This is a genomic window from Kitasatospora cineracea (assembly GCF_003751605.1).
Lineage (GTDB): Bacteria > Actinomycetota > Actinomycetes > Streptomycetales > Streptomycetaceae > Kitasatospora > Kitasatospora cineracea.
This window is the reverse complement of sequence record NZ_RJVJ01000001.1, coordinates 2,374,652-2,605,337: the sequence shown is the minus strand read 5'-3', so window position 1 is coordinate 2,605,337 and position 230,686 is coordinate 2,374,652. Positions and strand designations below refer to the sequence as shown.

Sequence of the window (230,686 nt, the reverse complement as noted above, 5' to 3'; positions counted from 1 at the left end):
AGGTCGTGCCAGATGTTGTCGATGCCGACGGCGCCGTCACCACAGGTGGTCAGGCCGGAGCCGGCCGGACAGGTGGTGGTGGAGGAGGTGCCCCACAGGCCGTTGGTGCCGCCCTGGACGTTCTGGAAGCCGCGGGTGTAGTACGGCACGCCGAGGTTGATCCGGCCGGCCGGCATCGCGCCGCGGAAGTAGTGCACGGCCCAGTCGGTGTTCAGGTAGCCGATGCCGCCGTACTGCGAGGTGCCGTACACGTTGGCGGCGGCCAGCTCGGCGTCCTTGCCGTCGTCGTACAGCGCGGCGTTCGGGCCGACGTACTTGTTCCAGGCGCCGTGCAGGTCGTACGACATGATGTTGACGTAGTCCAGGTACTGGGTGACCTGGAAGGTCTCCATGCCGCGCAGCAGGTAGCCCGAGGACGGGGCGGCGACCGACAGCAGGTAGTACTTGCCGTCGGCGGCGGAGGCCCGGTCGAGCTTCTCCCGCATGGTCTTCATCAGCGCGGCGTAGCCCTTCATCAGGGAGGCGCGCTTGGCGTTGGAGATGGAGTAGTCGAGCGGGTTGCCCGCGTCCTTCATCGAGGTCGGGTACTCGTAGTCGAGGTCGACGCCGTTGAAGCCGTACTTCTTGATGAAGGTGACGGCCGAGTCCGCGAAGGTGTTGATGCCGGCCTGGTTGACCGACCCGTCCGCGTTGACGGTCATCGAGTAGAAGCCGCCCGAGTTGACCCGGCTGCCCGAGTCGTCGAAGTAGCCGCCGGTCTCGGCCCAACCGCCGACCGAGACCATGGTCTTGACGTTCGGGTACTGCTTCTTGAACTTGCTGAGCAGGTTGAAGTGGCCCTTGTACGAGTACGCCGGGTCCATCTCCGCGCCCGCCACGCCCGGGAAGGTCATCCCGGTGGAGGCGTTGTTCGGGCCGTCGGCGCCCACGGACAGCGTGTTGTCCGAGGCGACGTGCGCGAACGCGTAGTTGAGGTGGGTGACCTTGTCCCAGGGGATGTTGTTCACCAGGTAGGCGGGCGTGCCGTCCTTGCCGGTGCGCCAGCTGGTGAAGTAGCCGATGACGCGGCGCTGGTGGTCGGCGCCCATCTGCTCGCGGCCGCTGGTGTCGTAGACGTTGCAGTAGGGGACGTCGACGCCGGGCGTGGTGTACATGCCGTCGGGGCGGCACGCCCGGTTGTCGACGGCGGCCGCGGACGGAGCCACGCCGAGCGTGCTCATCAGCAGGCCCGCCAGACCCGCGGCCGCGGCGGCGCCGAACGCCACCTTGCGGCCCTTGAGGTGGCGGCCGGCAGCGGTGGGACGCTGCTCCGCCCTGTTTCGGATCAACACTCGGTCCTCCTGGAGAGAGTGTCGTGCGCACGGCCGTGGGAAGCCGGGCACATGTGGGGGAAGTTCCGCCGAACTTAAAAGGTCTGGACCATCCACGTCAACAGGTCTGTACCAACTTACTGAAGAGGGCCGGACCGTCCGCACTCGGACGATCCGGCCCTCCCTAGGGGAAGTTGACGCTACTTCATGCTTCCGGTCATCGCGTTGACGAGGGTTCCGGACGGGTCGTCCGCCTCCAGCGAGTAGGCGAAGATGCCGCCGAGGCCCTTGGAGGTGGCGTACGAGCCGCGCGCCGCGATCGCCTGCGGGGTGTCACCGGTCCACAGGCTGGTGCCGTCGTAGATCCACGAGCTCTGCGTGGTCGGGTCCCAGTGCACCGAGGAACCGGTGGTCTTGCCGGCCGCCGCCAGCTCCTTCCAGAACGCCACGCCGGCGGTCTGGCTGGTGCCCTGCGCCGCCGCCGGGCCGGTCGCGCTCTGGTACAGGCCGTAGTTCGAGCCGGCCGGCACCCCGGTCCACCCGCGCATGTAGAACGGCACGCCCAGCACCAGCTTCTTCGCCGGGAAGCCGCCCTTGATCCCGTACGCCGGGGCGCCGTTCAGGTAGGCGTTGACCGCGTTGTCCACGGTGTACTTCTGGGTGCCCGGGGCGACGGGGTTGCTCGGGTCGTTCGGGCTGTCGTACAGCGGGTCCTGCAGGTTGGTCGGACCGGTCGCGTCCCAGGCGCCGTGCATGTCGTAGGACATCACGTTGCCGTAGTCCAGGTACTTGCCGATCTGGTCGGTCTGCAGCAGCGCGATCTTGTCCTGGCCGGACGGCAGGGCCGCGGTGAGCAGGTACTTCTTGCCGACGGTCTGCCCGTACGCGTCCAGCTGGTTGCGGAACTCGGCCAGCAGCGCGGTGTAGTTGGCGGTGTCGGCGGCCGCGTAGTGGTTGCCGGTGTGGCCGCCCGCGGAGGCCGGGTACTCCCAGTCGATGTCGATGCCGTCGAAGATGCCCATCGCCGCGGCGGCGCCGCCGGTGGCGTCGCCCTGGATCGAGGGCAGGTTGCCCTTGATGAACATGTCGAGGCAGGAGGAGACCAGCTTCTTGCGCGAGGCGTCGGTGGCCGCCGCGTCCGAGAAGTACTTGGAGTACGTCCAGCCGCCCAGCGACATGGTGATCTTCAGGTTCGGGTACTTCGCCTTGAGCTCGCGCAGCTGGTTGAAGTTGCCCTTCAGCGGCTGGGTCCAGGCGTCGGTGGTGCCGTCCACCGCGATGTCCGCGGTGTAGCCCTTCTGGTAGTCCGCGAACGCGTCGCCCGCGCCGTCGCCGGCGTTCGGGTTGTTGTCGTTGGTGTCCGCGGCCTTGATCGTCTCGAAGCAGCTCAGCGTGGACGGGTCGATGTTGGCGAACGCGTAGGTCATCGTGTTCAGCCCGCCCGCCGCGCCGGTCGAGGCCATCGTCGACGGGTAGTACTTGTTCCCGTAGATGCCCCACTGCGCGAAGTACGCCGACTTCAGCGCCCCGCCCGGGGCCGCCCCGGTGGTCACGGTCACCGGCGCGGTGAACCCGCTGCTGTGCCCGTCCTTGTCGTAGCCCTGCACGGTGAAGGAGTACGCGGTGTTCGGCAGCAGCGAGGAGACGGTGACCGTGGTGCCCATCGAGGTCGCGGTCTGGGTCGTGGTCCCGCCGGTGAAGATCCGGTAGACCGCGCTGTTGCCGTTCTGCGCGTTGTCGGTCGAGGCGTTCCACTTCAGCGTCACCGCGGTGCCCGCCACGCTCGCGCTCAGCCCGGTCGGCGTGGTCACCACCCCGTCCCCGCCCGGCGTCCCGGTGCTGGAGGCGCTGGCCGACGGCGAGGCGCTCCGCGAGGGGGAGGCGGACGAGGACGGGCTCGCCGAAGCGCTCGCGCTCGCACTGGCACTGGCACTGGCACTGGCGCTCGAACTCCCGCTCGGCGACGGGCTGCTGGAGCCCGACCCGCCCGGGCCGGTGAGGACCAGGTCGTCCGCGTAGTAGGTGCCCTGGCCGTACCAGCCGTGGGTGTAGACCGTCACCGAGGTGGTCGAGGCGCCGGTGGTGAAGATGGTGCTGCGGTTGGCCCAGTCGGTGCTGGAGCCCCAGGCGCTGGTGTCGGTGGTGCCCGTCCCGGTGACGCCCAGGTAGGTGTAGTTGCCCTTCAGCCAGCCGCTCAGGCTGTACGTGGTGTTCGGGCTGACCGTGACGGTCTGCGAGCACTGGGCGCTGTCCGACGCGGAGGCCGCCGCCTGCAGCGCCTTGCTGCCGCCGTGCGGGGCGGTGGAGGTGATCGAGCCGAGGCCGGCCGAGCAGTTCCAGCCGGTCAGCGTGCCGCTCTCGAAGTCGCCGTTGGCCAGCAGGTTGACGGTGGCGGCCGAGGAGGCGCCGCCCATCGCGGTGACCAGTCCGGCGGCGCCGGCCACCAGTGCGGTCGCGGTCGCCAGCGCGGTGCCGGCCTTCAGCGGACGCCGCCCGGGGCGGGCGGCGGAGCGCGCGGGTGTGGCGCGTTCGGGCATGGGTCGCTCCAATGCTCGCGCCCGGCAGGGGGACCGGACGCCGTGGGGGAGGAAGACGTGCCTGGGCCCGGTCGTTGCGCACCGCCCGGACCCGGATTTCCGCGGATCGGCGCGAACGTACGTGGTCTGGACCACAAGGGTCAATAGGTCTGTACCAATTTTTGAACAAGTGGGAACACCCCGAACCGCCGCCGGAAAGGGTGGTGCACGCCCCCGCAACGGGCCAGTAGCATGGCGGACGTCACGTATCGGCGGTCTTGGCGGAATTGGCAGACGCCCGGGTTTTAGGTGCCCGTGAGAGAGATCTCGTGAGGGTTCGAGTCCCTCAGGCCGCACCGGCGCATCACGCGCGAAGAGGCCCGCCCCGGCTCCCCCGGGGCGGGCCTCTTCACGTTTCCGCCACTCCTAGCCCAGCAGTTCGGCGACCACCGGCGCCAGCGAGCGGAACGCCTGCCCGCGGTGGCTGATCGCGTTCTTCTCCTCGGCGCTCAGCTCGGCGCAGGTCCGGCTCTCGCCGAGCGGCTGCAGGACCGGGTCGTAGCCGAAGCCGCCCGTCCCGGCCGGCTCGGTGCGCAGGGTGCCGTGCAGCCGGCCCTCGACCACCCGCTCGGTGCCGTCCGGCAGCGCGAGCGCGGCGGCGCAGGCGAACGAGGCGGCCCGGTGCTCCGCGGCGATGTCGCCGAGCTGGGCCAGCAGCAGGTCCAGGTTGGCCTTGTCGTCGCCGTGCCGCCCGGCCCACCGCGCGGAGAAGATCCCGGGCGCCCCGCCCAGCACGTCCACGCACAGCCCCGAGTCGTCGGCCACCGCCGGCAGCCCGGTCGCCTGCGCCAGCGCGTGCGCCTTGAGCAGCGCGTTCTCGGCGAAGGTCACTCCGGTCTCCGGCACGTCCGGCACCTCGGGGAAGGCGTCCGCCCCGACCAGCTCGACCTCCAGTCCGGCCGCGCCGAGGATGTCGCGCAGCTCGGCGACCTTGTGCTGGTTGCGGGTGGCGAGAACGAGTCGCTTGGTCATGCCCCCAGCCTAGTGACCCGACCGGGTCAGCCGGTGCACACCTTGCTGACCCGGCCCGCCGCGTCGCCGAGCGGCCCGAGGTCGGGCACCTGGTTGCTGTCGACGGCCTGCTGCGCCTTGTCGATCTGGGTCTGCAGGTCGCCGATCGCCTTGCCGAGGTCGGCGTCGCCGGAGTTGCGCCCGATCTTGTCCATGTCGCCCTTGAGCTTCTGCAGCGCCTTCCCGGCGGCGGCCGGGTCCTGCTCGGCGTTGTCGTACGCGGAGCCGAGCTGGGCCACGTCCGAGGTGATCTGCACCGCGGTGTTGGCGCAGCTGACCGCCTTCTCCGCGGCGGAGCAGCTGACCGCGCTCAACGGGAGGACCAGCGCCAGCGCGGCGACGGCGAAGGCGGTGGTGCGGTTGATGGTCAGCGACTGCTGCATCGGCGAGTCCTCCAGGAGGGTGTGCGGGCTCACCCCGAACGTTAAGGCCGGGCCCGCGCGCCTGTACAGCACTCCGGGGCCCGCCCACCCTTCCTGACGACGGTTCAGCCGGTCGCGGTTCCTACAGCTCCAGGGCCTTGCGCTGGATCTCGTCCAGTTCGGCGCAGCCCAGGCTGCCGAGGTCGAGCAGCTGGTCGAGCAGCCCGCGGTCGAACGGGGCGCCCTCGGCGGTGCCCTGGACCTCGACGAAGCGGCCGTCGGAGGTGCAGACGACGTTCATGTCGGTCTCGGCCCGGACGTCCTCCTCGTACTGGAGGTCGAGCATCGGGACGCCGCCGACGATGCCGACGCTGACCGCGCTGACGCCGCCGGTGATCGGCTGGCCCTTGGCGCGCAGCAGCTTCTTCCCGCGCGCCCAGGAGACCGCGTCGACCAGGGCGACGTACGCGCCGGTGATCGCGGCGGTGCGGGTGCCACCGTCGGCCTGCAGGACGTCGCAGTCGAGCACGATGGTGTTCTCGGCGAGCGCCCGGTGGTCGACCACGGCGCGCAGCGAGCGGCCGATCAGCCGGCTGATCTCGTGGGTGCGGCCGCCGATCTTGCCGCGGACGGACTCGCGGTCGCCGCGGGTGTTGGTGGCCCGGGGCAGCATGGCGTACTCGGCGGTGACCCAGCCCTCCCCGCTGCCCTTGCGCCAGCGCGGGACGCCCTCGGTGACGCTGGCGGTGCACAGCACCTTGGTGTCGCCGTAGGAGACCAGGACGGAGCCTTCGGCGTGCTTGCTCCAGTTCCGTTCGATGGTGACGGGGCGGAGCTGGTCGGGGGTGCGGCCGTCGATGCGAGACATGGGCACGAGCGTATCGGGTCGCGGGCGGGCCCCGGCGGGGGCGCACGCGCGACGGCCCGCCGGCCGGTGGTCTCCGGCGGGCGGGCCGTCGCGGGTGGAGCGGGCCTGCGGGGAGGCTCAGCTCACATCATGTCCTCGATCTCGGCGGCGATCGGGTCGGCGTCGGTGCCGATGACGACCTGGATGGCCGTGCCCATCTTCACCACACCGTGGGCGCCGGCCGCCTTGAGCGCCGCCTCGTCGACCTTGGAGGCGTCGTGGACCTCGGTGCGCAGCCGGGTGATGCAGCCCTCGACCTCGTCGATGTTCTCGATTCCGCCGAGACCGGCGACGATCTTCTCAGCCTTGCTGGCCATGGTCTTTCTCCCTCTGTCTCGGCGCTTCGGCGGTCGGTCGCCGGGTGCCGTACTGCGTGTGCGGTGGTGCCGGCCGGAGGTGACCCGGGATCAGTTTGCCGCGCCTTCCGACGGCGCAACCAGCATCACCCGATTCCGGACGGTATGCCACGTTAGTCCACTTTCGGGCTACCTCAGCGCGCGGCCGTCTCCGGGCCCGCCGGAGGATGGCGATCATCGGGCTCTCGAACCCGCGGACCGCCACTGCCCCGAAAGTGGTCTACACCAATTTTAGGTGTACTCGGGACAACGCAGGACGGTCCGCCGGTGTTCCTGGCCCCGCGCACGGATGGATCCCCAGAGGGGAACGGGAACGGCAGCGGAGGGCCGACGATGAGTTCAACAGGCGCCACGGCGAACCAGTCCACCTGGTGGCACACCTTCTACGGCGGCCTGCAGAAGATGGGCCGCAGCCTCCAGCTGCCGGTCGCCGTCCTGCCCGCCGCCGGCATCCTGAACCGCCTCGGCCAGCCGGACATCTTCGGCAAGGACGGCCTCGGCTGGGACAACGTGGCCACCGCCATCGGCGCGGCCGGCGGCGCCCTGCTCAACTCCTCCCTGGGCCTGCCGCTGCTGTTCTGCATCGGCGTCGCCATCGGCATGGCCAAGAAGGCCGACGGCTCGACCGCGCTCGCCGCGGTGGCCGGCTTCCTGGTCTACTACGCCGTCCTGCAGGCGTTCCCCGAGGACTGCCCGGCCCCCACCGTGCTCAAGGGCAACCAGTGCATCGACTTCGCCGGCGGCAAGGCGGCGAGCACCGTCTACCAGAACCCCGGCGTGCTGGGCGGCATCCTGATGGGCCTGTTCTCGGCCTGGCTCTGGGTGCGCTACCACCGGGTCAGGCTGGTCGACTGGCTGGGCTTCTTCAACGGCCGCCGCCTGGTCCCGATGATCACCGCCCTGGTCGGCCTGCTGTTCGGCTCGCTGATGGCCTGGGTCTGGAAGCCGATCGGCACCGGCATGAACGACTTCTCCCAGTGGCTGGCCGACCTGGGGGCCGGCGGCTCCGGCATCTTCGGTGTCGCCAACCGCGCCCTGCTGCTGATCGGCATGCACCAGCTGCTGAACACCTTCCTCTGGTTCCAGTTCGGCTCCTTCACCAAGCCGGACGGCATGGTCGTCAACGGCGACATCAACCGCTTCCTGGCGGGCGACCCGACGGCGGGCCAGTTCACCTCCGGCTTCTTCCCGATCATGATGTTCGCGCTGCCCGCCGCGGCGATGGCCATCGCGGCCTCCGCCAAGCCGCACCGGCGCAAGGAGATCTACGGCCTGATGACCTCGGTCGCGCTGACCTCGTTCGTCACCGGCGTCACCGAGCCCATCGAGTACTCCTTCGCCTACGTGGCCCCGCTGCTGTACGCCGTCCACGCCCTGCTCACCGGCGCCTCGATGGCGATCACCTGGGGGTTCGGCGTCCACGACGGCTTCAGCTTCTCCGCGGGCCTGCTCGACTACGTCATCAACTGGAGCCTGGCCACCAAGCCGTGGCTGATCATCCCGATCGGCCTGTGCTTCGCGGTGGTCTACTACTTCCTCTTCAGGTTCATCATCACCAAGTTCAACCTGAAGACGCCCGGCCGCGAGGACGACGACGAAGTCGAGGACGTGACCAAGGCCTGACCCCGGGTCAGCGCCGCGCGCGCCCCCGGACGGGAGCTGGACTCCCGTCCGGGGGCGCCGTGCCGCCCGGCGGCGATCCGGCAAGGTTTCGATTCAGCGGCGCTTGTCCCCGGCGAACCTTAAGAGGGTTCCGGTCCCTGTTCGGCGCGTGCTAGAAAGCTGAACGAGACCTTAAGTGGTCTAGACCAGGATCGCGCTGCCGTGAGGACCACCGCCATGAGTACGACCGCGCAGAACCCCCGGCCCGCGGCGGCCTCCGGCGGCCGGGAGCTGCGCTCCCGGGTCTTCGCGGCGCTCCAGAAGATCGGCCGCAGCCTGCAGCTGCCGATCGCCGTCCTGCCCGCCGCCGGCATCCTGCTGCGGCTCGGCCGGGAGGACGTCTTCGGTGACCAGGGCCTGGGCTGGACCAGGGTCGCCAAGGTCTTCTCCGCCTCCGGCCACGCCGTCTTCGACTGGATGCCGCTGCTGTTCTGCGTGGGCATCGCCATCGGCTACGCCAAGAAGTCCGACGGCTCCACCGCGCTCGCCGCCCTGGTCGGCTTCCTGACGTACCACCAGGTGCTCACCGCCTTCCCCAAGACCGACTACCAGGTGCTGCCCGGCCGGGACGTCGAGGCCACCTACCAGGACCCGGGCGTGCTCGGCGGCGTGGTGGTCGGGCTGCTCTCCGCGGTCCTCTGGCAGCGGCTGCACCGCACCCGGCTGGTGGACTGGCTGGGCTTCTTCAACGGGCGCCGGCTGGTCCCGATCGTGATGGCCTTCGTCGGCACCGCGCTCGGCGTCTTCTTCGGCCTGTGCTGGGGCCCGATCGGCCAGGGCGTCGACCACTTCAGCACCTGGGCGATCAGCCTCGGCGCGCTCGGCTCCGGCGTCTTCGGCCTGATCAACCGGGCCCTGCTGCCGTTCGGCCTGCACCAGTTCGCCAACACCTTCTTCTGGCAGCAGGCCGGCTCCTACTCCGTCGGCACCCAGGAGTTCCACGGCGACCAGACCCGGTTCTTCCAGCACGACCCCACCGCCGGCCAGTTCATGTCCGGCTTCTTCCCGATCATGATGTTCGGCCTGCCCGCGGCCGCCCTCGCCATCGCCCACTGCGCCCGCCCCGAACGCCGCCGGGCCGTGCTCGGCCTGATGTTCTCGCTCGCCCTGACCTCCTTCGCCACCGGCATCACCGAGCCGATCGAGTTCTCCTTCCTGTTCGTCGCCCCCGTCCTGTACGTCCTGCACGCCGTGCTCACCGGCCTGTCCATGGCCGTCACCTGGGCGCTGGGCGTGCACCACGGCTTCACCTTCTCCGCGGGCGCCATCGACTACGTGCTGAACTGGAACCTGGCCGCGAAACCCTGGCTGGTCGTCCCGATCGGGCTGTGCTTCGCGGCGGTCTACTACACGGTCTTCCGGTTCGTCATCCTGCGCTTCGACCTCAAGACGCCCGGCCGCGAGGACGACGACGGCTTCGAGGACGGGTAGCCCCTCAGATCCACCCCAGCCGGGCCGCGTGCACGCCCGCCTGGAAGCGCGACTGCGCGCCCAGCGCCGTCGTCAGGTCGGCGACCAGGCGGCGCACCGTGCGGTCGGAGACCTCCAGCTTGCGGCCGATCGCCTGGTCGGTGAGGCCGGCCGCGAGCAGCCGCAGCACCTCGCGGTGGCGGTCGTCGGGGGTGGTGCGGCCGAGCAGCTCCGGCGGGATCCAGCTGGCCGCCCAGAAGTGCTCGAACAGCTCGCGGACCACGCCGACCACCGCCGGGTCCCGGACCACCACCGCCGCGCTGCCCGGCGGTTCCCCCGGCGCGGGCAGCACGGCCAGGTGCGCGTCGACCACGATCAGCCACAGCGGCAGGGTGTGCGCGACCCGGATCAGCGCGCCCGCCCCGGTCAGCGCCTGGACGTGGGCCAGCACCGCGCCCTGGTGCAGCGCGGCGGCCGGGTAGATGGTGCGCAGGGTGACCCGGTGGGCCAGCGCGATCCGCTCGCGGGCGAGCTTCTCGGCCAGGCCGCTCTCGGACTGGTCCTGGCCCGGCCGCAGCGACAGCGCCTCGGTGCGGGCGGCCCGGGCGGCGTCCTCCAGCAGCGCGGCCACCCGGTCGGCGCCGCGGACCAGCTCGTGGGCGGTGCCGCCGGTCTGCAGCGGCAGGTAGCGGGTGTGCAGGTGCTCGACCCGCTCGCGGGTGCGGCGGGCCTCGCCGAGCAGCGCGGTGAAGCGGCGGTCGGAGTCGGCGAGCAGCTGGCGCACCGCGGTGTCGATCGAGACGGCCGCCACCCCGCTGGTGGTCGCCGACGTCCGCTGGAGCAGCCCGAGGCCGCGCAGCTCGCCCAGCGCCCGCTCGAACTCCCGCTCCTCGCAGCCGAGTTCGTCACGCAGGGAGTCCAGCGGCAGGCCGGGGTCGGCGAGCAGGCGGGCGTACAGGGCGGTGCTGGTCTCCACCCTCCGGGAGCCTAGGCCCGCGGCCGGGGAGCGGAGCGCGGTTTTCAGCATGCGAGACGCCCGGTGTCCGGGACGGTGTCCGGCATCCGGGACGGGGGATCCGGTGGCGGCCATGGCCTGATCCGGCGCGGCCGGGGGCCTTCGCCGGGCGGGCCCGGGTCTCCAGGATGGCGGCATGGCGATTCCCGAGTCTTCCGTGATCTGGTTCGACGGCGCGCTGGTGCCCTGGCAGGAGGCCCGCGTCCACGTCCTCACCCACGCCCTGCACTACGGCACCGGGGTGCTGGAGGGCACCAGGGTGTTCGAGACGGCCGACGGGCCCGCGGTGTTCCGGCTGGACGAGCACCTGGCCCGGCTGGAGCGCAGTGCCCGCATGCTGCGCATCGAACTCCCCTACAGCCGACAGGAGTTGGCCGAGGCCACGGTGGCGCTGGTGGCGGCCAACGGCCACCGCTCCTGCTACCTGCGGCACCTGGCCTTCCTGGGCTACGGCTCGATGGGGCTGGACATGCGCAACTCCCCCACCAGCGTCTCGATCGCCTCCTGGGAGTGGCCGGCCTACCTGGCGGCGGGGCGCGGGCTGCGGCTGATGACCAGCAGTTGGCGGCGCACCGACCCCAACACCGTCCCCCCGGCGGCGAAGGCCACCGGTCCCTACCTGAACTCGGCGCTGGCCCGGCGGGAGGCCACCGACGCGGGCTTCGACGAGGCCCTGCTGCTGGCCCCGGACGGGACGGTCAGCGAGTGCAGTTCGGAGAACGTGTTCGCGGTCCGCGACGGCGTGCTGCGCACCACCCCGGCCAGCGCCGGCGCCCTGGAGGGCATCACCCAGGACACCCTGCTGACCCTGGCCCGGGAGCTGGGCGCCGAGGTCCGGATCGAGCCCCTGCTGCGCTCCGACCTGTACGCGGCCGACGAGGTCTTCCTGTCCGGCACGGCCGCCGGAGTCGTCCCGGTCGCCTCCCTGGACAACCGTGAACTGCCTTCAGCAGAAGGTGAGTTGACCAAGCGCCTGGCCGAGGCGTACCGGGCCGCGGTGAGCGGCGCCGACCCCCGCCACCGGCACTGGCTGACGCCGGTTCACAGCTCGTAGACGGCTCCGGCGCGGGCGAGTTCGACCGGGCCGGGGAAGGCGGCGGCGGCGTCTCGGCGGTTGCGTTCGGCGTCGGTCCACGGGGGGATGTGGGTGAGCACCAGGCGGGCGGCGCCGGCTTCGGCGGCGTGCTCGCCGGCCTGGGTGCCGTTGAGGTGGATGGAGTCGAAGGTCTCCTTGCCGTCCGTGTAGGCCGCCTCGCACAGGAACAGGTCGGTGCCGCGGGCGAGTTCGACCAGGTCGGGGCAGACGCCGGTGTCACCGGAGTAGACCAGGCTGCGGCCGCCGGCCTCGATCCGGAAGCCGTACGCCTCGCAGTCCAGGTGGTTGACCCGGGCGGCGGTGACGGTGAACGGGCCGAGTTCCAGGCGGGCGCCGTCGGTGAGGTCGCGGAAGTCGAAGACCTCGGTCATGCCGGGCTTCTCCGGCATGTCGTAGGCGCGGGCGAGCCGTTCGGCGGTGCCGGCCGGGCCGTGCACGGGCAGCGGGTCGGGGCAGCCCTCGACCCGGTAGTTGCGGGCCACCCAGTAGGCGCACAGGTCGACGCAGTGGTCGGCGTGCAGGTGGCTGAGCAGCACGGCGTCGACCTCGTACAGGCCGGCGTACCTCTGCAGCGCGCCGAGCGCGCCGTTGCCGAGGTCGACGACGAGGCGGTAGCCGTCGTGCTCCACCAGGTAGCTGGAGCACGGGGAGTCCACGGACGGGAAGCTCCCCGAGCACCCCACCACGGTCAGTTTCATGCCGAGCCCTTCCCGCCCCGTCGGGCCATCGTCCGCGGCCGTCCGCGCCGCCGGTGGGGCGGGGCGGGGTTCTTCGTCTCCGTCGGTGCTTTGACTGTCGAGAGTAAGGGCCGGGCGGCACTTTGCCCCCTCTCCCGTGCCGGGCTGTGGGCGGAATCACCAGGACGGGGAAGGGCGGGGAACGGGGGTGCGCCGGGCCCTGTCCGGCCGGTCTTGTCGGATCGGCGCGCGGCGGCGGGCGCCCGGCTGGGAGTGCCGGCCCGACGCCCTCGTACTGGATGTACTCGGGTGTCGGGCCGGTGCTTCCAGGCGAAGGGGGCACCTCCCAGCCCCCCTTGGGGCTGGGGGAGATCCGGCGTCGCGCGCCCGGCAAGATCGACCGGACGGGGCCTAGCGGCGTCCGGGGCGGGCCAGCGCCCAGTCGCGGATGGTCTCCGGGTACCAGCGGGGGTGGCCCGCGGCGTCCAGGTGGTCGGGGTCGGGCAGCAGTCCGTGCCGCTTGTAGTTGCGCACGGTCTCGGCCCGCACATTGATGTGCCGGGCGATCTCGACGTAGGACCAGAGCTCTCGGCCGGGCATCGCGCCCACCTCCGGGATGACGGCGTACCAGTGGTGCGCCGCCAGCCTGGCGCGGCCCCGGCCGGGGGGCGGGGCGCGACCGGCGCGGTGACCGTTCCGTGACGGAGCGGTCACCCGGGACGGACAAATGCCGCGATGTCACAGCGGACCGATGATCTGACGAGCGGACGGCGCGGCCCCCGGGTCGGGGTGCCGCGCCGTGGTCCGGCCGCCCGGGGCGTCAGGCCCAGAGCTGGCCCTGCAGCGCCTCGACCGCCGCCTCAGTGGTCTCGGCGGTGTAGATGCCGGTGGACAGGTACTTCCAGCCGCCGTCGGCGACCACGAACACCACGTCCGCCCGCTCGCCGGCCTTGGCGGCCTTGCGGGCCACGCCGATCGCGGCGTGCGCGACCGCGCCGGTGGAGACGCCCGCGAAGATGCCCTCCTGCTGGAGCAGTTCGCGGGTGCGGGTGACGGCGTCGGCCGAGCCGACCGAGAAGCGGGTGGTGAGCACCTCGGCGTCGTACAGCTCGGGGACGAAGCCCTCGTCCAGGTTGCGCAGGCCGTAGACCAGGTCGTCGTAGCGCGGCTCGGCGGCGACGATCTGCACGCCGGGGACCTTCTCGCGCAGGTAGCGGCCGATGCCCATCAGGGTGCCGGTGGTGCCCAGGCCCGCCACGAAGTGGGTGACGGTGGGCAGGTCGGCGAGGATCTCCGGGCCGGTGGTGGCGTAGTGCGCGCCCGCGTTGTCCGGGTTGCCGTACTGGTAGAGCATCACCCAGTCGGGGTGCTCGGCGGCGATCTCCTTGGCGATCCGCACCGCGGTGTTGGAGCCGCCCGCGGCGGGCGAGGGGATGATCTCCGCGCCCCACATCCGGAGCAGCTCGCGGCGCTCCTCGCTGGTGTTCTCCGGCATCACGCAGACCATCCGGTAGCCCTTGAGCTTGGCCGCCATGGCGAGCGAGATGCCGGTGTTGCCGCTGGTGGGCTCCAGGACGGTGCAGCCGGGGGTGAGCCGCCCCTCCGCCTCGGCGCGCTCGATCATGCGCAGCGCCGGGCGGTCCTTGATCGAGCCGGTCGGGTTGCGGTCCTCGAGCTTGGCCCAGAGCGTGACCCGGCCGTCCTCGTTCCCCGGGATCCCGGCCGAGAGCCTCGGCAACCGCACCAGGGGCGTGTTGCCGATGGCCTCGATCGGGCTGTCGTAGCGCATTACTTCATACCGCCGGCCACGGCCGGGAGGATGGTGACGCTGTCGCCGTCGGAGAGGGCGGTGGAGATGCCGTCCAGGAAGCGGACGTCCTCGTCGTTCAGGTAGACGTTGACGAAGCGGCGCAGCTCGCCGCCGTCCAGCAGCCGGGCGGCGATGCCGGGGTGGCGGGAGTCGAGGTCGGTGAAGAGCTCCCCGAGGTCGGCGCCGTTGCCGTCGACGGCCTTGGCGCCGTCGGTGTAGGTACGGAGGATGGTCGGGATGCGGACCTCGATGGCCATGGCTGCGCTCCTGTGGAGTGGGTTCGGGTTGCCGGGCCGGGCGGGGCGCGGCAGGGGGAAGGGCCCCGGGGCGCGGGGCGGGTGCTGTCTGGGGCTTGCCGGTCGGTGCCGCCGGTCAGCGCGCGGCGGTGCCGGGACAGATCGCGCTGGCGAGCCGGCACAGGTCGACGTGCAGGCGCGCCACGAGGCGGGTGCCTGGGGCCTGATTGCTCACATCGACGGAACGCATGGGCTCATCGTATAGATTCCCGCCCCCGCTTTGACATGCTTGTCTCGGCATCCGGTCGGGAGCGTTCCGAGGCATGAGAAAACGGGCCGTTCCGCCGCGTGGAGGTGCGGCGGGACGGCCCGTCCCCGGGCGGGCGTCGCTCAGCCCCGGTGGGCCTCGACCACCTCGACGTCTTCCTCCGTGATCACGCCGTCCACGATGCGGAACGAGCGGAACTGGTAGGGGTCCTGCTCGCCGGTGCCCTCGGCGGTGGAGACCAGCACGTAGTGGGCGAACGGCTCGGAGGCGTAGCTCACGTCGGTGCGGGAGGGGTACGCCTCGGTGGCGGTGTGCGAGTGGTAGATCACCACCGGCTCCTCGTCGAGGTCGTCCATCTCGCGGTAGAGCTTGAGCAGGTCGCCGGAGTCGAACTCGTAGAAGGTGGGCGAACGGGCCGCGTTGAGCATCGGGATGAACCGCTCGGGGCGTCCGGTGCCGGCCGGTCCGGCGATCACGCCGCACGCCTCGTCCGGGTGGTCGGCGCGGGCGTGGGCGACGATCCGGTCGCGCAGTTCTCGGGTGATGGTCAGCATGCGGCCAGGATAGCGAGGCGTCAGTTGCCGTCCCCCGCGTGGAGGTGGGCGTCCGGGTCGGCGTGCACGGCGGCCGGGTCGCGGCGGCGCAGCACCGCGTAGCCGACGGCCAGGCACAGCGCCCAGCCGGGGAAGACGTACAGCGAGATCCGGGCGCCGGGGTCGACCGCGATCAGGACGGCGACTAGCAGCAGGAAGGCCAGCGAGAGCCAGCGGCTCCAGTTGCCGCCGGGGGCGCGGAAGGTCGGGGCGGGCAGCCGGCCGGCCTTCCAGGCGGCGCGGTAGCGGATCTGGCTGGCCAGGATGACGCCCCAGGTCCACAGGCCGCAGACGGTGGCGACCGAGGTGATGTACTGGAAGGCCCGTTCCGGGACGCAGTAGTTGAGCACCACGCCGGCACCCATCAGCAGGCAGGAGACGGTGATCGCGGCGGCGGGGGTGCGGCGGGCGTTGAGCCGGGTGAGCCGCCCGGGGGCCTGCCGGCGCAGGGCCAGGTCGCGCAGCATCCGGCCGGTGGAGTACATCCCGGAGTTGCAGGAGGAGAGCGCGGCGGTGAGCACCACGAAGTTGATGATGCCGGCCGCCGCCGGGATGCCGATCTTGCCGAACGCGGCGACGAACGGGCTGACGCCGGGCTGGAACTCGGTCCACGGCACCAGCGACAGGATGATCACCAGCGCGCCGATGTAGAACAGCGCGATCCGCAGCGGCAGGGTGTTGATGGCCCGCGGCAGGGTCTTCTCCGGGTTCTCGCTCTCGCCCGCGGTGACGCCGACCAACTCCACGCCCAGGTAGGCGAACATGACGATCTGCAGGGTCATCACGGTGGCGCCGACGCCCTTGGGGAAGAAGCCGCCGTCCTGCCACAGGTGGGTGACCGAGGCGGTGTCGCCGGCGTCCGAGAAGCCGAGGGTGAGCACGCCGATGCCGATCAGGATCATCCCGAGGATGGCGGTGACCTTGACCATCGAGAACCAGAACTCGATCTCGCCGAACAGCTTCACCGAGATCAGGTTGGCGGCGTACAGCACCAGCAGGAAGGCCAGCGCGGTGGTCCACTGCGGGATGCCGGGCGCCCAGAAGCGGACGTAGACGGCGGCGGCGGTGGTCTCGGCCATGCCGGTGACCACCCAGAACAGCCAGTACGTCCAGCCGGTGACGAAGCCGGCGAACGGGCCGAGGAACTCCCGGGCGTACTCGGCGAAGCTGCCGGCCACCGGGCGGTAGGTGAGCAGTTCGCCGAGCGCCCGCATGATCACGAAGATCACCACGCCGGCCACCGCGTAGCTCAGCAGCAGGCTGGGCCCGGCCTTGGAGATGGCGGTGCCGGCGCCGAGGAACAGGCCGGTGCCGATCGCGCCGCCGATGGCGATCATCTGGATCTGCCGGCTGCCCAGGCCCCGCTGGTAGCCCTCCTCGTCGGGGACGGCCCCGGCCGTCTCGTCCGCCGTCTGCTGCGTCATCCGCCCGCCTCGCCTCCCGGTCCGCGCCGGCCGGGCGGCCGACGGGCCCCGTCTTCCCGGGGAGGCAGCAGTGAACCACGCGAAAGCCCCGGAACGTCTCACATCTGAGCGTTACCTGAGCAATCGGACAATATGAGCGAAACGGGGGCGGCAGGGCGGGGCGGCGGGGCGGGGCCGCGAGGCGGGCGGTCAGCCCGCCATCGCCTCCAGCAGGCTCTCCTGCATCGCGCCCAGCCACAGGTAGGCGATCACCAGCGGCTTGCGCGGGTCGGAGTCGGGCAGCCGGTACAGGCCCTCGTCGTCCTCCTCGGCGACCTCCAGCCGGGTGCCCAGGGTCAGCCGCAGGTCGTTCAGCGCGCCCAGCCAGTGCGGGAATTCGCCCGCCTCGACCTCGATCACCCCGCCCGCGCCGCCCAGCCCGTCCAGCGCCCGGACCACCGCCAGCGCGTCGTCCCGCTTGCGGGCCCGCAGGTCCAGCTCGGTGTAGCGGCGGAACTCGGCGGCCATTTCGCCCGTCCGCGGGTCCTCGGGGGCGTCCGGGCCGCCGTACGCGTCGGGGAACAGCCGCAGCAGCGCCGGGTCCTCGGGGGCCTCGGTGGGGCCCTCCGCGAACAGCGCGGCCAGCGGGTCGTCGCTGCCGCCGCCGGGCGGCGGCCCGATCAGCTCCAGCATCTGGACTTCCAGCGAGCGCAGGATGGAGGCCTCGAACTCGTCCAGCGCGATCGCCGCGCCACCGCCGTCCGCACTCTCGAACAAACCGGCCATGTGTGTGGAATCAGTCCCTCGTGGATGGTGGGTGACGGTCCGTCAGTCGTGCTGCAGGGTGGCCCACAGGCCGTAGCCGTGCATCGCCTGCACGTCGCGCTCCATCTCCTCGCGGGTGCCGCTGGAGACCACCGCCCGCCCCTTGTGGTGCACGTCCATCATGAGCTGGCGCGCCTTGTCCTTCGGGTAGCCGAAGTAGCTCTGGAAGACGTACTGGACGTAGCTCATCAGGTTGACCGGGTCGTTGTGGACGATGGTCACCCACGGCGTGTCCGGCTCCGTGACCGGAACCCCCTCCACCTCCGGGCGCTCGATCTCCACCGGCGCGACACTCACAGTCCGTCTCTCCTCGTCGACCTCGGATTCCCCCCGACCCATGCTTCCATCCGAGGGACCCAGGAGCGAATCAGGGTGGTCCGACACGGCCGGACACGGTCCGGCACGGCCCCCGGAGAGAAATCGTCACTTTGACGCTAAGTGGTAGTAGCATCATCCCCATGGACGCCATCACCGCGCACCGCAGCTCCGCGCTGCTCACCGACCGCTACGAGCTGACCATGCTGCAGGCCGCGCTGCGCAGCGGCGCCGCCCACCGCCGCTCGGTCTTCGAGGTGTTCACCCGCCGCCTGCCCGACGGCCGCCGCTACGGCGTGCTGGCCGGCACCGGCCGGGTGCTGGACGCCATCGAGGACTTCCGCTTCACCGCCCCGCAACTCGACTGGCTGGCCGACCAGCGGGTGGTGGACGAGGAGACCCTGCGCTTCCTCGCCGACTACCGCTTCACCGGCAGCGTGCACGGCTACCCCGAGGGCGAGGCGTACTTCCCCGGCTCGCCGCTGCTGACCGTCGAGGGCAGCTTCGCCGAGGCGGTGATCCTGGAGACGGTGATCCTGTCGATCCTCAACCACGACTCGGCGATCGCCGCCGCCGCCTCCCGGATGACCGCCGCCGCGGGCGACCGCCCGGTGATCGAGATGGGCGCCCGGCGGGCCCACGAGCAGTCCGCGGTGGCCGCCGCCCGGGCCGCCTACCTGGCCGGTTTCGCCGCCACCTCCGACCTGGAGGCCGGCTTCACCTACGGCATCCCGACCACCGGCACCGCCGCGCACGCCTTCACCCTGCTGCACGACAGCGAGCGGGACGCCTTCACCGCGCAGATCGACTCGATGGGCCGCGACACCACCCTGCTGGTGGACACCTACGACCTCGGCGAGGCGGTCCGCACCGCCGTCGAGGTGGCGGGCCCGCAGCTGGGCGCCGTCCGGATCGACTCCGGCGACCTGACCCTGCTCGCCCACCGGGTGCGCCGCCAGCTCGACGAGCTCGGCGCCACCGAAACCAAGATCATCGTCACCTCGGACCTGGACGAGTACGCCATCGCCGCGCTCGCCGCCGCCCCGGTCGACGGCTACGGCGTCGGCACCAGCCTGGTCACCGGCAGCGGTCACCCGACCTGCGCGATGGTCTACAAGCTGGTCGCCCGCGAGTCGGCGCCCGGCGGCGAGCTGGTCGCGGTCGCCAAGCGCTCGGCCGGCGGCAAGACCAGCGTCGGCGGCCGCAAGTGGGCCGCCCGCCGCCCCGACCGGGACGGCGTCGCCGAGGCCGAGGTGGTCGGCACCGGCCCCGTCCCGGCCGAACTGGAGCCGCACCTGCTGCACGTCCCGCTGATCACCGACGGCGAGGTGGTCGGCCGCGAGCCGCTGGACGCCGCCCGGGACCGCCACCGCCGGGCCCGCGCCGCGCTGCCGCTGTCGGCCACCCAGCTCTCCCGCGGCGAGCCGGTCATCACCACCGAGCGGCTGTCCGGCTGAGCGGTCCGGCCGGGGCCGGGACAGGGAGGACCGGGACCGGAGCCGGAGCCGGGAGGACCGGGGCCGGGGCCGGGGCCGGGAGGCCCGGGCGGTGGACGCGGCGGGCGGGCCCGGCCCGGCTTTGCCCGCCTTTGCCCCTCCGCACTTTCGCGGCCGCCCCGCACTGCCTAGAGTGCCAACCGCTGTACCGTCCGGGCCCCGCCCGGACCACCCCGACACCGCCGCGGCCGAGACCCCCGGGCTTTGGACCGCACCCCCATCCGAACGAGAGAAGCCAGCCATGCACCGGGCCCTGATCGTCGTCGACGTGCAGAACGACTTCTGCGAGGGCGGCAGCCTGCCCGTCGCCGGCGGGGCCGAGGTCGCGGCCGCGATCACCGACCTGATCGCCGAGTCCGCCCCCGGCTACGCCCACATCGTCGCCACCCGCGACCACCACATCGACCCCGGCCCGCACTTCGCCGCCGAGCCCGACTACGTCCGCTCCTGGCCCGCGCACTGCGTGGCCGGCACCGAGGGCGTGGGCTTCCACCCCAACTTCGCCCCCTCGGTGACCTCCGGCGCAGTCGAGGCGGTCTTCTCCAAGGGCGCGCACGCCGCCGCGTACAGCGGCTTCGAGGGCTTCGACGAGCACGGCGGCACCCTCACCGACTGGCTGAACGAGCGCGGCGTCACCGACGTCGACGTGGTCGGCATCGCCACCGACCACTGCGTCCGCGCCACTGCCCTGGACGCCGCCCGCGAGGGCTTCGCCACCCGCGTCCTGCTCGACCTGACGGCCGGCGTCGCCCCCGCCACCACCGCCGAGGCACTGGACGAACTGCGCTCCGCGGGCGTCGAGCTGACCGGCACCCCGGTCGTCCGCAGCTGACCCGGCGCCGACTCCCGGCGCCTCAGCGCCCGGTGACCACCAGCTCCACCACGTTCTCGCCGCCGATCCCGTACGCCTCGGCCAACTCGCCACCGACCGCGTCCCGTTCGGCGGCGAGCCGGGCGGAGCCGATGTACACCACCCGCACGCCCAGGTACTCCATCCGGTGCTGGCCGCCGCGCACCCAGGCCGCCTCGCCCTCGCTGACGCAGCGCAGCTCGGAGTCCACCTCCACCGCCACGGCCGCCTCCGGCCAGTACAGGTCCGGCACCGCGATGTAGGTTCCGCCGCGCATCCGCAGCTCCGGTCCGGGCAGCGGGACGGGCAGGCCCCGCTCCGCCGCCAGGGCCGTCAGCTCGGCGAACGCGGCCTCCCGGCGCGCCGCCAGCAGCTCGTCCACCGCCGCCCGCACCCGGGGCACCGCCAGCAGCTGCGCCTCGGCCAGCTCGGCCAGCAGCTCCGCCGCCGGGCAGCCGCCCTCGCGCTCCAGCGCCTCGCGCAGCAGCGCCCGCAGCAGCCCCGGGCCGACCCGGCCGGACTCGAACGCGCCCTGCTCGGCCCACTCGCTGATCGCGTCCGCCACCGCCCGGGCCACCGGGGCGACCGCCAGCCCGTGCACCGAGCGGGCCTCCAGCACCCGCCCGGTGCGCCGGATCCGCACCTGCCCGGCGTCCCGCAGCCGGCGCTGCCTGGGCACCAGCACCTCCACCCCGTGCACCGCGGGCAGCCGCGGCACCGACACGAACCCGTACAGCGCGAGCGCCGCCGCGCCGGTGATCACCGCGCCCTCGCGGGCCCCGTCCCCGGCCGGCCCGTTCTGCGCCGCGTACAGCAGCGCGGCCCACATCCGCTGCTCGGGCGTCGGCGCGCCGTCCTGCAGCAGGTAGACCCGCGGCAGCAGCCGCTGCCAGGGGCCGCCGCTGCGGCAGTGCTCGCTCACCATCCGGGCCGGGACGCCGCGGGCGCGGAGCTGACTGGCCGTCACCACGTTCTGCTGGCGCCGGGCGAGTTCTTCGAGGGACACGGGCTGCTGCGGAATCCGGTAGCTCATGTCGTCCACGTTCCCCCTCGCCTCCGACACCCGACGTCCGACCTGACGACCTGTTACGCAACCGTCGTCAAACCGGGACTGCTCCGCACTAAAGTCCACATACCCTCACCCATTCGGCGTATCGGATGTTCACTCCGTTGCCGTAATAGATCGGACTTGTTTTCTACTATCCGATTTTCATCGGATCGACACAGCATTGCGATCCGACCGAGTCCGCGCCGCCGACCTGCGAAATCTGACCGGAAGTGATCGAGCCCACACCCAACGTCACGCCCGCTGGCGTCGGCGGCCGTCACGAATTGCCTACCATCGGGCACATGCCCCGCGACGAGTCATCAGCCCAGCGCGCCGCCCGACTACGCCTCGGCCGCCTGCCCGGCTACGTCCGCCAGCCTGATCCCGCCAGACGCGGCGGGGAGGACGGACGTACGTACAAGAAGGGCTGGGAAGTCCGTTTCACCGCGCGCAGCGAAGAAGAGATAACCGAGATCCGCGAGCTGGTCACCGCCGCCGGATTCGCCCCCGCCCGGCCCTTCTTCAAGGGCCACCAGCTCATCCAGCCGGTCTACGGCATCGCCGCGGTGCAGGCCTACCTGGCCGCCCGGGAGAGCGTCGAGGCCGCCGAGACCACCGCCCGGACCGACCCCCGCACCACCGGCATCCCCGAGCAGACCCGCCGCGAACCCGACAGCGTGGCCGCCGCGGCGCGGGCCGCCGAGAGCGCGGCCGCCGAGGCCGCCGCCGGAGCCGCCGCCCGGGCCGCGACGCGCACCGACGGGGCCGCGGTGCGTGCCGACGGGGCCGCCGGGCGCCCGGACGGGACCGCGGCGCGGTCCGGCGCCGAAGCCGCCGCCCGGACCGCCGGAGGCGCGGGCGCCACTGTCCGGTTCGACGGGAACACCGCCGCCCGGTCGGCACGCGAGAACTGAGGACCGGGCCGGACCCGCCCAGCGCGAAGGTCCGGCCCGGGAGCGCGAAGGCCGTGAAGGGCTCCGGCCGGGCCCGCGAAACCCCTGACGCCCCCGGGGTCGCCGAGGCCCGCCGAAGGGCCCGCCTGCCCCACTGGCGGGCTTCCTGACGGTACGTCAGCTCTTCCGCCCGACGCCGGGACGCGACGCGACCGCGATCGGACGGCGATCCGGCGGCGGCCTCGCCCCCGCCCCGGGGCGCGTGATCGTGGAGCGCGCTCCGACGGACGGTGAAAGTTTCGGGCTCCCGGGGGTGCCGCCGGGCGGGTGGTGGCGGTCGCGGGGCCGGTGGCCGGGGCGGTCCGACCGGAACGGCGTGTGATGGTCGTCATGCCCGCAGCGCGGGATTCGCCCGTGAAGGTGAGGCCCGCCACCGATTTCGCGTTCACCCGCAGGGCCTACAGCGACGCACCAACTCCCTTGCGGCCGCCGCCGACACACCGCCTCCGACCAGCGGTGATGCCCTCGGAGCCGCACCGGGCGGGCGGCATTTGCTGACGGGCCGTCACACAACGACCCGAATCAGGCTCACCCCCGGGCATCTCAGCAGACTTGTCACCCACAGCACCCGCCCGAGGGCCTAGAGTGAGCGCTGACGCTCCCCGTCCGGACCCAGATCGAGAGGCAGCTGATGTGACTGACCGTCATGTCCCGGCCGCAGACTCGGCATCCGCTGATCGATCCGCCGAACTTCCGTACGTGTCCGTCGAGTTCGCCGCCTTCTGCGAGCTGCACGAACCGCGCTACCGGAGCTACGCCCGGGTCTGGTTCCAGGAGCCCGGTGCCGCCCACCGGGTGGTCCGGCTCGCCCTGCACGCGATCGCCGCGGTCTGGCCCACCGTCCTGGAGAGCCCCAATCCGGCCGCCGAGGCCTGGCAGATCCTCCGCGACACCGTCACCGAGCAGCACAACGGCACGGCCGGGGCCGCCGGGACCGGCGGGCTGCGCCCCGACGTCGAGGGCGACGAGGACCTGGCGATCCTGCACTACGTGGTCGGCCTGGCCACGCCCGAGATCGCGGACGTGATGGGCGGCGACACCGCCAGCATCACCAGCCAGCTCCGCCAGACCCACCGGCGGCGCGCCACCGACTGGTGAGCCCGCCCGCCCCCGCCCACCCCCGTCGGCGCCTCCACCAGGGCGCGCAGGGCCGCTTGCACGCCCCCTCGCCGCCTCGTCCGCCCGTGGCGTACCTCCGCACCCGGGGCGCGCCCGCCCGGGACGGTCGTACCCGGAGCACCGGTGATCGACATCACGCCGAGGCGCCCTACCCGCGCGGACGGGGGCGGCGAAGGATGGGGCCGTCCGATCATGGACCGATCACGGTCCGCCCGTGAACCGCTCATGGGCCGTTCATGGGCCGTGACCTGCGACGCGAGCCGACCCGCCCCACCGGACCGAGACGGAGCCCCCGGATGTCCTTCGACCACGCCGTGGCCATGTTCCACCACCAGGCGGACGCCTGCGCCGAGTTGGGCTCCCCGCTGTCCGCCGCCCTGCTGCGCCGGGCTGCCGGGGACCTGGCCGCCGGCGGCCCGTGCGCGGCGGCGATCGCCGGACACGAGGACGCCCCCGGCCCGACCGCCGTCGCCCTGCGGCTGCTCGGTGCCGTCCACGCCCTGGCGCTGTCCGGCCGGGCCCCCGACCTCGCCGCGCACTACCCCGACGCGGGCGGCCGCTTCGACCCCGCCGACCCGGACGCCCCCTGGCCGGCCTTCCGCGCCGCCGTCGCCGCCCACCTGCCGTTCGTCCGCGAGTGGCTCACCCGCCCGCCGCAGACCAATGAGGTCGGCCGCGCCAACCTGCTGCTCACCGGTCTCGCCTGGGCCCAACACCAACTCGCCGCCCCCTCCGGCCCCACCGCGCCCCCGCTGCCGGTACGGCTGTACGAGCTCGGCTCCAGCGCGGGGCTCAACCTCCTTGCCGAGCAGTTCCGTTGTGCCTCCGAGGGCTTCTCGTACGGCCCGCCGGACTCCCCCGTCGTACTCGCCGACGCCTGGCGCGGCGAGCCTCCCGCCTGGCTGCGCGACGCCCCGCTCCAGCGGGTGACGGACCGGCGCGGCTGCGACCCGACGCCGATCGACCCGCGCTCCGCGGACGGCGCGCTGGCCCTGCGCGCCTACCTGTGGGCGGACCAACTCCCGCGCTCCCAGCGGCTGAACGGCGCCCTCGCCCTCGCCGCCCGGACCCCCGCCCCGGTCGAGGCAGTCGGCGCGGCCGCGTTCCTGCGCGGCGTCGGGACCGCGCCCGGCGCGCTGACCGTGGTCTGGCACTCGGTCATGCGCCAGTACGTCCCCGCCGAGGAATGGCGTTCTGCGGCAGGCGAGTTGGACCGGCTCGCCGCCGCCTCGACCCCGTCCGCGCCGTTCCTCCACCTCGCCTTCGAACCTCGCCGGGTCGGCGACGGACACCGCTTCCTGCTCACCGCCCGCCTCGCCACCGGCCCCACCACCGCACTCGCCGAAGCCCTCCCGCACGGCCTGCCCGCCTGGACGCTGGCGCCGGACGACCCCGCCCTCCACCAGTCGAACTGACCGGCCGTCAACCCACTTGCTGCTCACCGGTGACGTCGTACCGGTGGTGCACCACGTCGTGGACGGTGTAGCGGGAGAGGGATTCCACCGTGAACCGGGCACCGTCACTGCGCTGCCCGGCCCGCTGCCGACCGGCGGCCGGCACCGCCGCCTGGACGCCCGCCAGCCGCTCGGCCGCCAGCGCGATCTCACCGGCCACCACGGCCGGGTCCTGCTCCCGGTAGCGCTCCTCGACGGCGGTGGCGTCCTGGTCCCAGTCGGCGAACACCGGCCCGTCCTCGGCCAGCATCAGCCGCAGCCGCCCCTCGATCGTCCGGAACACGTCCCGGACGTGGCAGGCGTACTCCAACGGCGCCCACACCCCGGGCGCCGGACGCTCGCGCAGCCCCTCCACGCCGCCGTCGCCGTCCAGCAGCGCCGTCCAGAACTCCGCGTTGGCCCGGACCAGGCCCGGCACCGCTTCGAAGAGCAGCGCGGAGGTGTCCAACCCGCAGTCGGCGCAGGGACGTTCGAGGACCCAGGTCCAGTCCTTGGTGTCAGGAGTGATCATGCCCCCAGGATCGCCGCCCCACCCGCCACCCGGCCAGCAGCGGAAACGCCACCCACCCGCGAGATCCCGCCAACTCCCCCGCCCCGCTCAGCCCTCCAGCACCACGGCCAACCGCTCGGCGAGCTCGTTCATCCGCTCCACCGGCACCGCCCGCTCCCCCGCCTTCAACAGCCCGAACACCCGCGGTCCGCGCCACTCCACCGGAAAGTCCTCCCCGCGCGGCACCACGTGGAAGTGCACGTGCGCGAACCCCTCCGCCTCCCCGAACTGCGCCACATACGCCTTCCGGCACCCCGTCACCACCTCCAACGCCCGCGCCAACCTGACCTGCCACACCCCCAACGACGCCGCCTCCGCCCCGCTCAGCTCCGCCATCGACTCCAGGTGCCGCCGGGGCAGCAACACCAGCCACCCCGGCAACGCACAACCCACCGCGTGCACCACCCGCCAGTGCTCGTCCACCGCGATCCGCTCGTACCGCGGCAACCGCTCGAACTCGCCCTCCCGGGCACACGCGTAACACTCCACCCCGTCACCCATACGACCGACCCTACCGACCCCCCTGCCCCACCACGTTCACCTCACACACCGCCGACGTCGGCACCAACCCCGGCACCACCCCCTCCAACACCCGCGCACACAACGCCTGCTCCCCCTCCCCCGCAGCCCCCGCCACCCCCGCCGAAACCCCCGCCATCACCACGACCAGCCCCGCCACCGCACACACCCACCGCACCACGGCAACCACCTCCGAACATCCGACGACACATTCCCCCCTCTCCTACCCGCCCCACCCCCGCCCCCGCGAACACCCTCCCCCATCCGTAGGCGTGTCTCCGTGCAGCACCCCTTCCGACGGGAAGACCTGACCATCCTGGTCAGGGTGACTTGTGCTCGCATCGGAGCCGGCAGCACAACAAGAAATCCAGGCGGTTGAACCGACCTCCCGGACAATCCCCCGCCACCCGCACCGGTTTGCCACCGAACGGAAAAAGGCCTCCCGTGGCCCGACCGGGGCACTACCCCGACTGGTCCGGCCACGAGAGGCCTCTTTCCGCCTACTGACCCCGCATCGGGGCCGACTCAGCTCTGATACGGGTTCCCCCCGGCCGGAGGCTGCTGCGGCGGGTACCCCGGCGCCTGCTGCCCCTGCGGATACCCGTACCCGGCCGGCTGCTGCTGCGGCGGCATCTGCTGCTGGTACCCGTACCCGGGGCCACCCGGCCCGCCCGGCGCCCCCGGACCACCGGAACCCCCAGGACCGCCGGGGCCGCCGCCGTTGTTGCCGTTCTTGGAACGCCGGACGAGCACGACGATCACCACGATCACGATCAGCGCGAGCACACCGCCACCGACCGCGATCAGCATCCCGCTGTTGCTCTTCTTGCTGTCCGCGTCACCGCTCGCCTGCGGAGCGGTCGAGTTCCCGGCACCGGCCGACGGTGCCTTCGAGGCCGGGGAGGACGGTGCGGACGAGTTGCTGCCCTTACCGCCGCTGTAGTCCGGCTCCGTCCGGTTGAGCAGCGGGTTCTCCTTCGGCCCATTGTCCACCGCAGGGTTCGCAGCCAACGCACCGGAGGCGGATGCAATGCCGTAACCGTACTTGTCGTTCGGGAACGAGCCCTGGCCCTCCGGTTTGAAGGCACTCTTGGTGATTCGGTTGATGACCTGGCCCGCCGACAGGTTCGGGTACTTCGACCGCACGAGCGCCGCGATCCCCGACACGATGGCCGCGGCTTCGGAAGTCCCGGAAGCCGTCGCGTACCCCTGCTTGAGGTCGGCCCGGTGGATGCCGTCGGCCGGGCCCGCCAAGGTCACCTGCGGGCCCGTGGTCGACTTCGGCCACATGCTCCCGTCCTGCGCGACACCCGACACCACCACAACACCCGGGAACCCCGCCGGGTAATCGATCGGCAAGCCCGCGTGGTTCCCGGAGGCCGACACGAGAACGACGTCCTTCTGGATGGCGTACTCGATGGCTCCCCGGTATCCGGGGTCGCTCGGATTCCCGCCGTAGAACGACATGTTGATGACCTTGGCGCCGTGGTCGACCGCGAAGCGAATGCCCTTGCCGAAGTCCACGTTGTCGACCGAACCCAGGTCTTCACTGAAGTCGAACTTCACCGGAAGGATCTTCGCCTTGGGCGCGATGCCCATGACGCCTGCATTGTCGCCGTGTCCGTGCGCAGCGATGTCGGAAGCCATCGCCGTACCGTGGCCCTCGGTGTCGACCCGTCCGTCCCCACCGCCGCCGGTGAGGTCGAGACCGGGGAGGACCTGCCCGGCCAAGTCCGGGTGGCTGGCGTCGACACCGCTGTCGATGACCGCGACGATGACCTGGTCGCCCTGGCTGACCGGCCAGACGTCCTTGGCCAGGCCGTACTTGTTCAGCACCCACTGCTGCTGGCGGTCCTGGTCCGCCGCCGCAGGTCCGGCGCTCACGCCCCACAGCAGGGCTCCCGCAGCGAGCGCGGCCAGACCGCGCACGGATCGGCTGGTCGTCAAGCCTCGTCACCCCTCGTTGAGCGGCCGCCCTGCAGACCCTCGAGTCTGCAGGGCGGCCAGGTAATGTCCGACTGTTCTACTGACCGGACGTCATTCCACCACGTTCGGGTTCGCGTTCCCGCCGGAGGCCCAGGTCTCCTCGTCCTCCACCAGGTAGTCCGGTCGGTCCGAGGTGCCCTTCTTGGCGCGCTTGCTCGACTGGCCGTGGCCGGCCATGCCCGCGCCGTTGCCGGTCGCGCCGCCCTGGCCCCGGCCACCCGCGTGACCGGCCTCGGCGGCTCCGGCGACCTGACCGGGACGGCTGCGGCCGATGCCCGACCCGCCCTCGGAGAAGGCCCGTCCGCCGGCGCTGCCGTGCGCAGCCTCGCCGACCATGCCACCGGCCCGGCCCGCCAGGCTGCCGCCGGCCCGGCCGCGGAGGCCACCACCGGCACCGCCCTCACCGGCGCCACCGCCGAGGCCGCCACCGCCCAGGCCACCGGCCCGACCGCCGGTCCCGTTGCCCGCACCGGCACCGGTACCCGCGGCGCCGCCCGTACCGGCGCCACCACCGTTCAGGCCGTTGGAACCGAACGTCCCGGACTTCGAAACGCTGTTGCCGCTGAACCCGGCGCGGGCACCGATACCGGTGCCACCCGCCAAGGTCCCGCCTCCGCCGCCGCCGACCAGCCCGGTGCTGGTGCCGCCACCGCCGAAGCCGCCGCTGCCACCGCCGGACGGACCCTGCAGACCGCCGGACCCACCGGGGCCGCCGATCGTCGAGGTGCCGCCACCGCGGATGCCGCCGGTGCCGCCCTGGATGCCGTCGATCCCCGTGCCGGGGCCCTTCGGCTGCGGCAGCGGGTTGGCCGTTCCGCCGGAGATGCCCGCGTCCGTCGGACGGATCACCGCGGCCTTGACCTTCGGCGCCTGCGGCGCCCGGGTGGTCGAGGTGCTCTTGAGCGAGGTCTGCGACCCGGAGGAACCGCTCACCCGCCCGGTGCTCTGGACGGCACCGACTCCGACCCCGGTGATCGCCGCGATGAAACCCGCTGCGCCACCGTCACTCGGAGGGGTCACCTGCTTGTCCTGCGAGTTGTCGTCGAGGCCGGTCTTGAGGGCGCCCAGCCGACTGCTGGCCACGCTGTACTTGGCCGCCAGCACCTGCATCACGCCGACCGCTTGCTGCTTGCGCGTATCGGCGATGCCCTGCTGGGTGTCGGCGTCGCTGATCCCGACGGATTCCTTGGCGGCGTCGCTGATCCCGTCGCCCACCTTGTCCCAGAAACCCGGTTCTTCGGGCATGGCGGCCTTGGCCTCGTCGATCGACGCCGACAGCGTCTGCAGCGCGGCGGCGGTGTAGTTCACGTGCTCGGCCGTGGCGCTGACCTTCGCGGCGAGCTCGGTCATGTGCGCGTGGAAGGCATCGCTGGTGTTGCCCTGCCAAGTGCTGGTGGCATCACCGGTTGCAGTGGTCAGCGCGGACTGGATCTGCGTCAACGTCTCATGGGCCCGCCGCCACGGATCGGCTGCAGCCATGACCGAGCCGGAGTCCAGCGCGTGAACCATGGAGATCAGTTCGGCATGGCTGTGAGCGGAGAAATCGGTGCTCCCCGCACCACCGCCCTGGTCCATCATCTTCACTGCGCAACCTCCAGCCCGTTGTCCATGTCCTTGGTCTTCAGCACTGTCACCATTGCGAGTTCACCGTGCTCGTCGGCTGGGCCGGCGTCGTCGTCCCAGCCTTCCTCGCGTCCAGTTCGGACGGGCTCCAGGTCGTGGTCCACCCGTCACGCGACAGGGTCATGCTCTTGCGGGTGTCCTGCTCGTGTTCCTCGTAGTTCGCCGCTGTGTGGTCGGCGTTGCGCTGGGCCAGATCGATGGCCTCCTGGATGTCGGCCAGGAGCGTGCTCAGCCGAAGGCGCAGTGCGTCGTACTGCGTATACAGACCGTGCGCCTCGGCGAAACTGCCGAACGCTCCCGACCCGATCCCGCTCGGGCCGTACACCGCTGTGCTGCCCGCACCGCTCTCGAACTCGCTCAGCAAGCCGCGCACCTGGGCCGCGAACGCCCGCAGGTTGTCGACCTCGACCTGGAAGCCGTTGCCGCTCGTGCTCATGTGTCTCGTACCTCCCCCGTACCTGCTGCCCCGCGCGACTGCTGCTCGACCGCCTGGGGCCTGAAAGAAAGTTGGCTCCAACCTCTATGTCTAACACATGGAACGGGCCGTCAACACGCCCCCTGGTGGGTGCGGGTGGGATCAGGTGGCAGCGAGGGCCCGGCGGCAGAGGGAGTCGGCTCGGCGGGTGGTTTCGGGGAGGCGGTAGGAGGGGGTGAGGGCGAGGGTGACGGCGGTGGCTTCGGCGAGGCCGATGCGGTGGCCGACGGAGAGGAAGACGGGTTTGACGCCCTGGCGGGTGCGCAGGGCGCGGCCGACGGTCTCGGGGCCGTCGAGGAGGGGGGACCAGTCGCCGCGGCGGTCGCCGGGGGGCTGGTGGGTGAAGGTGAAGGGGTTCTTGGCGATGCCGAGGGTGGGGAGGCCGGTGTGGACGCCGAGGTGGCTGGCGAGGCCGAGGCGGCGGGGGTGGGCCAGGCCGTAGCCGTCGCAGACGACGAGGTCGGGGGTGCGGGTGAGGCGGGCGAGGGCGTCGAGGACGGCGGGGAGTTCGCGGAAGGCGAGCAGGCCGGGGAGGTAGGGGAAGGCGACCCGGCCGACGGCGGTGGACTGTTCGACGACGTCGAGGGTGGCGTAGTCGAGGAGGACGGCCGCGGCGGCGACCACGTCGCGCTCGTCGTCGTAGGCGACGTCCACGCCGGCGATCAACGTGCCGGGGTGGCGCGGGGGTTCGGGGCCTTCGGGGACGACCAGGGGGCGCAGGCGTTCCTGTTCGGCGCGGGCGGCCTCGGCGGTGGTGGGCCAGTCGGCGGGGACGGTCATGGCGGCTCCCGGGGTCGGAGACGGGTGCGGGGGTGCGCGACGGACGGCTCCGGGCGCGCTCGGCCGCCCTCCCCCACGCGGTTCGGCGGCGCTGCGCGGTACGCGTGCTCGGCGTTCCGCCGTACGGCACGTTATCGGGCAGGCCCGGGCCGCAGTCCGGCCGGTGCAGCAGCCGCAGTAACCGCAGCGGCCGCGGTGGCCGCGGTGGCCGCGGTGGCCGCGGTGGCCAGAGTGACCGCAGCAGCCGCGGTTCCGTCAACGCGGTGGCCGCGGTTCCACCGATGCGGCGAGCGCGGAGGACGCGGTCGCGCGCTGCCGGGGTGTGAGTCCGTGCGCCCCCTGTGCCCCGGAGTAGGTCAACTCCCGGCGGTTAGGCTGTACTTACCGATGTTGTTCCGCCGTACCCGTCGAGCCGGGTCCCCCGCCCGCCGCTCCCCCGCTGTTCCCCGTCGCTCTCCCCGCTCCGCGCGAAGGGTCGTCCGCCATGCCGCGCCCCGCCGTTCCGTCCCGTGCCGTCACCGCGTCCCGGGCTGCCCGGCTCGTGTCCGGGAGTCGTTTCAGTGCCGTGCAGTTGGGCGTCGGCACGCTGATCGCGGTGGTCGCCGCAGTGGCGCTGCTGGCCGTGTCCGGGGAGACGGGAGTGTGGCGGATCGCGGTGCTGGTCGGCTTCGCCGTCGCGCTCGGAACGCTGTCGGCCGTCCTGCTGTCCCCCGCCACCACCCGCCGCGCGCCGCAGGCGTTCGTGCCCCGGGCCGCGGCGCCCGGCACCGGCCAGCCCGAGCCTGCGACCGCCGCCCGGCAGCCGGCGTACGCGCACCAGTCGCGCTGACGCAGCATCCGAGGAGCGTCCGAGAGGAGCCCTGAGCGGACCCGGGGGAGCCCGGAGCGCGCACGCGAAGACTCCCGGGCCGGCGGCAGGTGAACGGCTGCCGCAGGCCCGGGGCCCACGAGGGAACGACCGGCCGAACGACCGGCCGGACGTCCGGCTGGACGTCCGGTCAGGTGGTCGAGACCACCACGGTCTTGGCCGCCTTGTCGTGGATGCACTGGCGGTAGGGCTTGTCGAAGACGCCGAACAGCCCGTCGACGGCCCACCAGAGGCCGCCGCAGCAGATCAGTGCGGGGACGATGAAGGTCGCGGCGCGGGTCCAGGCGGCAGCGGCGGTGGGGGCGGTGCCGTCGGCGAGCATGGCGACCCGGATCTTCATCAGCTTCTTGCCGAGGGTCTGGCCGTCCCGGCTGAGCATCAGGCCCTCGTAGACCAGGTACAGCGCGCAGCTGAACCAGAAGGAGCCGATCCAGCCGCTCTGCTTGTTGAAGTGCAGGAACGGGAGCAGCACCACCACGGCGATCACCTGCACCATGACGTAGTCGACCAGCCGGGCGAGGATCCGCGCGCCCCAGCCGCCGAGCGCGGGCATCCCGGGGACGGGGCCGGGCCCGGGGCTGCCGTAGGGCGAACCGTACGGGTCACCGGAGCCGCCGGGACCGCCAGGACCGCCGGGCGGGGGGCCGTATCCGGGGGGCGGGCCGTAGCCGGGCGGCTGGTTGCTGTCGTGGGGGGAGCCCGAGCCGGCCGGCGCGCCGTACTGGCCGCCGTAGCCGGGCGGGGTGTCGTACGGGCTGCCCGAGGGCGGGGGCTGCTTGTCGAAGGAAGGCCGTCCGCCCTCCTCCGGCTCGGTTCCGGAGGGGTCGCTGGTGCTCATGGCACGAGTAGACCATCGCAAATACTACGATGTTGGGATATTTGCGCCGTTTCTGCCCGTTTAAGTTCGTTCCGGCCAAGTTCGTTCCGGCGCCTTCCGCGCACCGGCCGACCGGGTCCGCCCGGACGACGGGCCGTGCACCGGCGGACGGTTGACGGCGCCTCAGCCGCGCTCCACCCGCACCACCCGGGTCCGCGCCGCCCGGTCGTGCCAGCCGCGCCGGGCGGTCCGGTCCAGCAGCGCGACGGCCGGGCCGAGCAGGACGGCGGTGCCCAGCCCGCGCAGCAGCCAGCGCGCCAGCGAGCGGCCGAACCCCGGCGTACCGGTCCCGCCCGCGGTGACCACCCGGACCCGGGCCAGCCGCTTGCCGAAGGTCTGACCGGTCCGGGCGATCGGCAGCACCTGGTACAGCAGCCCGAACACCAGCAGCACGCCGAGCAGCACGCCCACCCGGCCCAGCACCGTCCCGTCCAGCAGCCACACCTGGTGCTGACGGCCCGTCATGCTCGCGGCCAACGACGCCTGGTCGATCTTCTCCTGGACGTGCGCCCGCACCGTCCCGACCATCGGCACCGCGACGGCCGCACCGACCACCGCCGTCACCACCCCGTCCACCAGCCACCCGAACGCCCGCGCCCCGACCCCCGCGGCCACGGCCGCCGGGGCCGCCGGACGCCGCTTCCCGGCCCCGTCGGCCGCAGCGGGACGGCGGGCCGACGCGCCGGTGCGGGCCTCCGCCTCCCGGACCTCGGCGGCCCGACTCGGCGGACGGACCCGCTCGCTGGTGACGTGCGCCGTCCGCGGCTCCCGCCCCGGCCGCTGAGCCTCAGCGCTCGAAGCCGGAGCCGGAGCCGACGCAGCTACGGACTCAGGCTCGGGCTCGGGCGCACCTACCGATTCGGGCGCGGACTCGGGCTCGGACTCGGGCGCGGACGCGGGCTCCGGATCGGCACCCCAGGAGACCCAGCGCGGGGCCCCACCGGTCTCCATCAGCCCGCGCTGCGCCTGCGGATCCGCCCGCCAGCCCGAGGCCGGGTCGGCGGACGTCGGCTCCGCCGGTTGCGGCACCGGTTCGACCAGCGCGCCGGGCGCAGCGGACAGCCCCACCGAACCGCCACCGCCGGCCCCGTGCCAGGGCGTGCCGCCGAGCGGCTGCGCGACCCGCGGCTCGCGCCCGGGCTCCGGCAAAAACTCCTCCACCACGGGCGCGGCCCCGGCCAGTTCCAACGGCCGGGCGACCGCCTCCACCTCACGGACCTCCGGCCCCCGCCGCGGCGCGACCACGGCCCCGCTCCCGCTCCCGCCGATGTGCAGCGCGGCGGCGGTGGCCCAGGACTCGGCCGCGACCGGCCGCAGCCCGTTCCCGGCGACCGCCCACGGACCGGCCTCGACGGGGCGCAGCGGCTCCATCTCACTGCGGGGGCGGATCTCCAACTCCCCCGGGCCGTCGAACCCGGCCCCGACCCCAGACCCAGACCCGGGACCAGCACCGTCTCCGCCCCCGACCCCGGTCGGCCCCGGCCCCGGCCCAGCGGCCGTCTCCGGGTGGGCCGACATGGTGAAGAGCGCCTGGGCGCCGGTCTCGTCGAGGTAGATCGGACCGGTCTCGACCAGCGGCGCGGCAGGGGCGGTGGGAGCGGCGGGAACCAGGCCGGGCGGGAGGCTGTAGGGGGGCGCGGTGAGGTAGCGGGCGACGAAGCGCGGCGGGTGGAGGGCCTCGCCGGGGGCGGGCGCGGGACGGCTGGTGCCGGGGACCCAGGCGTGGCCGGCCCAGTAGCGGAGGAAGCCGGGCACCGAGGGGTCGGGGTAGTAGCCGGGCGCTCCGGCGTCCCCGGCCAGGGTGGCGCCGAGAATCGAGCCTGCGCTGGAGGGCCGGTCCGTCATTGCGTCTTCCTTCGTACCGGCACCGCGGCGTGTGGGTGTGCGGACGTGGGTGGGGGAGCCGCGGGCGGAGAGTCGCCGGGCAGTCACAAAGGGTAGTACCTCGGGCGGCCTCGTCCCCCGGGTTCACCGGAACTCGTGAAACGAACGGGGACACGTGGTACTGCGGGTACCCCCTGGGGTGGAGGGGGCGCTCCGGGACGGTGACGGGCGGTGGCCGGCACGGTCCCGGGATCCGGGTTCCGGTGTTCCCGTCCGGAACAACCGGGGCGGGGCGGAAAAGGTTCTGCCGGAAAAAAGTTCCGCGGAAAGTCCCGGAACCCGTGTAAGAGTCCGCGACCGCCCCGCTCTCGGCTGGTGCGGGGCCGAACGGCGGCCCCGCGTGGCGGAGAGGTGAGGACGATGGCCGGACAGTCGACCGGAGTGGTGGAGCAGGAGCTGGAGCTGAACCTGGTGCTGTCGCCGGAGCGCAGCGTCCCGGTGGCGGCGCGGTTGTCGTACGGGAGCCACGACCCGTTCGCGGTGTACGTGACCTTCCACCTGGACAGTGGAACGCCGGTGACCTGGGTGTTCGCCCGGGAGCTGCTGGTGGAGGGGACGTTCCGGCCGTGCGGCCAGGGCGACGTGCGGATCTGGCCGACCCGGTCGGGGCGGCGCAGCGTGCTGTGCATGGCGCTGAGCTCGCCGGCGGGCGACGCACTGCTGGAGGCGCCGCTGCCGACGGTGGCGGCCTGGCTGGAGCGGGCGCACCGGCTGGTGCCGCCGGGGGCGGAGCTGGAGGCGATGGACCTGGACGGTTCGCTGGCGGAGCTGCTGGCGTGAGGGGGCGCGCGGCACGACCCCGGGCGCGGGTGACGGCGTGCGCGCAGCCACCGGCCCACCCGCACCCGACGCCCGCGCACCCGCACCCGCGTCTGCACCCGGTACCCGCTCCGGACGCGGCCCCGACCCGGCCGCCCGGCCGCCCGCCGGAGCGCCCACCCTCGGGACGCCCGGGACGGACGGCGGCACCGCACAGGACGACAGCACCGATCAGGGCGACGCCACGGATCAGGACGGCGGCACAGGTCCGAACAGCGGCGCAGATCCGAACAGCGGCACGGAACAGCACGGCGGGTCCGGCGAACGGCCGCCCCGGGGTTCAGCGGGCCGCGGGGGCCTTCTGGGCGCCGGGGCTGCCGAGCCCGTCCACGCCGCTGCGCGGGGCGGGGACGCGCACCAGCGGGGCGCCGGCCGCACGCCGCCGGGAGCGGACCCGGAGGGCGGCGACGGCGAGGAAGCACAGCCCCATCAGCGGGTAGACGCTCGCCGGGAACTGCTTGAGCACCGACAGGTGCAGGTCCAGGTCGCCCTTGTGCGGGACGATCCACATGGCGAAGGACAGGAAGCCGAGCAGCGTCAGGCCGAAGATGAGCCGCCAGCGCAGGTGCCGGACGGCGGCGGGGCGGGAGCGCTCGTGCGCGGCCTCGGCGGCGAGCAGGACGAGCACGGGGACGCACCACACCCAGTGGTGGGTCCAGCTGATCGGGGAGACCAGCACCGCGGTGATCAGCGCGGTGCACACGCTCCAGGCGTCGGCGCGCGGCGACCAGCGGGCGCTGCGGTGCGCCCAGACGGCGATGCCGAGTCCGGCGGCGGCGACCAGGACGCCGAGCAGGGTGGCGAGGGCGCCGGGGGTCTCCAGGTGCATCTGCCGGGCGACCAGGCCGCGCAGCGACTGGTTGTCGACGATGACGGTCTTGCCGACCCGGCTGGAGTCGAACATGTACTTCGTCCAGAAGCCCCAGGTGGCGTCGGGGAGCACCAGCGCGCCGATCAGGAAGGTGCCGACGAAGGTGGCGCCGGCCACGAACGCGGCCCGGACCCGGCCGGTGACCAGCAGGTAGACGGCGAACAGGCCGGGGGTGAGCTTGATCCCGGCGGCGATGCCGAGGGCGACGCCCTTGCTGCGGGCGGAGTCGGGGCGGGTGAGGTCCCAGAGGATCAGGCAGGCCAGCGCGAGGTTGATCTGGCCGTAGCGCAGGGTGGTGAAGACCGGTTCCAGCCAGACGCCCAGTCCGGTGACCAGCAGGACGCCGACCGGCCGCAGGTCGCGGCGCGGCCAGCCGACCAGTTTGAAGGACAGGTGGGCGAGGGTGGCCAGCAGCAGCAGGTTCCCGGCGGTGACGGCGAGGCGCAGGAATGGGACGCCGAACCAGGTGGTCGGCACGAACAGCATCGCGGCGAACGGCGGGTAGGTGGCGGGCAGGTTCCACTCGGTGACCCGCAGCGCGTACAGGTCGTGGCCGTCGGCGACGGCGGCGCCCTCGGCCCGGTAGACGATCATGTCGACCATCGAGGTGCCGACGAAGTGCCGGACCGTCGCGTAGGTGAGCAGCGAGACCAGGGCGACCGCGGCGGCCAGCCGCAGCGGGCGCCGGGGGGCGGCGCGCAGGGCCGCGGTGATGGCGGTGAGCTGTCGGCCGGGGGCGGTCAGGGCGCGCTGCCAGGCCGGGACGGGCGGCCGGCCGGGGCTGCCTGGGGGCGTGCCGCGTTCCGTGTGCACCGTGCTCACTGTCTTGCTCCGTCCGCCGTCGACCTGCGCTGGCCAGCAGCCGACACTACCCGAACGGTCGGCCGACGCCACTGGTCGCGGTCGCTCCGGGCTCCCCTCCCGGGGCCGTCGGACAGCCAGACGAACAGACGGACAGCCGGACAGACGGACGGGGACGGGCGGACGGGCGGGCCCGGCCCGCCGTCGACCGCTGTTCGAATTACGACCGGGCCGCCGACCGGCCCCGTCCGCGTCGCCGACCCCTCGGCAGAACGTTCGGCGCACCCTTCGGTCGAACGGCCGCCGGAGCGCTCCACGGACGGGTCGCCGCCGCCGGACCGCGCCGGTTCCGGGGCCGCGCACCCCCGTGGTGGCCGGCGTCGGCCGGGGCGGCGGGCCCGCCCGTCCGGGCCGGGGCCGCATGAGACAGCGTTGGCCGACGCTTAGGACGCATTTAAGGGAGGGGATCGACACCGAGCTGTCGCCCCCGCGGTAACAGCTCCTGTGTCGGCATCGTGGCCCCGACGTCGTGGCCCCCGGCGTCCGGTCCTCAGTCCTTGCGGATCAGCCGGCCGGTCCGGCGGCGCTGCTGCCTGGGCAGTTCGACCTGGGTGCGGGTGTTGAGCCGCACCGCGATCTCGGCGCCGCCGAGGACGGCGGAGCGGCCGAGGACGACGTCGCCGCCGGTGCCCTCGGCGAGTTTGCGGACGATGTCCAGGCCGAGGCCGGTGGAGCCCTCGCCGCCGTGTCCGGCGCCGCGGCGGATGGCCGCGTCCGGGTCGGTGAAGCCGGGGCCGCCGTCGCCGACCAGGACGGTGACGGCGTCCTCGGCGGTGACCACGTCGACGGCGAAGGGGGTGCCGACGGCGGTGTGCCGGAAGACGTTGCCGAGCAGCGCGTCGACGGCGGCCGCCAGGTCGCCGCGCTGCACCAGGACGGGGGCCGGCTCCTCGTCGCCGGCCAGCTGCCAGGGGCGGCCCTCGTCCTCGGCGAGCGCGGACCAGAACCCGACCCGGTCCCGGACCACCTCGACGGCGTCGCAGCCGAGGGCGACCGGCGGGGCGTCCACCGGGTGGCGGCGGGCGGAGCGGATGATCTGGTCGACCTCGCGCTCCAGCTGGGAGACGGCGTGCCGGGTGGCGTCGGCGGCGTCGCCCTCGCCGAGGGCGGCGGCGTTGAGCCGGAGCACGGTGAGCGGGGTGCGCAGCCGGTGCGACAGGTCGGCGGCGAGTTCCCGTTCGGCGGCCAGCAGGTGGACCACCCGGTCGGCCATCGCGTTGAACGCGTAGGCGGCCTCGCGGAGTTCTTCGGGCGCGCCGGCCGCTTCGCGCCCCTCCACCGGGACCCGCACGGTGAGGTTGCCGGAGCCGAGCGAGCGGGCCGCGGTGGCCAGTCGGCGGGCGGAGCGGATGATCCGGGTGCCCATCCGGTCGGCGACCGCGACGGAGACCGCGACCAGGGCGAGCGCGACGCCGGAGAGCACCAGCCAGGCGGTGCCGACGCCGCGCGAGAGGTCCGCGTTCGGGACGAACACCTCGACCATGGCGACCCGGCCGTTGTCGACGGCGACGGGCTGCAGCAGCGCGTAGCCGCCCTCGACCCGGACGGTGCCGGCCCGGACGGTGCGGGTCCAGCCCTGGCTGTCGGTGCTGGGCAGCTGGTCGTTGTCGGTGCGGGCGCTGCCGACCGTGGCGCCGCCGGGCAGGTGGACGGCGAGCCGGTCGCGGGCGCCGGAGTCGGTGGAGGCCATCGCCTTGGCGATGGCCTCCTGGTCGGTGGTGATGGCCAGCGCCGGGCCGAGGGCGGCGGCCTGCCGTTCGGCGGCGGTGAACGCCCGGTCGCGGGCGGTCTGTTGGACCATCAGGCCGAGCGGGATGAGGAAAGCGAGCGCGACCATGACGGTGCCGGCGATGGCGGCCTTGACCATCGCCCAGCGCAGCGAGCGGAGGATGCGTTTCACGTCGCGCCCCCGACCGGTCCGCCGGGGGCCTCCAACCGGACGCCGACGCCGCGCACGGTGTGCAGGTAGCGCGGGCTGGAGGCGGTCTCGCCGAGCTTGCGGCGCAGCCAGGACAGGTGGACGTCGATGGTCTGGTCGCCGCCGTAGGTCTGCCGCCACACCTCGGCCAGGATCTCCTTGCGCGGGACGACCACGCCGGGCCGGGCGGCGAGGAAGGCCAGCAGGTCGAACTCGCGGCGGGTCAGGTCGAGCCGCTGCCCGTCGAGCAGGGCCTCGCGCCGCTGCGGGTCGATGGCCAGGCCGCCGACCCGCAGGATCTGGGGTGCCATCAGGGCGCCGCCGCCCAGTCTGCGCAGGACGGCGGCCATCCGGGCCGTGAGGTGCTCCCCGGAGAAAGGTTTCACCAGGTAGTCGTCGGCGCCGTCGTTCAGCAGCCGGACGATCTCCGCCTCGTCGTCCCGCGCGGTGGAGATGATCACCGGGACGTTGGTCAGGCCGCGGATCATCTTGAGCGCCTCGCTGCCGTCCAGGTCGGGCAGGCCCAGATCGAGGACCACCAGGTCGCAGCCGACCTGGGCGACTTCGCGCAGGGCCTCCAGCGCGGTCCCGACGGAGCGCACGGCGTGGCCGGTGTCGGCCAGATGGCGGATCAGGGCGGAACGCACAAAGGGGTCGTCCTCGACCACAAGCACTGTTGCCATGGGGCTGCACGGTACGGCATGGCGGCGCAATGGTCTGTACCTCGGGTGGCTCCGGGACGGCCCGGCCCGGGCGGGGCCTTGAGCTTCCCTGAAGCTCGCCGCCCTTTTCCCACAAGGTTTCTGCGCAATGCCCGTCCCACTGACCTGGCCGTGACCTTCGTACGGCAGGATGGGCCCGCGATGCGGAGCGGACTGGTTCAACTGGGCGCCTGGACGGCGGCCACCGGAGCAGCGGTGGCGTTGTCCTGGCTCGGCGTGCACGCGGTGCTCGTCGACACGGTGTTCGAGCAACCGGTGGCGGTTCAACTGCCTTCGGTGGCCTCCTCGAAGCAGGGGGACCGGCCGGGCCGACCCCTCCGGTGCCGCCCCCGAGCAGCGCGCCGCCGTCCGCGGCGGCCCCGAGCCCGAGCCCGGACCCGGACCCGCCGGCGGGTGCCGCCACCCCGGCGGCCGCGGGGTCGAGCGCCCCGGCCCGGCCGAGCGCGACGGCCCGCAGGAGCAGCAGCCCGCCCAGCACCCTGCACAGCTACCCGATGCTGGGCGGCCGGGTGGCGCTCGACGTGCGGGCCACCGAGGCCCGGCTGGTCTCGGCGGTGCCGGAGGCGGGCTGGTCGATGCAGGTCTGGCACGGCGACCAGTGGCTTCAGGTCAACTTCTCCAAGGACGACCGGGTCTCCACCCTCATGGTGTCCTGGAACGGCACCGCCCCCAACGTGCAGACCTTCGTGGTGGGCAACTGACCGGCGCCCCGGGCCCGTCGGACGCCTGAAGCCGGGGGCGGCCGATCCCAGCGGCCGCCCCGCGGGTGCCCTGGGGAACGCCCCGGCGAACGCCCTGGGCTGGGCGGATGCCCCGGGCCCGCGGACGTGGCCCGCGGACGTCCCGGGCTGACGCGCGGGCCGGGGCGGCCGCACAATGTCGGTCGATGCCCGACCGCTCGCACCACCCCTGGAGCCGCCCCGTGCCCCCGCAGCCCGACGCCATCGACGCGCTGGACGGAAAGCTGATCCGGCTGCTCGCCGAGGAGCCGCGGATCGGCGTGCTGGAGTGCTCGCGCCGCCTGCAGGTGGCCCGCGGCACGGTGCAGGCCCGGCTGGACCGGCTGCAGGCGCGCGGGGTGATCGGCGGCTTCGGCCCGCAGGTGGACCCGGCGGCGCTCGGCTACCCGGTGACGGCGTTCGCCACCCTGGAGATCTCGCAGGGGCAGGGCGCGGACGTCCGGGCGCACCTGGCGGCGGTGCCGGAGGTGCTGGAGCTGCACACCATCACCGGCCACGGGGACATGCTGGTGCGGATCGTGGCCCGTTCGAACGCGGACCTGCAGCGGGTGATCGACCGGGTGGTCGGGTTCGACGGGATCGTCCGGGCGTCCACCGCGATCGCGCTGGAGAACCCGGTGCCGTTCCGGGTCCTGCCGCTGGTGGAGCAGGCCGCCGGGGGCGGCTGCTGACCGGGCCGCCGCCGCTCCGCCGGGCGCGCCTCCCGGATTCGGCCGATTTTTGGCATATGCCTCTGCCTGTGCACGCAAAGATCGCAGCCATGAGCATACGTACCGCACCCGCCGCGTACCCGCCGGCTGCCCCGACGTCAGCACCGCGCCCGCACCGGCCCGTCGGGGACCGGGGGGCGCGGCGGTGAGCCGGCTCACCGAGGCGCCGACCCTGATCGCCTCCGCGCAGCGCGCCCTGCGGCTGTTGGAGGCCGCCGCCCGGCACCCGTCGGGCGCCACCGCCAAGCAGCTCGCCCGGGACACCGGGCTGGCCCTGGGCACCACCTACCACCTGCTGCGCACCCTGGTGCACGACCGCTACCTGGAGCGGCGCGAGGGCCGGTACCGGACCGGCCCCGCGGTGTCCGGGCTGACCGGCCGGAACGGGCCCGAGGGCCCGGCGCCCGGCCCGTCCCGGCCGGGCGGGCTGGACGGGCTGCTCGGCCGGATCGCCCACCAGCTGTCCGCGGCCGTCCACTTCGCCCGTTACAAGGACGGCGAGGTGGACCTGGTCGCCGCGGCCCCCGCCCCCGGCGCCCCCACCGCCGACCCGCGGCACTTCCGGTCCGGGGCGCACGCCCACGCGGCCGGGAAGACCCTGCTGGCCCTGATGTCCGCCGAGGAGCGGCGGTCCCACCTGGCCCGCTACCCGATGGTGCCGTTCACCCCGTACACCCTGCGCGAGCCCGCCCACCTGCCGCTGCTGCCCCGGCACGGGCCGCAGCGGGCCGCGCCGATCACCCAGTACCGGGAGTACGCGCTGGACACCGCCGGGGCGGCGGTGCCGCTGGTGCTGGGCGGCGACCTGGCCGCGGTCTCGGTGGCACTGCCGATGGCCCAGGCGCACCGCTTACCGGAGATCGCCGCCCTGCTGCGGGCCCGGGTCGGCGACGACCTGGTGGCCGCCGCGTTCGGCCGGTAGCCCCGGGGCGCCGGGAGCGCCGCACGAGGGGGACGGGCGCACGGGGGCGCCCCGCCCGGTACCGGTCCCGGCCCTGGCTCCGGCCCGCCCGCCGGGTCCGCCCGCCGCCGGTGACGGGACGTCAGCAGTGCGGGACGGCGCCGCCGCTGTTCAGCGCGTCGAGCGCGGCGATCGAGTCGGAGAGGGTGTCCACCGGCACCAGTTGCAGGCCGTCGGGGGTGTTGACCTTGCCCTGGGTGCACTCGCTGCGCGGCAGCAGGAACACCGTGGCCCCGGCCGCGCGCGCCGCCTGGGTCTTGAGCGGGATGCCGCCGACCTGGCCGACCCGCCCGTCCGCGTCGACCGTGCCGGTGCCGGCCACGTTCCGCCCGCCGGTCAGGTCGCCGCCCCTGCCGTTCCCGGCGATCTTGTCGACGATGCCCAGCGCCAGCATCTGGCCGCCGCTCGGGCCGCCGATCCGGCCCAGGTCGATCTCGACCTTGACCTGGTCCGGCGACAGGTGCAGGTAGTTCAGCGCGGCCAGGGTGGCGCTGTCCTGGGACTGCGTCATCTGCTGCTGGGTGGCCTCGTCGGCCTTGCCGCTGTCGCTCTCCGGGTAGACCTCCTCGGTGGGCACCACCGCCCGCTTCGGGTCGGCCCAGGCCGCCAGCGAGTCCCACAGGGTGTTGCGCTGCCCCGGGTTGGTGGCCTCGACGGTGACCACCCGCAGCTGGCCGGTGGTCTCGCGCTGCGGCGTCCCGCTGACCCGGATCACCGGGTTGCTCCCGTTGTACGCGCCCAGGGTGTCGGCGGTGTCGCCGGGCGACTCCAGGGTGAAGGGCAGCGGCACGAACGCGGCCACCGCGAACAGCGCGAGCACCGGCAGCGCGCACAGCGCGAGCGCGCGGGTGCGCGGGGCGGTCAGGGCCGGGGGCAGGTTCTGGGAAGGCACACCCCGCATCCAAACACACCGCGCGGCCCGGCACGGACGGCCGCGCGGATCGGCCCCGGGACGCCGGGGCGCCCCGGGGCCGGCGGGTTCAGCGCAGCGCGTCGGCGACCTCGGTGGCGGCCTCGACCACCCGCGGGCCGACCCGCTCGGGCACCAGGCCGTTGAGCATCACCACGCCGACGCTGCCCTCGATGCCGCTGAGGCCGATCAGCGCGGCGGCCGCGCCGCTGGCCCCGGACTGCTCCTCGGCCCGGGTGATCACGCAGCCCTGCTCGGGGCGGCGCTGGCCGGGGAAGCTGCGGGCCTCCAGGATGGCCCGGCCGGCCGCGCTCTCGGAGAGCGGGTGGCGCAGGCCGGTGCGGTAGGCGACGTGGAAGTCCGTCCAGGTCGGTTCGACCACGGCGACGGCGAGCGCCTCGTTGCCGTCGACCAGGGTGAGGTGCGCGGTGGCGCCCAGGTCCTCGGCGAGCGAGCGCAGCGCGGGCAGCGCGGCCTCGCGCAGCAGCGGGTGGACCCGGTGGGCGAGCCGGAGCACCCCGAGGCCGACCCGGGCGCGGCCGCCGATGTCCCGGCGGACCAGGCCGTGCTGTTCCAGGGTGGCGAGCAGGCGGTAGACCACCGTGCGGTTGACGGCCAGCCGGGCGGCCAGCTCGGTCACCGTCAGTCCGCGTTCGGAGTCGGCCAGCAGTTTCAGCACCCGGACACCTCTGTCCAGGGTCTGGGAAGTCTCAGCAGTCACGAGGCGCCAGGTCCTTTCCGCGGCAAGTCCGACCCTACGACAGAACTGCCGTGAGCCGCACCGGAATTGGTCGCGCGCAGGAAGGGTGTCCGGCGCGGGAGTCCGGCCTCGGCGACGTCGACGGGACGCGGGGCTCCGCGGTAGCCGTCCGGGCTGTTGGGTGGGTCCCGGACGATTGTGGGGAGACGCTAATGAACGGGGCCGCCCGGTGGAAGTGGTTGTCCAAAATTCGGGCAGCATCGATGGAAAGTCGTGATGAAAAATCGGATAAGGCACTCATAACTCGCGCCGCGGGCGCCCGAGTGTCCGATATCTGTGCGCCGCCGGGTCGGCCGGTGCGGCGGCCGGGCGGCTCAGAACAGGTTGCGGCCGACCGTCCAGAGCACCGCGCCGACGAGCAGCGCGGCCACGGCGCGCGGGCCCATCCGCAGTCGCCAGTGCCGCCCGGCCAGCCCGTGCCGCAGCCGCACCGCGAACCAGGCGGCGACGAACGGCAGGGCCAGCAGCAGCGCGGCGTTGTCGTGCCAGGCGGCGGCGAGGTCGCCGTGCAGGAGGTCGTACGCCATCCGGGTGCCGCCGCAGCCCGGGCACTGCAGGCCGGTCAGGCGGCGCCACGGGCAGAACGGGAGCACCTGGCCCGACCGGTGCGGGTCGCGCGAGTAGAGGTACGCCGCGCCGGCCAGGCCCGCGGCGAGCAGGCCGAGCGGGCCGGCCGCGGGGTGGCGCAGCAGGGCCGGGGAGCGGCGCGGGCCGGTGGACGGCCGACGGCCGGCACCCCCGTCGCGGTCGTCCGCGGGGCGGGGGTGCCGGCCGGCCGGTTCGGTGGGCACGTCAGGGGCGCAGCAGGCGGCCCTGCGCGTCGGTGCGGGTGTCGCTGACCAGGAAGATGATGCCGTCGATCAACGCCCAGAGGCCGAGGCCGCCGCAGGTGAGCAGCTGGGCGACGCCCATGCCGACGTGGCCGGTGTAGAAGCGGCCGATGCCGAGGCCGCCGAGGAAGATCTGCAGCAGGCCGGCGACGAGCTTCGACTTGTCGGACAGCTCGGGGTTCTGGGCGGGGTACGCCACGGGGTGCTCCTCAGGGGTTGCGGGCCGGCAGGCCGCGTGGACGGCGGCGCCGACAGGTGTGACCGCATGCCGAGGCGTCCCCATGTGTGGTGTCCCCCCAGCACCGGCATGCCGCAGATTAGCGGATCATGCGATCACATGTCTCCACATTCTCTTTGCCAAGTGTTGAAGGTGTGGAGCCGACGGACCGTCAGCCCTGGGCGGCCCACTCGCGGATCCGCCCGATCCGCGCCTTCAACTGGTTGGCGGTGGCCTGCGCGGTGAGCGGCCCGCCGCACTGCCGGCGCAGCTCGTTGTGGATGGTGCCGTGCGGCTGCTCGGTGCGGTGGTGCCAGGCGGCGACCAGCGCGTTCAGCTCCTTGCGCAGCTCGCGCAGCTCCTGGTGGGTCACCACCGGGCGTTCGTCGGCCGGGAGTTCGAGCAGGTCGGCCTCCTCGGCGGGCCGGGCCTTGGAGCGCTGGATCTGCCGGTGCTGACGTTTCTGCAGCAGCATCTGCACCTGGTCGGGTTCGAGCAGGCCCGGGATGCCGAGGTAGTCCTCCTCCTCCTCGCTGCCGGGGTGCGCCTGCATGCCGAACTCCATGGCGTTGTACAGCACCCGGTCGAAGACCGCGTCGCTGCCCAGCGCCTCGTAGGAGAACTCCTCGGTGCCGGTGTCCGCCCCGTCGTTGGCCTTCTCGGCCTCGGCGAGCAGCCGGTCCTCCTCGTCGAACAGGCCCTCGCCCTCCTTCTTGGGCCGGTCCAGGACGTGGTCGCGCTGCAGCTCCATCTCGTTGGCGAAGCCGAGCAGCATCGGGATGGTCGGCAGGAACACCGAGGCGGTCTCGCCGCGCTTGCGGGCGCGCACGAAGCGGCCGACGGCCTGGGCGAAGAACAGCGGCGTGGAGATCGAGGTGGCGTACACGCCGACGCACAGCCGGGGCACGTCGACGCCCTCGGAGACCATCCGGACCGCGACCATCCAGCGCGAGGTGCCCTCGGCGTAGTCGGAGATCCGCTGGGACGCCTCGGCCTCGTCGGAGAGCACCAGCGCGACCTTCTCGCCGGTGATCTCGCGCAGCAGCTTGGCGTACGCGCGGGCCACCGTCTGGTCGGTGGCGATCACCAGGCCGCCCGCGTCCGGGATGCCCTTGCGGACCTCGGTCAGCCGCCGGTCGGCGGCCTGCAGCACCGCCGGGATCCACTCGCCCTGCGGGGCCAGCGCGGTGCGCCAGGCCTGGGCGATCAGGTCCTTGGTCATCGGCTCGCCGAGCCGGGCCTCCAGCTCGTCGCCGGCCTTGGTGCGCCAGCGCATGTTGCCGGAGTAGCTGAGGAAGATCACCGGGCGGACCACGTGGTCGGCCAGCGCGTGCCCGTAGCCGTAGGTGTAGTCGGCGATCGACTTGCGGATGCCGTCGCTGCCCGCCTCGTACTGGACGAACGGGATCGGGTTGGTGTCGGAGCGGAACGGGGTGCCGGTGAGGGCGAGCCGGCGGGTGGCCGGTTCGAACGCCTCGAAGCAGGCCTCGCCCCAGGACTTGGAGTCGCCGGCGTGGTGGATCTCGTCCATGATCACCAGCGTCTTGCGGGCCTCGGTCCGGTTGCGGTGCAGCATCGGGTTGACCCCGACGCCCGCGTACGTGATCACGATGCCCTGGTAGTCCTTGGACAGCGGGCCCGAGGAGTACGCCGGGTCGAGCCGGATCCCTATCCGGGCGGCGGCCTCGGCCCACTGCTTCTTCAGGTGCTCGGTGGGCGCGACCACGGTGACCTGCTGCACCAGGTGGTTGTGCAGCAGGTAGGACGCCAGGGTCAGGGCGAAGGTGGTCTTGCCGGCGCCCGGGGTGGCGACTGCCAGGAAGTCCCGGGGCTGCTTCTCGATGTACTGGTCCAGCGCCCCCTGCTGCCAGGCCCGCAGGCTGGCCGCGGTGCCCCAGGGGGCGCGGCCCGGGAAGGCCGGGGAGAGGTGCGCGGCGGCGGAGGTGCCACTCGGGCGGGGGTGGGTGCTGTCGGCGTGCGAGAACAGCGGGGCCATCGAGGAGGAGGCGGCGGTAGTCACGGTCTCCGAACAGGGTCGTCGCAGGTCAGGGCCCATGTACGGCCCTTCCCCCGCGGGCGGCGGGCGGTCGTGGAACCCGCCCAGCCTAGCCCCTCCCGGAGCCCGGCCGGCCGCCGCGGCACGCCCCTGTGGCGTGCGTCCCACTGCGGCCGGGCGCTCGTCACCGGACCTGCACACGGCCCGGCCGGGCGTTCGGGGCGGCCGCCTCCGGCACCGGCCGCGGGTGCGTCCGGCCGCCGGGGAAACCAGCCGCCGCGGACCCGCCGGGCGGCGGCACCGCGCTCCGGCCGCACCGTCGCGGCCCGCCTGCCCGCGGGCCTCCCCGGCCCCCTCGCCGGTGCCCGGCCGGGCCGCCGCCGGGTGCTCGCCGGTCGGCAGCGGCCGGCGCGGCGTCCGACCGGAGACCGCGCGGTCGCGGGGGTCGCGCAGCGCGGTCCGGGCGGCGGACCGGTCGCCCTCCCGGCCGGCGACCCTGTGGCGCACCTCGCAGCCCGCCGCGGCCTCGATCCGCCGCTCCGGGCCGTCGAACGGGGACAGCAGCAGCACGGCCGGCAGCGCCACCGCCCCGACCGGCCGGAGGTTGACCCGGGTGTGACACAGATCACTGAAGGAGGGTCCGGAACCGGTGTAATCCCTTCCGCCCTTCCCGACTCTTCCTCACCAGGGAGCGACACCGGTCGCGCCCGTACCAGCACGCACCTTCGGGAGGAACCGCCGTGTCCGCAACGCCCGCGCCGGTCGAGCAGACCACGCACGCCCGGCTGATCGTCAGCACCCACCGCTCCGCGCTGCTGCGGGTGACCCTGCACTACCGGGCCGACGACCCGCTGGCGGTCCGGATGGTCTTCCCCGCCGAGTACGCCCTGGAGCCCGACCCGCTGGACGACCCGGCCGTCCCGTGCGCCGACCTGCCCGCCGAGCCGTCCCCCGGGCCGGCCGACGGGGTCGAGTGGGTGTTCGCCCGTCAGCTGCTGGCCGCCGGGCTGGACCTGCCCAGCGGCGAGGGCGACGTCCACGTCCGCCCCGCGCCCGGCACCCGCACCGTGGTCGAGCTGCGCTCCCCCGAGGGCGTCGCACTGCTCCAGTTCGACCGGGCCGACCTGCGCCGCTTCCTGTGGCACAGCTACCTGGCGGTGCCGGAGGGCCGGGAGCTGAGCCACCTGGACTGCGACCGGGCGCTCGCCGAGCTGCTGGCCTGACCGGCCGCCGTCCTGGCGGCGCGCCCTCACGCACCGTCAGGACGGCGGCCGCTCGGACCCGGCAGCTCCCCGCTCCCGGCCGCTCAGGCCCGCTGGGTGCGGACCAGGTGGGCGTAGACCACCACGTTCCCGTCGTAGCCGCCCTCCCGGGTGAAGCCGCCGCCGCAGGTGATCAGCCGCAGCTGGGCGTCGGGGGTGGCCGCGTACACCTTGCGGTCGGGGAACTCGCTCTTCGGGTAGACCTCCACCCCGTCGACCTGGAACCAGGCGGCCGCCCCGTCCGCCCGGGCGACCTCCAGCTGGTCGCCCTTGCGCAGCGAGCCCAGCCGGTAGAACACCGCCGGGCCGTGCGCGTTGTCGACGTGCCCGGCCAGCACCGCCGCCCCGCTGGAGCCGGGTGCGGCGCCGTACCGGTACCAGCCGGCCAGGTTGCGGTCCTCCTCCGGCGGCGGCTGCAGCCGGCCCTCGCCGTCCAGGGCGAGCCGGGACACCGGCGCGTCCACCCCGAGCACCGGGATCCGCACCCGCACCGGCGGCGAGGGCGGCAGTGCGGGGACGGCCGGGCCGACCGGGGTGCCGTCGTACGCCTGCGCGGCGGCCGGCGCCGGCGGCAGGGTGCCGGTCAGGCCGCCGTTCAGCAGCCAGGCGCCCGCGACGACGGCTCCTGCGGCCGCCACCGCCCCGGTCCACGTCCGCTCGCCCACCGCACGCCCTCCGTCCTGCACCGGCTCCGGTCCCGACCCGCCCAGTTCACCCGGGTGCCGGGGCCCGGGCACCCGGTGGGTTCTGTCCGGGTGACGCGCCGTCAGCGCGGCGGCGGCCGCGCCGCAGCCGGGGCCTGGTCAGGAAGCCCTCGGCCAGCGCGGTGGCCAGGCCGATCGCGGGCAGCTCGGAGGGCTTCTCGTACAGCACGTAGCGCGGCTCCCAGACCGGCCGGTAGCGGGCGTTCGCCCGGTACAGCGACTCCAGCTGCCACCAGCGGGACAGGAACCGCAGCACCCCGCGCCACAGCCTCAGCACCGGGCCCGCGCCCAGCCGCGGCTCGAACGCCTCGCGGAACATGGCGAAGTTCAGCGACACCCGGGCCGTCCCGAACTCCCCGGCGCGGAGCAGCAGTTCGGCGACGGTGTACTCGACCAGGCCGTTGTCGGACTCCCGGTCGCGGCGCATCAGGTCGAGCGAGAGGCCGTCCGCGCCCCAGGGGACGAAGGAGAGCAGCGCGGCCGTCCGCCCGGCCCCGTCGCGGCACTCGGCGAGCAGGCAGTCGCCGTCCGCGGGGTCGCCGAGCCGGCCCAGCGCCATCGAGAAGCCGCGTTCGGTGCGGCCGTGCCGCCAGGCGTCGGCGAGCCGGACCAGGTCGGCGAACTCCTCGGCGGGGACGTCCCGGTGGCGGCGGACCACCACCGTGTACCCGGCCCGGGCCAGCCGGCGGCAGGTCTGCCGCAGGCCGCGCATCTCCCGGCCCTCCAGGGTGAAGCCGGCCGCGGCGACCACCGCCTCGTCGCCCAGGTGCAGGGCGCGCAGCCCGGCGGTCCGGACGTAGACGGTGCCGCCGCGCTCGCCGGCGCCGGTGACGGCGGGGATCCAGGCGTGCGCGCGGGCCCGGCGCAGCCACTCCTCGATCGCCTGCGGCCAGGCCTCCGGGTCGCCGACCGGGTCACCGGAGGCCAGCGCCACCCCGTTGACCACCCGGTAGGCGACGGCGGCCTTGCCGCTGGGCGAGAAGCACACCGACTTGTCGCGGCGCAGCGCGAAGTAGCCGAGCGAGTCGCGTCCGCCGTGCCGCTCCAGCAGGGCGCGCAGCGCCCGTTCGTCCTCGGGGCCCTGCCCCTCGGCGCCGTGCGCGGAGCGCAGCAGGATCCGCAGGGTGAGCAGCAGCAGGGCGGTGGCCAGCAGGTTGAGGCCGAGGTCGACCCAGCCCGGCACGTCCACGTCGGTGACCTGGAGCAGGCCGGAGACGGTGACCAGCCGCAGCACCGCGTACCGGGCGGCCTCGCCCCAGCCGGGCACCCCGTCGGTGTGCGCGAGCCGGACGGCGACGGCGCCCAGGGCGGTCAGCAGCGCGCCGCCGAGCAGCAGCACGGCGGCGGCCAGCGGCAGGTTGCCCCGCCCGCCGCGGACCCGGAACACCGGGCGGGCGGCCAGCAGGGCCAGCAGCAGCGCCAGGGTGAGGGCGGCGGAGACCCAGTTGAACGGGTGGGCGCGGTACTCGGGGAAGGCCAGCGCCAGGGCGTAGACGGCGGCGTGCGCGGCGGTGACGGCCAGCGCGGCGATCCAGGCGGCCCGCTTGCGGCGGCGCAGCATCACCGCGAGCAGCCCGGTCAGCAGCGCGGTGGTGAAGCCGGAGGTGACCAGCACGGGGGTGAAGTACTCGCCCCGGTCGGCCCGTTCGACCTGGGCCCGGAACGGGGCGACCAGCGCGCCGAGCAGATTCAGCAGGGTGGCGATCCGCAGGTACCAGCGGGCCGCCGCGGCGCAGCGCAGCCGCCAGCGCGCGGGCGGCCGCCCGGGCACCGGCTCGGCGGGTCTCTCGGCGGGTGCCTCGGCGGGTGCCTCGACCGGTGCGGGCGCGGGGGCCGCGACGGCCTCCGGGTCGGCGTCGGGGGTGCCGGCCACCAGGTCGTACGCGGCGGTCTTGACGGCGACCAGGCGGCGGTGGATCCGGTCCTCGCGGCGCTCGGCGCGGGCCAGCCGGCGGGGGCGGGAGCGGTAGCGCCAGCGGGCCCACGGGCTGGCGGGGCGGGCGAGGCGGACGGCGCCGACCAGGGCCAGCGGCCAGAGCATGATGCCCAGCAGCCCGGTCCAGGTCTTGCCCTTGAGCAGGCTGACCACGACCAGCGCCAGCAGCACGGCCGCCCCGGCCAGGGTCGGCCCGTCGGGGTGCCGGGCGAAGCCGCCGAGCGGGAGTTCGCCGACCAGCAGCAGCCCGATCGTCGCGGCGGCCAGCATCACGGCGTCCACCGAGGTGCGGCCCTGGGTGGACCAGTAGACGTCCTTGAGGTGCAGCACCAGCGCGAACTCGTCCAGCACCAGGCCCGCGCCGACGCCGAACCCGAAGCCCAGCAGGTTCCACCAGTCGCCGCCGTCGCCGCGCACCGCGAACGCGGCGACCCCGCAGACCAGCAGCAGGGTCTGGCCGAACACCACGTGGTGGATGTGCAGCCCGCCCGGGGCCACGTTGCCCGGCCACCAGCGGACCCGGGCCCGGATCATCCGGGTGCTGAGCCGGATGAACAGGAACGACAGCACCAGGCCGAGCAGCAGCAGGAACAGCGGCTCCCGTCCGGTGTCGACGATCCGGTCGCGGTAGGCGTCGATCAGCGGCTGCCACATCGGCGGGTGCGACCTCCGTGTCTGCGGGTGCGTCGGGCGGGCGGGGTGCGCCGGCGGGTGCGCCGGGCGGTACGGGCGGGCCCGGCCGTCGGCCGGTCTTCCTGACGTCCAGTCAACTCCCCGGGCCCGCCGTCGCCCCGGCCCGGTGCGCCGAACAGGTGAGCGTCCCGGCGTGGCGTCCCCCGGTCATCCGTACCGGGGGCGTGCTTACCGGCGCGGCGCCCGGACGCGTGCCATGCTGAGGCCGACTCCCCCCGGACGACGCATCTCTCCATTTCATCTGATGGACCGTTCATCCGGCCGGTGACTTCCCCTGACTCCCTGGTGAACGGATGTGAGACATGGACGCCCTCTCCCGCAGGACGCTGCTGGCCGCCGGTGCGGCGACCGCCGCCACCCTGGCCGCCGGCTGCGCCAGCACCTCCGGGAGCGGGGGCTCCGCCCCGCCCGCGCAGGCCGACGGCCTCGCCGCGAACGGCAGCCCCAGCGCCGTCCCCAAGCCCCCCGCCACCCTGATCGGCGACGGCTCCACCTCCGACACCGGCCCGCAGCCCCACCAGCCGCAGGCCGTCCCGCTGGAGGCCGGCCAGCGGCCCCCGCAGTTCGTGGTCTTCTCCTGGGACGGCGCCGGCGAGCTCGACAACCAGCTGTTCAGCCGGTTCCGGAAGCTCGCCAAGGAACACGACGCCACCATGACCTTCTTCCTCAGCGGCATCTACACCCTGCCCGAGTCGAAGAAGACCCTGTACCACCCCCCGCAGCACTCGATCGGCGCCTCCGACATCGGCTACCTCAGCGACCAGCACATCCGCGCCACCATCGAGCAGGTCAGCGCCGCCTGGCTGGAGGGCCACGAGATCGGCACCCACTTCAACGGCCACTTCTGCGGCGCCAACGGCGGCGGCAAGTGGTCGCCCGAGGACTGGGACAGCGAGATCCAGCAGGCCATGGACTTCGTCATGAACTGGCGCACCAACACCGGCAACACCGAGCTCCCCGCGCTGCCCTTCGACTACCGCAAGGAGCTGATCGGCGGCCGCACCCCCTGCCTGGAGGGCCAGCGCGGCCTGCTCCCCACCGCCGTCAAGCGCGGCTGGAAGTACGACAGCTCCGGCCCCGGCGGCCTGCAGATGTGGCCGCAGAAGTTCGCCGGCGGCGCGCTGTGGGACATGCCGCTGCAGTCCATCCCGTTCCCCGGGCACACCTTCCAGGTGCTCTCGATGGACTACAACATCATGTACAACCAGTCCGGCGACAACACCAAGGGCGACCCCGGCAAGCAGGCGTTCTGGCAGACCCAGGCCCGCGACTCGTACCTGGCCGGCTTCGACCGCGCCTACAACGGCAACCGGGCGCCGTTCATCATCGGCAACCACTTCGAGCAGTGGAACGGCGGCATCTACATGAACGCCGTCGAGGAGACCCTCAAGCAGATCGCCGACAAGCCCGAGGTCCGGATGGTCTCCTTCCGGCAGCTCGTCGAGTGGCTGGAGGCCCAGGACCCGGCGGTCCTCAAGAAGCTCCAGGCGCTCGCCCCCGGCCAGGCCCCGAAGGAGGGCTGGAACGCCTACCTCGGCGGCGCCGGCACCCCGGCCAAGGGCGCGGCCTCCCCGTCCGTCCCGGCGGTGGCGGGCGGCAAGTAGCCCCCCGGCCCCACCCCGCCCCCGGCTCCGGCCGGGCCGCGCTCCCCACCCGGGCGCGGCCCGGCCGGAGCCGTCCGTCAGGCCGCGGCCTTCGCCGTCGCCCGCCCCGACAGGACCGCACCCACCAGCGCGACCACCGGCATGGTCAGGAACACCGCGGCGAACGCCCCCGCCGGCAGCTCCCCGCCGTCCGCCGCCGCGCCCACCGCGCCACCGCCCAGGGCCGCGAACAGGACGCCCGCCAGGCCGGTCAGCAGGACGTTGCCCAGCGCGTCGCTGAGCTGCAGGGCCGCCGAGTTGCCGCCGGTCTCCTCCGGCTTGGACAGCTTCATCATCAGCACGCTGATGCTGGCGATCGCCAGGCCCATCCCGGCACCGCCGACCGCCCAGAACACCGCCGTCACCCACACCGGCACCGCCGGGAACAGCACCAGCGCCGCCCCGCCGACCGCCACCGCCGTCGCCACGAAACCGGCCCGGATCAGCGCCGCCCGGTGCCGGTCCGCGCCCGGCCGCCCCTGCAGCCAGGACCCGAACGCCCAGGACAGCCCGCCCGGCGCCAGCGTCAGGCCCGCCATCGTCACCGACAGCCCGCGCTGGGTCTGCATCATCAGCGGGATGAACAGCTCCGACGCGAAGAACGCGCCCGCCGCGACCCCGCGCAGCAGCATCACCGTCGGCAGCCCGCGCGCCGCCCGCAGCGTGCCGCGCGGCAGCAGCCGCAGCACCGCCGGGCCCATCAGCGCGAGCCCGGCCACGGCCGGCAGCGGCGCCCAGACGTCCAGCCGCTGGCCCGCGTACTGCAGCAGCGCCGCACCGACCGCGACCATCGCCGCGTCCCGGGTGCGCCGCCAGTCGTACCGGCCCGCCCGCACCGGCGGCTGGGACCTCTCCGAACGGCGCAGCGCCGGGCCCATCACCGCGAGCGGCAGCAGCACCAGCACCGGCACCGCGAGGAACACCCAGCGCCAGCCGAGGTGCTGGGTGACCGCGCCGGAGATCACCGGGCCGAGGATCGAGGGCAGCACCCAGGCCGCCGAGAACGCCGCGAACACCGACGGCCGCAGCCGCTCCGGGAACGCCCGGCCGACCACCACGTACAGCGCGACGATCACCAGCCCGCCGCCCAGGCCCTGGACCGCCCGGCCCGCGACGAACATCCACATGTTCACCGCCGTACCGGCCGTCACCAGCCCGGCGGCGAACACCGCGATGCCGCTGAACAGCGGGGCGACCGGGCCGCGGCGGTCGCACCACTGCCCGGAGACCACCATCGCCAGCAGGGTGGTGGTGAAGTACCCGGAGAACGCGAAGGCGTACAGGCCGATGCCGTCGAGCTGCTGGGCGGCCGTCGGCATCGCGGTGTTCACCGCCGTCGCCTCGAAGGCCAGCAGCAGCACCACCGACACGATGCCGAGGGTCAGCGCCCGCCAGGGGCCGCTGAGCACTCCGCCGGTGCCGTCGTCGCCGGGGAGGAGGGGATGCGGGGGCGCTGCCGTTTCGGCCTGGGAGGTGCTGGTCACCTCGACATGGTAAGTGCCGTTGCGGCAGTTTGATCCTGACCTGCGGTCGGAACCGGACTCCGCCCCGCGGCCTAGGACCTCCCCCACCGCACCGGGACGGGCATCGGCGCAGGCAGTGCGGGCATCGGCGTGAGCAGTGCGGGCATCGGCGTGAGCAGTGCGGGCAGCACAGGCACCAGCGCGGGCAGTGCGGGCATCAGTGCAGCGCCTTGAGTCCGACGACCCCGGACAGGATCAGCACCAGGCAGGTGATCCGGGCCGCGCTCACCGCGTCCCCCATCGCCACCATCCCGTACACCGCGGTGCCCACCGCGCCGATGCCGACCCACACCGCGTACCCCGTCCCCAGCGGGATCGACCGCATCGCGTACGCCAGCCCGCCCATCGACAGCGCCAGCGCGACCGCGAACACCACGCTCGGCACCAGCCGCGAGAACCCCTTGGACGCCTCGAGTGCCACCGCCCACACGGTCTCCAGCACTCCGGCCACGATCAGAACCACCCAAGCCATGACGACGGACTCCTCCGCAGTAGTCGAACCACCTACCGCGCCGTCTTGTCGTGCCGGGTACGACGCACCTCGTCCGGGACGCGCCGCGAACGGCCGCCTCACCACCGAAGGTAGCACAGCGGCGAAACACGGAATTCACGAAAGGACATTGTCTCCGCACCACCGCCGCCCGCTATAGTGAATTCACCGGACCGCAGGAAGCATCCGGCACAGCCCGGCGAAGTCCGGCACACGACAGGAGAAGGCGATGAGCAGGAAGACGGCGGCCCTCGCAGCGCCCCGCACCTGTGCCTCCTGTCCCGGCTGCGCCCGCTCCTGTTGCCGCGGCCACCGCCGCCGCTGTTGCGCCTGATCCGCAACTACCCTGCGCTGTAGGCGTCCTGACGCCTGCACGGGCTCGATCACGCCGCACGCAGCACCGTTCGCACCACCCCCATGACCATGTGCCCGAGTGGCTGAGGGAACCGCCTGCAAAGCGGTTTACACGGGTTCGATTCCCGTCATGGTCTCCACTCCGCCCCGAAGGAATTCGCCGGGCGCCCGCCATTCCCGGCCGGGTCCCCGGCGAATTCCGCCGCCATTTGCATTTCCCCTTTTCGATTTCCGCTCCCCCTTCTCCGCCTCCGCCGTCCGGAAACTCCCGGGCGGCGCCGGCCGTTGTCCCGGGCATGGCCTCCAGCGACGGCACCGTGCCACGGATCGAACCCTGCGGCAAACGCATCCGCACCTACCTCGGCGGGCTGGCGGTGGCCGACACCACCCGCGCCCTGCTGGTCTGGGAACGCCCCCACCACCCCGTCCACTACTTCCCGACCGCCGACGTCCGCACCGACCTGCTCACCCCACCGACCGGGTCTCCAGCCGCCCCCTGCTCGGCACCGCCCGGGTCTTCGACCTCACCGCGAACGGCCGCACCGCCGAACACGCCGTCCGCCAGTACCCCGACGCCCCCGCCGGGGCGCTCCGCGACCACCTGCGCTTCGACTGGGCCGCGATGGACGCCTGGTACGAGGAGGACGAGCAGGTCTTCACCCACGCCCGCTCCCCGTACACCCGGATCGACATCCTGGCCTCCTCCCGCACCGTCCGGGTCGAACTCGACGGCACCCTGCTGGCGCTCTCCCGCTCCCCGCGCCTGCTCTTCGAGACCGGCCTGCCCACCCGGTGCTACCTCGCCCCCACCGACCTGGTCCTCCCCCTCTTCGAACCGGGCACCCGCACCACCCACTGCCCCTACAAGGGCGCCGCCGACCACCTCTCCGTCCGCCTCGGCGACACCCTCCACCCGAACATCGCCTGGACGTACCCCACCCCGTTCGCCGAGTCCCAGAAGATCGCCGGCCTGGTCGCCTTCTACGACGACCGGGTCACCCTCCACCTCGACTGACCACCCCGCGCACAACGGCGGCGGGCGCCGGCGACGGTCCCCAGGACCACCGCCGACGCCCGCCGCACCCCGTTCGACTACTCGATGACGCCGGGGTTGGCCTCGCCACCGCGCCAGGTGTCCTCGTCCTCGACCAGGTAGTCGGGACGGTGCCCCTGGTTCTTCTTCTTGCTGCCGCCGCTGCCCGAGCCGCCGTGCATCCCGGCCGCGCCCGCCTGCCCGGCGCGCCCCTTCCCGATGCCCGAACCGCCCTCGGTGAACGCCCGTCCACCGGCACCGCCGGCCTTCGCACCACCGACCGTGCCACCGGCCTTGCGCACCAGGCCGCTGCCGCCCTTGCCACCGGCAGCACCACCCCGCGCACCACCGGCGCCACCGCCGTGCATGCCGCCCATCCCGCCGGCACCCGCAGCCCCGCGGGCACCACCGGCACCCGAGCCACCGGCCCCCGCGGTGCCGGCACCGGCCCCGGCACCGCGGCCGGCACCTCCGGCACCCGAGCCACCGGACACCCGGCCGCCACCGGCCCCGCCGGCACCCGACAGCCCGCCGCCGCCGGACACCCGGCCGCCACCGCCGAGACCACCGCCACCGGGCAGGTAACCGCCACCGCCGACACCCGGCACGTAACCACCGCCACCGGACCCGCCGACACCACCGCCACCACCACTCGGCAGCGTCCCCACCCCACCGGGCAGCCCACCACCGGTCCCCGGCGGCGTCCCCACCACAGGCGGCGGGTCGACCCCCAGGATCCCGGTCGAAGGCGGCAACGGCGTAGGCGTGAACGTCGGCGGAGTGAACGGCGGCAACGTCCCCCCAGGAAGCAACGTCCCCCCCGGCGGAACCACCGGCTGCACCGGATGCACCGGCTGCGTCGGATGCGGCCCCCCGGGCAGCCCCGTCGTCGGGGGCTGCTGCGGCTCCTGCGGCGGCACCCCGCTCGGGTACTTCGGGTTGGGCAGGCTCGGCGGCGTGTGGCCGGGCGGCACAACCGTGGTGGGCGGGTCCGGCGGGAACTTCGTCACCGGTTCCGAGATACCGATCTGCTCGTTGCCGCCCATGTACGACGCGGCCTGGGTGTACTGCGGGCCCAGGTGCTCCATCACACCGATCGCGTACTGGTGTGCGACCTCGGTGGCGGACAGGTCGTGCGCGTTCTTGTTGACCGCGTCGATCCGGTTCATGCCCGACGCGAGGTCACGCTTGAACCCCTCGTCCGAGCTGGCGAAGCCGTCGCTCAAGGTCTTGCCGACCCGGTCCATGAAGCCCGGGACCTTGATCTGCGACATGGTCGACTTGGTCTGCTCGAGCGCGGTCGCCGCGTAGTTCATCGCCACGGACGTGTTCTGCGCGTGCGCGGCGGTGTTGACCATGCCCTGCTGGATCTGCCCGCCCTTGGTGGCGAAGCCCTGCGAGGCCGCGCCGGTCCAGTTCGCGGTGGCGTGCTCGATCGCCGCCTGCAGGTCCGCGGCGGCCTGCGTCAGCTCCTCGTGGACGTTCTGCCAGTGCTGACCGACTTCCTTGATCCGCCCGGGATTCGAGCCGGACACCATGTTCTTGAGCGGGATCAGGGCGTAGCTGTCGAACTGCGTCCTCTCGGCCATCTCTGACTCACCCCGCCTGAATCTGGTTCATGGTTGTCTGACCGTCGTCCTCACGACCCACGTAGCGGTCGTGGACGATCTGGGTCTTGTCGCCGTACTCGTTGATGAGCGCGTCGATGGACGAGATCGTCTGGGTCAGGAACGCCTGCATGTTCCCGTGCGCGCTGTACAGTGCCCGGGCCTCGACGAAGTCACCGCCGAAGGCATCCTGGGTGATGTCGGTCTTGTACCTGGTGTTGGACCCGCAGGTGCTGATGTTCTGCTGGAGGGCCCGCAGTCGTTTGACGACTGCCTCCAGCTCTGCAGGGTTGACGCTGTATCCGTCGGACACGAGGCCCTCTCCCCCTGGAGTGTCGAAACTTCCCCGTGGTAGCACTCTGACTGACGGGTTGTCTCAGTCATAGCGTTCGATCGTATCGCGTTTGGACGGCGCGCTAACACACCGTCAACGCGATTGGTTCCCGTCCTGGTACGGGTTGTTATAAGGCGGCTGCTGCGGCGGGTAGCCGTAGGGCGGCGGAGGCTGCTGGCCCGGGTGGCCCTGCTGACCGTACGGCTGCTGCTGCGGGGGCCACCCCGGTGCAGCCCCGTACGGGGCTGCACCGGCCTGGGCCTGGAAGTTCTGCGCGCGGTTTCGCTTCCTGCTACTGGCCACGGCGATCACTGTCACCACGACGATCAGCACGACCAGAGCACCACCGATACCCAGGATCAAGGGCAAGGGCGATCCCGACGACGATTTCTGAACACCCGGCACCGCCTCGGGGGAACCCAGCCCGCCCGTGCCCGTGCCCGCGCCGGCACCGCCCGAGTCCTTCGGCTTCGGCGTCTCGGCGCCCGTGGAAGGAGCAGCGGCGCCGGCAGCCAGGGGGCCCTGTGCGGATCCGGCCGGAACGTTCGCTGTCAGGGCCTTGTAGGGCTGGATGGTCCCGTACCCGTAGTGGGAGTCCGGCAGTTGGGAGACACCTGCCGGAGCGGCAGCGGTCTTCACCAGGCGATTGGCCACCTGTCCTGCCGTGAGGTCGGGGTACTTGGCGTACACCAGGGCCGCCGCGGCAGAAACATAGGCGGTCGCATCCGAAGTCCCGTCGCCGATGCAGTACGGGTTCCGGCAGGAGCCGACCGTCTCGGGGGCAGCTGTCACAATGCCGACACCGGGTGCCGTCAGCATGAGCTCGGGACCGTAGTTCGACTTCGCCCAGATCTTCTGGTTCTTGTCCACGGCACCGACCGCCAACACACCTGGGGTGTTCGCCGGGGTGCGGACCGCGCCGGCGTCGTTACCGGAACCGGCCACGATCAGCACCTTGTGCTGGAGTGCGTAGGACACCGCCTCGACGAAGTCTTCCGGCCCACTCGTGGTCGTGACCTGGGAGATGTTGATGACCTTGGCACCGTGGTCGACCGCCCACTTGATGCCCTTCGGCATGGTGTTGCCTTCCCCCCGGTAGACCGGCAGGATCTTGACCCCGGGCGCGAGACCGACCACCCCCTCGCCGTCGCCGTGCCCGTGACCGGCGATCAGACTCGCGATGCCCGTCCCGTGCTCATCGGTCGGCTTGGTCTCACGCCCCTGGTCTTCCGGGTCGTACCCGGGCAGGAGCGAGCCCGTCAGGTCCAAGTGGCTCGCGTCGACCCCGCTGTCGATCACCGCGACGATCACCCCGTCGCCCTTGCTGACCGACCACACCTTGTCCAGCCCGAAGTACGAGTTGGCCCACTGCCCGTCCCGCACCTGGTCCGCCGACGCCACCGGCGCTCCCGAGAACAGCACGCCCGCTGTCAGAGCGGTCGCGCCGAGCACACCTGTCAGTCTGGCCAGCCTCATCAAACACCCCGTCAGTAGACAGCCCGTTCGTTCTCGCAGCGCCCCCGGAACACAGGACGGTCCGATCGTATCGTCCGCCACCCGCCCTGGCACTGGCCTCCCGTGGCAGGGCCACTACATTTCCTTGGCTACCGGCCGCCGCCCTGGTAGGGCGCCTGCTGCTGTGGATACCCCGGCGGCGACCCGTACGGCTGCTGCGCGGGCGGCCAGCCCGGCGGGGCGGTGTGGGGCGGCAGGACGGGGACCGGTTGGTAGGAGGGCAGTGGTTGGTAGGAGGGCAGTGGTTGGGCTCGCCTGCGCTTCCGGCTGCTCGCCACTGCCGCCACGACGATCACCACGATCAGGAGCGCCACCGCGCCGTCGCCGATGCCTGCGATCAGTGGCAATGACAGGCCGGACGACGGCTGTTGGATGCCCTGCACGGCCGAAGGGGAGCGGTGGTCGGCCGGGGCCTGGCCAGCGCTGTCCGTGGCTGCGGTGTCGGCGGCGGCTGCGAGCGGGCCCTGGGCGGAGCCCGTCGGAATGTCCGCGGTCAGTGCCTCGTAGGGGCGGATGACACCGTACCCGTAGCGGCTGTCCGGCAGTTGGGAGACACCTGCGGGAGCCGCGGCGGTCTTCACCAGGCGGTTGGCAACCTGCCCCGGCGTGAGGTCTGGGTATTTGGCGAACACCAGGGCCGCCGCGGCCGAGACGTACGCAGTGGAGTCCGAAGTTCCGTCAGCCATGCAGTACTGCGAGGTGCAGGAGCCCGGCCCGCCGGTACCAGCCATCACCACGTCGACGCCGGGCGCTGTCAGCATGAGTTGGGGACCGGAGTTCGACTGGGGCCAGACCTTCCGGTTCTTGTCGACCGCGCCGACGGCCAGCACCCCGGGCACATCGGCCGGAGGGAGGACCGGACCTCCGTCGTTGCCCGCACCCGCCACGATCAGCACCTTGTGCTGAAGGGCGTAGGCCACCGCCTCGGTGAAGGAGTCCCGCTCTGCCGTGTCCGTGACTTCGGAGATGTTGATGACCTTGGCACCGTGGTCCACCGCCCACTTGATGCCCTTCGGCATGGAGCCGCCGTCTCCGTGGAAGATCGGCAGGATCTTGGCACCGGGCGCGAGGCCGACCACCCCCTCGCCGTTGCCGTGCCCGTGGCCGGCGATCAGACTCGCCATGCCCGTCCCGTGCTCGCTGGTCGGCTTGGTCTCCCGGCCCTGGCCCCCCGGGTCATAGCCCGGAAGTAGCGACCCGGTCAGGTCCGGGTGACTGGCCTTGACGCCGGTGTCGATCACCGCGACGGTCACCCCGTCGCCCTTGCTGACCGACCACACCCTGTCCAGCCCGAAGTACGAGTTGGCCCACTGCCCGTCCCGCACCTGGTCCGCCGACGCCACCGGCGCGGTCGGCAGCGTGCCGAGCAGGATGCCTGCGGTCAGGGCGGCCGTGCCCAGTGTTCGCGTGATTCGGCCGTGCGTCATGCGTGTACCCACCCCCCGGTCGGTGTCCCGGCCCCGGTTGTGGGGGCTGGGACGGGGGGATCGTATCGTTCACGCACTGCTGGTGGGGAAAGGGCTGGTGGGGGTGGGTCGGGGGCTGTGCTATGAATGGCGCGTCGTTCGTCCAGGGGGGTCTCTTGACGCATCCGCCGCAGTCCGGTGGGCCGGTGCCGGGGCAGCAGTCGTTTCCGGGGCAGGCGGGGCCGGTGTATCCGCCTCCGCCGTACCAGCAGTACCAGGATCAGCAGTACCAGCCGCCGTACCCCTACCCGTACCCGTACCCGCCGCAGCCGCCGCGGCGGGGTGCGCGGGTGCTGGCGTGGCTGGGGATCGGGGTGGTGCTGCTGGTGGTGGCGGCCGCGGTGGGCGGGACGGCGTACCTGCAGGTGCACCGGAAGCGGCCGACGACGCCCGCGTACGTGGTGGAGCAGGAGAACTGGCGCAAGGTCGCGGACGGGTTGACGCGGGCGCTGGCGGCGAAGGACGAGGAGGCGTTCGTCCGGCCGTTCGCGGCGGGGGCGGTGAAGGACCGGCAGCGGCTGGTGTTCCGGAACCTGCTCAAGGTGCCGTGGGAGACGGCGCGTTGGGAGGTGTCCGCGTCGCCGTTGAACGGGCAGTTGCGGGTGGACTTCGTGCACCAGGTGAAGGACGTGGACAACCTGCCGATCGCCGAGGAGTACGGGTGGCAGGTGCTGCCGGTGGGGTCGGGCACGGAGGTGATAACCGGGGTCGGGGCGGTGAAGGACCACCAGGGCAAGAGCCTGGACACGGGGTACTACCCGGCGCCGTGGGACGTGTACGACGACCTGTCGGTGCGGGTGCGCGACCACCTGGTGGCGATGGCGGACAAGGGCCAGGAGGGCGAACTGGACCGGGACGTGGACGTGCTGGCCCGGGCCGCGGGGGACGACCTGTCGGCCTGGCGGCAGTTCGCGCCGGCGCCGGTCGGCGAACGGCGGGGCGCGCAGGGGTTCTTCGTGGTGCTGGAGAAGAACCGGGAGGTCTACAACAAGCTGTACCAGGGCGACGGGAAGCAGGACGACAGCCTGGAGGCCGGCGTCAACATGCCGGTGGTGGCGGCCGACGCGCCGGGCCGCAGCGGCGCGGACGGGATGACGGTCGGCAGCAGCCGGATCGTGATGGACACCACCGACAGCCGGTTCACCGGCTCGCACTGGCAGGAGGGCGTGACGGACATCGGCCGGCACGAGATGGCGCACGCGATCGTCGCCACGCTGCTGTCGGAGCGTCCGACGGCCGCCGGCAAGGGGCAGCCGCACGACTGGGTGGCGGAGGGTTTCGCCGAGTTCATGGCGCTGCGCGGCAAGGACTCGCTGGCCCGCGAGGAGTTGGCCGACGACCTGCGCGAGGTGGAGTTCGACGGCCGGCTGCCGGGCGAGGAGGGCGAGTTCTACGCGGACACCGCCGAGGCCAGGTCCGCGAACTACGCGCTGAGCGGCGACGCGGTGCGGTACCTGGCGGCGACGTACGGGGAGGCCAAGGTGTTCGCCTTCGTCGCCGCGCACTACGCCAAGCCGAGCGGGTACGCGGAGGAGCTGGCCGCGGCGACCGGCCGGAGCGGCGACGCGTTCCAGACGGCCTGGGCGGAGCACGTCCGGGCCGCGACCTCGGCGACCAAGGGCAAGACCAAGAGCAAGACCGACCAGAAGCGCTGAGGCCCCGCCCGAACGGGCGGGGCCATCAGGCCGAGCAGGCCCGCGTCGGACCGCGCAGGCCCGCGTCAGGCCCATCGGCCCCGTCAGGCCGGCACCGTGGCGTCCTCCGGCAGGATCGGCAGCCGTCCGACCGGCAGCCCGGTCGCGGCGCGGACCGCGGCGGCGACCGCGGCGGGCGCGACCACGGCGGGCACCGCGCTGACGGCCTTGGCACCGAACGGGGCGACCACGTCGCGTTCCTCCAGCAGAACGGCGATCCGGACGTCGGGGGTGTCGAGCGCGGTGGGGAGCCGGTAGCCGGTGAGCGAGGCGTTGACGGGGACGCCGCCCTCGGTGCGCAGGTTCTCCAGCAGGGCGAGTCCGACGCCCTGGGCGACGGCGCCCTCGATCCGGTCCTCGATCTGCCGGGGGTTGAGGGCCCGGCCGACGTCCTGGGCGACGGTGACGTCGACGACCCGGACGGCGCCGAGTTCGATGTCGACGTCGACGACGGCGCGCATCGCGCAGAACGCGATGGAGACGAAGGCGTCGCCCTGCCCGGTCTCGGGGTCGAGCGGCTCGGTGGGGTGCGGGCGGCACTGGGCGGTGGCCCAGAGCTCGCGGCCCTCCAGGGCCTCGCTGACCGGCATGCCGAGCACGCCGTCGTAACTGGTGATCTTCCCGTCGGTGATGGTGAGCAGTTCGACGGACATGCCGAAGTCGGCGGCGATCGGCTGCAGCATCTGGTGGCGGACCATCAGCGCGGCCCGCTCGACGGCGCCGCCGGAGACCCAGGTGTGCCGGCTGCGGGCGGCGGGTCCGGCCGCGGACTGGTCGGAGTCGACGGGCGCGATGTACACCTCGCTGACGCCGAGCACGGACTGGACGATCTGCCGGGCCAGGGTGGCGAAGCCCTGGCCGGAGTCGACGGCCGCGCAGATCACGGTGGCGTGGTCGCCGGAGACCCGGACGGTCGCGGTGGCGACCTCGTCCTCGCCCTCGGCGCCGAGCATGTGCACCATGCCCACCGCGTAGCCGATGCCGCGCCGCACCGCGGTGGGGTCGCCCGCGCCGCCGGGGCCGCCGGGCAGCAGCCAGTCGGCCTCCGGGTCGTCGAGCGGGAGGGCGGGCAGCGGGGAGGCGTCGAGCGCGTCGAGCAGGGCCTCGACGGGGGCGGGGCAGGTGACGGCCTGTCCGGTGGGCAGCGGGTCGCCGGTGGTCATGGCGTTGCGGCGGCGGATCTCCACCGGGTCGACGCCGAGCTGCCGGGCGAGCTGGTCGAGCTGCGACTCGTAGGCGAAGCAGGTCTGCAGGGCGCCCTCGCCGCGCATCCGGCCGGCCGGGGGGTTGTTGGTGCGCACCGCCCAGGCGTCGACGAAGACGTTGGGGCAGGTGTAGGGGCCGACCGAGAAGGCGACGGCGGCGGCCAGCGCCTCGGCGGAGACGTCGGCGTAGGCGCCGCCGTCGAGCAGGATCTGCGCCTCGACCTTGACCAGCCTGCCCTCGGCGTCGGCGTGGTGGCGGTAGCGCAGCAGGGCGGGGTGCCGGGTGTTGTGGGCCTGGAAGGACTCGGCGCGGGTGAGGGCCATCTTGACCGGCCGTCCGGTGCGCAGCGCGAGCAGCGCGAGGGTGACCTGGAAGGAGAGGTCCTCGCGGTCGCCGGTGGCGCCGGGGACGCCGGTGACGACCAGGCGGACCCGGTCGGGGTCGAGGCCGAGGCAGGCGGCGGTGCGGTCGCGGTCGCCGTGCGGGTCGGTGGAGGACAGGTGCAGTTCGACGCCGCCGTCGGGGCGGGGCACGGCGAGTCCGGCCTCGGCGCCGATCGGGGCCGGGTCCTGCCGGCCGACCTGGTAGAGGCCCTCGACGACGATCTCGCCGACCGCGTCGGGGTCGCCGGTGCGCAGCGGCAGGTGCCGGAACAGGTTGCCGCCGGGGTGCAGCGGGGCGGCGTGGAAGGCGGCCTCGGGGTCGGTGACGGGTTCCAGCACCTCGTACTCGACCAGGATCGCGGCGGCGGCCAGCCGGGCGGTGTCGGGGTGGTCGGCGGCGACGGCGGCGACGGCTTCGCCGTGGTGGCGCACGACGCCGGCGGCGAGCACGGGGCGGTCGGCGGCGAGCGGTCCGTCGGGGGTGCCGTCCGGGGCGCTGTCGGGTCCGCCGGGGAGGTCGGCGGCGGTGACCACGGCGTGCACGCCGGGGACGGCGAGCGCGGGGGCGGTGTCCACCGAGACGATCCGGGCGTGCGGGTGCGGGGAGCGCAGCACGGCGCCCCAGAGCAGCCCCTCGGCCCACAGGTCGGCGGCGTAGGGGTAGATGCCGAGGGCCTTGGGGAGGGCGTCGGTGCGCAGCGGGGAGGTGCCGAGGCCGGTGGTGCCGGTCTCGTGGTCCGCGGGGGCGGCCGCCGGGAGCTCGGTGGCGGAGGTCATGCGTTCTCGTCCTCGGGGAGGCGGATGCCGTGGGCCGGGGTGGCGTCGTGGCCGGGGTACGGGGTGCCGTAGCCGTCGGTGGCGTAGACGGTGCCGTCGTAGGGGCCCGCGTCGTGGTACGTGGTGGTGCCGAACGGGTCGGTGCCGGCCGCGGCGAAGGCGTCGGGGGCCGCGAAGGCGTCGGGGGCCGCGAAGGCGTCGGGGCCGGTCCAGGCGCCCGGGACGGCGGTGCCGTGCGGCGGGGTGGGCGGGTAGGCGTAGCCGCCGGCCCGCAGGGTGTCGTCGTCCTGCGCGGTGGGGGGCTGCGGCGGGACCAGCTGGTCGGCCTCGTGCCAGAGCTCGGAGTCGGCGTACAGCGGGAGTTCGCCGCCCGGGTCGGGGTGCGGCGGTTCGGCGGCGGCCGGGGGCGCGTGCTCGGCGGCCGGGCCTGCGGCGGCGGCCCGTTCGGCGGCTTCGAGCTCGGCTTCCAGGGCGGCTTCGCGGGCGTCGGCGACGGCCTGGACGGCGGCGAGCGCGCCGCGGTAGCCGGTGCAGCGGCACAGGTTGCCGCAGAGCGCCTGGCGGGCCTCGACCTCGCCGGGGCGGTGGTTGCGCTGCAGCAGGTCGTGGACGGCCATGGCGAGGCCGGGGGTGCAGTAGCCGCACTGGACGGCGCCGGAGTCGGCGAGCGCCTGCTGGACGTCGCTGGCGCCGCCCGCGCCGGGCAGGCCCTCGACGGTGTTGATCTCGCTGTCGGCGGCGAGCGCGGCGGGCACCAGGCAGCCGTTGACCAGCTGGCCGTCGACCTGGATCGAGCAGGCCCCGCACTCGCCCTGTTCGCAGCCGTCCTTGGCGCCGGCCAGGCCGAGCCGCTCCCGCAGTACGTACAGCAGGCTCTCGCCGATCCAGGCGTCGGTGACGGGCCGTTCGACGCCGTTGACGCGCAGCGCGTACGAGGCGGTGGGGCGCACGTCGCCGGTGAGCGCCCCGGGGTGGTTCAGCAGTTCGTCCGTCACTTGAGCGCCCTTCCCAGTGCCCGGCGGGCCAGCACCGCCACGGTACGCCGCAGGCGGGTCGCTGCCGAGCCCGCCCCCTCTCCGTGCGGCCCGCCCTCGGGGACGCACGCTCCGGCCACGTACTCGCCGAACGCGGCGAGCGCGGCGGGGTCGATCAGGACCGCGCCCTCGGCGCCGCGGGCGTCCCAGTCGATGCAGCCGGCCACCCAGCTCTCGGCCTCCAGCGGCCGCAGCGGGACGGGGGCGACGGCGCCGACGGCGCAGCGCACGCCGCGCCGGGCGGGGTCGAGGACCAGGGCGACGGAGGCGGCGGCGCGGGCCGGGCCGCTGCGGCCGGTGGACTTGAGGAACACCTGGGGGGCGTGCAGCAGCGGGACCCGCACCCAGGTGAGCAGTTCGCCGGGGCGCAGCGGGTCGAGTCCGGTGAGCAGGTGGCTGATCGGCACGTCGCGGACGCTGCCGGCCCGGGCGAGGGTGGCGGTGGCTTCGAGGGCGGCGAGCACCGGGAGGGTGTCGCCGGCCGGGTCGCCGGTGGCGACGTTGCCGCCGAGGGTGCCGACGTTGCGCACCTGCGGGGGTCCGGCGGTGCGGGCGGCGTCGGCGAGGGCGGGGATGAGGGCGGCGAAGTCGGGGCGGTCCATCCGGGCGTGGGTGAGTCCGGCGCCGAGGACGGCGGTGCCGCCGTCCTCGTAGCGCCAGCCGCGCAGTTCGGTGATCCGGCCGAGTCCGATCAGGGCGGCGGGCCGCAGCCGCCCGGCGTTGACGGCCTCCATCAGGTCGGTGGCGCCCGCCACCGGCACCGCCCCCGGGGTCGCGGCCAGCGCTTCGACCGCCTCGTCCACCGAGGCCGGCAACATGATCGTCCGGTTCACCAGGTTCCCACCGTGCTCCATTTGCAGTGCGGACTGCCGCCCGTAGGGTACGGGCGATCGGTGCGGGTTGGGCAACTCTGGCACACAAAGACCGCTGATCATTTCCCGGGTGGCGGACAGGTCCGAACAACTCGGGACAACTCCGGACGCGGCCGCGATCAGGTCGTGTCCCGGGTGATCGGTTGTTCACCTGGTCATGACGACCGGGCCTCGCCCGGAGTTCCCTCCTCCTGACTCTCCGTCACCGGGCCTGCGGGCTCACGGGGCGGTGTTCTCGCCGGACGGTCCGGGCGGCCCGGCCAGCGGGCGGCCGACGATGCCGGGCTTGCGCTGCCAGGGGCGCGGTCCCTCCGGGCGGCGGTACTCGATGCCGAGCGCGTCCAGCCGCGGGTAGTGGCCGGCCATCCGGCGCTCGAAGCCCGCCCAGTCGCGCGCGGCCGGGTCGCGCGGCAGGTCGGACCAGGCGACCTCGGCGAACGCGGCCAGCCGCGGGAACGCCTTGTAGTCGACGTCCCGGCCGGTGTCCATGAACTCGGTCCAGATGTTCGCCTGGGTCCCGATGACGTGCGCGGCGGCGTCCCCGTCGAGCTGCGGCGGAACGGGCTCGAAGCGGTAGACGTTCTCCAGCGTGCGCACCCAGCCGACCGGGACCGGCTCGTCCTCGCCGTCGGCCTGCCGGTGGTCGAGGTACACGTGCTGCTCGGGGCACATCACCACGTCGTGCCCGGCGTTCGCGGCGGCGATCCCGCCCAGGTAGCCGCGCCAGGACGAGACGGCGGCGCCGGGGGCCAGCCCGCCCTCCAGGATCTCGTCCCAGCCGATCAGCCGGCGGCCGCGCTCGGCCAGCCAGCGGTCGAAGTGCCGGATGACGTGGCTCTGCAGTTCGAACTCGTCCTCGAGGCCGAGTTCGGCGATCCGGGCCTGCGCGGCCGGGGACTGCTTCCACTGGTCCTTGGGGCACTCGTCGCCGCCGAGGTGCACGAAGGTGGAGGGGAAGATCTCCAGCACCTCCTCCAGCACGTGCTCGTAGAACCGCAGGGTGGCCTCGGAGGGGTTCAGGATGTTCTCGCTGACGCCCCAGTCGGTCCAGGTGCCGAGCGCCGCGGTGTCGACCACGTCGGTGTTGCCGAGCTCGGGGTACGCGGCGATGGCGGCCTGGTTGTGGCCGGGCAGGTCGACCTCGGGGACGACGGTGATGTGCCGGGCGGCCGCGTACGCGACGATCTCGCGCAGGTCGTCCTGGGTGTAGTAGCCGCCGTGCGGCTGGTCGTCGCGCCGCTTCCCGGCCCGGTAGCCGACCATCGAGCGCTCGCGCCAGCCGCCGACCTCGGTGAGCTTCGGGTAGCGCTTGACCTCGATCCGCCAGCCCTGGTCGTCGGTCAGGTGGAAGTGCAGGACGTTGAGCTTGTGCGCGGCGAGCTGGTCGATAAAGCGCAGCACGCCGGCCTTGGGCATGAAGTGCCGGGAGACATCCAGCATGGCGCCGCGCCAGCCGAACCGGGGCGCGTCGCGGACCTCCACCGCGGGCACCGTCCAGCTCGCGCCGGGCAGCGGGGCGCTGCGGTACGCGGCGGGGCCGAGTAGCTGGCGCAGGGTCTGCGCGGCGTGCGCCAGGCCCGCGGCGCTGCCGCCGGTGAGCCGGACGGCGTCGGCCGCGGCGCTCAGCCGGTACTCCTCGGCGCCGAGTTCCGGGTCGAGCGCCAGCACCAGGTCGCCGTCCTGCCCGGCGGCGGCCGGGTCCAGGTCGAAGCCGGTGGCGGCGGACAGCTCGGCGCGCAGCCGGCGGGCGGCGGCCCCGGTGCCGGGGGCGGCGGCGATCCGGGAGCCGGCGTGCAGGACGAAGGGCGGGGCGTCGGTGCGGGCCTGGACGTGCGACGGGGCAGGAATGAGGTCCATGGGCCTCATCCTGCCCCGGACCACCCCGATTGGCATAGACCAGTCGGGGGGTATCTGCGCAGGTCGTCCGCGGTCAGTCCTTCTTGTCGTCCCCGCCGGGGTTGTTCAGCCCGTCGAAGATCTCCTTGCACATCGGACAGACCGGGTACTTCTTCGGGTCGCGCCCGGGCACCCAGACCTTGCCGCACAGCGCCACCACGGGGGACCCGGAGAGCGCGCTCTCCATGATCTTGTCCTTCTGGACGTAGTGGGCGAAGCGCTCGTGGTCGCCGTCCCCGTGCGAAGTCTGCGGGACGGGCTCGACCAGGGTGCCGGTGCCGAGACCGCGCTCGGGCTCAAGAGTGCTCATGGGTGCCAAGTCTATGGGGGCCGCCCGGAACCGGGCCACCACGTGCGCGGGCTCCGGGCTCAGTTCAGCAGCGGGTCGTCGGGGTAGGTGGCGAGCATCGCCAGCGGCCCGCGCTGGCGGCGCAGCACCTCCCGCCAGAGCCGGTCCGGCTCGGCGCAGGAGACGTCGCCCGCCTCGCAGTCGACCAGGTGCCAGGCGCCCTCGGCGATCTCCTCCTCCAGCTGCCCGGGCGACCAGCCCGAGTAGCCGGCGAACACCCGCATCCCGCCGAGCACCCCGGCCAGCACCTCGGGCGGCGCCTCCAGGTCGACTAGGCCGATCGCGCCGTGCACCCGGCGCCAGCCGAGCGGGTCGGCGCCGTGCTGCTCCTCGCCGGGGACGACGGCCACCGCCAGTGCGGAGTCCAGGGCCACCGGGCCGCCCTGGAAGAGCACCGCCGGGTCGCCCGCCAGGGGCGCCCAGCCGTCCAGCACGGCGGCCACGTCCACCGGGGTGGGCCGGTTGAGCACCACCCCGAGCGCCCCCTGGGCGTCGTGGTCGAGCAGCAGGACCACCGACCTGGCGAAGTTCGGGTCGGTCAGCACGGGCGTCGCCACGAGCAGTCGCCCGGTGAGCGAGGGGGCCGCTTCCATGTCTGACATCATGCCCCCGACCGGCCGTCCCCGGACACCCGGCGACCCGCTCCGCGGGGCCTCCGGACCGGCCCTCGACGGGCCACCCGTCCGGCCCAGTGGCGGTGCCGTGGAGCCCCTCCTACAGCATGATCACCATTAGGGCACACCGGAACCAATCGCCCACCCCCTACCATCTAGTGGTGGTGAAGGGCCCTTCCCCCAACTCCGCAGCCGAAAACCTCCTGCGCACCCGGATTGCGAGAACGATGACCGACGACGTCCTGCTGGTCCACGGCGGAAACCCGCTCGAAGGCGAGATCCAGATCCGCGGCGCCAAGAACCTGGTCCCCAAGGCCATGGTCGCCGCGCTGCTCGGCCAGGGCCCCAGCAGACTGCGCAACGTCCCGGACATCCGGGACGTCAAGGTCGTCCGCGGCCTGCTGCAGCTGCACGGGGTCACCGTCCGCACCGGCGACGAGGACGGCGAGCTGATCCTCGACCCGTCGCACGTGGAGTCCGCCAACGTCGCGGACATCGACGCGCACGCCGGCTCCTCGCGGATCCCGATCCTGTTCTGCGGCCCGCTGCTGCACCGGCTCGGGCACGCGTTCATCCCGGGCCTGGGCGGCTGCGACATCGGCGGCCGGCCGGTCGACTTCCACTTCGAGGTGCTGCGCCAGTTCGGCGCGACCATCGAGAAGCACCCGCAGGGCACCTACCTGGTGGCCGCCCAGCGGCTGCGCGGCACCAAGATCGAGCTGCCCTACCCGTCGGTCGGCGCGACCGAGCAGGTGCTGCTGACCGCGGTGCTCGCCGAGGGCGTCACCGAGCTGCGCAACGCCGCGATCGAGCCGGAGATCGTCGACCTGATCTGCGTGCTGCAGAAGATGGGCGCGATCATCTCGCTGGGCACCGACCGCACCATCCTGGTCACCGGCGTGGACGAGCTCGACGGCTACACCCACCGGGCGCTGCCGGACCGCCTGGAGGCGGCCTCCTGGGCGTGCGCGGCGCTGGCCACCAAGGGCGACATCTACGTCCGGGGCGCCGAGCAGATCCCGATGATGACCTTCCTGAACACCTTCCGGAAGGTCGGCGGCGCCTACGAGATCGACGACGCGGGCATCCGGTTCTGGCACCCGGGCGGCGAGCTCAAGGCGATCGCCCTGGAGACCGACGTGCACCCGGGCTTCCAGACCGACTGGCAGCAGCCGCTGGTGGTGGCGCTGACCCAGGCCACCGGCCTGTCGATCGTGCACGAGACGGTGTACGAGTCGCGGCTGGGCTTCACCGGGGCGCTGAACCAGATGGGCGCGCACATCCAGCTGTACAGCGAGTGCCTGGGCGGCACCCCGTGCCGGTTCGGGGCGCGCAACTTCAAGCACTCCGCGGTGGTCTCCGGCCCGTCCAAGCTGATGGGCGGCGAGCTGGTCATCCCCGACCTGCGCGGCGGCTTCTCGTACCTGATCGCGGCGCTGGCCGCCGAGGGCACCTCCACGGTGCACGGCATCGACCTGATCAACCGCGGCTACGAGAACTTCATGGACAAGCTGCGCGACCTGGGCGCGCACATCGAGCTGCCCTCGGGCTCCGAGGTGTCCGAGGTCCTGCTGACCGCCTGAGCGCGGCGCGCGGAGAAGCCGGTGGCCCGGACCCCCGAGGGGGTCCGGGCCACCGGTGCGTTCAGCTGCGGGGGGTCACTTGCCCTTCGCGGCTTCCTTCAGCTTCGAGCCGGCGCTCACCTTGACGCTGTAGCCCTCGGCGATCTGGATCGGCTCGCCGGTCTGCGGGTTGCGGGCGGTGCGGGCGGCGCGCAGGGTGCGCTCGAAGGTCAGGAAACCGGGGATGGTGACCTTCTCGTCGCCCTTGGCGACGACCTCGCCGGTGATCTCGGCGAAGGCGGCCAGCACGGCGTCGGCGTCCTTGCGGGTCACCTCGGCGCGCTCGGCCAGCGCGGCCACCAGCTCACTGCGGTTCATGTGTACTCCTGTGGTCTGTTGCTCTGCCGTGCGCGGAGGCATGGCCGGTCCGCGCGACGGTGTTCGTTCAGGCGAGGGGTGGTCAGGGGCCGGGCTCGCACCGCGAAGCGCCGCAAACTGCCCGCCTGGGTACGAATCCTGCCCCGACCGGCACTGAGAAAGCCAATCGGGAACCGGCGTGGTTGACCCGAACAGCGCCCACCCGACGGAGGTGTGACGCTCCGTCGGCTCCGGCGGGACCGGGGCGGGCGGCGGCCGGGACGACACGCCGTGGCGCAACTGGGGACGTACCGTACTTGTCGGACACGCCTCCCCGTCGCAGGGCTACCGTACGCCCTGGCACCGACAAGCCCAAACACGCCCCTTGCCCTTGTGTCGCAAGGGCTCCGGCGCCCCCGCCGGACGCGGGGACGCCGGACGGGGCGGAGCTCAGAGCTGAACGGCCGGGAAAGCACCGGTGTCGAGCGTCCCGACGATGCCCGCGGTGGGCCGCTCCGGGGCCGCCTCGGCGTCGCCGCGGGCCGCCAGCGCGGCGTCCCGGACGGCGGCCGCGACGGTCTTGGCCACGCCCGGGTGGAAGACGCTGGGGATGATGTAGTTCGGGTTCAGCTCGTCGTCGGTGACGGTGGTGGCCAGCGCCCGGGCGGCGGCCAGCATCATCTCGGTGTCCACGCTGGCGCTCTGCGCGTCCAGCAGGCCGCGGAAGACGCCCGGGAAGACCAGCACGTTGTTGATCTGGTTGGGGAAGTCGCTGCGGCCGGTGGCGACCACCGCGGCGGTCTGCCGGGCCACCGCCGGGTCGACCTCCGGGTCGGGGTTGGCCAGCGCGAAGACGATCGCGTCCTTGGCCATGGTGGCCAGGTCGTCGCCGTCCAGCACGTTCGGGGCGGAGACGCCGATGAACACGTCGGCGTCGGCCACCGCCTCCTTGAGGGTGCCGGTGCGGCCGGAGCGGTTGGTGTTCTCGGCGATCCAGCGCAGGCTGTCGTTCAGGTCGTCGCGGCCCTGGTGGACCACGCCCCGGACGTCCGCCACGGTGGCGTGCGCGACGCCCGCGGCCATCAGCAGCTTGAGGATCGCGGTGCCCGCGGCGCCGGCGCCGCTCATCACGACCCGGATCTCGCCGATCTCCTTGCCGACCACCTTGAGCGCGTTGGTCAGCGCGGCCAGCACCACGATCGCGGTGCCGTGCTGGTCGTCGTGGAAGACCGGGATGTCCAGCGCCTCGCGCAGCCGGGCCTCGATCTCGAAGCAGCGCGGCGCCGAGATGTCCTCCAGGTTGATGCCCGCGAAGCCCGGCGCGATCGCCTTGACGATCGCCACGATCTCGTCGGCGTCCTGGGTGTCCAGGCACAGCGGCCAGGCGTCGATGCCCGCGAACCGCTTGAACAGCGCCGCCTTGCCCTCCATCACCGGCAGCGCGGCCTTCGGGCCGATGTTGCCCAGGCCCAGCACCGCGGAGCCGTCGGTGACCACGGCGACGCTGTTGCGCTTGATGGTCAGCCGGCGGGCGTCCTCCGGGTTCTCGGCGATCGCCATGCAGACCCGGGCCACGCCGGGGGTGTAGATCATGCTCAGGTCGTCGCGGTTGCGGATCGGCAGCTTCGAGGACATCTCGATCTTGCCGCCGAGGTGCATCAGGAAGGTGCGGTCGGAGACCTTGCCGATGCTCACGCCGTCGATGGTGCGGAGCTTCTCGACGATCTCCTGGCCGTGCGCCACCGAGGACGCCGCCACGGTGACGTCGATGCGCAGCGCCTCCAGGCCGGAGGCCGTGACGTCGAGACCGGTGACCGAACCGCCGGAGGACTCCACCGCGGTGGTGATCGAGCTCACCGCGTTGCCGGTGGCCGGGACCTCCAACCGGACCGTGATCGAGTTCGAGACACTGGGCACCGTCGCCATCGACGTCCTTCTTCCTGAATCAACAAACTGTTGAAGTTCCATGCCGCTCGGCATGCTAGACCTCGATGGTCGCACCGACCAAGGGCTTGCCAGAAATAACGTGCATTGAGTGTGCGGACCCCACAAAGCGCCCGGTCCGGAGCAGCACCTCCTTGCCCGTCGGCGCGGATGCGTTACATTGGAACGGCACCGGCTCGATCCAAGCCCCCGGGCCCAACCTTCGTCCCTTCGAGGGACCACTTGCCGCGAGGCGAGCATGGCGGGTCGGTGTTCAACGTGGCGAAGGCCCCCCACCTCCGGGTGGGGGGCCTTCGTGCTGCTCCGGCTACTTCAGCAGCGCCGGGACGCCCGCGGCGTCCGGCAGGTCGTCCGGGCCGGAGAGCACCGTCAGGCGCTGGGTGGCCCGGGTCAGCGCCACGTACAGCACCCGCAGGCCCGCCTCCGACTCGCCCGCGATGCCGGTCGGGTCGGCCACCACCGTGGCGTCGTACTCCAGGCCCTTGGCCTCCAGGCTGCCCAGCGCCACCACCCGCTCGCCCAGGCCGGCGGTCCAGCCGGCCGCCTCGGCCCGGCGGTCCATCGGGACCACCACCGCCACCGTGCCGTCCACCTCGCCCAGCAGGCGCTCCAGCTCGGCCCGGGCGGCCGCGCCGAACGCCGCCGGGTCCGGCTCGCGGACCGCCGCGAACCGCGGGTGCGCGCCGGTGGCCCGCACCGCGGTCGGCGACGGGGTGCCCGGGGCGGCCAGCTCCAGCACCTTCGCCGCCACCTCGGCGATCTCCGCCGGGTTGCGGTAGTTCACGGTCAGCGTGTGCCGGCGGCGCGGCTTGCCCGCCAGCACCTCGTCCATCGCCGCCTGCGCCTCCTGCGGGAACGGCCAGGAGGACTGCGCCGGGTCGCCGACGATCGTCCAGGTCGCCATCCGGGAGCGGCGGCCGATCATCCGCCACTGCATCGGCGTGAGGTCCTGCGCCTCGTCGACGATCACGTGCGCGTACTCGCGCCGCTCCTCCGGGACCCGCTCGCGCTCGCGCTGGCGGTACATCCGCTCGCCGTACGTGGTGACCTCGTCCAGGCCGGTCAGCATGTCGACCGCGTCCACCTCGCGCACCTTCGGGCGGGCCGGCTCGCCGAGCAGCACCTGCAGCTCGTCCACCAGCGCCACGTCGTGGGCGGACAGGTCGCCCGCGCCGCGCTCGTCCAGGTGTCGCCAGGACGCGGCGAGCAGCCGGGACTCCTCCGGGGTGACCGCGCGGCGGGCGATCCGGTTGGTGTGCCGGTGCTGCCTGAGGGTGGCCAGCACCCGGCGCGGGGTGACGGCGGGCCACCAGGCGTCCAGGAAGGCCAGGAACGGGGCCTCGTCGGACACGTACTCGTCGAAGGACTCGCGCTCCTCCTGGCGCTGCTCGCGCTCCGCGTGGCTGGTGGGCTTCGGCAGGTCGCGGACCGCCTCCGACCAGAGCGCGTCCAGCAGCAGGCGGCGGGCCCGCGGGCGCAGCAGGTTCAGCGGCGTGCCGCCGCCGCCCACCACGTTGCCGCGCACCGCCTTCAGCCGGCCCGCGTCCAGCCGCAGCGCCCGGCCGCGGGCGAACACCTTCAGCTCGGTCGGCGCGCCCAGCTCCAGGGCCGCCCGGGCGGCCCGGCGCAGCAGCTGCACCATCCGCGCCGAGCCCTTGATCCGGGACACCTCCGGGCTGTCGTAGCGGGACGCCTCGATCCCGTCCACCAGGCTGCCGACCGCGCGGATCGCCACCTGGCCCTCCTCGCCCAGCGAGGGCAGCACGCCCTCGGTGTACGAGACCAGCAGCGCGGTCGGGCTGACCACCAGGATGCCGCCCGCGTACCGGCGGCGGTCCTGGTAGAGCAGGAACGCGGCCCGGTGCAGGGCCACCGCGGTCTTGCCGGTGCCGGGGCCGCCGGTGACCAGGGTGGCGCCCGCGGCGGCGGCCCGGATCACCTCGTCCTGCTCCTTCTGGATGGAGGAGACGATGTCGCGCATCGAGTGGCCGCGGGCCCGGCCCAGCGTCGCCATCAGCGCGCCGTCGCCGACCACGGCCAGCTCCTCGCCGTCCAGGGTCGGCGCCAGGTCGGGACGGAGCAGGTCGTCCTCGACGCCGATCACCTTCCGGCCCTTGGACCGGATCACCCGGCGCCGGATCACCCGGCCCGGCTCCAGCGGCGTCGCCCGGTAGAACGGCGCGGCGGCCGGGGCCCGCCAGTCGATCACCAGCGGGCCGAACTCGGCGTCCAGCACGCCCAGCCGGCCGATGTGCAGGCTCTCGGCGACGGCCGGGTCGGCCGGGTCCAGCGGAGTCTGGGACGGGATCCCGTGCTCCTCCGGCGCGTCGGCCTGCTGGAGGTCGATCCGGCCGAACAGGAAGTCCTCGAACTCGTTGTTCAACCGCTGCAGGTGGGCACCGGCCCGGTACACCTGGGCGTCTCGCTCGGCGAGCGCGCCGGGGGTACCGACCTGCACCCGTTTGGCGGCGTCCTCCAGGATGTACTCCGCCTCGGCCAGCTTCTCCTCCAACCGCCGGTAGACGGTGTCGAGATGCCGTTGCTCCCCCGCGATCTCGCGGTCGCGGACGGTGTCTGATCGGTGCTCGGCGGAGCCGTGCGCGCCCAAGGAGCCCCCCAAAGGTGCGGAGAAAAAGGCGGACGGAAGATCTTACAGGGAACCGGCCTCCTCTCCGGTGGGCGGGGGTCCCGCCGAACGCCTGGACCCCCGCCCGGCGGCCCCGCCCAGTGATCCCGGCCCAGTGATCCCGCCCAGTGGCCCCGGCTCAGTGGCCCCGGCTCAGTGGTCGAGCGAGAGCCGGTAGCCGCGCTTGACCACGGTGGTGATCAGGCCGGGGGCGCCGAGCGACTGGCGCAGCCGGGCCATCGCGGACTCCACGGCGTGCTCGTCGTCGCCGCTGCCGGGCAGCGCGCGGAGCAGGTCGGCGCGCGGGACGACCCAGCCGGGGCGGTGGGCCAGGGTGCGCAGCAGGGCCATGCCGGCCGGCGGGACGGGGCGCAGCAGGCCGTCGACCAGGGCGGCCCGGCCGCGCAGTTCCAGGGTGTGGCCGGCCACCGGGAGCGGGTGGGAGCGGGCCGGGAGGGCGGCGGTGAGGGTCTGCACCATCGCGCCCAGCCGCATCCGCTCGGGCCAGACGGTGGGGACGTCCAGTGCGTCCAGGGGCGCGGCGGTGACCGGGCCGACGCAGACCGCCAGGACGTCGCGGCGCAGGGCGTGCAGCAGTTCCTCGGTGCGGCCGCGCTCGGCGGCCCGCTCCAGCAGGCTGATCGCGGCGGGCGCGGAGGTGAAGGTGACGGCGTCGACCGCGCCGGTGCAGGCCGCGTCGAGGAGGCGGTCGAGCGGGCCGGGGTCGGCGGGCGGCAGCCAGCGGTAGACCGGCACCTCGACCACGTCGGCGCCGGCGGCGCGCAGCGACTCGACGAAGCCGGGCAGCGGGGCGCCGTGCAGCTGGACGGCGATCCGGCGGCCGTCGACGCCCTGGTCGAGCAGGTGGGAGAGAACCTCGGCGGAGGACTCGGTGGCGGCGGAGAAGGACTCGCGCAGCCCGGCGGCGCGGATCGCGCCCTTGGCCTTGGGGCCGCGGGCCAGCACGGCGGCGCGGCCGAGGGCGGCGCGCAGGTCATCGCCGAGGTCCCAGCCGTCGGCGGCCTCCAGCCAGCCGCGGAAGCCGATGCCCGTGGTGGCGACGGCCAGGTCGGGCGGGTCGGCGATCAGGGCGCGGGTGGCGGTGTGAAGCTCGCCGTCGTCGGCGAGCGGGACGATCCGCAGGGCGGGGGCGCGCAGCACGTCCGCGCCGCGGCGCTGCAGCAGGGCGGCGAGTTCGTCGGCGCGGCGGGCGGCGGTGATGCCGATGGTCCAGCCGGCCAGCGGGCCGGCCTCGGCGGGCCCGGCGGCGGCGGCCGGCTCGGCGGTGGTGGGTGCGGCTTCGGTGGGTGCGGCTTCGCTGGGTGCGGCGGCATCGGTGGGCGCGGCGGCTTCGGTGGGCGCCGGTTCGGCCGGCTGGCGTGGGGTCGGGTCGGCCATGCGGTGTCGTCCTTAGCTGCGCGGCCCGGGTGTCCTGGCGGGGGACGGGGCGGCGGTCGGGTGGGTGATCAATCGTGTCCGGTCGCGGTGTCGCCCCCGGGTCGCCCCGATTACCGGTGTGTTTCGCGGCCGGTCGGGGCGGTCCGGGGGCTTCCGGGAGGGGTTTCCGGGGTGCTTCCGGGGGCTTCCGAGGATGCTTCCGGGAGTGTGACGCCCGGTCAGACCCGGGTGAGGGCGGGGGTGTCGGTGGCGGCCCCGGCGGCGGGGCGGCGCAGGTAGACCGCCCAGGTGAGGGCGGAGCAGACGGCGTAGGCGGCGAGGAAGGAGACGAAGGCGGGGGTGCCGGACTTGGCGATCAGGAAGGACTCGCGGAAGGCGAGGTTGATGAAGAGCCCGCCGAGGGCGCCGACCGCGCCGATCACGCCGATCGCGGCGCCGGACATCCGGCGCGACCAGGCGGCGGCCTCCTCGGCGGCGGCCCCGGCGGCGATCCGGTCCTGGGCCTTGGCGTCGAAGATGCCGGGGATCATCTTGTAGGTGGAGCCGTTGCCGAGCCCGGCGAGCACGAACAGGGCGACGAAGCCGGCGAGGAAGACCGGCAGCGAGCGGATCGACGAGGCGTAGGTGACCACGCTCGCGGCGGCGGCCATCGCGGCGAAGTTCCACAGCGTGATCCGGGCGCCGCCGTACCGGTCGGCGAGCTTGCCGCCGAGCGGGCGGATCACCGAGCCCAGCAGCGGGCCGAGGAAGGTGAGTTGGGCGGCCTGCAGCGGGGTGCGGCCGAACTGGTTCTGCAGCACCAGGCCGAAGGCGAAGGAGAAGCCGATGAAGGAGCCGAAGGTGCCGATGTACAGCACCGACATCAGCCAGGTGTGCTTCTCCCTGACGACGGCGGCCAGCGCGCCGGTGTCGGAGCGCATCGGGGCGAGGTTGTCCATGAACAGGGCGGCGCACAGCGCGGCGACCACGATCAGCGGCAGGTAGACGCCGAGCACCAGCCGCGGGTGGCCGGCCCCGGCCCAGGCGATCACGCCGAGCGAGACCAGCTGGATCACCGGCACCCCGATGTTGCCGCCGCCGGCGTTCAGGCCGAGCGCCCAGCCCTTGTGCCGGGCCGGGTAGAAGGCGTTGATGTTGGTCATCGAGGAGGCGAAGTTGCCGCCGCCGAACCCGGTGAGCGCCGCGACCAGCATGAAGGTGGTGTACGAGGTGCCGGGGTGCATCACGAACCAGGCGGCCAGGGCGGGCAGGAGCAGCAGCAGTGCGGAGACCACCGTCCAGTTCCGGCCGCCGAACCGGGCGACCGCCACGGTGTAGGGGATCCGGACGAAGGCGCCGACCAGGGTGGGCATCGCCACCAGGAAGAACTTGCCGGCCGGGTCGATGCCGTACTCCTTGCCCATGAAGAGCACCATCACCGACCACAGGCTCCAGACCGAGAAGCCGACGTGTTCGGAGAGCACCGAGAAGGCGAGGTTGCGGCGGGCGGTGCGGCGGCCGGTGGCCGCCCAGAACGCGGTGTCCTCCGGGTCCCACTGCTGGATCCAGCGGCCGCCCGTCCTGCCGCGCGTGGTGGTGCCGTCCATGGGGCTGCTCCTTCGCGTTCCGTTGTCCTTGGGCATGACGCTAGGAACCCACGATTTCGGACTCGTTGTGCGGTGTGAAGGGCGCGGTACCGTCCGCTCACCCGGCCCGGGGGCGGCGTGTGAGGGCCCGGAACGCACGAGAGCCGCCCTCCGGTGAACGGGGGGCGGCTCTGCGGTGCACATGGGGTGGTGGAGATGCCGGGAATCGAACCCGGGTCCAGTGAAGTGGATTCAGGACTTCTCCGAGCGCAGTCCGCTGTGAGTTTCTCGGCCCTGGCGGTCACGCGGACAAGCCGCCAACAGGCCCAGTCACTGTTTGGTTTCCCCGCCACCCCCGCGACCGGGGTGGAAGGTTGAGTTCCCTAGATTATGCCAGGATCCGGGTCGGGAACGCCCCGGGCTGACACCCATTCACTTTCGCAGATCAGGCTGCGAGAGCGAACTGCTGGGAATCGCGCTTAGAGTTGGCGATTATTTTTTTGCGACAGATGGTTAACGAGATCATTGCCGCGTTCCTCGGCTCGCTTCTCCTGTTTCGACTGTCACTGTCGAAACCGATCATCCCCATGTTTTTTTGAGAAACAGCTCCGGCGGGCGGGGCCCTCCGGGTGGTGCGCTGCCATAGTACTCAACCGGTGCGTCAAGGGTCCAGCGCATTGGCACCCGAGGTCGGCCCCGGTCCCGGACCGGGGCCGCCCGAGGTCAGTTCGAGCCGGGCAGGCCGGTCCGCTGGGCCAGCCAGGGCAGCGCCAGCTTGAAGCTCGCGGTGCCGAACTGCCAGTCGTGCTTGCCGGGGTGGACCTCGACCTTGGTCTCCAGGCCGGCCTCCCGGGCGGCCCGGTCCAGGATCTGGGCGCTCTCCAGGTGCTTGCCGCCCTCCCCGTCGCCGACCAGGAAGTAGCCGCCGGAGCCCCGGTAGGCGTCCTTCTTGGCCCGGCCGAGGACGGTCACCGGGTCGTGCGCGTCCCAGGCGGCGGCGTTCCCGCCGTACAGGTCGTTGATGGTGGTCTGCTTGCCGCCGAGGTTGGGGCCGCTGTCGCCGGAGATGTCGACGAAGTGGCCGAACACGTCGGGGTGCAGCACGGCCAGGTCCACCGCGCAGGTGCCGCCCATCGACCAGCCGGCCACCGCCCAGGAGTGCGGGCCGGTGGCCGAGCCGAAGGTCTTGGCGATGTACGGCGGGACGTCCTTGACCAGGTGGTCCTCGGCGTTGCCGGGCTTGCCGTTGACGCACTCGGTGTCGGTCTTGAAGTTCCCGGTGGCGTCCACCATCACCAGGATCGGGGCGTACCCGTTGTGCGCGGCGGCGTACGCGTCGGCGGTGCTGATCGCCCCGCCGGCCCGGATCCAGTTGTCGGGCGCGGCGAACTGGCCGCCGATCATCTCCACCACCGGCAGCTTGGGCCGAACCTTGCTGCGGAACCAGGCCGGCGGCAGGTAGACCAGTTCGCGGCGGTGCTTGAAGCCGCTCGGCTCGGCGGGGATCTCCACCGCGACCACCCGGCCCGCGTTGGACCGGCCGACGGTGGCCAGCGCCTCCTCCAGCGTCATCTGCTGCGGCACCGGGGCGTCGGTCAGGTCGCCGAACGCCGCGTTCACGTCGGGGTAGTAACCGGTGGAGATGTTGATCGAGTTGGCGGCGCACAGCAGGGACATCCCGAGCGCCACCGGGACGGCGACCAGGTTCCACCAGCGGGCCCGCCGGATGCCGGCGGCCAGGCCGCCCAGGCCCAGCAGGGCGCAGCAGACCCAGAACCAGAGGCCGAACGGCAGCGGGTCCTGGACGTCGCCGAACAGCGACACCAGCAGGGCTATCAGGCCGGTGCAGGCCAGCGACCCGCCGACCACCCAGGGCAGTCTGCGGCGGAGCCAGAACGGGCTGAGCCGGAACAGGGTTCCGACGACCGCGACGACGGCCAGTATCCGGAAGGTCCACGGCAACCAGCCGCTCAACAGCGAGATGTCCACCCGCAGATGATACGGAGACGTCCGATCGCGGCCCGCCGCCGGGCCCCGCCCCCGGGGCCCGGGCGGTGGATCAGCCCTGGCCGGAGCGCCGGCGGGCGGCGGCCACCGCGCGGTCGGACTCGCGGCGGTCCTGGCGCTCGCGCAGGGTCTGCCGCTTGTCGTACAGCTTCTTGCCGACGGCGAGGGCGAGTTCGAGCTTGGCGCGGCCGTCCTTGAAGTAGAGCGACAGCGGGACCAGCGTGTGGCCGCTCTCCTTCGCCTTGGACTCGATCTTGCGGATCTCCATCTTGTGCAGCAGCAGCTTGCGCTTGCGCCGCGCCGAGTGGTTGGTCCAGGTGCCCTGGGCGTACTCGGGGATGAAGACGTTGTCGATCCAGGCCTCGCCGCCCTGGATGTACGCGTAGCCGTCGACCAGGTTGGCCCGGCCCTCGCGCAGCGACTTGACCTCGGTACCGGTGAGCACCATGCCGCACTCGTAGGTGTCGAGAATGGTGTACTCGTGCCGCGCCTTCTTGTTCTGCGCGACCAGCTTCTTGCCCGTTTCCTTTGCCATAGCCCGGTCATTCTCGCACTTCGGCGGCGGGCGCGGCAGCCCCTTTACGGCGCGGCGGCCTCGGCGGCGGGCGCACCGGGGGCGGCGGGGGTGCCGGTGGCGCCGGGGGCGGGGCCGCTCAGCCCGTCCAGCACCTTGAGGGCGAGCGCCTGCGGGTCCTCGCCGGCGGCCGGCACGTCGGGCTGGACGCCGGTGCCGTCCGGGGAGCGGCCGGCCGGGGTCTGGTAGCGGCCGACGGTGAGTTCCAGCACCGAGCCGTCGGCGAGCCGGCTGGGCTGCTGGACGGTGCCCTTGCCGAAGGTGCGGCTGCCCACCAGGACGGCCCGGCTGCGGTCCTGGAGCGCGCCGGCCAGCAGTTCGGCGGCGCTCATGGTGCCGCCGTCGACCAGCACCACCAGCGGGACGGCGGTGTCGCCGCCGGGGGCGGCGGTCAGTTCGCGGTGCTCGCCGTGCACCTGGTAGCTGGCCACCGGGCCGCCGTCGAGGAACACCGAGGCGGTGTCGACGGCCTCCCCGACCAGCCCGCCGGAGTTGCCTCGCAGGTCGAGCACCACGCCCCGGGAGCCGGCCTCGGCGGCCCGCACCTGCTCGGCGACGCCCTCGGTGAAGGCGTGCACGGCGATCCGGGCCACGCCGGGCGCCGGGTGCTCCACCTCGACCTCGCGGGTGGAGAGTTCGGCCCGGGTGAGGGTGAGTTCGCGCACCGGCCCGGCCCCGTCCCGGACGTCCACGGCGACCGTGCTGCCGGCCGGTCCGCCGCGCAGCCGGGAGACCAGTTCGGTGACCGGCAGTTGTTCGGCGGGCGCCCCGTCGACGGTGACCAGCCGCTGGCCGGGCTCGATGCCGGCCCGGGCGGCGGGCGAGCCGGGCACCACCTCGGCGACCAGGGTGGGCCCGCCGGCCTCCCGGTCCACGTTCAGCCCGACGCCCGCGTACCGGCCGCCGGTGAGGTCCGCGTACTGCTGCGGGCTCAGGTAGGCCGCCCAGCGGTCGCCGCTGTCGCCGACCAACTGCCGGGCCTGCTGCGGGGTGAGGTCCGCCCCGGCGAGGTCGGCGGCGGGCGGCGGGCCCTCGGACGACGAAGGGGCCCGGGACGAGCCGTCCGGCTCCCCCCAGGCCCCCGAGGCGGCTCCGGCGAACAGCACCGCGCCGAACACCAGGCCGAGCGTCATCCCCTGGCGTACCCGCTGCGGTGTCGGCATGCCCGCGAGTCTAGTGCCGCGGCGGGCCCGTCGGCCGGTGGCGCCGACGGTCCGTCAGACCTTCAGGTACTTGCGCAGGGTGAAGAACGCGGCCACGCCGGCCATCGCCATGCCGACCACGACCAGCAGCGGGATCACCGCCAGCACCGAGGACAGGCCGATGAAGTGGATGAACGCCACCTTCTTGGCCAGCCAGCCCTGGACGAAGAAGTGCCCGCCCAGCAGCAGCGCCGAGGCCAGCGCCGAGCCGAGCAGCGCGGCGAACGCGGCCTCCGCGATGAACGGCATCTGCACGTAGAAGTTGGAGGCGCCGACCAGTCGCATGATGCCGGTCTCGCGGCGGCGGCTGAACGCGGACACCCGGACGGTGTTGACGATCAGCAGCAGGGCGACGAACAGCATCAGCACCATGATCACGAACGCGGCGGTCTGCAGGCCGCGCAGCAGGCCGAACAGGTTCTCCAGGATCTTCCGCTGGTCCTCGACCGACTTCACGCCGGGCTTGCCGGCGAAGGCGCTCTGCACCACGTCGAACCGGGTCGGGTCGTTCAGCTTGACCCGCCAGGACTGCGGCATCGCGTCCGGGCCGACCGCCGCCAGCAGCGGGTTGTCCGGGTTGCTCTCCTGGAAGTGCTTGAACGCCTCCTGCGAGTTCTCGAAGGTGTAGTTCTGCACCAGCGGCATCTTCGCCAGGCCGTCCTTGACCGCCTGGATCTGGTCGTCGGTCGCCTCGCCCGACGCGCACTGCGGCGAGTTGTGGTCCGCCTTCGTGCAGAAGTAGATGCTGACCTCGACCTTGTCGTACCAGTAGTCCTTCATGGAGTTGACCTGGTCGCGGACCAGCAGCGAGGCACCGGCGAGGGCGAGCGACAGCGCGACACTGACCACGACGGCGATGGTCATGGTCAGGTTGCGGCGGAGACCGACGCCGATCTCCGACAGAACGAACTGGGCGCGCATGCTTCTCTCTTCTAGCTCTGGTAGCCGTAGACGCCGCGGGCCTGGTCGCGGACCAGCAGGCCCTTGTCGAGCTCGATGACGCGCTTGCGCATCTGGTCGACGATGGCCTGGTCGTGGGTCGCCATCAGCACGGTGGTGCCGGTCCGGTTGATGCGGTCGAGCAGCTTCATGATGCCGACCGAGTTCTGCGGGTCGAGGTTGCCGGTGGGCTCGTCGGCGATCAGCAGCATCGGCCGGTTCACGAACGCGCGGGCGATCGCCACGCGCTGCTGCTCACCGCCCGACAGCTCGCCGGGCATCCGGTCCTCCTTGCCGCCGAGGCCGACCAGGTCGAGCACCTCGGGCACCACCTTGTTGATGGCGCTCTTCGGCTTGCCGATGACCTCCAGGGCGAACGCCACGTTCTGCCCGACGGTCTTGTTCGGCAGCAGGCGGAAGTCCTGGAAGACGGTGCCCAGTTGGCGCCGCATGTGCGGCACCTTCCAGTTCGAGAGCTTGCCCAGGTCCTTGCCGAGCACGTGCACGTCACCGGTGGAGGGGCGCTCCTCCCGCAGGCACAGGCGCAGGAACGTCGACTTGCCCGAACCGGACGAACCGACCAGGAAGACGAACTCGCCCTTCTCGATCTCCAGCGAGACGTTGTCCAGGGCCGGACGGTTCTGCTTGGGATAGGTCTTGGAGACGTTGTCGAATCTGATCACGGCTGCATCACGGGGGCCATCCTAGGTGGATCGGAGCCAGTGACCTTACGCGATGCCCAACTGCACCCGCAGTCGCGGGACGCCTACCGAACGTGGTTTCGTCAGGTGTTGTTCGGGTTCGCCCCGGAAATTGCGAGCTACGTCACAGATCGATAACCCTTCTCCTCCGGGAGCCGAGGGGTGGGGAACCTGGCAGAGTGGTAAGCAGTCGGAACCGAATCCGCCTCCGGCACGTTGGCTATGCAGCAAGGAGGAGATCGCATGACCTGCGACCAACTGGTGTGCGCCAACTGCAACGGCCGCGTGAGCGACGGCCGCTGCCCGGTGTGCCGCGCCAACCGGGCCCGGCTCCAGCAGGAGCAGCACGGGCCGTTCGCCACGCTCAACCCCGCGGTGCTGCTCGGCCTGCTGTTCGCCGCGGTGCTCATGCTCGCCCTGCTGCTGCGCTGACCTCGGACCACGGGAAGGGCCCCTCCGCCACGGCGGAGGGGCCCTTCCCGTTCTTGTTCTTGCCGCTTTAACCGCGCGTTCAGTTCTCGCGCTGCTTGCGCCAGCGGATGCCCGCCTCGATGAAGCCGTCGATGTCGCCGTCCAGCACCGCCTGCGGGTTGCCGACCTCGTGCTCGGTGCGCAGGTCCTTGACCATCTGGTAGGGGTGCAGGACGTAGGAGCGCATCTGGTTGCCCCAGGACGAGCCGCCGTCCTTGAGCGCGTCCATCGCGGCGCGCTCCTCCTGGCGGCGGCGCTCCAGCAGCTTGGCCTGCAGGACGTTCATCGCCGAGGCCTTGTTCTGGATCTGGGAGCGCTCGTTCTGGCAGGAGACCACGATGCCGGTGGGCAGGTGGGTGATCCGGACCGCGGAGTCGGTGGTGTTGACGCCCTGGCCGCCGGGGCCGGAGGCGCGGTAGACGTCGATCCGCAGGTCGCCCTCGTCGATGTCGACGTGGTCGGAGGTCTCGACGACCGGGAGCACCTCGACGCCGGCGAAGGAGGTCTGGCGGCGGCCCTGGTTGTCGAACGGGGAGATCCGCACCAGGCGGTGGGTGCCCTGCTCGACCGAGAGGGTGCCGTAGGAGTACGGCGCCTTGACGGTGAAGGTCGCGGACTTGATGCCGGCCTCTTCGGCGTACGAGGTGTCGTAGACCTCGGTCGGGTAGCCGTGCCGCTCGGCCCAGCGCAGGTACATGCGCATCAGCTGCTCGGCGAAGTCGGCGGCGTCGACGCCGCCCGCCTCGGCGCGGATGTTGACCAGGGCCTCGCGGGCGTCGTACTCGCCGGAGAGCAGGGTGCGCACCTCCAGCTCCTCGACGGCCTTCTGCACGGAGACCAGCTCGGTCTCGGCCTCGGCGCGGGTGTCCGCGTCGTCCTCGGCCTCGGCCAGTTCGAACAGGACGCCCAGGTCCTCGACCCGGCCGCGCAGGGTCTCGACCTTGCGCAGCTCGCCCTGGAGGAAGGAGAGCCGGCTGGTGACCTTCTGCGCGTTCGCGAGGTCGTCCCACAGGTTGGGGGCGGCTGCCTCCTCCTCCAGGGTCGCGATGTCGGCCCGGATCTTGTCCAGGTCGAGGACGGCCTCGATCGACGCCATGGTCGAATCGAGGTTCTTGAGCTCTTCGGAAGGATCGACGGCTGCCACGCCTCAAGGGTAATGGTTCGGCGGGGGGGCTCGGCTACAACCGGGGGTACCAGCCGGTGTAGACCGTCGCGGAGGCGCCCGCGGGGGGCTCGGCGGCGAACGCCGTCCACGCGGCGGCGGCGCCCGCGAGCAGCAGGACCACGGCGATCAGCACGGCCAGGGTGCGGCGGCGGCGGATCATCTGGGCCCGGGTGCGGCGGTGCGGGCCGGCCGCGGGGCGGTCGCGCTGGGCCCGGGACTCCTCGGCGTAGGAAGCCAGTTCCTGGGCCGAGGGGCGACGCAGGCTGGTGTGGGTGTCCCGGGTGGAGTCGGGCTGCGGGCCGGGCACCAGCGGGACGGCGGGGCCGCGGCGGCGGCGGTGGGTGCCGCTGCCGGCGAAGGCGTCCGTCTCGGCGTAGACCGCCTCGCCGGGGGTGGGGACCTCCTCGGCGGCGGCGCGCTGCTCGGGGACGGCGAGCGGGCCGACGCCGGCCAGTTCGGGCAGCAGGGCGCGCAGCCGGGCGGCCAGCTCGGCGGCGCGCAGCCGGGAGGCGGGGGCCTTGGCCAGGCACTCGGAGATGATCCGCCACAGGCCGTCCGGCATGCCCTCGACCGGGGGGACGTTCTCGGTGACGTGCCGGCGCAGCACGGCGCCGGTGTGGCCGCCGCCGAACGGGGTGGTGCCGGTGAGCAGTTCGTACAGCACGGTGGCGGTGGCGTAGATGTCGACGGCGGCGCGCGGCTCCAGGCCCTCGATGATCTCGGGGGCGAGGTAGTCGGGGGTGCCGATGATCCGGGTGGCCCGGGTGCGGCGGGGGGCGTCGACCAGCCGGGCGATGCCGAAGTCGGTGAGCTTGGCGCGCGGGGCGCCGCCGGGGCCGGGCGGGGCGGCGAGGTCGAGCAGGACGTTCTCCGGCTTGACGTCGCGGTGCACGATGCCGGCGGCGTGCGCGGCGGCCAGGCCGTCGGCGACGTCGGCGATCACCGAGGCGGCGACCAGCGGGCTGAGCACGCCGTCGCGCTCCAGCCGGGTGCGCAGGTCGCTGCCCTGGACCAGGTCCATCACCAGGGCGAGGTCGCTGCCGTCGACCACCATGTCGTGGACGCCGACCACGTGCGGGTGGTCGAGGCCGGTGAGGGCGGCGCGCTCCTGGACGAAGCGGCCGACCAGCACCTGGTCGGCCGCGAGGTCCTCGCGCAGCAGCTTCACCGCGACCGGGCCGTCGGGGCCCTCGCCGAGCCACACGGAGCCGGCCGAGCCGCGGCCGATCACCTGGTGGACGGTGTACCGGCTGCCGATCTTGCGTGCCAATGCTGCTCCGTGGGCTCGTGTAGGTCGGTGCTCGACGAACAACCTACGCGCCCGCGGGGCCTCCGGGGGCCGCGGAGGGCCCCCGGAGGGGTACCGATCCGGGGGAATTTCGCGGGATTGTCGACAAAGCGTCAATTCCGCTGTCAGGTATGGCTGGTGACCCAGTTCCGGGCCGAGTCGTACCAGCCGACCACGTTGTCCCAGTAGTGCGGCAGCGGCGTGAAGTTCCACAGCGCCAGGCAGCCGACCGCCAGCACCACCAGCACCAGCAGGCAGCCCTTCAGGCAGCCCAGGCCGGGGATCCGCATCCGGTTGGGGCTGCGCCGGCGCGGCTCGCGCTCGCGCTCCCGCTCGCGGGGCGGCTCCGGCTCCGGGCGGCGCTGCGGGGCCGACGGCTCGGCCCGGCGCTGCGGGGCGCCGTAGTTCGGCGGCGCCTCGTAGCCCGGCTGCCCGCCGTAACCGGCCGGCTGCTGGTGCTGCTGCTGCGCCTGGTACGGCGGCGGGGCGACCGGCGGACGGCCGCCCCGGCCCTGCTGCGGGTGGCCGCCCTGCTGCGGCTGCTGGGGCTGGTACGGGCCCTGCTGCGGAGCGTAGCGGCCGTCCTGGGCGGGCCGCTGGTAGGGCGGCGGGGCGACCGGCGGGCGGCCGCCGGGGCCCGGCTGCGGGTAGCCGCCGCCCTGCTGCGGGTGCTGCTGGCCGGCCTGGTACGGGCGCGGGGCGACCTGCGGCTCGCCGGGGCCGTCCGGCTCGAAGTAGCCGATCCGGGTCTGCGCGTTGCGGTCCCGGGCGGCGCGCAGCTGGGTCTGCCAGGGGTGCGGGCCCTCCGGCTGGGCGGGGGCCTGCTCGGGGGCGGGCGGCACCGCGGGCATCACCCGGGTGCGCTCCGCGGGCGGGGCGGCGGGCGGCTGCGGGGCGATCAGCTGGGTGCGGTCCTCGGTGCCGGGCACCGGCGGCTGGTGCGCCATGACCTGGGTGGCGGCGGCCGGGTCGTAGCCGACGCCGGCCAGGGTGGCGTCGTGCGCGCCGGCGGGGGCGGCCAGTGCCGGGTCGGGCACCAGCAGGTCGCCGACGGCCAGCGCGGCGTCCACCGCGGCCGGGGAGGAGTGCACCCCGACGCCGGCCGCGACCACCCGCAGCGCCCCGGCCAGCGAGACGGCGGTGGGGCGCTGGGCCGGGTCCTTGCGCAGGCAGCGCTCGACCACCGTCCACAGCGGCTCGGGCATGGTGCGGGGGCGCTGCGGCTCCTGCGCGAGGTGGGCCTGCAGGACCGCCAGCGGGTTGTCGCCCTGGAACGGCGGGCGGCCGGTGACCAGTTCGTACAGCATGATGCCGGCGCCGTAGACGTCCACCGCGGCGGTCTGCGGGCGGCCGTCGGCGGACTCGGGGGCGACGTAGACGGGCGTGCCGACGAACTCGTGGGTGCGGGTGATGCCCGGGGAGTCGGCGAGCCGGGCGATGCCGAAGTCGGTGAGCATCGGGTGCATCCGCTCGTCGCCGTCCACCGCGAGGGTGGCCAGCAGCACGTTGGCGGGCTTGAGGTCCCGGTGCACGACGCCGTCGGCGTGGCTGGCGGCCAGCGCGTCGGCGATCTGGGCCATCAGCAGGGCGCCGGCGATCGGCGACAGCGGGCCGGACTCGCGCAGGTAGCGGTACAGGTCGGGGCCGTCGACCAGGTCCATCACCAGGGCGAGCAGCTCGCCCTCGACCACCAGGTCGCGGGTGCGGACGATGTTGGGGTGGGTCAGCCGGAGCAGGACGGAGCGCTCGCGCAGGAAGCGCATCACCACATCCGGGTCGGCGGCGAGTTCCTCGCGCAGCACCTTCACCGCGACCGCCTGGCCGGGCAGCAGGCCCGGCACGGCGGCGTCCTCGCGCACCCGGCCGCGCCAGACCGTGCCGGTCGCTCCGCGTCCGAGGCTCTCCTCGAGCAAGTACTTGCTGCCGACAGGCCGCACCTGTGCACTCCGTTCGGTCACCCGGCGCCCGCTGCCGGGGCCGCGTTCCGGCACTCCCCCGTTCCCGTGAACGGCGCCGGGGCCTGGGGAGTCCGCCCGGGCGGGCGGGCTCCCGTATTTCGGCAACTCTAACGGTGCCCGAGCGGGTTTCCGAGGCGTTGCCCGGCCGGGCCGCGCGCTGTCGGCCGGGCGGGCGTCCGGGGCTCCTTGACCTGACTCCCCGTCGGATTCACCATGGCGATGATCGCAAGATCGTCAAATCCGGTACCGTGCGCGGACTGTCCGTCCCGAGTGGCAGGATGGCACGCACCACACGTGTGCAGAAGGGACCCCGGGCGAGATGCAGATCCGGCTCACCGTCCTTCGACCGCGCAGCGGCCCGGCCGCCCCCGGCGGCGCCGGCAGCGCCGCCGACGTACTGGTCACCGCGCCGGACGGCACCGCGCTCGGCGCCGTCGCCACCGCGCTGGCCGGAGCGGTCGGCGTCCGCGGCCCCCGCTCCGCCACCCACGTCCACCTCTACGACGGGGAACGGCGGTTGGACGAGCAGACCCCGCTCGGCCACCCCCCGCTGGTGGACGGCGCGGTGCTCGCCCTCGGCGAGCCCGACCCGGACGCCGAGGGCGCCGACGAGCGCCCCGCCGCCGAGCTCCGGGTGGTCGGCGGCCCCGACGCCGGCGGCGTCCACCGCCTGCACGGCGAGCGGATCCGGATCGGCCGCTCCGCCGAGGCCGACGTCCCGCTCGACGACCCCGACGTCTCCCGCCTGCACCTCGCCCTGCACCTGGCCGCCGACGGCCGCGCCACCGTCCAGGACCTCGGCTCCACCAACGGCACCCGGCTCGACGAGCAGTGGCTGCACGAGGAGTCCGCCGACGTCGCCCCCGGCGCCCTGCTGCGGATCGGCGAGTCCACCCTCCAGCTCGCCCGCACCGCGGACACCCCGGCCCGGCCCACCACCCCCGACGGCGAGGGCCGGCTCCGGCTCGCCCCGCCCACCGGCGCCCGCACCGCCCCCGGCCGCCCGCCGCTGCCGCCCGGCCCGCCCGAGCCCGAGCAGGCCCCCGCCACCGGGCGCGGCGGCCGCTGGCTGCGCCGCGGCAAGGCCGAGGCGCCCGCCCCCGACGGCGGCCGCCAGCACGACGCCGCCCGGCTGCGGCAGGCCGCCAACCAGCGCGAACGCTGGCCCGACCCGGCCGCCCTGCTGCTCACCGCGCTCGGCACCGGCCCCCGGCTGTGGGAGCGCGGCCCCGACCACCCCGACGCGCTCACCCTCCGGCTCGGCACCGCCGACCTGCCCGCCGGCCCCGGCGCCGCCCCCGGCGCCCTGCTGCCCGCCGTCCCCGTCACCGTCGACCTGCAGACCGCCGGCAGCCTCGGCCTGGCCGGCCCGCGCCACCGCCTCACCGGCCTGGCCCGCGCCGCCCTCGCCCAGCTCGCCGCCCTGCACCCGCCCAGCGGCCTCGCCCTGGTGATCGTCGCCGCCGGGCTGCCCGCCGAGGACTGGGCCTGGGCCCAGTGGCTCCCGCACCTGCGCCCCGCCCACGGCCAGGCCTGCCGGCTGCTCTACGGCCTCGGCCCCGAGCAGGCCGAGGCCCGGCTCACCGAGCTCGCCGCCGCCACCCCCGGCCCGCCCGCCACCGTCGTCCTGGTCGACGGCGACCCCGGCACCGAGGCCGGCCGGCACGCCCTCGCCCTGCTGCTGCGCCAGGGCCCCGCGGCCGGCGTCTTCGCGCTCTGCCTGGCCGGGGCGCCCGAGGAACTCCCCACCGGCCTGGGCGCCGTGGGCACCGTCACCGGCGAGGTCTCCACCCGCCTCACCCTCGACCGCCCGGCCAACGGCACCCGCGAGCGCCTCACCGACGTCGCCCTCGACGCGGTCTCCCCCGCCTGGGCCGAACGGCTCGCCCGCACCCTCGCCCCGCTCACCGAGGCCGACACCGGCACCTCCCCGCGCGGCCCGCTGCCCGAGGCGCTGCGCCTGCTCGACCTGCTGCGCTCCGAGTCGCTCTCCCCCGCCCGGCTCGCCGAGAGCTGGCAGGCCCTGCCCGCCGGGGCGGGCGGCGCCACCGCCCTGCTCGGCACCGCCCGCGGCGCCGGCGGCGAGGAGAACTGCGCCGTCGACCTCGCCGAGGACGGCGACCACCTGCTGATCGGCGGCGGCCCCGGCTCCGGCAAGTCCGAACTGCTGCGCAGCCTCGCCGCCTCGCTCGCCGTCTCCGAACGGCCCGACCGGCTCGCCCTGCTGACGGTCGACGGCGACCGCGCCGAGGACGGCGGCCTGGCCGGCTGCACCGACCTCCCGCACGTCACCGGCCACGTCAACGCCGCCGAGGACCCGCGCGGCGCACTGCTCGCCGCCGAGCGCCTCACCGACGAACTCGCCCACCGCGAAGCCCTGTTCGACGGCCTCACGTTCACCGACTGGCACACCCGGCGGGCCCTCGCCAAGACCCCCGCCCTGGTCGGCGGCCCCGCCGCCGACCCCGCCCCGCAGGTCCGGGTGGTCGAGCCGCGCCGCTCCCCCGACGCGCCCCCGCCCCCCGCCGCCGACGCCGCGCCGCCCCGGCTGGTCGTCCTGGTCGACGACTACGACGCGCTGCTCGGCCCCGCCTCCCCCGGCGGCCGCCCGCTGGCCCGCGCGCTGGCCGCCGTCGCGGTGCACGGCGCCCGGCTCGGCGTGCACGTGATCGCCGCGACCGGCTCGCCCGAGAGCACCGCCGGCACCGAGCTCGACGAGTGCGCGCAGCTGCGGATCGCCCTGCGCACCGAGCAGCCCGGCGACTCCGACCTGCTGGTCCACCTCCCGGACGCCGCCGCGCTCCCCGGCACCACCCCCGGCCGCGGCTACCTGCGCCGCCCGGACGGCGCGGTCACCGCCTTCCAGGGCGCCCGGGTCAGCGGCCGCATCCCCCGCACCGCGACGCTGCGCCCCACCGTCGTCGCCCAGCGCCTGGAGGACCACGGCGCCGCGCCCTCCCCCCGCCCGGTCCGCGAGCTCGGCAACGGCCCCACCGACCTGGCGCTGCTCGCCTCCGCGCTGCGGCGGGCCACCGAGAACTGAGCCTCAGCCGGCCGGGCGGGGCAGGTGGCGGGGCTCGGGGTGCGGCCAGGTGAGGTCCGGGAAGAGCGGGTGGTCCCGGCGCTCCGGGCAGCGCGGCAGGAACGCGTCGAAGCTGCCGCGGGTCGCGTACCACTGGCCGGTGTCGCTGCACACCGCGATCGGCCAGCGGTCCGGGTCGGGGCCCCGGGCGGGGAAGAACCAGGCGCCGTGGTCCCGGTCGGAGCCCCGGCCGACCAGGCCGCCGGGTTCGGGGTGGTACGGGAACGTGGCCCTGCCGGGCCGGGCCCGGCCGCAAACGGCCGGGGGCCGGGAGCGACGCGTGTCGCTCCCGGCCCCCGGCCTCGTACTTCCCCGGCTCAGCGGCCGTTGCGCAGCAGGGTGCGGATCACCCGCATGGCGACGGAGAGGCTGGAGAGTTCGTAGTTGTCCGAACCCCTTATGTCGTCGAGGGTGGTGCGGGCCCGGCTGAGCAGGGTGCCGTTGAGGGCGGCCCAGGCGGTGTAGCGCTCCTCGGGGCTGGAGCCGGCGGGCCCGGCGGCGAGCACGTCCGCGGTGAGGGCGGAGTGCGCGGCGAACAGGTCCTCGCGGATCGCGGCGCGGGCCATCGAGGACCAGCGGTCGGTGCGCGGCAGGTCGATGACCCGGTCGAGCAGGTGGCTGATCTGGAGCCGGTCGCCGAGGTCGTAGTACAGCTCGGCGACCTCCATCACCTCGGTGTCCGAGCGGTCCGCGACGCCGACGATGTCGAGGGTCGGGAACGCGGAGGACAGGCCGGCGATGCGGGTGGCCAGTTCGTCGGGGACGCCGGCCGCGGACAGCTCCTGGTGGACGGACTCGAACCAGGCCAGGTCCTCGCCGGTGAGCGGCTTGGGCAGCGCGTCCCAGACCTGGTTGACCCGGTCGTGGAAGAACGCGATGGTGTCCGCGATGTCCAGCGGCTGGCGGTTGTTGAGCATCCACCGGGTGGCGCGCTCGACCAGTCGGCGGGAGTGCAGCCGCATCTTGGTCTGGACCCGGGCGGCGACCTGGTTGTCGAGGCGCTCGACCTGGTCCCAGATCTGCTCAAGGCCGAAGACCGCGCGGGCGGCGGCGTGGGTGCGGGCGATCTCCTCCATGGTCGCGCCGGTCTCCTCGCGGAGCCGGAACGCGAAGGTGCAGCCGCCGCGGTTGATCGTGTCGTTGACGATCAGGGTGGTGATGATCTCGCGGCGCAGCGGGTGGTGGTCGATCTGCTCGGCGAACCGGGCCCGCAGCGCGCTGGGGAAGTACGCGTGGAGCACGTCCCGGAAGTACGGGTCGTCGGGCAGGTCGGTGGCGAGCAGCTCGTCGGCGAGGGTGATCTTGGTGTAGGCGAGCAGCACCGACAGCTCGGGCTGGGACAGGCCGCGGCCGGCCTGCTGGCGGTCGCGGATCTGCTTCTCGGTGGGCAGGTACTCCAGGGCCCGGTCGAGCTGTCCGTTGGACTCCAGCCGGTTGATCATGCGGGAGTGCACGTTGACCATGCTGGCGGCCTGGGCGACGGCGTTGGCGAGCACGACGTTCTGCGCGTAGTTGTTGCGCAGCACGAGGTGGCCGACCTCGTCGGTCATCTCGGCGAGCAGGGTGTTGCGCTGCTTGACCGTCATGTCGCCGTCGGCGACCACCTGGTTGAGCAGGATCTTGATGTTCACCTCGTGGTCGGAGGTGTCGACGCCGGCCGAGTTGTCGATGGCGTCGGTGTCGATCCAGCCGCCGTTGCCCTGCGGGCCGCCGGTGGAGGCGAACTCGATCCGGCCGAGCTGGGTGCAGCCGAGGTTGCCGCCCTCGCCGATCACCCGGGCCCGGACGTCGCCGCCGTCGACCCGGATCGCGTCGTTGGCCTTGTCGCCGACCTCGGCGTTGGTCTCGGCGGACGCCTTGACGTAGGTGCCGATGCCGCCGTTCCAGAACAGGTCGACGGGGGCCTGCAGGATGGCCTTCATCAGCTCGGCGGGGGTGAGCTTGGCGGCGTCGATGCCGAGCCGCTCGCGGACCTGCGCGGAGAGCTGGATGGCCTTGGCGGAGCGCGGGTAGACGCCGCCGCCGGCCGAGATCAGCGACTTGTCGTAGTCGTCCCAGGAACTGCGCGGCAGGTCGAACAGCCGGCGGCGCTCGGCGTAGGAGGCCGCGGCGTCCGGGTTCGGGTCGAGGAAGATGTGCCGGTGGTCGAACGCGGCGACCAGCCGGATGTGCTCGGAGAGCAGCATGCCGTTGCCGAACACGTCGCCGGACATGTCGCCGATGCCGATGACGGTGAAGTCCTCGGACTGGGTGTCGACGCCGAGTTCGCGGAAGTTGCGCTTGACGGACTCCCAGGCGCCGCGGGCGGTGATGCCCATGCCCTTGTGGTCGTAGCCCGCCGAGCCGCCGGAGGCGAACGCGTCGCCGAGCCAGAAGCCGTACTGCTCGGCGACGCCGTTGGCGATGTCGGAGAAGGTCGCGGTGCCCTTGTCGGCGGCGACCACCAGGTAGGTGTCGTCCTCGTCGTGGCGCACCACGTCCACCGGGTGCACGACCTCGCCGGCCACCAGGTTGTCGGTGATGTCGAGCAGCGCGGAGATGAAGGTCTTGTACGAGGCGATGCCCTCGGCGAGCCAGGCGTCCCGGTCGAGGGACGGGTCGGGCAGCTGCTTGGCGACGAAGCCGCCCTTGGCGCCGACCGGCACGATCACGGTGTTCTTGACCATCTGGGCCTTGACCAGGCCGAGGATCTCGGTGCGGAAGTCCTCGCGCCGGTCGGACCAGCGCAGGCCGCCGCGGGCGACCTTGCCGAAGCGCAGGTGGACGCCCTCGACGCTGGGCGAGTACACCCAGATCTCGAAGGCGGGGCGCGGCGCGGGCAGGTCGGGGATGGCCTTGGGGTCGAACTTCATCGACACGTACGAGTGCCAGCGGCCCTCGCCGTCGTGCTGGAAGAAGTTGGTCCGCAGGGTGGCCCTGATCAGGTGCAGGAAGGAGCGCAGGATGCGGTCCTCGTCCAGCGAGACGACCTCGTCGAGGGCGCCGGTGAGCTCCTCGAGGATGCCCTCGGTGAGCTCCTCGCTGCCGGACTGGTGGCTGGGCGAGAGCCGGGCCTCGAACAGGTTGACCAGCAGCCGGGTGGTGTGGGTGTTGTTGCGGAGCGCGTCCTCCATGTAGTCCTGGGAGAACGTGGAGCGGGCCTGCCGCAGGTACTTGGCGTAGGCGCGCAGCACCACGGCCTGGCGCCAGGTCAGCTTGGCGGTGAGGACGAGCTCGTTGAAGCCGTCGTTCTCGGCCTCGCCGCGCCAGGTGGCGGCGAAGGTGTCCTGGAAGCGCTCGCGGTCCTCCTCGGTGAGGTCGGTGCCCTCGCGGAGCCTCAGGCCGAAGTCGACCACCCAGGCGGTGGTGCCGTCGGTGCGGCGCAGCGCGTACGGGTGCTCGTCGAGGACCTCGACGCCCAGGCGCTGCAGGACGGGCAGCACCTCGGTGAGCGAGATCGGGCCGCCGACCCGGTAGATCTTGAAGCGGCGCTCGTCGTCGCCGGCGCCGACCGGCTGGTAGAGGTTGAGCCGGAAGTCGCCCTCGCCGGTGAGGGATTCGATCTGCTTGAGGTCGGCGACGGCGGTGCGCGGCGGGAAGTCGGCGCGGTAGCCGTCGGGGAAGGCGTTGGCGTACTTGTGGGACAGCTCGGCGGCCTTCTCCTCGCCGAACTCGGTGCCCAGCTGGTCGTTGAAGCCGTCCATCCAGAACCGGGCGGCCTCGGCGAGCCGGTTCTCGATCCGCTCGATGTCGGCGTCGGACAGCTGCGGCAGCTCGGTGCCGGGGGCGACCCGGATCACGAAGTGCAGGCGGGTGAGCACCGACTCGGTGGCGTACACCGTGTAGTCGATGGCGTCGCCGTTCAGCTCGGTCTTGAGGATGTCGGTGAGGGCGAGCCGGATCCGGGTGGTGTAGCGGTCGCGCGGCAGGTAGACGTACGCCGAGTAGTAGCGGCCGTACTCGTCCTGGCGCAGGAACAGCCGCAGCCGGCGGCGCTCCTGGAGGTACAGCACGCTGGTGGCGATCGACTGGAGCTCGGCGGCGGCGGTCTGGAACATCTCGTCGCGCGGGAAGGTCTCCATGATCTGGAGCAGGTCGCGCCCGTCGTGGCTGTCGCCGGAGAAGCCGGCCCCGGTCATCACCTCCTGGACCTTGCGGCGCACCACCGGGATCCGGGTGACGGACTCGGTGTACGCGGCGGAGGAGAACAGGCCGAGGAAGCGGCGCTCGCCGACCGGCTCGCCGGCGGCGTTGAACTTCTTCACGCCGACGTAGTCGAGGTAGGCGGTGCGGTGCACGGTGGCGCGGCTGTTGGCCTTGGTGAGGACCAGCAGCTTCTTCTCGTGCGCCTTGGCGCGGACGGGGGCGGAGAGCCGGCCGAACGCCTCGGAGACCGGGTGGTGGTCGGTGTCGTGGCTGAGCGGGTCGGCGCGCAGCACGCCGAGGCCGGTGCCGGCCACCGCCTTGAGCACCTCCTCGCCCTCGTGCTGGACCAGGTCGTACTCGCGGTAGCCGAGGAAGGTGAAGTGGTCGTCGGCGAGCCAGCGCATCAGCTCCCAGGCTTCGCCGACCTCCTGCTCGGGCAGGTGCGCGGGGGGCTCCTCGGCGAGCTCGTCGGCCAGTCGGAGCGCGGAGTCGCGCATCTTCGACCAGTCCTCGACCACCTCGCGGACGTCGCCCAGCACCCGGCGCAGGCCCGCTTCGAGGGTGCGCAGGTCGTCGCGGTCGGTCTCGCGGTCGATCTCGATGTGCATCCAGGACTCGACCACCGCGTCCTCGGGCCACTCGGTGCCGGCGGCCTGGGCGCGGTTGCACGCGTCGGTGTCGAGGATCTCCAGCAGCTTGCCGGTGATGTCGCGGCGCACGGCGAGCTGCGGGTGGACGACCAGGTGGATGGCGCGGTCCAGGCGGGTCAGCTCGTTGGTGACCGAGTCGACCAGGAACGGCATGTCGTCGGTGACCACCTCGACCACGGTGTGGCCGCAGGACCAGCCGTTCTCCTCGACGGTCGGGGTGTGCACCCGGACCTCGGCGGTGCCCTGCGGGCGCTTGAGGCCCAGCCGGTAGTGGGAGGCCGCGGCCCCGTACACGTCCACCGGGTCCCGGTTGATGACGTCCTCGGGGGCGGTGTGGAGGTAGTAGTGGTGCAGGTAAGCGGCCAGAGCACCGTTGCTCAGACCCTCCCCCGGCGCCGCTCCCCCCACCTGGCTGTTCTCAGCGGCTGCTGCTGCTTTCCTGAGCAGGTCGGCCTTGGCTGCGTCCAGCTTGGTCTGCATGGCTGTTTGGCTCCTGTCGCGCGCCGTTGCGTGACTCGGTGATGACTGTGGGTGCACCGCCGGGCCCCGTCGGCAATCCTCCCGTACGCGAGGGGTGAAAAGCGCTCACGGCACGCATGAGTCGCGTTCCGCCCGGGTACGACAGCACGTTTGGCCTGCCTGACCGATAACCGGCGACGTCGTCAGCCTAGCCTGACGAAACGAAGGTGTCAGGGGACACCGAGGCACAATCCCGCAGGAAGATCCAACCTTCCTGGACACCTTGTCCAACGCCTGCCCGCTGCGCCGTCCGTCATTCGGGTGACCACTCCATGTGCGGGTGGACGTAGTCGGTCGGCGGGGTGAACGTCTCCCGGATCGAGCGGGTGGACGTCCAGCGCGCCGGGTCCGGGGCCGCCGCGCCGCCGCCGGACGGCTCCCCGTTGACCCGCAGGTCACCCGCGGCGAAGCGCAGCCGCTCCACCGCCCCGGCCAGCGCCGACCGCTCCCGCACGAACACCGCACCGGCCGGACGGGCGTCCGGGGCGTCGGCGGCCACCAGCTCCAGCGCCTCCTCCCAGCGGGCGTCCTCGTACACCCGCACCGCGAGCAGCGGCCCCGCGCACCCGCCGTACCGGTCGGTGCCGCCGAGCAGCACGGTGGGCCGGACAAACCAGCCGATCGCGCCGTCGTACTGGCCGCCCGCCAGCAGCTGCACCGCCGGGTCGGCCTCGGCCCGCCCGATCGCGTCGACCGCGGCGCTGAACGCCCGCTCGTCGATCAGCGCGCCCATGAAGTTGCTCAGGTCGGTGACGTCGCCGACGGGCAGCTCGTCCACCTCGCCCAGCAGGTCGTCCCGGATCCGCCGCCACAGGCCGCGCGGCAGGTACGCCCGCGACAGCGCCGAACGCCCCTGGCCCTGGTACCCGAAGGCGCCGCGGACCAGCGCGGTGCGCACCGCCGCCGGCTCCGCCGACGGGTGGGCGAGCAGGAAGTCCCCGCCGCCGGTCGCACCGGCCAGCCGCGGGTGGCTGCGGTAGCGGGCGACGTTCACCCCGACCTCCCGCCACAGCCGCCGGAACGCCGCGGCCGAACCCGCGAAGTGCAGCCCGGCCAGCGCCGGATCGCGCAGCGCCACCTCGGCGACCGCCTGCCCGTCACCGGTGACCAGGTTGACCACCCCCGGCGGCAGCCCCGCCTCCTCCAGCAGCAGCATCGTCAGGTGCGCGGCCAGGGTCTGGGCGGGCGCGGGCTTCCACACCACGGTGTTGCCCAGCAGCGCGGGCCCGGTCGGCAGGCTCCCGGCATCCGCCGTGGAGTCGGACGGGGTGATCGCGCAGACGAAGCCCTCCAGCGGACGGTGGTCGGCCCGGTCCCACCCGCCCGGCCCCGAGGACGGCTGCTCGGCCAGCAGCAGCCGGGCCGCGTGCACGTCGCCGCGCCAGCGGTCGGCCAGCGCGCACGCCGCGTCGGTCTCCGCCGGCCGCACCGCCTTCGACTGCCCCAGCATGGTCGCGGCCACCAGGGTCTCCCGCCACGGCCCGGCCAGCAGGTCCGCGGCCCGCAGGAACACCGCCGCCCGGTCGTCGAACGCGAGCCGCCGCCACTCCTCCCCCGCCGCCAGCGCCGCGTCCACCGCGGCCCGCACGTCAGCGGCCGTCGCGTTGCCCAGCACGCCGAGCCTCGCCGCGTGGTGGTGCGGCTGCACCAGCTCGGTGCGCTCGCCGCCGCCCAGCCGGCGCTCCCCGCCGATCACCATCGGCAGCGAGGTGTGCCGCCCGGCCAGCTCGTCCAGTCTCCGCACCAGCCGGGCCCGTTCGGCGCTGCCCGGCGCGTACGCGCGGGGCGGCTCGGCGACGGGCGGGGGGACGTTGGTGACCGCGTCGATCGGCATGGTGCGGGGGTGCTCCCTAGGGGTTCGGCTGTCGGCTGTGTCCCTCCCACCCTGGACGCGCCCTCCCCCGCCGTCCGGGCGTGACACGCCTACCCGGCGAGTTCCTCCGCCACCGCGACGGCCTCCGCGAGCGAGTCGACCACCGGCACGCCGAGGTGCACCAGCTTCTCCCGGGTGTGCGAACCCCCGGTGTACAGCACCGACTTGATGCCCGCGGCCAGCGCCGCCTCGGCGTCGTCCGCGGCGTCCCCGATCAGCACCGTCCGCCCGCGGTCGATCCCGTCGCCCAGCGCGTCCAGGTGCCCGGCCAGCTCCCCGGCCTTGCGCCCGCCGGCCGCCCCGCGCCGCCCGTCCACCCGCACGAAGTGCCGGGTCAGCCCGAACGCGTCCACCACCGGCACCAGCTTCTCGTGCTCGTACATCGACAGCACCGACTGGCTCCGCCCGGCCGCCGTCCACCCCTCCAGCAGCGCCTCGACACCCGGCGTCAGCCCGCAACCCGCGAACAGCTCCGTGTACTTGACGTGGAACGCGTCGTCCAGCGCCAGCCACTCGGCCTGGCTCGGCATCCGCCCCATCAACCGCTCGTAGAACCGCGGGATCGGGATCTCGTACTGCGCCCGGTACTCCTCCAGCGTCATCGGCGCGATCCCGACCGTCGCGAAGGCGGCGTTGCTCGCACCGACCACCGCCGCCATGTCCGACAGCAGGGTGCCGTTCCAGTCCCAGACTATGTGTGTACGCACCCGCCAAGGGTACGGGGCGGTGCCGAGCGGGATGAAGGACCGCGGCGGCCACCAAGCCTCCCGGGCCTCTTCGGATCATGCCCCACCTCGCGATGACCGGCCCCGCGTCTCCACTGGCCCCCGGGGGAATGCCCCGCCCGGCTCGAGACGTGGACCTCGGAGCCGGGGACGGGGCGCCCGTTGAGCACCGTCGCAGCGCTAGTGCTTTTCCTGGTAGAGGTCCTGCAGGGAACTCTCGATCAGCTCCTCGATCCGAGCGCAGGAATCGAGGGTGAGCGCCTCGCGCAGAGCCTCGTGGGCGCTCTTCCGCAGACCTTCCTCATGGACCCCACACATCAGGATGATGTCCACACAGGTCGCGTTTCCCCGCCGCTTCATCTCCTCGACGCAGAAATCGAATACCCCCGCCATAGCACGGACGCAGTCCCGTACCGAGACCGGGCCGGCCGGACCGGAATCCACGTGGTCGTCATAGCCGCCAGCCATGGTCGCCAGCAGATCGAGAATGTATTCGCGGCCGTACGAGCCAGCCAGCGGGAGGCCGAAGGCCAGGCACTTCGTCACCGCAACGGCACACTCCGAAAGGCGCCCCTGCACATGCGCGACGTTGTCGATCACACGCCAGGCGGAGCGGGCCCCCTCCTGCGACTCCGCGGACACCAGTGAACTGATGGCACCCGGAAGCGCCGCGGCGTCTCCACCGAAGGAACGAAGATCCCCCCAGGGATACTTCGAAAGCTCCGCACTCAACAGCAAACCGCGCTCACAGGGCGAAGACAAGGGACCTCCCGCACGACTTTCGAGAACATCAATTATAAAGAGACGCAATTATGTCCGTCTTGAATATGGTGACGGGATTCGGGAACGCTTGCCGACTGAACCTCGCCTCACAGAAGACACAGACCGGTTGCTGCTCCATCAGCATGCTCTTGCGCGTGTGGACCGCCGCCGTAAAACGGATCTTGCTGGCGTCCCCGCCGAGGAGGTTGATGACGCAGACCTCCGCGCACCCATCCCTCGAAGACCCACCGGCAGCGTACTCGCCGGTCTCGACGTTGTAGCCCGCGGTGACGGTGGTCGAACGCTGCCGCTGGGAGGAGTTGCCCATCGTCTTCGCGAAGTCATCACGCGCCTGGATCGCCGCACCCTCCAGTTCCTGCTCGGTCAATCCGGAGGATGTGTAGACACCGCTCGTGTTGCAGTTGTGGACGAGGATCGGGGTGGCCCCGGCCAGCACGTAGAACGTGTGGAGGTCGGCGACGGTCAGGTTGAACATGTCAGCGTCGCCATCGCGGGGGACGACGGCCGCAACCGTCGCCCGCTCGCCCGAGACCGTACCGAGGACGTCGCCCGGCTTGAGGTCCTGGGTCTTCGTCCAGGCGTGGGTGGTGAGGTCCCAGACGAGGTGCTTCGAGGTGGTGTGGATGACCTCGGTAGTGGTGACTCCGGTGTTGACCTTGAGATCGACGAGGTCGTAGTCGTGGTTGATCCACTTCGCGGTGACCGGATGGGCGCCCTGGGCGACACCGGTGTCGGGGTCGGCGGCTTCAACGAGGTCACCGGTCTGGAGCTTGCCGATGGGCTTCGCCGTACCGTCCCCCATAAGCACTGGGGTGTCCGGGGTGAAGCTCTTGCAGCCGGGGCCCGCCGGCTCTTCCGCTGCATGAACAGGAGCCGCCGCCTTACCGCCCGCGCTCTTGCCGCCGGACGGGCCGGAGCCCGCCTTGGCCGGACTTCCGCCCTCCTTGTTGGAGGCTGCGGTCCCGGCTCCCGCCACATTGGCGACCACGGCCGCTGTCGCGGCCAGTCCGACGGCTCCGGCTGCCGCAGCCACTGTGCTGACACCGGTGGCCGCGGCGGCGACGGAGGCCATGGCGAGTGAGCCGGTGGTGAGGGCGGACTCGCCGAAGGCCATGGCCATCGGGAGGATGACCTCGGGGGCGACGATCGCGACCACGATGACGGTGACGATCGCGATGACGGTGACGGCCTGGATGATCGCGTCGGCGTGCTGCTGGACCTTGCAGGCGACGTTGTACCAGGAGCAGTGCTTCTTGGGCTGGGGCTTGGGGGCCTTCGCCTGGGGTTCCGGTTCGTTCTTGCAGTTGGTGCAGGGCTGGTTGTACTGGAAGCCGGGCTTGCTGGTGACCTTGTTGATCTGCTCCTGGAGCTGGCCGGTGGTGCCGGCGGCGATGCCGGTCTCGGCGTCCCAGGCCATCAGGCCGCTGGGGTCGCTGTGGACGACCGGGTTGCTGGAGCCGTAGGTGTAGCCGTTGAGCTGCTGGGGGTCGGAGGCTTCGAAGACCGGGTCGAGGCTGATGAAGCGGCCGAGGGTGGTGTCGTACTGGCGGGCGCCGACGGTGGTGAGTTGGGCGTTGGTGCTGAGTGACTTGCCGAGGAAGCCGTTCGGGTCGAGCCAGGAGCCGCCGGCGGCGGCGCCGCGCGGGGCGCCGTAGGGGGTGAGCTGGCGCCAGGACGGGTTCTTGGCGGTGGCGTCGAGGCTGACGGTGCCGCTGCCGTGCTGGTCGGAGAGTTCGAAGCCGTAGGCGGTGTTGGTGAGGACGGCGGTGCCGCCGCCGGGGAGGGCGTAGGTGCGGACGGCGCTGAGGGCGGTCTGTCCGGTGACGGTGATCTGCTGGTCGGGGAGGAAGAGGGTGAGGGTGCCGGGGTCGGCGCGCTCGATGACCTGGCCGGAGGCGTCGTAGTAGTAGGTGGTGGCGTTGGCGCCGGTACCGGCCGTCTGCAGGCGGCCCTGGTTGTCCCAGGCGAGGGGTTGCTGGCCGGCGCTGGTGGTGCGGGAGGTGGTGGCTCCGAGCGAGTTGTAGCAGTAGGTGCTGGTGCCGGTGTTGGTACCGGTGGTGCGGGTGGCACTGGCCAGGGTGTGGGCGCCGGTGCTGGGGGTGGTGCAGCTCGCGGCGCTGCCGCCGTAGGTGTAGCTGGTGGTGGTGTCGTTGCCGCCGCCGGCCAGGGCGTGTTCGGTCTGGGTCTTGGGCTGGCCGAGGACGTCGAAGGTCCAACTCGTCCAGTAGGCACTGCCGGTGACGCCGTCCTTGACGGTGCTGCCGACGTTCAGCGCGGTGGGCTGGGTGGCGCAGGAGCCGGCGGTGCTCGCGGTGGTCCAGGCCTGGGTGAGGCGGTCGAGCGGGTCGTAGGTGTAGCACTGGGTCTCGGTCGCGGCGCCGTTGCGGACGCCGGTCTGCGAGGTGATGTTGCCGGCCGGGTCGTAGGTGTAGCTGGTGTCGTCCAGCGGGGTGCTGGAGACGGCGGTGTTGACGACGTTCTGGTCGGTGAGCTTGGCGGTGTGCGGGTCGTAGGTGTACGAGACCGTGGCCTTGTCGGTGGCCGAGCCGATCACGGTCTGGGCGACCTGGCCGAAGGAGGTGTAGCTGACGCCCTGGGTGTAGCCGTGGGTGCCGCCGAGCGTGGCGGGCAGGTCGATGCCGTGGTAGCCGGCGTAGCCGGTGGTCAGGATCTCTGCGTCCATGCCGCCGGCGGCCGGGATCAGCGTGGACTTCGGCGAGCCGGTGACCGGGTTGTAGCTGTGCCGGTAGGTGTAGGTCCCGGCGATCGCCGAGCTGCCGGTGACGGAGGCGCTGCCGGGGATGGTGTAGCTCTCGCCGGTCGGCTCGTTGAAGATGTTGAAGCCCAGCGCCTGGGTCTTGAAGGCGCCCAGCGGGGTGTTCGAGGTCTCGGTGGTGACGTGGCCGACGGGGTAGGCCATGCCGGGGACGGCGTTGTCGCTGTTGTCGTAGACCCAGGTGGCGGTCGGGGTGGCCGTGGGCTGGCCGCTGAGCGGGACGCCGTACTGCGCGGTCTTCCGGTTGAGCGCGTCGTAGACGAAGGACGTGGTGTGCCCGGCCGGGTCGGTGGACTGCAGGACGTTGCCCGCGGCGTCGTAGAGCGTCGGGGATCCGGCCGGGGTGGATCCGGCGTCCGGGTCGCTCTGGCTGACCGGGCGGCCGAGGTAGTCGTAGCCGGTGCTCCAGACCGCGCCCTGGGCGTCGGTGGTCCGGAGCGGGCGGCCGAGCGTGTCGTAGCTGTAGTGGGTGGCGGTGGTGGTGCCGCCGGTGGCGGTGGCGGTGGTGAAGCCTCCGGTGACCGCGGTGCTGACGGTGGGCGCGGTGGCGTACTGGTCGAGTTCGACGGCGCGGCCGAGGCCGTCGGTGACGGTCGCGGTGGCGGTGCCGCCGGTGGGCGGGACGACGACGGCGCGGTCGCCGAGGTACTGGCTGTAGGTGGTGCTCCGGACCTGCTGCTGCTGGAGGGTCTTGACCACGCTGGGCCGGCCGAGGCCGTCGAAGGAGGTCAGGGTCTGCTGGTCGATGTTGGCGTCGCCGCCGACCGGGGAGACCAGGTCGGGGCCCGGGTTCGCGGTGGTGTCCCGGTAGTTGCTGTAGGTCTTGTAGGCCCAGCCGTGCGAGTCGTAGAAGGTGTCGCTGACGATCCGCCCGTTGGCGGTGGTGACGGCCTGGCCCTGGACCTGGCGGACCCGGAGCATGGCGTCCAGCAGGGTGGTGGCCTGGGAGTAGCCGCTCTCCTCGTTCATCACCTGGGTGGTGACGACGACCGGGGCGGTGGTCCCGGTGGCGGGGAAGCTGTAGCTGTACTTCTGGTTGGCGGGCTGATCGGTGGTGCGCGAGTTGCGCCACACGCCGGTGGTGCGGCCCATGCCGTCGGACTTGACGCTGGTGACGATGCCGTTGGGGTCGGTCACGGTCAGCGTGAGCGCGCGGGCCGGGGCGAGGGTGGTGCTGGTGGTCTGGCCGAGCGCGTTGGTGGCCTTGGCCCCGGTGGTGGTGAGGTACGGGGTGGTCGTGTACTCGGTGCTGGTCTTGTGGCCGAGCGGATCGTACGAGGCGGTGGGCCGGCCGTAGGCGTCCATGACGGTCGCCGACTTGGTCTGGTAGGTGAACGCGCCGCCGCTGTAGCCGGTCGCGGCCTGGGTGACGGAGACGTCGCCCTTGGTGGGGGCGGCCTGCGGCCACGTGGGCGCGGCGGGCTGCGGCCAGGTGGCCGCCATCGTCGGGTTGTCGTAGAAGGTGCGGTCGGCCGAGACGACGTCGGTGGCCCGGTTGAGGCCGGTCGGCGCGGTCAGCTTGTTGAGCTGGGCGTCGGTGGGGGCGCTGGCGCCGCCCGGGTTGGCGCCGGCGCAGGGCTTGGCGTCGGTCTCGCTCTCGGCGACCAGGCCGCTGAGGTTGAGCGCGGTGTTGGCCGGGGCGTAGGCGGTGCGGGCGCAGGTCTCCTGCGAGTTCGCGGTGCCGGCCAGCGCGAGGTCACCGTGGCTGTAGGTGTACAGCTCCAGGCCGAAGGTCGGCGAGGCGGGGTCGGTGTCGTAGCTGGTGTCGGTCTCGGTGGTGCGCCAGGTGGTGGGGCTGGTGGAGGTGATGGCCTGGCGGGCCCAGGTCTCGACCTTGCCGGTGGCGTTGGCGGTGAGCGGGGGCAGCCCGGTGCGGGTGCGGCTGGCGGTGGGGGCGGAGACCCAGTAGGAGTTGATGCTGGAGTGGTCGACCGGCCCGCCGTCGTAGGTGTAGGCGGTGGATTCCAGGGCGTTGCCGGAGAGTTGGTCGCTGTCGCGGTGGGTGCCGCCCTGGGAGTCGGCCAGGTTGACGGTGCGGGTGCTGGTCGGGGAGAGCCAGTCGCCGTCCATGCCCCGGTAGAACCAGGACTCGGAGAGGGTGAGCGGGTCGGCGCCCTGGCCGGTGCGGGTCTGCACGTCGCCGTAGCCGCGCCACTGGCCCCAGGTGCGGTACTTGGCCTTGACGACCTCGTTGTCGTCGTGGTGCCAGGCGCCGCCGCCCTTGTAGGTGTACGCGGTGTACAGGCCCGCCGAGCCGCCCGAGGGGTCGGACTGCGAGACCGACTTGACCACGTACTTGTTGAACCAGTCCGTGTACGGGTCCGTCATGAACTTCGGCGTCCAGTTGACGGGGTAGCACGAGGAGGTGTTGGTCGCCGGGTCCAGGCCCTGGATGCCGGCCGGGGTGCAGGCGTCGGGCAGCGTGTACTCGACGCCGATCGCGCTGCCGGTCTCGGTGGTGATCCGGTCGATCCGGTACCGGTTCAGCGGGCCGAGCCCCGAGCCGTTGCCGGTGGTGTAGTCGACCCGGTTGGCCATCATCGCGCCGTGGAACGTCACCGGCGGCAGCGGCACCTCCGGCCCGCCCGCGGAGGTGTCCTTGCCGGTGTGGGTGATCGAGTCCAGCCACAGCGTCGAGGTGTTGTACGTGCCCGTCGTCGGGATCGACTGCGCCAGCGCCCAGGTGTCCACCGGCGCGTAGGCGCTGCCGTTCCACTGCGAGGTGGCGATGCCGGTCAGCCGGACGGTGGAGAAGAAGCCCGGCGAGGTAGTGGTGCAGGTGGCGCCCTGCGCGCACACGAGGTCGAAGGGCACGTCCGGCCAGTTCGCCGCGTTCGCCGCGTTCAGCGGCCGGCAGGTCCCGGTGACGCAGCGGTCCCCGGTGGTGAAGGAGACCCTGTCCGCGACCGTGCCGTAGGCGTTGCCGTCGGTGAAGCCGTAGTCGATGCGGTCGAGGTGGCTGTCGCGCACGTACGGCGTCATCGTGGCACCGTTGTTGCGCCCGTAGTAGTTGGTGTCCTGCTTGTACCAGTACGACATCGCGTTGCCGTGCAGGTCCTTGACGTAGTCCAGGTGCCAGCGGTACGCCGTCGTGCACACCGCGTTGGCGAACGTCGCGTTGTAGCAGGGGTCGCCCGGGTTCGCCGAGTACACCGGCTCCGAGTCCACCGAGTTCGTCACCGCTTTGCCCGACGACCAGCCGGGCAGCTGGTTGCGCCCGAAGCTGTACACCGTCCCCGAACGGTCCGTCAGCGTCCAGTAGTCGGTGTTGAACGTCCCCGACCCGTTGTTGCTACCGGTCACGTGCGAGACGACGAGGCCGCTGGCGTCACTGGGCTTCCAGGTGCTGGAGGCCGCGTCCCAGATCAGCGAGGAGGACGAGCCGTTGAACGACACGCTCAGCAGCGGGCCGTTGTAGCACATGTCGCCGGTCGACTTGGCGGCCGGCTGTGCGATGCCCTCGGGCGAGTCCGAGCAGGAGACGAAGGTCTGCTCGATGAACGAGTCCGCCATCGCCCAGCCGTCGCCGATCCACGAGGACTGCGCCTGGCTGGAGGCGGTCTTGCCGTCCACGCTGCCCGAGTCGTACGACAGGTTGAGGCTCGGGACCAGGCCGGACACCGCGGGCGGGGTCGAGATCGGGTAGCTGTAGTTGAAGGAGCCGGACGCACTGCCGGAGGCCCAACTGCCGGACGGGCTCAGCGAGGTGGCACCGTACTGGCCGCCGGCGCCGCCGCCGTTGCCGGACGAGGTGCCGGCGGTCGCGGCGAGCACGGTCGCCCCCGCGCTCTGCACGCCCGCCGGAGCGGCGGCGGTGAACGACGCCTGCTGGATGCCGGCGCCGCCCGATCCCTTCGCCTGGGGCACCTGATCAGCGTCCTGCACACCGGAGTTGAGCTCCAGGGTGGCGGACAGCGTCCGGTGCTCGACGTCGTTGGTGGTCGGCACCGGGGTCTGCACCCGGCAGTCCGGGACCTCGGGGGTGGTCAGCGCGCAGGCGGGCAGCGTGACCAGGTGCAGGCGGGACGCGTAGTCACCGCCGTACGCCTCGGCGAAGGACGAGTAGTCCAGCCCGACCTGGGTCCTGCCCTTCGTCCGGTCGCCCGGGGCGAGCTGGGCGATCACACCGTCGATGCCGGCTGCCTGTGCGGCCTTGTGGTCCAGCACCTTGACACCCAGCGAGGCGGGACCGGCCGGTCCGCCCTTGGCGTCGGGCACCGTCCGTCCCCACACCGGGCTGCCGCCCGCGATCTGCTTGTCACCGCCCGTCAGCGACAGCGACCCCTCGGACGCGGCGGGCCACTTGGGGGTGGCCAGGGTCCGGCTGGACAGCGGCTTGTCGCGCGGCACGGACTTCGGCTTCTGCGAGGTGGTCTTGACCACTCGGCCGAGCTGGGCGTCCGGAGCGTGGCCCGCAGGCCGGGCCGCCGCCACGGTGGTGCTGATGCCCACCTGCGCGACCAGCGCCGTCGACAGCACCAGGGCGATCCGCCCCAGGGCCGAGTGCCACTCTCTCCGCCGAATCCTCGAACGCAAAACCGCCCCCACCGTACGCAGGCAAAAGGCCGGCAGCAGATCGACCGGCCCGGCACCCAGATCGTTCGAATGCCAGCGATGATCCTCGCCGACGGGCAGGAACTAATCACCACTCCATTGATTACAAATCAGTCACGCCCGCCATGTGGACACGGCAATTGGAAGCATATGCTCCGTTTTTATCTGCGATGGGACCATCCGACCCAATCCTCACGAAGGGCCGACAGGCCATCAGATCGCCTCATTTGAAGGGCCTTCCGGCCACTTCGCCCCATCCCGCCCCACCACTTTGCCATTCGATGGGAAAGTTTGCCATTCCATGGCATAACTCTCCGCCACCGCCCTCCCCGGGCCGCCCGGAGGCCTGTCGCATCCTGTCGCCAGTTCGTGATAAGCACCCTCCGGAGACGAATTCTCGAAACTCCGGAAGTCAATTATGGAAACAGGGAAAATGGGAATACAGAGACGTTTTGACCGCCCCAACAGGGGAGGGGCGGCACTGTTGGCCGGTGCGCTGGCCGCCGCAACACTGGCAGGAGCGCCGGCTTTCGCGACGTCCGCGGCACCACAGGGCACCCCGTCGGCTGCCGTGAAGCCCTTGACGGAGCGGGAGGCTTCGGCGCAGGCGAAGCGGACCGGCAAGCCGGTGGTGGCGGACGCGCTGACCACGGAGACGGCGCAGACCACCGCCAACCCCGACGGGACGCTGACCCTCACCCAGTCCGCCGTCCCGGTGCGAACCTTCCGCGACGGTGCCTGGAGGGGCCTGGACGCGACGCTGAAGGCCAACCCGGACGGCACCCTCTCACCCGCTGTGACGCCCAGCAGCGTGGTGCTGTCGGGTGGCGGCAGCGGTCCGATGGCCTCCCTGCACACCGGCGGCCAGGGCTTCGAACTCACCCTGCCCGTCGCCCTGCCCAAGCCGGTCCTCGACGGCAACAGCGCCCTCTACCCCGAGGTCCTGCCCGGCGTCGACCTGACCGTCACCGTCCGTGAAACCGGTGCGATCAGCGACGTGCTGACCGTCAAGGACAAGCGGGCCGCCCACGACCCCCGCCTGAAGGACCTGCTCAACGCCAGGACCGACACCACCGCCGGCCTCAAGGCCGAGGCCGACGCCGACGGCAACCTCGCCGTCACCGACCAGCACGGCCGCAAGCTCTACACCGCGCCGGCCCCCCTCGCCTGGGACTCCACCCCGACGGCGGAGGCCGACCGGCCCGCCGCAGCCGGCAACCGCGCCGCTGTGCGGCCGGAGTCGGCGGCCCTCGCTGCCGCCCACCGGGCGAAGCTGAAGCCGACGGTCAAGGACCGGTCGATCGAACTCGCCGCCCCCGCCGATCTGCTGGACGCCGCGGACACGACCTACCCGGTCTTCCTCGACCCGACGTACTCCCCCAACTGGGGCAAGAGCGCCTACTCCAGCCCCTCCGCCGCCTACCCCGGCACGAAGTACTGGAACAGCACCGTCGACCCGACCTCGGGCATCACCCAGATCGGCAACGGCGGCTACGGCGGCGAAGCGCTGAGCATCTTCAACTTCCCCATCGACCAGAACCTGCTGCACGGCGCGGTCGTCTACGGCGCCTACTTCGGCATCACCGAGACCCACTCCTGGGCCTGCCTGACCTCCGGCCACAACCAGTCCGTCGGCGTCTACGTCCCCGGCGCGACCCTGGACAGCACCAACGCCACCTGGAACTACTGGTCCGGCAACCTCGGCAGCCGCGTCGGCGACCAGAACTTCGCCAAGGGCTACAACTCCAACTGCCCGGCCGGCCCGATCAACGCCTACGACATCACCGGTCCCATCAACCAGGCCGTCAACGACTGGAAGTGGACCCAGACCGTCGCCCTGCGCGCCGACGACCACTCCGACAACTACGCGTTCAAGGAGTTCCAGGCCAGCACCGCCAACCTCACCATCACCTACGACAAGAAGCCCGACACCCCGTCCGGCCTCTACACCTCCCCCGCCACCAACTGCTCCTCGACGGTCCTGGGCGACACCTCGGTGACGCTCTACGCCCCCGTCTCCACCCCCACCGGCAGCTCCCTCACCACCGGCTTCACCCTCTACAAGTCCGGTGACGGCAGCCACACCAACCTGCTCACCCCCGCCAACGGCATCAACTCCGCCTCCTACAACGGAGCGTCCGGCCAGCCCGCGGTCATGCCCGTCCCGGAGAGCCTGTTCAAGACCGCCTCCGGCGGGGCCTCCACCTCCTTCACCTGGCAGGCCGTCACCACCGACAACACACTGACCTCCGACTGGTCGAGCCCCTGCACCTTCACCTGGGACCCGACCCGACCCGGCGCACCCGGGGTCGTGTCAAGCGGCGGCACCGTCTGCCCGCAGGCCAGTGAGAGCGGCACGCTGCCACAGGTCGGCACCTTGTGCACGTTCACCCTGACGCCGCCGGTCGGCTCGACGGTTTCCGGCTACCAGTACCAGCTGAACCAGAACCCGCCGGTGAAGATCAGTGCCACCGGCCTCCAGGCCATCACCGTGCCGCTCGAACACTTGGTCAACACCCTGACGGTGAACGCCTATTCAGCGGGCGGCAACCTCGGGCAGGCGGTCACCGTATGGTTCACCGGCTCGGCGATCAATCCACCGGCCAAGGACGGCGACCTCAACCTCGACGGCACCCCCGACCTGATCGTCCCCGGCTCACCCGGCAGCGCGTTCCCGGCGGGCCTGTGGCTGAGCAGCGGGCACGGCGACGGAACAGTGGCACCGAGCACCACCAACATCGGCGTCAACGGCCTGGGCATCAACCCCACGGCCGACCCCACCGAATGGAACGGCGCGCAGACCGTCACCGGCAACTTCTGCGGCAACGGCGCGCAGGACGTCCTCGCCTACTTCCCCACCGGCGCCAACGCCGGCGGCGGCACCGTCATGTGCAGCGACGGCAGCACCGACCCGCTGCGCACCACCCTCGGCAGCGCCACCGCGCCGCTGCGGATCACCGGCGGCTCGCTGTTCGGCACCGACCGGAGCCCGGCCACCCAGGTGGTGACCGCCGGCAACACCAGCAGCCGGAGCACCGGCCACCCGGACCTGCTCGCCGTCACCGGCGGCGACCTCGTCCTGCACTGGTCCACCACCTCCAACGGCTACGGCAACACCGACCCCGACTGGGGCAGCATCTGCCTGGCCAACTGCACCGTCCTGACCGCCCTCAACACCCCCGACGGCACCCGGGACTGGGACCAGTGGAAGCTGGCCACCGCCCAACTCGCCGGCGGCACCGCGCTGTACCTCTGGAAGCCCGCCACCGGCGCACTCCACCTCTGGACCGGCCTCAAGGCCACCACCGACGGCACCACCCTCACCACCACCGGCACCTACACCATCGCCGCCTCCGGCTGGAACACCGGCAAGAACCTCACCCTCCGCGCCGCCGACCTCACCGGCAGCGGCATCCCCACCCTCTGGACCACCGACCACACCACCGGCCAGACCACCAACACCAAACCAACCACACTCGCCAACACCCCCACACTCACCAACACCACCACCACACTCACCACCCCCAACCACTCCTGGAACTTCCAGGACATCGGCACCAACCCCACCGGCAGCACCCTGACCACCACCACGGACAGCGCGGGCTCGCTCGCGCTGACCGGCACCGCCGGCGCGCAGTGGAACACCGGTGACCTGTACGGCTCCGACGTGCTGCTGAACACGGCGGCCGACGGGTCCACCCCGTCCACCGCCCACGGCGGCCTGACCGCCGGCGGTCCGGCGCTCACGCTGTCCAACACCGGCGACCTGACGGTCTCGGCACGGGTGAAACCCAACAACACCGGTGGCATCGTCTTCTCCCAGGACGGGACCACCACCGCAGGCCTGATGCTCTATCCCGACGCCGGCACCAACCTGTGGTCGTTCTGCATGGCCACCGGAGACAGCACCGGCTGGCCGTACGACTGCATCCACGGCGGTGCCGTCGAACTCGGCCTCTGGGCTCAGGTGACCGCCACCTACCAGGCGAGCACCGGCATGATGACCCTCTACGTCAACGGCGTGCAGACCGGCGTGCTCCGGCACGTCCCGGCCGGCGGCTTCACCGGCCCGGCCCGGCTCGGCAGCTACCTGAACGGCCAGGCCCAGACCGCTTGGTTCTCCGGCCAGATCGACGACGTCCGCACCTGGAACGCGGCCGTCCCGCCCGTCCAGGCGCAGACTGCGGGCGGGACGTACGTCTCCGTGAGCCCGACCCGGCTGGTGGACACCCGATCAGGTCTCGGCGGCGTCACCGGCCCGGTCGCAGGCACCCACACCGTTCCGGTCCAGATCACCGGCAAGGCCGGCGTGCCGACTTCGAAGGTGAGCGCCGCCGTGGTGTCGGTGACCGCCACCGGCGCGGCCGGACCCGGCTTCCTGACGCTGTACCCGGACGGCACCCCGCTCCCGGTGTCGAGCACCCTCAACTACACCACCGGAACCGTCACCAACAGCGCGGTCGTCCCGGTCGGCGGCAACGGCAAGATCAACGTCACCGTCAGCAACGGCGCCAGCGTCCAGATCATCGTCGACGTCACCGGCTACTTCACCACCGACACCTCCGCGACAGGCGCAGCCCGGTACGTGCCGTTCACCCCGACCCGGGTGATCGACACCCGGATCGGCACCGGCGTGCCAACCGGGAAGATCGCGGCGGGCGGAACCCTGGTCTACCCGACCGCAGGCGGCGCGGGCGGCCGGATCCCGTCCTCCGGGGTGAGCGCGGTGGCCCTCGCCATGACCGTGGTCAACTCCGACGCGAACGGCTTCGTCACCGCCAACGCCGACGGGGTCTCCGCCGTGGGTGCGGTCACCAGCCTGAGCTACACCGTGTCCGTCCCGACGACGGTGCTGCAGATCGTGCCCGTCGCCGCGAACGGGAAGCTGGACATCCAGAACAACTACGGCGGAAGCATCGACGTCGTCGGTGACGTGGTCGGCTACTTCACCACCACGCCTTCGGCCGGCACCGGGCAGTACTACCACCCGATGGCCTCCACCCGGCTGGTCGACACCCGGCTAAGCGGCGGCATCTTCACCAGCGGCGAGGTGCGCTCCTACGGCCGGTCCACTCCCATCAGTGCGGTCAACCCGACCTACGTCCTCAACCTGACTGCGACCGGTGAGACCGGCAGCGGCTTCATCGCTGTCGACACGGCCGGTGCCAACCCGCCGGCCACCACCAGCCTCAGCTACGCCACGGGCACCGACCAGGCCGCCTTCGACCTGGCCGGCACCAGCGGCGGCACCTTCAAGGTGGCCGGCAACGGCACGAGCACCCATCTGGTGATCGACGCCAACGGCTACTTCGCCGGCTACTGACCCCTCCCGTCCCCCGCTGCCCGCCCGGCCCGCAAGGCCGGGCGGGCAGCTTCGCCGACCATCATCCGTCAAAGGAACAGCAAGAGGACATGCGTAGAAAAAACACTCGGGCATACCGGTCCCCGGAACAGCGGCACTGCTCGCCGCCACCCTCATCACCGGCGGGCTGACCGCCAACCCGGACGGCACCCCCTCGCCCGCCGTGAGCGTCGACGGCGTGGTGCTGTCGGGTGGCGGCAGCGGCCCGCTGGCCTCGCTGCACACCGGCGGCCAGGGCATGGGCCCTGACCCTGCCGCTCGCCCTGCCCAAGCCGGTCCTCGACGGCAACAGCGCCCTCTACCCCGAGGTCGTCCCGGGCGTCGACCTGACCGTCACCGTCCCCGAGGACGGCTCCGTCAGCGACGTGCTGACCGTCAAGGACAAGCGGGCCGCGCACGACCCCCCGCCTGAAGGACCTGCTCAACGCCAGGACCGACACCACCGCCGGCCTCAAGGCCGAGGCCGACAACACGAAGGCGGCCGTCCTCAACGGGCCGCGCGTCGTTCCCGGGTCCGCCGCCCGGTCAGTTGAACGCGTCCGGGTCCGGCCCGGTGCGCAAGTCCCGGTCGGTGGCGGCGATCGCGGCCAGGTCGTCCTCGGTGAGCGCGAAGTCGAAGACGTCCAGGTTCTGCCGGATCCGGGCCGGGGTGACCGACTTGGGGATGACCAGGTTGCCGAGCTGCAGGTGCCAGCGCAGCACCACCTGGGCGGGGGACTTGCCGGTGCGCGCGGCGATCGCGGTGATCGCCGGGTCGTCCAGCACGGCGCCCTGGGCGAGCGGGCTCCAGGCCTCGGTGGCGATGCCGTGCGCGGCGTGGAAGGCGCGCAGCTCGGCCTGCTGGAGGCCGGGGTGCAGCTCGACCTGGTTGACGGCGGGGACGGGTCCGCCGGCCTCGATCAGCCGGGTCAGGTGCGCGGGCCGGAAGTTGGAGACGCCGGCCGCGCGGATCCGGCCCTCGGCGGCGAGCTTCCCGATGGCCCGCCAGGAGTCGGCGTACAGGTCCCGGGCCGGGGTGGGCCAGTGAATCAGGTACAGGTCGACGTACTCCAGGCCGAGCCTGTCGAGGCTGGCGTCGAAGGCCCGCAGGGTGGCGTCGTGGCCCTGGTCGGCGTTCCACAGCTTGGTGGTGACGAACAGCTCCTCGCGCGGCAGCCCGGACGCGGCCAGCGCCTTGCCGACGCCGCGCTCGTTGCCGTAGACCGCGGCGGTGTCGATGCTGCGGTACCCGGCCTCCAGCGCGGTGGCGACGGCCGCGGTGGTCTCCTCGTCGGGGACCTGGAAGACGCCGAAGCCGAGCTGGGGCATCTCGATGCCGTTGTTGAGGGTGACGGTGGGGACGGTGGTGCTCATGTTCCTTCTCCAGGAGGGGAGTTCGAGGGTGTTCAGTGGTTGAGGACGGGGACCCGGACGGCCGCGGGGGCGGCCTTCGCCCGGCGTTCCAGCCCGGCCGAGACCAGGGCCAGCACCAGCGCGGAGCCGGCCAGCAGCGCGCCCACCCAGTTCGGGGCGGTGTAGCCGAGCCCGGCGGTGATCACCGCGCCGCCGAGCCAGGCGGCCAGCGCGTTGCCCAGGTTGAACGCCCCGATGTTGACGGCCGAGGCCAGCGTCGGCGCGCCGTGCGCCTGGTCCAGCACCCGCTTCTGCAGCGGCGGCACGGTGGCGAAGCCGAGCGCCCCGATCAGCAGCAGGGTGACGGCGGCGGTGGCCTCGTTGTGCGCGGTGACGGTGAACAGGGCGAGCACCGCGGTCAGGCCGCCCAGGGTGGTGAACAGCATCGGCATCAGCCGGCGGTCGGCGAACCGCCCGCCCAGCAGGTTGCCCAGGAACATGCCGACCCCGAGCAGCACCAGCAGCCAGGTGACCGAGCCCTCGGAGAACCCGGCGACCTCGGTCATCATCGGCTTGATGTAGGTGATCGCGGCGAACACCCCGCCGAAGCCGAGCACCGTCATGCCCATCGCCAGCACGACCTGCGCGTTCCTGAACGCGGCCAGCTCCCGCCGCAGGTGCGCCCCCGCCGGCCGGGGCAGCTCGGGCACCAGCCTGGCGATGCCCAGCAGCCCGACCACGCCGAGCGCGGCGACGGCGGCGAAGGTGGTCCGCCAGCCGATCTGCTGGCCGATGAAGGTGCCCAGCGGCACGCCGACGATGTTGGCGACGGTCAGCCCGGTGAACATGGTGGCGATCGCCCCGGCCTTCTTCTCCGGCGCGACCAGCTCGGCGGCGACCACCGACCCGATGCCGAAGAACGCGCCGTGCGCGAGCGAGGCGACGATCCGCCCGGCCAGCATCACCCCGAACCCGGGCGCCAGCGCGGACAGCAGGTTGCCCGCGGTGAACAGCACCATCAGCAGCATCAGCATCCGCTTGCGGCTGATCCGGGTGCCGAGCACGGTCATCAGCGGGGCCCCGACCACCACGCCGGCCGCGTAGCCGGTGACCAGCAGGCCCGCGGTCGGGATGCCCACCCCGAAGTCGGACGCGACCTCGGGCAGCAGGCCCATGATCACGAACTCGGTGGTGCCGATCCCGAACGCCCCGATGGCCAGGGCGAGAAGCGCGAGTGGCATGACGCGAACCTCCATACGATTGCCGGTGCGCCTTACGTGCTTCGACAATAATTGCAGACACACATACTTGCAAGCGCAACGACATCGCCCGAGGAGCGGCTCACCCCCGCCCGCCGGACCACGACCCGGACCACGGCCCGGACTCCGCCCCCGAGAACGCCGCAGACCCCGCCCCGGCCGGGTGGCCGTGACGGGGTCTGCGGGAAAGCCGGGAAAGCAGCGGGGCGGGGTCAGCCGATCAGGCCGGGGATCTCCTGGATGGCGAACCAGAGCAGTTCGTGGTCCTCCGCACCGTCCACGGTGAACTGCGCGTCCTGGTCGCCGCCGTCCGCGGCGGTGATCGCCCCGACCGCCGCCGCCACGTCGGCGAGGACGTCCGGGTCGGCGTCGTCGGCGTGCACCGCGGCGGCCTTGGCCAGCCGGATCGGGCCGCGCAGCACGACCCGCCCGAGCGAGGCCTGGTCCTGGTACTCGTCGCCGGGGAACGGCGTGACCGCCGAGTCGGCGACCTCGACGGCGAGGACCACCCGGCGGCGCGGGGCGTCCGGATCGGCGGCCAGCAGGCGGACCGAGGAGAGCGCGGCCCGGTTGAGCGCCGCGTACTCGAGTTCCTCCAGGTCGTCGCTGACGTACCACTCGCGCAGCGCGGGCGTCACCGCGTAGGCGACGCTCCGCTCCAGGACGCCCTCCGGGTGCGCCACCGCCAGGTCGCTCAACGTGGTGGGCACGTACACGCGCATCGGTGGCACCTCTCTCGGACACTGCGGACGGGTCAAGAATACGCAGCCCGCCGGGCCGCCCGCGACGGCCCTCCGCCGCCCGGCCCCTGCGCCGATCAGGTCACCGCCGACGTCCCCCTACGGACCGTTCCGGCACCCGAGCCGCCGTCAACTCCCCGCTCCGGCACCGGCCGCACCGCCCTTGCGAACACCGGGCCGCCACCCGTACGGGTGGATTTCCGGCGGCTTCCACGGGGCCGGAAAAGCCCTTGGAGCGCTCTTTGCCGACCCGATACCAAAGGCCACGCAGCACCCCGACACTTCCCCACCGAGAGGGCCACGATGACCGAGCAGCTCACCCGGACGCCCGGCCCGCGGATCCGTCCGCTGGTCCGCCCCGTACCGGCTCCCCGCCGCCCGGTCCGCCACCCGCACCCGGAACCGCACCCGCAGCACCCCCAGCACCCCGCCGGGACCGGCCCGCGCCCGGCCCGCAGCCCGCGCGCGGCGTGCGACGGCCCCCGCCCGCCGTACCGGGCCCGGACGGCCGCACCGAGCAGCACCGGCCACGCCGAGCTCGCCGGGCGGTTCGCGCACCGGCTGGTGGAGGTGCTGTCCGGGGCCCGCCCGGTGCACCAGTTGCAGCGGCACACCACGCTGCCGGGCTTCCACCAGCTCGCGGCGCTGGTGCGGACCGGCCCGCTGCGCCCGCGCGGCCGGTCCCAGCGCCCCCGGCTGGGCCGGGTACACGACTGCGCGCCGGGCCCGGGCGCGGTGGAGGCGTGCGTGCGGGTGGAGTTCGGGCCCCGGCACCACGTGCTGGCCTTCCGGCTGGAGCAGCACACCCGCACCGGCCAGTGGCAGTGCGCCGCCGTGGAGACCAGATGACGACCGCCCAGGATCACCGCGGGCACCGTCGTGAAGACCGGACGACGACCGCCCGGGATCACCGCGGACACCGCCGTGCGACCCGGACGACGACCGCCCCCGGGAACGCGGCGGGGCGCCGCCTCCCGCAGGAGGCGGCGCCCCGTCGGACAGCCGGCCGGTCAGCCCTTGCGGCGCCGGCCGCCCTTCGCCGCCTTGGCGGCCTTGCGGCGCTCGGCGCGGGTCAGGCCGTCGCCCTCGTCGACCGGCCCGTCCTCCTCGAAGTCGCCCTCGATCACGCCGCCGCCGATCTCGTCGGACGGGGCGGTGTAGTGCAGCCGCTTGCGCTCGGGGGCCTCCAGGCCCTTGGCCCGGATCTCCGGGCGGGCGGCCGGGACGGCGTCCTTCTCCAGCTTGTCGAGCAGCACCTGCTCGTCCTCCGGCAGCGGGACCTCCTCGACCTGCTGCTCGACCTGGACCTCCAGGTTGAACAGGTAGCCGACGGACTCCTCCTTGATGCCCTCCATCATCGCGGAGAACAGGTCGAAGCCCTCGCGCTGGTACTCGACCAGCGGGTCGCGCTGGGCGTAGGCGCGCAGCGCGATGCCCTCCTGCAGGTAGTCCATCTCGTAGAGGTGCTCGCGCCAGCGGCGGTCCAGCACCGAGAGGACGACCCGGCGCTCGAGCTCGCGCATGATCTGGTCGCCGAGCTGGTCCTCGCGGCGGCCGTAGGCGGCGGCGATGTCCTCCTGGATGGCCTTGGTGAGGAGCTCGGGGGTCAGGCCGCCGCTGTCCGCGGCCTCCTCCTCCAGCTCGTCCAGGTCGAGCGAGACCGGGTAGAGCTGCTTGAGCGCGGTCCACAGCTTGTCGAGGTCCCAGTCGTCCTCGAAGCCCTCGCCGGTGGCGGCGTTGACGTACGCGGCGACGGTGTCGTCCATGAAGTGGCCGACCTGCTCCTGCAGGTCCTCGCCCTCCAGGACGCGGCGGCGCTCGCCGTAGATGACCTCGCGCTGGCGGTTGAGGACCTCGTCGTACTTGAGGACGTTCTTGCGGATCTCGAAGTTCTGCTGCTCGACCTGGGTCTGCGCGGAGGCGATGGCGCGGGTGACCATCTTCGACTCGATCGGGACGTCCTCGGGCACGTTCGCCATCGACAGCACGCGCTCGACCATGCCGGCCTTGAACAGGCGCATCAGGTCGTCGCCGAGCGACAGGTAGAACCGGGACTCGCCCGGGTCGCCCTGGCGGCCGGAGCGGCCGCGCAGCTGGTTGTCGATCCGGCGGGACTCGTGCCGCTCGGTGCCCAGGACGTACAGGCCGCCGATCTCCTGCACCTCCTCCTGCTCCGACTTGACCGCGGCCTTGGCCTTCTCCATCGCGGCCGGGAGCGCGCCCTCGTACTCCTCCGGGGTCTCCTCCGGGGTGATGCCGCGCTGGGCCAGCTCGGCGGCGGCCAGGTGCTCGGGGTTGCCGCCGAGCATGATGTCGGTGCCGCGGCCGGCCATGTTGGTGGCGACGGTGACGGCGCCCTTGCGGCCGGCCTGCGCGACGATCTGCGCCTCGCGCTCGTGGTGCTTGGCGTTCAGCACCTCGTGCGGGATGCCGCGCTTGCGCAGCTCCTGCGACAGGTACTCGGACTTCTCGACCGAGACGGTGCCGACCAGCACCGGCTGGCCCTTCTCGTGCCGCTCGGCGATGTCCTCGACCACGGCGGCGAACTTGGCCGGCTCGGACTTGTAGATCAGGTCCGGCTGGTCGATCCGCTTCGGGGTCTTGTTGGTCGGGATCGGGACGACGCCGAGCTTGTAGATCTGGTGGAACTCGGCCGCCTCGGTGGTGCCGGTACCGGTCATGCCGGACAGCTTGTCGTAGAGGCGGAAGAAGTTCTGCAGGGTGATGGTGGCCAGCGTCTGGTTCTCGTTCTGGACCTCGACGCCTTCCTTGGCCTCGATCGCCTGGTGCATGCCCTCGTTGTAGCGGCGGCCGGCCAGGATGCGGCCGGTGTGCTCGTCGACGATCATGACCTCGCCGTTGATGACGACGTAGTCCTTGTCGACCTTGTACAGCTCCTTGGCCTTGATGGCGTTGTTCAGGAAGCCGACCAGCGGGGTGTTCACCGACTCGTAGAGGTTGTCGATGCCGAGGTAGTCCTCGACCCGGCCGACGCCCTCCTCCAGGATGCCGACGGTGCGCTTCTTCTCGTCGACCTCGTAGTCGCGGTCGATCTTGAGGCGCTGCACCAGCTTGGCGAAGTCGTTGTACCACTTGGTGGCCTGGTCGGCCGGGCCCGAGATGATCAGCGGGGTGCGGGCCTCGTCGATCAGGATCGAGTCGACCTCGTCGACGATGGCGAAGTTGTGGCCGCGCTGCACCAGTTCGTCCTGCGACCACGCCATGTTGTCGCGCAGGTAGTCGAAGCCGAACTCGTTGTTGGTGCCGTACGTGATGTCCATCCCGTACTGGCGCTTGCGCTCGGCCGGCGACATGTTCGCCAGGATCACGCCGACCTCGAGGCCCAGGAAGCGGTGCACCCGGCCCATCCACTCCGAGTCGCGCTCGGCGAGGTAGTCGTTGACCGTGATCAGGTGCACGCCCTTGCCGGTCAGCGCGTTCAGGTACGCGGGCAGGGTGCCGACCAGGGTCTTGCCCTCGCCGGTGCGCATCTCCGCGACGTGCCCGTAGTGCAGGGCGGCGCCGCCCATCAGCTGGACGTCGTAGTGGCGCTGGCCCAGGACGCGCTTGGCGGCCTCGCGGACGGTGGCGAACGCCTCGGGAAGGATGTCGTCGAGGCTCTCGCCGTCGGCCAGGCGGGACTTGTACTCGTCGGTCAGCGCGCGCAGCTCTTCGTCGGTGAGGTTGACGAAGTCCTCTTCGATCGAGTTGACCTGGGCGGCAATCCGCTGCAGCTTGCGGAGGATCTTGCCCTCGCCTGCGCGCAGGATCTTGTCGAAGACGGACACGTGAGCGGGCTCCTTGCCTCATTCGGCTCTGGATGACTGCCGGTGGGGAGTTCACCCCACCGTACGGGCCATCGTATGCGAGGAGCCCGAGCGGCCGGGAGGTCCGTCAGCACGGTATTCCTGTGTCACCCCTGGGAGCACATCGTGCGATGCCGGGTGCAAACGGTCAAAGCGGTTCGCCGTCGGCCGGTTGTCAGTGCCCTCGCCTAGCCTCGCCCCATGGCCGAGACCCTTGCCGCGACGCCCCCGCCCACTGTCCGGATCCCCGCCGACCACGCCCGCCGGCTCGCGCTGCGCGCCCAGGGCCTGCTGGGCTCCCCCGACCGCCGCTCCGGCGCGCAGGGCGTGCTGCGGCAGCTCGGCGCCGTCCAGTTGGACACCATCTCGGTGCTGGCCCGCTCGCACGAGCTGGTGCCGTACGCCCGGCTCGGCGCGGTCGGCCGTCGCCCGGTGGAGCAGGCGTACTGGGGCGCCGGCACCGCCTTCGAGTACTGGTCGCACGCGGCCTGCGTGCTGCCGATCGAGGAGTGGCCGCTGTTCGCGTTCCGCCGCCGCGCCTACCGGAGCAAGGGCCGGGTCTGGGGCCACCCGGTCTCCCCCGAGGCGTACGCCGCGGTGATCGACAAGCTGCGCGCCGAGGGCCCGTTGACCTCCACCGCGCTCGGCGGCGCCAAGAGGACCTCCGAGTGGTGGGACTGGTCCGACACCAAGATCGCCGTGGAGCGGGCGCTGGCCTTCGGGGACGTGGTGGTCACCGAGCGCCGCGGCTGGAAGCGGGTCTACGACCTGGCCGAACGGGCGGTCCCCGGCGAGTTGTTCGGGCAGGACCCGACCGACGCCGCGTGCCTGGCCCGGCTGGTGGCGCGGGCCGGGGCCGCGCTCGGCGTGGCCACCCGGGCCGACCTGATGGACTACCACCGCCTCAAGGGCGCCCAACTGGACGCCGCGCTCCCGGAGTCGGGCCTGGTCCCGGTCGAGGTGGAGGGCTGGGGCGCGCCCGCCTGGGCCGACCCGGCGGCGCTGGCCGCCGAGCCGCGCGGGCGCCACCGCACCACCCTGCTCTCCCCGTTCGACTCGCTGGTCTGGGACCGCCCGCGCACCGAGCGGATCTTCGGCATGAACCACCGCCTGGAGGCGTACACCCCCAAGCACAAGCGGGTGCACGGCTACTTCGCCATGCCGCTGCTGACCGCCGGCCGGCTGGTCGGCCGGGTCGACCCGGCCCGCGAGGGCAGCACCCTGGTGGCCCGTCAGGTCTCGCTGGACGCACCGAAGTTCGTCCCCGCGCTGGCCGAGGCGCTGCGCGAGGCGGCCGGCTGGGTGGGCTGCTCGGACGTCCGGGTGGAGCGGCTGGCGGACGAGTCGCTGCGGCCGGAGCTGGAGAAGCTGCTGGGCTGAGACGCCGGGAGCGGCCGCCGGGCCCGGGCGGGTCCGGCGGCCGCTCCCGGCGCGCGCTCAGCCTATTTCGAGGATCTTCTCACGCATCGCGTACACCACGGCCTCCATCCTGGAGTGCAGTTGGAGCTTCTCCAGGATGTTGCGCACGTGGTTCTTGACGGTGTTCTCGCTGATGAACAGCTCCTTGGCGATCTCCCGGTTGTTCATCCCGGTGGCCACCAGCTTGAGCACCTCCAGCTCCCGGTCGGTCAGCCGGGGCGCGGGCAGCAGCTCCCGGTCGTCCGAGCGGCGCTGGATCATCGACTTGAACTCGGTCAGCAGCTTGGCCGCCATCGACGGGCTGATCTGCGACTGCCCGTCGGCCACCGCGCGGATCGCGGTGGCCACCTCGTCGGTGGAGATCTCCTTCAGCAGGTAGCCGGTGGCGCCCGCCTTGATCGCCTCGTAGAGGTCGGCCTCCTCGTCGCTGATCGTCAGCATGATGATCTTGGCGCTGGGCACCACGTCCTTGATCGCGGTGCACGCCTCGATGCCGCTGCGCCGGGGCATCCGGACGTCCATCAGGATGATGTCCGGCAGCAGGTCGGCGGCCTTCAGCACGGCCTCGGCGCCGTCCCCGGCCTCGCCGATCACCCGGATGTCCGGCTCCTCGGCCAGCACGATCTCCAGGCCGCGGCGGAACAGCGCGTGGTCGTCCACCACCAGCACCCGGATCGGCTCCGCGCGACGCGGCGGAAAGCCGGCGTCCTCCGGCCCCAGTCCCTCGCGCGAAAGCTCCCCCATCCGCCCCTCCCCCGCCTCCGGCCACGTTCGACGCGCCCCATCATTCCACGGCCCCGGCCCGATCCGGTCACCCTGCGCCGCCGGACCGCCCGGCTGGGTGACCCCGCGGCCGCCGCACGCGCCGATGACCCCGGCGGCCGGTGCGGCCGCCGGGGTCACCATGGTGCTCCGGCTGCGGGCGGGGCCCGCCGTCAGTCCCGCCTACTCCTCGTCCGGCCCGTTGATCGCGCCGCCCGCCCCCGCGGCGTCCACCGCGGCGGCCAGGTCCTCCTTGAGGTGGATCACGCCGTAGTGGTAGCCGTGCCGGCGGTAGACCACGCTCGGCAGGCCGCTGTCCTTCTCCTGGAACAGGTAGAAGTCGTGGCCCACCAGCTCCATCGCGTACAGCGCCTGGTCCAGCGACATCGGCGCCGCGGCGTGGGTCTTCTCGCGGACCACCAGCGGCCCGTCGCCCTCCACCTCCAGGTTGCCCGCCACGGTCTTGCGGGCCGTGCCGTTGACGCTCGGGGCGGCCTCGGCGGCGGGCAGGTCGGCCAGCGCGGCGGTCGCCGCGGCGACGCTGACCGGGGCGCGCCCGTTGGTGCCGCCCTTGTGCACCCGGCGGCGGTCGGCGGACTTGCGCAGCTGCGCCTCCAACTTGGCGGAGGCCAGGTCCAGCGCCGCCCACGGGTCGCTGGCGGACGCCTCGGCCCGGATCACCGGGCCACGGCTGCGGAGGGTGATCTCCACCCGGTCGGCGCGGTCCGCCTGGCGCGGGTTGGGCTCCTTGGACACCTCGACATCCAGGCTGATCGCCTTGGTGTCGAACTTCTGGACCTTCTCCAGCTTCTCGGCCACGTGCTCGCGGAACCTCTTGGGCACCTCGGTCTTGCGGCCCTTGACGACGATGTCCACGCAGAACTCCGATCCCTCGTGCTGACCGGCCCGGAGTGCGTCCCGAACCGGCGTGAGACCCAGCCGGACCAGTCGGTCACCGCCCGCCCCCGGACACCGCCCGGGGAACCCGCGAGGACCACCGGCCCTTACCTCACTTCCTCCCCACCAGGAGCGTTCGAAACCCCTGGAAACCTCATGCAACACCTGACTCGGGGATCTCGCCTCCCCAGTCGAACGAACGTACCGGCGTCCGGTCGGCGGTCCGGCTGTTCTCCCCTGTCTACCCACCTACGGGTGAAACAACGGCGAACGGCTGGACAACACGCCCGGCACCGCCCACCGTATGGCTGATGTCGCCGCCCGGCGAGCGTTCCGGAGGGGTTCCGTGACGAGCCGCAGCACCGCCCACCAGCCCGGATCCGGCCCCGTCCCGGTCCTCGCCGCCCTGCTCGACCTGCTGCTCCCCGCCCGCTGCGCCGGCTGCGGAAGCGGCCTCACCGGCCTCTGCCCGCCCTGCCGCGCGCTGCTCGACGGCGCCGCCGCCGGCCCCGCCGGGCCGCACCGCCCGCCGCCCGGACTGCCGCCGGTGCACGCCGCCGCCCCCTACGCCGGGCCGGTGCGCCAGCTGCTGCTCGCCCACAAGGAGCGCGGCGCGCTCCGGCTGGCCGCCCCGCTGGGCGGCGCGCTGGCCGCCGCGGTGCGCTCCGCGACCGGCGCGGGCGCCGCCCCGCTGCTGCTGGTGCCGGTCCCCTCGGCCCGCGCCGCCACCCGGGCCCGCGGCCACGACCCGACGCTGCGGCTGGCCCGGGCCGCCGCCCGCGAGCTGCGCCGCGGCGGCGTCGCCACCCTGGTCGCGCCGGTGCTGCGGCACGGCCGCCCGGTCGCCGACCAGGCGGGCCTGGGAGCCGCCGAGCGCCGCCGCAACCTGGACGGGGCGCTGGCCGTGCCGGCCCGGCTGGCCCGGCGGCTGGCCGGGCACCGGCTGGTGCTGGTGGACGACCTGGTGACCACCGGGGCGAGCCTGGCCGAGGCGGCCCGGGCGCTGCGCGCGGCGGGCTGCCCGCCGCGGGCGGCGGCCACCGTCGCGGCGGCCGCCCGGCGCGGCCCTGGGGCGGCGCGGCGCGGGGCGCTGCTCGGGGAGGCCGGGGAGGCGGCGGGCGGGGCCGGGCTCAGCCCGGGTAGATGAACGCGTCGGCCTTCGACTTGGTGGGCACCTCGTGCCACTGGTTGTCCTTCAGCAGGGACAGGCCCCGCTCGGAGGAGGCCAGCACGGCCGGGCCGGACGGGCCGGTCGGTCCGGCCGGCAGCCGGGCCTCGGTCGCGGACAGCGCCGTCATCGACTCGCCGCCCTGCAGCGGGGAGTCGGTGGACTGCGAGCCGTCGGTGCCCAGGAAGTGCAGCTGCTGGAGCCGGTCGGCCTCCTTGCCGAGCACCACCAGCTGGTCGGTGTCGCCCCAGGAGACGGCGGCGACCTCGGTCAGCTGCGGGGCGATGTCGCGCAGCGCGGTGATCCGGGCGGTCGGCTGCTTCGCGGTGCCGCCGTGCTCGACCAGGCCGAGCAGCAGCGTGGTCGGGCCGCTGCCGCGGCTGACCAGCAGGGCGATCCGGGTGCCGTCGGAGGAGATCCGCAGCGACTGGACGGTCTGCCCGCCCAGCCCCTCGACCTGCACCGGGGCGACGGTGCGGTCTCGCACCATCAGCACCTTGGGCGCGGCCGGGTCGCGGTCGACCAGCCACAGGTCCTGCCGCCCGTCCCAGCTGGGCGAGGCCAGGCTGCCGGAGCTGTGCACGACCGGCTCGCCGTACTTGCCGCCGTCGGCCAGTTCGGCCTCGACCAGCTCGTGGCCGTCGGCGCTGACCACGGCCGCGACGTTGCCGTCCCGGCGGACCGCGACGGCGCCCGGGCCGGGGCGGAACTGGCCGGCCTGCGGGACCTGCCCGAGCACTCCGGAGACCGGCAGCGGGTCCAGGCCGCCGTCCTGGTAGCGGGTGAGCCGGCCGTCGTTGAGCTGGATGTAGGCGGCCACGCCGTTGTCGGTGCCGGCCAGCACGCCGGGGGCGACCAGGGCGGCCTCGCCGCTGCTGAGCGAGCAACTGCCGCCGGTCAGCGTCAGGTCGAGCCGGTCCAGCTTGCTCTGCTGGTCGGACAGGGTCTGGAAGAGCTGCTGGGCCATCTGCTTGCAGTCGGCCGGGGCGCCGCCCTCCAGCTTGACGGTGGCCACCCGGTTGTCGCCGATGCTGGCGCTCTGCACCCGGACGCCGTCCAGCTTGGAGGTCACCACCGGGCCGAGCCAGCGGGAGGGCCCGTCGGCGGCGGCCTGGGCGGCCTCGGTCAGCGGGTCTATTCGGCGGCGCAGGTAGATCGGGTCGGGCACCAGGGCCGGAGCGGCCTGCGGGTGGGCGGCCGAGCTGTCGTTCTGCGCGAAGAAGTAGCGGTGGACCGGCTTGTAGGTGTTCTTGAAGTTGGTCTGGTCGACGATCAGGCCGTCGGGCAGGTCGCTGATCCGCCACTCGCCCTTGTCCGGGCCGTCGGACTCCTTCACGAAGGTGAAGGTCCGCTCGTAGGCGTCGCCGGAGCGGGCCTGGTAGCTGTGCTGCTCGTCGAGCGTGGCGACCTGCTTGCCCTCGACGGTCAGCTGGACGGTGGTGGCGACGTCCGCGATGAGCGGGTTGTCCGGGCTCGGGGCGCCGGCCAGCACCACCACGCCCGCGTCGGGCTTCCAGTTCTGGGCCGCGACGGCGGTCAGGTACTGCTTGGCGGTGTCGTAGTTGGCCTGGTCGGCGTTGGAGGAGTCCAGGAAGCCGGCCAGCAGGTCCCGGGGGCTCTCGCCCTTGTGCGGGGCGACGGGGTAGACGTGCACCTGGAGGCCGTCGGCGGCGTTCTGCGACACCTCCAGGCGCTGCGGGGCGCCGCCGGAGGGCATCGAGACGCAGCCGGTGGCGGCGGTCGCCAGCAGCACCGCCCAGCCCACCGCGAGGGCCCGCCGGTCAGCCGTCCTGTCGGTCCTGCGCACCGGCGGTCCCCTCCTGGTCGGTGTCGGCGCCGTCCGGTGCGGGCGGGGCCGGCTGGGTCGGTCGGCCGCGGTCGACCACGATCTGCGCGCCGGTGGCGCCGTAGCCGGTGACGTCCGACGGGTCGGAGACCGGGGCGGCGGCGGGCCGGCCCAGGCCGGGGCCGATGCTGAGCACGCCGCCGAGGCCGGAGCCGAAGGCGTGCCGCTCGGTGTCCGGGGTCTCCGGGACGGCGGTGGACTCGCCGCCGGGCAGCGCGGCCGTGCCGCGCGCGGTGCGGCGGTAGGGGGCGCCGGCCGAGGACATGCCCCGGTTGTAGCGGGAGTCCTCCGGCTCCAGCCGGAACGGGGCCCGGGCGATCTCCCCGCCGCGGGTGCGCGGCAGGGTCAGCCGGAAGTGCGAGCCGCCGCCGGGCTCGCCCCAGGCCTGCAGCCAGCCGCCGTGCAGGTGGGCGTCCTCGACCGCGATGGACAGGCCGAGGCCGGTGCCGCCGGTGGTCCGCACCCGGGACGGGTCGGCCCGCCAGAAGCGGTGGAACACCCGGGAGGCCTCGCCGGGCTTGAGGCCGATGCCGTAGTCGCGCACGCCGACGGCGACCGCGCCCTCGGCGGAGCCGAGCCGGATCACCACGTCCCGGCCCTCGCCGTGCTCCAGCGCGTTGACCACCAGGTTGCGCAGGATCCGCTCGATCCGGCGCCCGTCGACCTCGGCCAGCACCGGGTTCTCGGCGCCGCGGATCAGCACCGCGCTGCCCTTGGCCCGGGCCAGCGGGTCGGCGGCCTCGACCACCCGGGTCACGATGTCGCGCAGGTCGACCGGCTCGGCGTCCAGGATCGCCGCACCCGCGTCGAACCGGCTGATCTCCAGCAGGTCGGCGAGCAGCGACTCGAAGCGGTCCAGCTGGTCCTGCAGCAGCTCGGCGGAGCGGGCCGCCATCGGGTCCAGGTCCTCGCGGCTGTCGTAGATCAGGTCGGCGGCCATCCGGACGGTGGTCAGCGGGGTGCGCAGTTCGTGCGAGACGTCCGAGACGAACCGGCGCTGCACCCGGGAGAGCTCCTCCAGCTTGCGGATCTGCGCCTGCAGGCCGTTGGCCATCCGGTTGAACGATTCGCCGAGGCGGGCGATGTCGTCGGTGCCGGTGACCTTCATCCGCTCGTCGAAGTGCCCGGCGGCGAGCCGCTCGGAGATCCCGGCGGCCATCCGCACCGGCGTGACGACCTGGCGGACCACCACCCAGGCGATGCAGCCGAGCAGGATCACCAGGAACAGCCCGGCGGTGGCCAGGGTGCCGATCACCAGGTTGAGGGTGGAGGTCTCCTGGTAGAACGAGAAGACGTAGTACAGCTGGTACGGCTTGCCGTCCGGGCCGGTGAACTGCTTGCCGATCGCCAGGCCCTTGTCGTCGCCGGGCGGGGTCTGGCTGTTCGGGGCGCGGTGCAGCTTGACCGGCTGCTCCTGCGGGTTGGTCGGGTCGGCGGCGACCGTGCGGCGCAGGTCGGAGGTGATCGAGTCGGGCAGGATCGTGCCGGAGTAGCGGGCGCCGCGCAGGCCGGCGCTGGAGGCGCTGGCCTCCTGGTCGCCGGGGGCGAGCGCGATCACCGAGTAGACGCCGGAGCCGCCGGAGGCCAGGTCGGAGACCTGCTTGGTCAGCCAGGAGTTGATCTGGTCGCGGGTCGGGTCGGCGGTCGGTCCGGCCTTGGCCTGGAGGTTGATCGCCTCGTTGATCTTGTCCTGCTCGATCTGGAAGCCACCCAGGGCCTGCCCGTGCGCGGACTTCTGCTTGGCCTCCAGCAGGCCGGTGCGCACCTGGGCGACCACCACCACGCCGAGCACCAGCACCACCACGAAGGACAGCAGCAGGGTCATGGCGACCACCCGCAGCTGGATCGAGCGGCGGTACAGCGCCAGCAGCCGGCCCACCGGGTACCGCAACGGGCGGACCACCGGGGCGAGCAGCACCGCCCACCACCGCCGCCGGCGCGGCCGGCCGGTCGTGGTGGAACTCAGCACGTCGCCGCGCACAGCGTTCTCCCCGCCGGAGCGGTCGTCCGGCGGGGAGTCCTCGGGCCTTGCCTCGCTCATCCTCAGCTGGGTCCGGCCTTGTACCCGACGCCGCGCACGGTGACCACGATCTCCGGGCGCTCCGGGTCCTTCTCGATCTTGGAGCGCAGGCGCTGCACGTGCACGTTGACCAGGCGGGTGTCGGCCGCGTGCCGGTAGCCCCAGACCTGCTCCAGCAGCACCTCGCGGGTGAACACCTGCCAGGGCTTGCGGGCCAGTGCGACCAGCAGGTCGAACTCCAGCGGGGTCAGCGGGATGCCGCGCCCCTCGCGCTTGACGGAGTGCCCGGCGACGTCGATCACCAGGTCCCCGATGGTCAGCTGCTCCGGCGTGGGCTCCTCGGCCCGGCGCAGCCGGGCCCGCACCCGGGCGACCAGTTCCTTGGGCTTGAACGGCTTGGTCACGTAGTCGTCGGCGCCGGACTCCAGGCCGACCACGATGTCGACCGTGTCGGTCTTCGCGGTCAGCATGACGATCGGAATGCCCGACTCGGCCCGGATCTGCCGGCATACGTCGATGCCGTCCCGTCCGGGCAGCATCAGGTCGAGCAGTACGAGGTCCGGCTTGGTCTCCCGGAAGGCGGCCAGCGCCTTGTCCCCGTCAGCGACGAAAAACGGCTCAAAACCTTCACCCCGCAGCACGATGCCGAGCATCTCGGCCAGTGCGGTGTCGTCATCGACGACGAGGACACGTCCCTTCATGTCTCCATCTTCTCATCACCCGAATGTGACCTGCGCCGCACGGCCGTTCCGCCCCGCGCCTCCGGCCGTCCGCCGAACCAGTCATACCATCGCAAAGGTCATGGTCCGGAGCCCTTGTCCGGACCGTTGTGGATCAGCAACGGGATACCCCTGGGGTACGCGTGCGCACCATGGCACGATAAACACCCCGAAGCATCCGAGCCAGGGTGCCCCGACCAGGAGCGTCGATGACCGAGACCCCGGGCTGGACCTCACCCGGTTCTGCTGAACCACCGCCCGGCACCGCCGAAACCGGCCACTCGGCTCCCGCAGCACCCCTCCCCGGCACCCCCGCCGGCGCCCTCCCGCCGCTCCCCGGCACCCCGCTGATCCCGCTGCGGCCGCTCGGCTTCGGCGAACTGATGGACGGCGCGTTCGCCCTGGTCCGCCGCAACTGGCGGGCCGCGTTCGGGTTCGGCCTCGGCCTCGGCGCGCTCGTCGAACTCGCCCAGGCCGGCGTCGACTGGTGGATCCACCTCAACGGCACCGACGCCGAGGCGCTGTTCTCCTCCTTCTACACCCGCCCGGTCGCCGCCCTGCTCAGCATCCTCGCCGCCGGCCTGCTCGCCCCCGTCGTCGGCAACGCCCTGACCGGCCGGGACACCCCGCTCCGGGAGGCCTGGGCCCTGGTCCGGCCCCGGTTCGGCCCGCTGGTCGGCCTGTACCTGCTGGTCGTGCTGATCCTGCTCGCCGCCCTCGCCGCCCCCGCGGCCCTGCCCGTCCTGCTCTCCACCGCCACCGGCGGCGCCGGCTGGCTCGCCCTGCTGCTGCTCGCCCCGCTGCCCGCGCTCTGGCTGTCGATACGGCTGCTGCTCGCCCTGCCCGCGCTGATGCTCGAGAAGCAGACCGTCGGCGCCGCCCTCAAGCGCTCCTGGCGGCTGGCCCGCGGCGCCTGGTGGCGGACCTTCGCCCTGCTGCTGGTCTTCTCGATCGCCCTGTACTTCCTCACCGAGGTGCTGCTCGTCCCCGGCCGGATCGTCTCCGACCTGGTCGTCGGCCTCTCCGGCGGCCTCGGCAGCGACGACACCGACGCCGCCGTCGGCATCGCCATCACCGCGATCGGCGGCACCCTCGCCCACACCGTGACCGTCCCGCTGGCCGGCGCCCTGTACGCCCTGGTCTACACCGACCGGCGGTTCCGCCGCGAGGCGCTCGACCTGGAACTCACCGCCGCTGCCGCCGACCGCCCCGGCCCGGCCCGGCCCGCCGCGGCCGTCCCCTCGGGGGTCTGACCAGATGGGAACCCGGGGGACGGTGGCGCTGCTCGCGGACGGCGCCCCGGTCGACGTACCGCGCGACGCCGCCCGCGACGCCGCGCACGAGGAACTCCGCAAAGCCGTCTACCACCAGCACGAACCCGGCATCGTCGAACGCGTCATGGACTGGATCGGCCGCCAGATCGGCCGCGCCTTCGACGGCGTCGCCGCACCGCTCGGCGGCGGCGGCAACGCCGCGCTCGTCGTGCTGCTGGTCGTCCTGCTCGCCCTGGCCGGCCTCGCCTGGTGGCGCTACGGCGCACCCCGCCGCGCCGCCCGCTCCGACGGCAGCCTGTTCGCCGGCGCCGAAGGACCGCGCAGCGCCGCCCGGCACCGCGCCGACGCCGCCGCGCACGCCGCCGCCGGCGCCTGGGCGGACGCCGTCCGCGACCAGATGCGCGCCCTGGTCCGCGGCCTGGAGGAACGCACCGTGCTCTCCCCCCGCCCCGGCCGCACCGCCGACGAGGCCGCCGCCGAAGCCGGCCGCGCCCTGCCCCGGCACGCCACCGAACTCGCCTCCGCGGCACGGCTGTTCGACGACATCGCGTTCGGCGAGCGCCCCGCCGACGAAGCCGCCTACCGGCTGCTCGCCGACCTCGACCACGCCCTCGGACGCACCCGTCCCACGCCCGTCCCGGCCGGCGGAGGACCCGCATGACCGCCACCGCCCCGCCGCCCGCCACCGCCGCGCCCGAGGCCCCCGCGGCCCCCGCCGCGCCGCCCGCACCCCGCGCCCCCCTGCGCGCCCTGTGGCGGCGCTCCCGCTGGTGGCTGCTGGCCGCCCTGGTGCTGGTCCTGGTCGGCACCCTGGTCGCCGGCATCCCCGGCAACTCCAGCTACGACCCGCTCGACCCGCGCTCCGGCGACCCCCGCGGCACCCGCGCCGTCGACCAGCTGCTCCGGCAGCACGGCATCGACTCCCGCACCGCCACCAGCGCCGCCGAACTCGGCGCCGCCCTGCGCGCCGACGACACCACCGTCGTCCTCACCCGCCCCGCCGAACTCGCCTACCACGACCTGGCGAGCCTCGCCGCCCTCACCCCCGGCCACCGCAGCCGCCTCGTCCTGGTCGCCCCCGACCAGCCGGTCCTGAACGCCTTCGCCCCCGGCATCGAGGGCACCTCCGCCGACACCGGCACCTCCACCGCCCTCCCCCCGTCCTGCCCGCTGCCCGAAGCCTCCCGAGCCGGGGCCGCCACCCTCGGCGGCCAGGGCTACGAGGGCCGCCCCGGCGACACCGGCTGCTACCCGAAGGCCGACCACGACACCCTGGTCAGCCGCACCCGCGGCGACCAGCAGGTGGTCGTCCTCGGCACCGGCGCCCCGCTCACCAACGAGGCCCTCGACCACGAGGGCAACGCCGCCCTCTCCCTCGGCCTGCTCGGCGCCCGCCCGCACCTGGTCTGGCAGACCCTCGCCCCGACCGCCTACACCACCGCCGACGACGAGCCCAGGACGCTCGGCGACTTCATCCCGGACGGCTGGTACTGGGCCACCTTCCAGCTCGCCCTGGCCGGCCTGCTCGCCGCCGCCTGGCGCGCCCGCCGCCTCGGCCCGGTGCTCACCGAACAGCTGCCCGCCGTGGTCCGCGCCTCCGAGACCACCGAGGGCCGCGCCCGGCTCTACCACCGCGCGAACGCCCGCGGCCACGCCGCCGAGACCCTGCGCCGCGCCACCCGCCGCCGGGCCGCCGCCGCCCTCGGCCTCCCGCACACCACCGGGGACCCGGACCCGGCCGCCCTCACCGAGGCCGCCGCCGCCCGGCTCGGACGCCCCGCCGCCGACCTCCAGCACCTGCTGTACGGCCCGGCCCCCACCGACGACGCCGCACTGCTGCGGCTCGCCGACGACCTCGACGACATGGAATGGCAGGTACGACAGCCGTGACCGACCAGCTGCTCAAGACCGTCCCGGACCGGTCCGGCGACGCCCGCGCCGCCCTCACCGGCCTGCGCGAGGAGATCGCCAAGGCCGTGGTCGGCCAGGACGCCGCCGTCACCGGCATCGTCGTGGCCCTGCTCTGCGGCGGCCACGTCCTGCTGGAGGGCGTCCCCGGCGTCGCCAAGACCCTCCTGGTGCGCACCCTGGCCACCGCCCTCGACGTGGGGACCAAGCGCATCCAGTTCACCCCCGACCTGATGCCCGGCGACGTCACCGGCTCGCTGGTCTACGACACCCGCACCGCCGAGTTCTCCTTCCAACCCGGCCCGGTCTTCACCAACCTGCTGCTCGCCGACGAGATCAACCGCACCCCGCCCAAGACCCAGGCCTCCCTGCTGGAGGCCATGGAGGAGCGCCAGGTCACCGTCGACGGCGAACCCCGCAAGCTCCCCGAGCCGTTCCTGGTCGCCGCCACCCAGAACCCGGTCGAGTACGAGGGCACCTACCCGCTGCCCGAGGCCCAGCTCGACCGCTTCCTGATGAAGCTGATCCTCCCGCTGCCCACCCGCGACCAGGAGTTCCAGGTCCTGTCCCGGCACGCGAACGGCTTCGACCCGCGCGACCTCGCCTCGGCCGGCGTCCGCCCCGTCGCGGGCGCCGCGCACCTGGCCGCCGCCCGCGCCGAGATCGCCGAGCTGACCGTCTCCCCCGAGGTCCTCGCCTACATCGTCGACCTGGTCCGGGCCACCCGGCAGTCCCCCTCGCTCGCCATGGGCGTCTCCCCGCGCGGTGCCACCGCCCTGCTCAACACCTCCCGCGCCTGGGCCTGGCTGGCCGGCCGCGACTACGTCACCCCCGACGACGTCAAGGCGCTCGCCCTGCCCACCCTGCGCCACCGCGTCCAGCTCCGCGCCGAGGCCGAGATGGAGGGCACCACCGCGGACAGCGTCATCCAGGCCGTCCTCGCCCAGACGCCCGCCCCCCGGTAGCCCAACCCGGGCCGGGGCCCCGCGCCCCGGCCCGCCGCCGTCCCCACCCCCAGAAAGCGAGCCCAGCCACCCCATGGCCCTGACCGGCCGAACGGCCCTCATCGCCGCCCTCGGCGCCCTCCTGGTCGGTCTGCTCCTCCCCTCCTGGACGGGCATCGGCGTGGTCATGCTGCCCCTGCTCGCCGCCGTCACCGCCGACCTGCTGCTCGCCGCCCCGGTCCGCCGCCTCACCCTGGAACGCTCCGGCGACCCCACCGTCCGCCTCGGCGAGGCCACCACCGTCGACCTGCTCGTCGCCAACCCCTCCGGCCGCCCGCTGCGCGCCCGGATCCGCGACGCCTGGTACCCCTCCGCCTGGGCCCCCGGCACCGCCACCACCGCCTCCCGGCACACCGTCACCGTCCCGGCCGGCGAACGCCGCCGCCTCACCACCCCGCTCGCCCCCACCCGGCGCGGCGACCACCACGCCGGCCGGGTCACCGTCCGCTCGCTCGGCCCGCTCGGCCTGGCCGGCCGCCAGGCCACCCTCGACGCCCCCTGCCGGATCCGCGCCCTGCCCGCCTTCACCAGCCGCAAGCACCTCCCCTCCCGCCTCGCCCGCCTGCGCGAACTCGACGGCCGCACCTCCGTCCTGACCCGCGGCCAGGGCACCGAGTTCGACTCCCTGCGCGAGTACCTCCCCGGCGACGACGTCCGCTCCATCGACTGGCGCGCCAGCGCCCGCCGCAGCACCGTCGCCGTCCGCACCTGGCGCCCCGAACGCGACCGCCACGTCCTGATCGTCCTCGACACCGGCCGCACCTCCGCCGGCCGCGTCGGCGACGCCCCCCGCCTGGACGCCGCCCTCGACGCCGCCCTGCTGCTCACCGCCCTCGCCACCAAGGCCGGCGACCGGGTCGACCTGCTCGCCCACGACCGCCACCGCCGCGCCGCCGTCGCCGGCCGCTCCCCCGCCGAGGTGCTCCCCGCCTTCACCGACGCGATGTCCCTGCTCGAACCCGCCCTGATCGAGACCGACCTGCGCGCCCTCACCTCCACCGCCCTCCGGATGGCCCCGCACCGCTCCCTGATCGTCCTGCTCACCGGCCTCGACGCCCACCAGATCCAGGAGAGCCTGCTCCCCCAACTCCCGCTCCTCACCAAGCGCCACGAGGTGGTCCTCGCCTCCGTCGCCGACCCGCGCCTGGACGAACTCGCGCACGCCCCCCGCATCACCGTCCGCGACGTCTACGGCGCCGCCGCCGCCGAACAGACCCGCGCCGACCGCCGCCGGACCGCCGACCTCCTCACCCGCCGCGGCATCACCGTCCTGGACGCCCCGCCCGAGTCCATCGCCCCCGCCCTCGCCGACGCCTACCTCGCCCTCAAGGCCGCCGGCCGCCTCTGACCCACCGTCACCCCCCGGCCCCCGCAACCCCGTTGCCCGCCCCGGCCACGGCTGCTTGGATGCCCGGATGCTGTATCAAGAAGAGCTGATCGCCCGCGTCCGCGCGGCCTGCGAAGCCGACCCGGGCCTGGACGCCGCCCTGATGTACGGCTCCTTCGCCGCCGGCGAGGCCGACGCCCACAGCGACATCGAGTTCTGGCTGTTCTTCACCCCCGAACGCCGCACCGAGATCGACCCGACCGCCTGGTGCAGTGCCATCGCCCCCACCAGCTACGTCCTGCTCAACGAGTTCGGCTCCCACGTCGCCTTCTTCCCCGGCCTGGTCCGCGGCGAGTTCCACTTCACCACCGCCGACGAGATCCCCACCGTCGCCACCTGGCCGGCCCGCGGCGCCACCACCGACCGGATGCTGCTGGTCGACCGCAGCGGCGCCCTGGCCCCCGTCCTGGACTCCCTCCCCCTGCGCTACGTCCCCGACCTCGACAACCCCGGCATCATCGCCGAGTACTGCGACCCGCTCGCCAACTGGCTGGTCCTCACCCACCACCTGACCGCCCGCGGCGAACACCTCCGCGCCTGGGACGCCCTCGGCCACGCCCACCGCCACCTCCTCTGGATGGCCCGCCTGGCCGAGAACTCCACCACCCACTGGCTCACCCCCTCCCGCGCCGCCGAACGCGAACTCTCCCCCACCACCACCGCAGAACTCCGCACCACCACCGCCCCCGCCACCCCCCAAGCCCTGACCACCGCCCTACGCGCCGCCACCGTCCTCGGCGAACGTCTGTGGACCACCATCGCCGCCCACCACGGCCGGCGCCCTCCGACCGCCCTGTTCGCCGAACTCAAGGCCGCACTGGAAAGCGCCGACAGCTGAACGCGAGAAAGCCCCCTGACTTCCCGTCAGGGGGCTTTCCCACAATGATTGTTCGGCGGCGTCCTACTCTCCCACAGGGTCCCCCCTGCAGTACCATCGGCGCTGTGAGGCTTAGCTTCCGGGTTCGGAATGTAACCGGGCGTTTCCCTCACGCTATGACCACCGAAACACTATGAAACTGTCGCCGCCCGGCCGGATCCCTCCGGCGGGGGTCGTTGTTTCAGAACAACACAGTGGACGCGAGCAACTGAGGACAAGCCCTCGGCCTATTAGTACCGGTCAACTCCACCCCTCACAGGGCTTCCATATCCGGCCTATCAACCCAGTCGTCTACTGGGAGCCTTACCCTCTCGATGGAGGTGGGAGTGCTCATCTCGAAGCAGGCTTCCCGCTTAGATGCTTTCAGCGGTTATCCCTCCCGAACGTAGCCAACCAGCCATGCCCTTGGCAGGACAACTGGCACACCAGAGGTTCGTCCGTCCCGGTCCTCTCGTACTAGGGACAGCCCTTCTCAACACTCCTACGCGCACAGCGGATAGGGACCGAACTGTCTCACGACGTTCTAAACCCAGCTCGCGTACCGCTTTAATGGGCGAACAGCCCAACCCTTGGGACCTACTCCAGCCCCAGGATGCGACGAGCCGACATCGAGGTGCCAAACCATCCCGTCGATATGGACTCTTGGGGAAGATCAGCCTGTTATCCCCGGGGTACCTTTTATCCGTTGAGCGACGGCGCTTCCACAAGCCACCGCCGGATCACTAGTCCCTACTTTCGTACCTGCTCGACCCGTCAGTCTCACAGTCAAGCTCCCTTGTGCACTTACACTCAACACCTGATTGCCAACCAGGCTGAGGGAACCTTTGGGCGCCTCCGTTACCCTTTAGGAGGCAACCGCCCCAGTTAAACTACCCACCAGACACTGTCCCTGATCCGGATCACGGACCCAGGTTAGACATCCAGCACGACCAGAGTGGTATTTCAACGGCGACTCCACAACAACTGGCGTTGCTGCTTCACAGTCTCCCACCTATCCTACACAAGCCGAACCGAACACCAATATCAAGCTATAGTAAAGGTCCCGGGGTCTTTCCGTCCTGCTGCGCGAAACGAGCATCTTTACTCGTAATGCAATTTCACCGGGCCTGTGGTTGAGACAGTCGAGAAGTCGTTACGCCATTCGTGCAGGTCGGAACTTACCCGACAAGGAATTTCGCTACCTTAGGATGGTTATAGTTACCACCGCCGTTTACTGGCGCTTAAGTTCTCAGCTTCGCCCGACCGAAATCGGACTAACCGGTCCCCTTAACGTTCCAGCACCGGGCAGGCGTCAGTCCGTATACATCGCCTTACGGCTTCGCACGGACCTGTGTTTTTAGTAAACAGTCGCTTCTCGCTGGTCTCTGCGGCCACCACCAGCTCGGGGAGCAAGTCCCGTCACCAGCAATGGCCCCCCTTCTCCCGAAGTTACGGGGGCATTTTGCCGAGTTCCTTAACCACAGTTCACCCGAACGCCTCGGTATTCTCTACCTGACCACCTGAGTCGGTTTGGGGTACGGGCCGCCATGAAACTCGCTAGAGGCTTTTCTCGACAGCATAGGATCATCCACTTCACCACAATCGGCTCGGCATCAGGTCTCAGACACGTGTTGCGCGGATTTGCCTACGCAACGTCCTACACCCTTACCCCGGGACTACCACCGCCCGGGCTGGACTACCTTCCTGCGTCACCCCATCGCTCACCTACTACCCCGTTGGGTCACCGGCTCCACCACGTCCCTTTGTCCGAAGACTCCGGGCCGGCTTCACGGGCTTAGCATCAAGAGGTTCGACGTTGGCGCTTCAAAGCGGGTACGGGAATATCAACCCGTTGTCCATCGACTACGCCTGTCGGCCTCGCCTTAGGTCCCGACTTACCCTGGGCAGATCAGCTTGACCCAGGAACCCTTGGTCAATCGGCGCAAGAGTTTCCCACTCTTGTATCGCTACTCATGCCTGCATTCTCACTCGTGAACCGTCCACAACTCGATTCCTCGGCTGCTTCACCCGGCACACGACGCTCCCCTACCCATCACAGCCCCCGTTGGGGGTATTGCTGCAATGACACGACTTCGGTGGTGTGCTTGAGCCCCGCTACATTGTCGGCGCGGAATCACTTGACCAGTGAGCTATTACGCACTCTTTCAAGGGTGGCTGCTTCTAAGCCAACCTCCTGGTTGTCTCTGCGACTCCACATCCTTTCCCACTTAGCACACGCTTAGGGACCTTAGTCGGTGTTCTGGGCTGTTTCCCTCTCGACCATGGAGCTTATCCCCCACAGTCTCACTGCCGCGCTCTCACTTACCGGCATTCGGAGTTTGGCTAAGGTCAGTAACCCGGTAAGGCCCATCGCCTATCCAGTGCTCTACCTCCGGCAAGAAACACGCGACGCTGCACCTAAATGCATTTCGGGGAGAACCAGCTATCACGGAGTTTGATTGGCCTTTCACCCCTAACCACAGGTCATCCCCCAGGTTTTCAACCCTGGTGGGTTCGGTCCTCCACACGGTCTTACCCGCGCTTCAACCTGCCCATGGCTAGATCACTCCGCTTCGGGTCTTGGGCATGCAACTCGATCGCCCTATTCGGACTCGCTTTCGCTACGGCTACCCCACACGGGTTAACCTCGCTACACACCGCAAACTCGCAGGCTCATTCTTCAAAAGGCACGCAGTCACAGCCCGAAGGCTGCCCCCACGGCTTGTAGGCACACGGTTTCAGGTACTATTTCACTCCGCTCCCGCGGTACTTTTCACCATTCCCTCACGGTACTATCCGCTATCGGTCACCAGGGAATATTTAGGCTTAGCGGGTGGTCCCGCCAGATTCACACGGGATTTCTCGGGCCCCGTGCTACTTGGGAGAAGCTCAAGCGAGCCGTACAGATTTCGTCTACGGGGGTCTTACCCTCTACGCCGGACCTTTCGCATGTCCTTCGACTACCCATACGGTTTCTGACTCGCCCAGCCGCCGGCAGACGACTGAAGAACTTTCCCACAACCCCGTCGTGGCAACCCCTGCCGGGTCTCACACCACAACGGTTTGGCCTCATCCGGTTTCGCTCGCCACTACTCCCGGAATCACGGTTGTTTTCTCTTCCTGCGGGTACTGAGATGTTTCACTTCCCCGCGTTCCCTCCACGCACCCTATGTGTTCAGGTACGGGTGACAGCCCATGACGACTGCCGGGTTTCCCCATTCGGACACCCCCGGATCAAAGCTCGGTTGACAGCTCCCCGGGGCCTATCGCGGCCTCCCACGTCCTTCATCGGTTCCTGGTGCCAAGGCATCCACCGTGCGCCCTTAAAAACTTGGCCACAGATGCTCGCGTCCACTGTGCAGTTCTCAAACAACGACCAGACACCCAAACCCGACACCCCTGACAGGAGCGCCCGGCATGAGGCCGGCATCCATGAGAAAACGATCACTCGTTCCCTCAGGACCCAACAACGTGCCCGGCACAGTCACTCCCAGAGAACCGCTTTCCACGCCCCGAGGGGGCAGTACTGGCGACCTGTTCGCTTCCTGTGCCGAATAGTCAACGTTCCACCCATGAGCTAGCACTCCGGGACATTCGCCCGAAGCTGCCGTGTGCTCCTTAGAAAGGAGGTGATCCAGCCGCACCTTCCGGTACGGCTACCTTGTTACGACTTCGTCCCAATCGCTGGTCCCACCTTCGACGGCTCCTCCCCTTACGGGTTAGGCCACCGGCTTCGGGTGTTACCGACTTTCGTGACGTGACGGGCGGTGTGTACAAGGCCCGGGAACGTATTCACCGCAGCATGCTGATCTGCGATTACTAGCAACTCCAACTTCATGGGTCGAGTTGCAGACCCCAATCCGAACTGAGACCGGCTTTTTGGGATTCGCTCCGCCTCGCGGCATCGCAGCCCTTTGTACCGGCCATTGTAGCACGTGTGCAGCCCAAGACATAAGGGGCATGATGATTTGACGTCGTCCCCACCTTCCTCCGAGTTGACCCCGGCAGTCTCCTGTGAGTCCCCGACATTACTCGCTGGCAACACAGAACAAGGGTTGCGCTCGTTGCGGGACTTAACCCAACATCTCACGACACGAGCTGACGACAACCATGCACCACCTGTACACCGACCACAAGGGGGCTGATATCTCTACCAGTTTCCGGTGTATGTCAAGCCTTGGTAAGGTTCTTCGCGTTGCGTCGAATTAAGCCACATGCTCCGCTGCTTGTGCGGGCCCCCGTCAATTCCTTTGAGTTTTAGCCTTGCGGCCGTACTCCCCAGGCGGGGAACTTAATGCGTTAGCTGCGGCACCGACGACGTGGAATGTCGCCAACACCTAGTTCCCAACGTTTACGGCGTGGACTACCAGGGTATCTAATCCTGTTCGCTCCCCACGCTTTCGCTCCTCAGCGTCAGTAATGGCCCAGAGATCCGCCTTCGCCACCGGTGTTCCTCCTGATATCTGCGCATTTCACCGCTACACCAGGAATTCCGATCTCCCCTACCACACTCCAGCCTGCCCGTATCGAATGCAGACCCGGGGTTGAGCCCCGGGCTTTCACATCCGACGCGACAGGCCGCCTACGAGCTCTTTACGCCCAATAATTCCGGACAACGCTCGCACCCTACGTATTACCGCGGCTGCTGGCACGTAGTTAGCCGGTGCTTCTTCTGCAGGTACCGTCACTTGCGCTTCTTCCCTGCTGAAAGAGGTTTACAACCCGAAGGCCGTCATCCCTCACGCGGCGTCGCTGCATCAGGCTTTCGCCCATTGTGCAATATTCCCCACTGCTGCCTCCCGTAGGAGTCTGGGCCGTGTCTCAGTCCCAGTGTGGCCGGTCGCCCTCTCAGGCCGGCTACCCGTCGTCGCCTTGGTGGGCCGTTACCCCACCAACAAGCTGATAGGCCGCGGGATCATCCTGAACCGCCGGAGCTTTCCACCGGCCCCCATGCGGGAGACGGTCGTATCCGGTATTAGACCTCGTTTCCAAGGCTTGTCCCAGAGTTCAGGGCAGATTCCCCACGTGTTACTCACCCGTTCGCCACTGATCCACCCGAAGGGCTTCACCGTTCGACTTGCATGTGTTAAGCACGCCGCCAGCGTTCGTCCTGAGCCAGGATCAAACTCTCCGTGAATGCTTCCACGAAAGAGCGGCACAGCAGCCACCGGAATAAGGCGGCCCCGTGCACTGCGTCCTCGCTAGTGTTTTACTTCAAAAGGAATCTCCAACCCCGACGAGACGTCGAGGCCGGGGATGTCAACATATCTGGCGTTGACTTTTGGCACGCTGTTTGAGTTCTCAAGGAACGGACACTTCCTTCGGACCGCATTCCTGCGGACCCTCCGGGCGCTTCGTTCTTTCGTGTTTCCAGCTTACCAGAGGTTTTTCGCTCTGATTTCCATTCCCGCTGGAGTGGGAATTCCTTCGACTTCGCTGCAGACCTTATCAAAAGCTCTGCACTGCTCTGCTTCGGGGTTTTGCCGGAACCGGGCCAGCATCCTCTCGGACGCGCTGCCTCGCTTCGGCGGTGTCGTAGACACTACGCTCGGGCGGACTGTATGTCCAGTCGCTCCCAACCGTTCAAACCTACTAGCCCATAGGAATCACGTCAATGGTCCCGCCGGGTTGATCATCAGGCTACCAGGTTTGGCGGGGCGTCCATGACCACGCCGCGCCGCAGCAAGCGGCGCGTCATCGGAAGCGGCAAGGGCCCCTAGAAACCTCCGAGGGCTGCCAGGGCCCCGAGCGGAGTGCGGTGCGGGCGGTCAGCCGACCATCGGCTGGTGTTCGGTGCGGTCGGCGGCTTCGACGTCGCCGGTCTCGCCGGCGGTGGCGGCGTGCTTGCCGAGGACCAGGGCGTAGAGGAGGAAGAGGGCTTCGACGGTGAGGCCGATGCCGATGCGGAGCCAGCTGGGGAGGGCGGAGCCGGTGACGAAGCCCTCGATGAAGCCGGTGACCATGAGGACGGCGGTGAGGCCGATGACGGAGCCGATGACCGCGCGGCCCTCTTCGGCGAGGGCGACGGTGCGGGTGCGGGGGCCGGGGTCGATGACGGTCCAGCCGAGGCGGAGGCTGAGGCCGCCGGCGACGAAGATCGCGGTGATCTCGAGCAGGCCGTGCGGGATGAGCAGGCCGAGGAAGAGCTGGAGGTGGTCGGCGGAGGCCATGATGCCGATGCCGCTGCCGAGGTTGAGGACGTTGACCAGCAGGATGTACAGGACCGGGATGCCGAGCAGGACGGCCGAGATCAGGCACTGGGCGGCGACCCAGGCGTTGTTGGTCCACACCTGGGCGGCGAAGTTCGCCGAGGGGTGTTCGGTGTAGTAGGCCTCGAACTCGCCGCCGGGCTTGGTGAGTTGCTCGTACTGCTCGGGTGAGAGCAGGGACTTGATCATCTCGGGGTGGGTGCCCGTCCACCAGGCGACCACGGCGCTGAGGAGGAAGGAGAGCGCGCCGACGGTGAGCCACCAGCGGCGGGTGCGGTAGAGGATCGCGGGGAAGCCGGCGGTGAAGTAGTGGGCGGCGTCGCGCCAGGAGGAGGCGCGGGCGCCGGCGACGGCGTTGCGGCCGCGGACGACCAGGGTGGTGAGCCGGCCCTCGACGCCGGGGTGCGGGGCGGCGGCCTGGACCTGGGCGAGGTGGCTGGTGGCGCGCTGGTAGAGGGCGATCAGCTCGTCGGACTCCTCACCGGTGAGCCGTCGGCGGCTGCTGAGGACCTCCAGCCGGTGCCACTCGGCCTGGTGGGCGGCGACGAAGACGTCCAGGTCCATGGCTGCTCTCTCCGGGGGCGCGGTGGGGCGGGCGGCGGGCACTGGTTGGTGTGCGGCCGGGCTGGTTGCGGGGCTTAGCTTGCCAGAGCGGGCGGGCGGTGTGCCGGGGGATGCCGGAAGCGTCGGACCGGGGTTACCCGCGGAGGGTGCCCGGCCTTATGTTTGCCGCTGTTGGTCGAGGGGGTCGGGCCGTGCGACGTGGGGTCGCCGGCGGGCCGCGGAGTGGAGCGGGTGGGTGGCGTGAGCGAGCTGGTGACCGGCGAGGCGGTCGTCCTGGGGTTGCGGACGGCGCAGCTGCCGTCGCGGGCGCTGGCCCGGCTGCTGGACTGGGTGGTGTACGTGATGGCGTACTTCATCCTGAGCGTGGGGCTGATGCTGGGGCTCTCCGACCTGGAGATGGCCGCCGTGATGGCGTTCGAGATCTCGGTGTTCGTGTTCTGCACGGTGCTGCTGCCGGTGCTGGTCGAGACGCTGTCGCACGGGCGGTCGCTGGGGAAGGTCGCGCTGGGGCTGCGGGTGGTGCGGATGGACGGCGGTCCGATCCGGTTCCGGCACGCGCTGGTGCGGGGGCTGGTCGGGGTGATCGACTTCGGGCTGTTCGCGCTGCCCGCGGTGCTGTCCGCGCTGATCTCGGTGAAGGGGCGCCGGCTCGGTGACATCTTCGGCGGGACGATGGTGGTCCGGGAGCGGCTGCCGCAGAGCGCCCGGGACCAGGGGTCGGTGCCGCCGGTGCCGCCGCAGGTGATGCACGCGCTGGGCGCGGACCTGGTGGCGCTGGACCTGTCCGCGGTGCCGGACGGGCTGTGGCTGTCGTCGCGCCAGGTGCTGAGCCGGATGCACGAGTTGGACCAGCCGGTGGCGGCGGGGCTGGGCGACCGGCTGGCCGCGGACCTGGCGCAGCGGACGGGGTGGCCGGTGCCGGCGGGGCTGCCGTCGCTGGTGTACCTGGGGGCAGTGTCGATGGAGCGGCAGCGCCGGGAGTGGGAGCGGGCGTCGGCCGCGGCGATGGCGGCCTACGCGGCGCAGACCGGGTACGGGGTGCCGGCGGGGTACGGCGCGGTGCCGTTCCAGCAGGCTCCGGTGCCGGTGCCGGTGCCGGTGCCGCCGCAGGTGCCGGGCCAGGGGCCGGGGCAGCCGGTGCGGCAGCTCGGGTACCCGCAGGCTCCGGCGCAGCCGGTGGCGTTCGAGAAGCCGACGGCGTCCACGGCGTCGCCCGTGCCCCCGGCGCCGGTCGAGTCCGGTCCGGCGGGCGGGTTCGCGCCGCCGGCCTGAGCGGTTCGGCGGGCCGGAGGAACGGGGCCCGCGGCTCAGCGGCGCGGGTTGGGCGGGGAGTCGAGTTCTTCGAGTTCGATGCCGGGGGCGCCGAGCAGGACGTCCCCGGTGAGGTGGAGGTCGCGGACCTCGCCGGTGTCGAGGTCGGTGACCCGGTAGTGCTCGACCGGGAGCGGGCCGCTGTCGGTGGGGTGGTCCTGGACGGAGTGGAACTGCCAGCCCTGGTCGAGGGTGCGGGGGGCGAGGGCGTCGCCGGTGAAGGAGACCAGGCGGATCCGGGCGTCGGCGCCGGGGTCGAGGGCGAGCAGTCGGGCGGTGGCGACCAGGAAGGCCGGGGAGTCGCCGGTGAAGGCGTGCGCCCGGTCCTCCCCCTCGGTGGCCTCTCCGCCGCCGGCGGCGTCGGAGCGGACCCAGTGGACGCCTTCGAGCGCGCCGCCGCGGACCTGCCAGCCGCCGGAGCGGAGTTCGAGCCGGATCGGGCGGTGGCGGGCGTCCAGGGTGAGGTCGGTGGTGCCCTGGACGGTGCCGTCGGGGCGGTAGCGCTTGGCGACGTAGCGCCAGCCGGCGGGGCCGGGGGCGCACTGGAAGCGCTCCTCGCCGAGCGGGGTTCCGTCGTGCGGGTCGTGGAGGGAGTAGCGGCCGTTCGGCATGGGGGGAAGCCTACGTAATCGGGTGCAACCTTCCCGGGGGCGGGCGGCATCAGGGGGGCGGTGGTGCGGTCGCGCCGCCGGTCTTGGGGAAGGAGGGGCTGCCGGGATGGCGGAGCTGACGCGGGACGAGGAGTTCACCGCGTTCGTGGCGTCCAGGGCGGTCTGGCTGCGAAAGGTCGCGTACCTGCTGTGCGCGGACTGGCACCGCGCGGACGACCTGGTGCAGGAGAGCATCACCAAGCTGTACACCCACTGGGGGCGGGCGGGCCGGGCGGAGAACCGGGACGGCTACGCGCGGACGGTGCTGGTGAACACCTTCCTGGCCGAGCAGCGCACCGCGTGGTGGCGGCGGACCAGGCCCGCGGCGCGGACGCCGGAGGGGGCGGCGGCCGCGGGGCCGGACCTGGCGGTGTCGCTCGACCTGCGGGAGGCGTTGGCGGCGCTGCCGCCGCGGCAGCGGGCGACGGTGGTGCTGCGCTACTACTGCGATCTGTCGGTCGAGCAGACCGCTGCCGAGCTGGGGTGTTCCAGCGGGAACGTGAAGAGCCAGAGTTCGCGGGCGCTGGAGGCGCTGCGGCGTTCGCCGACGCTGCGTCCGGCGGGGAGGTCAGGGGCATGAGCGGAGAAGGCGAGGAGCTGTCCGTGCGGATGGCGCGGTACGTGGCGGTGGAGGAGGCGGCGGCGCCGCCCTCGCGGGTGGATCCGGCGCTGGCGGCGCTGCAGGGCCGGGCGGTGCTGCGCCGGCGGCGGTGGACGGTGGTCGCGGCGGCCGCGGCGGTGGTGCTGTCGGCCGGGTCGTTCGCCGTGCTGGGCCCGGGGGGCGGGGCGGATCCGGCGGGGCCCCGGGTCTCCCGACAGGGCGCGTCGCCGTCCGGGGGGATTTCGGCGCCGCCGGTGACGAGGCGGACGGTGCTGACGGCGCCGGCCCGGTTCGGCTGGCTGCCGGATTCGGTGACGGCGGTGGAGTACCGCTCGGGGGCGGGCGGTTCGGACGTGGTCGCCGAGGTGGGCGCGGCGGGGAGCGCCGGGTGGGGCCAGTTCGTGCTGACGGCGTTCCCGGAGGGGGTGACGCCGGACGTGGACCCGCTGATCGGCACGGGGGACGGGCAGCGGATCGCGGCGCCGCCGGTGAACGGGCAGGAGGCGTACTGGGTGTCGTCGAGCGATCCGGCGTTCGCGGCGAGGATGGACCTGCTGCGCTTCCGCGGCGCGGACGGGATCTGGTACCAGCTGGACAGTTCGGGCCTGGCGGAGGCGGACCGGCAGTCGGTGCCGCTGCGGATCGCGGCGGGGGTGGTGGTGGGCCGGTACGCGCCGGCGATGCCGCTCGCGCTGTCCTCGCTGCCGGCCGACACCGTGGTCACCCGGGCGTCGCTGCGCCGGACGGTGAACGGGCAGGACCTGTGGCGGGCCGAGGTGGGCCTCCAGCAGCACGGTTCGCACGACGTCACGGTGTCGGCGGAGCCGGGCGGGGGGGACGCGTACGTCCCGCCGAACTCGCAGTCCACCGGCGAGGCGGTGCCGCCGGGGTCCGTGGCGCCGATGCCGGACCAGGCGGCGTGCTCGTCCGGCGGCGGGGTGCGCCGGTGCGTGCGGGAGGTGCAGCCGGGGTCGGACGCGGACGCCTCGCTGACGGTCTGGCTGGACCGGGTGGTGTCGCGCGGCACGGACGACGCCGGCTGGTCGGTCGACGTGCTGCCGTAGCGGCCCCGGACGCGCCGGTGCCCCGGTACTCCCCGCTGGGGGTACCGGGGCACCGGGCCGTGCTCAGTAGCGGTACTGCTCGGCCTTGTACGGGCCCTCGACCGGGACGCCGATGTAGTCGGCCTGGTCCTGGGTGAGGGTGGTGAGCTTGACGCCGAGGGCGTCCAGGTGGAGGCGGGCGACCTTCTCGTCCAGGTGCTTGGGGAGGACGTAGACGCCGACCGGGTACTGCTCGGTCTTGGTGAACAGCTCGATCTGCGCGATGGTCTGGTTCGCGAAGGAGTTGGACATCACGAACGAGGGGTGGCCGGTCGCGTTGCCGAGGTTGAGCAGGCGGCCCTCGGAGAGCACGATGATGGTCTTGCCGTCGGCCTTGCGCCACTCGTGGACCTGCGGCTTGACCTCGGTGCGGACCACGCCGGGGAGCTTGGCGAGGCCGGCCATGTCGATCTCGTTGTCGAAGTGGCCGATGTTGCCGACGATGGCCTGGTGCTTCATCCGCTCCATGTGGGAGGCCAGGATGATGTCCTTGTTGCCGGTGGTGGTGACGAAGATGTCGGCGATCCCCACCACGTCTTCGAGGGTGGTGACCTGGTAGCCGTCCATGGCGGCCTGGAGGGCGCAGATCGGGTCGATCTCGGTGATGATGACCCGGGCGCCCTGGCCGCGGAGCGACTCGGCGCAGCCCTTGCCGACGTCGCCGTAGCCGCAGACGACGGCGACCTTGCCGCCGATCAGGACGTCGGTGGCGCGGTTGATGCCGTCGATCAGGGAGTGGCGGCAGCCGTACTTGTTGTCGAACTTCGACTTGGTGACGGCGTCGTTGACGTTGATGGCCGGGAACAGCAGCTTGCCGTCGCGGTGCATCTCGTACAGGCGGTGGACGCCGGTGGTGGTCTCCTCGGTGACGCCCTTGATGGTGGCGGCGACCTCGGTCCACTTCTGCGGGGTCTCGACCAGGGTGCGGTTGAGGAGCTCCAGGATGATCCGGAACTCGTCGTTGTCCGCGGTGTCGGGGGACGGCGCGGCGCCGGCCTTCTCGAACTCGACGCCCTTGTGGATCAGCAGGGTGGCGTCACCGCCGTCGTCCAGGATCATGTTGGGGGTCTGGCCGTCGGGCCAGGTGAGCGCCTGCTCGGTGCACCACCAGTACTCCTCCAGGGTCTCGCCCTTCCAGGCGAAGACCGGGACGCCCTGCGGGTCCTCGGGGGTGCCCTCGGGGCCGACCGCGATGGCGGCGGCGGCGTGGTCCTGGGTGGAGAAGATGTTGCAGGAGCACCAGCGGACCTCGGCGCCCAGGGCGGTGAGGGTCTCGATCAGGACGGCGGTCTGCACGGTCATGTGCAGCGAGCCGGTGATCCGGGCGCCCGCGAGCGGCTGGGAGGCGGCGTACTCGGCGCGGATCGACATCAGGCCGGGCATCTCGTGCTCGGCGAGCTGGATCTCCTTGCGGCCGAACGGGGCCAGGGAGAGGTCGGCGACCTTGAAGTCGCCGGTGGGCTGGTTCGACATGCGAACTCCTCGCGGGATGGGCCTGGTTACGGGTGTGCTGAGCGGCAGAGGGCGCGGTGGGCGGCCCTCTGCTGCGGCACAATCCGTCGGAGGACCTCTCTCCCTCGACCGGAGCCGGGCTCCGATCGACCGCCATCAGCAGCGACGTTTGGCACTGCCGACGAATCTACACCGAACGGGCGCGGCTCAGTGGGCGTTCGGGCCCGGTCCGCCCGGAGTGGCGTCGGCGTCGGGGCCCGCCAGGGCCTTCTCCTCGGAGTAGATGTCGGGCTCCAGGTAGATCGCGCGGGCGATCGGCACCGCCTCGCGGACCCGGACCTCGGCCCGGTCGATCGCCTCGGCGATCACCGCGGCGCTGTCCTCGGCGTTGACGCCGATCTTGGCGGCGACCAGCAGTTCCTCGGGGCCGACGTGCAGGGTGCGCATGTGGATCACCGAGGTGACGGTGTCGTGGTCGACCAGCGCCGCCCGGATCCTCGTCACCACGTCGGCGTCGGCGGACTCGCCGATCAGCAGCGACTTGGTCTCCAGTGCCAGCACCAGCGCGATGACCACCAGCAGCACGCCGATGCACAGGGTGCCGATGCCGTCCCAGACCGCGTCGCCGGTGATGACGGTCAGGCCGACGCCGCCCAGCGCCAGCACCAGGCCGATCAGCGCGCCGGTGTCCTCGAGCAGCACGACCGGCAGCTCGGGGGCCTTGGCCCGGCGGATGTACGCGGCCCAGTTGTGCTTGCCCTTGTCCTTCGACGCCTCCTTGTAGGCGGTGAGGAAGGAGTAGCCCTCCAGCAGGATGGCGAAGACCAGCACGCCGACCGGCCAGTACCAGTTCTCCAGCTCGTGCGGGTGGGCGATCTTCTCGTAGCCCTCGTAGATGGCGAACATGCCGCCGATGCTGAACAGCACGATGGAGACCAGGAACCCGTACACGTACCGCTCGCGGCCGTAGCCGAACGGGTGCTCCTCGGTGGCGGCGCGCTTCGAGCGCTTGCCGCCGACCAGGAGCAGCACCTGGTTGCCGGAGTCGGCGATCGAGTGCACGCCCTCGGCGAGCATCGAGGACGACCCCGAGAACGCGAACGCCACGAACTTGCTGACCGCGATCCCCAGGTTCGCGGACAGTGCCGCGACCAGTGCCTTGGTGCCGCCTTCGGTACTCAACCCCGTGTCCCTCCGCGTGGGCCCGGGCTTTGCCGGGCCTTGGTTGACGAGGGGACGATACCGTGTCAGCCCCGGGTGGCCAGGCCCAGGTACACGGCTGCGAAGTCGGTCAGGCCGATCAGCTCGGCCAGTGCCTGCACCGGGTCCTCCAGGCTGGAGGCGTGTTCGGTGATCCGCACCTCGTGGGCGGCGGCCAGCCGGCGGGCCCGGGCCACCGGCCAGCCGGGCTGCTCGAGTTCGGCCACGCCCGGGGTGTGACGGAGCATCAGGACCTGGAGCTGGAGCGGCACCGGCTCGTCGACCCGGTCGCGGAAGAAGTCGTCGGGGTCCGTCCCGCCGCCGAGCCGGCCGGCGAACATGCCGCGGTGCGCGGTCAGCGCCTGCGGGAGGCGGGCGGCCAGCGCGGGCAGCCCGGCCCGGTCGGCCAGCGCGGCGGCGAACCGCTCCCCCGCGGCGGCGGCCGGGGCGCCCTCGGACCACAGCAGCGGGACGGTCTCGGCGAGCCGGGCGGCCAGCGTCTTCGCCGGGTTGTCGTACGACTGGGCGTCGGGGCGGCAGCGCACCGCGACCTCGTCGAGGCGGTCGGCGGCGGCCTCCAGCGCGCCGGGGGCGAGCTGGGCGGCGCCGATCCGGTCGGCCAGGGTGAGCAGGGGGGCCAGGAAGGCCCAGAGCGCGGCCGGGTCCTCGGCCGGGAGGTCGGGTTCGGCGTCGGAGCCCTCCGGCTCCACCGCGCTCGGTTCGAACGGCAGCGGCAGGGCGCGCACCTGGAGCGCCGCCTCGAACAGTTCGGAGCCCTCAGGGGCGATCACCGCGATCGCGCAGCCGCGGGTGTACGCCTGCTCGGCCAGGTTGATCAGGCCGCCCTCGCGGCCGTTCTCGCTGGCCACCACGATCAGGTCCAACGGGCCGGCCCAGCCGGGCAGTTGCCACGTCCCGCCGTCGGTGAAGGCGAACCCGCCGGGGCGGGCGTCGGACGGCGGCAGCGGCCAGACCTGGCAGCTGGGCACGGCCAGTGCGGCCAGTGCGCCGGCCGCGGTCAGCGCGGCGCCGTGGCTGGCCACCAGCACCGCGCGCGGCCGCCCGTCCGGGTTCAGCGCGTTGACGCCGGCCGCGTCGGCCCGGCGCAGCGCGATCCGGATCCGGGCGCCCGCTCCGGCCAGGGCCAGCAGTTCGCGCCGGCGGTCGGCGCGCTGCACGGCGGCCTGGTCGTCCAGCAGGGAGTCGTCGAACATGGCGGCTGGCCTCCAGCGACTGGCGGGGCAGGGGTCAGGACGGGCGGCGGGCCTCGTCCACCAGCAGGACCGGGATGCCGTCGCGCACCGGGTAGACCAGGCCGCAGCCCTCGCCGGTGCAGCGCAGCTCGTGCACCTCGCCCTCGGTCTCCTCGTCGAGCGGGGAGCGGCACTCCGGGCAGACCAGGATCTCCAGCAGGAAGGACGGCAGGCTCATGGCGGTCGGACTCCGGGGCTCGGGAAGACGGCGGTACGGGAAGCCGGTGACACAGCAGTACCCCGGCCGGTGGCAACCCTACCGGCCGGGGCACGCGAAAAGTCAGCGGCGGGCTGACTCCGGGGCGGTCAGCCGCGGACGATCGCCAGCACGCCGTCGCGCAGTTCGGCCATCTTCGCCGGGTCCTTGGCCTCGGCGTTCAGGCGCAGCAGCGGCTCGGTGTTGGAGGCGCGCAGGTTGAACCACCAGTCCGGGCCGGCCACGGTGAGGCCGTCGAGCTCGTCGGTGGTGACGCCCTCCAGGCCGGCGTAGGCGGCGCGGACCTTCTCGGTGGCGGCGGCCTGGTCGGCGACGGTGGAGTTGATCTCGCCGGAGGCGGCGTACCGCTCGTACTTGGCGGTCAGCGCGGACAGCGGGCCGTCCTGCCCGCCGAGCGCGGCCAGCACGTGCAGCGCGGCCAGCATGCCGGTGTCGGCGCGCCAGAAGTCGCGGAAGTAGTAGTGCGCGGAGTGCTCGCCGCCGAAGACCGCGTCGGTGTTCGCCATCTCCTGCTTGATGAAGGAGTGGCCGACCCGGGTGCGGACCGGGACGCCGCCGAGGTCGCGGACCACCTCGGGGACCGTCCAGGAGGTGATCAGGTTGTGGATGATCGTCGGGTTGGCCTCGCCGGCGGCCTGGGCGCGGGCGATCTCGCGCTCGGCGACCAGGGCGGTGATCGCGGACGGGGAGACCGGGTCGCCGTTCTCGTCGATCACGAAGCAGCGGTCGGCGTCGCCGTCGAAGGCGAGGCCGAGGTCGGCGCCCACCTCGCGGACCTTGGCCTGCAGGTCGACCAGGTTGGCCGGGTCCAGCGGGTTGGCCTCGTGGTTGGGGAAGGTGCCGTCCAGCTCGAAGTACATCGGGACGACGTCCAGCGGCAGGCCGTCGAACACGGTGGGCACGGTGTGGCCGCCCATGCCGTTGCCCGCGTCCACCGCGACCTTGAGCGGGCGGATCGCGGTCAGGTCGACCAGCTTGCGCAGGTGGTCGGCGTAGCCGCCGAGGGTCTCCTTGGCGGACAGCGCGCCCACGGCGGCGACGTCGGCGGCCGGGACGTGCACCTTTCCGTCCTCGTCGAGCCAGGACTCGACCAGCTCGCGGATGTCGGACAGACCGGTGTCCTGGCCGACCGGAGCGGCGCCCGCGCGGCACAGCTTGATGCCGTTGTACTGGGCCGGGTTGTGCGAGGCGGTGAACATCGCGCCGGGCAGGTCCAGGCTGCCGCTCGCGTAGTACAGCTGGTCGGTCGAGCACAGCCCGATCTCCACCACGTCGGCGCCGCGGGAGGCGGCGCCCTCGGCGAAGGCGCGGGACAGCGAGGGCGAGGACGGGCGCATGTCGTGGCCGACGACCACCGCGCTGCCGCCGACCACCTCGACGAAGGCCGCACCGAAGGCGTACGCCAGCGACTCGTCCCACTGGTCCGGCACGACGCCCCGGACGTCGTACGCCTTCACAAGCTGCTTGAGGTCCCGCACCAGAATGCTCCCGTGTGTGTGCTGCGACGTGCTGCGGAGGGACGGCGGAGGCCGGTCCGGACCGCAGAGGGGCAGCGTACCGGGCGCCGGTGGCCGCCCGGCGGTGCCCTCGCTCAGCTGTCTGGTGAGCGCAGCACCCGCAGGTGGCCGCGGCGGCCCGACTCGCCCTCCGGGGGCGGTCCCTGACGCGGCGTGCGCTCCTGCGGGCGGGCCGCCTCGCGCACCGCGTTGGCCAGCGCCTCCAGGTCGTCGCTGCTGCGCCGCAGCGGGCCGGTGTCGCCGGCCAGCCGGACCACGTCCCAGCCGCGCGGGGCGGTCAGGCGCTCGGCGTGCTCGGCGCACAGGTCGTAGCAGTGCGGTTCCGCGTAGGTCGCCAGCGGGCCGAGCACCGCGGTGGAGTCCGCGTAGACGTACGTCAGCGTCGCCACGGCCGGACGGCCGCACGCAGTGCGCGAACAACGACGTACAGAGCTCACGAGGGTGGACGGTACCGCAAGTCGGACCGGCCCGCGAAGACCCGCCCCCGGCTCGCGTGTCAGCTCGCCGTTACGCGCCGTGCTGGAGTGGTCCACTTCCGGGCATCCAGGGACTACGCTCGACACTGCTATGGACAGCTCGACACCCCCGTCCCCGCCCGGTTCCGGCCGCCGCAAGCACCGCGACCGGCACGGCCGCGGCATGCGCGGGCCGCTGGCCCCGCCGCAGGTGCCCATCTCGCTGACCCGCTCCGAGCTCTTCGACGACTACGTCCGGGAGTCCATGGAGCGCCTGGTGCGGCGCTGGCCCCAGCTGGAGGACGTGGAGTTCGCCGTGCTGGAGGTCCCGCTGCCGGCCAAGGGCGAGCCCGAGCCGGACGCCGTCCCGCTCGGCCGGGTGGTCGGCGCCGTGCCGGGGCGGCGCAGCCGGATCCTGGTCTACCGGCGGCCGGTGGAGATCCGCGCCAAGTCCAAGGAGGACCGGGCGGCGCTGGTGCACGAGATCCTGATCGAGCAGGTCGCCGAGCTGCTGGGGCTGTCGCCGGACGCGATCGACCCCCGGTACGGCGAGGAGTAGCGCCGCGGCCGGGGGTCGTACCGGGAGTCGGCTCAGCGGCCGGTGAGGACCACGCCGGGGTCGCCGGCGACGTGCGGGACCTCGACGGTGGCGTGGTCGTCGCGGAACTGCTGGGTGGTGAAGGTGGGGACGTCCTTGGTGACGGCGCTGAGCTGGCGGGTGGCCAGCACGGGGCCGCCGCTGACGGTCCGGAGGGTGAGCGCGTAGGGGCCGTTGGCGTCGGCGGGGTCGATGCCGTCGACGGTGACGGTGGTGCCGGCCGGGACGTCGACGTCCTTGCTCGCGGGGGTGCCGCCGGCGGCGCCGGCCGAGCTGCTGACCTTGACCTTGGCGTCGCTGTCGACGGCGGTGAGGATCAGCTTGGTCTGGCCGGCCCGGTTGTCGGCGACGGAGGCGCGGGCGCCGATCGGGTTGCCGCCGGCCAGCCAGGCGGACTCGGTCTTGCCCTTGTTCTCCCGGTCGACCCGCAGGCCGGCCACGATCGGGGTGGGGTGGCCCTCGCTGGAGGGGGTGAGCCGGATCGCGCTGGCGCCCTCCCGGGTCTGCTCGGTGAACTGGAAGTCGAGGGCGGCGGTCATGCCCGCCTTGACGTGCACGGTCTCGTGGCCCGCGGGCGTGAACCAGCCGTTCTTGCCGGAGAGCTGGACCTTGAGGTCGGCGTCGTCGGCGGAGTCGGTGGCGACCACCAGGTGGGCGGTGGTGACGTCGTCGGGGATGCCCGGGACGACCACGGAGGGGCCGGGGTCGGCGGAGGGCTCGAGCCAGTCGGTGCCCTTGCCGGTGTCGACGGCGTGCACGCCCGCGCCGATCCGGCCGCTGCGGGTGACCACGTGCAGGGCGAGGTTGTCGACCGGGCCCTTGGTGAGGCTGCTGAGGCTCATCGTCTCGTACTTGCCGGGGGCGATGGCGATGCCGGTGGCGAGCTCGTTGTCGATCTGGCCCTTGTCGCCGTACATCCGCAGGTCGACGACGGCGGGCAGGCTGTCGGCGTTGACCAGGGTGACGTAGTCGACCCGGTTGGCGGCGGTGCTCGCGCCGGAGAACCAGAAGCTGGTGCCGGAGGGGAGGCAGTCGGTGCCGGACAGGCTGGGGCCGCTCTGCTCGGAGTTGGTGACCTGGGTGGCGGTGAAGCCGGGGGCCAGGTTGCCGGTGGCGACCGCGAAGCTGCCGGGGGCGGTGTCGGTGTTGGCGGCGGGGCCGGTGGCCGGGACGCCGGGCTTGGCCAGCGAGATCCGGGCGTCCACCGCGGGGACGGCGGCGGCGCCCGGGCTGCCGGAGGGCTGCCCGGCCGGGGCCGGGGCCGGACCGGACGGGGCGGCCGAGGCCCCGGCGGCGGGCTGCGCGGGGTTCTGCGCGGCGGTCACGTTGTCGGGGGTGGTGTCGGCGAGCAGGCCGGTGCCGGTGCTGCCGGTGCCGCCCTCGGGGCTGAACAGGGTGAGGGAGGTGGAGCCGGTGACGCCCTGCATCGGCGGCGGGCAGACCAGCGCGGAGCGCTCGACCTGCGCGGTGGTGCGCTGGCCGGCGGCCGCGGCGGGGCCGGCCGGGGCGCGCAGCTCGGCGATGCCGAACACCAGGCCGAGCACGGCCACGCCGGCCAGCAGGGACTGGCCGGTGCGGCTGCCGCCGGCCACGGCGCTCAGGTCGGGGGCCTTGAGCTTGGGCGCCTTCAGGGTGGGCTTCTTCATCGCGGGTCAGCTCCCCGTCCCGGGCTGCTGCGGTTGGCCGCCGCCGTAGGGGTCGTTGGGGTCGTAGTAGGTGGTGGGCTGCTGCTGTTCGGGCAGCCAGGTCTGCTGCTGCCCGTCCTGCTGCGGGTAGCCGGCGGCGTACGGGTCGGTCCAGCCCTGGGCGGGCGGGGTGTCGTAGCCGTAGGCCGGCTGCTGGCCGTACGGGTCGTAGCCGTCGCCCTGCGGGGGCGCGCCGACCGGCTGCTGCTGGGTGTAGTCGTAGCCGTAGCCGTCGGACTGGTAGCCCTGCTGCTGGTACGGGTCGGCCTGGTACGGGTCCGCCTGGTAGGGGTCGGCCTGGTACGGGTCGGCGAACGGCTCGGGGTCGGGCCGGTAGGGCTCCGGGTCGGGCTCGGCGGTCTGCTGGGCGGGGACGCCGGGGGTGTAGACGCCGGGTTCGGCCTGCGGGTCCTCGCCCTCGCCGCGTTCGGCCATCCGGCGGGCCCGGCGGCTGCCGGGGGCGGGCGCCTGGGCCTGGGCCTGGGCGGCCAGTGCCTGGGCGGCGACGACGTCCTCGGGGATGTCGTCGTCGTTGGTGTTGCGGCGTCCGGGCAGGGCCAGGACCAGCACGACCGCGCCGAGCGCGAGCCGGCCCCAGGACCAGGCGGTGTGGACGGCGCTGCCGGCGCGGGTGACGTCGAGCCGGCCGCCCTCGGCGGGGAGGGTGAAGCCCTGGGCCCAGCCGTCGACGGTGACGGCCGTCAGGGCCTTGCCGTTCAGGGTGGCCTGCCAGTCGCCGTCGGCCTGTTCGGCGAGCCGCAGCTGGCGGCCGGCCGGCCCGGCCGGGACGGTGGTCCAGATGTCGTGCCGGCCGGCCGGGACGACCAGCGGGACGGTGCCGGGGCTGGTGATCTGCGCCCGGGTGCCGGGGACGCTGGTGATCTGCCACAGGCCGGTGCCGTTGTCGAGGCTGAGCCGGACGATGCCGGGCGTGGTGTCCAGGACGTCGCGGACCTTGGCGATCACCGGGTCCTTCACCTCGACGTAGCTGATGCCGTACCCGGCCAGGGTGCGGGCCAGGTCGCCGCCGGAGCCGGCCAGCAGCTTGGCGGTGAGCGGGGAGAGCTGCCCGTCGGCGGCGGCGTCCACGGTGCCCTCGGCCTGGCCGGTGGTCAGGCCGGCCCCGCGCACCAGCACGTACCGGACGGCGGCGCCGTCGGCGTCGCCGGTGACCACCAGGGTGCGGGAGCGGTCGGTGGTGTTGCCGGACTCCGCGATGAACGCCGGGACCTGCGCGTCGGTGCCGCGCCGCAGCGGGCCGTCGGCGCCGGTGAGGGCCCACCAGACGGCGGTGCCGACCGGGGCGAGCACGGCGGCGGCCAGCACCAGCGCGGCGACCGGCTGGCGCCAGCCGAAGGCGATGCCGGAGACCCGGGTGTTGGCGCCGTCGGCGCCGATCGCGGCGGCGGCCAGCAGCGCGACGCCGGCCAGCAGGGTGGCGGGGCCGGCCCAGGCGGCGGTCTCGGGGCCGCCGGAGGCGGGGGTGACGGCGGTGCCGGCCACCGCGACCGAGAACAGCAGCCCGGCGGCGGCGGCGCCCCAGGCGGCCAGCACGGCGCGGCGGCGGTCGGCGCGCAGCAGTGCGGCGAGGGCGGCCAGCACCACGCCGGCGGAGAGCCAGGCGGGGGGCGTGCCGGCGCCGCCGGGGTTGACCAGGACCAGGCCGAGCGGGTCGGCGGCCGGGCCGTTGAAGCCGGGGACGCCGGCCTCCAGCAGCAGCCGGGAGGGGTTCGAGAGCACCTGGAGCGACCAGGGCGCGAGCACCAGGACCGGCACGCCGAGAATCACCAGGACGCGCAGGCCGAGCAGCCGCACCGCCTGGACGCCGGAGCCGAACGCGCCGCCGCGGAGCACCGCGTGGGCCAGCGCGGCCAGGCAGAGCGGGACGGCGATGGCCCAGGTGAGCGGGACGAAGGCGGTGCAGACGGTGAGCATCAGCACCGTCATCCAGGCGGACCGCCAGCCGGGGCGGGCGCCCTTGGCGGCGGTCTCCTTGCGGATGCCGAGGCCGGCGGTGATCGCGGCGGCGCGGGCCAGCGGGGGCAGCAGCACGGCGAGCACGGCGGTGCCGATCCGGCCCTGGGCGAGTGCGCCGGTGGCGGCGGGCAGCAGCGCGTAGGTGGCGCTGGCCCAGGCGCGGACGGCCTTGGAGGCGATCAGCGGGCGGGAGACCAGGTAGGCGCTGACCGCGGCGAGCGGGACGGAGAGCACCACGAGCAGGGTGAGCGCGAGGTCGGCGTGGTCGAACAGCGCCCAGGAGAGGATCGCCAGCACCGCGAGGTAGGGCGGGGCGGTGGCGGTGGAGCCGGTGCCGACGGCGTGCCAGGGCGCGGCGTACGCGTCCCACAGGCCGGCGGCGCCGTCCGCGGCGGGCAGCAGGGCGCCGCCCTGGAGGTAGCCGGAGCCGATCAGGTTGCGGCAGGCCGCGAGCGCGAACAGCAGCAGGCCGGCGAACAGCACCGGGGCCGGGCGCCGCACCAACTTCTTGAGCAGGGCGAACTGTTCGACCACCAGGTCGTCGGCGTCATCGTCGCCGGGGCCGGACTCGACCGAGCCGTGCCGGCCGCCGGTGTCGTCGGTGCCGCCGATGCCGAGCGAGGAGACGACGTTCTCGGCGGCCAGCCGGACGGTGGCGCCGGGGGCGGGGAACAGCGTGCGGTCGTCCAGCGAGTCGACCGAGCGGGTCTTGCGGCGGCGGGCCCGGGCGGCCATCAGCCGGGGCAGGCGCAGCAGTTCGTGGCCGAGGCCGGCGATCTCGTCGTAGGCCTGCCGGGGGTCCTTGCCGACCAGGTTGACCAGCACCCGGAGCAGGGTGCCGATGACCAGCCGGAGCAGGGTGTACGGGAAGAGCAGGCCCTTGGAGTTGGCGAGCAGGGTGTAGACGGCGCCGGCCTTGTCGACCCGGTGCGGGTGGGCGGGGGCGCAGTCGATGCTGCGGCGTTCGCGGCTGGCGGCCTCGGCGTGCCGGAGCACCGCGTCGGGGGCGACCACGACCCGGTGGCCGGCCGCGTTGACCCGCCAGCAGAAGTCGGTGTCGTCGCGCATCAGCGGCAACGCCTTGTCGAAGCCGCCGAGTTCCTCGAACACGTCGCGGCGCACCAGCATGCCGGCGGTGGAGACGGCGAGCACCGGGCGGACCTGGTCGTGCTGGCCCTGGTCCTGCTCGCGGCGGTCGAGGCCGGTCCAGCGGCGGCCGGAGCGGGCGATGGTGACGCCGACCTCCAGCAGCTGCCTGCGGTCGTACCAGGAGCGGAGCTTGGGGCCGACCACGGCGGCGGTCGGGGTGGAGTCGGCGACCTGGAGCAGTCGGCGCAGGGCGTCGGTCTGCGGTTCGCAGTCGTCGTGCAGCAGCCAGAGCCATTCGACCGGCTGGGTCTCGCGCGGTCCGCCGCGGCCGAAGTCGTCCTCGCCGCCGAGCGGGTCGCCGAAGTCGTCCCAGCCGCCGGTGACCGGGTCGTAGCCGGACGGGTCGAGGCTGTAGGAGAGGTCCTCGGGGCGCAGCGGGGGGCTGTTGAAGACGGCCTCGCCGACGGCGCGGCCGAAGCCGACCCGGCGGCCGAGGACCTGCGGGCCGCTGTCGGGGAGCCAGTCGCCGAGGGTGTCGGCGAGCAGTTGGGGCGAGTTGTCGGTGGAGCCGGTGTCCACCGCGAGGATCCGCTGGACCTGGCGGTCCTGGCCGAGCAGTCCGGCGAGCGCCTGCGGCAGCCAGCGGGCGCCGTCGTGCGAGACGATCACGGCGGTGACCAAGTGGCGCGGGTAGGCGGGCGGCCTGGCAGCGGAGAAGCCGCTCTGGTGGCTGTAGACAGTCATCGGGTGCGCGGACCACCGGTTCGGGTTTGACGGCAGATGACGCACCACACTAACGGCTCCGGGTGGCGCGATCGTCCCCGGCGGGTGTGAAAAGACGGTGCAGCGGGTAGCGGGTCCGGCGGCGCGGGCACGGCCGTGGCGGCCCCCGGCGCGGCGGCCCGCGGCCGCGGGGGGACCCGGCGCGGCGGCCCGCGGCCGTGGCGGCCCGGGAACGCGAAAGCGCCCCACCGGTGCGATGGGGCGCCGCTACTGGTCCTGGTGCGGACGGGGGTTCAGACCGCGCTCTTCTTGAGCCGGCGGCGTTCGCGCTCGGACAGGCCGCCCCAGATGCCGAACCGCTCGTCGTTGGCGAGGGCGTACTCCAGGCACTCGGCCCGGACCTCGCACGCCAGGCAGACCTTCTTGGCCTCCCGGGTGGATCCGCCCTTCTCGGGGAAGAAGGACTCCGGGTCGGTCTGGGCGCACAACGCGCGCTCCTGCCAGCCGAGTTCCTCTTCGTCTTCCTCGATGCCCTCACCGATCAACAGCTCAAAGAGCTCGCTCATACTGGCGCGCCTCCTCTGCCCCTCTTGGCGTCCCCGTGGTGTTGCCGTTGCCGGTGCGGCGGAACGACACGAGAGAAATTACAGTTGCGTCACTCTGGCCCAGTCAAGCCGAGCTCTGGTATTGGGCCGAGGATTCACTCCCCGGAACCAAGCCACTACGAATAGTGTACATATCCGGACAACCCGGACATCACGCCTGGTTCCTGACCAGCCATCAGGCCGCACTGCCGCTCCCGACCGGGACGGTCCGGGGCGATCTCAGGGCGTCCCTTCCCGGGGTTTTTCACTTCGAAACCTTAATGAGCGCTTATCACCCCATCCGGTGGTTCAGGGCTGATGTGACCCGAATGTCCGTCAGACCGCCTTGACACTGGAGGGTCGGTTGCGGTCTGCTTGCCCGCATGTCAGAGTTCCCGGCCACCTCCGCCGACCGGCGCCGCCAGGCGCTCCTCGGCGCTGCCGTGAACTCCTCGTGTTGTCGCCGCTGTCTCCGCTGTATCTAGGCGCCCGCGTCCCACCGCGCGCCGCCCCGGAACAGAGGCCGACCGCGCGACAGTCCCCCTGAACGTCCTCGCGGCCCCGGCTGAACCACACCCGCAGCCGAACCCGAGGACGTCACCGTGCGAATGCCCCGCCCCCGCAAGCGCAACCGCGACCGCAAGCGCCTGCCCGCCCCCGCCGCGCCCCGCTGGACCGACGGCCTGAGCGACCTGTCCATCGCGGGCGACCCGCTGGCCTTCCCGCACCTGGCCCGCACCGACCTGCCCGCGCACCCCACCACGCTCGGCGGCTACGCCCGGCTGGTCCGGGAGATCGCCGCCGACCGGGCCCGCTGGGAGCCGCTGGTCCGCTACGACGCGCTGACCCGCTGGTACGCCCGGCTGGAGACCGGCCCCGGCTACGAGGTGTGGCTGCTGAGCTGGCTGCCCGGCCAGTCCAGCGGCTTCCACGACCACGGCCGCTCCTCCGGCGTGATGACCGTCGTCCGGGGCGAACTCTCCGAGCGCTCGTTGACGGCCGGCGGCGAGGGCTCGCGCGCCCTGGCCGCCGGCGGGCTGCGGGTGCTCTCCCCGGGATACCTGCACGAGATGGTCAACGCCTCGCTGGAGCCCGCGGTTTCCGTCCACCTCTACACGCCCGGCCTGGTCGAGATGAACCAGTACCCGGCCGCCGCCACGGCCCCGGAGCGTCACCGGGTGCACTGACGCGCTGGCAGGATGAAGCCATGCGAATCACTGCGTTGGCGGGCGGGATCGGCGGGGCCAGGTTCCTGCGCGGACTGCGGGCGGCTCTCACCCCCGAGGACCGGATCACCGTGGTCGGGAACACCGGGGACGACATCCACCTCCACGGCCTGAAGGTCTGTCCCGACCTGGACACCGTGATGTACACCCTCGGCGGCGGCATCCACGAGGAGCAGGGCTGGGGCCGCGCCGACGAGACCTGGTCGATCAAGGAGGAGCTGAAGGCCTACGGCGTCGGGCCCGAGTGGTTCGGGCTCGGCGACCGGGACTTCGCCACCCACATCGTCCGCACCCAGATGCTCGCCGCCGGGTACCCGCTGTCCGCCGTCACCGAGGCGCTGTGCGACCGCTGGCAGCCCGGCGTGCGGCTGCTGCCGATGAGCGACGACCGGGTCGAGACCCACGTCCGGATCACCGACGCGGACGGGCCGCGGGTGGTGCACTTCCAGGAGTACTGGGTGCGGCTGCACGCCGCCGTCGAGGCCGAGGCGATCGTCGCGGTCGGCGCCGAGGACGCGAAGCCCGCGCCCGGCGTGCTGGAGGCGATCGCCGAGGCCGACCTGGTCCTGCTGCCGCCGTCCAACCCGGTGGTCTCGATCGGCACCATCCTGGCCGTGCCCGGCATCCGGGAGGCGGTCGCCGCCGCGAGCGCCCCGGTGGTCGGCCTCTCCCCCATCGTCGGCGGCGCCCCCGTGCGCGGCATGGCCGACAAGGTGCTGGCCGCCGTCGGCGTGGAGACCACCGCGGCGGCCGTCGCCCGGCACTACGGCGCGCGCCGCGACGGCGGGCTGCTGGACGGCTGGCTGGTGGACACCGCCGACGCCGCCGCGGTCGACGAGGTGGCCACCGCCGGGATCGCCTGCCGGGCCGTCCCGCTGCTGATGAGCTCCGTCGAGGCCACCGCCGAGATGGCGCGCGCCGCGCTGGCGCTGGCCGCGGAGGTCGCCGCGTGAGCGGGAGCCCGGGGCTGCACGTCCTGCCGGTGCGCGGGCTGCCGGAGGTCGCGGCCGGCGACGACCTCGCCGAACTGATCGCCAAGGCGGGCGACTTCGCGGACGGCGACGTCGTGGTGGTCACCTCCAAGGTGGTCTCCAAGGCCGAGGGGCGGCTGGTGCGCGCCGACGACCGGGAGGCCGCGATCGACGCCGAGACCGTCCGGGTGGTGGCCCGCCGCGGCCGGTCCCGGATCGTCGAGAACCGCAACGGCCTGGTGATGGCCGCGGCTGGCGTCGACGCCTCCAACACCCCGCCCGGGACGATCCTGCTGCTGCCGGTCGACCCCGACGCCTCGGCCCGGCAACTGCGCTCCCGGCTCCAGGAGTTGACCGGGCGGCGGCTGGCCGTGCTGATCACCGACACCTTCGGCCGGCCCTGGCGCAGCGGGCTCACCGACGTCGCCATCGGCGCCGCCGGGCTGCCCGTGCTGGAGGACCACCGCGGCCGGGTCGACAGCCACGGCAACGAGCTGCGGCTCACCGTCACCGCCACCGCCGACGAACTCGCCGCCGCCGCCGACCTGGTCAAGGGCAAGGCCACCGGCACCCCGGTGGCGGTCGTCCGCGGCCTGGCCGGACTGGTCACCGAGGAGGACGGGGAGGGCGCGCGCCGGCTCGTCCGCTCCGCCGGGCAGGACATGTTCCGCCTCGGCACCTCGGAGGCCGTCCGCGAGGCGGTCACCCTGCGGCGCACGGTGCGCGCCTTCACCGACGAGCCGGTCGACGGCGGCGCGGTGCGGCGGGCCGTGGCCGCCGCGGTCACCGCGCCCGCCCCGCACCACACCACGCCCTGGCGGTTCGTCCTGCTGGAGACCGCGCAGGCCCGCACCGCGCTGCTGGACGCCATGCTCGGCGCCTGGCAGCGGGACCTGCGGGAGCTCGACGGCTGGACCGAGGAGCGGATCGCCCGGCGCACCACCCGCGGCGAAGTGCTGCGCGGCGCGCCGTACTTGGTCGTCCCGTGCCTGGTGATGGACGGCTCCCACGACTACCCCGACGGGCGGCGGGCCGCGGCCGAGCGGGAGATGTTCGTGGTGGCGGTCGGGGCCGCCGTGCAGAACCTGCTGGTCACCCTGGCCGGCGAGGGCTACGGCTCGGCGTGGGTGTCGTCGACGATGTTCTGCCGCGACACCGTCCGGGAGGTGCTCGGGCTTCCGGCGGGGTGGGACCCGATGGGGGCGGTCGCGGTGGGGCGGGCGGCGGAGGAGCCGCGGGGGCGTCAGGAGCGGTCCGCGGAGGCGTTCTTGACGGTGCGGTGAGGTCGGAGCGCTGCCGGCGAAAGGCCCTCGGCGGCACAGCCCTTTCGACGGGCTCCGACCGGCAGCCGCCCCGGCCCGCCGTTCCCCGGGCCCCCGATCACTACCGTCCGCGGTGGTCGTTGGGGGCCAGGCGGGGGCCGTACTTCGGGGGGCGGGCTCCGGTGAGGGGGAGGAGGCGGCAGAGGCGGTGGCGGTGCGGGCGGTAGGGCTCCAGGAGGGCGAGCATCTGGGCGTCGTCGCTGCGGGGGCGGCCGGCCAGGGCCCAGCCGACGGTGTTGGGGAGGTGGAAGTCGCCGACGGAGACCGCGTCGGCGTCGCCGTTGCTGCGCTGCAGGGTCTCGGCGGCGGTCCACGGGCCGACGCCGGGGACGGCGGTGAGGCGGGCGAAGGCGTCCGCGGGGGGCATCGCCGCGGCCTGTTCGAGACGGGCGGCGAGACGGACGGCGCGCAGCACGGTCGCGGAGCGCTTGGGGTCGACGCCGGCCCGGTGCCAGGCCCAGCTGGGGACGAGGGTCCAGTCGCGGGCCGAGGGGGCGGTCCGCATGCCGAGGTCGGCGGCGGGGCCGGGGGCCGGGGTGCCGTGGTCGTGCAGCAGGGTGCGCCAGGCGCGGTAGGCCTCCATGGTGGTGACCTTCTGCTCCAGGATCGCCGGGACGAGGGACTCCATCACCAGGCCGGTGCGGGTCAACCGGAGCCCGGGGCAAGAGCGTTGGGCCTCGCGCAGCGGTCCGGGCGGGAGCGCGAGCCCGGCCGGGTCGTCCTCGGCGCCGAGCAGGGCGGGGAGCCGTTCGAGCAGCCAGCCGCCGCCGGGCCCCCAGCCGGTGGCGTCGATCTCGCCGGTGCGCTGGAGGATGCGCAGGGTGCCGGGGCCGTCCGGGGTGCGGGAGGTGCGCCAGAGCGCGCCGTCGGGGGTGCGGCGGAAGGCCGGGTCGCCGCTGCCGCGCTGGAGCGGGAAGAGGGTGCGGCCGAGGTCGAGGGGGTAGCCGGGCCGCCACTGCCGGGTCTGGGCGGGCATCGGGACGTCCTCGGGGTTCGGGCGGGGGCCGCGGGGGCCGGGTGCGGGCAGGGGCGAGCGTAACGCGACGCGGCCCTCCGGCGGGCCGGGCACCCTCCCGTCCGGCGGGGGGCAGGACGTAGGCTGGGGTGCACCATGACTGCGCCTTTCGCTGCCGACGCCCGCACCCCCGCCGAGCTGCTGCAGGCCTTCCTGCGCCCGGGGTCCGCTGCCGACCCGTCCCGCCCGTTGGTGACCTTCTACGACGACTCGACCGGGGAACGGGTGGAGTTGTCGGCGAAGACGTTCGACAACTGGGTGGCCAAGACGGCCAACCTGCTGCAGGACGAGTTGAACGCCTCGCCGGACGACCGGGCGGCGCTGCTGCTGCCGGCCCACTGGCAGAGCGCCGTGTGGCTGCTGGCCTGCTGGTCGGTGGGCGTGGTGGCGGTGCCGCAGGGCGAGCCGAAGGACGCCGAGCTGGTGGTCTCCGGGCCGGACGGGCTGGCGGCCGCGCAGGAGTGCCCGGGCGAGCGGGTGGCGCTGGCGCTGCGCCCGCTGGGCGGCCGGTTCCCGCAGCGGCCGGACGGGTTCCTGGACTACGCGGCGGAGGTGCCCGGGCAGGGCGACCGGTTCGCCCCGTACTCGCCGGTGGACCCGCAGGCGGTGGCGCTGGAGACGGTGGTGGACGGGCTGCCGCTGAAGCTGACCGGCGAGCAGGCCGTGGCGCTGGCCCGGGAGGGCGCCGCCCGGCTGGGCCTGGACAGCGGGAGCCGGGTTCTCTCGACGCTGTCCTTCGACGACTGGACGGGCCTGGAGGCGGGCCTGCTGGCGCCGCTGGCGGTGGGCGCGTCGGTCGTCCTGTGCCGCAACTCCGGGCAGTTGACGGAGGATCAGTGGCAGAGCCGGATCGACTCCGAACGGGTGACTCTGCGTCTCGGGTGACGGGCCCGGCCCGCCGGGGCGGGTAGTCCTGGGGCGATGGCAGTGGAGTGCGGCGACGGCGCGCTCCCGTCCGGCGGAACCGGCCGGACGGGGCGCGCCGCCGCCGTTTTCCGCCGTTTCGTCGGGTGACGGGTATCACATCGTGGACGGTTTCGCGGTCAGGCTCGTCTAGGGTGTCCGGGATGAACAGCGGACACCGGAACCGGGGCGACTCGGCGGACTCGACCACGCCGGGCGTCGACCCCGCCGACCAGTGGGTGCTCGATCCGGAGACCGGCGAGTTCCGGCTCGACCTGGACGCGGGCCGTCCCGCTCCCGCCGCTCGTCCCGCTCCCGCCGCGCGTTCCCGCAGTGCCGCGCCGCGCCCGCAGGGCGCCCGGCGGACCCCGGCGGCGGACGCCGCCGCGGCGGCGCCGGTCGGCGGCGGTCGGCGGGCCCGGGGCGCGACGGCGGTGCCCGGCGGACGGGCGGCGCGGCGCAAGGGCCGCTCCTCGCGCGGGCGGCGGGTGCTGAAGTGGACCGCGGGTTCGCTGGGCCTGGTGCTGGTCGCGGGCTGCGGCGGCGCGTACTACGTCTACCAGCACTTCAACAACAACATCTCCTCGGTGAAGGTCGAGGTCGGCGAGGAGTCGGAGCGCCCGCAGGCGACCGACGCGCTGAACATCCTGGTGATCGGCACCGACAGCCGGGTCGGCCTCGGCCGCGAGTACGGCGACGAGGGCTCGGCCGGGCACGCGGACACCACGCTGCTGTTCCACATCTCCAAGGACCGCTCCAACGCGACGGTGCTGTCCATCCCGCGCGACCTGATGGTGACCGTCCCGGACTGCAAGGCCGGCGACAAGAGCATCCCCGGCGAGGCCCGGGCGATGTTCAACACCAGCCTGGGCCAGGACGGCCGCGACCCCGGCTGCACCTGGAAGACCGTCGAGAAGCTGACCGGCGTCCGGATCAACCACTTCATGATGGTCAACTTCGAAGCGGTGAAGACCCTTTCGACCGCCGTCGGCGGTGTCGAGGTGTGCGCCTCGACCGACATCAACGACCCGTACTCGCACCTGAAGATGACCGCGGGCCGGCACGTGGTGCAGGGCGAGGAGGCGCTGGCCTTCGTCCGCACCCGGCACGCGGTGGGCCTCGGCGGCGACCTGACCCGGATCCCGCTGCAGCAGCAGTTCATCTCCTCGATGATCCGCAAGATGAAGAGCAGCGACACCCTGACCAACCCCGCCAAGCTGTGGGACCTGGCCGACGCCGCCACCAAGGCGCTGACCGTCGACGACGGGATCGGCAGCGTCAACAAGCTGAAGGACCTGGCGCTCGACATCTCCCGGATCGACACCAAGAACATCACCTTCACCACGGTGCCGGTGATCGACGACCCGGTGGACGACAACCGGCTGGCCCTCAAGCCGAACGACGCCCAGCAGCTGTTCGCCATGATCGCCGCGGACCGCTCGCTGACCGACGTCCCGCAGCAGGAGACCGCCCCCGCCGAACCCTCCGCGCCGGCCTCCTCCGCGCCCGCCGCGCCCCAGGTCGACGCGGCCGGCGTCAAGGTCACCGTCCGCAACGGCAGCGGCGCCTCCGGCCAGGCCGGCAAGGCCGCCACCGCCCTCCAGGGCAAGGGCTTCGCGCTGGCCGTCGTGGGCAACAACGCGGACGCGGCGGCGACCAGCGCGGTCACCTACCCGGCCGGGCACGAGGACGAGGCGCAGGCCGTCGCCGCGGCCCTCGGCCTGCCCGCGACGGCGGTGCAGCCCGGCAGCCGGCTCGGTGCGAAGGACGGCGTGGTCGTCGTGCTCGGCAAGGACTTCACCGGGGCGGGCGGCACGGCGTCGGCGCCGCCGACCGAGGCGCCCAAGGACATCCAGCGGGTGCAGGCCGACGACACCAACGTCTGTGCGGCGAAGGCGAAGTAGCGGCTCCGGCCTGGCTCTCAGGCGTCCAGGACCAGCGTCTCCGGGGCCGTCTCGGTGTAGGTCTCGCCGGTGCGCGGGCAGCGCCAGCGGCCGGGGGCAGCGGGGGTGAGCGGCTCGCCGGCCCGGCCGACCCACTTGATCCGGCGGGCCGGGACGCCCGCCATCAACGCGTGGTCGGGGACGTCCCGGTGGACCACGGCGCCGGCCGCGATCAGCGCCCAGCGGCCCACGGTGACGCCGGCCACCAGGACCGCCCGGCCGCCGACGGAGCAGCCCTCGCGCAGCGTGACGCCGCGGGCCTGCCAGTCCTCGCCGCGCTTGAGCCGGCCGTCGGGGTCGACCGAGCGCGGGTAGAGGTCGTTGGTGAGGACGGCGGCGGGACCGACGAAGACGCCGTCCTCCAGCACCGCCGGCTCGTACACCAGGGCGTGGTTCTGCAGTTTGACGCGGTCGCCGAGCTTCACGCCGGGGCCGACGTACGCGCCGCGGCCGATGATGCACTCGGCGCCGATCTCGGCGTCCTCGCGGACCTGGGCGAGGTGCCAGACGGTGCTGCCGGGGCCGATGGTGGCGCGCGGGTCGACGTCGGCGGTGGCCTCGATCCGGGGGGCGCTGCTCGTCATGGCGCGAGCCTAGTGCGGGGGGACGGTCCCCGTCCGGGGTTCCGGGGACCGTCCTCGACGCCCCGTCAGGGGGTGGGGGTGGGCTTCGGGTCGATCGGGGCGGGCGCGGTGGAGGCGATCACCGTGCGGGCCAGCCGGCGCGGGGAGGTGAGGAAGCCGAAGCCCCAGCTCATGTGCATGGTGCCGAGGGCCAGCGGGAGCAGCAGGTGCTGCTTGGACGACAGCCCGGTGCTGCGCAGGCTGCCGAGGACGATCGCCGCGGCGTAGCCGGCCGGCAGCAGCAGGAACGCCGGGTGCAGCGCGGCGCCGAGCACCAGGCCGGCCAGCACGGCGAGCAGGGCGGTCGGCGGGGCCAGGTAGCGCAGGTTGACCGAGCCGCGGTGGTAGCGGGTGACCACCCGGCGCCAACGACCGTAGTCCTTGTACTGCTTGGCCAGCGCGCGCACGCTCGGCCGCGGCCGGTAGGTGACCTGGAGCTGCGGGGTGAACCAGACCAGGCCGCCGGCCTGGCGGATGCGGTAGTTGAGCTCCCAGTCCTGGGCCCGGATGAACTCCTCGTTGTAGCCGCCCTGCTGCTCCAGCACCTCGCGGCGGAACGCCCCGAGGTAGACCGTCTCGGCGGGGCCGGCCAGGCCGCCGGTGTGGAAGGCCGCGTTGCCGACGCCGATCTTCGAGGTCATCGCGGCGGCGACGGCGTGCTCCCAGTCGGTCTCGCCCTCGGCGTGCATGATGCCGCCGACGTTGGCGGCGTCCATCTCGTCGAGCAGGCGGACGGCGGTGGCGATGTAACCGGGCGTCAGCAGTCCGTGGCCGTCGACCCGGACCACCACGGGGTGGCGGCTGGCCCGGATCGCCGCGTTCAGGCCGGCCGGGGTGCGGCCGGTCGGATTGGGGACGGTGCGCACCCGCGGGTCCTCGGCGGCGAGTTCGGCGGCGATCGCGTCGGTCCGGTCCGCGGACGGGCCCAGGGCGATCACCACCTCCAGCTCACCGGCGTACTCCTGCTCCAGGATGCGGCGGACGGCGGTGCGCAGGTGACGTTCCTCGTTGAGCACCGGCATGATCACGGAGACCGCCGGCAGCTCCTCAGCAGCCTTGGTGTTCATCGTGCCCGAGCGTACCGGCGTCGGACCGCGCTTGTCAGACGGGGTCCTCCCCCGTCCGGCGCGCCGTCCGGGCGGGTCGGGCCGGCCCGCCTAGCATGCGGAAGATGCCCCACCAGCGCCAGCCCGCCCGCCTGTCCGCACCGGCCCGGAGGCGGCGGCCCGGCCGCCGGAGGTGGGGGCGCTGGGCGGCGGGCACGCTCTCCTTCGCGGTGCTGGCCACCTCGTGCGGCGGGTGGGCGGTGCTGAACGGCGTCGGCGCCTCGCTCGACCGGGTGGACGCGATCGGCGGCGGCCCCGACCGGCCGGCCGACGACGGGGCGTCGACCTTCCTGGTGGTGGGCACCGACGAGCGCGCGGGCATCCCGGAGTCCACCCTCAAGGACGTGCTGCACGCGGGCGGCGAGTCCTGCCACTGCACCGACACCATGATGGTCGTGCAGCTGTCCGCGGACCGCGGCCGGGCCACCGTGGTCTCCGTCCCCCGCGACTCCTACGTGGACATCCCCGCGCACCAGGACCTCGCCACCGGCAGGCAGGTGGCCGCCGCCAAGGGCAAGATCAACGCGGCGTACGGGATGGGCGGGGCGCCGCTGGCGGTGCGCACCGTGGAGCAGAACACCGGGCTGCGGATCGACCACTACGTCGAGGTGAACTTCCTCGCCTTCGTCTCCACCGTGGACGCGCTGGGCGGCGTCGAGGTGTGCACGCCCAAGCCGCTCAAGGACGACTACTCGGGCCTGGACCTGCCGGCCGGCACCACCCGGCTGGACGGGGCGGGGGCGCTGCGCTACGTCCGGGCCCGGCACGTGGACGGGTCCTCCGACCTGGGGCGGATGCACCGGCAGCAGAAGTTCCTGGCCCAGCTGCTGCGCCGGGCCGCCTCCGGCGGGACCCTGCTCGACCCGGCGAAGCTCACCGGGGTGCTGGACACCGTGCTGCGCTCGGTGAAGGTCGACAAGGGGCTGGGCAACGCCGAACTGCTGGACTTCGCGGGCCGGTTGAAGGACCTGTCGGCCTCGGACGCGGACTTCGCCACGGTGCCGCTGTCCGAGGTGGACCACCAGGTGCCGGGCTGGGGCTCCACCGTGCTGTGGGACGAGAAGGGCGCGGCGGCGCTGTTCGAGGCGGTCCGGGCCGGGCGGCCGCTCACCGGGGCCGCGGCCGCCGCGCCGTCCGCCGCCGCTGCCGCCGGGCCGAGCGCCTCGCCCGTTGCCGGAACGATTCCTCCGGCGCAGGTCCGGGTGCAGGTGCTCAACGGGGCGGGCGTCCAGGGGCTGGGCTTCCGGGTCGACGCCGAGCTGCGCAAGGCGGGCTTCGCCACCACCGGCACGCCGTCCAACGCCCCGGGCGACGGGCCGGCCGCCACCCGGACGGTGATCCGCTACGACCCGCGCTGGGACGAGTCGGTGAAGACCCTGGCCGCCGCGCTGCCCGACGCCGAGCTCGATCCGGTGCCGGGCCTGGGCCCGACCTTCCAGGTGGTCGCGGGCAGCGGGTACCGGGCCCCGGCGGACCCGGCGGCGTCCTCGGCGGCCCCGGCCGCCCGGGCCGCGGCGCCCGAGAAGCCCGGTCCGACGGCGTCGCCGACGGCGGTGGCCGGTGCGGAGAGCGGCAGCGAGATCAGCTGCCCGTCCTGACCCCGGGGGGCGCGGCCCGGCCCCGAGGGCGCGGCCCGGCCCCGGGAACGCGGCGGGGCCGGAAGCGTCGGAACGCTTCCGGCCCGCCGGGCCCGCCGTCGGGGCGGGGTCAGTCGGAGGCGATGGCGGCCAGCACGTTCATCCGGGCGGCCCGGAAGGCCGGGACGAGGGCGGCGATCAGGCCGATGAGCACGGAGCCGGCCAGGACCACGGCCACGGTGCCGGTCGGGATCGTCAGGGCGGTCAGGCCCTGGTCGGCCAGCACGGACCGGGCGGTGACGCCCCAGGAGAGGCCGAGCGCGGTGCCGAGGACGGCGCCGAACAGGGCGATGACCACCGATTCGAGCCGGACCACCCGGCGCAGCTGGCGGCGGGAGAGGCCGATGGCGCGCAGCAGGCCGATCTCCCGGGTCCGCTCGATCACCGACAGGGCCAGGGTGTTGACCACGCCGAGGACGGCGACCACGATCGTCAGGCCGAGCAGGCCGTAGACCATGTAGAGCAGCTGGTCGACCTGGGACTTGATCATCTCCTTGTAGCCGGCCTGGTCCTTGACCGTCAGCTGCGGGTAGCCCTCCAGGGACTTCTGCAGGGCGGTGAGCACCTCGGCCTTGTCGGCGCCGGCCGAGGCGCCGGCGAACACCGCGGAGTCCGCGGGCAGTTCGCCGCCGAGCGCGGCGGAGACGGTGGGGATGCCGGTGAAGAAGTTGCCGTCGAAGAGCTGGTTGCCGGTCTTCAGGACGGCGGCGACCTTGAGGGTCTGGGTGCGGCCCTTGTCGTAGCCGACGGTGATCGGGTCGCCGACCTTCAGGTGGTGCGCGTCGGCGAACTTCTGGTCGACCGAGAGGCCGCCGGGTTCGGCGAAGACGCCCTCGGCGGTGCCGGCGGCGAGCGGCAGCCGGAAGTCCCGGGTGAAGCTCGGGTCGGCGGCGACCAGTTCGGTCTCGGTGCGGGTGCCGTCGGGGGTGGTGAGGTCCGCCGGGACGGACTTCTGCCGGGTGATGTGGTCGATGCCCGCGGTGTGCCCGACCGCGTCGGCCATGGCCGGGGTGAGGCCGGTGCGGCCGCCGGCCACGATGTAGTCGGCGCCGACGGACTTGTCGATCTGGGCGGTGGCCGAGGTGACCATGGAGGAGGTGACCACGGAGGCGCCGATCACCACGGCCAGGCCGATCATCAGGGCGGCGGCGGTGGAGCCGGTGCGCCGCGGGTTGCGCATCACGTTCCGCTGGGCGAGGCGGCCGGCCGGGCCGAACAGGGCGGGCAGCGCGCCGCCGAGCAGCCGGAGCAGGCCGGAGACCAGCAGCGGACCGAGCACCACGGCGCCGACCAGGGTGGCGAGCACGCCGAGGCCGATCAGCATCCCGCCGGTGGAGCCGGTGGAGGTGCCGGCCAGCACCAGGGCGGCGGCGCCGAGCACCGTGACCAGGGCGCCGACCGCGACCCGGATCCGGTTGGCCCGGGGCTCGGGCGGGGCCGCGTGGTCGAGCAGCGCGGCCATCGGGGTGATCCGGGAGGCGCGGCGGGCCGGCACGAACGCCGCGAACAGCGTCACCAGCACGCCGACCGCGTACGACACGGCGGGCACCGTCCAGGTGACGTCCAGCGAGGTGGCGTCCAGGTTCATCCCGGCGGCCTTCATCAGCTGGATCAGGCCGAGCGCCAGGCCGAGGCCGGCGCCGATGCCGAGGGTGGAGCCGAGCACGCCGAGGATCAGGCCCTCGGTCAGCACCGAGCGGTTGACCTGGGAGCGGCTGCCGCCGATGGCGCGCAGCAGGCCGATCTCCCTGGTCCGCTGGGTGACCAGCATGGAGAAGGTGTTGACGATCAGGAAGCCGCCGACGCCGGCCGCCAGGACGGCGAAGCCGAGCATCGCGTACTTCATGAAGTCGAGGAAGGAGCCGACGTCGTCGGCGTTCTCCTGCTGCTGCTCGGCGGCGGTCTTGGCCTGGAAGCCGCTGCCGAGGTCGGCCAGCGCGGCGGCCTTCAGCTGCTCGTCGCTGCGGCTGCCGTCGCCGAACACCTCGACCGAGGTGTACGCCTCGGTGCCGAGCAGCACCTGCTGGGCGGTGGGGGTGTCCAGGAAGGCGAGGGCGGCGCCGGGGTTGGTGGTGCGGAAGGTGGCGATGCCGGAGATGGTGAAGTCGTGGTCGCCGCTGTCGGTGATGACCCGCAGCCGGGCGCCCAGGCCGAGGCCGGACTTCTTGGCGGTGTCGGCGTCCAGCACGATCTGGTCGGCGCCCTGCGGGACGTGGCCGGAGGTGACGTCGACCGAGTTGCGCGGGGTGTCCGTCCAGTTGCCGGTCAGGGTGGGGGCGCCGGTGGTCGGGCCGACCAGCTTGTTGGTGGCCGGGTCGACCAGGACGGCGGTGGAGACCATGACCTGGCCGAGGGCGGCCTTGACGCCGGGCTCGGCGGCGAGCTTCGCCGGGGTGCCGACCGGGATGGTGGGGATCGCGGCGGGGCCGCCGCGCTGGGCCATCTCGTCCTTGGCCTTGGCGACCGAGAGGTCGGAGGCGGTGGCCGCGAACAGCTTGTCGAAGGTGCTGGTGGCGGTGTTGTAGAAGACCAGGGTGCCGGCCACGAAGGCGACCGAGAGCACCACGGCGAGCAGGGAGAGCACCAGGCGCCACTTGTGGGCGAAGAAGCTCCGCAGCGAGGTCTTGAGCAGCATGTCTTCCGGCCCCGTCTCAGCTGGTGCGCTTGCCGTCGAAACGGCGCATGCGGGTCAGGACGGTGTCGGCCGTGGGGTTGTGCATCTCGTCGACGATCCGGCCGTCGGCGAGGAACAGCACCCGGTCCGCGTGGCCGGCGGCCACCGGGTCGTGCGTCACCATCACGATGGTCTGGCCGAGTTCGTCGACCGAGCGGCGCAGGAAGCCGAGCACCTCGGCGCCGGAGCGGGAGTCGAGGTTGCCGGTGGGCTCGTCGCCGAAGATGATCTCGGGGCGGGCGGCCAGCGCACGGGCCACCGCGACGCGCTGCTGCTGGCCGCCGGAGAGCTGGCCGGGGCGGTGCTTGAGCCGGCCGGACAGGCCGACGGTGTCGATCACCTGCTCCAGCCAGGCGCGGTCGGGCTTGCGGCCCGCGATGTCCATCGGCAGCGTGATGTTCTCCACCGCGTTCAGTGTGGGGAGCAGGTTGAACGCCTGGAAGATGAAGCCGATCTTGTCCCGGCGGAGCCGGGTCAGCTGCTTGTCCTTCAGGCCGGTGATCTCGGTGTCGCCGATCCAGATCCGGCCCTGGGAGACGGCGTCCAGCCCTGCCAGGCAGTGCATCAGCGTGGACTTGCCGGACCCGGAGGGGCCCATGATGGCGGTGAAGCGCCCGCGCTCGATGTCCACGTCGACCGCGTCGAGCGCCGTCACCCGGGTCTCCCCCGCGCCGTACGCCTTGGTGACCTGCCGGGCCTGGGCGGCGGCGGTGCCGCGCTCCGGCAGGTGTGAGAGGTGAGCGGCGCTCGCTGCCGTGGTCACTGAATGCTCCTCGCTGTGGGTCCACCCGTTGGCCCCCAGCTTTCCGGGCACCGCCCCGGTCGCGGAATCCAGCAGGCATCCGTCTTCGGGGTGGGGCCAGCACCACCTTCGTGGTGGGGCTGGGGGGATGGCTCCACGGTAGGAGCGGCGGTCGGGGCCGGTCGTCCTCCACCGGGCTGAGCCCCGTCCCGGGAATGCGTCCGGGGCCCGGGCCCTCTCCCCTAGGGGTTGCCGCGGCGCGGTCTGAGGGTCCGGGCCCCGGTCGAGGCCCTCCGATGTGACGAACGGTCAGCCGGTGGTGGCGAGTTCCGCGCGGGGTGCGAGTGCGGCGGAGAAGGCGTCCACCACCGGGGTGAGCAGGACCTCGGTCTCGCGCTCCAGTTCGGTGGTGCCGTCCTCGCGCACCCCGACGTGCCGGTCCAGCACGAACCAGCCCTGGGTGACGTGCCCGGCGCCCATCGCGTTGAGCACCGGCCGCAGCGCGTAGTCCACCGCCAGCACGTGCGCGGTGGAGCCGCCGGTGGCCAGCGGCAGCACCGTCTTGCCGCGCAGGGCGTACTGCGGCAGCAGGTCGAGCAGGGCCTTCAGCAGGCCCGAGTAGGCGGCCTTGTAGACCGGGGTGCCGATCACCACGCCGTCGGCCCGCTCGAACAGCTCGACGGCCCGGGCTATCGCCGGGTCCGAGGTGTCCGCGGCGAGCAGGGCGGCGGCGGGCAGGGCGCGGGCGTCCAGCGGGTGCACCAGGTGGCCGTCGGCGGCGAGCCGGCGGTCGACGTGGCGCAGCAGCCGGGTGGTGCGGGAGGTCGCGGACGGGGAGCCGGAGACGGACAGGATCACGGCCATGGAGTCACCTCGGGGCGTACGGCCGCGGGCAGGGCGCGGCCGGGAAAGGGAGCGGAGAGGGGAGGCGAGGGCGCAGGTCGCCTGGGGTGAGTGCGCGCGGCGGGCATCGTCAGCCGCGACACAGCGAACAGGACACCCGGCCGTGGTCGACGTGCCGCCGACGGGTGAGGACCTGAAGCTGCTCCATGCCGTCATGCAAACACGCCCGGTTTCGGCGGGTCAAGGCCGTGCCCGCCTGGTGAACACTCCCCGGAACCGTCCGCGCCCTGCATCAAAACGGCCACAACGGGGCCCGCAGCGCCTCCGCGATCACTGCGCGGCGCCCGGTTCGGGCATCCTTCCCCCATGAACACGTGGCAGGAGCGCCCGGGGGGCGGCGCATACGGGCAGGGCGACGCGGCGCGGGGCCAGGGCGGACCGGCGGCCGAGCCGCCGCTGCCGCCGGAGCTGAATCCGCGCGGCGCGGGCGTCCCGCTCTCCCGCCCCGCCCAGCAGGACCGGCCGACCACGGGCCGCCCGCCCGGCCCGGGCCAAGGCCCCGGCGGGCAGCCCCCGTACGGCGGCGGGCAACCGCCCCACGGCGGCGGCGGGCAGCCCCCGTACGGCCGGCAGCCCTACGGTCAGCAGCCGTCCGAGCCGCAGCGGCCCGGCGGGGCGGCCCCCGGGGCGGGGCCCGGGGCCCGGCCGCGCCGCTCGCGCAAGAAGGTCGTCGGCTACTCGGTGCTCGGCCTGGTGCTGGCCCTGCTGGTCACCATGGTCGGCACCTACTTCTGGGCGGACGGCAAGCTGCACCACGAGAACGTGCTGGCCGACTACCCGGGCCGCCCGGCCGCGGGCAAGGGCACCAACTGGCTGATCGTCGGCTCGGACAGCCGGGCCGGCCTGACCGACGCCGACGAGCAGGACCTGCACACCGGTTCCGCCGAGGGCAAGCGCAGCGACTCGATGATGATCCTGCACATCGGCGACAACGGGAACACCCTGATGTCGATCCCGCGCGACTCCTGGGTGCAGATCCCGGCGCACCAGGACACCTCCGGCAGCGGCAAGACCGTCCCCGCCGCCACCCACAAGATCAACGCGGCCTTCGCGGCGGGCGGCGGCCGGCTGCTGGTGCAGACCGTCGAGACCAACATGGGCCTGCGGATCGACCACTACGCCGAGATCGGCTTCGCCGGCTTCGTCGGCCTGGTGGACGCCGTCGGCGGCGTCGAGATGACCATCGACCAGCCGGTCAAGGACAAGGACTCCGGCCTCGACCTGCAGGCCGGCACCCAGACCCTGAACGGCAAGCAGGCGCTGGCCTTCGTCCGGCAGCGCCACCAGATGGCCGACCAGGACCTCGGCCGGATGCGCAACCAGCAGAAGTTCCTCGGCGCGCTGGCCAAGCAGGCCGCCTCGCCGACCACCCTGCTCAACCCGTTCACCTTCTACCCGCTGGTCTCGGCCGGCCTGGACACCGTGATCGTCGACGACGACGCCGGGCTGACCGACCTGGGCTCGATGTTCCTCGCCATGAAGGGCGTGACCGGCGGCGACGGCAAGACCATCACCGTCCCGATCGGCAACCCGGACTACCACACGCCCACCGGCGAGTCCGCGGTCAAGTGGGACCCGGCGAAGTCCAAGGCGGTCTTCGACGCGATGAAGAACGACACCGCCGTCCCCGACGTGAAGTGACCGCCCGCTGAGGGGGTGCGCCCCGCGGCGGCGTTCGGAATTCGTACGGCGAATCCGAACTGCCGCCGCGGGGCGCGTCGTTGACGGCGGGTCGGGGGGCCGGGCAGGACAATGTCCGCCATGTCGCTGGTGACCGCCCTCATCTACCGCCGCCGCAGCCGCCCGTTCGGCCGCCTGGTCCAGGAGGCCCTGGCCCTCTACGGGATGGAGGTGCCGGCCGCCGCCGAGATCGGCCCCGGCCTGGTGGTGTTCCACCGCGGCTTCGGCACCGTCCTGCACCCGTACACCACGCTGGGCGCGAACGTCACGCTGTACAACGGCGTCACCATCGGCCGGGCCGACCCGTGGGTCCCGCAGGAGCTGTCCGCGATGCGGCGGGTGGTGCTGGAGGACGGCGTGGTGGTCTGCGCGGGCGCCAAGATCGTCTGCAAGAGCGGCACCCTGACCGTCGGCGCCGACACCGTGGTCGGCGCCAACGCCGTCCTCACCCGCTCCACCGGACCCGGCGAGATCTGGGCCGGCGCCCCGGCCCGGAAGGTCGGGGAGCGCCGGCGGGTGAGCGAGCAGGGGCGCGAACCGGTCGGCGGGTGAGCGAGCAGGGGCGCGAACCGGTCGGCGGTCAGGGCAGGTTGCGGGCCATGACGATGCGCTGGACCTGGTTGGTGCCCTCGTAGATCTGGGTGATCTTCGCGTCCCGCATCATCCGCTCCACCGGGTAGTCCCGGGTGTACCCGTACCCGCCCAGCAACTGCACCGCGTCCACCGTGATCTCCATCGCCGCGTCCGACGCGAAGCACTTCGCCGCCGCACCGAAGAACGTCAGGTCACCGTCGCCGCGCTGCGACTTCGCCGCCGCCGCATAGGTGAGCTGCCGCGCCGCCTCCAGCTTCATCGCCATGTCCGCCAGCATGAACTGCACGCCCTGGAAGTCCGCGATCGCCTTCCCGAACTGCCGGCGCTCCTTCACGTACCCCTTCGCGTAGTCCAGCGCGCCCTGCGCGATGCCCAGCGCCTGCGCCGCGATCGTGACCCGGGTGTGGTCGAGCGTGCGCATCGCGGTGGCGAAACCGGTGCCCTCCGCCCCGATCATCCGCTCCGCCGGGATCCGCACGCTGTCGAAGTACACCTCACGCGTCGGCGAGCCCTTGATGCCCAGCTTCTTCTCCGGCGCGCCGAAGGAGACGCCCTCGTCGCCCTTCTCCACCACGAACGCCGAGATCCCCTTCGAGCGCTTCTCCGGATCGGTCACCGCCATCACCGTGTAGTACTCCGAGACGCCCGCGTTGGTGATCCACCGCTTCACACCGTCGAGCACCCAGAAGTCCCCGTCACGCACCGCCCGCGTCCGCATCCCCGCCGCGTCCGAGCCCGCCTCCGGCTCCGAGAGGCAGTACGAGAACATGCCCTCGCCCCGCGCCAGCGCCCCCAGGTACTTCGCCTTCAACTCCTCCGAACCCGACAACTGCACCGGCAGCGAACCCAGCTTGTTCACCGCCGGGATCAACGACGACGACGCGCATACCCGCGCCACCTCCTCGATCACCAGCACCGTCGCCAACGCGTCCGCCCCCGCACCGCCGAACTCCTCCGGCACGTGCACCGCATGCAGATCCGCCGCCCGCAACGCATCCAGCGCCTCCTGCGGGAAACGCCCCTCCTCGTCCACCGCCGCCGCGAACGGAGCGATCTTCGCCTCCGCCAGCGAACGCACCGACTCCCGGAGCATCTCGTGCTCCTCGCCGAGCCGGTAGAGGTCGAAGTCCGCCCCGGAGTTGCCCGCCATGTTGCTCGCCCCTCACGTTAATTACCGTTAAGTAGTGGCCATCCTAGGGTCGGGGGCGCCCCGGCGGCAGGTGACCGGGGCAACAGGGCGGGCCCGGGTTCAGCTGACGTCCCGGCCGAGGGTGTCGGCGCTGGTGCGGTGCTCGGCAAGGTAGTCGTCCATCCGGTCGGTGCGCATGGCGGTCCACAGCACGCTCGCGGCGCCGTCGTCCATCAGGACCACGTCCTGGCCGTCGACGGTGTCGAAGCCGCCGAAGGGGGCGTTCATGAAGTGCACGCCGTCGGGGCGGATGTCGCGCAGGCTCCAGGCCAGGTCGTAGAGGTCGGTGTTGCTGAGGCGGTCGTCGACGCTGGCGACGTCGCCGATGGTGCCGAGCAGGCCGGTGAGCTTGGACGGGCTGGCGAGGGTGCCGGAGCTCATGGTCCTGAGCATCAGGGCGCGCAGGAAGTTCTGCTGGCGCTTGGTGCGGTCGAGGTCGCCGTTGGGCAGGCCGTGCCGCTCGCGGACGTAGAGCAGCGCCTCGGCGCCGTCCATGTGGTGGGTGCCGGCCAGCCACTCGCGGGCGTCGCCCTTGGCCTCGATGGTGCGCGGGATGGTGATGTCCACGCCGCCGACCGCGTCGGTGAGGGCCCGGAAGCCGTTCCAGTCGATCACCGCGAGGTGGTCGATCCTGATCCCGGTGAGGTCCTGGACGGTTCGGACGGTCAGCGCGGGGCCGCCCCAGGAGTAGGCGGCGTTGATCTTCGCTCTGCCGTGGCCCGGAACCGGCACCCAGGTGTCGCGCGGGATGGAGACCAGCGCGACCGACTTCCGGTCGGCCGAGATGTGCATCAGCATCATGGTGTCGCTGCGCTGGGCGCCCACCTGCCAGGCCGGGGCCTTGGCGTCCTTGCCGGTGGTCGGCTCGTCGGAACGGGCGTCCAGGCCGACCAGCAGGAAGGTCTGGCCGCTGTGCGGGACGGCCGGCGGCTGTTCGGAGGCCGGCAGCGTCGGGAAGGCGTCCGGGATCCGCCGCACCGAGGAGGCGTAGTGGTCGGCCGCCCAGAGCAGCCCGCCGAACGCCCCGCCCACCAGCACCAGCAGCACCGCCAGCGTCCACGCCAGCAGCCGCCGGCCCCGGCGCCGGCGCGGGGCGGGGCCCGGCCCCGGCCCGTCCCCGTCGGAGTCGGGCCCACCGTCCTCGTCGTCGTCCTCGTCGCGGTCGAAGATGCTCAGCGGGCCGGGGTCCTCGTCCGGCTCGTCGTGCCGCCCCTTGGAAGTCATGGCGGCATTGTGAACCTCCTGCACAGACCTTCGCGCCGGAACCGTAATATCTGCAGACCGCCTACGTCCGGCGGACGGCTAACATCAGTGGCTGCGGCCGCGGCCCACCACTGGTACGGCCCCGAACTGAACTGAAGGAAACGCGTATGGCTCCCCGCATCACGGTGATCGGCACCGGCTACCTGGGCGCGACGCATGCCGCGTGCATGGCGGAGCTCGGGTTCGAGGTCCTCGGTCTCGACATCGACCGGGACCGGCTGACCGCGCTGGCCGCCGGCCGGGTGCCGATGTACGAACCCGGGCTGTCGGAGCTGCTGCTCAAGCACGTGGCGGGCCACGAGGGGTCCAGCGGGCGGCTGCGGTTCACCGACTCCTGGGAGGAGGTCGCGGCCTTCGGCGACGTCCACTTCATCTGCGTCAACACCCCGCAGCGCAAGGGCGAGTTCGCGGCCGACATGAGCTACGTGGACTCCGCGCTGGACTCGCTGGCCCCGCTGCTGGAGCGGCCCGCCCTGGTCGTCGGCAAGTCGACGGTGCCGGTGGGCTCGGCGAACCGGCTGGCCGCCCGGCTGGCCGAGCTGGCCCCGGTCGGGGCGCAGGCCGAACTGGCCTGGAACCCGGAGTTCCTGCGCGAGGGCTTCGCCGTCGGCGACACCCTGCACCCGGACCGGCTGGTGGTCGGCGTGCGCAGCGAGCACGCCGAGCAGGTGCTGCGCGAGGTGTACGCGGGGCCGATCGCGGACGGCGTGCCGTTCGTGGTGACCGACTTCCCGACCGCCGAGCTGGTCAAGGCCGCCGCCAACTCCTTCCTGGCCACCAAGATCTCCTTCATCAACGCGATGGCCGAGGTCTGCGAGAGCGCCGGCGCCGACGTGGTGCAGCTGTCCAAGGCGCTGTCGTACGACGCCCGGATCGGCGGCAAGTTCCTGAACGCGGGCCTGGGCTTCGGCGGCGGCTGCCTGCCCAAGGACATCCGGGCGTTCATGGCCCGGGCCGGCGAGCTGGGCGCGGACCAGGCGCTGACCTTCCTGCGCGAGGTCGACTCGATCAACATGCGGCGCCGCTCCCGGATGGTGGAGCTGGCCCGCGAGCAGTGCGGCGGCGGCTTCCTGGGCCGCCGGGTCGCGGTGCTGGGCGCGGCCTTCAAGCCGAACTCGGACGACATCCGGGACTCGCCCGCGCTGAACGTGGCCGGGCAGATCCAGCTGCAGGGCGCCCAGGTCACCGTCTACGACCCGAAGGCGATGGACAACGCCCGCAAGATGTTCCCCGGCCTGTCCTACGCCGCCTCCCCGCTGGACGCCGCCGAGGGCGCCCACGTGGTGCTGCACCTGACGGAGTGGCAGGAGTTCCGCGAGCTCGACCCGGCCGAGGTCGGCGCGGTGGTCGCCGAGCGCCACCTCGTGGACGGCCGCAACGTGCTGAACGGCGACGCCTGGCGGGCCGCCGGCTGGACCTACCGCGCGATGGGCCGCCCCTCCGCGGAGTGACCCGCCCCGCGCACGCGCGACGGCCGGGCCCGGAATGACCGGGCCCGGCCGTCCGTTCTCCCCGGCATGAGCTACGCAGACGACGCCACCGTCCGGAAGGTCCTCACCTCCTCCGGCGACACCTGGGCCGTGGTCGGCCTGTCGAACAACACCGCGCGCGCCGCGTACGGCGTGGCCCGGGTGCTGCAGCGGGCCGGGAAGCGGATCGTGCCGGTGCACCCGAAGGCCGAGACGGTGCTCGGCGAGCCGGGCTACGCCTCGCTCGCCGAGATCCCGTTCCCGGTCGACGTGGTGGACGTGTTCGTCAACTCCGAGCTGGCCGGGCCGGTCGCCGACCAGGCGGTGGCCGCGGGCGCGAAGGCGGTCTGGTTCCAGCTCGGGGTCATCGACGAGGCGGCCTACGCGCGCACCCGCGCGGCCGGCCTCGACATGGTGATGGACCGCTGCCCGGCGATCGAGCTGCCGCTGCTGTAGCGGCGGGTCAGCCGCCGGTCGGCGCGCCGATCGGGAAGGCGATGTCGCAGACCTCGTCGGCCGGCCCGGCGGTCGCCCAGTCCGCGAAGTAGACCTCCCGGCCGGCGCCGGTGCGCGGGGTGCCGGCCCGTTCCATCCACGCGCAGACGGCGTCGTACGCGCTGAGGATCTGCGGGTACTCCACCTGCGCCTTGGTGACCGTGGTGTACGCCTCCCGGTGCGCGGGCTCGGTGCGGTGCGCGGCGGTCAGGCCGGCGGCGCGGGCCGGGTCGACCGGGACGCAGACCTCCACCGGGCCGTCGGCGTCCTCGTTGACGTCCCCGTGGTAGACCACGAAGGGGGCGGCCGCCACCCCGCCGTGGGCCTCGGCCACCGCCGCCAGCCGGGCGGTGGCCTCCGGGATGAAGCGGTCCAGCTCCTCCGGCCCGGCCCGGCGCTGCTCGGTGAGCACCAGCTGCTCGGGCACGTCGCGCTGTTCGATCCGGTACATCTCGTCGATCCCTTCGAGTCCGCTGAGTTGGACGCGGAGGTGGTCGGCCAGCGTCCGCTGCGAGGCGGTCCGCCGTTCGACGGCGGCCCAGTACGCGGCGACCCGCTCGGCCGCCGCGGGGCCCGGCAGGGCGAGCACCTCGGCGACCGTGGCCAGCGGCATGTCCAGGCCGCGCAGCCGGACGATCAGCCGCGCGGTGGCCAGCCGCTCCGGCCGGTAGTACCGGTAGCCGCTGTCCGGGTCGATCCGGTCCGGCGGCAGCAGTCCCTGCCGGTCGTACAGCCGCAGCGCCTTCGGCGACAGCAGGCCGCGGCGGGCGAACTCACCGGTGGTGAGCAGCCGTTCCTCCTCCGCACCGGCAACGCTGCCCCCTGCCCCAGGGGCGAGGTCAAGCCCGTGGTTCACGCGCCGTCCAGCCGGGCCAGGGTGGCGATCGAGGGGCGGCGCTCGGCCCGCAGCCGGGTGGCGACCGTCTCGGCGCCGCGCAGCGCCCGCACCGCGTTGTGCCAGGTCAGCTTGGCCAGGTCGGCCTCGGACCAGCCGCGGCGCAGCAGTTCGGCGACCAGCACCGGGTAGCCGGCGACGTCCTCCAGGCCGGCCGGGGTGAACGCGGTGCCGTCGTAGTCGCCGCCGAGGCCGATGTGGTCGACGCCGGCCACCTCGCGCAGGTGGTCGAGGTGGTCGGCGACGGTGGCGGCGGTGGCGACCGGGCGGGGGTGCTCGGCCTCGTAGGCGCGCTGCACGGCCATCGCCTCGGGGGTGGTCTCCAGCGGGTGCAGGCCCTTGGCCCGCATGTTGGCGTCGGCGGCGAGCGTCCACTCGATGGCGGCGGGCAGCACGAACTTGGGCACGAAGGTGGCCATCACCACGCCGCCGTTGGCGGGCAGTTGGACCAGCACGTCGTCGGGGACGTTGCGCGGGTGGTCGCAGACGGCGCGGGCCGAGGAGTGCGAGAAGACCACCGGGGCCTCGGAGACCCGCAGCGCGTCGCGCATGGTGTCGGCGGAGACGTGCGAGAGGTCGACCAGCATGCCGAGCCGGTTCATCTCCCGCACCACCTCCTCGCCGAACGCGGTCAGTCCGCCGTGCACCGGCTCGTCGGTGGCGGAGTCCGCCCACGGCACGTTGGAGTTGTGGGTGAGCGTCAGGTAGCGCACGCCCAGCTCGTACAGCGCCCGCAGGGTGGCCAGCGAGGAGTTGATGGAGTGTCCGCCCTCGGCGCCCATCAGCGAGGCGATCCGGCCCTCGGCGCGGGCGGCCTCCACCTCGTCGGCGGTCAGCGCGAGCCGCAGGTGCCCGGGGTGCCGCTCGGCCATCGCCCGGACGAAGTCGACCTGTTCCAGCGTGGCGCTGACCGCGTCGTCCCCCGCCAGCTCGGCCGGCACGTACACCGACCAGAACTGCGCACCGACCCCGCCCGCCCGCAGGCGGCCGAGGTCGGTGTGCAGCCGGTGGCTCTGGTCCGCGGCCAGGTCCACGGCGTCGAGGTCGTACCCGGCCTGGGCGCGCATCGCCCAGGGCAGGTCGTTGTGGCCGTCCACCACCGGCGTGGTGCGCAGGACGGCCCGGGCGCGGTCGAGCAGTTCGGGGGTCATCCCCCCGTTCTACTACTTGCCGAAGCCGAACGAGTCGTTCCCCGCGACCTTGGCGCGCAGCTTGCGGCCCTTCTCGGTGGCCTGGCTGTTCAGCTCGGCCTGGAACTCGACCATCTTCTCGGCGAGTTCGGCGTCGAACGCGGCCAGCATCCGCACCGCGAGCAGCCCGGCGTTGCGCGCGCCCGCGACCGACACGGTGGCCACCGGCACCCCGGCGGGCATCTGGACGATCGACAGCAGGCTGTCCATCCCGTCCAGGTACCGCAGCGGCACCGGCACCCCGATCACCGGCAGCGGCGTCACCGACGCCAGCATCCCGGGCAGGTGCGCGGCCCCGCCGGCCCCGGCGATGACCGCCTTCAGCCCGCGCCCGTGCGCCCGCTCGCCGTACGCCACCATCTCGCGCGGCATCCGGTGCGCGGAGACCACGTCGACCTCGTACGGGATCTCGAACTCGTCGAGCGCCTGCGCGGCGGCCTCCATCACGGGCCAGTCGGAGTCGGAGCCCATCACGATGCCGACAAGGGGGGACTGAGTCATGGGGAGTCCTCTCATAGGTGCCCCGGAGCTTGGACCGGAGCGGGCGGGCCGGACTGTCATCGGGACGGTCCGGTGGCACAGCAGGTGATCACTGACGCACTGTCAGTGGCGGGTTCTGGCGTGTGCGTCGTGGCGACCACTCACGTGAAGCGGGCGTTCAAGTACCGCTGCTACCCGACGGATGCGCAGGCGGCCGAGCTGTCGCGCACGTTCGGGTGCGTGCGGCTGGTCTACAACCTGGCGCTGGCCGCCCGTGCCCAGGCGTGGGCGGAGCGCGGGGAGCGGGTCGGGTACGGGGCGACGTCGGCGATGCCGACGGGGTGGAAGCGGACGGCGGAGCTGGCGTTCCTGTCCGAGGTGTCGTGCGTGCCGTTGCAGCAGGCGCTGCGGCACCTGCAGGCGGCGTTCGCCGGCTTCTTCGCCGGGCGGTCGGGGCATCCGCGGTTCAAGTCGCGGAAGCGTTCGCGGGCCGCTGCCGAGTACACGCGTTCGGCGTTCCGCTACCGGGACGGGCAGTTGACGCTGGCGAAGACGGCCGGACCGCTGGAGGTCCGCTGGTCGCGGCCGCTGCCCGAGGGCGCGGTCCCGTCCACGGTGACCGTCAGCCGTGACGCGGCGGGGCGCTGGTTCGTGTCGCTGCTGTGCGAGGACCCGGACGTGCGACCGCTGCCCGTGTCGCGCACCGCCGTGGGCGTCGACCTGGGCATCGCACACCTGGCGGTGCTCTCCACTGGTGAGAAGATCGCCAACCCCCGGCACGAGCGCCGCGACCGCGAGCGTCTGGCCCGGGCACAGCGCGAGCTGGCCCGCAAGGCGAAGGGCTCGGCGAACCGGGAGAAGGCCCGCCGCAAGGTGGCCCGCATCCACACCCGGATCGCCGACCGGCGCCGGGACTTCCTGCACCAGCTGAGCACCCGACTCGTCCGTGAGAACCAAGCGGTCGTGGTCGAGGACCTGCTGGTGCGCGGCATGCTCAGGAACCGCAGGCTCGCCCGCGCGATCGCGGACGCCGGTTGGGCCGAACTCCGGAGCATGCTGGCGTACAAGTGCGCCTGGTACGGCCGGGAGCTGGTCGTCGTCGACCGCTGGTTCCCCAGCTCCAAGCTGTGCGGCGCATGCGGAACCGTCCGCGACCACCTGCCGCTGCACGTCCGCACGTGGGAGTGCGCCTGCGGCGCCGTCCACGACCGGGACGTCAACGCGGCGCGCAACGTCCTGGCCGCCGGACTGGCGGTTGCAGCCTGTGGAGACGGCGTAGGACCTCAACGGAGCACTCCGGGCGGGCAGTCGTCGACGAAGCAGGAAGTCGTCCCGGCCACCGTGCTCGCGCACGGCGGCCCGGCCGCGAGGCCGAAGGGACTTCCGGGTCAATCGGTGATCGTTCCTCGCAGGTAGGCGGCCGCGTGGCGGGCGCGCTCGCGGACGTCTTCGAGGTCGTCCCCGAAGACGTTGACGTGGCCGACCTTGCGGCCGGGCTTCACGTCCTTTCCGTACATGTGGATCCTGAGGCCGGGGTCGCGGGCCATGCAGTGCAGGAAGGCGCGGTACATGTCGGGGTAGTCGCCGCCGAGGACGTTGACCATGACGGTCCACTTGGCGCGGGGGCGGGGGTCGCCGAGCGGGAGGTCGAGGACGGCGCGCAGGTGGTTCTCGAACTGGGAGGTGACGGCGCCGTCCTGGGTCCAGTGGCCGGAGTTGTGCGGGCGCATGGCGAGTTCGTTGACCAGGATGCGGCCGTCGCGGGTCTGGAAGAGCTCGACGGCGAGGTGGCCGGTGATGTCGAGCTCGCCGGCGATCCGCAGGGCGAGCTGCTGGGCCTCGTCGGAGAGGGCGGGGTCGAGGTCGGGCGCGGGGGCGGTGACCTCGGCGCAGATGCCGTTCTCCTGGACGGACTCGACGACCGGGTAGGCGACGGCCTGGCCGCTGGGCGAGCGGACCACGTCGGCGGCGAGTTCGCGCAGGAAGTCGACCTTCTCCTCGGCGAGCACGGGGACGCCGGCCAGGAAGGGGGCGGCGGCCTCGCTCTCGTCCTTCACGACCCAGACGCCCTTGCCGTCGTAGCCGCCGCGGACGGTCTTCAGGACGACGGGGTAGCCCTCGCCCTCCTCGGCGAAGGCGGTGACGTCGGCCGGGTCGGCGACCAGCCGGTGCCGGGGGCAGGGGACGCCGATGGAGTCGAGCCGGGCCCGCATGACGCCCTTGTCCTGGGCGTTGACCAGCGCGTGCGGGCCCGGGCGGACGGCGATGCCCTCGGCCTGGAGGGTGCGCAGGTGCTCGGTGGGCACGTGCTCGTGGTCGAAGGTGATCACGTCGCAGTCGGCGGCGAAGGCCCGCAGCGTGTCGAGGTCGCGGTAGTCGCCGAGCACGGTGGTGCCGACCACCTGCGCGGCCGACTCCTGGGGGGTGTCGGCGAGGAGTTTGAAGCGGATGCCCAGCGGGATGCCCGCCTGGTGCATCATGCGGGCGAGCTGCCCGCCGCCGATGACTCCGACCACTGGAAAGTTCGCATTGCCCGCTACAGTCACGCGCCCCAGGATATCCGGGCCGGTGGGAGGGCTCGGCACCGGCGGGCGCGACGCCCGTTCCGGCGTGCGGCGGGGCTTCTCGCACCGGGGCGGGGGTGAGGCCGCGGGGATTGCGGGTAGCCTGGTGGGCCGGATCGTAGAACACCACTTATCCGATCATGTGAAGCAGACGGAGACAGCCCGGATGACGACCAGCACCGAGACGCGTCCCTCCCTGACCCAGCGGATGCGCGGGCTGTCCGCCGAGGCGATCGGTTTCGCCGTGATCGGCGCCAGCGGCGTGGTGGTCAACTTCGGCCTGTTCTGGATCCTCACCAACGGCGTCGGCCTGGCCTCGCTGCGCTCCAACATCGCCGCGACGCTGGTGGCCATCGCCACCAACTACCTGGGCTACCGGTACTGGCTGTACCGGGACCGCGACGCCGCCTCCCGCAAGCGGGAGATCACCCTCTTCCTGCTGTTCAGCGGCATCGGCATGCTGATCGAGACCGGCACCCTGGGCTTCACCCAGTACGTCCTGGGCCTGGACACCCCGTTCGAGAAGCTGGGCGGCAAGGTGCTGGGCCTGGTAGTGGCCACCGTGTTCCGCTTCGTCTCCTACCGCACCTGGGTGTTCAAGGCGATGCCGGAGCTGGAGGAGCCCGCCGCGGTGCAGGGGGAGCCCGCCGTGGTGCAGGAGGCGGAGCTGCTGCTGGCCGCCGAGCCGAGCCGCACCCTGGCGAACTGAGCGGCGGACCGGACCCGGGCCGGAAGCACGCGAACTCCCCCGCGGGGGAGGCTCATTCGCCCCCGTGGGCGAGGAACAGCGCGAACACCGGCGGCCGCAGCGACAGCAGTTCGAGCCGGCCGCCGTCGGCCTCGGCCAGGTCGCGGGCGACGGCCAGTCCGATGCCGGTGGAGTTGCGGCCGCTGACCGCCCGTTCGAAGACCCGGTTGCCGAGTTCGCGGGGGACGCCCGCGCCCTCGTCTTGGACCTCGGCGACCACCGAGCTGCCGGAGCGGCGCACCCGCAGCGTGATGGTGCCGGCGCCGTGCATCAGCGAGTTCTCGATCAGGGTGGCGAGCACCTGGGAGACGGTGCCGGGGGTGCCGATCACCCGGGCGTCGCGCAGGCCCTCGATGGCCAGCCGGCGCCCGCTGTCGCGCAGGGTCGGGGCCCACTCCTCGACCTGCTGCTTGACCACCTCGTCGAGCCCGAAGGTCACCGCGGTGGGACTGTTGGGGTCGCGCTGGTTGGTGAGCAGCCGCTGCACCACGTCGGTGAGCCGCTCGACCTGCTGGAGGCCGATGGTGGCCTCCTCCCGGACGGTCTCCGGGTCCTCGGCGAGCGCGGTGATCTCCTCCAGCCGCATGGAGAGCGCGGTGAGCGGGGTGCGCAGCTGGTGCGAGGCGTCGGCGGCGAGCCGGCGTTCGGCGGTGAGCATCCGGGCGATCCGTTCGGCGCTGGTGTCCAGCACCTCGGCGATCCGGTCGAGTTCGGGCACGCCGTAGCGGCGGCCCTGCGGGCGGGGGTCGCCGGAGCCGAGGCGCTCGGCGGTCTCGGCGAGGTCGGTGAGCGGCCGGGCGAGGCGCTTGGCCTGCCAGACGGCGAGCGCCACGGCGGCCTGGACGGCGAGCAGCGCGACCACGCCGAGCAGCAGCAGCATGTTGCCGATCTCGTGGTCGAGCGCGGTGCGGGACTGCGCGACGGTGACGGTCTCCCCGCTGGCGCCGGGCTCGGTGGCGGACAGCGCGTCGCCCCGGACCGGCTGGCCGAGGGCGATCTGCGGCTGCCCGGGGATGTCCACGGTGACGTGGTACTCGTCGGTGACGACGGCGGCGAACTTCTCGCCGCTGACCGGCTCGCCCGCGGCGAGCCGGCTCTCGACCAGGCCGAGCACCCGGACCGCCACCGCGTCCACCCGGTCGTTGGCGGCGTTGACGATCGACTGCTTCTCGATCAGGGCCAGCGGCACGCAGAACACCGTGACCACCACCAGGACGACGCCCAGCAGCGAGTTGATCATCCTGCGCTTCACGCCGGGCGGTCCTTCGGTTCGGTTCGGGCCGCCGCGGTCGGGTCCGCCGCGGGTCCTCCGGTCGGTTGTTCCCGGACTGCGGTCAGTTCTTCTCGGGCTGCGGTCAGTTCTTCTCGAAGCGGAAGCCCACGCCGCGCACGGTGGCGATGTAGCGCGGGTTCGCGGCGTCGTCGCCGAGCTTCTTGCGCAGCCAGGAGATGTGCATGTCCAGGGTCTTGGTGGAGGTCCACCAGGTGGTGTCCCAGACCTGGCGCATGATCTCCTCGCGGGTAACGACCCGTCCGGCGTCCCGCACCAGGACCCGCAGCAGCTCGAACTCCTTGGCGGAGAGGGTGAGTTCCTCCTCGCCGAGCCAGGCGCGGTGCGACTCGATGTCGATCTTGACGCCGTGCGCGCCGGTGGTCAGCTGGTCCACGTTGCCGCGGCGGAGCAGGGCCCGGACCCGGGCGAGCAGTTCGGCCAGCCGGAACGGCTTGGTGACGTAGTCGTCGGCGCCGGCGTCCAGGCCGACCACGGTGTCCACCTCGTCGGCGCGGGCGGTGAGCACCAGGACCGGGAAGCTCTTGCCGTCGGCGCGCAGCCGCCGGCACACCTCCAGGCCGTCCATCTCGGGGAGCCCGAGGTCGAGCACGATCAGGTCGACGTCCTCGCTGAGGCCGGCGCCCAGGGCGGCCGGCCCGTCCTCGCGGACGAGCACCTCGTAGCCCTCGCGGCGCAGGGCGCGGGCCAGCGGTTCGGAGATTGCCGGGTCGTCCTCGGCCAGCAGCACACAGGTCATAGGGGCGATGGTAGACCGCGCGGCGGCCGCTGATCAGGGGGTCTCGGGCAGTCCCGGCGCGCCCGGGCCGGGCGCTGTGAACACCGTCACAGCCGGTGATCATCTGCGGTCGGCGGGCACCTGCGGCAGTAACTGCACTTTCACGGACATTCTTCGCAGCCCCCTTGGCATCACAGGTAATCTTCCGGCCACGGCATCAAAATGCACGGTGCACGGCCGCCAGACTTTACCTTCTGCATACCATTCACTCTCCGCAGTCAGTCGAATCCGCGACTTAGAGTGGTGAGGAACCCGAGAAAACAGGCAAGGAATCAGCATGGCTTCGACCACCCTGGAGTCCGAGGTACGGCCCTCCCCCACCTCCGGACGGACCTTCCTCGGCCACCCCCGCGGCCTGGCCACCCTCTTCATGACCGAGACCTGGGAGCGCTTCAGCTTCTACGGCATGCGCGCGCTGCTGGTGATCTACATGACCACCGAGGCGACCAAGGGCGGTCTGGAGGTCCCGGCGGCCACCGCCGCCGCCGTGTACTCGGTCTACAACGCCATGGTCTACCTGCTCGCGCTGCCCGGCGGCTGGATCGCCGACCGGCTGCTCGGCGCCCGGCGCACCGTCGCCCTCGGCGGGTTGATCATCATGGTCGGGCACTTCATGCTCGCCGTCCCCAACAAGGGGTTCTTCTTCGCCGGCCTGGTCCCGATCGCGATCGGTTCCGGCCTGCTGAAGGCCAACATCTCCACGATGGTCGGCCAGCTCTACGACAAGGACGACGACTCGCGCCGCGACGGCGGCTTCACCATCTTCTACATGGGCATCAACCTCGGCGCCTTCCTCGCGCCGCTGGTGATCGGCACCGTCGGCCAGCAGGTCGACTGGCACCTGGGCTTCGCGCTGGCGGGTGTCGGCATGGCGCTGGGCCTGGTCCAGTACCTGCTGGGCAGCCGCCACCTCAGCCCGGCCTCGAACGTCGTCGCCGCGCCGATGAGCCGGGACGAGCGCCGCGCGGTGCTGCGCAAGGCCGGGATCTGGCTGGCCGCCGCCGCCGTGTTCTACGGCGTGGTGGCCGGCACCGGGCACTTCACCGTCTCCTGGGCGATCTGGCCGCTGTCGCTGGCCGGCATCGCGATCCCCGCGCTGGTGTTCGCCCGGATCCGCCGCGACCGCGACCTGACCGGCGAGGAGCGCTCCCGGATGGGCGGCTACCTGTGGTTCTTCGTGGCCGCCGCGGTGTTCTGGATGATCTACGACCAGTCCGGCTCCACCCTGAGCGTGTTCGCCGAGCAGAACACCGCCGGGAGCCTGTTCGGCTTCGACTTCCCGTCCAGCTGGTTCCAGTCGCTGAACCCGCTGTACATCATGGCGCTGGCCCCGGTCTTCGCCTGGCTGTGGAACGCCGCCGCCCGGCGCGGCCGCAACCCCTCCACCACCGCGAAGTTCGCCTTCGGCCTGCTGATGATCGGCGCGTCCTTCCTGGTGATGATGCTCGCCATGGCGGCGGCCTCGGGCGGCGTCAAGGTCTCGCCGCTCTGGCTGGCCGTGGTGTACCTGATCCAGACCACCGGCGAGCTGACCCTCTCCCCGGTCGGCCTGTCCGTCACCACCAAGCTGGCGCCCGCCAAGTACGCCAGCCAGATGATGGGCGTCTGGTTCCTCGCCGTCACCGCGGGCGACTGCGTGGCCGCGCTCGCCCAGCTGCTGCTCGGCGACGACGTGGTCGGCTCGACCGGGTACTTCGCCGTCCAGGGCGTGCTGGCGGTCGCCGCGGGCGTCGGCCTGTTCGCCGCCCGCGGCCGGATCGGGAGGCTGATGGGCGACGCCCGCTGACCGGGCGTCACACCCTGCGGACGCCGCCCTGCCAGACGGCGGCGGTCAGCGGGACGCCCGGGCGGTACGCCAGGTGGACGTGCGAGGGCGCGTCCAGCAGGTGCAGGTCCGCCCGGGCGCCGGGGGCGATCCGGCCCACGTCGGTGCGGCGCAGCGCGAGCGCGCCGCCCGCGGTGGCGGCGTGCACCGCCTCGTCGGGGGTCAGGCCCATCTCGCGGACGGCGACGGCCACGCAGAACGGCATCGAGCTGGTGAAGCTGGAGCCCGGGTTGCAGTCGGTGGACAGCGCGAGGGCGGCGCCCGCGTCCAGCAGCCGGCGGCCGTCCGGGTAGGGCGCCCGGGTGGAGAACTCGGCGCCCGGCAGCAGCGTGGCGACCGTGTCGCCGTCGGCCAGCGCGGCGACGTCCGCGTCGGTCAGGTGGGTGCAGTGGTCGGCGGACGCGGCGCCCAGCTCCACCGCGAGCTGCACGCCGGGGCCGTGGCCGAGCTGGTTGGCGTGCACTCGCGGCAGCAGGCCGGCGGCCTTCCCGGCGGTCAGCACCGCCCGCGCCTGGTCGCCGTCGAAGGCGCCGCGTTCGCAGAACACGTCCACCCAGCGGGCGTACGGGGCGCAGGCCGCCAGCATCTCGCCCGTCACCAGCTCGACGTACCCGGCCGGGTCGTCCGCGTACTCGGGCGCCACCACGTGCGCCCCCAGGTAGGTGGTCTCGGCGGTGTGCCCGGCGGCGATCCGCAGGGCCCGGGCCTCGTCCTCGGTGCTCAGCCCGTAGCCGGACTTCACCTCGACGGTGGTGGTGCCCTGGTGCAGCATCTCGGCCAGGTAGCGGGTCAGGTTGGCGTTCAGCTCGGCGTCCGGGGCGGCCCGGGTCGCGGCGACGGTGGTGCGGATGCCGCCCGCGCTGTACGCCCGCCCCGACATCCGGGCGTTGAACTCGGCGGTCCGGTCGCCCGCGAACAGCAGGTGCGAGTGGCTGTCCACGAAGCCGGGCAGCAGGGCCCGGCCGCCCGCGTCGGCGTGTTCGTCGGCGGCGGGCGCGTCCGCGGCCGGGCCCACCCAGGCGATCCGCTCGCCGTCCACCACCACGGCGGCGTCGGCGAGCAGCCCGAGCGGGCCCTCGCCCAGGGCCGGGTCGTTGGTGACGAGCGAACCGATGTTGCTGATGAGCAGGCTCATGAACGCGCTGGTCCTTCACGGGAGTCGGGCGCCCCGGCGGGGGCGGTCGGACGGGGGGCGGGCCGTTGCCGCAGGCGGCGTTACCGCAGGGCGCCGATGGCCGCGGCGAGCGCCCGCCCGGTCTCCGGGACGAGCCGGTGCACGCCGTCCCGGACGACGTGCCGCCCGCCGACCACCAGGTGGCGGACGTCGGCCGCGCCCGCCGCGAAGACCGCGGTCTCGGCGCCGAGCACGGGCGGCGCCCCGGCCGTGCGGACGGTGTCGAGGGCCAGGACGCAGAAGTCGGCGAGCGCGCCGGCCTCCAGGCGGCCGGCCTCGGGCCAGCCGAGCGAGGCGTGGCCGTCGGCGGTGCCGGCCTTCAGCAGGGCGTTCGCGGTCCAGTGGCCGCGGGTGCGGGTGCGCAGGCGCTCGTCGAGTTCGAGGGCGCGGGCCTCCTCGAACGGGTCGATCACGGCGTGGCTGTCGGAGCCGAGCGTGACCGGGCAGCCGGCCGAGGCGAGCCGCCGGGCCGGGCCGATGCCGTCGGCGAGGTCCCGTTCGGTGGTGGGGCACATGCAGATGGTGGTGCCGGTGTCGGCGAGCAGCCGGACGTCCTCGTCGGTGAGGTGGGTGGCGTGCACGGCGGAGGTGCGCGGGCCGAGCACGCCGTGGTCGGCGAGCAGCCGGGTCGGGGTGACGCCGTGCGCGGCGAGGCAGGCGTCGTTCTCGGCGGTCTGCTCGGAGAGGTGGACGTGCAGCGGGGCCCCGCGGGTGGCGGCCCACTGCGCGACGGTGTCCAACTGCCCGGCGGGGACGGCCCGGACGCTGTGCACGGCGGCGCCGATCCGGGCGTGCTCGGCGCCGGTCAGGGCGGAGGCCCGTTCGGCCCAGGCGTCGGCGTCCCCGTCGGAGAACCGGAGTTGGGGCCCGGTGGGTTCGGCGCCGAACCCGGACGACAGGTAGCAGGTGTCGAGCAGGGTGATCCGGATGCCGGCCCGGGCGGCGGCCTCGACCAGGGCCGCGCCCATCGCGTTGGGGTCGGCGTAGCGGGCGCCGCCGGGCGCGTGGTGCAGGTAGTGGAACTCGCCGACGGCGGTGATCCCGGCGAGCGCCATCTCGGCGTAGACGGCGGTGGCGAGCGCCAGGTAGCGGTCGGGGTCGAGCGCGGCGGCGGCCTTGTACATGGTGTCGCGCCAGGTCCAGAAGGTGCCCGAGCCGACCTGCACGGTGGAGCGCAGCGCCCGGTGGAAGGCGTGCGAGTGCGCGTTGGCCTGGCCGGGCAGGGCGAGCCCGGCCAGCCGGACCGCCCCGGCGGGGCAGGGTCCGCTGTCGGGGACGACCCCGGTGATCCGGCCGTCCGGGCCGGCGGTGATCAGCACCTCGGGCCGGACGGCCGGGCCGCCCCGGTGCGGCAGCCAGGCGTGTTCGGCCCAGTACGTCACGACGGCCGGCATGCGAGGTCCTCCAGTACGTCGGCCAGGGCGGTGACGCCGGTGTGGCAGTCGGCCCGTTCGGCGTGTTCGGCCGGGGAGTGCGAGACCCCGCTGGGGTTGCGCACGAACAGCATGGCGGTCGGGACGGCCGCGGCCAGGATCCCGGCGTCGTGTCCCGCGCCGGTGGGCAGCACGGGGGCGTCCAGCCGGGCGGCGAGCCGGTCGCGCAGCGGGCCGTCGAAGTCGACCACGGGGGTGTACGACTCGCGGGTGAGCTCGACCCGGACGCCGTCGCGCCCGCCGCGTTCGACGGCGGCCTGCTCGATGGCGTCGACCACCCGGCGGAGCGTCTGCTCGTCGGGGGCGCGCGAGTCCAGCCAGCCGCGGACCAGCGAGGCGATCGCGTTGGTGCCGTTGGGTTCGACGGCGACCTTGCCGAAGGTGGCGAGCGCCCCGGCCAGCCGGGCCTTCTTGCGGGCGGCGAGCACCGTGGTGGCGTAGGTGAGCATCGGGTCGCGGCGGTCGGCGAGCAGGGTGGTGCCGGCGTGGTTGGCCTCGCCGTGGAAGTCGAACCGCCACCGCCCGTGCGGCCAGATCGCGCCGGCCACGCCGACCGGTTGCCGCTCGGTGAGGTACCGGCCCTGTTCGACGTGGAGTTCGACGAACGCGCCGATCCGGCCGAGCCGTTCGGGGTCGGCTCCGATCAGCGCCGGGTCGTGCCCGGCCTTCTCCATGGCGTCGGGCAGCCGGACGCCGTCGGCGTCGCGCAGCGCGTACGCGGCGTCCCGGTCGAGCGCGCCGGTGGCCAGCCGGGAGCCGACGCAGGCGACGCCGAACCGGGCGCCCTCCTCGTCGGCGAAGTTGACGACCGCCAGCGGGCGGGTGAACCCGGCCCCGCGGGCGCGCAGTTCGTCGAGGGCGGCGAAGGCGGAGACCACCCCGAGCGGCCCGTCGTAGGCGCCGCCGTCGGGGACGGAGTCCAGGTGCGAGCCGGTGACCACGGCGTTCCCGGCGGCCGGGTCCCCGTGCCAGGCCCACTGGTTGCCGTTGCGGTCGGTCTCGTACGCCAGCCCCCGGGACCGGGCCTGCTGCTCGAACCAGGCCCGGCCCTCGGCGTCGGCGGAGTTCCAGGCGTGCCGCCGGTAGCCGCCGGTGGCGGCGGAGCGGCCCACGGGGAGCAGCTCCGCCCACATCGCGTCGAAGCTCACAGCTCGACCACGGGGCTGTGCTCGTTCATGGGCACGCGCACGCCCCGCTCCGCGGCGACCTCGTCCGCCCGGTCGTAGCCGGCGTCGACGTGCCGGATGACGCCCATGCCGGGATCGTTGGTGAGGACCCGGCGGATCTTCTCGCCGGCCAGCGCGGTGCCGTCGGCGACGGTGACCTGCCCGGCGTGGATCGAGCGGCCGATGCCGACGCCGCCGCCGTGGTGGATGGAGACCCAGGAGGCGCCGGAGGCCACGTTGACCATGGCGTTGAGCAGCGGCCAGTCGGCGATCGCGTCGGAGCCGTCGAGCATCGCCTCGGTCTCCCGGTAGGGGGAGGCGACCGAGCCGCAGTCCAGGTGGTCGCGGCCGATCACGATCGGCGCGGACAGCTCGCCGGAGGCCACCATGTCGTTGAACCGCTCGCCCGCCTTGTCGCGCTCGCCGTAGCCGAGCCAGCAGATCCGCGCGGGCAGGCCCTGGAAGTGCACCTTCTCCTGGGCCATGGTGATCCAGCGGTGCAGCGACTCGTTCTCCGGGAACAGGTCGAGGACGGCCTTGTCGGTCCTGTGGATGTCCTTCGGGTCGCCGGAGAGCGCGGCCCAGCGGAACGGGCCCTTGCCCTCGCAGAACAGCGGCCGGATGTACGCGGGGACGAAGCCGGGGAAGGCGAACGCCCGGTCGTACCCGGCGAGCTGGGCCTCGCCGCGGATCGAGTTGCCGTAGTCGAAGACCTCCGCGCCGCGGTCCTGGAAGCCGACCATCGCCTCCACGTGCCGGGCCATCGACTCGCGGGCCCGGGTGGTGAACTCGGCGGGCTTGTCGGCCGCGTAGGCCGCCATGTCCTCGAAGGCGACGCCGGTGGGCAGGTAGGCGAGCGGGTCGTGGGCGCTGGTCTGGTCGGTGACGATGTCGATCGGGGCGTCCAGGGCGAGCAGCTGCGGCAGCAGGTCGGCGGCGTTGCCGAGCAGGCCGATGGAGAGCGGCTGCCGCTTGTCGCGGGCCTCGACGGCCAGTTGGAGGGCGTGGTCGAGGTTCCGGGCCTCGACGTCGAGGTAGCGGTGCTCGATCCGGCGGGCGATCCGGGACGGGTCGCAGTCGATGCAGATCGCCACGCCGCCGTTCATGGTGACGGCCAGCGGCTGGGCGCCGCCCATGCCGCCGAGGCCGGCGGTGAGGGTGACGGTGCCCTCCAGCGTGCCGCCGAACTTCTTGTTCGCCACGGCGGCGAAGGTCTCGTAGGTGCCCTGGAGGATGCCCTGGGTGCCGATGTAGATCCAGGAGCCGGCGGTCATCTGGCCGTACATGGTGAGGCCGAGCGACTCCAGGCGGCGGAACTCCTCCCAGTTCGCCCAGTCGCCGACCAGGTTGGAGTTGGCGATCAGCACCCGCGGCGCCCACTCGTGGGTCTGCATCACGCCGACCGGGCGGCCGGACTGGACCAGCATGGTCTCGTCCTGCTTGAGGCCCTGCAGGGTCCTCACCATCGCGTCGAAGGAGCGCCAGTCCCGGGCGGCCTTGCCGGTGCCGCCGTAGACCACCAGCTTGGAGGGGTGCTCGGCGACCTCCGGGTCCAGGTTGTTCATCAGCATCCGCAGGGCGGCCTCCTGCTGCCAGCCCTGCGTGCTCAGCCCGGTGCCCCGGGCCGCGCGGACCTCGCGCGGGCCGCTCGTCTGCTCTGCCATGGGCCAGCCTCCTACCGGATGGATTCCATTCACGATCAACGAGGCTGAATATATCCAAACAGCAGCGGCCCGGCCAGAGTCCCGCGCCCGCGGATCAGTCCGGCCCCTCCCCCGCGGACCTCTCCTCTCCCGGCTCGCCGCGCAGCGCGGCCAGCCGCCGCCGGTACTCCTCGACCTCGATCTCGCCCCGGGCCAGCCGTTCGCCCAGCAGCCGCTCCGCCTCGGCGTGCCGGGCCGGCGGCGGGGCGCTCCCCCACCGGGGCGCCGGGCCGCCGGTCGTCCGGTGCTGCCCGGCCACCCGCCACAGCACGGCCAGCAGGACCACCAGCAGCAACCCGAACAGCAGGAACACGATCCCGGGCCAGACCCACGGCATTCCGCCGCGGGGCCCGTGGTGCCAGTACCTCATCGCCATCACCCGCCACCGCACCCGTCCGGTGCGCCACCTCCAGTCTGCTCCCGTCCGCGCCGCCGCGGGCGGTGGCTCAGGCCGCCTCGTCGCCGTCCCAGTCGATGCCGATCTCGGCCAGCCAGCGGCGGTCGGCCGCGTCGGGCTCGGGGGTCGGCTGGCCGGGGCGGGCCGGGGGGCGCGGGATGTGCTGGACCGGGCCGACGCCGTAGCGGGCGGCGGCGGCCTCGGAGGCCGGGTCGCCGGGCTCCAGGACGCCGATGTGCACGGCCTCCTCGTCGCCCGGGTCGAGGACGATCAGTTCGGGGTCGGGCAGGCGGCGCAGCGCGATGCGGCGGCCGCAGAGCGGGCAGGACCATTCGTCGGCCCCGGAACCGAGCCGGCCGGTGAGTCTCATCTGGTGGATCGGCGGTGGCATTGGACTTCCCCCGTCCGAGCTGTCTTCTCCCTACCGAGAGGCATGCCCGCTCACCGCCCGTCGCCAACCCGGTGGAAAGGTGTCATTCGGCGAACAACAGGTGTCAGTCCAGGAAGAGCTGACGGGCCGTCGCGGACTGCTCGATCGCCTCCAGCCGGGCTTCGGCGTCCGGCAGTTCGTCGCACATGGTCTGCAGCAGGACCCGGCCGAGCATCATCGGCGCGCACGCGGTGTCGAAGACCAGGCCGGTGCCGACGGCGGCGGGCAGCAGGACGTCGGAGAGCTTGGCGACGGGGGCGAACGCCGAGTCGGCGACGGTGAGCACCGTCAGCCCGCACTCCCGGGCCACCGCGAGGGCGTCCATCAGCTCGCGCGGGTAGCGCGGCAGCGCGAAGCAGAGCAGCGCGGTGGCCCCGGCGGCGGCGACCTGCTCCAGCCGGTCGGCGAGCATCGAGCCGCCCTCGTCGAGCAGCCGGATGTCGGGGTGCACCTTGCCGGCGAAGTACGCGAAGCCGCGGGCCTGCGCGGAGGCGGCCCGCAGGCCGAGCACGGGCAGCGGGCGGGAGGCGGCCAGGATCCGGGCGGCCCGGACGATCGGGGCCGGGTCGGCGAGCAGTTCGGCGAGGTGGCGCAGGTGCTCGATCTCGGCCAGCACGGCCTGCTGGTGCTCGTTGCGCACCACGTCGTGGTGGCTCTCGGGGGTGCCCGGCTCGCCGACGCCCAGCTCGCGCAGCTGCTTGCGCAGCGCCGGGTAGCCGTCGTAGCCGAGCGCGACCGCGAACCTGGTCACCGAGGGCTGGCTGACCCCGGCCAGTTCGGCGACCTCCACGCTGGACAGGAACGGCGCCTCGGCGGCGTGCCGGACCAGCGAGTGGGCGATCCGCCGCTGGGTGGGCGTGAGGCGGTGGCCTTCGAAGAGGTGGAGCAGCCGGGCGGAGGGCCCGGTGGCGGTGCCGGTCTCGTCCAGGGCGGTCATGTGCGCTACCTCCACGCTCGGTTGGGCGGTCGCCGGTGGCTTCGACGGTGGGACGACTGTGGCGCAGTCCCGCCAGGTGGGCAATCGCGTATCGCCTGACGGGACGGGCGGCTCCGGAGCGCGAGCCGGCGGGTGCGCCGCCCGGCCCGCCCGTCCCGCGGCCGGTCAGGCCAGCGGTCCGGTGACCCGCTCGACCGCCTCCAGCAGCGCGCCGGAGGCGACCAGGTCGGCGGCGGCCTCCAGGTCCGGGGAGAGGAAGCGGTCCCGGCCCGGCCCGCCGACGCCGGCCGCGCGGGCGGCGGCGACCGCGGCGGCGGTCGCCGGGGCGAGCGCGCCCGGCTGCTCGGCGGCCTGCTCCCGGATCTCCAACGCCCGTGCGGAGGCGACGAGTTCCACCGCGAGCACCCGCCCGAGGTTGGCCACCGCCTGGCGCAGCTTGCGGGCCGCGGACCAGCCCATCGAGACGTGGTCCTCCTGCATCGCCGAGGACGGGATGGAGTCGACCGAGGCGGGCACCGCGAGCCGCTTGTTCTCGCTGACCAGCGCGGCCTGGGTGTACTGGGCGATCATCAGGCCGGAGTCGACGCCCGGGTCGTCGGCCAGGAAGGCGGGCAGGCCGTGCGAGCGGGCCTTGTCCAGCAGCCGGTCGGTGCGCCGCTCGGAGATCGAGGCCAGGTCGGCGGCGGCGATCGCCAGGAAGTCCAGCACGTAGCCGACCGGCGCGCCGTGGAAGTTGCCGTTCGACTCGACCCGGCCGTCGGGCAGCACCACCGGGTTGTCCACCGAGGCGGCCAGTTCCCGTTCGGCGACCAGCGCGGCGTGCGCCAGGGTGTCCCGGCCGGCGCCGGCGACCTGCGGGGCGCAGCGGATCGAGTACGCGTCCTGGACCCGCGGCGCGTCGTCCTGGTGGTGGCCGGTCAGGCCGGAGCCGCGCAGCACGGCCAGCATGTTGGCGGCGGCGGCGGCCTGCCCGGGGTGCGGGCGGATCGGGGCGTGCAGTTCGGGGGCGAGCACCTTGTCGGTGCCGAGCAGCGCCTCCAGGCTCATCGCGGCGGTGACGTCGGCGGTGGTGTAGAGCCGGCGCAGGTCGGCGAGCGCCATCACGAGCATGCCGAGCATGCCGTCGGTGCCGTTGATGAGGGCCAGGCCCTCCTTCTCCAGCAGTTCGACGGGTGCGATCCCGGCGGCGGCGAGCAGTTCGGCGGCGGGCCTCTCCACCCCGTCCGGGCCGAACGCGGTGCCCTCGCCCATCAGCACCAGCGCGCAGTGCGAGAGCGGGGCGAGGTCGCCGGAGCAGCCCAGCGAGCCGAACTCGCGCACCGCGGGGGTGATCCGGGCGTTCAGCAGGGCGGCCATCGTCTCGGCGACCAGCGGGCGCACGCCGGTGCGGCCGGAGGCCAGGGTCTTCATCCGCAGGAACACCAGCGCCCGGACCACCTCGGTCTCCACCACCGGGCCCATGCCCGCGGCGTGCGAGCGCACCAGCGAGCGCTGCAGCTGGGCCCGCAGTTCGGGGCTGATGTGCCGCACCGCGAGCGCCCCGAAGCCGGTCGACACGCCGTACACCGGCCGCGGCTCGGCGGCCAGCGCGTCGATCCGGGCCCGCGCGGCGGCCATCTCGGCGAGCGCGTCCGGCCCGATCTCCACCCGGGCCCCGCCGCGGGCGACGGCGAGGACGTCCTCGGCGCTGACGTCGGCCTTGCCGACCCGGACGACCACACTGTGCATATCCATATGCACAATCTCATCAGGTGAATGGTGATGTGACAAGCAGCGTCGCGCACCCCGTCCGGCCCGCCGCCGGTGGTTGACTGGCCGCGGAGGTGCGAGACGCATGGCGCGGGCAACGGAACGGCGACGGGTGGTACGGCTGCGCGGCGGGGAACGGGGGGCGCGGCCCGACAGCCTCGCCGCCGAGGAGCCGCTGGAGATCCGGATCGGCGGCGAGGCGCTGACCGTCACCATGCGCACCCCCGGCCACGACTTCGACCTGGTCGCCGGGTTCCTGGTCGGCGAGGGCCTGGTCGGCGCCACCGAGGAGCTGGCCGCGCTGCGCTACTGCGCCGGGACGGACGCCGAGGGCGCCAACACCTACAACGTGGTCGACGCCACCGTCCGCGGCGCCCGCCCGGCCCTGTCGGCCCACCGCAACCTGCTGACCACCAGCGCCTGCGGCCTGTGCGGCCGGGACACCGTGGACGCCGTCCTGACCCGCTCGCGCTGGGACGTCTCCACCGACCCGCTGAGCGTCCCCGCCGAGACCCTCTACCTGCTCCCCGAGCGGCTGCGCGCCGCCCAGCGCACCTTCGACAGCACCGGCGGCCTGCACGCCGCGGGCCTGTTCACCGCGGACGGGACGCTGCTGTGCGCGCGCGAGGACGTCGGCCGGCACAACGCGGTGGACAAGGTGGTCGGCTGGGCGCTGCGCGAGGGCCGGCTCCCGCTGGCCGGCCACCTGCTGCTGGTCTCCGGCCGGGCCTCCTTCGAGCTGACCCAGAAGGCCGCGCTGGCCGGCCTGCCGCTGCTGGCCGCGGTCTCCGCCCCGTCCTCGCTGGCCGCCGACCTGGCCGAGGAGCTGGGCCTGACCCTGGTCGGCTTCCTGCGCGAGGACACCGCGAACGTCTACACCCGCCCCGACCGGATCGGCTAGCCCGGCCCGGGACTCGGCCGCTGCCCCGGCCCGGGCCCCGGCCCCGGTCCGGCTCAGACCAGCGCGGCGACCAGCAGGGTGAACGCGGCGACCAGGACCGCGACCCGGGCGTAGTGGTAGCGGTCCCAGCGGTCGCTCTGCTCGCGCCAGTCGGCGGGCCGGTTCTCCGGGGTCCAGTGCTTGCTCCGGTTGTTGATCGGGACGAGCAGCAGCACCGACATCAGCACGCTGGCCACCAGCAGCCCGGCGGCGGCGACCACCAGTCCGGTGCCGGGGTGGTGCCAGCGGGCGGCGGCCCAGGCCGCGGCGAGGCCGAGCGAGCCGAAGTACCAGAACGGCATCAGGGCGCCGAGCATCCGGCCGCCGTGGGCGCGGCCGAGCTGGTAGCTGTCCTCGGGCAGTGCGCCGAGGATCCGGTTGACCACGAAGGCGACGGCGAGCTCCACCCCCACCATCAGGCCGACGGCGACGACGGTGACGACCTCGAGCGCGTTGATCATGGCGTTCCCTCCCGGACTTCGACCTAGCGGCGCTAGGCGATGGTGCAACGCTAGTACTACTGCCGCTCTCTTGTCTAGCGATGCTAGGATCGACTTATGTCGGTACAGGAACGCAAGGAACGCGAACGGGCCGGGCGCGAGCGCCTCATCGTGGCCACCGCCCGCGAACTCGCCGAGCAGCAGGGCTGGGACGCCGTCACCACCCGCCGGCTCGCCGAACGCATCGAGTACAGCCAGCCCGTCCTCTACAGCCACTTCCGCGGCAAGCGCGAGATCATCGGCGCGGTCGCCCTGGAGGGCGCCGCCGAACTGGCCGCGGCGGTGCGGACCGCCACCGCCGCGGCGGACGGCCCGCGGGCCCGGGTCGCCGCGCTGGCCCGCGCCTACCTGGACTTCGCCGAGCGGAACCCGGCGGTCTACGACGCGATCTTCCAGCTGGACGGCGGCCTCCCCTACGCCCAGGAGGACACCCCGGCCCCGCTCAAGGACGCCTTCGCCGCCCTGCTGGAACCCCTCGCCGAGGTCACCGGCGAGGGCGTCCACCCGGGGCTGTTCACCGAGACCTTCTGGGCCGCCCTGCACGGCCTGGCCACCCTGACCCGGACCGGACGGCTGCCGCGCGAGTTCACCGAGCAGCGGGTGGAGCTGCTGGTGGACCGGCTGGCCGTCGTCCCCTCGGGCGCCTGAGCCGCGCCCGGGCCCGGTCCGGCCCGTCCTGCCGGGCGCCCGCCGCCGCGCGCCGGTCCGGCGGGGTCGGCCGGACCGGGCCTACGCGGGCGGCGGCGAGCAGGGCCCGGCGAGCGCGACCGCGACCAGGGCGCGCAGGGCCGGGGCGGTCTGGGTGAACGGCAGGGTGGACTCGTCCGCGAAGAGTTCGAGCAGCCAGCCGCCGGCCGGGTTGGTGCCGCCCGCGGCGGTCATCGCCCGGTAGCCGGAGACCACCATGACCGCCTCCTCGGCGGCGTCGTTGCCGGGGGCCCCGGCCCGGAGGGTGAAGGAGCCGCCGGTGACGGCCCGCGAGGTGAGCGGGTAGTGGCGCAGGTCGAAGACCGCGTCGGGGGCCTCGATCTGGGCCCGCTGGGTCTGGGCGCGGGCGGAGGCCGGACCGCCGGTCATCCGGTAGACCGCGTGCCGGGCGGTGCGCATCAGCCGGGAGCCGGGCGGCACGTAGGAGATCCACCAGCCGACGGCGTTCAGCAGCCGGGAGGCGGTCTCGGCGACCAGGGCGAGCCGTCCCAGGGTGTCGGCGGGGTGGGTCGGGCCGGCCTGGTCGAGGGCGCCGAGGACGGCGGCGAGCAGCTGCCCGGGGTCGGCGCTGTGCGCGGCGCCGCGGAAGCGCCGCCGGTCGCCGTTGGGCCGCCCGCCGGGGGCCCGGCGCTGCTGCGGGTCGGCGGCGTCGGCGAGCTGCACCGTCGGGTCGGGGGCGTAGGCGGGGCCGTGGCTGCGACCGGCCACCACGGGGTGCGCGGCCCGGCCGGCCTTGGCCCGGTACTGGGCGGCGTCGGCGAGCCGGAACAGCCGGTCGGGGGTGGTGACCGGGCCGATCGAGTCGCCGGTGGAGGCGATGCCGCAGGCGACGCCCTCGCCGTCGGTCAACTCCAGGGCGCGGACGCAGAGTTCCTCGGCGACGGCGACCACCTCGTCGGCCGACTGGCCCTCCGCGAGCAGGCAGAACTCGTCGCCGCCGAGCCGGGCGGCCAGGCTGCCGGGGAGCTTGGCGGCGGACAGCGAGAGCTGGTGGGCGAAGCGTTCGAGCAGCCGGTCGCCCATCTCGTGGCCGAGCTGGTCGTTGACCCGCTTGAGCCCGTTGACGTCGCAGACCACCAGCGAGACCACCGCGCCGTCCCGGGTGTGGGCCCTGAGCGCCTCGTCGAGCCGGGCGTCGACGGCCCGGCGGTTGGCCAGGCCGGTGAGCGCGTCGGTGAAGGCGAGGCGGCGCAGGTCGGCGACCCGTTCGGTCTGGGCCAGGCCGGCCGAGACCTGGGCGGCCAGCAGGGTGGCGTACTCGGCGTCGGCGCCGGTGAAGACCGGCATGCCGATGCCGCGGGCCAGGTAGAGCTCGCCCCAGGCCTGGCCGTGCAGGACGATCGGCGCGACCAGGCAGCAGCCGCGGCCGCGCCGGCGCAGCCCGGCGGCCCGCTGGCGGCAGAACGCGCCGGAGCCGAGGTGGTCGTGGCCGGTGTGCGGGCCGCTGTCCTCGGCGGTCTGGACCCAGGCGCGGGGTAGTCGGCCGGTGGTCCAGTGCTCCTCGAGGTAGGTGACGATCTCCGGGAAGTCGGCCACCGGGTACGACTCGTCCTCGGGCAACTCCTGTTCGCCGGGCGAGAGTTCGCCGTGGTTGACGAGCACCCGCAGCCGCCCGGACTCGCGGTCCCAGACCGAGACGGCGGCCATCGTGGCACCGAGCGCGGAGACGGCCCGGGCGGCGGCGGCCCGGACCGCCTCCAGCGGGGTCAGCGCGCCCGCCATGTCCTGGGCGAGTTCCACCACGGCCTGCAGCCGCAGGTCGGGCGCCGCCGCCTCGAACGAGGCCCGCTCGTCCATGGTCGCCTCACTCACCGTTGACCTCTCCCTACCCGTGGGGCACTTCTACCCAGACTAGGGGGGTATGCGCGGTTTGCGGCTGAAGAGCGGGGGAGGAAGCGCGGGAGTCAGTCGCTGGTGGGCACCCGGGTGAGCAGCCAGGGTTCGACCAGGCCGAGGCCGCGGACCGGGCGGCGCCACATCGGCTGGAGGTGGAAGCGGTGGCCGGGGGCGGGGGCGCTCTCGGGGAGGGTCGCGGTGCCGTGCTGGTCGAGCGCGGCGGCGAGTTCGCCGTCGACCAGGACGGCGTCCTTGGGGGCGATCGAGGTCAGCCGGGAGGCCAGGTTGACGGTGGTGCCGAAGACGTCGCCCATCCGGGAGGTGACGGTGCCGAAGGCCATGCCGACCCGCAGGGCGGGCATGTTGTCCTCCTTGGCGAGGGTCTCGACCAGGGAGAGGGCGATCTCGGCGACGGTGGCCGGGTCCTCGGAGACGAACAGGATCTCGTCGCCGAGGGTCTTGACCACCCGGCCGCCCTGGCCGGCGATCAGGTCGGAGCAGGTGTTCTCGAAGCCCTCGACGAGTTCGCCGAGTTCCTCCTCCTCCAGCCGGCGGGAGAGCCGGGTGAAGCCGACCAGGTCGGCGAAGGCGACGGCGAGCCGCCCGGAGGTGACCTCGTGGTCCTCGGCGGCGGCGACCACCCGGCCGGTGACGGCGGCCAGCTGGCGGCGCCAGACGTACACCAGGAACTGCTCCAGCTCGGGGAGCAGCAGTTCGACCAGCGGGTAGGCGACGTCGGAGCGGGTCATGCCGGGTTCGACGGGCTGGGTGAGGTTGTCGAGGAAGGTGTCCATCTGCCAGCCGGCCAGCCGGGCGGTGGTCTGGCCGGTGGAGCGGGCGACCTGGATCGCCATCGGCTCGCTGAGCAGCCCGGACTCGATCAGGCCGGCCAGCCGGCGCAGCGCGATCACGTCGTTGTCGGTGAGGGCGCGGGACTGGCCGATGTCGGGGAAGCCCATGGCGCGCCAGAACCGGGTGGCGAGGTCCATCGGGACTTCGGCGGCGCGCGCGGCCTGGTACGGGGTGTACTTGCGCGGCGCGTCGAGGATCAGCCGCTCCAGGTCGGTGGCGACGGTGGCCTCGTCCCCCGTCGCGCCGTTGCCGGAGCCCTCCGTGGCGCCGCCGTTGTCTGTCACCGGTCCGTCCCCGTGCGGCCTGCCGCACTTGTGTCTTGCCGTCTTCGAGGTGCGGGCACGCGACCACCGCGGGGGTAGTGGCGAGCCTCACACCGCTGCCAGGTGGAATGTTCGCACGGAATCGCGTAATCCGGGGCATCCGCCCGGCAGCCGGTCGGCCGGTCCCGCTGGGTGAGACCGGCGCGGCCGCCGCGGGGTCAGTCCCGCGGGCGGACGTGCACCACGTCCCCGGCGGCGACGGGGTGCCGGGCGCCGTCGGGGGTGCGCACCACCAGGCAGCCGTCGCCGTCCACCGCGACGGCCTCGCCGAGCAGTTCGCGCTCCCCGGGCAGCTGGACCCGCACCGGGCGGTTCAGCGTGGTGCAGCGGGCGGTGTAGGCGGGCAGCAGGCCGCTGGCGTGCGGGTCGCCGGCCGCGGTGGTCCACTCGCCGTACAGTTCGGCGAACTCGCGCAGCACGGCGCGCAGCAGGGTCGAGCGGTCGGTGGTGCCGGCGCCGGCCAGGGCCAGCGAGGTCGCGGTGGGGACGGGCAGTTCGTCGGCGCGCAGCGAGACGTTCAGGCCGAGGCCGGCCACCACGGCGCCGCCGGACAGTTCGGTGAGGATGCCGCCGAGCTTGCGCTCCTGCCCGTCGACGACGGCCTGCAGGTCGTTGGGCCACTTCAGGCCGGTGCGCACCTCGGCGATCCGGTCGAGGGCGGCGGAGACGGCGGTGCCGATCAGGATCGGCAGCCAGCCGTAGCGCTCCATCGGGACGCCCTGCGGGCGCAGCAGCACCGACAGGAACAGCCCGGAGCGCGGCGGGGCGTTCCAGCGGCGGTCGAGGCGGCCGCGACCGGCGTTCTGCGACTCGGCGACCAGCACCGCGCCCTCGGGCGCGCCGTCCTTGGCGCGGGCGGCGAGGTCGGCGTTGGTGGAGCCGGTCTCGGTCACCACATCGAGTGAGGTCCACAGGGCCCCGGGGCGCAGCAGGTCGAGCCGCAGGGCCCGTTCGTCCAGCGGGGGGCGCTCCAGGTCGGTCCACGGGGAGGGGCCGTCGTGGCCGAAGCCGCGCAGGCCGGAGCGGCGGGGACGGGGACTGTCGGGAGTGGTCACCGGGCCAGCCTAGGCCGCTTCCGTGACGCCGTACGCCGCATCATCGTCCCGCAGAACGGGCAGTGGGACGATGTGTCGATGGCCATAACCGCGCGCGCCCCCGCGCTGGTTACGCTACTCAACGGTAGACCGCAGCGCCGCCCTGCCCGCAACCCTCACGCGCCGGGCCGGCGGCCGAGGACGCAGGGAGAGCCCCCGGAATGACCCAGGCACCGCAGAACCCGCACACCACCGCCGGGAAGCTCGCCGACCTGCGCCGGCGGATCGACGAGGCGGTGCACTCCGGCTCGGCCGCGGCGGTCGAGAAGCAGCACGCCAAGGGCAAGCTGACGGCCCGTGAGCGGATCCTCGAACTGCTCGACGAGGACTCCTTCGTGGAGTTCGACGAGTTCGCCCGGCACCGCTCCACCAACTTCGGCCAGGAGAAGAACCGCCCGTACGGCGACGGCGTGATCACCGGCTACGGCACCGTGGACGGCCGCCAGGTCGCGGTGTTCGCGCAGGACTTCACGGTGTTCGGCGGCTCGCTCGGCGAGGTGTTCGGCGAGAAGATCGTCAAGGTGATGGACTTCGCGCTGAAGACCGGCTGCCCGATGATCGGCATCAACGACTCCGGCGGCGCCCGGATCCAGGAGGGCGTGGTCTCGCTCGGCCTGTACGGCGAGATCTTCCGGCGCAACGTGCACGCCTCCGGGGTGATCCCGCAGATCTCGCTGATCATGGGCCCGTGCGCGGGCGGCGCGGTCTACTCCCCCGCGGTGACCGACTTCGTGGTGATGGCCGACAAGACCTCCCACATGTTCATCACCGGCCCGGACGTGATCAGGACCGTCACCGGCGAGACCGTGGACATGGAGGAGCTGGGCGGCGCCCGCACCCACAACACCAAGTCCGGCAACGCGCACCACCTGGCCGCCGACGAGAAGGAGGCGATCGAGTACGTCAAGAGCCTGCTCTCGTACCTGCCCTCCAACAACCTCTCCGACCCGCCGGCCTACCCCGAGCAGGCGGACCTGTCGATCACCGACGAGGACCTCGAACTCGACACGATCGTCCCGGACTCGGCGAACCAGCCGTACGACATCCGCCGGGTGATCGAGCACGTGCTGGACGACGGCGACTTCCTGGAGGTCCAGCCGCTGTACGCGGGCAACATCGTGGTCGGCTTCGGCCGGGTCGAGGGCCACCCGGTGGGCGTGGTCGGCAACCAGCCGATGGACCTGGCCGGCTGCCTGGACATCGCGGCCAGCGAGAAGGCCGCCCGCTTCGTGCGCACCTGCGACGCGTTCAACATCCCGGTGCTGACCTTCGTCGACGTGCCCGGCTTCCTGCCCGGCACCGGCCAGGAGTGGGACGGCATCATCCGGCGCGGCGCCAAGCTGATCTTCGCCTACGCGGAGGCCACCGTGCCGCTGATCACCGTCATCACCCGCAAGGCGTTCGGCGGCGCGTACGACGTGATGGGCTCCAAGCACCTGGGCGCCGACCTCAACCTCGCGTGGCCGACCGCCCAGATCGCCGTGATGGGCGCCCAGGGCGCGGTCAACATCCTGCACCGGCGGGAGATCGCCGCCGCCGAGGCCGAGGGCGTCGGCGAGGAGCGCCGCGCCGAACTCCTCGCCTCCTACGAGGACACCCTGCTCAACCCGTACCTGGCCGCCGAGCGCGGCTACGTGGACGCGGTGATCGCGCCCAGCGAGACCAGGCGGCACATCGTCCGCGGGCTGCGGGCGCTGCGCGGCAAGCGGGAGGCGCTGCCGCCGAAGAAGCACGGCAACATCCCGCTCTAGTGCCCCGCCCCCGGACCGAAGGGAACCCCCGCGCCATGACGCCCCCCATCCAGGTGCTGCACGGGCAGCCGACCCCCGAGGAGCTGGCCACCGTCCTGGCGGTGGTCCAGTCCCGGGCCGCCGCGCGGGCCGACGCCCCCGCGCGCGGCCCGGCCACCGCCTGGACCACCCGCACCCACCGCCCGCTGCCCGCCCCGGGCCCGCACGCCTGGCGCACCAGCCTCTGGCCGCGCTGACCCGGCGCCCCGGCGCGGCGGAGTGAGTACGGATACTCAGGCGCCGCGCCGGAAGGCCGTTGCAGGGTGGGGGTGTGCTCTGGTCAGACCCCCGCGACGAGCCGTCGCAAGAGGCTCGCGAGGTGCAGCTGAGGCTGCGGCGGACGGGGCTGGTGCTCGCACTGCTGGCCCTGGCGGGGGCGGCCCTGGTGCTGCTCTAGGCCCTAGGCTGGGGGCATGACCGCTCGTCGCCCGCTGGTTCTCGCGTCCGCCTCCCCCGCCCGTCTGGGCCTGCTGCGGCAGGCCGGCCTGGAGCCGCTGGTGCGGGTGAGCGGGGTGGACGAGGACGCGCTGAGTGCTCCGACGCCCGGGGAGCTGGCGCTGGTGCTGGCGGTGGCGAAGGCGGAGAAGGTGGCCGGGGAGCTGGCCGCGGAGCCGGGCGAGCCGCCGCTGGTGGTCGGGTGCGACTCGGTGCTGGAGCTGGACGGCGTCGCGCTGGGCAAGCCGGCCGACGCCGCGGAGGCGCTGGAGCGCTGGCGGTCGATGCGCGGCCGGGCGGGCGTGCTGCGCACCGGCCACTGCGTGATCGACACCGCGACCGGGCGGCGGGCGGCCGCGACCGCCTCGACCACCGTCCGGTTCGGGACGCCGGACGACGCCGAGGTCGCCGCGTACGTCGCCTCCGGCGAACCGCTGCACGTGGCCGGGGCGTTCACCCTGGACGGCCGTTCGGCACCGTTCGTGGAGGGGATCGACGGCGACCCCGGCAACGTGATCGGCCTGTCGCTGCCGCTGCTGCGCCGCCTGCTCGCCGAGCTGGACGTGCGCATCACCGACCTGTGGGCCTGAGGCCCCGTCAGCCCGTCGCGGGGGCGTGCTTCGCCAGGTAGCCGAGCACGTCGGGCAGCGCGCCGTCCCGGAGCAGCGGGGCGCCGTGGTTGCCGCCGGGGTAGACCTTGAGCTGCTTGTCCTCGGCGACGGAGGCGTCGTACAGGGCCTTGGCGTTGGCGGCGAACGGGGAGTCGAGCTGTTCGGCGGCGAAGTAGGTGGGGGTCTTCACCACCGTGACCGCCAGGGCGGCGTTGAACAGCGGGTACGTCTCGGGCGAGCTGAGCGAGACCACGGCCCTGACCGGCAGCGGGTTGTCGAGCCTGGCGGCGACCAGTGAGGCGGCGGCGCCCTTGGAGGCGCCGACCAGGGCGACCGCGCCGACGCCCTTGCCCTGGTAATAGCGTTCGGCGGCCTTGATGCCCTCGGTGACGTCGCCGGAGCAGGTGAAGGCGAGCACCGCGTAGCCGGCCCCGGTGAACCGGTCGAGGACGGGCGCCCATTCGCAGAGCGAGCCGTCGGCCTGGTGCGAGAAGACCACGCCGACCTTGGCGTGGCCGGCGTCGGAGTCCCGGTAGTAGGCGTCCAGGTGGTTCCCGGCGGCGGTGCCGCCGTCGAGGGTGAAGGAGCCCTTGGCGGCCTGCTCCGGGGTGACGCAGCCGTAGGTGTCGGCGCTGGGCGCCGGGTCGGCCTTCGTCCCTCCGCCGCCGGAGCAGGCGGTGAGCAGCAGGGCGGTCGCGGCCAGCGCGACGGGCAGTGCGGAACGCTTCACGTTTTCCCCCGTGAATCGTGCGGGCGGTGCCTGGTGGCTGTGACGGTAGGGAGCGGCCCGATCTCGGTCAATGGTCTGAACCATTCCGTTATGGCCGGCCCGGAACCGGATCATCCTGCTCCGGTTTACCGGTTGCGGAATCGGACAGAACCGGGCCCGCACATCTGTTGCAGAGTTCCACCCCCTCTCCAGCCGGGCGCCGTTAGGCTGACGCAGCCGGACCGGAAAGGGGCGACGAGGAGCCGAAGATGACCGATGGAGTGCTCAACGTCGTTCTGGGACTGGTCGCTTCGGCGATCAGCGCCGGGCTGGGCTGGCTGGCCCAGTCGCTGCGCCGGCGGCGCCGGCTGGAACGGGTGCGGGCGTTCTTCGGGCTGCCGGCCGGCGGCGAGGCGCTGCTGGTGGTCAACCGCCAGGCGTCGGCCGCGGACGTCAAGAGCGTGGCCCGCGACGACGTGTACGCGCTGATGGAGCTGTCCGCGCTGGTGCGCGAGTGCGGCGCGCGGGCGACGCTGACCGGGCACGACGAGGTCCGGCAGGGGCTGGGCGACAAGACCGAGTTCTGCGTGGGCGGCCCGGTCGGCAACCGGCGGACGGCGGCCCACCTGGAGTCCTGGCTGCCGGGGGTGGCGTTCGTCGACCCGCCCGCGCAGGCCGGGCACCCGGTGCACACCCTGCTGGTCGGCACCCGGGAGTTCCGGTTCCTGACCTCCCGGGAGGAGCCCGGCCAGCGGGCCCACGTGCTGCTGGCCCGGGTGCACCTGCGCGAGGGCAGCCGGCCGGTGTTCCTGATAGCCGGGCAGACCGCGGTCTCCAACCACGCGGCCGCCCGCTACCTGGTCGCCCACCACCGGGAGCTGGCCCGCGAGCACGGCCGGGACGGCGCGTTCGCGGTGGTGCTCCGGGTGGTGAACGCCCGCGCGTACGGGCCGGACGTGGTCGAGTTCGAGGCCGACGTGACGGACGCGGCGGTCAGCCGTCCGGAACCGGCGGCGGTCTGAACCGACCCCGGTGTGGCGAAGGCCACCCCACCCCCGACCGGCGCTCCAGTGCTCCGGTGCACGATCGCCCAGGGCCCACTGCCTGCGACGCGCCGCCAACGGCCGCCACTGGCACGGGAGTACGGCAACCGAGCGTGTGAGCACGCTCACCACCAGGGACTACTCGCCGGTAGCGCCCTCCAATCCATAGACTCGACGAGGTTCGAGAAGGGAGCCACAGTGCGCAAGGTGCTCATCGCCAACCGCGGAGAAATCGCCGTCCGCGTCGCCCGGGCCTGCCGGGACGCGGGTATCGCCAGCGTCGCCGTGTACGCGGAGCCTGACCGGGACGCGCTGCACGTGCGGGCCGCCGACGAGGCGTACGCGCTGGGCGGCGACACCCCCGCCACCAGCTACCTCGACATCGCCAAGGTGCTCAAGGCCGCCGCCGACTCGGGAGCGGACGCGGTCCACCCCGGCTACGGTTTCCTCTCCGAGAACGCCGAGTTCGCGCAGGCCGTGCTCGACGCCGGCCTGACCTGGATCGGCCCGCCGCCGCAGGCCATCCGCGACCTGGGCGACAAGGTCACCGCCCGGCACGTCGCCCAGCGCGCCGGCGCCCCGCTGGTGGCCGGCACCGCCGACCCGGTCTCCGGCGCCGACGAGGTCGTCGCGTTCGCCGCCGAGCACGGCCTGCCGGTCGCCATCAAGGCGGCGTTCGGCGGCGGCGGCCGCGGCCTGAAGGTCGCCCGCACGCTGGAGGAGATCCCCGAGCTGTACGAGTCGGCGGTCCGCGAGGCGGTCGCCGCGTTCGGCCGCGGCGAGTGCTTCGTCGAGCAGTACCTCGACAAGCCGCGGCACGTGGAGACCCAGTGCCTGGCCGACCAGCACGGCAACGTGGTGGTCGTCTCCACCCGCGACTGCTCGCTGCAGCGCCGGCACCAGAAGCTGGTCGAGGAGGCGCCCGCGCCGTTCCTGACCGCCGAGCAGAACGCCGAGCTGTACCGGGCGTCCAAGGCGATCCTGCGCGAGGCGGGCTACGTCGGCGCCGGCACCTGCGAGTTCCTGGTCTCCCAGGACGGCCTGATCTCCTTCCTGGAGGTCAACACCCGCCTGCAGGTCGAGCACCCGGTCTCCGAGGAGGTCGCCGGCCTCGACCTGGTCCGCGAGATGTTCCGGATCGCGGACGGCGAGGAGCTCGGCTACGACGACCCCGAGATCCGCGGCCACTCCTTCGAGTTCCGGATCAACGGCGAGGACCCGGGCCGCAACTTCCTGCCCGCGCCCGGCACCGTCACGCTGTTCGCCCCGCCGTCCGGCCCGGGCGTCCGGCTGGACGCCGGCGTGGAGTCCGGCTCGGTGATCGGCCCGGCCTGGGACTCCCTGCTGGCCAAGCTGATCGTCACCGGCGCCGACCGCAAGCAGGCCCTGCAGCGCGCCAAGCGCGCCCTGGAGGAGTTCAAGGTCGAGGGCATGGCCACCGCCATCCCGTTCCACCAGGCCGTGGTCACCGACCCCGCGTTCGCCCCCGAACTGACCGGCTCCACCGAGCCGTTCAAGGTCTTCACCCGGTGGATCGAGACCGAGTTCGAGAACACCATCCCGGCGTTCACCGGCGCGGGCGGCGACGGCGAGGAGCCCGAGGGCCGCGAGACCGTGGTGGTCGAGGTCGGCGGCAAGCGGATCGAGGTCTCGCTGCCGTCCTCGCTCGGCGTCGCCTCGGCCCCGGCGGCCGCCGCGGGCTCGGCGAAGGCCAAGCGCCGGGTGGGCGCGAAGAAGGCCGCCTCGGCGGTCTCCGGCGACACCCTGGCCTCGCCGATGCAGGGCACCATCGTCAAGGTCGCCGTCGAGGAGGGCCAGGTGGTCGCCGAGGGCGAGCTGATCGTGGTCCTGGAGGCGATGAAGATGGAGCAGCCGCTGAACGCCCACAAGGCGGGCACCGTGGTCGGCCTCAAGGCCGAGGTCGGCGCCTCCGTCTCCAGCGGCGCCGCGCTCTGCGAGATCAAGGACGTCTGAGGGTAGGACGCGCACGCACCGGAAGGGCGGCGGGAGTCTCCGGACCCCGCCGCCCTTCGGCCTACCCGGCCGCGCCGACCGGACCCGCCGCGCCCGCCGCGCCCAGCACCAACTCCTCGACGCCGCACAGGAACCCCGCCATCTGCGCCCGGTCCAGCAGCGCGCTGTCCGCCACCATCCGCAGCTCGACCGCGCCGGGCACCGCGACCACGTCCACCGCGACCGACACCCCGGGGCGGGCCGGGAACTCGTCCGGGAAGCTCAGCTCCCGCTCCCCCGCGCCGCCCGGCCCCGGCGCGTCGGCCATCAGCGCGGCCAGCGGGTCCCGGGTGTCGTTCCAGACCACCGAGTGGTCGGCCGGTTCGACGCCCGCGGCCCGCAGCCCGGCCAGTTCGGCGTCCAGCCGCGGCTTGTCGTAGCCGGAGTGCCGGTAGGCGGTGAGCGCCGGGCCGTGGGCGCGGCGGACGGTCTCGGCGAAGTCCTCGGCGAGCTCCGGGAGGTGGAACAGGCCCTCCTGGGCGAGCGTGGTGACGGCCTCGGCGGACCGCTCGGTGAAGCGGTTGCCGACCACCACCTGGCAGAGGAACTCGCGCTGCCCGCCGAGCCGGCCCAGTTCGGTGGCGGCGGCGGCCAGCAGCACCGTGGCGTCGCCGGTGCGCAGCCGGGCGGCGGCCACCGGGAGGGCGTCGGCCAGCGCCGGGGAGCGCAGCACCGCGTACGGGAAGGTCCGCGCCGGGTCGGGCGCGGCGGCCGGGCGGGGCAGCAGGGCGCGCGGGCCGGCGGCCAGCTTCTCCCGCCAGTGCCGGCGGGCGGCGGCGTCCCGGCGGCGGCCGCGCGGGCCGGTCTGCTCGGCGGCCTCGTCCAGCGGCTGGGCGAACTCCCGTTCGGCGCGCAGGTCCTGGGCGCTGCGTCCGGCGGCCAGCAGCATCAGGTCGCGGACGGCGCGGCGCATCCCCCAGCCGTCGGCGGCGGTGTGCGAGAGCACCAGGACGGTCTGCCGGACCAGGCCGTCGACCAGCACCAGGCCGAGCCGCACCGGCCACTCGCGGGCCGGGTCGAAGGGCTCCCGGGCGTACCGGTCGAGCAGTTCGGCGGCCGCGGCGGCGGCCCGCTCGGGGGTGTCCCGGTGCAGCAGCGCCACCGGGAGGGTGCCGTCGGCGTCGACCAGCTGGTGCAGTGCGCCGTCCTGCTCGACCAGCCGGGTGCGCAGCGCGTCGTGCAGGTGGAGCAGTTCGGTGCAGGCGCGGAGCACGGTGCCGGGCTCCGCGCCGGGGTCGACGGGGGCGGCCAGCCGCAGGTTGTAGCGGGGCGCGTCGGTGCCGAGCCGGACCAGGGCGGTGTGGATGGCGCGCTGGCCCCAGGTCGCGGGGCCGCGGCCGGCGCGGGCCCGACGCACCGTCAATTCGGTTGTGCGGTCGAGTGTTTCGCTCGCTGCGTCCATGGGGGCAGACGCTACAAGCGGCTCGGCCGGGGCGGCCAGGGGTCGGCCGCGGGCGGGCCGGAACCGGTCAGTGCGCCGCCGCCGGGCGGGTCGGCCGCCCGCGCGGTCAGCGGATCCGTTCGGCGAGCCGGGCGGCGGGCGGCAGGGCGCCGTGCGGGGCGGGGCGGCGCTGGCCGGGCAGCGGGGCGCCGGGGGCCAGGCCGGGCTGCGGCGGCCCGGGGCGGCGGGCGGCCTGCTGGTGGGCGGCGCTCTCGGCGGCCAGGCCGAGCGAGGCCACCGAGACCTGCACCCCGCAGTCGGCGAGGGCGTGCTGCTCGCGGGAGGTGAGGTCCTCCAGCAGGGTGCGCTCGTCGGTGACCAGCCGGGTGATCGCCTCGGTGGCGACGGTCTGGAACATGCTGTCGGCGCCGAGCTTGGTGTGGTCGGCCAGCACGATCACCTCGTTGGCGGCCTGCACCAGGGCCCGGTCGACCGAGGCGGAGAGCATGTTGGCGGTGGACAGGCCGCGTTCGGCGGTCAGTCCGCTGCCGGAGATGAACGCCTTGGTGACCCGCAGCCCGGCCAGCGACTGCTCGGCGCCGCTGCCCACCAGGGCGTAGTTGGAGCCGCGCAGGGTGCCGCCGGTCATCACCACCTCGACCCGGTTGGCGTGCGCCAGCGCCTGGGCGACCAGCAGCGAGTTGGTGACCACGGTCAGCCCGGGCACCCGGGCCAGCCGGCGGGCCAGCTCCTGGGTGGTCGTCCCGGCGCCGACCACGATGGCGTCGCCCTCCTCGACCAGGTCCGCGGCGAGGTCGGCGATGGCGCTCTTCTCGGCGGTGGCGAGGTGGGTCTTCTGCGGGTAGCCCGGGTCACGGCTGAACCCGCCGGGCAGCACCGCGCCGCCGTGGCGGCGGTCGAGCAGCCCTTCGGACTCCAGCGCCCGGACGTCTCGGCGGACGGTGACTTCGGAGGTCTGGACGACGCGGGCCAGTTCGCGGAGCGACACGGCTCCGTTGGCGCGCACCATCTCGAGGATCAACTGGCGACGTTCTGCTGCAAACACAGGACCGACGGTAACCCGAGTGACCGTCTGCTTTCAGGCGTTTGCACCTGGTAACGGGATTTGCTCACCTCGGGACGGCGCACGACCGTACAATGCGCGCTCCACCGGGCGGGTGAGCCGGGCGGCGCGCGCCCGGCTCGTTCCCGTACGTCCCGCGCGCCCCGGCGGTCCGGGGGCCGCGCGTCCCGCTAGGAGCCCGCGCCCTCGCGCTTGCGGATGTGCAGCTGGCGGGCCGCCTCGGCGGTCGAGCCGGACAGCGACGGGTAGACCGTGAAGGCGCTGGCGACCTGCTCCACCGTCAGGTTGTTGTCGACGGCCAGCGAGATCGAGTGGATCAGCTCGGAGGCGCGCGGGGCGACCACCACGCCGCCGACCACGATGCCGGTGCCGGGGCGGGCGAACAGCTTCACGAAGCCGTCCCGGATGCCCTGCATCTTGGCCCGCGGGTTGCCGCGCAGCGGGAGCTTGACCTCGACGGCGTCCATCTTCCCGCAGGACACGTCGGCGTGGGTGTAGCCGACGGTGGCGATCTCCGGGTCGGTGAACACGTTGGACGCCACGGTCTTCAGGTTCAGCGGCTGCACCGCGTCGCCGAGCGCGTGGTACATGGCGATCCGGCCCTGCATGGCGGCCACCGAGGCCAGCATGAAGACGCCGGTGCAGTCGCCGGCCGCGTACACGCCGGGGGCGGAGGTGCGGGAGACCCGGTCCACCTTGATCTGGCCCCAGTCGTTGACCGCGACACCGGCCTCCTCCAGGCCCAGCTCCTCGGTGTTGGGGAGCGAGCCGACCGCCATCAGGCAGTGCGTGCCCGTGATCACCTTGCCGTCGGCCAGCGTCACCTCCACCCGGTCGCCCACCCGCTTGGCGCTCTCGGCCCGGGAGCGGCTCATCACGTTCATGCCGCGGCGGCGGAACACGTCCTCCAGCACCTCGGCGGCGTCCGGGTCCTCGCCCGGGAGCACCCGGTCGCGCGAGGAGACCAGCGTGACGTTCGAGCCGAGCGCCTGGTAGGCGCCGGCGAACTCGGCGCCGGTGACGCCGGAGCCGACCACGATCAGCTCGCGCGGCAGCTCCTCCAGGTCGTAGACCTGCGTCCAGGCCAGGATCCGCTCGCCGTCCGGCTGCGCGTCGGGCAGCTGGCGCGGGCGGACGCCGGTGGCGATCAGCACCGCGTCGGCGCGCACCGACTCGACGGCGCCGTCGGCGAGTTCGACCAGCACCTCGCGGGAGCCGTCGATCGCCTGGCCGCCGGTGCCGAGCCGGCCGCGGCCGCGCAGCACGGTGACCCCGGCCCGGGTGACGGCCTGGGTGATGTCGTGGGACTGGGCGATCGCCAGGCGCTTCACGCGCCGGTTGACCTTGCCGAGGTCGACGCCGACCACCCGGGCCGGGTCGGCCGGGTCCGGCGTGCCGTCCGCGACCAGGATGCCCAGCTCCTCGTAGGAGCTGTCGAAGCTGGTCATCACCTCGGCGGTGGCGATCAGGGTCTTGGACGGCACGCAGTCCGTCAGCACCGCCGATCCGCCCAGACCGTCGCGGTCGACGACGGTCACCTCCGCGCCGAGCTGGGCGGCCACGAGGGCCGCCTCGTATCCGCCTGGTCCGCCACCGATGATCACGATCCGAGTCACGTGCCCCATTGTCCCGCATGCCGGAACGGATTCCACGCCGGGGGCGTTGTTGTTCCCCTCCCGGCTAGCCGGTCTGCTGGATCGAGGCCGACACCAGCACCCCGCCGGACACCGTGTACGTGCCCTCGTAGGTCTTCGTGCTGCCGTCGGTCTGGACCGCGTAGATCACCGCGCGCACCTGGTTCGAACCGAAGGTGCTGGTGGTGCCCAGGTAGATGCTGGCGGTGGTGGCGTAGCCCTTCACCCAGCCGCTGTAGTCGCTGCCGCCGATGTTCTTGCCGCCCAGCGCCCAGGCCGCCGCGTAGTCGTGGTTGCTGATGTCCTCGTAGTACTGCTGCACCACGGCGATCGCGCTGGTGAGCGTCGGGTTGCCGCCGCCCCTCGCCGTGGTGACGGTGACGGTCGGGTTCGGCGTCGCGGTGACCGTCTGCGGCGTGACGGTGACCGTGGGCGTGGGCGTCGGCGTGACGGTGACCGTCGGGGTGGGCGTCGCGGTGACGGTCACCGGGCCCGGCGGGCTGGCCCCCGCCTGGCCGCCGCCGCCCGAGCCGCCGTTGGAACCGCAGCCGACCGCGGCCGCGAGCAGCACCGCCGCCACGGTCGGTGCACCCACCACTACCGGTAGTTGTCGCATCAGGACGCTCCCGTCCGGCGCGCACCCCGCCCCCGACCCGGCGGGTCCGCCCGCGGGGTGAGACCTCCCTCCACCGTAGGCCCGCCCCGGACGCGCAGCCCGGCGGACCGCCCCGCTCCCGTAGGCTGACGCCATGTCGCTCTACGCCGCCTACGCCACCAACCTCGACGCCCGGCAGATGTCCCGGCGCGCCCCGCACTCCCCGCTGCGCGGCACCGGCTGGCTGCCCGGCTGGCGGCTGACCTTCGGCGGCGAACAGCTCGGCTGGGAGGGCTCGCTGGCCACCGTGGTGGAGGACGAGAAGGACCAGGTCTTCGTCTCGCTCTACGACGTGGCCCCGATGGACGAGGAGGGCCTGGACCGCTGGGAGGGCGTGCAGCTCGGCATCTACCGCAAGGTGAAGCTGCGCGCGCAGACCCTGGACGGCGAGGTCGCGGTCTGGACGTACGTGCTCAACGACTACGAGGGCGGGCTGCCCGCCGCCCGCTACCTCGGCCTGATCGCGGACGCGGCGGAGAGCGCCGGCGCCCCCGACGACTACGTGCTGGACCTGCGCCGCCGGCCCTGCTGAGCCCGCGCGCCGGCCCCGCCGCAGCCGCGCACCGGCCCGGCCGGGCCCGCGCCGGTCCCGCCGCCCTCGTGCACCGGCCCGGTCCGGCCCGACCCGGCCGGGCCTGTGCCTTCCGCCCGGCCGGGCGCTCCGGCCGGGGAGGAATGCTGTCGTTCCACGCAATCCGGGTAACGATCCGGCATGGCCTGGGCGTGCTGTCTACGCGCGTAGGCAGATTTGACCTATCCTCGACCGCGTGAACGCATCTCCTCAGACGGCCGTCTCCGCCGACCCCTACGCCGCCGCCCGGGCCGCTGCCGACCGGCTGCGCGAACTCACCGGCGCCGAGCGCCACGACGTCGCCCTGGTGATGGGCTCCGGCTGGGTGCCGGCCGCCGACGCCCTGGGCGAGACGCTGGCCGAGTTCCCGGTCACCGACCTGCCCGGCTTCCCCGCCCCCGCGGTGGCCGGCCACGCCGGCACCATCCGCTCGGTGCGGATCCCCGGCGGCGGCGAGCGCCGGGCCCTGGTCTTCCTCGGCCGCAACCACTACTACGAGGGCCACGGCGTGGCCACCGTGGTGCACGGCGTGCGCACCGCCGCCGCGGCCGGCTGCCGCACCGTGGTGCTCACCAACGGCTGCGGCGGCCTGCGCGAGGGCTGGGTCCCCGGGCAGCCCGTGCTGATCAGCGACCACATCAACCTGACCGCGGACTCCCCGATCGTCGGCGCCAACTTCGTCGACCTCACCGACCTGTACTCCAAGCGCCTGCGCACCCTGTGCCGCGAGGTCGACCCGTCCCTCGACGAGGCCGTCTACGTGCAGTTCCGCGGCCCGCACTACGAGACCCCGGCCGAGGTCAACATGGCCCGGGTGATCGGCGGCGAGCTCGTCGGCATGTCCACCACCCTGGAGGCCATCGCCGCCCGCGAGGCCGGCGCCGAGGTGCTCGGCATCTCGCTGGTCACCAACCTGGCCGCCGGCATCACCGGCGAGCCCCTCAACCACGCCGAGGTCCTGGAGGCCGGCAAGGCCTCCGCCGAGCGGATGGGCGCCCTGCTGGCGAAGGTCCTGGAACGGATCTGACACCCCGGAGCGGGGCGACTCCCCCGCCCGGCAGCACCCCTGACGGAGAATCGGGGGCATGACGAGGAGAAGCGGCGCCGCCGCGCGCGGACCGTGCGCGGCGGCGTTCGGCTGTCCCCCTCCTCACCCGTCCTCCTCTTTCCCCACCCTTCACCTCCTCATCTACTCCACGCACAGGGAGCGGGCCGCATGCCGAAGGCACCCACCACCGACCTCCTCGACCGGGCCCGCGCCTGGCTGGCCGAGGACCCCGACCCGCAGACCCGCGCCGAACTGACCGCGCTGCTGGCCGCCGCCGAGGGGCCGGAGGCCGAGTCCGAGGAGCGGATCGCCTGGTCCCGGCTGGCCGAACGCTTCGCCGGACGGCTCCAGTTCGGCACCGCCGGGCTGCGCGGCGAGCTGGGGGCCGGGCCGATGCGGATGAACCGCGCCGTGGTGATCCGGGCCGCCGCCGGCCTGGCCGGGTACGTCCGCAAGCACCCCGAGCTCGGCGACCTGGTGGTGATCGGCTACGACGCCCGCCACAAGTCGTACGACTTCGCCCTCGACACCGCCGCCGTGGTGGTGGGCGCCGGGCTGCGCGCCGCACTGCTGCCCCGCGCGCTGCCCACGCCCGTGCTGGCGTACGCGATCCGGCACCTGGGTGCGGCGGCCGGCGTGGTGGTCACCGCCAGCCACAACCCGCCGCAGGACAACGGCTACAAGGTCTACCTCGGCGACGGCTCGCAGATCGTGCCGCCCGCGGACGCCGACATCGCCGCCGAGATCGACGCGCTGGGCGCGCTCGCCGACGTCCCGCGCGCCGAGTCCGGCTGGGAGGTGCTGGGCGACGACGTGCTCGCCGCCTACCTGGCCCGCGCCGCCGCCGTCCTCGACCCGGCCGGCCCGCGCGAACTCGCCACCGTCTACACCCCGCTGCACGGCGTCGGCCGCGACGTCCTGCTGGCCGCGTTCGCCGCGGCCGGGTTCCCCGCGCCGACCGTGGTCGCCGAACAGGCCGAGCCCGACCCGGACTTCCCCACCGTCGCGTTCCCCAATCCGGAGGAGCCCGGCGCGATGGACCTCGCCTTCGCCGCCGCCCGCGAAGCCCGCCCCGACCTGGTGATCGCCAACGACCCGGACGCCGACCGCTGCGCCGTCGCCGTCCCCACCCCGGACGGCGACTGGCGGATGCTCCGCGGCGACGAGGTCGGCGCCCTGCTCGGCGCGGCCCTGGCCGCCAAGACCTCCGACGGCGTCTTCGCCACCACCATCGTCTCCTCCACCCTGCTCGGCAGGATCGCCGCCGCCGCCGGCCTCGGCTACGCCGAGACGCTCACCGGCTTCAAGTGGATCGCCCGCACCGAGGACATCCGCTACGGCTACGAGGAGGCGCTCGGCTACTGCGTCGACCCGGACGGCGTCCGCGACAAGGACGGCATCACCGCCGCCCTCCAGATCGCCGAACTCGCCGCCGGCCTCAAGCGCGACGGCCGCACCCTCACCGACCTCCTCGACGACCTGGCCCTCACCCATGGCCTGCACGCCGCCGACCAGCTCTCGGTCCGGGTCGACGACCTCTCCGTCATCTCCGACGCGATGGCCGCCCTCCGCGACAAGCCCCCGGTCGAACTCGCCGGCCTCACCGTCACCCGCGCCGACGACCTCACCGCCGGCACCCCCGACCTCCCCCCGACCGACGGCCTCCGCTACCTCCTCACCGGCCCGGCCGTCACCTCCGCCCGCGTCGTCGTCCGCCCCTCCGGCACCGAGCCCAAGCTCAAGTGCTACCTGGAGGCCGTCCTCCCGGTCGCCTCCCGCGCCGACCTCCCGGCCGCCCGCGCCGCCGCCCAGGACCTGCTGGACGCCCTCAAGCGCGACTTCGCCACCGCCGCCGGCCTGACCTGATACACCGTCAATAGTCCTGCGGGGCCCGGACGTTCACGCGTCCGGGCCCTGCTGCGTGCGGTACGCGGCGGTCACCACGGCCAGCAGGCCCGGGAAGCGCTCCTCCAGGTCGGCGGCGCGCAGGGTGGTCAGGCGGCGGTTGGCCTCCTCGCGGTGGCGGATCAGGCCGGCCTCGCGCAGGACCTTGAAGTGGTGGCTGAGGGTGGAGGGCGCGACGTCCACCGGGAAGGTGCCGCAGGCGCGTTCGGGTTCCCGGCCGAGGGTCAGCACGATGGTCATCCGGGTCGGGTCGGAGAGCGCGTGCAGTACGTCCAGCAGGTCGATGTCGGCGGTGTCGGGGTAGTGGGGCGCCTCGCGGCGGCGGCTGGTTCGGGGCACGGGGGCACCTCTCCCTGCGATGTTCGACAGATCTCGAAATGGCGTGGTACTAATTTCGACGTTCGTAGAACATCGTAACTGCGACCGATCCAGGGGACCACCATGCGCGCACTCGTCATGACCGAAGCCGGCGGCGCCGAGCACAGCCACGTCCTCGACCTCGAACCGCCGCGGCCCGGCCCCGGCCAGGTCGCCGTCGAGGTCGCCTACGCCGGGCTCAACTTCGTCGACGTGATGGCCCGCCGCGGCGACGGCGGCTACACCGCCGACTGGCCGCACCACCCCGGCAAGGAGGTCGCCGGCACCGTCCTGGCCCTCGGCGAGGGCGTCACCCACCTCGCCGTCGGCACCCGGGTGGTCGCCGCCACCCGCGGCGGCGGCCTCGCCGAGGTCGCGGTCGCCGACGCGGAGCTGACCGTCCCGGTCCCGGACGGCGTCCCGCTGGAGGTCGCCGCCACCACGCCGCTCGGCCTGGCCACCGCGCTGCTGCTGCTCACCGACGCCGGGCGGTTCGCCCCCGGCGAGAGCGTGCTGGTCCACTCGGCGAGCGGCGGGATCGGCACCGCCGTCGCCCGCCTGCTGCCCCACCTCGGCGGCGGCCGCCTGCTCGGCACCGTCGGCCGTCCGGAGAAGGCCGGGGCCGCCCTGCGCCACGGCTACCACGCCGTGCACGCCCGGGGCGGCGACGACCTGGCCGCCGAGCTGCGCGCGGCGGGCGGCGGCCGCGGCGTCGACCTGGTCCTCGACCCGCTGGGCACCACCGCGCTCGACCTCGACCTCGACCTGCTCGCCCCGGGCGGCCGGATCGTCCTGTTCGGCAACGCGAGCGGGGCCGAGCCCGCGCCGCTGCCGCCGCTGCCCCGCCTGCTGGGCGCCAACGCCACCCTCACCGGCTTCAGCCACAACGGGCTGCTCACCCACGCCCCCGCGAAGGTGGCCGGCGCCGTCCGCCGCACCCTCGACCTGCTGGCGGCCGGCTCGCTGGACACCCCGCTGACGGTGCTGCCCGGCCTGGCCGCCGTCCCCGCCGCGCACGACCTGCTGGCCGCCGGGCGGGCCGAGGGCAAGTACGTCGTCGCGCTCGACCGCTGAGCGGCCCGGCCCCGCCCGATCGACCCGATCGACCCGGCCGGCCCGATCGACCCGCCCGGTCAGGTCGACCCGCCCGGTCGGACCGGTCAGGTCGCCGCGATCACCGAGACCAGCGCGACCAGGCCCGCCAGGGTCGGGGCGATGATCCACCAGCACCAGGTGGCCTGCAGCTCGCCGGCCGCGGAGGGCTTGTGGGCGTTGCGCTCGGCCTGCTCCTGGAGGGCGGTGACCACGGCGTCGGACCAGGCCCGGGTCGGGTCGAGCTGGTCCGGGCGGGGGGTCTTCCGGGCCGGCCGGGCCGGGAGGTTCGGGTCGCCCTCGGCCGCGGCCCGGGTGGCCCGGCGGGTGGCCTTCTTGCGCTGGCGGATCGAGACCGGGATCGCCCAGACCTGGAACTTGCGGCCGTCCGCGAAGAGCTCGACCGAGTACCCCGCCTTGAGCTGCTCGACCTTCCCCCAGGGCGCGACGATCGTGCGCAGCGGGTTGCGGACGACCAGCCGCCGGTCGTTGGCGCGCACCACGGGCCGCAGGGTGTAGGCGATCACCGGGAAGGCGAAGACGGGTGCGGCGGCGAGGGCGACCCACGGGGTGGCTCCGGTGCCGGACACGACGGCGTCGATGATCAGCCAGGCGGCGACGGCGAGCATCATGGCGCCCGCGATGACGCTGGGGACGGAGCGGTAGACGCGGTCGGCGTACACGGGCTCCTCGGCGGCGGAACCCTGGTGGGGTGTCCGGTCGGATTCGGTCATGCCGTCGATTCTGCCCCAGGGCCGCGGCCGTCCCCAATGGCGACCCGGGCACGGGACGGTCACGAATGACCGTCCCGCGGGCCGCCCGGTCAGGCGGTGCGGCGGCGCAGCGTGGCGGCGCCGAGGGCGAGCGCGAGCAGGGCGCTCCCGGCCACCACGGCGAGGTCGGCCAGGACCCGGCCGCCCACCCCGCCCTGCGCGGTGGTCCGGCCCATCGCGTCGACGGCGTACGAGAGCGGCAGGACGTCGGAGGCCCAGCGCAGCACGGGGGCCATCTCGGCGCGGGGCACGAACAGCCCGCAGAGCAGCAGTTGGGGCAGCAGGACGGCGGGCAGGAACTGGACGGCCTGGAACTCGGTGGCGGCGAACGCCGAGACCAGCAGGCCCAGCGCCATGCCGAGCAGCCCGTCGGCGACCGCGACGGCGAACAGCATCCAGGTCGGCCCGGCCACGTCGAGGCCGAGCACGCCGATGGTCAGGGCGGAGGCGAGGGCGGCCTGGACCAGGGCGACGGCGCCGAAGGCGAGCGCGTAGCCGAGCAGCAGGTCGGGCTTGCCGAGCGGCATGGTGAGCAGGCGTTCCAGGGTGCCGCCGGTGCGTTCGCGGAGCATGGCGACCGAGGTGACCAGGAACATCACCAGCAGCGGGAAGACGCCGAGCAGTTCGGGGCCGAGCCGGTCGAAGGTGCGGGGCTGCCCGTCGTACATGTACTTGAGCAGGACGAGCAGCAGGCAGGGCACCAGCAGCAGCATCGCCACGGTGCGCGGGTCGTGCCGCAGTTGGGCCAGCACCCGGCGGGCGGTGGCGAGGGTGCGGCGGGTCGCGGCGTTCACCGGTGGGCCTCCTGTCCGGTCCGCACGAGGGTGAGGAAGGCGCTCTCGACGTCGGCCGCGCCGGTGGCGGCGAGCAGCGCGGCGGGGGTGTCGTGGGCGAGCAGGCGGCCCTCGCGCATCAGCAGCAGCCGGTCGCAGCGGGTGGCCTCGTCCATCACGTGGCTGGAGACCAGCAGGGTGGCGCCGTCGGCGGCGAGCTGCCGGAACAGTTCCCAGAGCTCCTGCCGCAGCACCGGGTCGAGGCCGACGGTGGGTTCGTCCAGGACCAGCAGTTCGGGGTGTCCGAGCAGGGCGGCGGCGAGCGAGACCCGGGCCCGCTGGCCGCCGGAGAGCCGGGCGACGGGGGTGCGGCGGTGGGCGTCCAGCCCGACCTGGCCGATCGCCCGGGCGGCGGCGCCGGGCGGGGCGCCGAGGACGGCGGCGAAGTAGTCGAGGTTCTCGCCGACGGTGAGGTCCCCGTAGACCGAGGGGGCCTGGGTGACGTACCCGACCCGGTCCCGCAGGGCGGCGTCCCCGGCGGGCCGGCCGAGCACGGTGACGCTCCCGGCGGCGGTCCGCTGCACGCCGACGACGCAGCGCAGCAGCGTGGTCTTGCCGCAGCCGCTGGGGCCCAGCAGGCCGGTGACGCTGCCCCGGCCGACCTCCAGGTCCAGGCCGGGCAGCACGGTGGCCGGGCCCCGGCGGACGACCAGTCCGGCGATCCGGATCGCGGGGCCGTCGGCCGGCCCCGCCGAAGAATTCATCATGTGATGAGTTTCTCGCCGCGCCCCGGCCGCGTCAAGCGCCCGCGCACCGCCGCCCCGGCCCGTCCCGCCGCCCGGCCCCCCGGTCCGCTCCCCCGCTTGACAGCCCCCGGATAACCGGTCCGGCCGGGACCGGCCGGTTCGGTACGATTGGCGGCGGCCGGGCGGTTGCTCTGACGGCCCCGCACCGGTCCTCTGACACCCACCCGCGGGCGCGTCGGCGCGCCCGCCGGAGAAGCAGGGAGCATCCAAGAGATGACTCGGCAGTTGATCACCAGCGCGCTTCCCTACATCAACGGGATCAAGCACCTGGGCAACATGGTCGGGTCGATGCTCCCGGCGGACGTCTACTCCCGGTACCTGCGCCAGCGCGGCCACGAGGTGCTGTACATCTGCGCCACCGACGAGCACGGCACCCCCGCCGAGCTGGCCGCCCAGGAGGCCGGGCTGCCGGTGGCCGAGTTCTGCGCCCGGGCGCACGAGCAGCAGAAGGCGATCTACGACGGCTTCCAGCTGTCCTTCGACTACTTCGGCCGCTCCTCCTCCCCGCAGAACCGGGAGATCACCCAGGAGATCGCCCGCGAACTGCAGGCCAACGGCTTCATCGAGGAGCGGGCGATCCGCCAGGTCTACTCGATCGCGGACGGCCGCTTCCTGCCGGACCGCTACATCGTCGGCACCTGCCCGCACTGCGGCTACGACAAGGCCCGCGGCGACCAGTGCGAGAACTGCACCCGCGTCCTCGACCCGACCGACCTGCTGGAGCCGCGCTCGGCGATCAGCGGCAGCTCGGAGCTGGAGGTCCGCGAGACCAAGCACCTGTTCCTGCTCCAGTCGAAGCTGACCGACGAGGTCGAGTCCTGGATCGCCGCCAACGGCGACAGCTGGCCGGTGCTGGCCTCCTCGATCGCCCGCAAGTGGCTGACCGAGGGCCTGCAGGACCGCGCGATCACCCGCGACCTGGAGTGGGGCGTCCCCGTCCCGGCCGACACCTGGCCCGAACTGGCCGCCGAGGGCAAGGTGTTCTACGTCTGGTTCGACGCCCCGATCGAGTACATCGGCGCCACCAAGGAGTGGGCGGACGCCACCGGCGGCGACTGGCGCTCCTGGTGGTACGAGGCGGACGACACCGTCCGGTACACCGAGTTCATGGCCAAGGACAACGTCCCGTTCCACACCGTGATGTTCCCGGCCACCGTCCTCGGCTCGCGCAAGCCGTGGAAGAAAGTCGACTACGTCAAGGCGTTCAACTGGCTGACGTACTACGGCGGGAAGTTCTCCACCAGCCAGAAGCTCGGCATCTTCACCGACGTCGCGCTCGAACTGCTGCCGGCCGACTACTGGCGCTACTACCTGATGGCGAACGCCCCGGAGTCCGACGACTCCAGCTTCACCTGGGACCTGTTCGCGGCGACCGTCAACAAGGACCTCGCCGACACCCTGGGCAACTTCGTCAACCGGGTGCTCTCCTTCAGCCGCAAGCGCTTCGGCGACGAGGTCCCGGCCGGCGCGGCGAACGGCGAGGCGGAGCTCGCCCTCGGCACCCAGATCGCCGAGCTGCTCGCCGAGTACGAGGCCCAGCTCGACGCGCTGAACTTCCGCAAGGCCGCCCAGGCGCTGCGCGCGCTGTGGTCGGCGGGCAACTCCTACCTCGACGTCACCGCGCCGTGGACCGAGATCAAGACCGACCCGGAGGCGGCGGCGCGCACCCTGCGCACCGCGATCAACCTGATCCACCTCTACTCGGTGGTCTCCGAGCCGTTCATCCCGGCCGCGGCCAAGGCGATCCGGGAGTCCTTCGCGCTGGACGGCGACACCCGCACCTGGGTGTCGGCCGACGAGGCCCGGGAGCTGTCGCTCGTCCCGGCCGGCACCGGCTTCACCGTCCCGCCGGTGCTGTTCGCCAAGATCACCGACGAGGACCTGGCCGCCTGGACCGAGCGCTTCGGCGGCGGCGCCTGACGTCCCCTCAGCCCGTGAGGTACCCCTGGACGGTGCGGCCCAGCAGTGGGGCCAGCGCCTCCGGGGGTGCCGAGGCGAGCGGCTCGACGGCGATCACGTAGCGGGCCACCGCCAGGCCGACGACCTGCGACATCACCAGTTCGACCCGCAGTTCCGGGTCCGGCAGGTCGAGCAGGCCGGCCACCCGGGCGACCAGTTCGGTCACCATGAAGTCGCGCATCAGCGCCGCGACCTCCTCGCTGGCGGCGGCCGTCCGCACCAGCGCCAGCAGCCGCTCGCGCACCGGCGGCTGCTCCCACAGCCCCAGCACGAAGCCCGCGACCCGCTCGCCGACCGTCGCCGGGTCGCCCGCGAACACGCTCTCCACCACCGTGCGCGGGTCGAGCGGGAACTCCAGCGCCGCCATGAACAGCCGGTCCTTGCTGCCGAAGTAGTGGTGCAGCAGCGCCGCGTCCACCCCCGCCGCCCGGGCGATCGCCCGCATGCTGGCCTTCTGGTAGCCGCGCGCCGCGAACTCCGTCCGGGCCGCCGCCAGCACCGCCCCCCGGGTGTCCTCGCCCCCGGGCCGCCGCCCCCGCGCCTTCGTACCGCCGCTCATCCCGCCATTGTCCCCGGCCCGGGGCCGGGCGCTCTCCGCCCCGGCGGGCGGGCACATTTCGGTCAGGACTCGAAACCGCCCCGCCCTACCGGCTTCCTACGCGCGTAGATATGCTGCTCTGGTGACTATGTCCACTCTTGCAGCCAACGCCCCCGGCGCCGCGGGCGGCGGTCTCGCGGACGTCGCGGCGTCCGAGGCCACCTTGCGCCGTTTCCTGCACGGCCTGCCCGGGGTCGATCAGGTCGGTCTGGAGTCGCGGGCGGCCACCCTCGGCACGCGGTCGATCAAGACCACCGCCAAGGCCTTCGCCATCGACCTCGCCATCTCGATGATCGACCTGACCACGCTGGAGGGCGCGGACACGGTCGGCAAGGTCCGCTCGCTGTGCGCGAAGGGCCTCAGCCCCGACCCGTCGGACCGCTCCACCCCGCGGGTCGCGGCGATCTGCGTGTACCCGGACATGGTGGCGACCGCGAAGGAGGCGCTGCGCGGCAGCGGCGTCCAGGTCGCCTCGGTGGCCACCGCGTTCCCCTCCGGCCGGGCCGGCCTGCCGGTCAAGCTGGCCGACACCGCGGAGGCGGTCGCCGCCGGGGCCGACGAGATCGACATGGTGATCGACCGGGGTGCGTTCCTCTCCGGCCGCTACCTGGAGGTGTTCGAGACGATCGGGGCCGTCAAGGCGGCCTGCGAGCGCCCCGACGGCACCTCGGCCCACCTCAAGGTGATCTTCGAGACCGGCGAGCTGCAGACGTACGACAACGTCCGCCGGGCGTCCTGGCTGGCGATGATCGCCGGCGCGGACTTCATCAAGACCTCCACCGGCAAGGTCGCCGTGAACGCGACCCCGCCGGTGACGCTGCTGATGCTGGAGGCGGTGCGGGACTTCCGCGCGGCGACCGGCGTGCAGATCGGCGTGAAGCCGGCCGGCGGCATCCGCACCACCAAGGACGCGATGAAGTACCTGGTGATGGTGAACGAGACCCTGGGCGACGACTGGCTGAGCCCGCACTGGTTCCGGTTCGGCGCCTCCAGCCTGCTGAACGACCTGCTGATGCAGCGCCAGAAGCTGAGCACCGGCCGGTACTCCGGTCCCGACTACGTGACGGTGGACTGAGGACGATGGCGAAGACCAAGAAGACCGAGACCGGGACCGGGACCGGGACCGAGCAGCCCGTCCGCAAGGGGAGCCTGTTCGAGTACGCCCCGGCCCCCGAGTCCCCCGCCGCCGCCGGTGAGATCGCCACCGGCTACGGCCACTTCATCGGCGGCGAGTTCGTCGACTCCTCCGGCTCGGAGGCGCTGAAGACCGTCAACCCGGCCACCGAGCAGGTGCTCGCCGAGTTCGCCCAGGGCACCGGGGAGGACGTGGACCGCGCGGTCGCGGCCGCCCGCAAGGCGTTCGCCGACTGGTCGGCGCTGCCGGGCAGCGAGCGCGCCAAGTACCTGTTCCGGATCGCCCGGATCATCCAGGAGCGCTCGCGCGAGCTGGCCGTCCTGGAGTCGATCGACAACGGCAAGCCGATCCGGGAGACCCGCGACGTCGACCTGCCGCTGGTCGCCGCGCACTTCTTCTACTACGCGGGCTGGGCCGACAAGCTCGACTTCGCCGGCTACGGCCCGAACCCGCGCCCGCTGGGCGTGGCCGCGCAGGTCATCCCGTGGAACTTCCCGCTGCTGATGCTGGCCTGGAAGGTCGCTCCGGCGCTGGCCACCGGCAACACGGTGGTCCTGAAGCCCGCCGAGACGACCCCGCTGACCGCGCTGCGCTTCGCCGAGATCTGCCGCCAGGCGGGCCTGCCGAAGGGCGTGGTGAACATCGTCACCGGCGACGGCCGCACCGGCGCCGCGCTGACCGCGCACCCGGACGTGAACAAGGTCGCCTTCACCGGCTCGACCCCGGTCGGCCGGGCCATCGCCAAGCAGCTGGCGGGCACCCGCAAGAAGCTGAGCCTGGAGCTCGGCGGCAAGGCCGCCAACATCGTCTTCGACGACGCGCCGCTGGACCAGGCGGTCGAGGGCATCGTCAACGGCATCTTCTTCAACCAGGGCCACGTGTGCTGCGCGGGCAGCCGCCTGCTGGTGCAGGAGTCGGTGCAGGACGAGCTGCTGGACGCGCTCAAGCGCCGGATGGGCACCCTGCGGGTCGGCGACCCGCTGGACAAGAACACCGACGTCGGCGCGATCAACTCGGCCGAGCAGCTGGCCCGGATCACCGAGCTGGCCGCGGCGGGCGAGCAGGAGGGCGCCGAGCGCTGGGCCCCGGAGTGCGAACTCCCGGGCGCGGGCTACTGGTTCCGCCCGACCCTGTTCACCGGCGTCTCGCAGGCGCACCGGATCGCCCGCGAGGAGATCTTCGGCCCGGTGCTGTCCGTGCTGACCTTCCGCACCCCCGCCGAGGCGGTGGAGAAGGCCAACAACACCCCGTACGGCCTGTCCGCGGGCATCTGGACGGAGAAGGGCTCGCGCATCCTGTGGATGGCGAACCGGCTCCGGGCGGGCGTGGTGTGGGCGAACACCTTCAACAAGTTCGACCCGACCTCGCCGTTCGGCGGGTACAAGGAGTCCGGTTACGGCCGCGAGGGCGGTCGCCACGGCCTGGAGGCGTACCTCGATGTCTGAGTCCGGAACCGCACAGCGGATCGACGTCTTCAAGACCTACAAGCTGTACGTCGGCGGGAAGTTCCCGCGCTCGGAGAGCGGGCGGGTGTACGAGGTGACCGACAGCAAGGGCCAGTGGCTGGCGAACGCCCCGCTGGGCACCCGCAAGGACGCCCGGGACGCCGTGCTGGCGGCCCGCGCCGCGGTGAAGGGCTGGTCGGGCACCACCGCGTACAACCGCGGCCAGGTGCTGTACCGGGTCGCCGAGATGCTGCAGGGCCGCCGGGAGCAGTTCGCCGCCGAGGTGGCGGCGGCCG

184 protein-coding genes, 2 tRNA genes, 3 rRNA genes, 1 other RNA gene, 2 pseudogenes and 1 riboswitch (2 of these 193 cut by a window edge) are annotated in these 230,686 nt (G+C 73.3%); of the genes and pseudogenes, 66 read left to right on the top strand and 126 right to left on the bottom strand.

Annotation, left to right across the window (positions count from 1 at the left end; genetic code table 11):
• Positions 1-1,265: the 5' portion of a chitinase C-terminal domain-containing protein gene (locus EDD39_RS11960; protein ID WP_123560351.1), read on the bottom strand. 1,150 nt of this gene lie to the left of the window's left edge; the window shows 1,265 of its 2,415 coding nt (coding positions 1-1,265); the start codon lies at positions 1,263-1,265; its stop codon lies beyond the left edge, outside the window.
• Between the two features lie 245 nt (positions 1,266-1,510).
• Entirely contained in the window at positions 1,511-3,847 is a 2,337-nt protein-coding gene (locus EDD39_RS11955) for a glycosyl hydrolase family 18 protein (protein ID WP_123555470.1), read from the bottom strand.
• Between the two features lie 251 nt (positions 3,848-4,098).
• Here EDD39_RS11955 and EDD39_RS11950 point away from each other — a divergent pair.
• Positions 4,099-4,182, top strand: a tRNA-Leu gene (locus EDD39_RS11950).
• Positions 4,183-4,252: 70 nt separating this feature from the next.
• Here EDD39_RS11950 and rdgB read toward each other — a convergent pair.
• From rdgB to EDD39_RS11930, 4 genes are all read right to left on the bottom strand, one after another.
• Complete coding sequence (rdgB, locus tag EDD39_RS11945) at positions 4,253-4,858, bottom strand: RdgB/HAM1 family non-canonical purine NTP pyrophosphatase (protein WP_030914555.1); 606 nt, start codon at positions 4,856-4,858, stop codon at positions 4,253-4,255.
• 26 nt (positions 4,859-4,884) lie between these two features.
• Positions 4,885-5,313, bottom strand: a complete 429-nt coding sequence (locus EDD39_RS11940; protein ID WP_123555468.1) for a hypothetical protein — start codon at positions 5,311-5,313, stop codon at positions 4,885-4,887.
• An 88-nt stretch (positions 5,314-5,401) separates the two neighbouring features.
• Positions 5,402-6,127, bottom strand: coding sequence for a ribonuclease PH (rph, locus tag EDD39_RS11935; RefSeq protein ID WP_123555466.1), 726 nt, complete (start codon positions 6,125-6,127; stop codon positions 5,402-5,404).
• A 122-nt stretch (positions 6,128-6,249) separates the two neighbouring features.
• On the bottom strand, positions 6,250-6,483 hold the full coding sequence (locus EDD39_RS11930) for a PTS sugar transporter subunit IIB (protein WP_014135942.1): 234 nt from the start codon (positions 6,481-6,483) through the stop codon (positions 6,250-6,252).
• A 372-nt stretch (positions 6,484-6,855) separates the two neighbouring features.
• Between EDD39_RS11930 and EDD39_RS11925 the strand changes: the two genes are divergently transcribed.
• Together EDD39_RS11925 and EDD39_RS11920 are read left to right on the top strand one after the other, a co-directional pair.
• Entirely contained in the window at positions 6,856-8,145 is a 1,290-nt protein-coding gene (locus EDD39_RS11925) for a PTS transporter subunit EIIC (RefSeq protein WP_123555464.1), read from the top strand.
• A gap of 216 nt (positions 8,146-8,361) precedes the next feature.
• Entirely contained in the window at positions 8,362-9,615 is a 1,254-nt protein-coding gene (locus EDD39_RS11920; RefSeq protein ID WP_123555462.1) for a PTS transporter subunit EIIC, read from the top strand.
• Between the two features lie 4 nt (positions 9,616-9,619).
• Here EDD39_RS11920 and EDD39_RS11915 read toward each other — a convergent pair whose 3' ends face one another.
• The gene (locus EDD39_RS11915) at positions 9,620-10,570 is read right to left on the bottom strand and encodes a helix-turn-helix domain-containing protein (protein ID WP_123555460.1); all 951 of its coding nucleotides are present in this window, start codon (positions 10,568-10,570) and stop codon (positions 9,620-9,622) included.
• Between the two features lie 175 nt (positions 10,571-10,745).
• Between EDD39_RS11915 and EDD39_RS11910 the strand changes: the two genes are divergently transcribed.
• On the top strand, positions 10,746-11,663 hold the full coding sequence (locus tag EDD39_RS11910) for a branched-chain amino acid transaminase (protein WP_123555459.1): 918 nt from the start codon (positions 10,746-10,748) through the stop codon (positions 11,661-11,663).
• Here the strand turns inward: EDD39_RS11910 and EDD39_RS11905 are convergent.
• The 9 genes from EDD39_RS11905 to clpS form a co-directional block, all read right to left on the bottom strand.
• Positions 11,651-12,403 carry an MBL fold metallo-hydrolase gene (locus EDD39_RS11905; RefSeq protein ID WP_123555458.1) on the bottom strand — a complete coding sequence of 251 codons (753 nt, stop codon included), beginning with the start codon at positions 12,401-12,403 and terminating at the stop codon, positions 11,651-11,653. The two genes, EDD39_RS11910 and EDD39_RS11905, sit on opposite strands and share 13 nt — an antisense overlap.
• Before the next feature lie 390 nt (positions 12,404-12,793).
• Positions 12,794-12,982 (bottom strand): MerR family transcriptional regulator, encoded by a 189-nt coding sequence (locus EDD39_RS11900; RefSeq protein WP_030459883.1) that lies wholly within the window; start codon positions 12,980-12,982, stop codon positions 12,794-12,796.
• A 220-nt stretch (positions 12,983-13,202) separates the two neighbouring features.
• Positions 13,203-14,171: a PLP-dependent cysteine synthase family protein gene (locus EDD39_RS11895; RefSeq protein ID WP_033253820.1), complete on the bottom strand. Its 969-nt coding sequence runs from the start codon at positions 14,169-14,171 to the stop codon at positions 13,203-13,205.
• Positions 14,171-14,449: a MoaD/ThiS family protein gene (locus EDD39_RS11890; protein WP_014135950.1), complete on the bottom strand. Its 279-nt coding sequence runs from the start codon at positions 14,447-14,449 to the stop codon at positions 14,171-14,173. Before EDD39_RS11890 ends, EDD39_RS11895 begins: the two co-directional genes overlap by 1 nt.
• A 115-nt stretch (positions 14,450-14,564) precedes the next feature.
• On the bottom strand, positions 14,565-14,678 hold the full coding sequence (locus EDD39_RS42520) for a putative leader peptide (protein WP_310794779.1): 114 nt from the start codon (positions 14,676-14,678) through the stop codon (positions 14,565-14,567).
• Between the two features lie 140 nt (positions 14,679-14,818).
• Positions 14,819-15,250 carry a M67 family metallopeptidase gene (locus EDD39_RS11885; protein ID WP_123555456.1) on the bottom strand — a complete coding sequence of 144 codons (432 nt, stop codon included), beginning with the start codon at positions 15,248-15,250 and terminating at the stop codon, positions 14,819-14,821.
• 20 nt (positions 15,251-15,270) lie between these two features.
• Complete coding sequence (locus EDD39_RS11880; protein WP_123555454.1) at positions 15,271-16,713, bottom strand: amino acid permease; 1,443 nt, start codon at positions 16,711-16,713, stop codon at positions 15,271-15,273.
• Between the two features lie 189 nt (positions 16,714-16,902).
• On the bottom strand, positions 16,903-17,478 hold the full coding sequence (locus EDD39_RS11875) for a DUF2017 domain-containing protein (RefSeq protein ID WP_123555452.1): 576 nt from the start codon (positions 17,476-17,478) through the stop codon (positions 16,903-16,905).
• 42 nt (positions 17,479-17,520) lie between these two features.
• A complete protein-coding gene (clpS, locus tag EDD39_RS11870; protein ID WP_123555450.1) occupies positions 17,521-17,856 on the bottom strand; it encodes an ATP-dependent Clp protease adapter ClpS in 336 nt (111 codons plus the stop codon).
• 119 nt (positions 17,857-17,975) lie between these two features.
• Between clpS and EDD39_RS11865 the strand changes: the two genes are divergently transcribed.
• Both EDD39_RS11865 and EDD39_RS11860 read left to right on the top strand, forming a co-directional pair.
• Positions 17,976-19,289 carry a nicotinate phosphoribosyltransferase gene (locus EDD39_RS11865; RefSeq protein WP_123555448.1) on the top strand — a complete coding sequence of 438 codons (1,314 nt, stop codon included), beginning with the start codon at positions 17,976-17,978 and terminating at the stop codon, positions 19,287-19,289.
• A 280-nt stretch (positions 19,290-19,569) separates the two neighbouring features.
• Positions 19,570-20,160 (top strand): isochorismatase family protein, encoded by a 591-nt coding sequence (locus tag EDD39_RS11860; RefSeq protein ID WP_030459890.1) that lies wholly within the window; start codon positions 19,570-19,572, stop codon positions 20,158-20,160.
• A 22-nt stretch (positions 20,161-20,182) separates the two neighbouring features.
• Here EDD39_RS11860 and EDD39_RS39485 read toward each other — a convergent pair whose 3' ends face one another.
• Positions 20,183-21,211 (bottom strand): type IV toxin-antitoxin system AbiEi family antitoxin domain-containing protein, encoded by a 1,029-nt coding sequence (locus EDD39_RS39485; protein ID WP_123555446.1) that lies wholly within the window; start codon positions 21,209-21,211, stop codon positions 20,183-20,185.
• A gap of 317 nt (positions 21,212-21,528) precedes the next feature.
• Here EDD39_RS39485 and EDD39_RS11850 point away from each other — a divergent pair, with 317 nt between their 5' ends.
• From EDD39_RS11850 to EDD39_RS11835, 3 genes are all read left to right on the top strand, one after another.
• Complete coding sequence (locus EDD39_RS11850; protein WP_123555444.1) at positions 21,529-22,140, top strand: hypothetical protein; 612 nt, start codon at positions 21,529-21,531, stop codon at positions 22,138-22,140.
• A 738-nt stretch (positions 22,141-22,878) separates the two neighbouring features.
• Positions 22,879-23,277, top strand: a complete 399-nt coding sequence (locus EDD39_RS42015) for a hypothetical protein (RefSeq protein WP_123555441.1) — start codon at positions 22,879-22,881, stop codon at positions 23,275-23,277.
• 317 nt (positions 23,278-23,594) lie between these two features.
• Positions 23,595-24,713, top strand: a complete 1,119-nt coding sequence (locus EDD39_RS11835) for a DUF2332 domain-containing protein (protein ID WP_123555439.1) — start codon at positions 23,595-23,597, stop codon at positions 24,711-24,713.
• Between the two features lie 7 nt (positions 24,714-24,720).
• On the opposite strand, the gene EDD39_RS11830 is transcribed toward EDD39_RS11835, so the two are convergent.
• The 6 genes from EDD39_RS11830 to EDD39_RS11805 all read right to left on the bottom strand — a co-directional run bounded on the left by EDD39_RS11830 (position 24,721) and on the right by EDD39_RS11805 (position 30,685).
• Positions 24,721-25,263, bottom strand: a complete 543-nt coding sequence (locus tag EDD39_RS11830) for a DinB family protein (protein WP_123555437.1) — start codon at positions 25,261-25,263, stop codon at positions 24,721-24,723.
• A gap of 87 nt (positions 25,264-25,350) precedes the next feature.
• Entirely contained in the window at positions 25,351-25,803 is a 453-nt protein-coding gene (locus tag EDD39_RS11825; RefSeq protein ID WP_123555435.1) for an HIT family protein, read from the bottom strand.
• A gap of 543 nt (positions 25,804-26,346) precedes the next feature.
• Positions 26,347-27,768, bottom strand: coding sequence for a S8 family serine peptidase (locus EDD39_RS11820; RefSeq protein ID WP_123555433.1), 1,422 nt, complete (start codon positions 27,766-27,768; stop codon positions 26,347-26,349).
• 90 nt (positions 27,769-27,858) lie between these two features.
• Positions 27,859-29,385 (bottom strand): WXG100 family type VII secretion target, encoded by a 1,527-nt coding sequence (locus EDD39_RS11815; protein ID WP_341869323.1) that lies wholly within the window; start codon positions 29,383-29,385, stop codon positions 27,859-27,861.
• A 52-nt stretch (positions 29,386-29,437) separates the two neighbouring features.
• Positions 29,438-29,866, bottom strand: a complete 429-nt coding sequence (locus tag EDD39_RS11810) for a hypothetical protein (RefSeq protein WP_123555428.1) — start codon at positions 29,864-29,866, stop codon at positions 29,438-29,440.
• Positions 29,867-30,007: 141 nt separating this feature from the next.
• Complete coding sequence (locus tag EDD39_RS11805) at positions 30,008-30,685, bottom strand: endonuclease V (RefSeq protein WP_123555426.1); 678 nt, start codon at positions 30,683-30,685, stop codon at positions 30,008-30,010.
• A gap of 565 nt (positions 30,686-31,250) precedes the next feature.
• Between EDD39_RS11805 and EDD39_RS11800 the strand changes: the two genes are divergently transcribed.
• The gene (locus tag EDD39_RS11800; protein ID WP_123555424.1) at positions 31,251-31,514 is read left to right on the top strand and encodes a hypothetical protein; all 264 of its coding nucleotides are present in this window, start codon (positions 31,251-31,253) and stop codon (positions 31,512-31,514) included.
• A gap of 169 nt (positions 31,515-31,683) precedes the next feature.
• On the opposite strand, the gene EDD39_RS11795 is transcribed toward EDD39_RS11800, so the two are convergent.
• On the bottom strand, positions 31,684-32,391 hold the full coding sequence (locus EDD39_RS11795; RefSeq protein WP_123555422.1) for an RDD family protein: 708 nt from the start codon (positions 32,389-32,391) through the stop codon (positions 31,684-31,686).
• A 162-nt stretch (positions 32,392-32,553) separates the two neighbouring features.
• Complete coding sequence (locus EDD39_RS11790) at positions 32,554-34,275, bottom strand: RDD family protein (protein ID WP_123555419.1); 1,722 nt, start codon at positions 34,273-34,275, stop codon at positions 32,554-32,556.
• A 399-nt stretch (positions 34,276-34,674) separates the two neighbouring features.
• On the opposite strand from EDD39_RS11790, the gene EDD39_RS11785 reads away from it, so the two are divergent.
• Positions 34,675-35,094 (top strand): SsgA family sporulation/cell division regulator, encoded by a 420-nt coding sequence (locus EDD39_RS11785; protein ID WP_014135973.1) that lies wholly within the window; start codon positions 34,675-34,677, stop codon positions 35,092-35,094.
• Between the two features lie 319 nt (positions 35,095-35,413).
• Here the strand turns inward: EDD39_RS11785 and EDD39_RS11780 are convergent, their stop codons facing one another.
• From EDD39_RS11780 to EDD39_RS11770, 3 genes are all read right to left on the bottom strand, one after another.
• Positions 35,414-36,826, bottom strand: coding sequence for a glycosyltransferase 87 family protein (locus EDD39_RS11780; protein WP_208765486.1), 1,413 nt, complete (start codon positions 36,824-36,826; stop codon positions 35,414-35,416).
• A gap of 529 nt (positions 36,827-37,355) precedes the next feature.
• A complete protein-coding gene (locus tag EDD39_RS11775) occupies positions 37,356-38,744 on the bottom strand; it encodes a sensor histidine kinase (RefSeq protein WP_123560346.1) in 1,389 nt (462 codons plus the stop codon).
• A 17-nt stretch (positions 38,745-38,761) separates the two neighbouring features.
• The gene (locus EDD39_RS11770) at positions 38,762-39,466 is read right to left on the bottom strand and encodes a response regulator transcription factor (protein ID WP_030459640.1); all 705 of its coding nucleotides are present in this window, start codon (positions 39,464-39,466) and stop codon (positions 38,762-38,764) included.
• A 359-nt stretch (positions 39,467-39,825) separates the two neighbouring features.
• On the opposite strand from EDD39_RS11770, the gene EDD39_RS38950 reads away from it, so the two are divergent.
• From EDD39_RS38950 to EDD39_RS11755, 3 genes are all read left to right on the top strand, one after another.
• Positions 39,826-40,206, top strand: coding sequence for a hypothetical protein (locus EDD39_RS38950; RefSeq protein ID WP_148089429.1), 381 nt, complete (start codon positions 39,826-39,828; stop codon positions 40,204-40,206).
• 185 nt (positions 40,207-40,391) lie between these two features.
• On the top strand, positions 40,392-40,916 hold the full coding sequence (locus tag EDD39_RS11760; RefSeq protein WP_051816831.1) for an Lrp/AsnC family transcriptional regulator: 525 nt from the start codon (positions 40,392-40,394) through the stop codon (positions 40,914-40,916).
• Between the two features lie 184 nt (positions 40,917-41,100).
• The gene (locus EDD39_RS11755; protein WP_162869997.1) at positions 41,101-41,877 is read left to right on the top strand and encodes a helix-turn-helix domain-containing protein; all 777 of its coding nucleotides are present in this window, start codon (positions 41,101-41,103) and stop codon (positions 41,875-41,877) included.
• A 121-nt stretch (positions 41,878-41,998) separates the two neighbouring features.
• Here the strand turns inward: EDD39_RS11755 and EDD39_RS11750 are convergent, their stop codons facing one another.
• The 5 genes from EDD39_RS11750 to EDD39_RS11730 all read right to left on the bottom strand — a co-directional run bounded on the left by EDD39_RS11750 (position 41,999) and on the right by EDD39_RS11730 (position 46,629).
• Positions 41,999-42,817, bottom strand: a complete 819-nt coding sequence (locus tag EDD39_RS11750) for a hypothetical protein (protein ID WP_208765485.1) — start codon at positions 42,815-42,817, stop codon at positions 41,999-42,001.
• A gap of 79 nt (positions 42,818-42,896) precedes the next feature.
• Positions 42,897-43,547, bottom strand: coding sequence for an IclR family transcriptional regulator (locus EDD39_RS11745; protein WP_030459635.1), 651 nt, complete (start codon positions 43,545-43,547; stop codon positions 42,897-42,899).
• 353 nt (positions 43,548-43,900) lie between these two features.
• Positions 43,901-44,278, bottom strand: a complete 378-nt coding sequence (locus tag EDD39_RS11740; RefSeq protein ID WP_030459634.1) for a DUF2752 domain-containing protein — start codon at positions 44,276-44,278, stop codon at positions 43,901-43,903.
• Positions 44,279-44,378: 100 nt separating this feature from the next.
• The gene (locus EDD39_RS11735) at positions 44,379-44,615 is read right to left on the bottom strand and encodes a TM2 domain-containing protein (RefSeq protein WP_244256684.1); all 237 of its coding nucleotides are present in this window, start codon (positions 44,613-44,615) and stop codon (positions 44,379-44,381) included.
• A gap of 190 nt (positions 44,616-44,805) precedes the next feature.
• A complete protein-coding gene (locus EDD39_RS11730; protein ID WP_123555411.1) occupies positions 44,806-46,629 on the bottom strand; it encodes a DEAD/DEAH box helicase in 1,824 nt (607 codons plus the stop codon).
• A gap of 740 nt (positions 46,630-47,369) precedes the next feature.
• Here EDD39_RS11730 and EDD39_RS11720 point away from each other — a divergent pair.
• A complete protein-coding gene (locus EDD39_RS11720) occupies positions 47,370-47,852 on the top strand; it encodes an SsgA family sporulation/cell division regulator (protein ID WP_123555407.1) in 483 nt (160 codons plus the stop codon).
• 83 nt (positions 47,853-47,935) lie between these two features.
• Here the strand turns inward: EDD39_RS11720 and EDD39_RS11715 are convergent, their stop codons facing one another.
• A complete protein-coding gene (locus tag EDD39_RS11715; RefSeq protein WP_123555405.1) occupies positions 47,936-48,556 on the bottom strand; it encodes a class F sortase in 621 nt (206 codons plus the stop codon).
• A gap of 46 nt (positions 48,557-48,602) precedes the next feature.
• On the bottom strand, positions 48,603-51,185 hold the full coding sequence (locus tag EDD39_RS11710) for a phosphatidylglycerol lysyltransferase domain-containing protein (RefSeq protein WP_123555403.1): 2,583 nt from the start codon (positions 51,183-51,185) through the stop codon (positions 48,603-48,605).
• Positions 51,186-51,526: 341 nt separating this feature from the next.
• Between EDD39_RS11710 and EDD39_RS11700 the strand changes: the two genes are divergently transcribed.
• Positions 51,527-52,828 (top strand): polysaccharide deacetylase family protein, encoded by a 1,302-nt coding sequence (locus EDD39_RS11700; RefSeq protein WP_123555399.1) that lies wholly within the window; start codon positions 51,527-51,529, stop codon positions 52,826-52,828.
• A 77-nt stretch (positions 52,829-52,905) separates the two neighbouring features.
• Here EDD39_RS11700 and EDD39_RS11695 read toward each other — a convergent pair whose 3' ends face one another.
• Entirely contained in the window at positions 52,906-54,351 is a 1,446-nt protein-coding gene (locus EDD39_RS11695) for an MFS transporter (protein WP_123555397.1), read from the bottom strand.
• 196 nt (positions 54,352-54,547) lie between these two features.
• Positions 54,548-54,862, bottom strand: a complete 315-nt coding sequence (locus EDD39_RS11690) for a DMT family transporter (protein ID WP_030459625.1) — start codon at positions 54,860-54,862, stop codon at positions 54,548-54,550.
• Positions 54,863-54,896: 34 nt separating this feature from the next.
• A riboswitch (guanidine-III (ykkC-III) riboswitch) is annotated at positions 54,897-54,964 on the bottom strand.
• Positions 54,965-55,299: 335 nt separating this feature from the next.
• Between EDD39_RS11690 and EDD39_RS11685 the strand changes: the two genes are divergently transcribed.
• The 3 genes and pseudogenes from EDD39_RS11685 to EDD39_RS40305 all read left to right on the top strand — a co-directional run bounded on the left by EDD39_RS11685 (position 55,300) and on the right by EDD39_RS40305 (position 56,249).
• Positions 55,300-55,374: transfer RNA gene (locus EDD39_RS11685), tRNA-Cys, on the top strand.
• 156 nt (positions 55,375-55,530) lie between these two features.
• A pseudogene (locus tag EDD39_RS42675) lies at positions 55,531-55,650 on the top strand (DUF427 domain-containing protein); the annotation flags it as partial.
• A 206-nt stretch (positions 55,651-55,856) separates the two neighbouring features.
• Complete coding sequence (locus tag EDD39_RS40305) at positions 55,857-56,249, top strand: DUF427 domain-containing protein (protein WP_208765484.1); 393 nt, start codon at positions 55,857-55,859, stop codon at positions 56,247-56,249.
• A 77-nt stretch (positions 56,250-56,326) separates the two neighbouring features.
• On the opposite strand, the gene EDD39_RS42010 is transcribed toward EDD39_RS40305, so the two are convergent.
• The 4 genes from EDD39_RS42010 to EDD39_RS11660 all read right to left on the bottom strand — a co-directional run bounded on the left by EDD39_RS42010 (position 56,327) and on the right by EDD39_RS11660 (position 61,150).
• Positions 56,327-57,856 (bottom strand): WXG100 family type VII secretion target, encoded by a 1,530-nt coding sequence (locus EDD39_RS42010; RefSeq protein WP_123555395.1) that lies wholly within the window; start codon positions 57,854-57,856, stop codon positions 56,327-56,329.
• A gap of 7 nt (positions 57,857-57,863) precedes the next feature.
• Complete coding sequence (locus EDD39_RS11670; protein ID WP_123555393.1) at positions 57,864-58,187, bottom strand: hypothetical protein; 324 nt, start codon at positions 58,185-58,187, stop codon at positions 57,864-57,866.
• Positions 58,188-58,301: 114 nt separating this feature from the next.
• Positions 58,302-59,660 carry a S8 family serine peptidase gene (locus EDD39_RS11665; RefSeq protein WP_244256683.1) on the bottom strand — a complete coding sequence of 453 codons (1,359 nt, stop codon included), beginning with the start codon at positions 59,658-59,660 and terminating at the stop codon, positions 58,302-58,304.
• 152 nt (positions 59,661-59,812) lie between these two features.
• A complete protein-coding gene (locus EDD39_RS11660; RefSeq protein WP_123555388.1) occupies positions 59,813-61,150 on the bottom strand; it encodes a S8 family serine peptidase in 1,338 nt (445 codons plus the stop codon).
• A 224-nt stretch (positions 61,151-61,374) separates the two neighbouring features.
• Here EDD39_RS11660 and EDD39_RS11655 point away from each other — a divergent pair, with 224 nt between their 5' ends.
• Positions 61,375-62,844, top strand: a complete 1,470-nt coding sequence (locus tag EDD39_RS11655) for a gluzincin family metallopeptidase (RefSeq protein WP_244256682.1) — start codon at positions 61,375-61,377, stop codon at positions 62,842-62,844.
• Positions 62,845-62,927: 83 nt separating this feature from the next.
• Here the strand turns inward: EDD39_RS11655 and EDD39_RS11650 are convergent, their stop codons facing one another.
• From EDD39_RS11650 to EDD39_RS11625, 6 genes are all read right to left on the bottom strand, one after another.
• Positions 62,928-65,249, bottom strand: a complete 2,322-nt coding sequence (locus EDD39_RS11650; protein WP_123555384.1) for a xanthine dehydrogenase family protein molybdopterin-binding subunit — start codon at positions 65,247-65,249, stop codon at positions 62,928-62,930.
• Positions 65,246-66,244 carry a (2Fe-2S)-binding protein gene (locus EDD39_RS42670; protein ID WP_425269678.1) on the bottom strand — a complete coding sequence of 333 codons (999 nt, stop codon included), beginning with the start codon at positions 66,242-66,244 and terminating at the stop codon, positions 65,246-65,248. Before EDD39_RS42670 ends, EDD39_RS11650 begins: the two co-directional genes overlap by 4 nt.
• On the bottom strand, positions 66,241-67,137 hold the full coding sequence (locus EDD39_RS11640; RefSeq protein ID WP_030459616.1) for an FAD binding domain-containing protein: 897 nt from the start codon (positions 67,135-67,137) through the stop codon (positions 66,241-66,243). Before EDD39_RS11640 ends, EDD39_RS42670 begins: the two co-directional genes overlap by 4 nt.
• 237 nt (positions 67,138-67,374) lie before the next feature.
• On the bottom strand, positions 67,375-69,012 hold the full coding sequence (locus EDD39_RS11635; protein WP_123555382.1) for a beta-N-acetylhexosaminidase: 1,638 nt from the start codon (positions 69,010-69,012) through the stop codon (positions 67,375-67,377).
• Between the two features lie 73 nt (positions 69,013-69,085).
• Entirely contained in the window at positions 69,086-69,361 is a 276-nt protein-coding gene (locus EDD39_RS11630; protein ID WP_030459614.1) for a DUF3039 domain-containing protein, read from the bottom strand.
• 59 nt (positions 69,362-69,420) lie between these two features.
• Complete coding sequence (locus tag EDD39_RS11625; protein WP_162870176.1) at positions 69,421-70,002, bottom strand: YqgE/AlgH family protein; 582 nt, start codon at positions 70,000-70,002, stop codon at positions 69,421-69,423.
• 239 nt (positions 70,003-70,241) lie between these two features.
• Here EDD39_RS11625 and murA point away from each other — a divergent pair, with 239 nt between their 5' ends.
• The gene (gene murA, locus EDD39_RS11620) at positions 70,242-71,597 is read left to right on the top strand and encodes a UDP-N-acetylglucosamine 1-carboxyvinyltransferase (protein ID WP_030459612.1); all 1,356 of its coding nucleotides are present in this window, start codon (positions 70,242-70,244) and stop codon (positions 71,595-71,597) included.
• 75 nt (positions 71,598-71,672) lie between these two features.
• On the opposite strand, the gene EDD39_RS11615 is transcribed toward murA, so the two are convergent.
• From EDD39_RS11615 to ftsE, 11 genes are all read right to left on the bottom strand, one after another.
• On the bottom strand, positions 71,673-71,954 hold the full coding sequence (locus EDD39_RS11615; protein ID WP_030459611.1) for an HU family DNA-binding protein: 282 nt from the start codon (positions 71,952-71,954) through the stop codon (positions 71,673-71,675).
• A gap of 429 nt (positions 71,955-72,383) precedes the next feature.
• Entirely contained in the window at positions 72,384-73,859 is a 1,476-nt protein-coding gene (locus EDD39_RS11610; RefSeq protein WP_123555379.1) for an NAD-dependent malic enzyme, read from the bottom strand.
• Between the two features lie 325 nt (positions 73,860-74,184).
• Complete coding sequence (locus EDD39_RS11605) at positions 74,185-76,485, bottom strand: HelD family protein (RefSeq protein ID WP_123560342.1); 2,301 nt, start codon at positions 76,483-76,485, stop codon at positions 74,185-74,187.
• 171 nt (positions 76,486-76,656) lie between these two features.
• Complete coding sequence (locus EDD39_RS11600; RefSeq protein WP_244256681.1) at positions 76,657-77,901, bottom strand: uroporphyrinogen-III synthase; 1,245 nt, start codon at positions 77,899-77,901, stop codon at positions 76,657-76,659.
• A 218-nt stretch (positions 77,902-78,119) separates the two neighbouring features.
• Positions 78,120-79,487 (bottom strand): nitrate/nitrite transporter, encoded by a 1,368-nt coding sequence (locus tag EDD39_RS11595; RefSeq protein WP_123555377.1) that lies wholly within the window; start codon positions 79,485-79,487, stop codon positions 78,120-78,122.
• 187 nt (positions 79,488-79,674) lie between these two features.
• Positions 79,675-80,053: a transfer-messenger RNA gene (ssrA, locus tag EDD39_RS11590) on the bottom strand.
• 136 nt (positions 80,054-80,189) lie between these two features.
• The gene (locus EDD39_RS11585; RefSeq protein WP_123555375.1) at positions 80,190-81,455 is read right to left on the bottom strand and encodes an alpha/beta hydrolase; all 1,266 of its coding nucleotides are present in this window, start codon (positions 81,453-81,455) and stop codon (positions 80,190-80,192) included.
• A 70-nt stretch (positions 81,456-81,525) separates the two neighbouring features.
• Complete coding sequence (smpB, locus tag EDD39_RS11580; protein WP_123555373.1) at positions 81,526-82,008, bottom strand: SsrA-binding protein SmpB; 483 nt, start codon at positions 82,006-82,008, stop codon at positions 81,526-81,528.
• Between the two features lie 44 nt (positions 82,009-82,052).
• Positions 82,053-83,210, bottom strand: coding sequence for a S41 family peptidase (locus tag EDD39_RS11575; protein WP_123555371.1), 1,158 nt, complete (start codon positions 83,208-83,210; stop codon positions 82,053-82,055).
• A 54-nt stretch (positions 83,211-83,264) separates the two neighbouring features.
• Positions 83,265-84,170, bottom strand: a complete 906-nt coding sequence (ftsX, locus tag EDD39_RS11570) for a permease-like cell division protein FtsX (protein ID WP_030459603.1) — start codon at positions 84,168-84,170, stop codon at positions 83,265-83,267.
• A gap of 11 nt (positions 84,171-84,181) precedes the next feature.
• Positions 84,182-84,871 (bottom strand): cell division ATP-binding protein FtsE, encoded by a 690-nt coding sequence (ftsE, locus tag EDD39_RS11565; RefSeq protein ID WP_030459602.1) that lies wholly within the window; start codon positions 84,869-84,871, stop codon positions 84,182-84,184.
• Between the two features lie 261 nt (positions 84,872-85,132).
• Between ftsE and EDD39_RS11560 the strand changes: the two genes are divergently transcribed.
• Positions 85,133-85,321 (top strand): hypothetical protein, encoded by a 189-nt coding sequence (locus EDD39_RS11560; protein WP_123555369.1) that lies wholly within the window; start codon positions 85,133-85,135, stop codon positions 85,319-85,321.
• A gap of 79 nt (positions 85,322-85,400) precedes the next feature.
• Here EDD39_RS11560 and prfB read toward each other — a convergent pair whose 3' ends face one another.
• The 3 genes from prfB to EDD39_RS11545 all read right to left on the bottom strand — a co-directional run bounded on the left by prfB (position 85,401) and on the right by EDD39_RS11545 (position 89,750).
• Entirely contained in the window at positions 85,401-86,504 is a 1,104-nt protein-coding gene (gene prfB / locus EDD39_RS11555) for a peptide chain release factor 2 (protein ID WP_123555367.1), read from the bottom strand.
• Between the two features lie 34 nt (positions 86,505-86,538).
• Complete coding sequence (locus EDD39_RS11550) at positions 86,539-87,795, bottom strand: serine/threonine-protein kinase (RefSeq protein ID WP_123555365.1); 1,257 nt, start codon at positions 87,793-87,795, stop codon at positions 86,539-86,541.
• A gap of 143 nt (positions 87,796-87,938) precedes the next feature.
• Complete coding sequence (locus tag EDD39_RS11545) at positions 87,939-89,750, bottom strand: serine/threonine-protein kinase (protein WP_123555363.1); 1,812 nt, start codon at positions 89,748-89,750, stop codon at positions 87,939-87,941.
• A 340-nt stretch (positions 89,751-90,090) separates the two neighbouring features.
• Between EDD39_RS11545 and EDD39_RS11540 the strand changes: the two genes are divergently transcribed.
• Complete coding sequence (locus EDD39_RS11540; RefSeq protein ID WP_123555361.1) at positions 90,091-92,814, top strand: FtsK/SpoIIIE domain-containing protein; 2,724 nt, start codon at positions 90,091-90,093, stop codon at positions 92,812-92,814.
• 3 nt (positions 92,815-92,817) lie between these two features.
• Here EDD39_RS11540 and EDD39_RS39480 read toward each other — a convergent pair whose 3' ends face one another.
• From EDD39_RS39480 to EDD39_RS11515, 6 genes are all read right to left on the bottom strand, one after another.
• On the bottom strand, positions 92,818-92,967 hold the full coding sequence (locus EDD39_RS39480; RefSeq protein ID WP_162869996.1) for a hypothetical protein: 150 nt from the start codon (positions 92,965-92,967) through the stop codon (positions 92,818-92,820).
• Positions 92,968-93,170: 203 nt separating this feature from the next.
• The gene (locus tag EDD39_RS11535) at positions 93,171-98,108 is read right to left on the bottom strand and encodes an NAD-glutamate dehydrogenase (protein ID WP_123555359.1); all 4,938 of its coding nucleotides are present in this window, start codon (positions 98,106-98,108) and stop codon (positions 93,171-93,173) included.
• Positions 98,109-98,400: 292 nt separating this feature from the next.
• Positions 98,401-99,975 (bottom strand): aldehyde dehydrogenase family protein, encoded by a 1,575-nt coding sequence (locus EDD39_RS11530; protein WP_123560338.1) that lies wholly within the window; start codon positions 99,973-99,975, stop codon positions 98,401-98,403.
• Positions 99,976-100,070: 95 nt separating this feature from the next.
• Positions 100,071-100,727, bottom strand: coding sequence for an HAD family hydrolase (locus tag EDD39_RS11525; protein WP_123555356.1), 657 nt, complete (start codon positions 100,725-100,727; stop codon positions 100,071-100,073).
• A 198-nt stretch (positions 100,728-100,925) separates the two neighbouring features.
• Positions 100,926-101,345 carry a hypothetical protein gene (locus EDD39_RS11520; RefSeq protein WP_123555354.1) on the bottom strand — a complete coding sequence of 140 codons (420 nt, stop codon included), beginning with the start codon at positions 101,343-101,345 and terminating at the stop codon, positions 100,926-100,928.
• Between the two features lie 190 nt (positions 101,346-101,535).
• Positions 101,536-108,840, bottom strand: coding sequence for a polymorphic toxin-type HINT domain-containing protein (locus EDD39_RS11515; protein WP_148089428.1), 7,305 nt, complete (start codon positions 108,838-108,840; stop codon positions 101,536-101,538).
• A 598-nt stretch (positions 108,841-109,438) separates the two neighbouring features.
• Here EDD39_RS11515 and EDD39_RS11510 point away from each other — a divergent pair.
• Complete coding sequence (locus EDD39_RS11510) at positions 109,439-114,181, top strand: LamG domain-containing protein (RefSeq protein WP_123555350.1); 4,743 nt, start codon at positions 109,439-109,441, stop codon at positions 114,179-114,181.
• 564 nt (positions 114,182-114,745) lie between these two features.
• On the opposite strand, the gene EDD39_RS11505 is transcribed toward EDD39_RS11510, so the two are convergent.
• From EDD39_RS11505 to EDD39_RS11495, 3 genes are all read right to left on the bottom strand, one after another.
• A complete protein-coding gene (locus EDD39_RS11505) occupies positions 114,746-115,573 on the bottom strand; it encodes an aldo/keto reductase (protein ID WP_123555348.1) in 828 nt (275 codons plus the stop codon).
• 32 nt (positions 115,574-115,605) lie between these two features.
• The gene (locus EDD39_RS11500; RefSeq protein WP_123555346.1) at positions 115,606-116,793 is read right to left on the bottom strand and encodes an MFS transporter; all 1,188 of its coding nucleotides are present in this window, start codon (positions 116,791-116,793) and stop codon (positions 115,606-115,608) included.
• Between the two features lie 230 nt (positions 116,794-117,023).
• The gene (locus EDD39_RS11495) at positions 117,024-117,533 is read right to left on the bottom strand and encodes a DUF6912 family protein (protein ID WP_123555344.1); all 510 of its coding nucleotides are present in this window, start codon (positions 117,531-117,533) and stop codon (positions 117,024-117,026) included.
• A gap of 321 nt (positions 117,534-117,854) precedes the next feature.
• Between EDD39_RS11495 and EDD39_RS11490 the strand changes: the two genes are divergently transcribed.
• Positions 117,855-118,400, top strand: coding sequence for an Rv3235 family protein (locus EDD39_RS11490; protein ID WP_123555342.1), 546 nt, complete (start codon positions 117,855-117,857; stop codon positions 118,398-118,400).
• Positions 118,401-118,561: 161 nt separating this feature from the next.
• Here EDD39_RS11490 and secA read toward each other — a convergent pair whose 3' ends face one another.
• On the bottom strand, positions 118,562-121,339 hold the full coding sequence (secA, locus tag EDD39_RS11485; RefSeq protein WP_123555340.1) for a preprotein translocase subunit SecA: 2,778 nt from the start codon (positions 121,337-121,339) through the stop codon (positions 118,562-118,564).
• 219 nt (positions 121,340-121,558) lie between these two features.
• On the opposite strand from secA, the gene EDD39_RS11480 reads away from it, so the two are divergent.
• Complete coding sequence (locus tag EDD39_RS11480) at positions 121,559-122,737, top strand: winged helix-turn-helix domain-containing protein (RefSeq protein WP_123555338.1); 1,179 nt, start codon at positions 121,559-121,561, stop codon at positions 122,735-122,737.
• 57 nt (positions 122,738-122,794) lie between these two features.
• On the opposite strand, the gene EDD39_RS11475 is transcribed toward EDD39_RS11480, so the two are convergent.
• Together EDD39_RS11475 and hpf are read right to left on the bottom strand one after the other, a co-directional pair.
• Complete coding sequence (locus EDD39_RS11475) at positions 122,795-123,520, bottom strand: response regulator (protein WP_030459584.1); 726 nt, start codon at positions 123,518-123,520, stop codon at positions 122,795-122,797.
• A 201-nt stretch (positions 123,521-123,721) separates the two neighbouring features.
• Positions 123,722-124,414 carry a ribosome hibernation-promoting factor, HPF/YfiA family gene (gene hpf / locus EDD39_RS11470; protein WP_030459583.1) on the bottom strand — a complete coding sequence of 231 codons (693 nt, stop codon included), beginning with the start codon at positions 124,412-124,414 and terminating at the stop codon, positions 123,722-123,724.
• Positions 124,415-124,781: 367 nt separating this feature from the next.
• Between hpf and EDD39_RS11465 the strand changes: the two genes are divergently transcribed.
• On the top strand, positions 124,782-125,582 hold the full coding sequence (locus EDD39_RS11465; protein ID WP_123555336.1) for a ComF family protein: 801 nt from the start codon (positions 124,782-124,784) through the stop codon (positions 125,580-125,582).
• On the opposite strand, the gene EDD39_RS11460 is transcribed toward EDD39_RS11465, so the two are convergent.
• Genes EDD39_RS11460 through mtrA form a run of 3 tightly spaced genes read right to left on the bottom strand, consistent with a single transcriptional unit; the run spans position 125,566 to position 130,170 of the window.
• Positions 125,566-127,410, bottom strand: a complete 1,845-nt coding sequence (locus EDD39_RS11460) for an LpqB family beta-propeller domain-containing protein (RefSeq protein ID WP_123555334.1) — start codon at positions 127,408-127,410, stop codon at positions 125,566-125,568. The two genes, EDD39_RS11465 and EDD39_RS11460, sit on opposite strands and share 17 nt — an antisense overlap.
• Positions 127,385-129,490 carry an MtrAB system histidine kinase MtrB gene (mtrB, locus tag EDD39_RS11455; protein ID WP_123555332.1) on the bottom strand — a complete coding sequence of 702 codons (2,106 nt, stop codon included), beginning with the start codon at positions 129,488-129,490 and terminating at the stop codon, positions 127,385-127,387. The genes EDD39_RS11460 and mtrB overlap by 26 nt, the downstream gene beginning before the upstream one ends.
• Before the next feature lie 2 nt (positions 129,491-129,492).
• Positions 129,493-130,170 (bottom strand): MtrAB system response regulator MtrA, encoded by a 678-nt coding sequence (gene mtrA, locus EDD39_RS11450; RefSeq protein ID WP_030459579.1) that lies wholly within the window; start codon positions 130,168-130,170, stop codon positions 129,493-129,495.
• Positions 130,171-130,397: 227 nt separating this feature from the next.
• Between mtrA and EDD39_RS11445 the strand changes: the two genes are divergently transcribed.
• The 6 genes from EDD39_RS11445 to EDD39_RS42000 all read left to right on the top strand — a co-directional run bounded on the left by EDD39_RS11445 (position 130,398) and on the right by EDD39_RS42000 (position 136,599).
• Positions 130,398-131,441, top strand: coding sequence for a glycerophosphoryl diester phosphodiesterase membrane domain-containing protein (locus tag EDD39_RS11445; protein ID WP_123555330.1), 1,044 nt, complete (start codon positions 130,398-130,400; stop codon positions 131,439-131,441).
• 4 nt (positions 131,442-131,445) lie between these two features.
• Positions 131,446-132,123: a DUF4129 domain-containing protein gene (locus EDD39_RS11440; RefSeq protein ID WP_123555328.1), complete on the top strand. Its 678-nt coding sequence runs from the start codon at positions 131,446-131,448 to the stop codon at positions 132,121-132,123.
• Entirely contained in the window at positions 132,120-133,352 is a 1,233-nt protein-coding gene (locus EDD39_RS42005; RefSeq protein WP_162869995.1) for a DUF4350 domain-containing protein, read from the top strand. The genes EDD39_RS11440 and EDD39_RS42005 overlap by 4 nt, the downstream gene beginning before the upstream one ends.
• Positions 133,331-134,335 carry an AAA family ATPase gene (locus EDD39_RS11425; protein ID WP_123555326.1) on the top strand — a complete coding sequence of 335 codons (1,005 nt, stop codon included), beginning with the start codon at positions 133,331-133,333 and terminating at the stop codon, positions 134,333-134,335. The genes EDD39_RS42005 and EDD39_RS11425 overlap by 22 nt, the downstream gene beginning before the upstream one ends.
• A gap of 73 nt (positions 134,336-134,408) precedes the next feature.
• Complete coding sequence (locus tag EDD39_RS11420) at positions 134,409-135,722, top strand: DUF58 domain-containing protein (protein WP_123555324.1); 1,314 nt, start codon at positions 134,409-134,411, stop codon at positions 135,720-135,722.
• 67 nt (positions 135,723-135,789) lie between these two features.
• Entirely contained in the window at positions 135,790-136,599 is an 810-nt protein-coding gene (locus EDD39_RS42000; RefSeq protein WP_208765482.1) for a nucleotidyltransferase domain-containing protein, read from the top strand.
• 50 nt (positions 136,600-136,649) lie between these two features.
• On the opposite strand, the gene rrf is transcribed toward EDD39_RS42000, so the two are convergent.
• The 4 genes from rrf to EDD39_RS11385 all read right to left on the bottom strand — a co-directional run bounded on the left by rrf (position 136,650) and on the right by EDD39_RS11385 (position 143,390).
• Positions 136,650-136,766 (bottom strand): 5S ribosomal RNA (gene rrf, locus EDD39_RS11400).
• A gap of 82 nt (positions 136,767-136,848) precedes the next feature.
• Positions 136,849-139,954: ribosomal RNA gene (locus tag EDD39_RS11395) — 23S ribosomal RNA — on the bottom strand.
• A 285-nt stretch (positions 139,955-140,239) separates the two neighbouring features.
• A 16S ribosomal RNA gene (locus EDD39_RS11390) occupies positions 140,240-141,754 on the bottom strand.
• The 16S, 23S and 5S rRNA genes sit together here, the layout of an rRNA operon.
• 631 nt (positions 141,755-142,385) lie before the next feature.
• Positions 142,386-143,390, bottom strand: coding sequence for a stage II sporulation protein M (locus EDD39_RS11385; protein ID WP_123555320.1), 1,005 nt, complete (start codon positions 143,388-143,390; stop codon positions 142,386-142,388).
• A gap of 240 nt (positions 143,391-143,630) precedes the next feature.
• Here EDD39_RS11385 and EDD39_RS11380 point away from each other — a divergent pair, with 240 nt between their 5' ends.
• Positions 143,631-144,662, top strand: a complete 1,032-nt coding sequence (locus EDD39_RS11380) for an RDD family protein (RefSeq protein WP_123555318.1) — start codon at positions 143,631-143,633, stop codon at positions 144,660-144,662.
• A 35-nt stretch (positions 144,663-144,697) separates the two neighbouring features.
• On the opposite strand, the gene EDD39_RS11375 is transcribed toward EDD39_RS11380, so the two are convergent.
• Positions 144,698-145,312, bottom strand: coding sequence for a hypothetical protein (locus EDD39_RS11375; protein WP_123555316.1), 615 nt, complete (start codon positions 145,310-145,312; stop codon positions 144,698-144,700).
• A gap of 106 nt (positions 145,313-145,418) precedes the next feature.
• Between EDD39_RS11375 and EDD39_RS11370 the strand changes: the two genes are divergently transcribed.
• Together EDD39_RS11370 and EDD39_RS40290 are read left to right on the top strand one after the other, a co-directional pair.
• Positions 145,419-145,931, top strand: coding sequence for a SigE family RNA polymerase sigma factor (locus tag EDD39_RS11370; protein ID WP_123555314.1), 513 nt, complete (start codon positions 145,419-145,421; stop codon positions 145,929-145,931).
• Positions 145,928-147,016 (top strand): hypothetical protein, encoded by a 1,089-nt coding sequence (locus EDD39_RS40290; RefSeq protein ID WP_208765481.1) that lies wholly within the window; start codon positions 145,928-145,930, stop codon positions 147,014-147,016. The genes EDD39_RS11370 and EDD39_RS40290 overlap by 4 nt, the downstream gene beginning before the upstream one ends.
• A 63-nt stretch (positions 147,017-147,079) precedes the next feature.
• On the opposite strand, the gene ahcY is transcribed toward EDD39_RS40290, so the two are convergent.
• The 6 genes from ahcY to EDD39_RS11335 form a co-directional block, all read right to left on the bottom strand.
• Positions 147,080-148,528 (bottom strand): adenosylhomocysteinase, encoded by a 1,449-nt coding sequence (ahcY, locus tag EDD39_RS11360; protein ID WP_123555310.1) that lies wholly within the window; start codon positions 148,526-148,528, stop codon positions 147,080-147,082.
• Positions 148,529-148,714: 186 nt separating this feature from the next.
• Positions 148,715-149,689 (bottom strand): cation diffusion facilitator family transporter, encoded by a 975-nt coding sequence (locus EDD39_RS11355; RefSeq protein ID WP_123555308.1) that lies wholly within the window; start codon positions 149,687-149,689, stop codon positions 148,715-148,717.
• Between the two features lie 65 nt (positions 149,690-149,754).
• Positions 149,755-150,921, bottom strand: coding sequence for an SIS domain-containing protein (locus EDD39_RS11350; RefSeq protein ID WP_123555306.1), 1,167 nt, complete (start codon positions 150,919-150,921; stop codon positions 149,755-149,757).
• A gap of 34 nt (positions 150,922-150,955) precedes the next feature.
• Positions 150,956-151,138 carry a Trm112 family protein gene (locus EDD39_RS11345; RefSeq protein WP_030461914.1) on the bottom strand — a complete coding sequence of 61 codons (183 nt, stop codon included), beginning with the start codon at positions 151,136-151,138 and terminating at the stop codon, positions 150,956-150,958.
• Between the two features lie 128 nt (positions 151,139-151,266).
• Positions 151,267-152,658 carry a phosphomannomutase/phosphoglucomutase gene (locus tag EDD39_RS11340; RefSeq protein WP_123560336.1) on the bottom strand — a complete coding sequence of 464 codons (1,392 nt, stop codon included), beginning with the start codon at positions 152,656-152,658 and terminating at the stop codon, positions 151,267-151,269.
• Positions 152,659-152,768: 110 nt separating this feature from the next.
• Positions 152,769-153,194, bottom strand: coding sequence for a DUF3499 domain-containing protein (locus EDD39_RS11335; protein WP_123560334.1), 426 nt, complete (start codon positions 153,192-153,194; stop codon positions 152,769-152,771).
• A gap of 67 nt (positions 153,195-153,261) precedes the next feature.
• On the opposite strand from EDD39_RS11335, the gene EDD39_RS11330 reads away from it, so the two are divergent.
• Positions 153,262-153,708 carry a metallopeptidase family protein gene (locus EDD39_RS11330; RefSeq protein ID WP_123555304.1) on the top strand — a complete coding sequence of 149 codons (447 nt, stop codon included), beginning with the start codon at positions 153,262-153,264 and terminating at the stop codon, positions 153,706-153,708.
• Between the two features lie 32 nt (positions 153,709-153,740).
• On the opposite strand, the gene EDD39_RS11325 is transcribed toward EDD39_RS11330, so the two are convergent.
• The 3 genes from EDD39_RS11325 to EDD39_RS11315 all read right to left on the bottom strand — a co-directional run bounded on the left by EDD39_RS11325 (position 153,741) and on the right by EDD39_RS11315 (position 159,787).
• Positions 153,741-155,393 carry a DUF5719 family protein gene (locus EDD39_RS11325; protein WP_123555302.1) on the bottom strand — a complete coding sequence of 551 codons (1,653 nt, stop codon included), beginning with the start codon at positions 155,391-155,393 and terminating at the stop codon, positions 153,741-153,743.
• Between the two features lie 6 nt (positions 155,394-155,399).
• Positions 155,400-159,242 carry a glycosyltransferase gene (locus tag EDD39_RS11320; protein ID WP_123555300.1) on the bottom strand — a complete coding sequence of 1,281 codons (3,843 nt, stop codon included), beginning with the start codon at positions 159,240-159,242 and terminating at the stop codon, positions 155,400-155,402.
• Between the two features lie 272 nt (positions 159,243-159,514).
• Positions 159,515-159,787, bottom strand: a complete 273-nt coding sequence (locus tag EDD39_RS11315) for a WhiB family transcriptional regulator (protein ID WP_014136066.1) — start codon at positions 159,785-159,787, stop codon at positions 159,515-159,517.
• Between the two features lie 626 nt (positions 159,788-160,413).
• Between EDD39_RS11315 and EDD39_RS11305 the strand changes: the two genes are divergently transcribed.
• The 3 genes from EDD39_RS11305 to EDD39_RS11295 are packed head-to-tail and all read left to right on the top strand — an operon-like array spanning position 160,414 to position 163,285.
• Positions 160,414-160,992 (top strand): cysteine dioxygenase, encoded by a 579-nt coding sequence (locus EDD39_RS11305; protein ID WP_123555296.1) that lies wholly within the window; start codon positions 160,414-160,416, stop codon positions 160,990-160,992.
• A gap of 20 nt (positions 160,993-161,012) precedes the next feature.
• Positions 161,013-161,984, top strand: coding sequence for a 2-phospho-L-lactate transferase (gene cofD, locus EDD39_RS11300; RefSeq protein ID WP_123555294.1), 972 nt, complete (start codon positions 161,013-161,015; stop codon positions 161,982-161,984).
• Positions 161,981-163,285 (top strand): coenzyme F420-0:L-glutamate ligase, encoded by a 1,305-nt coding sequence (locus tag EDD39_RS11295; protein WP_123555292.1) that lies wholly within the window; start codon positions 161,981-161,983, stop codon positions 163,283-163,285. Before cofD ends, EDD39_RS11295 begins: the two co-directional genes overlap by 4 nt.
• Before the next feature lie 100 nt (positions 163,286-163,385).
• Here the strand turns inward: EDD39_RS11295 and EDD39_RS39470 are convergent, their stop codons facing one another.
• On the bottom strand, positions 163,386-164,300 hold the full coding sequence (locus tag EDD39_RS39470; protein ID WP_162869994.1) for a DNA-3-methyladenine glycosylase family protein: 915 nt from the start codon (positions 164,298-164,300) through the stop codon (positions 163,386-163,388).
• 135 nt (positions 164,301-164,435) lie between these two features.
• Between EDD39_RS39470 and EDD39_RS11285 the strand changes: the two genes are divergently transcribed.
• Complete coding sequence (locus EDD39_RS11285) at positions 164,436-165,224, top strand: TIGR03089 family protein (RefSeq protein WP_123555290.1); 789 nt, start codon at positions 164,436-164,438, stop codon at positions 165,222-165,224.
• A 182-nt stretch (positions 165,225-165,406) separates the two neighbouring features.
• Positions 165,407-167,146: an LCP family protein gene (locus tag EDD39_RS11280; protein ID WP_123555287.1), complete on the top strand. Its 1,740-nt coding sequence runs from the start codon at positions 165,407-165,409 to the stop codon at positions 167,144-167,146.
• 17 nt (positions 167,147-167,163) lie between these two features.
• Here EDD39_RS11280 and EDD39_RS11275 read toward each other — a convergent pair whose 3' ends face one another.
• Together EDD39_RS11275 and EDD39_RS11270 are read right to left on the bottom strand one after the other, a co-directional pair.
• Complete coding sequence (locus EDD39_RS11275) at positions 167,164-167,769, bottom strand: acyltransferase (RefSeq protein WP_123555285.1); 606 nt, start codon at positions 167,767-167,769, stop codon at positions 167,164-167,166.
• A 65-nt stretch (positions 167,770-167,834) separates the two neighbouring features.
• Entirely contained in the window at positions 167,835-168,875 is a 1,041-nt protein-coding gene (locus EDD39_RS11270; protein ID WP_123555283.1) for a glycosyltransferase family 2 protein, read from the bottom strand.
• Positions 168,876-168,979: 104 nt separating this feature from the next.
• Here EDD39_RS11270 and EDD39_RS11265 point away from each other — a divergent pair, with 104 nt between their 5' ends.
• Complete coding sequence (locus EDD39_RS11265; protein WP_162869993.1) at positions 168,980-170,512, top strand: LCP family protein; 1,533 nt, start codon at positions 168,980-168,982, stop codon at positions 170,510-170,512.
• Between the two features lie 109 nt (positions 170,513-170,621).
• On the opposite strand, the gene EDD39_RS11260 is transcribed toward EDD39_RS11265, so the two are convergent.
• From EDD39_RS11260 to ssuE, 3 genes are all read right to left on the bottom strand, one after another.
• Entirely contained in the window at positions 170,622-173,186 is a 2,565-nt protein-coding gene (locus EDD39_RS11260; RefSeq protein ID WP_123555279.1) for an ABC transporter permease, read from the bottom strand.
• Between the two features lie 16 nt (positions 173,187-173,202).
• A complete protein-coding gene (locus EDD39_RS11255; protein ID WP_208765480.1) occupies positions 173,203-173,988 on the bottom strand; it encodes an ABC transporter ATP-binding protein in 786 nt (261 codons plus the stop codon).
• A gap of 288 nt (positions 173,989-174,276) precedes the next feature.
• Positions 174,277-174,831, bottom strand: coding sequence for an NADPH-dependent FMN reductase (gene ssuE / locus EDD39_RS11250; RefSeq protein WP_123555277.1), 555 nt, complete (start codon positions 174,829-174,831; stop codon positions 174,277-174,279).
• A 345-nt stretch (positions 174,832-175,176) separates the two neighbouring features.
• Between ssuE and EDD39_RS11245 the strand changes: the two genes are divergently transcribed.
• Together EDD39_RS11245 and EDD39_RS11240 are read left to right on the top strand one after the other, a co-directional pair.
• Entirely contained in the window at positions 175,177-176,511 is a 1,335-nt protein-coding gene (locus EDD39_RS11245) for an LCP family protein (RefSeq protein WP_123555275.1), read from the top strand.
• 120 nt (positions 176,512-176,631) lie between these two features.
• The gene (locus EDD39_RS11240) at positions 176,632-177,102 is read left to right on the top strand and encodes a serine O-acetyltransferase (protein WP_051817280.1); all 471 of its coding nucleotides are present in this window, start codon (positions 176,632-176,634) and stop codon (positions 177,100-177,102) included.
• Between the two features lie 28 nt (positions 177,103-177,130).
• Here the strand turns inward: EDD39_RS11240 and EDD39_RS11235 are convergent, their stop codons facing one another.
• Positions 177,131-178,294 carry an acyl-CoA dehydrogenase family protein gene (locus EDD39_RS11235; RefSeq protein ID WP_123555273.1) on the bottom strand — a complete coding sequence of 388 codons (1,164 nt, stop codon included), beginning with the start codon at positions 178,292-178,294 and terminating at the stop codon, positions 177,131-177,133.
• A gap of 99 nt (positions 178,295-178,393) precedes the next feature.
• Entirely contained in the window at positions 178,394-179,557 is a 1,164-nt protein-coding gene (locus EDD39_RS11230) for an LCP family protein (protein ID WP_123555271.1), read from the bottom strand.
• A 146-nt stretch (positions 179,558-179,703) separates the two neighbouring features.
• Here EDD39_RS11230 and EDD39_RS11225 point away from each other — a divergent pair, with 146 nt between their 5' ends.
• Positions 179,704-181,047: a UDP-glucose dehydrogenase family protein gene (locus EDD39_RS11225; protein WP_123555269.1), complete on the top strand. Its 1,344-nt coding sequence runs from the start codon at positions 179,704-179,706 to the stop codon at positions 181,045-181,047.
• Positions 181,048-181,113: 66 nt separating this feature from the next.
• Positions 181,114-181,521 carry a CoA-binding protein gene (locus EDD39_RS11220; protein WP_123555267.1) on the top strand — a complete coding sequence of 136 codons (408 nt, stop codon included), beginning with the start codon at positions 181,114-181,116 and terminating at the stop codon, positions 181,519-181,521.
• 7 nt (positions 181,522-181,528) lie between these two features.
• Here the strand turns inward: EDD39_RS11220 and EDD39_RS11215 are convergent, their stop codons facing one another.
• The 3 genes from EDD39_RS11215 to purE are packed head-to-tail and all read right to left on the bottom strand — an operon-like array spanning position 181,529 to position 184,146.
• Complete coding sequence (locus tag EDD39_RS11215) at positions 181,529-182,416, bottom strand: MerR family transcriptional regulator (protein ID WP_244256677.1); 888 nt, start codon at positions 182,414-182,416, stop codon at positions 181,529-181,531.
• Positions 182,413-183,606, bottom strand: coding sequence for a dipeptidase (locus EDD39_RS11210; protein ID WP_123555265.1), 1,194 nt, complete (start codon positions 183,604-183,606; stop codon positions 182,413-182,415). Before EDD39_RS11210 ends, EDD39_RS11215 begins: the two co-directional genes overlap by 4 nt.
• A gap of 12 nt (positions 183,607-183,618) precedes the next feature.
• Positions 183,619-184,146 (bottom strand): 5-(carboxyamino)imidazole ribonucleotide mutase, encoded by a 528-nt coding sequence (gene purE, locus EDD39_RS11205; RefSeq protein WP_244256676.1) that lies wholly within the window; start codon positions 184,144-184,146, stop codon positions 183,619-183,621.
• Between the two features lie 129 nt (positions 184,147-184,275).
• On the opposite strand from purE, the gene EDD39_RS11200 reads away from it, so the two are divergent.
• The gene (locus EDD39_RS11200) at positions 184,276-185,541 is read left to right on the top strand and encodes an RNA-guided endonuclease InsQ/TnpB family protein (protein WP_244256675.1); all 1,266 of its coding nucleotides are present in this window, start codon (positions 184,276-184,278) and stop codon (positions 185,539-185,541) included.
• Here EDD39_RS11200 and EDD39_RS11195 read toward each other — a convergent pair.
• A complete protein-coding gene (locus EDD39_RS11195) occupies positions 185,514-186,671 on the bottom strand; it encodes a 5-(carboxyamino)imidazole ribonucleotide synthase (protein WP_123555260.1) in 1,158 nt (385 codons plus the stop codon). The genes EDD39_RS11200 and EDD39_RS11195 overlap by 28 nt on opposite strands.
• Before the next feature lie 184 nt (positions 186,672-186,855).
• On the opposite strand from EDD39_RS11195, the gene EDD39_RS11190 reads away from it, so the two are divergent.
• Complete coding sequence (locus EDD39_RS11190) at positions 186,856-187,398, top strand: GtrA family protein (protein ID WP_162869992.1); 543 nt, start codon at positions 186,856-186,858, stop codon at positions 187,396-187,398.
• A 52-nt stretch (positions 187,399-187,450) separates the two neighbouring features.
• Here the strand turns inward: EDD39_RS11190 and EDD39_RS11185 are convergent, their stop codons facing one another.
• Positions 187,451-188,689, bottom strand: a complete 1,239-nt coding sequence (locus EDD39_RS11185; protein ID WP_123555256.1) for an ATP-binding protein — start codon at positions 188,687-188,689, stop codon at positions 187,451-187,453.
• Between the two features lie 103 nt (positions 188,690-188,792).
• Complete coding sequence (locus tag EDD39_RS11180; protein ID WP_014136090.1) at positions 188,793-189,467, bottom strand: response regulator transcription factor; 675 nt, start codon at positions 189,465-189,467, stop codon at positions 188,793-188,795.
• Between the two features lie 316 nt (positions 189,468-189,783).
• Between EDD39_RS11180 and EDD39_RS11175 the strand changes: the two genes are divergently transcribed.
• Positions 189,784-191,292: a peptide MFS transporter gene (locus tag EDD39_RS11175; protein WP_123555254.1), complete on the top strand. Its 1,509-nt coding sequence runs from the start codon at positions 189,784-189,786 to the stop codon at positions 191,290-191,292.
• A gap of 7 nt (positions 191,293-191,299) precedes the next feature.
• Here the strand turns inward: EDD39_RS11175 and hutI are convergent, their stop codons facing one another.
• From hutI to hutH, 8 genes are all read right to left on the bottom strand, one after another.
• Positions 191,300-192,466, bottom strand: a complete 1,167-nt coding sequence (gene hutI, locus EDD39_RS11170) for an imidazolonepropionase (RefSeq protein ID WP_123555251.1) — start codon at positions 192,464-192,466, stop codon at positions 191,300-191,302.
• 80 nt (positions 192,467-192,546) lie between these two features.
• Complete coding sequence (locus EDD39_RS11165) at positions 192,547-193,899, bottom strand: formimidoylglutamate deiminase (RefSeq protein ID WP_123555249.1); 1,353 nt, start codon at positions 193,897-193,899, stop codon at positions 192,547-192,549.
• The gene (locus EDD39_RS11160; RefSeq protein WP_123560327.1) at positions 193,884-195,071 is read right to left on the bottom strand and encodes an allantoate amidohydrolase; all 1,188 of its coding nucleotides are present in this window, start codon (positions 195,069-195,071) and stop codon (positions 193,884-193,886) included. Before EDD39_RS11160 ends, EDD39_RS11165 begins: the two co-directional genes overlap by 16 nt.
• Positions 195,072-195,082: 11 nt before the next feature.
• Positions 195,083-196,768 carry a urocanate hydratase gene (hutU, locus tag EDD39_RS11155; RefSeq protein WP_123555247.1) on the bottom strand — a complete coding sequence of 562 codons (1,686 nt, stop codon included), beginning with the start codon at positions 196,766-196,768 and terminating at the stop codon, positions 195,083-195,085.
• A gap of 94 nt (positions 196,769-196,862) precedes the next feature.
• Entirely contained in the window at positions 196,863-197,177 is a 315-nt protein-coding gene (locus tag EDD39_RS11150) for an SHOCT domain-containing protein (RefSeq protein WP_208765478.1), read from the bottom strand.
• A gap of 76 nt (positions 197,178-197,253) precedes the next feature.
• Complete coding sequence (locus EDD39_RS11145; protein ID WP_123818266.1) at positions 197,254-197,574, bottom strand: hypothetical protein; 321 nt, start codon at positions 197,572-197,574, stop codon at positions 197,254-197,256.
• Between the two features lie 124 nt (positions 197,575-197,698).
• A complete protein-coding gene (locus EDD39_RS11140) occupies positions 197,699-198,571 on the bottom strand; it encodes a MurR/RpiR family transcriptional regulator (protein ID WP_030457256.1) in 873 nt (290 codons plus the stop codon).
• A 165-nt stretch (positions 198,572-198,736) separates the two neighbouring features.
• On the bottom strand, positions 198,737-200,299 hold the full coding sequence (hutH, locus tag EDD39_RS11135) for a histidine ammonia-lyase (protein WP_123555241.1): 1,563 nt from the start codon (positions 200,297-200,299) through the stop codon (positions 198,737-198,739).
• Positions 200,300-200,405: 106 nt separating this feature from the next.
• On the opposite strand from hutH, the gene fdhD reads away from it, so the two are divergent.
• Positions 200,406-201,221 carry a formate dehydrogenase accessory sulfurtransferase FdhD gene (gene fdhD, locus EDD39_RS11130; protein ID WP_123555239.1) on the top strand — a complete coding sequence of 272 codons (816 nt, stop codon included), beginning with the start codon at positions 200,406-200,408 and terminating at the stop codon, positions 201,219-201,221.
• 53 nt (positions 201,222-201,274) lie between these two features.
• On the opposite strand, the gene EDD39_RS11125 is transcribed toward fdhD, so the two are convergent.
• The gene (locus EDD39_RS11125) at positions 201,275-201,721 is read right to left on the bottom strand and encodes an anthrone oxygenase family protein (protein ID WP_123555237.1); all 447 of its coding nucleotides are present in this window, start codon (positions 201,719-201,721) and stop codon (positions 201,275-201,277) included.
• Positions 201,722-201,817: 96 nt separating this feature from the next.
• Between EDD39_RS11125 and EDD39_RS11120 the strand changes: the two genes are divergently transcribed.
• Positions 201,818-202,408, top strand: a complete 591-nt coding sequence (locus tag EDD39_RS11120) for a TetR/AcrR family transcriptional regulator (protein ID WP_123555235.1) — start codon at positions 201,818-201,820, stop codon at positions 202,406-202,408.
• 639 nt (positions 202,409-203,047) lie between these two features.
• Here the strand turns inward: EDD39_RS11120 and EDD39_RS40810 are convergent.
• From EDD39_RS40810 to EDD39_RS11105, 3 genes and pseudogenes are all read right to left on the bottom strand, one after another.
• Positions 203,048-204,190 (bottom strand): annotated as a pseudogene (locus tag EDD39_RS40810) (GGDEF domain-containing protein); the annotation flags it as partial.
• 182 nt (positions 204,191-204,372) lie between these two features.
• Positions 204,373-205,440: an adenylate/guanylate cyclase domain-containing protein gene (locus EDD39_RS11110; RefSeq protein ID WP_123555231.1), complete on the bottom strand. Its 1,068-nt coding sequence runs from the start codon at positions 205,438-205,440 to the stop codon at positions 204,373-204,375.
• A gap of 197 nt (positions 205,441-205,637) precedes the next feature.
• A complete protein-coding gene (locus tag EDD39_RS11105) occupies positions 205,638-206,534 on the bottom strand; it encodes a biotin--[acetyl-CoA-carboxylase] ligase (RefSeq protein ID WP_425269677.1) in 897 nt (298 codons plus the stop codon).
• A 200-nt stretch (positions 206,535-206,734) separates the two neighbouring features.
• On the opposite strand from EDD39_RS11105, the gene EDD39_RS11100 reads away from it, so the two are divergent.
• The 4 genes from EDD39_RS11100 to EDD39_RS11090 all read left to right on the top strand — a co-directional run bounded on the left by EDD39_RS11100 (position 206,735) and on the right by EDD39_RS11090 (position 209,388).
• On the top strand, positions 206,735-208,324 hold the full coding sequence (locus tag EDD39_RS11100) for an acyl-CoA carboxylase subunit beta (protein WP_123555229.1): 1,590 nt from the start codon (positions 206,735-206,737) through the stop codon (positions 208,322-208,324).
• Between the two features lie 35 nt (positions 208,325-208,359).
• Complete coding sequence (locus EDD39_RS11095; RefSeq protein ID WP_123555227.1) at positions 208,360-208,560, top strand: acyl-CoA carboxylase subunit epsilon; 201 nt, start codon at positions 208,360-208,362, stop codon at positions 208,558-208,560.
• Positions 208,561-208,634: 74 nt separating this feature from the next.
• Positions 208,635-208,760, top strand: a complete 126-nt coding sequence (mmpB, locus tag EDD39_RS41995) for a morphogenic membrane protein MmpB (RefSeq protein WP_255358028.1) — start codon at positions 208,635-208,637, stop codon at positions 208,758-208,760.
• 16 nt (positions 208,761-208,776) lie between these two features.
• Positions 208,777-209,388, top strand: coding sequence for a Maf family protein (locus tag EDD39_RS11090; RefSeq protein WP_123555225.1), 612 nt, complete (start codon positions 208,777-208,779; stop codon positions 209,386-209,388).
• Positions 209,389-209,395: 7 nt separating this feature from the next.
• On the opposite strand, the gene EDD39_RS11085 is transcribed toward EDD39_RS11090, so the two are convergent.
• Entirely contained in the window at positions 209,396-210,139 is a 744-nt protein-coding gene (locus EDD39_RS11085; protein ID WP_123555223.1) for an alpha/beta fold hydrolase, read from the bottom strand.
• A 248-nt stretch (positions 210,140-210,387) separates the two neighbouring features.
• Between EDD39_RS11085 and EDD39_RS11080 the strand changes: the two genes are divergently transcribed.
• Both EDD39_RS11080 and EDD39_RS11075 read left to right on the top strand, forming a co-directional pair.
• Positions 210,388-211,140: a hypothetical protein gene (locus EDD39_RS11080; protein WP_123555221.1), complete on the top strand. Its 753-nt coding sequence runs from the start codon at positions 210,388-210,390 to the stop codon at positions 211,138-211,140.
• 219 nt (positions 211,141-211,359) lie between these two features.
• Complete coding sequence (locus EDD39_RS11075) at positions 211,360-213,135, top strand: acetyl/propionyl/methylcrotonyl-CoA carboxylase subunit alpha (RefSeq protein WP_123555219.1); 1,776 nt, start codon at positions 211,360-211,362, stop codon at positions 213,133-213,135.
• A 61-nt stretch (positions 213,136-213,196) separates the two neighbouring features.
• Here the strand turns inward: EDD39_RS11075 and EDD39_RS11070 are convergent, their stop codons facing one another.
• From EDD39_RS11070 to EDD39_RS40285, 4 genes are all read right to left on the bottom strand, one after another.
• Positions 213,197-214,576, bottom strand: a complete 1,380-nt coding sequence (locus EDD39_RS11070; protein ID WP_123555217.1) for a condensation domain-containing protein — start codon at positions 214,574-214,576, stop codon at positions 213,197-213,199.
• 106 nt (positions 214,577-214,682) lie between these two features.
• On the bottom strand, positions 214,683-215,585 hold the full coding sequence (locus EDD39_RS11065) for a DeoR/GlpR family DNA-binding transcription regulator (RefSeq protein WP_123560323.1): 903 nt from the start codon (positions 215,583-215,585) through the stop codon (positions 214,683-214,685).
• Positions 215,586-215,809: 224 nt separating this feature from the next.
• The gene (locus tag EDD39_RS11060) at positions 215,810-217,264 is read right to left on the bottom strand and encodes an NAD(P)H-quinone dehydrogenase (RefSeq protein ID WP_030457272.1); all 1,455 of its coding nucleotides are present in this window, start codon (positions 217,262-217,264) and stop codon (positions 215,810-215,812) included.
• A gap of 55 nt (positions 217,265-217,319) precedes the next feature.
• Positions 217,320-217,889 (bottom strand): hypothetical protein, encoded by a 570-nt coding sequence (locus EDD39_RS40285; RefSeq protein WP_208765477.1) that lies wholly within the window; start codon positions 217,887-217,889, stop codon positions 217,320-217,322.
• A 133-nt stretch (positions 217,890-218,022) separates the two neighbouring features.
• Here EDD39_RS40285 and EDD39_RS11045 point away from each other — a divergent pair, with 133 nt between their 5' ends.
• The 3 genes from EDD39_RS11045 (at position 218,023) to EDD39_RS11035 (ending at position 221,413) form a co-directional block, all read left to right on the top strand.
• A complete protein-coding gene (locus tag EDD39_RS11045) occupies positions 218,023-218,460 on the top strand; it encodes a gamma-glutamylcyclotransferase family protein (protein WP_123555213.1) in 438 nt (145 codons plus the stop codon).
• 235 nt (positions 218,461-218,695) lie between these two features.
• The gene (locus tag EDD39_RS11040) at positions 218,696-219,526 is read left to right on the top strand and encodes a purine-nucleoside phosphorylase (RefSeq protein ID WP_123555211.1); all 831 of its coding nucleotides are present in this window, start codon (positions 218,696-218,698) and stop codon (positions 219,524-219,526) included.
• Positions 219,527-219,715: 189 nt separating this feature from the next.
• On the top strand, positions 219,716-221,413 hold the full coding sequence (locus tag EDD39_RS11035) for a phospho-sugar mutase (RefSeq protein WP_123555209.1): 1,698 nt from the start codon (positions 219,716-219,718) through the stop codon (positions 221,411-221,413).
• Positions 221,414-221,446: 33 nt separating this feature from the next.
• Here EDD39_RS11035 and EDD39_RS11030 read toward each other — a convergent pair whose 3' ends face one another.
• The gene (locus EDD39_RS11030) at positions 221,447-221,791 is read right to left on the bottom strand and encodes an ArsR/SmtB family transcription factor (RefSeq protein WP_123555207.1); all 345 of its coding nucleotides are present in this window, start codon (positions 221,789-221,791) and stop codon (positions 221,447-221,449) included.
• Positions 221,792-221,893: 102 nt separating this feature from the next.
• Between EDD39_RS11030 and EDD39_RS11025 the strand changes: the two genes are divergently transcribed.
• Complete coding sequence (locus EDD39_RS11025; RefSeq protein ID WP_123555205.1) at positions 221,894-222,883, top strand: quinone oxidoreductase family protein; 990 nt, start codon at positions 221,894-221,896, stop codon at positions 222,881-222,883.
• A gap of 86 nt (positions 222,884-222,969) precedes the next feature.
• Here EDD39_RS11025 and EDD39_RS11020 read toward each other — a convergent pair whose 3' ends face one another.
• The 3 genes from EDD39_RS11020 to EDD39_RS11010 all read right to left on the bottom strand — a co-directional run bounded on the left by EDD39_RS11020 (position 222,970) and on the right by EDD39_RS11010 (position 225,214).
• On the bottom strand, positions 222,970-223,635 hold the full coding sequence (locus EDD39_RS11020) for a PH domain-containing protein (RefSeq protein ID WP_123555202.1): 666 nt from the start codon (positions 223,633-223,635) through the stop codon (positions 222,970-222,972).
• A gap of 89 nt (positions 223,636-223,724) precedes the next feature.
• Positions 223,725-224,468, bottom strand: coding sequence for an ABC transporter permease (locus tag EDD39_RS11015; protein ID WP_123555200.1), 744 nt, complete (start codon positions 224,466-224,468; stop codon positions 223,725-223,727).
• Entirely contained in the window at positions 224,465-225,214 is a 750-nt protein-coding gene (locus tag EDD39_RS11010; RefSeq protein ID WP_123555198.1) for an ABC transporter ATP-binding protein, read from the bottom strand. Before EDD39_RS11010 ends, EDD39_RS11015 begins: the two co-directional genes overlap by 4 nt.
• A gap of 252 nt (positions 225,215-225,466) precedes the next feature.
• On the opposite strand from EDD39_RS11010, the gene metG reads away from it, so the two are divergent.
• Entirely contained in the window at positions 225,467-227,173 is a 1,707-nt protein-coding gene (gene metG, locus EDD39_RS11005; RefSeq protein ID WP_123555196.1) for a methionine--tRNA ligase, read from the top strand.
• Positions 227,174-227,180: 7 nt separating this feature from the next.
• Here metG and EDD39_RS11000 read toward each other — a convergent pair whose 3' ends face one another.
• Positions 227,181-227,771: a TetR/AcrR family transcriptional regulator gene (locus EDD39_RS11000; protein ID WP_162869991.1), complete on the bottom strand. Its 591-nt coding sequence runs from the start codon at positions 227,769-227,771 to the stop codon at positions 227,181-227,183.
• A 127-nt stretch (positions 227,772-227,898) separates the two neighbouring features.
• Between EDD39_RS11000 and deoC the strand changes: the two genes are divergently transcribed.
• The 3 genes in view from deoC to EDD39_RS10985 are tightly spaced (at most 5 nt apart) and all read left to right on the top strand, a layout consistent with a single transcriptional unit that may run on beyond the window.
• Positions 227,899-228,885: a deoxyribose-phosphate aldolase gene (gene deoC / locus EDD39_RS10995; RefSeq protein ID WP_208765476.1), complete on the top strand. Its 987-nt coding sequence runs from the start codon at positions 227,899-227,901 to the stop codon at positions 228,883-228,885.
• 5 nt (positions 228,886-228,890) lie between these two features.
• A complete protein-coding gene (locus EDD39_RS10990) occupies positions 228,891-230,390 on the top strand; it encodes an aldehyde dehydrogenase family protein (RefSeq protein ID WP_244256674.1) in 1,500 nt (499 codons plus the stop codon).
• On the top strand, positions 230,383-230,686 hold the beginning of the coding sequence (locus tag EDD39_RS10985) for an aldehyde dehydrogenase family protein (RefSeq protein WP_123555190.1). 605 nt of this gene lie beyond the right edge of the window; only the first 304 of its 909 coding nucleotides appear in the window; the start codon lies at positions 230,383-230,385; the stop codon falls past the right edge of the window. Before EDD39_RS10990 ends, EDD39_RS10985 begins: the two co-directional genes overlap by 8 nt.

Coding starts and splice junctions, on each gene's coding strand:
- EDD39_RS11180 (WP_014136090.1), bottom strand. CDS start 189,467: ATGACCTGTGTGCTGCTGGCCGAGGACGACCCGGCAATCTCCGAACCG.
- EDD39_RS11880 (WP_123555454.1), bottom strand. CDS start 16,713: ATGACGCAGCAGACGGCGGACGAGACGGCCGGGGCCGTCCCCGACGAG.
- EDD39_RS11930 (WP_014135942.1), bottom strand. CDS start 6,483: ATGGCCAGCAAGGCTGAGAAGATCGTCGCCGGTCTCGGCGGAATCGAG.
- murA (WP_030459612.1), top strand. CDS start 70,242: ATGACCGACGACGTCCTGCTGGTCCACGGCGGAAACCCGCTCGAAGGC.
- EDD39_RS11165 (WP_123555249.1), bottom strand. CDS start 193,899: ATGCCGGCCGTCGTGACGTACTGGGCCGAACACGCCTGGCTGCCGCAC.
- EDD39_RS11505 (WP_123555348.1), bottom strand. CDS start 115,573: ATGAGCACCACCGTCCCCACCGTCACCCTCAACAACGGCATCGAGATG.
- EDD39_RS11770 (WP_030459640.1), bottom strand. CDS start 39,466: ATGGCAACAGTGCTTGTGGTCGAGGACGACCCCTTTGTGCGTTCCGCC.
- EDD39_RS11285 (WP_123555290.1), top strand. CDS start 164,436: ATGACTGCGCCTTTCGCTGCCGACGCCCGCACCCCCGCCGAGCTGCTG.
- EDD39_RS11025 (WP_123555205.1), top strand. CDS start 221,894: ATGCGCGCACTCGTCATGACCGAAGCCGGCGGCGCCGAGCACAGCCAC.
- EDD39_RS11900 (WP_030459883.1), bottom strand. CDS start 12,982: ATGCCCGGCCGAGAGCTCTGGTCCTACGTCGAGATCGCCCGGCACATC.
- EDD39_RS11480 (WP_123555338.1), top strand. CDS start 121,559: ATGGCCGAGACCCTTGCCGCGACGCCCCCGCCCACTGTCCGGATCCCC.
- EDD39_RS11425 (WP_123555326.1), top strand. CDS start 133,331: ATGGCAGGTACGACAGCCGTGACCGACCAGCTGCTCAAGACCGTCCCG.
- EDD39_RS11805 (WP_123555426.1), bottom strand. CDS start 30,685: ATGACCGTCCCCGCCGACTGGCCCACCACCGCCGAGGCCGCCCGCGCC.
- EDD39_RS11640 (WP_030459616.1), bottom strand. CDS start 67,137: ATGGAGCACGGTGGGAACCTGGTGAACCGGACGATCATGTTGCCGGCC.
- hutI (WP_123555251.1), bottom strand. CDS start 192,466: ATGAGCCTGCTCATCAGCAACATCGGTTCGCTCGTCACCAACGACCCG.
- EDD39_RS11750 (WP_208765485.1), bottom strand. CDS start 42,817: ATGCGGGGTGTGCCTTCCCAGAACCTGCCCCCGGCCCTGACCGCCCCG.
- EDD39_RS11610 (WP_123555379.1), bottom strand. CDS start 73,859: ATGGCGACGGTGCCCAGTGTCTCGAACTCGATCACGGTCCGGTTGGAG.
- rph (WP_123555466.1), bottom strand. CDS start 6,127: ATGTCTCGCATCGACGGCCGCACCCCCGACCAGCTCCGCCCCGTCACC.
- EDD39_RS11850 (WP_123555444.1), top strand. CDS start 21,529: ATGCCCCGCGACGAGTCATCAGCCCAGCGCGCCGCCCGACTACGCCTC.
- EDD39_RS11140 (WP_030457256.1), bottom strand. CDS start 198,571: ATGACCGCCCTGGACGAGACCGGCACCGCCACCGGGCCCTCCGCCCGG.
- EDD39_RS11100 (WP_123555229.1), top strand. CDS start 206,735: ATGACCCAGGCACCGCAGAACCCGCACACCACCGCCGGGAAGCTCGCC.
- EDD39_RS11230 (WP_123555271.1), bottom strand. CDS start 179,557: ATGACTTCCAAGGGGCGGCACGACGAGCCGGACGAGGACCCCGGCCCG.
- EDD39_RS11535 (WP_123555359.1), bottom strand. CDS start 98,108: ATGCAGACCAAGCTGGACGCAGCCAAGGCCGACCTGCTCAGGAAAGCA.
- EDD39_RS11420 (WP_123555324.1), top strand. CDS start 134,409: ATGGCCCTGACCGGCCGAACGGCCCTCATCGCCGCCCTCGGCGCCCTC.
- EDD39_RS11730 (WP_123555411.1), bottom strand. CDS start 46,629: ATGGCCCCGCTGTTCTCGCACGCCGACAGCACCCACCCCCGCCCGAGT.
- hutU (WP_123555247.1), bottom strand. CDS start 196,768: ATGGCAGAGCAGACGAGCGGCCCGCGCGAGGTCCGCGCGGCCCGGGGC.
- EDD39_RS11575 (WP_123555371.1), bottom strand. CDS start 83,210: ATGCCGACACCGCAGCGGGTACGCCAGGGGATGACGCTCGGCCTGGTG.
- EDD39_RS11890 (WP_014135950.1), bottom strand. CDS start 14,449: ATGGCCATCGAGGTCCGCATCCCGACCATCCTCCGTACCTACACCGAC.
- EDD39_RS11630 (WP_030459614.1), bottom strand. CDS start 69,361: ATGAGCACTCTTGAGCCCGAGCGCGGTCTCGGCACCGGCACCCTGGTC.
- EDD39_RS11275 (WP_123555285.1), bottom strand. CDS start 167,769: ATGACGAGCAGCGCCCCCCGGATCGAGGCCACCGCCGACGTCGACCCG.
- purE (WP_244256676.1), bottom strand. CDS start 184,146: ATGACTCAGTCCCCCCTTGTCGGCATCGTGATGGGCTCCGACTCCGAC.
- EDD39_RS11760 (WP_051816831.1), top strand. CDS start 40,392: ATGCCCGACCGCTCGCACCACCCCTGGAGCCGCCCCGTGCCCCCGCAG.
- ssuE (WP_123555277.1), bottom strand. CDS start 174,831: ATGGCCGTGATCCTGTCCGTCTCCGGCTCCCCGTCCGCGACCTCCCGC.
- EDD39_RS11595 (WP_123555377.1), bottom strand. CDS start 79,487: ATGGACGGCACCACCACGCGCGGCAGGACGGGCGGCCGCTGGATCCAG.
- EDD39_RS11225 (WP_123555269.1), top strand. CDS start 179,704: ATGGCTCCCCGCATCACGGTGATCGGCACCGGCTACCTGGGCGCGACG.
- EDD39_RS11020 (WP_123555202.1), bottom strand. CDS start 223,635: ATGACCGAATCCGACCGGACACCCCACCAGGGTTCCGCCGCCGAGGAG.
- EDD39_RS11795 (WP_123555422.1), bottom strand. CDS start 32,391: ATGAGCACCAGCGACCCCTCCGGAACCGAGCCGGAGGAGGGCGGACGG.
- EDD39_RS11010 (WP_123555198.1), bottom strand. CDS start 225,214: ATGATGAATTCTTCGGCGGGGCCGGCCGACGGCCCCGCGATCCGGATC.
- EDD39_RS11790 (WP_123555419.1), bottom strand. CDS start 34,275: ATGACGGACCGGCCCTCCAGCGCAGGCTCGATTCTCGGCGCCACCCTG.
- EDD39_RS11345 (WP_030461914.1), bottom strand. CDS start 151,138: ATGAGCCTGCCGTCCTTCCTGCTGGAGATCCTGGTCTGCCCGGAGTGC.
- EDD39_RS11375 (WP_123555316.1), bottom strand. CDS start 145,312: ATGCCGAACGGCCGCTACTCCCTCCACGACCCGCACGACGGAACCCCG.
- EDD39_RS11060 (WP_030457272.1), bottom strand. CDS start 217,264: ATGGGGCACGTGACTCGGATCGTGATCATCGGTGGCGGACCAGGCGGA.
- EDD39_RS42520 (WP_310794779.1), bottom strand. CDS start 14,678: ATGCGTTCCGTCGATGTGAGCAATCAGGCCCCAGGCACCCGCCTCGTG.
- EDD39_RS11615 (WP_030459611.1), bottom strand. CDS start 71,954: ATGAACCGCAGTGAGCTGGTGGCCGCGCTGGCCGAGCGCGCCGAGGTG.
- EDD39_RS11710 (WP_123555403.1), bottom strand. CDS start 51,185: ATGTGGCAGCCGCTGATCGACGCCTACCGCGACCGGATCGTCGACACC.
- EDD39_RS11280 (WP_123555287.1), top strand. CDS start 165,407: ATGAACAGCGGACACCGGAACCGGGGCGACTCGGCGGACTCGACCACG.
- deoC (WP_208765476.1), top strand. CDS start 227,899: ATGTCCACTCTTGCAGCCAACGCCCCCGGCGCCGCGGGCGGCGGTCTC.
- EDD39_RS11635 (WP_123555382.1), bottom strand. CDS start 69,012: ATGGACCTCATTCCTGCCCCGTCGCACGTCCAGGCCCGCACCGACGCC.
- EDD39_RS39485 (WP_123555446.1), bottom strand. CDS start 21,211: ATGAGCTACCGGATTCCGCAGCAGCCCGTGTCCCTCGAAGAACTCGCC.
- EDD39_RS11235 (WP_123555273.1), bottom strand. CDS start 178,294: ATGGCGGGCAACTCCGGGGCGGACTTCGACCTCTACCGGCTCGGCGAG.
- EDD39_RS11815 (WP_341869323.1), bottom strand. CDS start 29,385: ATGATGGACCAGGGCGGTGGTGCGGGGAGCACCGATTTCTCCGCTCAC.
- EDD39_RS11045 (WP_123555213.1), top strand. CDS start 218,023: ATGTCGCTCTACGCCGCCTACGCCACCAACCTCGACGCCCGGCAGATG.
- EDD39_RS11860 (WP_030459890.1), top strand. CDS start 19,570: ATGCACCGGGCCCTGATCGTCGTCGACGTGCAGAACGACTTCTGCGAG.
- EDD39_RS11000 (WP_162869991.1), bottom strand. CDS start 227,771: ATGAGCGGCGGTACGAAGGCGCGGGGGCGGCGGCCCGGGGGCGAGGAC.
- EDD39_RS11190 (WP_162869992.1), top strand. CDS start 186,856: ATGACGACCAGCACCGAGACGCGTCCCTCCCTGACCCAGCGGATGCGC.
- EDD39_RS11090 (WP_123555225.1), top strand. CDS start 208,777: ATGACCGCTCGTCGCCCGCTGGTTCTCGCGTCCGCCTCCCCCGCCCGT.
- EDD39_RS11265 (WP_162869993.1), top strand. CDS start 168,980: ATGCCCCACCAGCGCCAGCCCGCCCGCCTGTCCGCACCGGCCCGGAGG.
- EDD39_RS11220 (WP_123555267.1), top strand. CDS start 181,114: ATGAGCTACGCAGACGACGCCACCGTCCGGAAGGTCCTCACCTCCTCC.
- EDD39_RS11690 (WP_030459625.1), bottom strand. CDS start 54,862: ATGGCTTGGGTGGTTCTGATCGTGGCCGGAGTGCTGGAGACCGTGTGG.
- EDD39_RS11145 (WP_123818266.1), bottom strand. CDS start 197,574: ATGAGACTCACCGGCCGGCTCGGTTCCGGGGCCGACGAATGGTCCTGC.
- clpS (WP_123555450.1), bottom strand. CDS start 17,856: ATGGGTCGGGGGGAATCCGAGGTCGACGAGGAGAGACGGACTGTGAGT.
- EDD39_RS39470 (WP_162869994.1), bottom strand. CDS start 164,300: ATGCCCGCCCAGACCCGGCAGTGGCGGCCCGGCTACCCCCTCGACCTC.
- EDD39_RS11835 (WP_123555439.1), top strand. CDS start 23,595: ATGTCCTTCGACCACGCCGTGGCCATGTTCCACCACCAGGCGGACGCC.
- EDD39_RS42005 (WP_162869995.1), top strand. CDS start 132,120: ATGACCGCCACCGCCCCGCCGCCCGCCACCGCCGCGCCCGAGGCCCCC.
- smpB (WP_123555373.1), bottom strand. CDS start 82,008: ATGGCAAAGGAAACGGGCAAGAAGCTGGTCGCGCAGAACAAGAAGGCG.
- EDD39_RS11875 (WP_123555452.1), bottom strand. CDS start 17,478: ATGGCCGGTTTGTTCGAGAGTGCGGACGGCGGTGGCGCGGCGATCGCG.
- EDD39_RS11660 (WP_123555388.1), bottom strand. CDS start 61,150: ATGACGCACGGCCGAATCACGCGAACACTGGGCACGGCCGCCCTGACC.
- EDD39_RS11540 (WP_123555361.1), top strand. CDS start 90,091: ATGCAGATCCGGCTCACCGTCCTTCGACCGCGCAGCGGCCCGGCCGCC.
- EDD39_RS11625 (WP_162870176.1), bottom strand. CDS start 70,002: ATGTCAGACATGGAAGCGGCCCCCTCGCTCACCGGGCGACTGCTCGTG.
- EDD39_RS11445 (WP_123555330.1), top strand. CDS start 130,398: ATGACCGAGACCCCGGGCTGGACCTCACCCGGTTCTGCTGAACCACCG.
- EDD39_RS11865 (WP_123555448.1), top strand. CDS start 17,976: ATGGACGCCATCACCGCGCACCGCAGCTCCGCGCTGCTCACCGACCGC.
- mtrA (WP_030459579.1), bottom strand. CDS start 130,170: ATGAAGGGACGTGTCCTCGTCGTCGATGACGACACCGCACTGGCCGAG.
- EDD39_RS11260 (WP_123555279.1), bottom strand. CDS start 173,186: ATGCTGCTCAAGACCTCGCTGCGGAGCTTCTTCGCCCACAAGTGGCGC.
- EDD39_RS11910 (WP_123555459.1), top strand. CDS start 10,746: ATGGCGATTCCCGAGTCTTCCGTGATCTGGTTCGACGGCGCGCTGGTG.
- EDD39_RS11160 (WP_123560327.1), bottom strand. CDS start 195,071: ATGTGGGCGGAGCTGCTCCCCGTGGGCCGCTCCGCCGCCACCGGCGGC.
- EDD39_RS11925 (WP_123555464.1), top strand. CDS start 6,856: ATGAGTTCAACAGGCGCCACGGCGAACCAGTCCACCTGGTGGCACACC.
- EDD39_RS42000 (WP_208765482.1), top strand. CDS start 135,790: ATGCTGTATCAAGAAGAGCTGATCGCCCGCGTCCGCGCGGCCTGCGAA.
- EDD39_RS11320 (WP_123555300.1), bottom strand. CDS start 159,242: ATGACTGTCTACAGCCACCAGAGCGGCTTCTCCGCTGCCAGGCCGCCC.
- EDD39_RS40290 (WP_208765481.1), top strand. CDS start 145,928: ATGAGCGGAGAAGGCGAGGAGCTGTCCGTGCGGATGGCGCGGTACGTG.
- EDD39_RS11490 (WP_123555342.1), top strand. CDS start 117,855: ATGACCGAGCAGCTCACCCGGACGCCCGGCCCGCGGATCCGTCCGCTG.
- EDD39_RS11095 (WP_123555227.1), top strand. CDS start 208,360: ATGACGCCCCCCATCCAGGTGCTGCACGGGCAGCCGACCCCCGAGGAG.
- EDD39_RS11070 (WP_123555217.1), bottom strand. CDS start 214,576: ATGGACGCAGCGAGCGAAACACTCGACCGCACAACCGAATTGACGGTG.
- EDD39_RS10990 (WP_244256674.1), top strand. CDS start 228,891: ATGGCGAAGACCAAGAAGACCGAGACCGGGACCGGGACCGGGACCGAG.
- fdhD (WP_123555239.1), top strand. CDS start 200,406: ATGGCGCGGGCAACGGAACGGCGACGGGTGGTACGGCTGCGCGGCGGG.
- EDD39_RS11080 (WP_123555221.1), top strand. CDS start 210,388: ATGACCGATGGAGTGCTCAACGTCGTTCTGGGACTGGTCGCTTCGGCG.
- EDD39_RS11830 (WP_123555437.1), bottom strand. CDS start 25,263: ATGATCACTCCTGACACCAAGGACTGGACCTGGGTCCTCGAACGTCCC.
- EDD39_RS11240 (WP_051817280.1), top strand. CDS start 176,632: ATGTCGCTGGTGACCGCCCTCATCTACCGCCGCCGCAGCCGCCCGTTC.
- EDD39_RS11785 (WP_014135973.1), top strand. CDS start 34,675: ATGGCCGGACAGTCGACCGGAGTGGTGGAGCAGGAGCTGGAGCTGAAC.
- EDD39_RS11245 (WP_123555275.1), top strand. CDS start 175,177: ATGAACACGTGGCAGGAGCGCCCGGGGGGCGGCGCATACGGGCAGGGC.
- EDD39_RS40305 (WP_208765484.1), top strand. CDS start 55,857: ATGGACGCCTGGTACGAGGAGGACGAGCAGGTCTTCACCCACGCCCGC.
- EDD39_RS11150 (WP_208765478.1), bottom strand. CDS start 197,177: ATGAGGTACTGGCACCACGGGCCCCGCGGCGGAATGCCGTGGGTCTGG.
- EDD39_RS11065 (WP_123560323.1), bottom strand. CDS start 215,585: ATGGTGCGCGCCAACGGAGCCGTGTCGCTCCGCGAACTGGCCCGCGTC.
- EDD39_RS11120 (WP_123555235.1), top strand. CDS start 201,818: ATGTCGGTACAGGAACGCAAGGAACGCGAACGGGCCGGGCGCGAGCGC.
- EDD39_RS11270 (WP_123555283.1), bottom strand. CDS start 168,875: ATGAACACCAAGGCTGCTGAGGAGCTGCCGGCGGTCTCCGTGATCATG.
- EDD39_RS11175 (WP_123555254.1), top strand. CDS start 189,784: ATGGCTTCGACCACCCTGGAGTCCGAGGTACGGCCCTCCCCCACCTCC.
- ahcY (WP_123555310.1), bottom strand. CDS start 148,528: ATGTCGAACCAGCCCACCGGCGACTTCAAGGTCGCCGACCTCTCCCTG.
- EDD39_RS11895 (WP_033253820.1), bottom strand. CDS start 14,171: ATGCGCTACGACAGCCCGATCGAGGCCATCGGCAACACGCCCCTGGTG.
- EDD39_RS11330 (WP_123555304.1), top strand. CDS start 153,262: ATGGACAGCTCGACACCCCCGTCCCCGCCCGGTTCCGGCCGCCGCAAG.
- cofD (WP_123555294.1), top strand. CDS start 161,013: ATGCGAATCACTGCGTTGGCGGGCGGGATCGGCGGGGCCAGGTTCCTG.
- EDD39_RS11920 (WP_123555462.1), top strand. CDS start 8,362: ATGAGTACGACCGCGCAGAACCCCCGGCCCGCGGCGGCCTCCGGCGGC.
- metG (WP_123555196.1), top strand. CDS start 225,467: ATGACTCGGCAGTTGATCACCAGCGCGCTTCCCTACATCAACGGGATC.
- EDD39_RS11650 (WP_123555384.1), bottom strand. CDS start 65,249: ATGACCTCCGCCACCGAGCTCCCGGCGGCCGCCCCCGCGGACCACGAG.
- EDD39_RS11385 (WP_123555320.1), bottom strand. CDS start 143,390: ATGGACCTGGACGTCTTCGTCGCCGCCCACCAGGCCGAGTGGCACCGG.
- EDD39_RS11500 (WP_123555346.1), bottom strand. CDS start 116,793: ATGCCACTCGCGCTTCTCGCCCTGGCCATCGGGGCGTTCGGGATCGGC.
- EDD39_RS11495 (WP_123555344.1), bottom strand. CDS start 117,533: ATGCGCGTGTACGTGCCCACCACGTTGAGCGACCTGGCGGTGGCGCAC.
- rdgB (WP_030914555.1), bottom strand. CDS start 4,858: ATGACCAAGCGACTCGTTCTCGCCACCCGCAACCAGCACAAGGTCGCC.
- EDD39_RS11885 (WP_123555456.1), bottom strand. CDS start 15,250: ATGCTGACCATCACCCGAGAACTGCGCGACCGGATCGTCGCCCACGCC.
- EDD39_RS11475 (WP_030459584.1), bottom strand. CDS start 123,520: ATGGGGGAGCTTTCGCGCGAGGGACTGGGGCCGGAGGACGCCGGCTTT.
- EDD39_RS11440 (WP_123555328.1), top strand. CDS start 131,446: ATGGGAACCCGGGGGACGGTGGCGCTGCTCGCGGACGGCGCCCCGGTC.
- EDD39_RS11210 (WP_123555265.1), bottom strand. CDS start 183,606: ATGACCCCCGAACTGCTCGACCGCGCCCGGGCCGTCCTGCGCACCACG.
- EDD39_RS11315 (WP_014136066.1), bottom strand. CDS start 159,787: ATGAGCGAGCTCTTTGAGCTGTTGATCGGTGAGGGCATCGAGGAAGAC.
- EDD39_RS11325 (WP_123555302.1), bottom strand. CDS start 155,393: ATGAAGAAGCCCACCCTGAAGGCGCCCAAGCTCAAGGCCCCCGACCTG.
- EDD39_RS11825 (WP_123555435.1), bottom strand. CDS start 25,803: ATGGGTGACGGGGTGGAGTGTTACGCGTGTGCCCGGGAGGGCGAGTTC.
- EDD39_RS11810 (WP_123555428.1), bottom strand. CDS start 29,866: ATGAGCACGAGCGGCAACGGCTTCCAGGTCGAGGTCGACAACCTGCGG.
- EDD39_RS11955 (WP_123555470.1), bottom strand. CDS start 3,847: ATGCCCGAACGCGCCACACCCGCGCGCTCCGCCGCCCGCCCCGGGCGG.
- ftsX (WP_030459603.1), bottom strand. CDS start 84,170: ATGCGCGCCCAGTTCGTTCTGTCGGAGATCGGCGTCGGTCTCCGCCGC.
- EDD39_RS11560 (WP_123555369.1), top strand. CDS start 85,133: ATGACCTGCGACCAACTGGTGTGCGCCAACTGCAACGGCCGCGTGAGC.
- EDD39_RS42010 (WP_123555395.1), bottom strand. CDS start 57,856: ATGGCCGAGAGGACGCAGTTCGACAGCTACGCCCTGATCCCGCTCAAG.
- EDD39_RS11600 (WP_244256681.1), bottom strand. CDS start 77,901: ATGGCCGACCCGACCCCACGCCAGCCGGCCGAACCGGCGCCCACCGAA.
- EDD39_RS11035 (WP_123555209.1), top strand. CDS start 219,716: ATGCCGAAGGCACCCACCACCGACCTCCTCGACCGGGCCCGCGCCTGG.
- EDD39_RS11125 (WP_123555237.1), bottom strand. CDS start 201,721: ATGATCAACGCGCTCGAGGTCGTCACCGTCGTCGCCGTCGGCCTGATG.
- hutH (WP_123555241.1), bottom strand. CDS start 200,299: ATGCACAGTGTGGTCGTCCGGGTCGGCAAGGCCGACGTCAGCGCCGAG.
- EDD39_RS11370 (WP_123555314.1), top strand. CDS start 145,419: ATGGCGGAGCTGACGCGGGACGAGGAGTTCACCGCGTTCGTGGCGTCC.
- EDD39_RS11350 (WP_123555306.1), bottom strand. CDS start 150,921: ATGTTCGACGACTCCCTGCTGGACGACCAGGCCGCCGTGCAGCGCGCC.
- EDD39_RS11700 (WP_123555399.1), top strand. CDS start 51,527: ATGGACGCCCTCTCCCGCAGGACGCTGCTGGCCGCCGGTGCGGCGACC.
- EDD39_RS40285 (WP_208765477.1), bottom strand. CDS start 217,889: ATGCGACAACTACCGGTAGTGGTGGGTGCACCGACCGTGGCGGCGGTG.
- EDD39_RS11905 (WP_123555458.1), bottom strand. CDS start 12,403: ATGAAACTGACCGTGGTGGGGTGCTCGGGGAGCTTCCCGTCCGTGGAC.
- mtrB (WP_123555332.1), bottom strand. CDS start 129,490: ATGAGCGAGGCAAGGCCCGAGGACTCCCCGCCGGACGACCGCTCCGGC.
- EDD39_RS11305 (WP_123555296.1), top strand. CDS start 160,414: ATGCCCCGCCCCCGCAAGCGCAACCGCGACCGCAAGCGCCTGCCCGCC.